Raw genomic sequence first — 230,686 nt, 5'->3', positions numbered from 1 at the left:
AACAATCATCGCCAATGGTACAGATAAAGCATTACTGACTTTAACGATTAAAGATAAAGGCGGTAATATTCTGCCAGATCAGCAAGTTGAGGGGACCTCTAATAACCCAACCATTCAATTTAGCTCAGCCAAACAAGTCTCTCCGGGTCATTATGAAATTGAAGCCACAGGGACTAAATCAGGTACAGCGCAATTAAGTGTTAAAGTTAATGGTGTTGATTTCAAAAAACAAAAAACCTTACAACTGCGTGCTGACGCAACAACCTGGCAAGTAAAATCTGTCGATGTCGATAGAACAACCATGATTGCGGGTGATAAAGGCGTTAATTATCAAGCAATCATTGTTGACGCTAATGACAATATATTGCCTAACATTATTGTGTCATGGAAGTTACAAGGTTTAGCTGATGACTATGACTTTAGTACCTATACAGACACTAATGGTGTCGCAAGAACCAAAGTCACCAGCACAGTTGCCGGTATATTGAAAATGAGTGCTTATCTTGATTTAAATAATCATAAGCCAATTCAAGATGTCACTGTAACTCCTGCTGATATTGATGCCAATAAATCAACCTTTAGTAGCAATCGCCAATCAATAGGTGGAGATGATAAAGATAGCGCCCTACTGACTGTGAACTTAATGGATAAATACAGTAATACTATTGATGGTAAAACTGTTTCGGTTAAAGCCACCAGTGGTAGAGCTAATTTTAGTGATAACCCACTAAATTCATTAGGAAAGGGTAAATATCAAACCAGTCTTACTTCAAACATTAAAACAGATATTATCGTCACGGCGGAAGCAGAAGGAATAACCATTGCGAAGCCATTAACCATTAAAGTGACTATTCCAAAACCTGATATTATTTTTGACAAACAAATCCAGCAAGAGACCTATGCTTCAGCACCTGTCAATGCATTAGGTTATACGGGATTACCTAATAATATTAATGTGATGTGGTCTAGTTCTGATCCCACTATTGCCTCTATTGATACAACTAGTGGGAGTATTTCGATGAAAAAAGCGGGTACTGCCATTATCACACTACAAACATCAGGTAATGATCAATATCAACCGGCTCAAAGTAGTTATCCTTTAGTCATTGAAAAAGCCGCGCCTATTTTGCAACTAGCTTCATCCGGTGCAATTACATCTGTGTGGAATGATGGAATAACGCACAAGGTTGATGCCACTTTTGGTAATACCGACGTAAAAAATATTCCTTTATATTATGTCAGTGATGATCAACGCATAGCCATCGTTGATACACAAGGAACTATTACAGAAGTGAAGCCGGGTAAAACTAAAATACACATCAAAAGTGATGCAACTGATCAATTTCTAGCAGATGCTGTTACTGTGGATTATGAGCAAGATAAAGGCACACTCCAAATCACTTTTGCAAAAAATGACATTATTTTATCTGAAACAGATACTAATATTGATGTACAACAACCCACAACGCCATTACCTAAACAAGCTCAAGGTATCTGGTCAGCAAAAGATCCGAATATTGTCGCGATAAAGGAAAGTGGCGTTATTGTTAAAGTTAACCCCGGTAGAACAGACATCATTTTGACTTCAAAAGAAAATGACTACTTTTATCAATCTCAAGGTTCTTATTCTGTAGATGTCCGAAAAGTACCTCATATCACTATGAATTCTGTAACACGAAGAGTGGATAATGAAAAAAATGCACAAATCACACCTAATGCAAATACACCAATAAATTGGACTCCTGTTTATGACAAAGACTCATTAACCTTTTCTTGGTTACCGCCAGATACATCTGCAAGTGATTATGCCGTTAATCTTGAATTATGGGATGGTAATCAAAAAACTAGCCAAATATTTGCTTATGACCGAACTCAACTTATTGGAGGACAAGCACAAAAAACCGAATTCAAAATCGATAAGACTTTATTTACAAGTACTCAGCTTAAAATCAAAGTCATTGTATTTGATCTTCTTGACCATGATCCGAATACAAATACAGGTAGGCAATATGCGGTTTATTATCCACTAGATGTAAAACACATTGATCCTATGTATATGGATTTAGAATTAAGCGGTTCTATTTCATTTATTACTACTCGTGATGCGAGTGTATCAAGAAATTCATGTAGAGCGACTCAATTAGATGATATGGTGCATGTTATTGCAAGACCAATGTTCACCTTAGGAAATAGCACTAATCATTTCCTTACACCAATAACAGTTTCACATAAACTTATTGATATAAAAGGTGCATCATCCCGTAGCACGGTCGACTATCAAGACGAAAACAATTATGACTCAACGGTTTATAATGAAGAACTTCAATCTAATAGTCATACTATGGCAATGAAAGAAGATTGTTGGTCTACTGGTGCAGGCTCCTCAGCACACCGTGGTAATGCAACATTAATAACTTATGTCACTATCGCTGGTGAAACACATGAATTTCAACAACATGTAAACTGGGATGGTGATGGTGGAGCATCCCTGAATAACATAGAGAAAATTAGTCAACTTTAATCAAAATGATTAGATTAATAATAAAGAGCCCATTAGGGCTCTTTATTAATTTAAAGCTATTTTTCTAATAATTTTATTCCGTTAATTTATATCTCTCTTGATATCTCACATTTACCAATGTGACCAATAAAGCAAAGAGGGCAATCACTGCGGCTAGCCCAAAGCCTCCGCTATATCCAATCACAGCAGTTAAACTCACTAACATCATTGCACACGCCATTTCCCCTATATCACGCATACTTTGTACGGCGGTCATATCCGTACCCGCTTGATTATCGGTTGAGGCAAATCGCATACCTGCGGTCATAATCGCCACAGAAGTGATCCCTGATGATAAAGAGCCTAAAACTATACATATAGCAACCATTGGAAGACTAATCGTGCCCGTTGATTGTGAAAGCCATAATAATGAGGAGCCTAAAGCACACAGCAATCCTGCGGAAAAAGCTCGCCAAACGCCGATTTTATTAATTAACCAAGCCCCACCACCGCAGCCAAAGAACAGAGTTACCATTCCTCCCATCATGCCCATTTTTCCGACATCAGCTAAAGACCAGCCACTGTCAGTTAAAAACAATTTTGCTAAACCAAAGCCTGAAACTGCCGTCACCGCTGAAAGCAATGTCAGGGTTAATAGTCTGATAGCTCCTTTTCTTCGTACCGTTTTTAATAAGCTTGCATTAGGATGATCACTGTTTTCCCCTGCTTCATATTTGGCTTTTTGTTGAAAGAGCGTAATTGATATCAAACTAATGGCAGGGATCGACGCAAAGAATAACAATGTATTTTGCTGCCCTAATGTATCGCTTAACATCATCATTCCAGCCCCTCCTAAGAAAAAGCCCCCCATCACGCCTGCAATTTGAATCGCATTAATTTTAGATAATAGTGTGCCACTCGCATGTTCAGCCGCCATTCCATCCGTCGCGATATCTTGTGTTGCACTCGCTAATGAAGCGATAGCTAATAAAGCCACACCCCATTTAGCCATCTCAACAGAAATACCTATTAATGCTAAAAGCAATAAACAAAACGTCACAATGATCTGCATAGGAATAATCCAGCTACGGCGACGACCTAAAGATTTAAACCAATAATTATCAACCACAGGTGCCCATAAAAATTTTAATACCCACGGTAATCCGACTAGTGGAATAAATGCGATTGCACTTAAAGCTGAGCCTTCTTGGCGTAATAATGTAGGCAATGCATCCATTGCAATTCCCATCGGAATACCTTGTGCTAAATAAAGTAAACCTAGCGTTATCACTAATTGCCGATGTTTTAATAATTCTTGCATAACAGACTCCAATTACTGTCTTTTTAGTAGAAAAAGACCCATCAAAAAAAAGAAAACGGCACTGATCAACAAGGCACAACTTACCCACCACAAAGCAGCATGAGTTATAAATAAGTGACTAAAGACACTGATAAATAAAACCACGCTACTTATGGTTAAAATAAGAAAAGTAAGTTTGATCACTTGCGGATAAAGAAAATAAAAAAGAAGCGTTATCAACCAAACACCAAAAAAAGGCAGTATCGGTGATAACGCGGAGAAAATAGCGATAGGAATTAAACATGTACTGGCAAAAATTAAACCAGAACAACCTCCTAACACTAAACGGGAACTGATATTAATGGGCTTTTTTAATACCCAAATCACTAATCCACTAAAGGTCAATACACAGGCCATCATTCCCATTAGGCAATGAAGCACCGATAAACTAAAGTTTGCAGCACCTGTCCATAAATATTGACCATAATGCAAAGGCTGAACGGCAATAAAAGCACGCGTCCAAAATGCCTGAGATGCAGAACTTTTTTCTGCAACCCAGTGATTATCTAAGCCAGAAAAAAAGAACTGCTCAAAATTAGCGGTGCTGGGTAAATATAAATGAGTACCACTGACTGTGATTTGCTGTTCAGCACGATCTTTATGTTTCCAATTAATAGCTTCAGGAATAAAGTCTGGTTTTTCTTGTGAAAGTTGAATTAACAATGAGCTAGGAGAAGATGCAGTAAACTCAGATGAAATGGGTGTTGATTGTCCCATTAGTTTCATCATGACTTGTGCTGGTGCATCAGGCTCCACATATTTCGCCAGCATTAATGTACCGAATGCCCCTAATCCTGATAATGCCCCGGTTAAAGCAAATATAACGAGCCACGGATAACTCCATAATCCAATAACATTATGCAAATCAAAGAAAAACAGCCTACGCCCTTGATTAAAACGGAGTCGAAATAATTGATAGATTTTACGGTGATGAATAACAATGCCGGTTATTAGTAATAGCGCAAAAACAAAACCAAATAAGCTAATAAATAATCGTCCAGAAAAACCCAAAAATAGATTTTTATGTAGATTAACAATAGGAGAGATTACCTCTCTTAATCTAATTTCTTCACCTGTTTGTGCATTTAATTGTAGTGAACAATCCCCCATTCCTTGGCAGAAAGTAATAATAGGATGATCAATCGATGCTAATTTCACACTATTAAAACCGTTTTCACCTAAGAGGTATTCACCTTTTACTAATAACTGATCTAATGGCAATAATTCTTTATTTAACGGCTTAAATTGAGCCCATAAATTTAAATTTTCATGCGCTAATGACCATGTACCTGTAAATAAAATAACAAATAATAGAATGCCAAATAAGGTTCCTGTTTGACGATGAAGTTGTGAGAACTGGCGTTTTAATATCGCTTTCATAAAGTAAACTCCAACAATATTAAAGGTAAAGGCCACCAGCTCCATGCTCGCCAAAATACCTGTTTTCCATTCACTGAAAGCAAACTAAAACAGAGCATTCCACATAGAAATAAAACAGGTAAAAAGACGGCTGCATACAGACGATCAAGCGGATCTACACTGGGATAAAAGGTTGTTATCAGTAATGACAGCGTAATACTTCCGATTACGCTGCCTAAAACAGCACAACTGATCAGCAGTGCTTTTTGCATTAGAAATCAGCCTTGATATTCAACATCACATTACGAGGTTCACCGTAACGGTTATTCCATTGCGGAGAGAACAGGCTTGAGTAGTAACGCTTATCAAAGACGTTATTAATATTTAATGCTGCAGACCAGTTTTCATTAATTTGGTAGCCTAAACGTGTATTAAATATCGCATAGCCACCTTGGCGTAACGTAATTTCTCCGTTAGTTTTGCTATATTCACTTTGTGCTTGAATACCACCGCCCACGCTCCATTTACGTGCATCCCAAGGCAATTGATAGTTTGTCCACGCTCTGACCATATGACGAGGCACTAATGAGTTAAAACTATTGCCTTTATTAAGGGTGTCTTCTTTATATTCTGTGTCAGTGTAGGTATAACCGACAGAGAGATCCCAAAATGGCGATAAATACCCCATTCCTTCAATATCAAAGCCTTGGCTAACAACTTTGCCACCACTAATAAGATAGGTATTAAAACCACCACCAGGATGTGCAGGATCTTCTTGTGGATTATTTTTCATATCAATACGGAAAACCGCGGCGGAGACGTTAAGCCCACCATTCATCAACGCACCTTTGAATCCCGTTTCAACAGTTTGTCCTTCTACTGGTTTTAACATTTCACCACTCCAAGTTTTCCCTGTTTGTGGTTGATAAACCGTAGAATAACTGCTGTACCATGACCATTGAGGTGCAAAGTCCCAAATCAAACCACCATAAGGCGTGATTTTTCCATTTTCAGTGAACTTAGCTTGCGGTTTTGTCACTTCCCACCAGCTTGCCCTTGCTCCTGCAACCAACGTAACAGGCTCAATAAGCTTGATCCGGCTCATTCCATAAACGCCAGTTTGTTCTGTTTTTGTCGCACCTTGAGAGGAATAGCCCGTTACTTGTGGTTTTGGTACACTATGAGGATCCCAACGATAAACATTCACAGGAACATTGAGAGGATCTTTAAATTGCCCAGTATGTTGTTCCTCGCTAGCTTTCGAATAACTCATCCCTACTATCACATCATGCTGCAATCCCCAGCCACTGAGTTTTCCTGTGACATTGGTATCGAGACTTGTTTGATAGTTATGGAACTTGTAAGCGCCCCCCATCAGCATGGCTCCATCACCCGTTTCAGGATCAATATTTCCCCATGCTCCTGCATACAGCAAACGCGCTTTAGCATATTGATAATCAGCATTTATTTTAAACAGCCAATCATCATTAATTTGATGTTCAATTCCAGTAAATAGACGTGTGGTATCCCATTTGAATTTATCCCAATCAGCATCTAAATAGGTTTTACGAGAAAGATGTAAATCGCTCCCATCTTTCCCCATTGGCACACCAGCCATATTGGTGATGGAATCGATTGTTTGATATTGAATACCTGTGCGTAATAGCGTGTTAGATGTTAAATCAGCATCAACAGTGGCATAAATTAAGCGTGTTTTTTGATCTGAAATATCGTAGAAGAAATCTTTATCTTCCCATGCCATTACAACTCGACCACGGACACTACCGTCTTGATTTAAACGCCCGCCCACATCGACTTCACCGCGATAACGGTTCCAACTTCCAGCCGTAAATGTTGCTTTTAATTGATCGTCTAAAGGTGCATGTTTACGTACCATATTGACGGTTGCCGCAGGATTCCCCATTCCATGCATTAATCCGTTAGAGCCTTTTAAGATCTCAACACGTTCATAAACAGCCATATCTTGCGGCGAACTTGCCATATTTCCCATTAAAGCAGGAACACCATCAAGCTCAAAAGAATTGATTTGAAAGCCACGAGCGTAATAAGCTGTTGTTAATAAAACAAAAGGTGCGCTAGTAACCCCATTAGCGCGAGTCATTACTTCATCAAGGGTATTTAAGTTTTGAGTTTCTATTTGCTCTCTGTCTATCACAGAGACTGTTTGAGGGATCTCTCTGGGCTTAAGTGCCATTTTACTTAATGTACTAACGCCTGGAGCAAGGTTATCGCGGTGTTGTGCTGTGCTTTCCGTCACCACCAAAACATCGACTTCTTTATTATTTTCTGTTGCTGTATTAGCGATAGCAGAAAGTGAAAATAAAGCGGTAGAACACAAAATAGCGCATTGTGTTAATGCCAATTTATTTTGTGTGCGTTGATTTAATACTGGTGATAATTTCTGTGTTTTATCTAAGTCAGCTAAAGAAGAAATGTAAACCATACCTATCCCAAAATATTCAAATGATAATGGTTATCACTCTATCAATTTTGGGATTAAGGTATTTTCGATTGCCAAATTATCTCTTTCGATTGCCAATCGATATTACGCAACAACTAATGAAGATCGAAAAACTCAATATGATCCACAAAAACGTGAGAACCATATTGAAGATAACAACAATACATCAGGAGAACCTTCTTCAATGACTTTTCCATCATCAAGCACAATGACATGATCCGCCCGTTTGGCAATATCCGGATCATGAGTGATCACGACTCGAGTGGATGTTAGGTTTTCAAGATAAAGAGCCACTTTTTCACGACTGACTGTATCAAGGCTTGCCGTAGGTTCATCTAAAAATAAGATCTTAGGATCGGCTAATAATGAACGCGCTAAGCATAATCGTTGCTTTTGTCCTCCAGAATAACGGTCACCTTGTTCTCCTACATCTTCATCTAAATCAGTTTGAATCAACGGTAAATTCAATGCATTGAGTAACTGTAAAATATCCTTATCACTGATTGTTGATTGCTCATCTTGTAATAATGACCAGCGTAAAGTGCCTCTAATTAACTGGTTATGCTGAAATACGATTTGTCTTGTTTGCGCTAATACACTCCCAGATAAGTCGTTAACTTTTTTATCTCCATAAAAAACTTGCCCTTTATCCGCATCAATAAGACGCGCTAAAACACGTAGTAATGTTGTTTTACCTGCACCAGAACTGCCGACAATTGCCGTCATTTTTTTATCGGGGCATAGCGCTGTTATGTTAGAGAGGATCGGCGTACCTAAACTATTATTCACATCCAGTTGTTCACAACGAATGTCATTGCTTTTAGGCGTATCACTCTGTTTTGGGCTTTGTAATGTAGGAGCATCCAATGCGTTTTTAATTAATGTTAGTGACTGCTTGCTTTGTCTTAATGCTTGATCAATATGAGAAAGCTGAAATAACGGTTCAATAAAGCGAGCAATTAATACGACAACAGCTAACCACTGCGCTAAGGTGAGTTTGTTAGCATCAACATTTATCACACCAAACACGAGAACTGCGATAAAAATACCCTGAATGCAGAGAGAAAAAATTAAATGGTAAGGTAAACTCCGCTGTAATAACTGTACCTGTTGGTGATGTTGCGCTAACAAATCTTGCTGTAATTGCTGTGAAAATTGTGTATTGCGTCCACTTTTACGCAATAACGCCTGATGTTGTGCAAAATCAGCCAATGTTTTTACTGCAACGTTCTCCGCAGTTTGAAGTGTAGCCTCTTGTTTATGCAATCCTTTGGCACTGATCCGCATCACAACAACAAGCAAGAACGCAGATAGCATAAAAATAAATGCAAAAGTGACGTTATAAAATAAAAGGCCAATAATGACCGTTAATGGTGTGACAACCACACTGATCACCGGAGCCAGTAAATGGGCAGGAATGCTCATTGCACTCATAGCAGCCCCTGAGCACAGTGTTTGCGCTTGGGGAGGTGGCGTTAAACTACGAGGCAAATGACGGATCAAGGCTTGAACCAAGATTTTCATCACCGTCGTCCCCGCAAGAAAACCATTTAATGTCGCAATGTACTGAAAAACCAATGTAATTAATGTTAATCCCGCTAACATCCATAAATATTGGCTTGGGTCTTGATGCCAATAAATAATAATAGGTAATAACAATAATCCACATAGCCCTTCTAAAATGGCACTAAAAACCATAAAACTAAGGGGAAATTTTAAAGATAAGAGTAATGAAACAAAGGGATTAGTCTTCATTTTGCTCTCCTTGTTTCTGAACAAAATCACGATAGCGTTCACACTCAAGTAGCAAATCATCATGATTTCCCATTGCTACTAACTTTCCATCAACCATAAATATCACTCTATTCACCTGCTGTGCTAACGCCAAAGAATGTGTCACAACAATTCGTGTCATTGTTTTATTTTTCAATGCATTAAAAATATGTTGTGCATTATCAGGATCAAGCGCTGAAGAAGGTTCATCAGCCAATAACAACGGGCTATTAGCAATAAAAGCGCGAGCTATCGCTAAGCGTTGTGCTTCACCACCAGAAAGTGGCATTTCATCATTGATGATCGTTGATAAACCTTGAGGTAGAAGTTCAATGACTTCAGCAAAATGCGTATCATTAATTGCAGATTGCAGTTGTTCTTCATTGCAATTTGGATTAAATAACAATAGGTTATCTTTAATCGAATAAGGCAATGGTTGACTATTTTGCATTACCACTGTGGTGATTTGGTTTAATGCATGACGTGAATATGCTTGTAAGCGCTTATTCTCAATTAAGATCTCACCTGATGTTGCATCCATAAATCGAGCAATCAGTTGTAATAACGAGCTTTTACCTGCGCCAGAAGGTCCGACGATGGCAATAAACTCTCCTTTTTTAATTTCAAAATTAATATTATTGAGGATCTTTTTATCACCATAAGCGAGGCAAACAGAATCTGCCGTTAACGCTACCTGATGAGAAATACTCTCTACAGATTGCTCACCATATTGCATTTCAGATTGCTGTAATAATTGCTGGATTTGCTGTGCGGATTGTTTTGCAATACGTAATGCATCGCCACCATGTCCCATCGCCATGACTGGTTCAGCAATACGTCTTAGTAATAAAATAAACAGCAATAAATCTGCCAACGGTAATGTTTGTTCAAAAGTAACCGCTCCCAGTAATAACCAGCCCGTGAGTAAGGTTGCACTTAATAATAACTGGGTTAGTGATCCCAATAGTCCAACTCGTTTAACCCAATTTTGAAAATGAAAAACAAAATTAAATAAGGCTTTTTCTGTTTTACTGATAATGCCTTTATGTGGAAATTGACGTGCAACAAGTGGGTTTTCTGCCAGGAGTTGATAATCTTCAAAGAGTGCTTTCATCGCACTATCACGCTGTTCACAATAGGTTTGATAACGTGAAGATTGTGTTTGTTTAAAACAAAAATAAGCGATGATGAGAGGAATAAGAGCAAAAAGCAGTAAAGAAAGATTTAATATTGATAACACCATTATCGCAATAACAGGTACAACAATAAATTGCACAATATCAGCAGGTGCATGAGCAATTAATTGATGTAACGCTTTAATATCACGCTGAACATATTGATTAACGCCATTTTTTCCTTGGCTAACAAACCAATTTAACGGTAATTTCTGCATTTTTTCTGATAATGCTAATCGTAATTGGTAGGTTAATTTGGCATCCATTAAATGTGTTAAATGAAATGCAATGGTTTGTGATATTAGCCATACAACGCCACCAATAACAGCAATGGTTAACCACAACGTATTACTAGAGGGGAAAGAAAGAAGAAGCTGATAAAGTGCTAACCACGGTACTAAAGAGCTAAAACCTGCAACTGCTTGTAGCAACAAGGCACCTATTAATAAAGGGTGATAAGGACGTAATAATGCCCATAATTCATTATGCATAATAATCTCCACAACATATTGTGGCACTATAACGAAAAGGGTATTTACCCTCTAGCGACAAGGCTTTAGATTGCGTGACTATTACTTTCGATTTAGAAGCAAATTGCTTATTTACTAAGCAAGATAGAGAGAAGTGAAATTAATTACCTGTTTAAGGTGTAGTAATTAACATTGAAAGAATATCAATATTACCCATAAACTTAATAAAATCAATTAAGGTGTAAAATGCCCTTTGCGTACATCACCCGGTAATATACCAAAACGTTTACGAAATGCGACGGAAAAATGAGCTGGCGTATACCCAACATAATAGGCAACACTTGAGATAGATTCCCCTTCATTTAGCAACATATTATATGCGGTTTGTAAGCGATATTCTTGTAGCCAACCATAAACAGAATTACCAAATAATTGACGAAACCCTTGGGTGAGTTTTCGTGTATTTAATCCCACGCGTGTTGCTAATATTTCAAGTTTCGGTGGTGTTTCCATTTCAGCAATTAAAATCTCTTTCGCCTGTTTTAAGCTGTTTTTTTCACGTTGGCTTAATGGTCTATTAGCTGGCTCTTGTGCATGACATAAATATTGCAAACTTAATGAAGCAAATTCGCACGCTTTACCAGAGTAATAAAGTGGTTTTAAAGAGTCGTGAACTGGATTTTGAAATAACTGCATGGTTAACGCCAAAAAAGTGTTATCCATAGTCAGATGATGCAACATGAGTGATTGATTTTGTTGCAGGATGGGAGGCAACAAAATATGTTGTTGCTCAAGCCACTGAGATGATAATTGCAATAATGTGTATCTTAGGGGATCGCCAGATTTAAATTGATTCAATAAAGAATAGCGTTCAACACTATTAGCAATAAAAATACTTGGTGTTGCTATCTCTATTTTCTGCCCATTGACACTTTCACTAATCACACTTCCACTATGAACAGCCACTAAATTAAAGCCGGCTTGATAAGTCTCTTCAATCTGCAGATCTTCCGTGGTTTCTAATACACCTTGGCGCAATAGAATTTGGTCTTGAAAGCGATATTCTTCAACCTGCTGATGCTTAGGTTGATAACCAATGTATGAATAGAATGAAGAGTGTTGAGACATAATAGAAAGATATCAGCAGAGTAAATAATCACCTATGTTGTCAGCTATATTGTCAAACATTCAACGAAATAGCAATCATTATCATTTATGTCGAATAGCCTATTTTAAAGACAGGGTGCTTGTACCACAAATCTAACAACTTGAAGAAAAATTGGGGGGAGAAAACCTCCCCCACCAAACTATTTATTGCACATCAAAATAGCTTGAACTACAGTGCTTCCATCACTAATGTTAAGAGAACATAATCGTTCACCTACAATCATTGTGAAAGAAAGAACGGTCGCACAAATAACAGTAATTCCAAATAAGGTTATTTTAGTCAATTTTATTGACTCCTTTGTGAAAAGGAGACAGAATCAAGTTGTTCAGGTTTGAGTCTGTCCCCGGATTTTATGAGAATAAAATTCGGGGCTTTTCTCTTTCTGGCTTTTGCAAAATGCTTGAACCAAAATGATCCAAGCACCCACTAATATAGTAACAGAAATTTCTCTATCCCCTATACCTTATCAGTGGTAAATCACAAATTTAATCAAGTTAAAACAACATATTAGCTGATTGCGTAAAATGATTTACTATTGACTCAAACGCCAAAAAAAGACAAAATAAATTCGCTAAAACAAAGAAATTAACTTGTTTTATTTTCTTGACTCCTTACTTGAAAAAAGATCCGCACCCACCTCTTTGTTTTGCAATCGCCCCAAATAAATTTATTTGGGGCTTTCTTTTTTCCGTAAGATTTTCTTTTTTTAAATAGCGATAAAAAACAAAAAATCCCGAATACAAGTTTCTTCATATTCGGGATCATTATTACGGCAACAAATAAACTTAAACTTTATTTATCTTTTTATGCATTTCTTGAACTGAAATAACACTCGCCGTCGGATCTGCCGTTAATGATAGTGTTGTTGCAAATCCGCCATTTAACGTCGTGTCATAATGGACTTTATATCTTAATGCACTGCGACGAATAATTTTAGAATCTTCAATGGCTTGACGACCAGATGTGGTATTAACAATATAGTCATATTCACCATTTTTAATTCTATCTTCAATATGCGGCCGCCCTTCATGCACTTTATTGACTAAACGTGGATTTATTCCTGCTTCACCTAATACAATGGCTGTACCATGTGTAGCATCTAATTCAAATCCACTTTTTAGTAATTTTGTCGCCAAATCAACAACGCGCTTTTTGTCACCTTCACGCACAGAAAGAAGGGCTCTACCTTTTTTCTTCATAGTAGAACTGCTGCCTAACATCGCTTTAGCAAAGGCTTGTGCAAAGGTTGCACCAACGCCCATCACTTCACCTGTTGAACGCATTTCTGGTCCTAAAATTGGATCAACACCTGCAAACTTATTGAAAGGTAAAACCACTTCTTTTACAGAGTAATAAGGCGGAATAACTTCTTTTGTTACGCCCTGCTCTTCAAGACTTTGACCAATCATGACACGCGCAGCAACTTTGGCTAATGGTACGCCTGTGGCTTTTGACACAAAAGGAACGGTACGAGCAGCACGAGGATTAACTTCAATAAGATAAACATCATCACCTTTCACCGCGAATTGTGCATTCATCAACCCTTTTACACCTAATTCAAAAGCGAGCTCACGGACTTGTTTACGCATCACATCTTGAATTTCTTTGCTTAGGGTGTAGGCAGGCAATGAGCAAGCTGAATCACCAGAGTGAACACCCGCTTGTTCGATATGCTCCATAATGCCACCAATCACGACTTGTTTACCGTCGCAAATCGCATCAATATCGACTTCAATCGCATCATCAAGAAAACGATCTAATAAGACAGGCGCATCATTTGACACACTGACTGCGGTTTGGAAATAACGACGTAAATCAACTTCGTCATAAACAATTTCCATTGCGCGTCCACCAAGGACATAAGAAGGACGAACCACCAGCGGATACCCTATCTGTTGTGCTTTTTCTACCGCTTCTTCTAACGCCGTTACAGTGGCATTTTCAGGCTGTTTTAACCCTAACTTATCAACCGCTTTTTGGAAACGTTCACGATCTTCAGCTTTATCGATAGCATCTGGCGTTGTCCCAATGACTGGCACACCTTCAGCTTCTAGCGCTCTGGCTAATTTTAATGGTGTCTGTCCACCATATTGCACGATCACCCCTTTCGGTTTTTCGATACGTACAATTTCAAGCACATCTTCTAACGTAACAGGTTCAAAATAGAGTCTGTCAGAGGTGTCATAATCCGTTGAAACCGTTTCAGGGTTACAGTTCACCATGATGGTTTCGTAACCGTCTTCACGCAACGCAAGCGCAGCATGAACACAGCAATAATCAAACTCAATTCCTTGCCCTATACGATTTGGTCCACCACCTAAGATCATCACTTTAGGTTTATCTTGATGTGGATTTGCCTCGCACTCTTCTTCATAAGTCGAGTACATATAAGCCGTATCAGTAGCAAATTCTGCCGCACAAGTATCAACACGTTTATAGACAGGATGGAGTTGATATTGCTCACGTAATTGGCGAATGGCGCGCTCTTTTACGTTAAGTATTTTAGCTAAGCGTGCATCTGCAAAGCCTTTACGTTTTAACTGACGCAAGAAATCAGCGCTTAACCCTTTGATACCGACTTCACTGACTTTTTCTTCAAGACGAACGATTTCTTCAATTTGAACTAAGAACCAGCGGTCAATATTAGTGAGATTAAAGACACCATCAACGGATAGTCCAGCACGGAAAGCATCTGCGATATACCAAATTCTGTCTGAACCGGCTTCTTTTAGCTCACGGCGAATTTTCGTTAATGCTTCAGGGTCGTCTAAATCGACTTTAGGATCAAAACCTGTCGCCCCAACTTCGAGGCCTCGTAATGCTTTTTGCAAGGACTCTTGTTGTGTTCTACCAATTGCCATCACCTCACCAACAGATTTCATTTGCGTTGTTAATCTGTCATTTGTTCCTGCAAATTTTTCAAAGTTAAAGCGAGGGATTTTTGTCACAACATAATCAATGGATGGTTCAAAAGAGGCTGGCGTTCTCCCGCCAGTGATATCATTCATCAGCTCATCGAGGGTATAACCTACTGCTAATTTTGCAGCGACTTTCGCAATCGGGAAACCTGTTGCTTTAGAGGCAAGCGCGGATGAACGCGAAACACGAGGATTCATTTCGATAACAATCAAGCGCCCTGTTTTAGGATCAACCGCAAACTGAACGTTAGAACCACCAGTTTCAACACCTATCTCACGTAATACCGCCATCGAGGCATTACGCATAATTTGATATTCTTTGTCGGTAAGGGTTTGTGCTGGCGCGACAGTAATGGAATCTCCCGTATGAATTCCCATTGCATCAAAGTTTTCGATAGAACAGACGATAATGCAGTTGTCGTTTTTATCGCGCACAACTTCCATTTCATACTCTTTCCAACCAATCAGTGATTCATCAATTAACAGTTCATTGGTTGGTGATAAATCTAAACCTCGGGTACAGATTTCTTCAAATTCTTCACGATTATAGGCAATACCGCCACCGGTTCCCCCCATCGTGAATGAAGGACGGATAATACAAGGGAAACCAACTAGTTCAGCAACAGCAAAAGCTTCATCAAGGTTATGTGCAATGCCTGAGCGAGCAGTATCTAAGCCGATTTTTTTCATCGCTTTGTCAAAGCGTTGTCTATCTTCTGCTTTATCAATTGCATCAGCTGTTGCACCAATCATGGTGACACCAAACTCAGCCAAAACACCTTGGCGCTCTAATTCTAAAGCGCAGTTCAGTGCTGTTTGCCCGCCCATTGTTGGTAATACCGCATCAGGGCGCTCTTTTTCAATAATTTTTCTCACAACTTGCCAGTGAATGGGCTCGATGTACGTTGCATCGGCCATTTCAGGATCAGTCATAATGGTTGCAGGATTTGAATTTACCAAAACAACTCGATATCCCTCTTCACGAAGGGCTTTACATGCTTGAGCGCCTGAATAGTCAAATTCACACGCTTGTCCGATAACAATCGGCCCAGCACCTAAAATCAGGATTGTTTTGATATCTGTTCTTTTAGCCATTTTCTTTCGCTCCTGATTTATTTTGTTGTCACTGATTGCTGGTTTTGACGATATTGCGCGATAAGCTCGATAAAGTGATCAAAAAGAGGTGCGGCATCATGTGGCCCTGGGCTAGCTTCTGGGTGCCCTTGGAAACTGAATGCAGGTTTGTCTGTACGATGAATACCTTGTAAAGATCCATCAAACAGAGATTTATGTGTCACTCGTAAATTAGTAGGAAGTGATGTTTCATCAACAGCAAATCCATGATTTTGCGCCGTGATCATCACAGTATTTTTATCTAGATCTTTAACAGGATGATTACCACCGTGGTGACCAAATTTCATTTTGATGGTTTTTGCACCACTGGCTAATGCGAGTAATTGATGCCCTAAGCAAATACCAAATACGGGAATATCAGTGGTTAAAAAGGTTTGAATGGCGTTAATGGCGTAATCACAGGGCTCTGGATCCCCGGGACCATTGGAAAGGAAAATACCATCAGGAGAAAGGGCTAAAACATCTTGAGCTGGCGTTTGTGCTGGTACAACGGTGACTCGACACCCTCTATCCACCAGCATACGTAAAATATTACGTTTCACACCAAAATCATACGCCACAATATGCAGTGGCAATTCAGTCGCTAATTTTGCTGCTGGTAGTTCATTTTCTAGCGTCCAACTACCTTGAGTCCATTGGTAAGCCTGCTTGACGGTTACTGTTTTGGCTAAATCCATTCCCTTTAAGCCAGGAAAGGCCTTGGCTTTTTCAAGAGCAAGTTTGGTATCAAGATGTTCACCGACGATGATACAACCGTTTTGTGCGCCTTTTTCTCTCAACAAACGAGTTAACTTACGTGTATCAATGTCCGCAATAGCGACAATATTTTGGCGTTTAAGATAATCAGATAACGTTTCTTGTGCACGATAGTTGCTCATCACTAATGGCAAGTCGCGAATAATTAAGCCTTGAGCATGGATAGTTTCTGATTCTTCGTCTGAACGATTAACGCCGGTATTGCCAATGTGGGGATAGGTGAGAGTAACTATTTGTTGGGAGTAAGAAGGGTCGGTTAGTATTTCTTGATAACCGGTCATTGAAGTATTAAAAACGACTTCACCGATGGCGGCGCCTTCTGCGCCAATCGACTTGCCGTGGAATTCGGTCCCATCTTCTAGAACCAGTATAGCTGATTTAATCAAAATGCCCTCCAGAGAATAATAAATCACATTTCATGCATATTAATTCAGATTTAAGACTCTAAATCAATGCCAAAAACATAAAATTGGGCAAATTTTTGGCAAATTGGGCGCATTCTAAAGATCGAATAGGCAGATGTCTAGAAAAAACACCTTTTTAATTTAAAAAATATCATTCATTAGCAATTTAGTTAACCAAGTGACAATTTATACAATCAATCTTACAAATTTAACCGTTTGCTTACCAAGATAATTTAAAAATAGAAAAAAGAAGGAATAAAATGAGTTTTTTTTGTATTTTTAGAGGCTAACACGAAGAAAAAGAAGAGATAATAAATAAAAATAAGACAAATAATTAAATAACATTATAAACAAAACAAAAAACTCATAAATATAAAAATACTTATGAGTTTTCAATAAATTATATTTTTTATAAGTTACAAATCCTCTAATGAAAGCACATCTTTCATATTATAAAGACCTGATTTTTTATCACTTAGCCAAAGTGATGCCTTAACAGCGCCATTTGCAAATGTCATTCGACTAGAAGCCTTATGACTTATCTCTACTCGCTCACCGATATCAGCAAAAATTGCAGTGTGCTCACCCACAATATCGCCTGCACGAATAGTTGCGAATCCGATACTTTGAGGATCACGCTCTCCCGTATGCCCTACTCGTTCATAAACTGCGCACTCTTTAAGATCACGACCTAACGCATCTGCAATAGACTCTCCCATTGCTAATGCCGTACCGGATGGCGCATCAACTTTATGACGATGGTGAGCTTCTACGATTTCAATATCAGTGTAAGATCCCATCACTTTAGCTGCTTTTTCAAGTAATTTAAGCACTAAATTAACACCAACACTAAAGTTAGCTGCAAACACGATCGGGATGATTTTCGCTGCATCATCTATGGCTTTTTTGCCTTCATCATCAAAGCCCGTTGTACCAATGATCATGCCTTTTTTCTGCTCTACACAAAATGCAATATGAGAAAGTGTTCCTTCAGGGCGTGTGAAATCAATTAACACATCAAATTCATTCGCTTGAGCTAGCAAGTTATCAGTGATTGTGACACCAATATGCCCAATGCCTGCTAATTCTCCAGCATCAGCACCAATCAATGAAGAATTAGTACGCTCAAAAGCAGCACCTAAAACGGTTCCTTCTTGTTGAGAAATTGCCTGAATTAATTGACGCCCCATACGACCACCAGCACCAACGACAGCAAGACGAAGTTCTTTTGCAGACATAACTAAATTTCTCCTTAACGATACTTATTATCTCTATTTATTGTTTACAGATTAGCGATGTCATCCGCTTGATGCCAGCATTTAACGTTCGAGATAAGAAAAACACACAAAACCGTAGTCATTATCAGTAAAAGAGATGAACAGCATGATTATTCATTTAACTTTAGGTATAAAAAAAGCAGAGATTTAAACTCTGCTTTTAAAAATCACGCTTTCTAGATTGTCTTATTCGATAACTTTATAATCTAGACGAAGTTCTTTTGGTACTTCAAAAACAATATTTTCTTCACGCCCAGATAGTTCGATCACTTCATCAGCACCAAAGGTTTTTAAACGCTCTAATACTTGTTGAACTAAAATATCTGGAGCTGAAGCTCCTGCGGTAACGCCAACAATATTGGCATTAGCGACCCATGACTCATCAATATCTTCAAAGCTATCGATAAGATAAGAAGGCTTACCTGCGCGCTGAGCAAGCTCTGCCAAGCGATTAGAGTTTGATGAGTTCTTAGAACCCACTACAAATACAACATCTGCTTTTTCTGCAAGTTCTCTTGCAGCTTCTTGGCGATTAGTTGTTGCGTAGCAGATATCATCTTTACGAGGCCCAATAATTTTTGGGAAGCGTGCATTTAAAGCATCAATCACTTCAGATGTATCATCAACAGAAAGCGTTGTTTGAGTCATAAAACAAAGATTATCTTCATCTTTTACTTCTAATTTCCAAACATCAGCAGGTGACTCAACTAAATACATTCCCCCTTCAGGGTTATTGTATTGCCCCATTGTGCCTTCAACTTCAGGATGTCCCGCATGACCGATTAAAATCGCTTCTTTGCCTTTACGGCTTGCCCTTGCCACTTCCATATGAACTTTAGTTACTAATGGGCAAGTTGCATCATAAAGCATGGTTAAATTACGTGAACGAGCTTCTTGGCGAATCGCTTGAGAAACACCATGAGCAGAAAAAATTAAAATCGCGTTATCAGGGACTTCTGAAATTTCTTCAATAAAGATAGCGCCACGTTCACGTAAATCGTTAACGACATAGCGGTTATGAACGACTTCGTGACGAACATAAATAGGTGCGCCATAGATTTCCAGAGCGCGGTCAACAATGCTGATAGCTCGGTCAACACCCGCACAAAAGCCTCGTGGGTTAGCCAGCAGTATTTGCATGTGTTGTTTCCTCCTCAGGATTGATGCCGACGACTTCAATATCAAATGTCACTTCTTCTGATGCTAACGGATGATTAAAATCAACAGTCACAGAATCTTCAGTGACATCTCTGACAATGCCCGGCATTTCACTGCCATTCATTGCGGTAAATAGCATGATAGTACCTGCTTCAGGCACACCAGACTCTGCAAAGTCAGAAGGCATAAAGTATTGGATCAAGTCAGGATTGTATTTACCAAAAAGATGTTCACCCGCAAGCGTAAAGGTTTTTTTATCTCCCGTTGATAATCCCAATAATTCAGCTTCTAAGGCTGGCGATAAGCTTTCATCACCTAAACGAAAAAGTGCGGGTTTACCATGCGCTTGTGTAGATTCAGCAACAGAGCCATCTGCTAACTTTAAAGTGAAATTCAGCAACACTGCGCTGTCATTGAGTACCTGCATAACCATACTAATACCTTCTATTAAGCGTAACCCCCGCCATAAGGCAGGGGTTATTTTAGTTAACTTCTTGTCTGATTACTTTTGCTTTTTTGCATCTTGAGGACTGACATTTTTATCAGGAAAAAAGCTCTCAATAATGATAAGCCCTGCACCAATACAAATCCCCATATCAGCAATATTAAAGGTAGGCCAATGCCAATCTCCGATATAAACATCAAGGAAATCGATAACAAACCCATGGATCAGACGATCAGAGAGATTACCCAATGCTCCGCCAATAATTAGCGCATAAGCAACGTTACTTAGTTTGGCACTCGCTTTGTTTTTATACATCATTACCAATAACGTAATGCAGATTGCCAATGCAATCAGTGCAAAAAACCAACGTTGCCATCCCCCTTTATCTGCTAAAAAGCTAAAGGCAGCACCATAGTTATGGGCGTAAGTGAAATTGAAAAAAGGCATCACGGCAACAGATTCATACAGACGAAATGTCTGCATGAAATACTGTTTCGTTCCTAAATCCAACACCACTACGGCGACGGCCAGCCATAGCCAGCGTAAACCTGTAGAGCAAAGTGTTTTCTTCATTAATTAAGCAAACTTACGTTCTTCACCGTTACCGGCTACGTTAGTAACACAGCGTCCGCACAATTCAGCGTGTTCCGCTACTTGACCGATATCTGTCGCATAATGCCAGCAACGAGGACATTTTTCGCCATCTGCTTTGTTAAAGGCGATTTTTAAACCCGCCATATCAGAAGCTAATGCTGTTTCTGGTGCTTCATTAATATCTGCCACTTTCGCTTGAGAAGTTAATAAAACAAAACGCAGTTCGTTACCTAACGCATTTAACTTATCTGCTAAAGCTTTATCTGCATACAGAGTTACTGATGCTTCTAAAGAGCCACGCAGTTGTTTATCTGTACGAGCTTGCTCTAATATTTTGTTGACTTCACCACGAACGGCAAGTAATTCAGCCCAGTAGTCATCATTTAAGGTTTCTGATGCATCTAAGCCAAATAAATCGGTATACCATTCTTCCGTTAAGACATATTTTGCACGTTCACCTGGTAACTCATTCCAGATCTCATCTGCTGTGAATGACATAACTGGAGCCATCCAACGAACTAATGCTTCGCTGATATGGAATAACGCAGTTTGACAACTACGACGAGCAACACTATCGCTTTTCGCGGTGTACTGTCTATCTTTGATGATATCTAAGTAGAAAGAACCCATTTCCACTGAACAGAACTGCATTAAGCGCTGAATAACATTATGGAAATCGTAATTTTCATAGTGTTTTAGGATCTCTGCTTGTGCTGCTTTCGCACGACCAACTGCCCAGCGATCAAGTGTCACCATCTCTTCTGGCTTAACTTGGTGTTTTGCAGGATCAAAACCATTTAAGTTCGCTAAGAAGAAACGTGCAGTATTACGAATACGACGATAAGTATCCGCAGAACGTTTTAAGATCTCATCAGATACAGCGATTTCACCGGTGTAGTCTGTTGATGCAACCCATAAACGCAGGATATCAGCACCCAGTTTATCCATTACATCTTGTGGGCTGACTGTGTTACCGATAGATTTAGACATTTTACGGCCTTGTCCATCTACGGTAAAACCGTGTGTTAAAACTTCACGGTAAGGCGCTTTGCCTTTGATTGCAGTCGAGATCATCAGTGAAGACATAAACCAACCACGATGTTGGTCAGAGCCTTCTAAGTACATATCTGCTGAATTACCGTGGAATTCTGGACGATCGTCAACAACCGTTGAGTGGGTTGATCCTGAATCGAACCAAACATCCAGTGTATCTGGCGTTTTCATGTAATCGTCAGCTTCATCACCCAGCACTTCACGGATATCTAAATCCCACCATGCTTGAATGCCGCTCACTTCAACACGTTTTGCAACTTCTTCCATCAACTCTAAAGTACGTGGATGCGGCTCTTGAGTCTCTTTGTGAACAAACAGAGACATTGGCGTACCCCAAGTACGTTGACGAGAAATACACCAGTCAGGACGGTTTTCAACCATTGATTCAATGCGTGCTTGACCCCAATCAGGGATCCATTTAACACCTTTGATTTCTTTTAATGATTGTTGACGTAAACCGTTTTTATCCATGCCAATAAACCATTGTGGTGTTGCACGGAAAATAACTGGGGTTTTATGTCTCCAACAGCAAGGATAGCTATGCTGTAAGGCTTCGTGATGTAACAGCGCACCTTTTTCTTTTAGCAATTCAACAATGACATCGTTCGCTTTAAAAACAAAAACGCCATCTAATGTTGGGTAAGTGCCTGCTAAGTAGCAACCATTTGGTCCAACTGGGTTTGCAACTTCTAAACCGTATTTTTGACCAACAACAAAGTCATCAGGACCATGGCCTGGTGCAGTATGAACAGCACCTGTACCTGCTTCTAATGTAACGTGATCACCTAAAATTGCAGGTACATCAAAGCCCATAAATGGATGATTAAAGCGCAGTAGCTCTAAATCAGTACCTTTACATTCACCTAAAACAGTCCAGCTTGTTACGCCAATACGCTTCATTACGCCTTCAACAAGATCAGCGGCTAAAATCACGCATTCATCGTTAAAAGAGACTAAAACATAATTAAATTCTGCATTTAAGGCGATCGCACGGTTAGCAGGTAATGTCCAAGGCGTTGTTGTCCAGATAACCAAAGAAACTGGCTTATCCGTTGTTGCATGGAATTTAGCAGCTACAGCACTTGGATCAACGGCTGTGAAACGCACATCAATGGAAGGTGAAGTTTTGTCGTAATATTCAACTTCAGCTTCTGCTAATGATGAGCCGCACGCTGTACACCAGTGAACAGGTTTAGCCCCTTTTAACAGGTGACCATTTGCGATAATGCGCGCTAATGCACGGATAGTATTCGCTTCAGTTTTATAGTCCATTGTAAGATAAGGTTTTTCCCAATCTCCTAGAACACCTAAACGAATAAAATCTTTTTTCTGTGCTTCAATTTGCTCGTAAGCGTATTTACGGCATTCCTCGCGGAATTGCGCTGCAGATATTTTCTCTCCTGGTTTACCTACAATTTGTTCAACTTTTAGTTCGATAGGTAACCCGTGACAATCCCATCCTGGAATGTACGGAGAATCAAAGCCTGACAGCCCTTTGGATTTAATAATAATATCTTTGAGAATTTTGTTTACTGAGTGACCAATATGAATATTGCCGTTGGCGTATGGAGGGCCATCGTGCAAAATAAATGTTTTCTTACCACTTTTAGCCTGACGAATTGCTTGATACAAACCTTCTTTGTACCAACGTGATAACATCTCTGGCTCGCGCTTTGCTAAATCCCCGCGCATAGGGAACCCTGTTTCTGGTAAGTTCAGGGTATTTTTATAGTCACTCATTCGATTCTCAGTTCCAATTTTCCGCTAGTTTATGACTCCGACCGCTGCGATAAAAAATCCCTAGCAGTAGCCACATCATCTGCGATTTGCTGCTTCAATGCATCCAATGATGCAAATCGCTGTTCATTACGTAATTTCTTTCGTAACACAACATCAATACGACGTCCATATAAATCCATATTAACGTCGATTAAATGAACTTCTAATTGTACGCCCTTCCCTTGTACAGTAGGACGACTTCCGATATTTGCCACACCGGGTAAAGGTGATTGATTATCTGATAAATAGACATCAACGGCATAAACGCCTTTAACAGGTGCAACTAAGCGTTTCATAGGAATATTGGCTGTCGGAAAACCAATGGTTCTACCCAATTCATTACCATGAACAACACGTCCACAAACACTGTAAGGGTGTCCTAGTAGTGATTCAGCAAGGACTAAATCATCATTGAGTAACGCTTCTCGTACCGCAGTGCTACTGATACGTAATCCTTTATCGCAATAACTTTCGGTATTAGCGACTTCAAATCCATATCTTGCACCGGCTTGTTGTAAAAAGTGAAAATCACCTTCACGATTTTTGCCAAAGCGAAAATCATCGCCAATAGCAAGAAACTTCACCCCTAATTTATTCACCAATAGTGATGAAACAAACTCTTCTGGGGTTTGTGCTGCAAATTGTTTATCAAATTTGACACACAAAAGGTAATCAATACCACATTCAGCTAAATACTTTATCTTGTCTCGCAAGCGAGTCAGACGTGCTGGCGCCTTTTCTGGTAAAAAGAACTCAAGTGGCTGAGGTTCAAATGTCATCACAACAGTAGGTAATCCTCGCTGTGACGCCTCTTGCTTCAAGTGTTTCAATAATGCCTGATGGCCTCTATGGACACCATCAAAATTCCCAATTGTCAGAACGCACCCGTGGTGTAGCGCTCTAATATTTTGTATACCGCGAATTAGCTCCATAACTGGCTCAATACCGTGGAAATTATTGGATTATACCTTGTCAAAGGCTTGAGAGTAACCCAATATATCAATGTTTATTGATGAGTAATATCTCGATAAGTCGATTCACTGTTATTCTTAAATTTGATTGCTCACATCAAACAAAAAATGAACTATCACTCACTTCTTGGTTATAAAATCGCATAAAATCCAGCATAGATCCTATTAGAATCTATTATTTATTACTCATATACACGATTTTGATGATTTTTTCACTCAAAAGACTGTATTCTACCCGTCTTAACTGATAAAATCTTGCGCCATCACAACGAAACAAGTGTCGCGTACAACGACGCTAATTTTGTATAAATCCATTGACAAACTTAGGTTGAAAAGGCATATTCCTTCACCTTTGTATTTGTCCTCGCTAGAATATATTTGGGAGTTGGAACTTGGCTAATATCAAATCAGCTAAGAAACGTGCGGTTCAGTCTGAAAAGCGTCGTCAGCACAACGCAAGCCGTCGTTCTATGATGCGTACTTACATCAAAAAAGTATACGCAGCAGTTGCTTCAGGTGATAAAGAAGCAGCACAAAAAGCATTTAATGACATGCAACCAATTGTTGACCGTCAGGCAACTAAAGGCTTAATTCACAAGAATAAAGCAGCACGTCATAAAGCTAATCTGCAAGCACAAATCAAAGCAATGTAATATTGCTTTCTTGTGTTATAAAAAACCGGCTTATGCCGGTTTTTTGTTTTCTGCTTTTTAACCATAACCCGCTTATGGGTTTGTAACACTCTTCTTATCTCCATTAAAGAGTTCTGAAAAATCAGTATTACAAACACGTTGAACGGCTGGATGTTGGATCATTCGCTCTGCAAAAATCGCGTAGTACTCTTCCTTAACCGTATCAAGCATCCCAATTTCTTCGATATTACTATGAGCAAAAGTTTCATCGGTATACAGCGAAGGCGCGACAAAAATAGCATTATAATTTAAGCCAAATGCTTTCATTAATGCCGCATCATCAAACTCACCCAGTATTTCCACTTGCAGGTTTTTGTTACGTATCCATGTTAATAAATGGCGACCTAACATATATCGACGGCCAGGAATGAGGAGCTTTCTCTCTTCTAAACATTCAGGAAACGGTTTTTCAGGAAGAGGATGACTGCAAAAAAAGCTCATATTACATTCGCCTAGTTTTACAGAGAACAAACCTTCTTGTTGTGATGAATCCACAGGACAATCGGATAGGATCATATCCAGCTTATGCTGACTTAATTGTTCGAGTAATAGTTCATGAGTCGATTCAAAACAACGCAGATGAATTTGTTCATTATCAATAACAGCTGTTTCTAATACGCGACTGACTAATTGTTTTGATAATGCATCCGCAACACCGACATCAAACAGTAAATTCGATTCACGACTGTAGTTGACGATATCCAGCATTTCTTGGCTGAGCATAAACATTTTATCAGCATAACGAAAAATGAGCTGCCCCAATTCTGACGGAACCAACCCTCTTCCTTGGCGTTTAAATAATTTGCCACCCAATCTTTCTTCTAATGCTTTAATTTGCCCTGTAATTGTCTGAGGTGTCAGATACAGCGCTTGCGCTGCACCCACAACAGAGCCTTCTTTACACACATGCCAAAAATAATAAAGATGGTTAAAATTGAGATGTGACACCCGCATAGTTATCTTCCTTTCAACTTCTGTGCTTCAAACACAGACTATGTAATAACGCATTAGTTTACGATTGGCTTTCCTTGCATCCAATCCTCATAAAAACACCTACGGCACAATACACTGTATTGCACCGTAGGTTTAAATGTATAGCTCGGTATTTATTGTGTTGAAAAACTCAAATCCGTAATGAACTTCCCTATATTGACTTTGTTTTTAACTTCGGTAAAACAGAGCGAAGTAACAAATATCCCACAACAGCGGCTACCGTTGAACCTACTAAAATACCAAGCTTAGCGTAGGTATTATAAGCTTCATCCGCGCCATCGAATGCTAATCCTGCGATAAAGATAGACATAGTAAAACCGATACCACATAGCACAGATACTGCAAATATTTGTTTAAGGTTAATCGCATCTGGTAATTTTGCAATGCCTAGTTTTACCGAAACCCAACTAAAGAGGAAAATTCCAATCGGCTTACCTAAAAATAGACCTAACGCGATACCTAACGGTAAGGCAGACAACATGCCATCAAGCGTTACACCATTTAAAGAAACCCCTGCGTTACTAAATGCAAACAGCGGTAAAATAAAATAGGCAACCCAAGGGTGCAACACATGCTCTAATTCTTCAGAAGGAGAATCCCCTTCTTTATTTCTTAATGGGATAAGGAATCCCACAATCACACCCGCAATCGTCGCATGAATACCTGATTTTAAAATACACACCCACAAGATGAACCCAAGAATTAGATAAGCGGCCGTATTACCCACTTTACGCCAATTCATTATGCCCAGAGCAATCACGATTAAACCTGCCAAAGCAAGAGGCATTAGTGCAATACTCTTTGAATAAAAGAGTGCAATAATAACGATCACACCTAAGTCATCAATGATAGCCAATGCTAATAAGAAGACTTTTAATTCAACAGGAACACGCTTGCCAAGTAACGCCATAACACCCAATGCAAAAGCGATATCTGTCGCGGCTGGAATTGCCCAACCCTGCTGTCCAACGGCATCAGTATGATTAAACATCAAATAAACCAATGCTGGAGCTAACATACCACCCACCGCAGCTATCGCAGGGAAAATTGCTCTATCACGCTGAGCCAAAGAGCCTTCTTTTAATTCGCGTTTAACTTCTAATCCCACTACTAAGAAAAAGATTGCCATCAAGGCATCGTTTACCCAAAGTAATAATGGTTTATCAAGTTCGAATGCACCGAATTTGATCATAATGGGAATAGATAAAAACTCATTATACAAAGCACTTAGAGGTGTATTCGCCATAATCAATGCGATAATAGCAGCAATAATCAGAAGAATACCGCCTGATGCCTCTAATCTCAAAAATTGTCTAATAATTGCCGTCATAATATTAACCTCAGAATCACTAATCTTGTTAATAATATGCTAATCATGGATTCGTAAAAAACAGATTATTTATGGATAATAACTCGGATTATTCGAGCTAAATAAGAAATACCAAGAAAAACAAGATGAATAAGATCAATTCATCAACATAGTTTTTCAATAGTGAAAAAAAGATAATAATTAAGAGTTACAATAATAACCAATTGAATATAAATATTATTTTTCACCATTCAGTAAAAACAAGCGTCTTTTTTAATAAATGATGCCAATTGATAAAATAGCTAAAACGTATTAATTTTTATTACTGAAAAAATGGCGTTTACTCCTCACCCTTAAAATCATCTCAAATGATAAAAAAGAAATAGTGGCGTATTTACTGTTTAACCACTGTGCTATTGTTTTATAAAAAATTACCCTTTCCATATTAAGGTTTCTATCAATATGTCGATTACTGTTTTTATTGCCGTTTTATTTGCTGCTATCTTTCATGCATGCTGGAACGCATTGGTTAAAGTAGGCAATGATCGATTTTTAGGGATCTCATTACTGACTTTCTTTTCTGGTGTTGTAACACTACCCGCCCTATTTTGGGTTGGGCTACCTGATGTTGGTGCATGGAAGTGGCTTGCCCTTTCTGTTTTATTTCATATTGGTTACACACTCTCTTTAAGCCGTTGTTATACCTTGGCTGATTTTAATCAGGTTTATCCTATCTCTCGCGGTAGTGCGCCATTAATGACCGCTTTTCTTGGTTTCTTTCTCTTTCATGAAACACTACCAATAGCTGGCTTGCTAGGCATTTTATTTATCATTTTGGGTATTATCCTTATCTCGCGCAGTAGGAAAATAGCAGAGTTTAATTTACGTAAAGATGCACTCTTTTTTGCGTTGCTTACCGCATTATTTACCGCAAGTTATACCCTATCCGATGGTAATGGCTCTCGTGTAGGTGAAACACCTTTTGCTTATATTTTATGGCTCTTCTTTTTAAATGGTATTGCAATGTATTTACTTGCTTGGCTTCGTTATCGCCAACATTTAAAAGCCAAAATAAAAGATTATTGGAAACCCGCATTTTGGGGTGGGATCATGCAATTGGTAAGCTATGGCATTGTGATATGGGCGATGAGTCATGCGTCAATCGTACTTGTGGCTGCATTAAGAGAAACCAGCGTGTTATTTGCCATGATCTTATCTGTCTATCTGTTAAAAGAGCAATTTAACCGTAAACAGCTATTAGCGTGTTTAGTGATTTTAGCGGGTATTGTTGCTATCAAGATAGGGTAACTTCAAATAAAAAAGCCTGATGACAGTCTTTATCATCAGGCCTTTTTGAAGGTGGTAAGAAAAATTATTTGGTTAAATCATCAAAGAATTTTTTCACACCATCTAAGAAACTTTTAGAGCGAGGAGTGTTTTTCTCACCACTCTTGCCACCGAATGATTCACCCAGTTGCTGCATTAACTCTTTTTGTTTCTCATTGAGTTTAACCGGTGTTTCAACTACAACGCGACACATTAAGTCACCAATACTACTACTGCGTACTGATTTAACACCTTTGCCTTTCATGCGGAACATTTTACCAGTTTGTGTTTCTGCTGGAATTTTAAGTTTCACACGGCCATCAAGTGTTGGGACTTCAATTTCACCGCCCAAAGCAGCAATAGCGAAGTTAATAGGGACTTCACAGTAAAGGTTATTGCCATCACGTTCAAAAATATGATGCTGACGAACATGAACCTGTACGTATAAATCACCTGCTGGTGCGCCATTTTCACCGGCTTCACCTTCGCCGCTTAAGCGAATACGGTCGCCTGTATCAACACCGGCTGGAATTTTGACAGATAGCGTTTTAGAGCGTTCAACACGACCATCACCATGACATTTAGAGCAAGGCTCTTTAATCACTTTACCGCGACCATGACAAGTTGGACATGCTTGCTGTACAGTGAAGAAACCTTGACGTAAATGAACCTGACCAGCACCATGACAAGTAGAACATGTTTCTGCTGATGTGCCTTCTTTAGCACCGCTACCATGGCATTTGTCGCATGTTTCTAGTGTAGGTATACGAATTTCTTTAGCAACACCACGAACCGCTTCTTCAAGCGTTAGATCCATGTTGTATTGTAAGTCAGAACCACGCGCTGCGCGTTGTTGACGGCGACCACCACCAAAAATATCACCAAATACATCACCAAAGATATCACCAAAGTCAGCACCACCGCCGAAGCCGCCGCCACCTTGACCACCAAATCCACCTTGTTCAAATGCAGCATGACCATACTGATCATAAGCAGCACGCTTTTGAGCATCACTTAAGATTTCATAAGCTTCTTTGATTTCTTTGAATTTTGATTCTGACTCTTTATCACCTTGATTTCGGTCTGGGTGATATTTCATTGCTAAACGCTTATATGCGCGTTTAATTTCTTTTTCGTCGGCAGTTTTACTTAAACCGAGTACTTCGTAAAAATCTCTTTTCGCCATTCTAGATTACCCTTGACATAAGCACACGGGCGTTGAGTTTCCTCGACGCCCGTGTTCGGTATCAGTAACTATTCACAGGTGAGTTACCGCAGCCCGTTAAGGGCATTATTTCTTGTCTTTGCCATCAACTTCTTCAAATTCTGCATCGACAACGTCGTCATCTTTCTTCGCACTTGCATCAGCACCTGCGGCATTACCTGCTGCACCTGCTTGAGCTTGTTGTTGTGCGATTTCTAGCAGTTTTTCAGAAGCTTCAACTAATGTTTTAATTTTTGCTTCAATAGCGTCTTTATCTTCGCCTTTAGAAGCAATTTCTAACTCGCTTACCGCTTTTTCGATAGCTTCTTTATCGTTCGCTGGTAATTTATCGCCCGCTTCTTCAATTTGTTTACGAGTACCGTGAACTAATTGGTCAGCTTGGTTACGAGTTTGTACTAATTCTTCAAACTTACGGTCAGCTTCTGCGTTTGCTTCTGCATCACGAACCATTTTTTGGATTTCATCTTCATTTAAACCAGAAGAAGCTTTGATTGTGATGTTTTGCTCACGACCACTGTTTTTATCTTTCGCTGATACATGCAAGATACCATCAGCATCGATATCAAAAGTAACTTCGATTTGTGGCATACCGCGAGGTGCTGCTTGAATACCATCTAAGTTAAACTGACCCAGTGATTTGTTATCACTTGCACGTTTACGTTCACCTTGTAATACGTGAATAGTTACAGCAGATTGATTGTCTTCTGCAGTAGAGAACACTTGGCTATGTTTAGTTGGGATTGTGGTATTTTTTCCGATCAGGGAAGTCATTACACCACCCATTGTTTCGATACCTAAAGACAGTGGTGTTACATCAAGTAACAGAACGTCTTTAACATCACCCGCTAATACACCACCTTGAACAGCCGCACCCATTGCAACAGCTTCATCTGGGTTAACGTCTTTACGTGGCTCTTTACCAAAGAAATCAGCAACGGTTTTTTGAACCATTGGCATACGAGTTTGACCACCAACCAGAATAACGTCGTTAACTTCGCTAACTTTCAGGCCAGCATCTTCTAATGCAACACGTACTGGTTCCATTGAACGTTTAACTAAATCTTCAACTAAAGATTCCAGTTTTGCACGAGTTACTTTGATATTTAAGTGTTTAGGGCCAGTCGCATCTGCAGTGACATATGGCAAGTTAACATCTGTTTGTTGTGCAGAAGATAATTCGATTTTCGCTTTTTCTGCTGCTTCTTTCAGACGTTGCATTGCTAATGGATCGTTACGCAGATCAATGCCTTGCTCTTTCTTAAATTCATCAACTAAGTAGTTAATTAAACGGCTATCGAAGTCTTCACCACCTAAGTGAGTATCACCATTGGTTGACAGAACTTCATAGGTTTTTTCGCCATCAACTTCATCAATTTCGATGATAGAGATATCGAATGTACCACCACCTAAGTCGTAAACTGCGATAGTACGGTTGCCCACTTCACGATCTAAACCGTAAGCCAGAGCAGCCGCTGTTGGTTCGTTAATAATACGTTTAACTTCAAGACCTGCGATACGACCCGCATCTTTAGTTGCTTGACGTTGAGCATCGTTAAAGTAAGCAGGAACAGTAATAACTGCTTCAGTAACCGCTTCACCTAAATAGTCTTCTGCTGTTTTCTTCATTTTTTTCAGGACTTCAGCAGATACTTGTGGTGGAGCCATTTTGTCGTTACGCGCTTCAATCCAAGCATCACCATTATCAGCTTTTACAATTTTGTAAGGCATGATAGCAACGTCACGCTGAACTTCGTCATCTTCAAAACGACGACCAATTAAACGTTTGATGGCAAATAAAGTATTTTGTGGGTTAGTCACAGCCTGACGTTTTGCAGGTTGACCAACTAAGATTTCACCATCTTGTGCATAAGCAACGATTGAAGGAGTAGTACGATCGCCCTCACTGTTTTCAATAACCCGGGCATTTTTGCCATCCATTACAGCAACACAAGAGTTAGTTGTACCCAGGTCAATACCAATAATTTTACCCATTTAAACGCCTCCAAAGAGAATTCTTTATCAATTTGACTACCAATCTATATGAGGATGAATATTCATTTTTCAAGTCACAAATTAATAGACTTAACAACATCATCTCGAAGCGGATATAAAATCAACGCAACTCAATAGTGGTAATTGCAGTTGAAAAGAAGATGGGGTCATAAATACATTCATCAAGGGGAATAATGAAAAAAAATGCAAAAAATGCGAAAAATTTGTGTCTGAGAATAAAACAGGAATTAAAAGCTGTTATTTTTCATGATGTTAGATTGGTTACAAATAACATTGTGACTTATCTGAAATGCTTTTTTAAGACTAGACTTAGAATAATGTCATAAGAGATTGAAAAATAATATTTTTTAGCTTTTTAAATAAACATATCAAATAAATATAAGGTTACTTTTGCGTTATCCAAATTTAGTCAGAATATTTCCTAGCCTGAAGCTTGACGACAAAAATAACCTCTTACATTATTTATGCTGAAGTAGAACGGCGAGCTGATTTAGGTCTAAAAGCGGCAACGATAGCTTCATTTGTTTCGACATAAGGGCCATCAAGCAGTTGAATGCAGTACGGTACACTGGCAAAAATACCACTCACAATCACATTGCCATCATTATCTTTTAATCCTTCCAGCGTTTCTGCGATGGCTTTAGGTTGTCCCGGCAGATTTAGAATTAACGCTTGGTTACGGATAACACCAACTTGGCGAGATAAAATAGCTGTAGGCACAAATTTCAGACTAATTTGGCGCATTTGTTCGCCAAAACCAGGCATTTCTCTGTCTGCAATAGCCAATGTAGCATCAGGAGTGACATCACGGCGCGCGGGACCTGTCCCTCCTGTTGTTAACACTAAATGACAGCCAACTTCATCAACAAGCTCACACAGTGTTTGTTCAATCATCAGTTGTTCGTCAGGAATTAAGCGTGATTCGATATGAAAAGGCGTTGTTAATGCAGCTTTTAGCCAAGCTTCTAAAGCGGGTAAGCCTTTATCTTCATAAACCCCACTTGATGCACGATCAGAAACAGAAACTAACCCTATGCGTAATTCGTTCATATCAAACCTCAATTAATCAATAACCATCTAACTTGCGCGCAGATATTATCATGAGAACACAAGAGAATTAAAAAGAATCTCAATATATTACTGATATTTAATATTGGATTATTGAGAATAGATAATAAAGAAATGATAACAATCTATTTTTATTTGGCTTTAACTGAAATTAAAAAAGGGAGCATAAGCTCCCTCTCTTTAATATTGAACAATATTAATTAATATTATTCATCAATATATTTAGTAATATAAGAAGCTGCCAATTTTTTCGCTTCAGCTAATTGTGCTGCATTTAATGTACGAGCAGTACGTTTTAACATAGCTTCATCACCATCGCCATTTTCAACAGCAACAGAGAACCATGCATAAGCTTCTTTCAGGTCGCGTTTAACACCTTTACCGTAGTAATAGTTTAAAGCAAGGTTATTTTGTGCCAGACCATTACCTTGTACAGCTGATTTTCTATACCATTCAACCGCTTTACGCGCATCTTTAGCAACGCCATCACCTTCATCGTACATTACGCCTAAGTTATTTTGCGCATCACGATTACCTTGGTTTGCTGCTTTGGTATACCAGAAAACTGCTTTAGTACCGTTACGTTCTACACCTTCACCATCATCATAAGAAACAGCAAGATTATATTGTGCATCAGAATGGCCTTGTTCTGCCGCTTTGGTATACCAAACTACTGCTTTTTCATGATCTTGTGCTACACCGATGCCTTCATCATAAGAGATACCAAGGTTGTATTGTGCATCACTATCACCTTGTTCACCGGCTTTAGTATACCAATATACTGCTTTCTCATGATCTTGCTCTACGCCATCACCATCATCATAAGAAACAGCAAGATTGTATTGCGCTAAAGAGACACCTTGAACAGCCGATTTGTTATACCAATAAACCGCTTTTTCTGCATCACGGTCAATATCATCACTCATGTCATACATAAGTGCTAAATTTAACTGTGCTTCAGCATGGCCTTGCTCTGCCGCTTTGGTATACCACTCCAGTGCTTTTTGTGCATCCTGCTCAACACCTTCGCCATTCTCATATTTTACGCCCAATTGATACTGAGATGCTGAGTTTCCACTTTCAGCACTTTTTTCAATTGCAGGTAAAGAGAATGCCGTTTTGCTTTCTGCCATTGCAGCGCCACTAAAAAATAACGATGCAAGTACCGTTGCCAAGACAATTTTTTTCATAATTCACCAATAATAAATAGAGTATTTTAATAATATATTTTTATAATTATTACCGGATAAATAATATATTCCAATCAATTTAATCTTAAAATTTACTTAAATGTTATTTTGAGAGAAAAAAAATGAAAATACCCATCTATATAAGATGGGTATTTAAGATTTTTATAAGAGTTTAACGACGAATTATAATAAATCCGCAATCATTTTCTCTAATTTTTCCTGATCGACAGCAAATTTACGAATACCGTCAGATAATTTATCTACTGCCATTGGGTCAGCGTTGTGATCCCAATAGAATTGAGCTTCAGTGATAGCTTCTGGACGCGCTTTCACTTCACCTTTGTAAGATAATTTATGTTCAACTTCACCTTCAGCTTCTGATAATTCTTTTAACAGAGCTGGAGCAATAGTCAGACGGTCACAACCTGCTAATTCTAAAATCTCACCCATATTACGGAAGCTTGCGCCCATAACAACAGTGTTATAACCGTGTTGTTTGTAATAGTTATAGATTTCAGTAACAGAAATCACACCTGGATCTTCAGCAGGAGCAAATTCTTTTTTATCTGTATTGGCTTTATACCAATCCATGATACGACCAACAAATGGAGAAATCAGGTAAACACCTGCTTCAGCACATGCACGCGCTTGAGCGAAAGAGAACAGTAAAGTCAGGTTACAGTTGATACCTTCTTTTTCTAATTGCTCTGCGGCACGGATACCCTGCCAAGTAGATGCTAATTTGATAAGAATACGGTCGTTGCTGATACCGGCATCATTATAAAGTTTCATTAGATGACGTGCTTTTTCGATACACGCTTGTGTGTCGTAAGAAAGACGTGCATCAACTTCTGTTGAAATACGACCTGGGATCAGTTTTAAAATTTCTAAACCGATATTTACTGCCAGTTTGTCGCAAGCATCAACGATTTGTTGTTCACGAGAATCGCTTTGTGAACGAGCCCATTCAATCGCTTCATCAATTAATTTACGATATTCAGGAATTTGAGCTGCATTTAAAATTAAAGATGGGTTGGTAGTTGCGTCTTGTGGCTGATACAGTTTCATTGCTGCGATGTCACCAGTGTCAGCAACAACAGTTGTCAGCTTACGCAAAGAAGTCAATTTGTTGGTCATTTTGTTTATCTCATCTACTAGGTAAATCTGTTTGCAGTCACCTGCGGATATCTATTGATAATAACATGGACTGCTCACACTACAAGACGCTTAGATTCATACAAAGCAATTATTTGAATGCCAAACGTTTTCGCAAAACAAAAGCAGAAAAAAACAAAAGATAATCACAGGCTGAATCGTTTAAATTGTCGAATTTTACGACAAATAAGAGAAACCATTGTTTTTTCCTATTACTATAATTTAGTCTTTAATCGAAAGAATTTGCTATATTTGGTCAACATTAAAATAACGTATCGAGGGAATTATGCTAATCACCATTTCACCAGCTAAAACACTGGATTTCGAATCGCCTTTAGCAACAACGCACTTCACCCAACCTGAATTGCTAAAATATTCCCAACAACTTATCGAAGAATGTCGAAAATTATCATCCAGCGACATCGCAAGCTTAATGAAAATAAGCGATAAACTCGCAGGATTAAATGCTGCTCGTTTTGGTGAATGGCAACCTAATTTCACACCAGAAAATGCACGCCAAGCTATTTTGGCGTTTAAAGGTGATGTTTATACAGGAATGCAAGCTGAGCTTTTTTCTGAAGATGATTTTCAGTTTGCACAACAACATTTACGCATGCTTTCTGGCTTATATGGTGTACTTCGTCCTCTTGATTTAATGCAACCTTATCGCCTTGAAATGGGAATAAAGCTAAAAAATAGCAAAGGCAGCGATTTATACCAATTTTGGGGAAATACCATTACAGAAGCATTAAACAAAGCGCTGGAAGAACAAGGCGATAATGTTTTAATCAATTTAGCATCTGATGAGTATTTTAAATCAGTGAACCCGAAGAAACTCAATGCTGAAATTGTTAAACCTGTTTTCCTTGATGAAAAAAATGGCAAATATAAGGTTATCAGCTTCTACGCTAAAAAAGCCCGTGGATTAATGAGCCGTTTTATTATTCAAGAAAAACTGACTAACAAAGCACAACTTAAAGAGTTTGATCTTGAAGGCTATCAATTTAATTCAGCAGGATCAGAGGGCAATACCCTAGTATTTAAACGCGCTGAATCTATGGCGAAATAGATATCGTTTAAATTGAATATTCAATAATTAAATAGCCCTAATTAAAGGGCTATTTTTTTAACCCTTAATACTCCCAAGACTTTACCACCACTGATAATGGCGACCATACTGATGGTGGAGTAAATTCGCTACCTTGCATTATCGTTAATTGTTTCTCATTAAACTGTGCCATTTCTTGAATAATCGCAGCAAGAGACTGTGTTGAAATCACACTTTGTTTCTCAATAATAGAAACCGTTTTATCTGCTTCATCTTGCGGTCTTTTTACAGTTAAAACAAACTGATTATCCTGTGTTTTATACTGCATATCATCGTCTACTTGAGAAGCAATAAGCTTATCGTGTTCTGATAATCCTGAAATAAAAAGATGACTATTGTTCCCCTCATCATAAACAGTCACTTCACCATAACGCTTTTTCACAATATAAACATTATTACCCGTACCACCACTTAAATAGTCATTGCCTGAATCGGAAATTAGTAAGTCATTTCCACTTCCGGCATTGAGATTATCATTTCCCTCTCCAGCAATTAAAACATGATGTCCGTGGTTAACGACAATATGATCATCCCCTTTTCCACCATTAATCACCGAACTATTTTTATTACGATTAACAACAATATCATTCCCTTCCATAGGCTCAATAATTGATAATAAGTCAACAGCCTGATTTGATTTTTTTTGAGAGGTAATTGAATAAAATGACGAATGAGAAAGAGAATATGCAGATAATGTCTCTTTATTTAAAGAGAGTGATTCAGGGATCATAAGTACATCATCTTCTGCTGTTATCGCTAAATTTAAATCAGTAATAGGAACAAGCGAACGTTGCCGACTCTCTTTTGTAGGAAGAGTAAAAACTATATTATCTTTATCAATAAAGCGAACCTGCATTCCTGAATCCCAAATAGCATTAATCTGAGAAGGTTCAAAAGCCAACTTTAAATGAGCATCTGGGCGATAACGATGTAATAGAACATTATTATGAAACATTAAATCAAAACCGCTAATATCAGATAGAAAAAAATTACTGGTATCGTGATGAGATAGTTTTTCGCTATTATCAGGAAATAAAATATTAATTTTTTCGTTTTTGTTAGAAGCTAAAAATGTTTTAATTTGATAACTGTCGTTGCCTGAACTTAGTGTAATAAACGAATTTTTTGTGATACCAAAGTAATGATTATCCTGAGAATCACCCTGAAAACCAAACCGTAAGTTCTCTCCCGCAGAAAATCCGCTGTATTTTAATTGTGGTAACAAGCTAATTGTCTTATTTTTATTCAAATATGAAAGAGATAAAGAGCTATTATTTTCATCAAGATATAATAATTGAAGATTTTCTTCAGTGTTATCATATTTATCTATATAACTAAAATCATATAATATATTATCTTTAATAGCTTTATTTTCACTCACTGTTAATATAAAACCATCCATTGTTGTTAAAGTATATTGATGAGCTAATGAATAATTTTCTCTGCCAGAATACACATTTCTTAGCGTTATTAAATGATAAATTGGCTCGTTATATTGATTCCCATCATTTACTTTAATATAAAAAACAATGTCTTTCTCTTGACGACGAATAGAAGATATTTCATCAAAATGATAGTTTAACCTTACAATACTAGATTCATTTTCACTTTTTTCATTAACAATTGTTTCAAACTGAATATTATAATTATTCTTTAAAGAAGCCCTTAAAATAAGATAATTATCAGTTCCATCACCACCTTCTGCATACCCCTCTTGTAAAACTAAAGTATCATTTCCATCTAATCCATATAATAAATCAGCACCACCAACACCATCTAAATAATTATCTTCTTGATTACCATAAATAGTGTCGTTGCCAAATTCGCTACCAAAAATATTTTCAATACTGTCTAAATAAGCAATAACTTCGTGATCTTGCAATACAATATTAGGCATAGTATCAGTTATTTTCGTTGAATAAAGATGTTCATTTTCTTGATAAAGAAAAAGTTTAGAATGAAAATTTTGACTATTTGTTTGATCTAATGAATGCTTAAATTTGACGTAATTATCTAATAAACTAATTTCATATCCTTGATATTTATTTGTTGTTTTTACAATACGAAGGGTATCATTCCCTCCTCGCCCATAAAAACGACTTGCATAAAGTGGAGACTCTGAAGTAAATAAATTAAACATATCATTTTTATTTCCTCCGCTTAATCGCTTAGTTCCATTATAGATATCAAAGGTATTCTTAGTATTTGAAGGAGCAGTAATAATATCATTACCATTATGAGTGTTAAAATAAAAATCTTCATTCTCACTCCAACCAGATGAATAATATTTTCTATTTTTATTAGATTTAATTAAATCTTCTATTACTTTATTTTCATTAAATAATAGGATACTGTTTTCTCTCGTTGTTTTCATCTTTTGAATAAAATCATCATCAACAATATTATCAAAAATAGGTGAGTCATTATCAGAAATAATATCTAGAGTATAACGTTTTAATTCATCGACATAAAAATCAATATCAAAAATAAGTGTTTCATTCGTCGCTATTGCTTCTTTAGGAAGATAGTATTTATATTCTGTTTTTTCTGCTCGTAAATGATAAGAAAGCGAAGCTATTGTTTCTGCTTCTTCTTGGCTTATATTTAATGATATTCGTTGAGCAACATATTCTCCTAAAGGATTTAAAATTGAGTCTAATGTTTTTCCCATTAGGTTAGGTATAACTTTATAGTAATAATATTCTTGATAAATTTGTTTTTCATTAGTGTAAAAATAACGACTAAGGTGAGATTGTTTTTTTATTTTCTCAAGATAACTAATCGCTTTCTTATCAATCATTGCTTCTAATTGGTTTTCTGCTTCTAAATAGATTATTTCATTTTTTTTGTCAGGAATAAGATCCCCCATTAAAAAGGCATAAAACCCGTTATTAAGCTCTTCTAGTGGTGTAAAATGAACTTTTGTTTTTGCTTCTTCGATAAGCCTTGCCGCATTATAAATTGAAGTTGCTAAAGCGATAACAGCGCCAGCAACAATACCAATAGGGCCTGCAATAGTAGAGCCTGCAAGCATCCCAATAGAAACCCCCAATGTGATTAATCCTGAAACAACGGCAAAAGAGCCATTGACAATATAATCGATGCGTTGTTTTTCACTAGTTTCAACTGAAATTCGGCTAAAATTATCGTAAGCATTATAAATATCGAATCCAATAGAAAGCACATTAAGCCCAATGCCAATTCTTGTGCTTATTTTATTGACGTATTCTAATGGATTATGTCTATATTTTAGTAATCCTTTAGCTAAAGTAATTTCAATCATTTCTGAAATGCCATTGTAAGCCATTTCAGACCACATAATGGCTAGATTATTAATGATCTCTTTACGTTCTTTTGCGGCTAATGATGGATTATTGAGCTGTTCAGCAAGCATAAATGTAGCGTTAATTGATTGCCACATACCAAACGTAATATTAGCGTAGCCGATTTTGCTAATTATTCGCATATGTCGAGGAATATTTAACGAATTTTTTCTCAATGTATTCCAATCATTAATATCATAGTTTTTACTACCTAAATTAATAATTTCAGAGAGTCTTTCAGATGCCATTAAATAGTCGATCCTACTTGTATCATTAGAAAGTAGGTGCTTAACTTTGTTTTGTTTGTTATTCAATAAAGTTCTAAAAAGTGAAATAATTTTCTTATCTTCTTCACTACCTGAGAGTGAAAAAAAATAATCATTAAGGTGATAAGGATCAAATGTTAATTTTTCTTCCCATTTAGCCAAACTATTCAGCGAGATGGAATCTATATTTTCATTATTTATTTTCGCACCCAAACCAATTAATAATCTTTTATTAAAAGATATATCATTTATTTTTACTATTTCTTTATTTTTATTAGAGGCAATATTATTTCTGCTATCGAAGAAATCCAAAGCATTTAAATTACTTTCTTTATCAAGTGCTTTAGCGGGTGAAGTTCCTTCAATACCTTTTTTATTATTCTCTATATAAATAGCATTCTGAAGAGTATCGATTAAGCCTTTATAGTTTTCAAATGTAGAAATATTATCAAGTAATACTCGATATAGAGTGCCTTTTTTATTTTCATCAAAAAATGAAGAAAGTAACTCTTTTGATAGTAAACTTAAGTTATTTATTAGCTTAGGATTATCATATATAGCATGCACAACCTCAATAGCTTTATTTTCCTTTTCTGTTAAAGAGAGAGCGTTATCTTTATATTGAAAAGTAAAAAAGCCATCATCAAAAGAAACTTCCCCCATTAAATATTGATTAAATTTTTTATTAATCAATGGATCATATATTGCCTGCTGTAACTTACTTTTAATCATGCTTTTTTCTGAAGCGTTAAAAACAGCAGATAATTCATCTGAGTATATTAAAAGTGCATCATGCATAGAAATATTATTATTAATTATTTTATCAATTAACTCTTTTAAGATTATTCTATGCTGTTCAGCATTAATAATATCTACTTTATTAATTAATGTTCCAATCTGATCAATCGTAAGTTGATAACGATTATTTTTGATATAATTAAAAATATCTAATATGGTTATATCATCTGAATAATCATAAATTAACGTTTTAATCTCTTTTTTATAACCTATTTTAAATTCACTGTTATCACGATAGTGAGGATATAACTCTGAAGTAAATTGGTATAATTCTTTTGTTGATTTTTCATTTTCAATTTTTAACTTATCTTCCATTGAAATGGGAACAAAATCACTACATTCCACTTCAGGAATAATTACATTGGATGATATTGTACTTGCTAGTAAAGGTTTATCAATATACTGTCTTTCAATAACAGGTTTAATAATAACATGCTCTTTTAACAGTGAAATTTTACTATCGCTAATTTGATAGATCGGCATATTGAGTCGTTGAGCAATACCTTCAATAAAAAAATCACCATATTGATAACTTAGCAACTTTTCTCTTTTAGCAAGCACAATAGTTTTTTCATTAAAAAACTGATTTTCTAAAATAATATTATATAATTTTTCAACTTCATTTTTCTGTTTAATAAAGTCTTGATTAAAAAAAACCTTATCACTATTTCCGGCCACTGTAATTCGTATTTTATTTTTCATACAATAATCGAGAAAATGACTTACTTCTGACCTATCTTTTAGATAAGATATTAATTCTTCACTTTTAATACCATTATAAAAATAATTTATAATATCATCTTGATAAACAGAGTCTATATTATCAACAATAATATTGTCTATCACTTTATCAGTAAAAATAGTATTTTCAGAAAATAAAAATTTAAACGTTTCTTTATTATCATCAAATAATAAATAGCTACAATCTATTTTATTCTTGTTTTTATTTAATGACTTTTCTAAAAGAGTACGAGGATCATCTTCATTAAGATAGAAATTATTTTGATGATAATCATAGTTTTTTTCACGATAGTTATTAAGAAAATAATTTTCTAATTGAGTTATTTCATGAATAATCATTCTATTAACAAATTGATGATTTATAAAAAGATCAAAATATAAATCATGATAAGAATTTAAGCTTCCCTCTCTTTTCAAGTCTATTTTATTTTCAATAAACCTGATTAATTTATTTACATTATCATGTTCTTTATATTCTAATAATTTTTTATAATTTTCTTTTAAATGTAGTTTACTTTGATCTTCTATCAAAAATGTATTTTTTAACTCAGGAATATCAATTCCTTTAATTATTTCATTTAAGTATTGGTAATTTTCTTTAAATTCAATTGTATAATCATATCCATTGATACCCACGCTTCTATTTTTATCCAATAGTAAATAAGGGCTTTCAATAATATTATTGTAAATAAAATTACTAACGCCATTTCTCCCACCATTAATTTCATTAATCATTAATTGATAAAATTTTGCAGTAACTGAACTATTCTTTTTAGATAAGGCTATTAATTTATCTTTCCCATAAATTAACTCATCATAAAATAATTTACTTTCTAACTTTTCTTTTATTTTATTTAATATATTAATAAGAGACATATTTTCATTATCATGATTAAAATATTCTATTTTATTAATAAGAGAGAAACTTGCTGATAATTTATCAAAGTATATATTTCCCTCCAAGACATCTATTAAAGAAATTATTTTATTTAATAAAACAGATTTATTCCCTTTTAATAAATAACTATTAATTTTAATCAACTCACGATAGTATATATCACTAAACTCAACATAATTTTTATCTCTTCTTATTTCTTGAAAATTATCAAATTCAGATTCTTGAATATTTATATCACCATTATCACTTTTATTTAAGATAATCTTACTAGCTTTATTATTTTTTATTATTTCAGAAAGATAATTTTTTATTAAATAAATTCCTTCATCGACATTTGAATCTTTTACAATAACTTCTATAATTTTATTATCTCTGTTAAGCTCAACAATAAGATCTCGCTGTTCATTATAATGAATAATTCGCCCAGTAATGTTGTCATTGAAAGGTAATGAAAAACCTATTTTCTTTATATTTTCTGCAACACATTTATTTATCTCTACATTATTATAATCCCAAACACTTTGGTAATTTGAAACTTCACTTTTTTTATACTCATCAAAGATAATATATTTCTCATTATCAATTTCATGCGAGCCATAAAAGTCCATTTTATTATCTAGCACTTCTTTTATAGACGTAATACTCGAATATTCTAATAACTCACTATTAGAATCAAATAAAGAAAATTTATAATTATTCTCAGAATATTTTTTATAAGAAATAGCAATGGCATGATCTTTAAAGGCAATAATAGAATAATAATCATCATAATTCTTCATAACATCTACTAAGTGTTTATTAATATTATCTTTATTAAAGACTACTTTTTTAACCTGCGATCTTTTTAGTCCCCGATGCTCTAGTATTTGACTATATTCAAGTGATTTTAGTGCATCAAAAACAAAGTATTGTAATTTTTCACCTAATCTCTCCATTTGAAAGTGTTGAGAAATTATAATACTCTTAATTTCTTTAATTAGGTTTAATATCTCATACTCTTGTATACTATTAAATAATATAGAATCCAGTTTATCGACTATAGATTCTTTTTCATTTTGATAAGAGCGTATATTTTCTTTTAACCAGAATAAATATTTATTTCCTCCTTCTAAGCCATTATTTCTAACTTCAACTAAATAATTTAAACTCAACCCATAACATAATCCAGCTAAAGTATGAACATGACTAAAATCATAATTAGTTTCAGTAGAAGCAATCAGATTAACTCGACTCATAACTCTTTCTAAAGGCTTTAATAGATCGGTATATTGTGAAAATCGCTTCATAATATTATTTTTTATTTTAGTAATAAACCACCCCGTACCCACTTTATAAAGTAAATGTTCTCCACTCTCTTTTATCTGACCGTATTTAGATTTTGCAATTGTAAATGCTTCTTCTATATCATCGACATAAATATGTAGTACTTTTTCTGTATTTTCTAATTTATCTCTGATAATAAAAATATTTTTATATGAATAACTTTCATTTAATTCAATAGATATGTATTCATTAACATTTATTTGTTTCTTTTTCTTAATATCATTAATTATTTCTCTAAGAATATCTTTATTATTTATCTTCCAATTTTCTGCATTATTAAAATAGCTAACATATTCTTTCCTATTATAAAAACGGTAATATAAAAAATCACTATTACTGTTCTCACTTATAATATTATAAACTTTATTTATTAGTTCATTCTTATTATAAAAAAAACCAGCATATCCATCAAAGTTAATAATTTTAAAGTTATTGTTTTCACTATCTATTTGTATAAATACCTTATTATCATCAAATTCCAAATAGTAATCACCAGATAAATTATTCTGAATTAATAGTTTTAATCGTTCTTTTTGAATTTTACTGGGTTCTCTACTTGCTAATTTAGCGCTATTAAAAAATAAAGCCTCTATACTTGAATTAATTTCTTTTCTAATAAAATCAATATTTTTTGTAAAATCATTCTTATGATACAGCAAGAAATTATTCTCTATTTTTTCTAAGAATTCATCTGCAGCGTATTCATTTTTAGAAATAAAAATAGAAATGTAATTCTCAGTTAATATTCTTTTTACAGATTTTATCTTGAAAAATAATTCAGACCTATTTTCTTTTATATGATTTTCTATTTTTAATACAATACTATTAATATTATCCTTAAACGTTACCTCTTTGAATCCATTCATATTTAATTTCCTTGATTCTAATTAATTTACTTACAGGAAATAAAATATATAAATTTATTTTTACTTTTTTTAAATACTGATTTTCCTATTTTAGATAAAAAAATAGCCCAACACTTTGTTGAGCTATTTAATTAAATACGTATCTAATTATTTAATGTGATTATTATTTAGGAGCTCGTTCAAGCAAAAATGCACGTAATTGAGCAAAATCAGCAGGTAAGAAATGTGAGAGTAACTCTTTATCTGCGCGCTCCGCAAGCTCTTTAGGAAGTGGCAATTCACCGCCCAAAATACGCTCTACACTTTCTTTAAACTTCGCAGGATGTGCAGTGCCTAAGAATAAACCGTACTCACCCTCTTGAAGCTCATCACGCAGTAAACGATATGCAATCGCAGCGTGAGGTTCTGAAATATAGCCTTTCTTCGCAAGTTCACGCACTGTTTCTTCGGTTGTTTCGTCACTCACTGAACCATGAGCAAGATCAGAAAGATCCCAACCTTTACGGCAATACAATTCTTCAATACGAGGCCAGTTATTTGGTTGACTAACATCCATCGCATTAGAAAGTGTTGCAACAGTACGATGAGGCTCCCATTTACCATTATCTAAATAACGAGGAACAGTGTCATTCACGTTAGTTGCTGCAATAAAACGCTTAACTGGTAATCCCATGGATTTAGCCAATAAGCCTGCAGTTAGATCACCAAAGTTACCACTTGGTACTGAAATCACTAGCTGCCCATGTTTTTCAGCAGGAATTTGTGCAACAGCTTCAAAGTAATAACAAATTTGAGCAAGTAATCGGCTGATATTAATGGAGTTCGCCGAGTTCAAATACATTGTTTTCTTTAAGAACTCATCATCAAAAGCTTGTTTTACTAATGATTGGCAAGCATCAAAATCATCTTTAATTGCAACAGTGTGAATATTTTCACCTAATGTACAGAACAGTTTTTCCTGTAACGGGCTAATTTTGCCTTCAGGATAAAGAATAACAACTTGTACATTTTCTAATTTGTAGAAAGCATGAGCAACAGCGGCACCCGTGTCACCTGATGTTGCCGTTAAAATAGTCACAGGTTGGTTGCCAGCAACTTCTGACAACATTTGCGCCATAAAGCGACCACCAAAGTCTTTAAATGCCAGTGTTGGACCATGAAAAAGCTCTAAACAACTCACGTCATCTTCAACTTGGGTTACTGGTGCTGGGAATGCAAATGCGGTGCTAATACGTTTTGCTAATACATCAGCAGGAATTTCATCACCAATAAAGGCCGTTAAAATGCGGCTACTGCGTGTTGCAAAATCAAGTGCTAATAATTCATCAATTTCAGCTTTAGAAAACGAAGGTAAGTCTTGTGGAAAAAAGAGCCCTTGCTGTTTACCCAAACCTTGTTTTACTGCTTGAGCAAAACTGACTTGCTCTTGATTATCTTTCAAATTATATAATTTCATGACTTACCCTATCTGTCTTGCGCCACGCGTATCTATACGGCAGATATGTACAAAACCTTCACTGTTTTGTACGTAGTTTTGTTTCAGCCATTCGGCCATCTCTTGTGCGATTTCTAATGAATCACTAATCGTAAAAATGGTAGGTCCTGAGCCTGAAATGCCACAAGCTAATGCGCCTTTCTTCTGCGAAGCCTCTCTGGCTTTTTCAAATCCCGGAAGAAGTTGGGTGCGATAAGGCTCAGCAATCACATCTTGCATCAAATTAGCGGCTAATTCTGATTGCTGAGTATGGCAGGCATGAATAAAGCCAGATAAATAACGACCGTGGTTAATAATGTCAGCTTTAGAGTATTGTTTTGGTAAAATCGCTCTAGCTTCTGCCGTAGAGACCTTAATGCCCGGATATGCCATAACCCAATACCAATCATCAAAAGTTGGTACAGACTGACAAATAGTGCCGTTTTGTTCCAAAATAAGTTGTAGTCCACCTAAATAACAAGGCGCAACATTATCATAGTGAACACTACCTGAAATACGTCCTTCAAGCTCGCCCATCATCAGCAGCAATTGCCTTTCACCAAAAGGCTTTTGAGCAAATTCATTAAGTGCAACCAATGCCGCAACCACAGAACAAGCACTTGATCCTAAACCAGAACCAATTGGCATATTTTTCTCAAGTGTCATTGCAACAGGAAGTTCTTTGCCTAACTTTTCACAAAACAACTGCCAACATTGATACACAATATTTTGCTTAGGATCTGAAGGTAATTTGCTAACAAAGTGTCCTTTACTTTCAAGTGTAAATGCCGAAGCCGCTTCAACAGTGACACAGTCACCCAGTAATTGCCCATCAATAGGTGAAACTGCCGCGCCAAGGACATCGAATCCGACACTCACGTTGCCTATTGATGCTGGTGCATAAACTTTAACCACGCTTAAACTCCCAATTTCCATGATAAGGTACGTAATACATCTGCAAACACCCCAGCAGCAGTAACATCATTACCAGCACCATATCCACGTAATACCAATGGAATAGGTTGATAGTAGCGAGTGTAAAAGGCTAAAGCATTTTCACCATTTTTCACTTTAAACAGAGGATCATTCGCATCAACTGCCATTATCTTAACTTGGCATTTACCTTCATTGATGATGCCAACATAACGTAATACCTTACCTGCTTTTTGTGCTTCTTCGACTTTAGCATCAAATTCAACATCAACTTGAGGTAAACGATTTAAGAAGCTTGCTACATCACCTGAGCTATCAAATGAAATAGGCAGTACAGGCTCCACATCGATATCACTTAGCTCTAATTTATAACCCGCTTCACGCGCTAAAATAAGCAGTTTACGCGCAACATCCATACCTGAAAGGTCATCACGAGGATCAGGTTCTGTAAAACCTTTATCTTTTGCTGAAAGAGTCGCTTCAGATAAGCTTTTACCTTCATCTAATTGACCAAAAATGTAAGATAACGAGCCTGAAAGGATACCATTAAATTGAACTAACTCATCGCCTGCATTTAACAAGTTTTGCAAGTTCTCAATAACTGGCAAACCAGCACCCACGTTAGTGTCATATAAGAACTTACGGCGCGAAGCTTCTGCTGCTTGTCGAATTTGATAGTAATAATCCATCGACAGCGTATTCGCTTTTTTGTTTGGTGTAACCACGTTAAAGCCATTTTGTAAGAAATTTGCGTATTGTTGCGCAATTTCTTCATTAGATGTGCAATCAACGATCACAGGATTTAAGAAGTGGTACTCTTTTTCTAAACGAATAAGTTGGCTAAAGCTAAAAGGTTCTTTCGCTTCTTTTAAAGCTTGTTGCCAATTATCTAAATCAATACCTTGCATATCAGTCAGCATGGCTCTTGAGTTAGCAATACCGCATACACGAAGATCGATATGCTTATTTTTCAACCATGCTTGTTGGCGATGGATCTGTTCAATTAATGCGCTACCCACACCACCAACACCAACAATAAAGACTTCAACAATTTGATTGGTGTTGAAAAGCATTTGATGGCACAAACGCACAGCATTGGTTGCTGAATCATTAGCAATAACGGCTGAAATTGAGCGTTCTGAAGAACCTTGTGCAATAGCAACAATATTAATATTGCCACGAGTTAATGCTGAGAAGAATCGCGCTGAGATCCCTTTTAAAGTACGCATACCATCACCGACAACAGAGATGATAGCGACGTTTTCCATGATATCTAAAGGATCAAGTACACCATCTTTTAATTCTAAATAGAATTCATCTGATAATGCTTTTTGCGCTCTAATAAGTTCTTTTTGTGGCACACAAAAACTGATGCTGTATTCAGAAGAAGATTGTGTAATAAGAACAACAGAAATTCCGGCTCTCGACATGACAGAGAATACGCGAGCAGCCATCCCCACCATACCTTTCATGCCAGGGCCAGATACGTTGATCATCGCCATATTATTAAGGTTGGTGATCCCTTTAACTGGAGTGCTGTCATCTTTTTGACCATCACCAATTAATGTACCCGGAGCATCTGGATTGCCTGTATTTTTTATTAAACAAGGAATTTGGAATTGGGCGATAGGCGCAATTGTACGAGGGTGAAGTACTTTAGCACCAAAGTAAGAGAGTTCCATCGCTTCTTGGTATGACATGCCTTTTAACAGGCGTGCATCAGGAACTAAACGAGGATCGCAAGTATAAACACCGTCAACGTCAGTCCAAATTTCACAACACTCTGCACGTAGGCAAGCGGCTAATACAGCAGCCGAGTAGTCTGAACCATTACGGCCTAATACCACGAGTTCATTTTTCTCATTACCCGCAGTAAAACCCGCCATTAAAATCATATCGTCTTTTGCGATATTGAGTTCTAAGATGCGACGAGTAGATTCAGGAATATCAACGGTAGATTCTAAATAATGACCTTGTGCGAGTAGGTTTTTGACAGGATCGATTACAGTGACATTGTAGCCACGAGCCTGTAAAACGGATTCCATAATAGCGATAGAAAGCTTTTCACCACGACAAATCATTGCCGCATTGATGCTATCAGGGCATTGTCCTAATAAAGAGATCCCGTGAAGGATATGTTTAATCTCTGCAAATTCACGCTCAACTTTATCTTTTAAGCGTTCATAATCAAAACCGGGTTGTTTTTCTCTTAAACCTTGTAATAAGTTGGCAAAAATTTGCTCGGCTTCTCGTACTTGAGTGAGAGGATCTTCGCCTTCTGCCGTTTTTTCAATCATTGCAACCAAGTAGTTAGTTATCTTGGCTGGTGCTGATAATACGAGAGCGACTTGTCCCTGCTCTCTTTTTTTCTCAGCGATATCAGCAACATTCAGCACACGCTCTGCGTTGGCAACTGAAGTTCCTCCAAATTTTAACACTCGCATACAGCTCTCCTGATTTTTCACCCAAAAAAAAACCCGCATTTCTCAATGCGGGCTTTTTCGATTTTCGTTTTTTATATGCGACAGCCCGCCCCGCAATATAAGATTCCGGTGGTGGTGGTAATAATTGTCATTTTAGCTGGGCTGTAAATACGCATAACTATCCTGTCTGTCTCAAATTTAGTTTGACTATATACTGGTTAAAGCAAAGCGAGAGAGATGTCAAATTTTTTCTTTTTTTTCACCGAAAAATAAACTCGACTTAAATAAAATATATTCGATCCTTACCCCTATTGTAGTATAGATATTGCTATCACAAAGGGATAAACAAAGAAAATAAAGCTACCATTTTAGGGTTATTTGGGGATTTGTACTTTTATAAGGAATAAGGTATTTTATGCTACTTTAATTTGTGTAACAAAACTGGAAAAAAAAATAAACCCCACTATATTTAACATATATTTTTCTTTTACATTACATAAATCAAATTATATAGTTAACTATTGAAATCAAGGTTAAGCTGTTATCTTGATTTTGATATGTGTCAACAAAAGTTAGCTTTTTAGATGGTATTTAATACAACTGGTGTTATATTGCTGTTAATAGACTATGGGCGTTTTGCATTCTGATTTTAGCGTTCATTGTCGATTAAAATTGCAAGTTTTGTAATAACGTGATGGTTATTTATCGAATTTCAATCTGGGTCTAGTTTTTACGTGCTAATAACAAAAATGAATAACCACACAAATGCACACAGAAGTTAAACACAGATTTCCTTTTTCTATTTTTGGTAATTTTAGGTAGCAAATATGCAAACCCCGCACATTCTGATTGTTGAAGACGAAGTTGTTACTCGTAATACCCTGAAAAGCATATTCGAAGCTGAAGGGTATATCGTACACGAAGCCACTGATGGCAACGAAATGCACAATGTTCTATCTGATCATGATATTAATCTGGTCATTATGGACATTAACCTTCCTGGTAAAAACGGGCTATTACTTGCTCGTGAATTACGTGAACAGGCAAGTGTTGCATTAATGTTCCTAACGGGTCGTGATAATGAAGTGGATAAAATCTTAGGCCTAGAAATTGGTGCTGATGATTACATTACTAAACCATTTAACCCTCGTGAATTAACGATTCGTGCACGTAACTTACTGTCACGTACCATGAATTTAGTTAATGGCACAGAAGAACGTCGTTTAGTTGAAAGCTATAAATTCAATGGTTGGGAGCTTGATATTAACAGTCGCTCACTAATCAGCCCTGCTGGTGAACAATATAAATTACCACGCAGTGAATTTCGTGCGATGCTACATTTCTGCGAGAATCCAGGAAAAATCCAAACTCGTGCAGAATTACTGAAGAAAATGACAGGCCGTGAACTGAAACCTCATGATCGTACTGTTGACGTAACCATTCGTCGTATTCGTAAGCATTTTGAATCAACACCAGATACACCAGAAATCATTGCAACAATTCATGGTGAAGGTTATCGCTTCTGTGGTGATTTAGACGAGTGATTTGATCCAACCTCAAACACTTAACTAATAAAAAACCCCTGAAATGATATTCGGGGGTTTTCTTTTATCTAAAGAAAGGTTAATAAAATCACAAAAGGTGAAAATTGATCTCAGCAACTGTTTTGAAAAAAAATATAACTTCTTTTTAAAAAATTTTTTTAACCTTATTCGTATTAATTTTATTAACCATTAATTTCTCTAGCAAATAAAAATCACTCTTTCCACGGCATAATAGGTACTGCACTAATCGCATTTTTTGGCGAGCCATCAATGACTTTATCTGAGTAAGTCAGGTAAACCAGAGCGTGGCGCTGTTTATCGTAAAAACGCACAACTTGAAGCTTTTTAAATACGAGTGATGTTCTTTTCTGGAAAACAACATCACCATTATTTTTTCCTTTAATAACCTTTTCACTTAGTTCAATAGGCCCTACTTGCTGGCAAGAGATAGCCGCATCAGCAGTATCTTCAGCAAGACCTAAACTTCCTGAAATGCCCCCAGTTTTTGCACGACTCAAATAACATGTGACATTTTTAACTTCAGGATCATCAAATGCTTCAATCACAATTTTATGGTTAGCGCCAAAAAACTTAAATACCGTATCTACGTATCCAATTTCTTCCGCTTTTGCCATCAAAGAAAAAGGGAGTAAGATAGATACTGCTAGCATCTTTTTGAAATTTAACATATTTACCTTGTTCCATTGAAAAGATGAGAAAATAATTCCGTCTAGAATAAAACAATCCATTACTAACTGATAGAAGAATTTGTGTACATTAGTCGATGAAAAAGACTATATTTTACGATTGTCTAACAATATAACTTGTTATAGATGTTCAGGCTATTTACCATCTACAGCAATAAATAAACGAATATGACTAAGGGAGATGTATGGATCAAACCAACATCATACGTGATTTGCTCGCTTGGCTTGATAGTAACCTAGATAAGCCATTATCCCTCGATAATGTCGCAACTAAAGCGGGTTACTCCAAGTGGCATCTACAACGCATGTTTAAAGAAGTTACAGGACAAGCGATTGGTTCTTATATTCGTTCAAGGCGTCTATCCCGTGCAGCCGTTGCATTACGTTTAACGAGCCGCCCTATTTTAGACATTGCTTTGCAATATCGTTTTGATTCTCAACAGACTTTTACCCGTGCTTTTAAAAAGCAATTTGATAGAACGCCCGCTCTTTATCGCCGTTCTGATGAATGGTGTGCGGTAGGAATTTGTCCACCAATTACCTTAGATCCTCAAAATTTACCTAAATGGGAATTTGTAACGTTATCTGAGAAGAAATTAATTGGCATTGAGCAAACTTGCAGCCATACCCTTGAGCAATGGGCTGAAGCCTGCTCTGACATGCGTCAAACCTTCTGGCGCTACTATATGAGTAAGATAAGTGCCGTTCCTCATCAAGTGTATGGGCTTCATCACGCCCAGCATAGCGATGAGCATGAAGACGAACAGCGTGTACTTTATACCACTGCCGTTGAGCCTGATTACGCAACGTTTATTGATGATGATGCAGCAAATGAAGTCTCTCTTGCTGGCGGTGATTATATTCGCTTTGATTTTGAAGGTGAGGCGAAACGAGGCGCAATGCAGGAGTTTTTATTCCTAATTTATGGTGTCTGTTTACCTAATATGGGATTAACACGCCGTAAAGGCTATGACGTTGAAAAATACTATCTTAAAAATGTGCGTTACAGCAATGAGATGGTGACTGAACCACAAGATCATATCGAACGTTTTGAATATTACATTCCCATTAAACGTGAAGATGTAACTGCATAATAAAAAGCTCTCTTTGTGATATGAAAAAGAGAGCTTTTATTTTTTAGCGCTGAACTTCATCTAGTGCAGTATCAGTAAGATGACTTACATCACCTGCCGTTTCAATCACCCAACCATTGGCAAGCCAAGGGCTATTTTGATAATCAACGCGTGAAATTGAGCAATTACGCAATCTTAAACGGCGTTCTGCATATGCAGGTAATCCCAACACGGTGCTCAGTAAGCACCCTAAAGCAATACCATGACTGACTAAGAGTGGACGGCTATTTTCGGGTAAATCAAGACATTGATTTAGCGCAGCCTGCATACGACTTGCTAATTCTGTCATTGATTCTCCTTGGGGAATTCGTCCATCAGGTGTACCATCAATCAAACTCTTGCGCCAAGCCTCTTCTTGTGTCTTTAATGTTGCGATCTCTCGTTGTTCAAGAACGCCCATATTGAGTTCACGTAAACGTGGGTCAGTTATCACTTCACAGCCACAAGCTTGTGCAATGATTTCTGCCGTTTGACGAGTGCGGCCAAGATCGCTTGAGATAATGTGGGTAATGCCTGCTGATTTTACTTTTTCAGCAACTTGCTGTGCTTGACGCACACCATTTGCAGTTAGTGGGCTATCAGATTGCCCTTGAATACGTCTCGCCACGTTCCATTCAGTTTCACCGTGGCGAACAAGATAGACCTGTAACATACATTTTTTCCGTTATACTGCTCTAATTTTTCAAAGGATGATTAATTCATTATGTATCATGTCATTGCAGCCACTACGAATCCAGCAAAAATCAACGCGATAAAACTCGCCTTTGAGCAAGTATTCGGTAAAGATACCTTTGATATTGAAGATATTAATGTCGATAGCCGTGTTCCACAGCAACCTATCGGAAATACAGAAACGAGAACTGGCGCACGTCAACGTGTGATGGCGGCTCGTCAAGTTCGCCCTGAAGCTGATTTTTGGGTTGGCGTCGAAGCCGGTATTGAAGATGATATGACCTTTGCTTGGATTGTTGTCGAACATGGTCAAATTCGTGGAGAATCACGCTCTGCAAGCCTTATGCTACCAGAACAGATCTTAAAAGGTATCCGTGAAGGTCGCGAGCTTGGCGATGAAATGGCTTTCTTAACAAAGATTGACAATATTAAACAGCGCGGTGGTGCAATTGGTTATTTTACTGATGGCCTACTCAGTCGTACTTCTGTGTATCAACAAGCATTAGTGCTGGCATTAGTGCCTGTCACTCATGATATCTATAAAGAACTCAATCAAAAAGAAGATTAATAATTAATCTGATACGTTTTTTTAGATAAATTAGCTTTTAAATAAACAAGAAGCAAAAAAAGCCATTTAATCAAATAATTAAATGGCTTTTTTATTACTCTAGTTTACATCATAACAACGCGACTATTTTTTCGTCATTAGCTCTTTTTCAAGCCATAATTTCACGTCATGTGGCGCTGTTTTTAAACTATTAGAGCCTCTAGTGATGGTGGCAATACCAACGCCTAACTCTTCTTTTAACTCACGCTGACTTAAATCGCCTCGCATTAGCTCTTGCACAATGCGGACTCGCGTTGCCAAAGCACTACGTTCATCGGGTGTCATTAAAAGTTGTAAAATAGGAAATTGCACATCTTGCTCAAAAGCATGTTGTAATAACGCAACAAATCTTAGCCAGTGCTCATTCTCTTCAGGTGATAATGCAGGATCTTGCATCGTGGGAACCTCTTTTTGCCACACTCATTAACTAGTACACAATATAACATACTTTGCTAATGTACAAAGAGGCTCCGACGATAAATCCGCGTTATTCTCTCTTAATAACGACTATTCCACTCATTTTCAGTCAATACTGGCTGCTGTTCACCCGCAAAGTAGCTATAGAAAACAGCAAAAGAGAGTACATTTTTGACATAACCTCGCGTTTCAGCAAAAGGAATACTTTCAACAAACGCTATCGCATCTAATTGACCATTTGCATCAGATAACCAACGATCAACACGTGCAGGTCCCGCATTATACGCAGCGCTTGCTAGAATACGGTTTTGGTTAAAACGCTGATAGACAGAATCAAGATAAGCCGTACCAATCTCAATATTCTTCACAGGATTGGTTAACTGAGCACTACTTACATATCCTGTAATACCTGCTTGTTTTACCGTAAATTCTGCTGTTTTTGGCATTACCTGCATTAAGCCTGTTGCACCTGCTGAAGAGCGAGCTTGAGGGTTCCACGCACTTTCTTGACGAGCAATTGCCATCGCATAATTACGGTCTATCGATTTATCTTTCGTGTATTGCTCAAATTCATTTTTCCAAGCAAGAGGGAAACGTTCTTCTAGATGATCCCACATTTTCCCTGTGATCGTGGCTTGTACCGCTAAATCAGCCCATTTCTGCTCATACGCATAACGCGCTAATTCAGACTGCATTTGCGCTGGCTGTGAAGCAACATAGTTTGCCCACTCTGATCGCGCTAAGTTATCCATCTGCCAATACATTAATTCACGAACGCGCTGTATTTCTGGCTGATTAGGGATACTTGATGAAACACTTGGTGCTTTATCTATCACCATCACATAAGGCTTACCTAATTTAGTCGCTGCAACCATTGGGTAAAAACCACGATTTTGTGTCAGCGCTTCTAAAATAGCTTGTGCTTCACTGTTTTTACCTTGTGATTGCAACACCATTGCGCGCCAATAACGCCACTCTTCCTTATTTTTACTTTCAGGTGAGAGTCTTTCTAACCACAATGCCAATTCAGCTGGTTGGTTTTGGCTTAATGCTAGGCGTACTCGACGCTCACGCAATGTATCTGATGCCGTATCTTGAATAACGCTATCACGCCATTTTACCTGCTCTGGTGTCGCATAAGGCATATATTGCCACGCCACAGTATCACGCATTAACTGGCGTTCACTCGCCGTCATTTTTTGGGCATGTGCGATATTATCAATCTGTGCTCGAGCAGCATCTGCGTCTTTTCTTGCCCAACGAGAAAATGCAGATTGTATGATTGAGCGAGTAAAATCCGTTGGTGAAAGCGCGGTTGCATAACGCCCCACTAAGTTTGGATAGTCTTGTAATTCAACTAAGGCATCGCTAATGGTTTGATAATTCTGAGGAAGGCGACGAGCCAAATAAGCAGCAAGTCCCGTATTACCATTTTTAATCGCTAAATTAATTCGCTCTAACACTAATTCTGGAGTTAATTGATTCGCCTTTTGCCATTCATCAAAAAGAGCATCGCAACTTGATGGCATTGAGGTGCCATTTAGCCATGCTTCTTTAGCGCCTACCCATGCGGTTTGAACATCGCCTGTTGCCCATTTTGCATAATAATAATTACATCTTGCCGCTTTAGGGTTAGGAGGATTTGGGCTAAAAGTCAGTAAATTCTGCCACTCTTGGCGTTTTGCCAATTCATTCACAAATAGAGAAGGAAGTGCTTTCGCTGGCGGTAATGTAGGATATTTAGCAACAAATTCAGTGACCACAGCAGGTGCAATCACATCTAGATTGTCCGTAATTTGACGGTATTCTAAATAGGGATAAAGTGGGTAACTTTGCAATGTTGGGAGTAATTTTTCTACTTCGTCTGTTTTTTTAAGATCCCATGCAGCTTTAATTTCTTGATAACGAACACGTTGTTCACTTAATGAATCCGCTTGTGCCCATGTAGAAAAACACAATGCGCCTATTGCTACTGCTAATGACCATGTTTGCTTCACCACGTAATTTCTCCCACTTCAAATAGAACCACCAAAGACTGAATACATTAGCTAATATGATAATCATTAACAATGTAAGTTCCCCTCTTTAAGAGAAATTTTCATTACTTTCAGAGGAAGTACGAAAGGTAGATAAAAACCTCTCTTTTGACTAAGGTTTTCTTTTATAAATCGGGTATACTGGCGACTTTCATCATTTTCGGGTCTTTGGCAAATACTGACATTGACTTTGCTATTGTTCATTTTGGTGCCATAAACACGCGGCTTAATCACAAAAAATTTGTTTTTAGCGCAAAAAGTGGCACCTCAGATAAAATCTCTTTTATAATCAAAGGGTAATTATAGTGGCTCAATACGTTTATAGTATGTTGCGTGTCGGGAAAATTGTCCCACCTAAGCGACATATCCTTAAAAACATTTCACTCAGCTTCTTCCCGGGCGCGAAAATTGGTGTGCTTGGTCTTAATGGTGCCGGTAAATCGACATTACTACGCATCATGGCAGGTATTGATACTGATATCGAAGGTGAAGCACGTCCACAACCAGGTATTAAAATTGGTTACTTACCACAAGAACCCAAATTAAACCCTGAGCATACCGTACGTGAAGCCGTTGAAGAAGCCGTCAGCGAACTGAAAAACGCATTAAACCGCCTTGATGAAGTTTATGCGGCTTATGCCGATCCTGATGCTGATTTCGATAAATTAGCAAAAGAACAAGGTCAGTTAGAAGCGATTATTCAATCTCATGATGGTCATAACCTTGAAAACCAATTAGAGCGTGCAGCAGAAGCACTGCGTTTACCTGAATGGGACGCTAAGATTGAGAAACTTTCAGGGGGTGAACGCCGTCGTGTTGCTATCTGTCGTCTTCTTTTAGAAAAACCAGATATGCTGTTATTAGATGAACCAACTAACCACTTAGACGCAGAGTCTGTCGCTTGGTTAGAACGCTTCTTACACGATTATGAAGGTACTGTTGTGGCGATCACGCACGACCGTTACTTCCTTGATAACGTAGCTGGTTGGATCTTAGAACTTGACCGTGGTGAAGGTATTCCATGGGAAGGTAACTACTCTTCATGGTTAGAGCAAAAAGACGCGCGTCTTGAGCAAGAAGCTGCAACCGAAGCTGCTCGCCATAAATCTATTCAGAAAGAACTTGAGTGGATCCGCCAAAATCCTAAAGGTCGTCAAGCAAAAGGTAAGGCTCGTCTTGCTCGCTTTGAAGAACTTAATAACGTTGATTATCAAAAACGTAACGAAACCAGTGAACTCTTTATTCCACCTGGACCACGTTTAGGGGATAAAGTGTTAGAAATTAATAATCTAACAAAATCTTATGGTGATCGCGTTCTGATTGATGATTTAAGCTTCTCTATTCCTAAAGGAGCGATTGTTGGTATTATCGGTCCTAACGGTGCGGGTAAATCAACACTCTTTCGTATGATCTCAGGTCAAGAACAACCTGATTCAGGCACCTTAACACTTGGTGATACTGTTAAACTGGCATCGGTTGATCAGTTCCGCGATAGTATGGACGACAGTAAAACGGTTTGGGAAGAAGTTTCAGGTGGCCAAGACATTATGCGTATTGGTAACTTTGAAATTCCAAGCCGTGCCTATGTTGGTCGCTTTAACTTTAAAGGCGTTGACCAAGGTAAACGTGTTGGCGAACTGTCTGGTGGTGAGCGTGGTCGTTTACATCTTGCTAAACTGCTACAAGTTGGCGGCAACATGTTACTGCTCGATGAACCAACCAACGACCTCGACGTTGAAACTTTACGTGCATTAGAAAATGCCCTGTTAGAGTTCCCAGGCTGTGCAATGGTCATTTCCCATGACCGTTGGTTCCTTGACCGTATTGCCACACATATCATCGATTACCAAGATGAAGGTAAAGTGGAATTCTTCGAAGGTAACTTTACCGAATATGAAGAATACAAAAAACGTACATTAGGTAACGATGCTATTCAGCCTCGTCGCATGAAGTACAAACGTATGAGTAAATAATCGAGTTTATTTACGATATTCGATACTAAAAAAGCAGAGATTATTCTCTGCTTTTTTATCGTTATATAGTTATTAACTCTCTTGCCTATAATCAAAACTTAAAGGCGCTGTAAATGAAATATTACCATTTTCTAAACGATAGCTCTCAGGTGCAGGAAATGGTGAAGCGCGTTTAATTGTATTTAAAGCCTCTTTATCAAGAAGGCGATTACCTGATGATGTTTCCACTTTCGCATCTAATAACTCACCTTTTGCATTTAACACAATAGAAACTTGTGTCACGCCCGTTGCTTTAAAGCGCAATGCTGTTCGAGGATAGCGTTTATAGGCATTAATATGGCTATGAACCAAGCTTTCCCATCCCATTTGCCCACTTACAGAAGAGGAAGATAAACTATTAAATTGAGCACTACTGCTTGTATTCGAGCCAGAAACAGGTGCGCTTGTTACATCTGATGGCGCTTCTGAGACAGGAAGATCATCAGGGACTTTTACCGCAACCGGTTTGGGTTTAACCACGGGCTTTACTTTCGGTTTTTCTGGAATACGCTCATAAGTGCCTTGTGCTACTACTGGCATTTTAGGCAAATCTAACACTTCTTTGATAGGTTCAGGTTCTGTCTCTGCTGGCTCAGGAACAGACATCACTTTCTCAGGCCCAACAGGCACTTCTTTTGTTTCTGCCTGTGCTAATTGATAGATACCGAGATCCATTGTCATCGCGGGTGGTAAAACGCCATGGCGTTCATCTTTAGATGTTATCCAGCCAATAGCGACAACAGCTAACGTTGCATGAAATAAAATACTGGCGGTTAATCCACCAATAGAAAATGAACCACGGCGTGAAAAAGTCGCCGACATACTACTCATAATTCTTGCCTCTGATTTTCTTTCTTGTGAATTATAGGCATAATATAAACACAAATGATATTGCTTATTATTAATAATACAATAAAAAATTAGCTTGATAATTATCATAACTTGTTCGCATGAGAAGCAGTAAGAGCTTATTATTTCACTCTTTTTTAGACACCAGAGATTATGGCTAGCGATAAATCATTGGCACAAAAAATTAGTTGTGCCTATCAATCAACCTATGGGCAACTTGTGCGTTTTTTCCACAAACGTACGGGGAATTACCATGACGCAGATGATTTGTCTCAAGATGTGTTTACACTATGGCTAAACAGAAAAGAACAAACACCTGTACAAGAACAGCGTGCTTTTCTGTTTAAAATAGCGAACCATGTTTTGATTGACCATTGGAGAAAAAATCAAAAGCAAAAAGATATCTATCAGAATGATTGTGAACTAGATGACGCCGCTCAAAGCTATACCACGGAGCTTGATCCGGGATATGTCCTTGAGCATCAACAGCGTTTAGATCTACTTAGCGAAGCAATTGAAACATTACCTCCACGCCGTCGAGAAGCATTTGTTCTTTATCGTTTTGATGGACTATCACAAAGCGAAATTGCAGAGCAAATGGAAATCTCAATCAGCATGGTGGAAAAACATATTGCTGCTGCCCTATTACATTGCAAAAGATATGTCGATGCAGGACAGGAGAAATGCACGAATGATGAGTAAGCCGGAGAAAAACATACCGGAAACGAAACCTCACACAGATGAGGATCTAGACTCCCTTTTTTTGGAGACTAATGATGAATTACTCAATGAATCGACTGATGAGCAAGCAGCCCTTTGGTTCACCCGACAACACAGCCAAAGGATGACTCCCAAACAACGCCAAGCATTTAAAATATGGATAGAAAATGATGTAAACCGGCAAGCGTATCAAGATATTGCGGGGATCTGGCGTCAATGCGATGCATTACCACGACCAACGATAGCCACAGTTGAAAAGAAAAAACGCTCTCCTTGGCGTCCAATGATCCACACCTCTGCTACTCTTTGTTTGCTCACCGTTTTATATCTTCCTTATAGTCATTTACCTGCATTACTGATGGATAATATGACGCTTGCAACCAGCGACTTACCAAAAGAAATGACCTTAGCTGATGGATCTAAAGTCTATTTAGACAGAAACACACAGGTAAGAGTGGCTTATGTGCAAGAAGAAAGACGGCTATGGCTAGATAAAGGACAGGCCTATTTCAAAGTTAAATCAAATCCTTATCGCCCTTTTTATGTTCATGCGGATACTCGATTAATTAAAGTTGTCGGCACTGAATTTGAAGTTAGTCGCTATGATAACCACCAAGTTAACGTTGCTGTTCATGAAGGGATTGTTGAAGTAAAAGCAGCACCAAAATCTTCCCCAGCCTATTTGTATGCAGGCTCTCAAGCCACCAGCACATTAGCAAATGACAGTTTTGTTATCTCTTCGGTCAACATTGATTCCGTGGGAAGTTGGCGTTTTGGTCAACTGCATTTCTTTGAGCGCCCATTGAATGAAGTGATAGCCAAGCTCAAACCTTATCTTGATATCAATATTCAAATTTCCTCACCCGAAATTGCCAAAATGAAAGTCTCAGGAATAGCTAACATAAATGACGCCAAAGACTTTATTACCGCAATTCCACTTATATTGCCGGTTAATGTCGTTTTTACTGATAAAAATAATGCGTTAATTATCAACAAGTAAAAAGAAATATGAAAAATATTCTTTTTTACAGGTGAGGATAATTCTCATTTCACCCTCTTCCCTAGTAACAACAATTATTAAGTTAGTGAATGGGATTGGTGAAATGAAAATGAATAACAAAAAAGGGACCCTTAAGAGGTCTCTACTAGCATTGCTAATAAGTACGACTATTGCCGCACCTTGTGCTTATGCATCTACAGTTTCGGTGGCTTTACCAGAACAGTCTTTGGCTGATTCATTAAGTGCCATTGCAAAACAAGGGCAAGTACAAATTTTATTTGATGCAAGTTCGGTCAAAAACCTGCGTGCTCCAGCACTTTCAGGTCAATTTGAAACCCAAACTGCATTACAAAAAGTCTTAATTGGTAGCGGGTTAGAAATTATTCCACAAGGTAGTGGATTTGTTATTCGTCCCCTTGCAACAACTAACGCGATTGTTATTCCTGAAGTTAAAGTCACCGGTGTTGGTAGTACTTATCACCCAGCTACCGATGTCGTTTCCGCACCACAATACATCACCGCAGAAGAGATAAAACAGCGTAATACCGGTGATGGAAACGTAACTGACTTACTGAAAAGTAACCCTGCTGTTCAATTTTCCAATAATGACAGCACATCAATGAATCAGGGTGAAATTAAACCTTCACGTATTTCTATTCATGGTTCTAGCAGTTATCAAAACTCCTATAAACTTGATGGTGTCAGCTTTAATAATGACTTTGACCCAGCAAACTCAGGTAATGGTGAAACCAATACTCGTGTTACCAGTGACGAACAAGGTATGTACCTTGATAGTCGATTAATTGATAGCGTCGCGGTTTACGATAACAACATTCCTGTTGAATTTGGTGGTTTTACTGGCGGGACTGTCGAAGTACAAAGCCGTCGCTGGTCAGGCGAAACGCATGCCAATGCCTATTACCGCACAACGCGCTCAAGCTGGAACAATATTTTTACTGATCCCAAGCTGAATTTTGATACAGCCAATAATGATTTTAGTAACCCTGCTCGTTTCCAGAAAAAATATGATAAACAAAACTTTGGTGGTTGGTTTGAAACGAGTCTAACTGACAATACGGGGCTAATTTTCTCTGCATCACGTCGTGAATCAACCATTCCGATGATGATTAGTGCAGAGGGCGGAATTATCCTTACGCCAGATGGTCAGTTAGAACAAGTTGAACAAACGCCACATTATCGTGACCAGACCCGTACTTCCGATAACTATTTTATTAAATATTCGTGGGATATTTCAGAAAAACAAACCTTTGATTTATCAACAAATATTGCGCGATACAAAAGCTATTTATTCTCAGGTTCAGTCTATAACTCAGGCTATGATAATGAGCATAATGGTTTAAGTTTTACTGCACTCTATAAGCATCAACTTGATCTTGGTTCATTAGAATTAACTGCGGGTTATCAAAACCTTGAAGACAAGCGTTCTAATGATCAAGACTACTTTGTCACCATAAAAGACTATACCGATTGGCAAAACCCACAGCAGATAAGCAGTGGTGGTCAAGGCGATTTGAAGAGCAAACAAGAAACCTACAATGCCAAAAGTATCATGCGATTTAACCCAATTGAATGGGGCTCGGTTAGCCATCAGCCAACAACAGGGTTTGAAGTTAGCCGTACTAAAGGCTCTTATGTTCGAGATAAAACCTATTACAACCATACCTATACTGGCTCCACATGGGATGATCAGTGGATGGGTTCATTACAACAAACAACCCGTTTCTTAGCGGGTACACATGATGCTTCATATACCAACTACGCAATTTATGTTGATGATAATCTCCAATATAAGCGCTTAACTCTGCGTCCAGGTATTCGTTTAGATAGAGATGATTTTGTTCAAAAAAATAATATCTCTCCACGTTTAAGTGGTACCTATGATATTTGGGGTACAGGGAATACCTTAATTATTGGTGGTATAAACCGTTATTATGGCCGTTCAATGCTGACTTATGCACTTTATGGCGCACAGAACGCAGGCTTACAGCATTGCTACTACTCTTGTGATAACGATAATCCAAATGATTGGGAAAACCGTACCGACTTTGAAGGTGTTGATTCACTAAAAACACCTTATAACGATGAGCTGACACTAGGCTTGCAACAAGAAATTGCATCAACCACTTGGCGTTTACAATATGTTCATCGTGAAGGTCGTGATGAAGTTCGTAGTGATACCAAATATCCAAATGACAAAGATAAAATAAGAATTCGCCATTTTAATAATAATGGACGCAGTACTCACGATACCTTAACGCTTTCTGTGAAAAACAGTCAGCCTTGGGAACTAGCACACGCCGATCATGTTTTTAATGCCTCTATTAGCTGGCAAAAAAGTAAAACCAATACGCCTAAAGACTCTGGTTATGCCAACTTCGATCCTAGTGCACAAGGGATGAACTACGACAAAGTATGGTATGACGGAAAAATCATCAATGCCAAAGACTTACCTTCTGGCAATTTTAACTCACCATTAAAAGTCACGGCTGAACTCACCAGTGTTTGGGATGATTTGGATTTGACTTGGTATAACCGTCTTCAATGGAATGGCGCTCGTTCACAAGCAGAGAAAGCCAATAATGGCTCCCCAAGACCAAGTGAATATGGCCCATTATTCGAATACAAAAAACGTAATTACAGCAGTCGTTTTTCTTGGGATACCAAATTGGGTTGGAAACCTGAATTTGCTTATGGCGTAGGTATCTCTGTTGAAGTGAATAACGTCCTTAACACTAAAAATGTGACTGACTACTTCACTTATCAAGATAAAGATTACAAGTCGTATGAACCAGGCCGTCAGTTCTGGTTACAAGTCAGCTACGACTATTAATAAATTGACGAAGTTAATGTGAGCAACCAAGTCGATACACAATAAAAATATGACCAATAAGCAATGAAAACAATAAAACAATTTTTCTATTTAGTTTCACCTTTTTGGGGGCGGCGTGCCGCCCTTTACTGCTGGTTTCTATTGATTGTCTCTTTGACCTTAACCCTGTCATCCGTCTGGTTTAACGTCAAAATGAATGAATGGAATGGCGGTTTTTATAACGCATTACAACAACTTGATGGGCAAGCGCTCTACAAGCTTCTTCAACAATTTGTCATTATCATCGCGGGATTAATTACTGTTGTGGTAATGGGCGATTTCTTACGTCAAAAAATGGTTATTCGCTGGCGAGAAGGCATGACTGAACAAGTGCTTGATCGCTGGTTATCAAAAAACAGTAAGCACTACATGTTAAGACTCACTTCTCAAGAGCCTGATAACCCGGATCAGCGTATTGCAGAAGATATTCGTTTACTGATTGAATCCACAATGCGTTTAACCGTGACATTTTTGCACTCGTTACTCACACTTATCTCTTTTGCTACCATTCTTTGGTCACTGTCTGGCGCTATCTCTTTCACATTAGGAGGTAGCGAGTGGACAATTCCCGGCTATATGTTCTGGGCTTGTATTATCTATACCATTATCGGGATCACCATTACGCAATTAATTGGTTCACCATTGCGTAAAATTAATATGGATAAACAGCGCAAAGAAGCTGATTACCGTACTGCGCTCATCACCCGAAAACAACATGGCGATGCGATTGCAGGTCAACGTGGTGAAATCAGTGATCGCAACGAATTAATGAGCCGTTTTCTAGGGGTTATTCATAACTGGAATAACCTTATTCGCTACGAAAGAAATCTCGCATTCTTTACGGTGGGCTATCAACAAGCTACTGCAATGGCACCAATTATTTTTGCCTTACCTAAATTCCTTGCTGGTGAATTAATGCTAGGGGGATTAATGCAGTTGAGACAAGCATTCTCTAGTGTTGCAGGTGCATTGAGTTGGTTTATTTTCTCGTATAAAGAGATTGCCGCATGGCAAGCAACAGTGACACGTCTTTATAATTTTGTGGTGCTGTTAGAACACGATCATGAACCGGAAGTCGCTGATTTAAATGATAAACAGACTAAATTAAAAGCCAATCTTTCCCTATTTATGCAAGATGATAGCTTGTTAATCCAAGACATTAACTTCTCGGTAAAAGCGGGTGAGTTAACTGTTATTGAAGGTTGCTCTGGTTTAGGCAAATCAACACTGCTTAGAGCATTAAGTGGGCATTGGCCTTATTTCAAAGGGGATATTCAACGCTCGCCAAATATATGTTGGGTCCCACAACGTATGTATCTGCCTTTTGCACGTTTAGACAGTTTGCTCGCTTATCCTTGTCAGCCTAATCAGTTCTCCGCCAAAGAGTACGAAGAAGTGCTTCATTTAGTGGGCTTAGACAAAATAAAAAATCAACTTTCACTAGAAACTGATTGGACAACACGCCTATCCGGTGGTGAGCAACAACGCCTTATTTTTGCCCGTTTATTACTCAATAAACCTGAGCTTATTTTATTAGATGAAACCACTTCTGCACTTGATGAACAAAATGCATTAAACATGTTGCAGTTACTAAAACAACATCTGCCAACCGCAGGTATTGCCTTAGTCAGCCACCAGCGCTTTACACATGTGATTGCAGATAATGTGATTTCACTTAAAGCCCCTACCGTGTCCTCCTCTCAACCTGCTGGAGTTACCGAATATGTATCGTAAATTACTGATTGTTTCAGTCAGTCTTTCACTTTTAGGGTGTGCAGCAAGCACCCCTAATCAAAATGACAAGAATACTCTATTACTGCGCCCTGATGTTCGCCATTTTACGCTAGATAATGGTTTAGACGTCTACTTACTACAACGCCCACAAACCGGTGTTGAAATGCGCCTCCTAGTAAAAAGTGGCTCGGTTCAAGAAGATGAAAAACAGCTCGGTTTTTCACACTTTACTGAACATATGGCATTTAAAGGTACAACCCATTTTCCGGGTACAACGGGCTTTAAACAGCTTGAAAGCCTAGGCATGAAATTAGGTAGTCACGTTAATGCCGCGACAAGTTTAAATGCGACAACGTATAAACTGTCATTACCGAATGCAAATCCGATCCAAATTAAAACAGGGTTAAAAATCTTATCAGACTGGGCTTTTGAAATGACATTTGACCCGATTGAGTTTGATAAAGAGCGTCCAGTTATTGTTGAAGAATGGCGATTACGTCAAGGCATTGGTTTTCGTATTAATCGCCAGTTAGAAGAATTGCGTTATTACGGTAGCCGTTATCTGGATCGTGATCCTATTGGCGATTTAGAAATTGTTAAACATGGCGATGTGAAAGATGCAAAGCGTTATTACGATACTTGGTATCAACCAGAAAGAATGGCATTAGTACTGGTCGGTAACTTTAATCAGGGCGATGCTATTGCTGATATAAAGCAATTGTTTAATGCTAAAAATAGCGAGAATAAAGGGATTGATGATCCATCTTGGCACAACTTTATCGATCATAAAGATCTACTGGTCAAAACGATTTTCGACAAAGAGCAAGGTTCGCGTATTTTACAGTTCACCTTGCAACGTACTTTGCCAGCCCCTTTAAATAGTCGCCAAGGCCAATATGAAGATTTAATGGATTCATTATGGCTATCTATTTTAAATCAACGTTTCTCCACTATCGTTGATAATGGATTAATGGCTTCTATTAGCGCCAATGCTCAAGGTGCAATGTTAGACTCTCGTCGTTCACAACAATTGATGATTGCGCACCCTAAAGGTAATGATTACCAAGGTGCATTAGATATCTTATTTACAGAAGTTCAACGCCTCGCTTCCGTTCCAGTAACTCAAGAAGAGTTAGATAATGCTCGCAACGCGATGCTAAAACGTCTAAGCCAACAAGCAGCTGGTGAAGAGCGTTACGAGCACGATTATTTAGCCAATCAAATCACAACAGCTATTGAATTGGATATGCCAATTCAAACGAAAAAACAGGCGCTAAATTTAAGCTATCAATTAATCAATAAAGTGACTCCTGAAACATTGTCAGCTTATTTTGCTCAATATCTAAAACAATCATCACCACGAGTTGCTGTGATTGGCCCTGATAATGATGCTAATGTGTTTAATGCAACTAAAGCTGCACAACGTTGGCAAGAAATTAGACAATCAAATCCGGGCGCATTTACCCTAAAAACGCAAGCCGTTGTACTCGATATTAAACCTGAGCTCACAGGTTCAGTCGTTTCAACGCAATCACTTCCGATTGAAAAAACGCAAGAATGGACACTGAGCAATAATGTAAAAGTGATTGTGAAAAATGACAGTTATCTCAAAGATAATATTCAAGTTTCACTGCGTATTCCAGGCGGCTCTTCACTTGAAACAAATCAAAGCTTAGGTATGGTTCAATGGGCATTAAAATTACCAGAAGTAAGCGGATATGGTAATTATAATGCGCGTGAATTAGCGTTATTTACCAAGCAACACCAGATCAGCTTACGCCCTTATAGCGAACTGTTATTTCATGGTTTTCGTGGTGAAGCGCCAATTGATGAATTAGAAACCTTGCTAACACTGATGCATCTAAAAATTACGTCGCCACAGTTTAACGGTGAGAAATTAGAGCAACAAAAGCAAGCCATGGCATTAGGTATTTCAAAAACACCTGTTGAACGTACTTTCTTGGATAATATCAATAAAGAAAGCTATCAAAATGGCGATCGCTTAGTGGTTTCTCCGCAAGGTACTTGGAAACAGTTTACTGCTCAACAATTACAGCAAACAAACCAAATGATCTTAGGTCAACCTGCTGATATGACATTAGTTATCAGTGGTCCTGTCAATCTAAATCAAGTTAAACCTCTGGTTGAACGCTGGATTGCGAGTCTGCCAACACGTTCAGAGCAACGCTTATTTTGGGCAGATCCCGCCATTAATCCTAAACTCACTTCATTTAGCAAAACATATCCTATTGCAAGTAGTGATAAGAGCATGATTAGCATTCAATATGCAGCACCTGCTCAATGGTCACAGCAACAAGTATTAGCGCTAAATTTACTGGATACAGTGATCAGCCAACGTTTAAGACTCAACCTACGTGAAAGAGCAGGCGGTATTTATTCACTTGGTTTCTCTGAAATGTTAACGAAAGTGCCTACAAGCTACTATACCGGTCGTTTAAACTTTACAGCATCACCTGAACGTGCAGATGAATTAATCACTCTCGCTCGCAAAGTCGTGAATGAAGTTAAGCAATCAGGCATTACAGATAAAGAGTTACAAGAGGCTAAAAATATCTGGTTAACTGAAAATTCACAGGTAAATGACAGTGCAAGTTATTGGACAGAGGCTCTTGCTCAAGTTGCAACGGATGACCAACAGTATCAGCGTTTACTCACTGATCCTGCCATTATAAAAACATTAAGTGTTAACGATATAAACCAAGTAGCTCGCCAATGGTTAGGTGAAAATGAAAAGGTCTTTAAGTTAACGCCAGCAACTCAAAAATAAGCCATAAAGTTGCTTAAAATAAAACGCCCAGATCGAGTCTGCATATAGCGTGAGATCTGGGCGTTTATTCATCTATTTTAATCAAGTTACAGCAATAACATTCAAATTTATTGATTATTAAATTTATTAATCTTTTTTCACTGCAAAACGGCCACTACCTAAAAACATCACCGCAATCGCAGCAAATAGGTAAAAACCAGCGCTTTCTGGTGCCCATCCCCCTGTTTTAGGGTTTAACGCAAATAAATCACCAGAGTGAACCATTAAGACAGCAACAAACATTGTACCTGCTAAAACAAGTGCTGATGCACGAGTAAATAGACCTATAATCAGTAAGATAGGTGCAACCACTTCCCCAATCACCGTACCATAGGCAATAAAGGCAGGTAGATTAAAATTAGCCAACATGCCCTGAATACCAGCTAATCCGCCCGGTTCCATTTTATGAAGCCCATGTAATAACATTAAAACGCCAAGAGAAACACGTAATACAAGTTTACCCAAGTCAGAACAGTCAACAAGTTGATTAAATTTATTAATCATAACGTCTCCAAATTCAAAATAGTGATGTGTGTTTTTAATACGTATTAATAGGTACACTATATTATATGATGAAATATTATGAATGAGTGTGATTTTTATTATCACTATTTGTTCTCATTAACTAATCACTTAGATTATTATTGCTTTATAACGTACTATTCACCTTTTCCATGATTAAGATCACAACTTTTTAACATAATAAACTCTTAATCACTCACTTCTCGTTATGCTATAGATATCTCATCTGACCAGTCTAAAAAGGGTATCTGATGGCACATTATTCTCATCTATTTTCGCCGCTTGATTTGGGGTTCACTGTACTTAAAAACCGTATTCTTATGGGCTCTATGCATACTGGACTCGAAGAAAATATAAATGATGCTCCAAAACTTGCACAGTTTTATGCCCAACGTGCAGCAGCAGGTGTTGCACTAATAGTGACTGGAGGGATCTCTCCCAATAAACAAGGTGTGTTATTGCCACATGCTGCGACATTGATGTCCGAAAGCCAACTGGCGACTCATCAGCTTGTTACTAATGCAGTTCATCAGCAAGGAGGTAAAATTGCTTTACAAATCTTGCATACTGGTCGTTATAGTTACCAGCCGAACTTAGTTGCCCCTTCTGCTATTCAATCTCCAATAACCCCTTTTATGCCAACAGAAATGAGTCATGAACAAATCGAACAAACTATCGATGACTACATTCACTGTGCTCAATTAGCCCAAAAAGCGGGCTATGATGGCGTTGAGATAATGGGCTCTGAAGGCTATTTAATTAATCAGTTTTTAGTCAGACATACTAATCAGCGAGACGATCAATGGGGTGGAAATATTGAAAATCGTTGTCGTTTCGCTTTACGTATTCTTGAAGGTATAAAAAAAGCAGTCGGTGAGCAGTTTATTATTATTTACCGTCTTTCTATGTTGGATTTAATTAAAGATGGCTCAGATGCATCAGAGGTACTTTATCTTACCAAAGCCGTAGAGAAGGCAGGTGCTACAATGATCAATACAGGGATCGGTTGGCACGAAGCGCGAATTCCAACTATTGCCACAATGGTACCAAGAGGTCAATTTGCGAATGTAACACGCGAATTAATGGGAAAAGTGAATATCCCTCTTATTACATCAAACCGTATTAATACACCACAAACCGCAGAAGCTATTTTAGCGGAAGGCTGTGCTGATATGGTTTCAATGGCTCGCCCTTTTCTTGCTGATCCTGAGTTCGTGCTTAAAGCACAACAAGGACGTGAAGATGAAATCAATACTTGCATTGCTTGTAATCAGGCGTGTCTTGATGAAATTTTTTCAGGTCAAACAGCCTCTTGTTTAGTTAATCCTTTTGCTTGCCGAGAAACCGAACTTCTGGTTATTCCAACCAAACAGCCTAAAAAGTTAGCGGTTGTTGGTGCTGGTCCTGCGGGATTATCTTTTGCAGTAACCGCGGCGAAACGTGGTCATCATGTCACACTGTTTGAGAAAGAAGATATTATTGGTGGGCAACTGAACATTGCTAGCCAAATCCCGGGAAAAGAAGAGTTTCAAGAAACCCTACGTTACTTTAAACGGCAACTACAACTCACGGGTGTCATTGTTAAAAATAATACTGAAGCCACTCCTCATCATCTTAAAAACTTTGACGAGGTTATTTTAGCCAGTGGTGTTACTCCTCACAGCCCAGACATTGAAGGGCAAGATAATGAGATAGTTAAAACTTACCTTGATGTTTTAAAACACCATCAACCTGTGGGTAAAAATGTGGTGATTGTTGGTAGCGGAGGTATTGGCTTTGATACTGGTCTTTATCTTACGCAAAAAGGGCAATGCAGTAGCTTAAGTCCTTGTGCTTTTAACAAAGAATGGGGCATTGATCCGACGCTTTCATCTCGTGGTGGCATCAAGCCCGCAGATCACTTTAAAGACGATACTAAACACATTGTGATGACACAGCGTAAAGCCGGAAAGATAGGTTTAAGTTTAGGCAAAACAACAGGTTGGATACACAGGCTAACATTAGAGAAAAAAGGCGTTAAATTCTTAACACACTGTCATTATCAAAAAATTACGCCAGAAGGTCTTGTGGTTGAACAAGATGGCAAACAACAACTTCTTATGGCTGATAATATTATATTGTGTACAGGACAACGCGCTTATCACCCTTTATTTTCACCTTTAGAAAAAGAAAACAAAACAGTTCATCTTATTGGCGGAGCGAAAGATGCCAGTGCATTAGATGCAAAACGCGCTATTAGACAAGGAACTGAGCTAGCACTCGCCATTTAAATCGTGAACATGACGATAAAATAGCAAAAAGAAACCCCACATAAATGTGGGGTTCTATTTTTTATTATTGATTATTATTTTTACAGCATCTTCCTGTCTTACTACTTACCCTTTTTACCCATTATTTTTTTCAGTTAATGGATTATCTGAAATACGATTATCTTCAGCAATACAGACTGTTGCAGTAAAGAGAACGTCTGTTGATGAGTTAAGTGCCGTTTCTGCTGAATCTTGTAATACACCAATCATCACACCTACTGCAACCACTTGCATAGCGATATCATTGCTAATACCGAACATGCTACAAGCCAGTGGAATTAACAGTAAAGAACCCCCAGCAACACCCGATGCACCACATGCACAAATTGCAGCAACAAGGCTTAATAACAATGCAGTTGGTACATCAACAGGCATACCCAGTGTATTTACTGCGGCTAATGTCAAAATAGTGATAGTAATCGCCGCACCACCCATATTGATGGTTGCACCTAATGGAATTGAAACAGAATAAGTATCTTCGTTTAAATTCATACGACGACACATTGCCATATTCACAGGAATGTTTGCTGCTGAGCTACGTGTAAAGAAGGCTGTTACACCACTTTCACGCAGACATGCCCACACTAATGGATATGGATTACTGCGAATTTTCCAAAATACAATCAATGGGTTCACGACTAAAGCAACAAACAGCATACAGCCAAGTAGTACCACAAGAACTTGTAAGTAACCTGCGAGAACTTCAAAGCCTGTTGTTGCGATAGTTGATGACACTAGACCAAAAATACCGATAGGTGCTAAACGAATAACAACACGTACTACGTTTGTTACTGCATCAGCTAAATCTTGCGTTAAGGCTTTAGTAGTATCTTTTGCGTGGCGTAATGCTAAGCCCAGCCCGATAGACCACGCTAGAATACCCATATAGTTACCATTGATAAGTGCATCAACAGGGTTTGCGACCACATTAATTAATACGCCTTTAAGCACTTCAGCAATATTTTCAGGTGGTGACAGTTGTGATTCATTAACAACCAGCGTTAAAACGGATGGGAACATAAAGCTTGCAACAACTGCGGTTAACGCAGCAAAGAACGTTGCTAACAGATATAAAATTAATACTGGGCGAATATTCGATTTTTGCCCTTGACGGTGATTAGCAATCGAAGCCATAACCAGTACCCATACTAAGATAGGTGCTACAGCTTTCAGTGCACTAATAAACAGGGTACCTAGTAAGCTCATCATCTTGGCAGCTTCTGGCGCTAACCAAGCAAGTAAGATCCCTGCGACTAAACCAACGAGTATTTGTTTGACGAGGCTTCCCTTAAAGAACAAGCTGAAGACTCTGGATTGTTGTTTATCCATAGCTATTCCATTACTTAAAATAATATTTAAAAAAGGCATTATTGAGTGTTTGCAATGCCAGTATAAGGAATTGAATCGCGCTGAAAAGCTGATTATGCAAAATATACAGCATTAACCGTTTTTGTTAACAATAAAATAACATAACTGTGATCATAATAGGATTTTGTTCTTTTTAGTATACCGACACGAAATGAAAGAAATTATTATTATCAGTAAGTTATACTTAGTTATCTTACTTACTTTTTATTTTATTTCTCTTCTTTTGGTTTTTTTTAATCAACTGATAGCCTTTTTTATTAACATTATCACTAACAATTATCCGTTCTGATCACCCCTATTTTGCATAAATAATAAACAGAAAAAAGATGAACAATATAAACAAGATAACGTTTTATTTTCTCTCAATGAATATTAAAAATTTATCTTTTATGATCTAAATAAAATACGAAACACTGCTTTTTATTATCCATCGTCTTAAGGTTTTCTTTTAAAAAATTCCCTACTCTGAACTCAAAAAGAGATTAGATGTCTATTTTTGAAGACTCAATACCTATGTGTAACTTGTGTAGTCATCGAGTTGAAAAATTTTCTGTCTAGTTTTTCCTGATTTTGTTAGAGTGTTGCTGTTTTAAACAATGAAAAATAGACCCTATGAAGTAGAAAACGGGTAAATAGATTACAACACCTATTGATTTTATATTTACCCCCAAATGACTCAGTTTTAGGAAGCCTTTTATATGGAAATCGTAAGAGAGCTATTCTTGGCGCTATGGCATCAAGATTACGAAACCTTAGCTAATCCTTCATTAATATGGATTATCTACATTTTATTATTCACCATACTATTCCTAGAAAACGGAGTATTGCCCGCAGCTTTCTTACCAGGAGACAGCTTATTAATTTTAGTGGGCGTGTTAATTGCTAAAGATACAATGGATTTTCCATTGACCTTACTTATTTTGACCGCAGGAGCGAGCCTAGGTTGTTGGTTGGGCTATCTTCAAGGGCGATGGCTTGGTAATACGAAATTAGTACGCAGTTGGCTATCGCATCTACCAGAACATTATCACCAACGTGCACATGGGCTTTTTCATCGTCATGGCTTAGCTGCATTACTTATTGGTCGCTTTTTAGCGTTCGTTAGAACATTGTTACCAACAATTGCCGGCCTTGCTGGGTTAAATAATACTCGCTTTCAAATTTTCAATTGGTTAAGTGGACTTTTATGGGTCGGTATACTGACCACATTGGGTTATATATTAGGTAACAGCCCACTATTTCGTCAGTACGAACACCATTTAATGAATATCCTTATGCTATTACCTGTTTGCCTATTAGTGATGGGATTAATTGGTAGCATCTGGGTTGTTATTAAAAAGAAAAAAGCGAAAGTGTAAGTTCTTCAAATAATATAAAGATATTCCGACTACCATAAAAAGCAGTAAGAAAAAATGACAAAGGCCTGTTTCATTTAATTGAACGGGCCTTTATTTTATTTCGCTATACACTCGCCTTAACACCCTCTCACTCTTTTAACTGCGGATATCTATTAAGATTTATCTCTTTTTTTTACCAATAAGTCGTTATTTAATTTCATTAAGCGGTAAAATTAGTCTATTGTTATAAGTATCACATCTATCTCTATTAAAGGAGTTAATTATGTCTCATCAACGTTCAAATGAAGATCTGCGTAGTGAATTGAAATCTCTTGCTGATACTCTAGAAGAAGTGCTGAACTCCTCTGCAGATAAATCCAAAGAAGAAATCCAAAGCTTGCGTGCAAAAGCAGAATCGGCAATCAAAGGCTCTCGTGCAAAACTTAGCGATGCTGGTCGAGAAATTGTCGATAACACCAAAGAAATTGCCGGAAAAGCGGATAACTATGTTCGTGAAAACCCATGGACAGGTGTCGGTATTGGTGCAGCAGTTGGTGTTGTTCTTGGTGTTCTACTAGCAAAACGCTAATTTATAATGAGTGATACTCAAAGACCACAGGGCCCCGCATCTGGGGTTCTGAATTCTCTCAGTAAAATTGGCGCTATTATGATAGGCATGGTTGAAACTCGCCTACGGCTAATCGCCATTGAACTGGAAGAAGAAAAAACGACCCTGATCCAGCTTATTTTAATGGCTGGTGTCACACTGTTACTCACCGCCTTTGGCCTAATGAGCCTGCTTATACTGATTTTTTGGGTTATTCCACCTGAATATCGAGTCTATACTTTAGCCATCACAACCGCTACTTTACTTTTCTGTGCACTGATTGGTGCCATCATGACATTAAGAAAAGCACGAAATTCCACCTTGTTGGGCGATACTCGCCAGCAATTGGAATTAGATAAACGTCTTTTGGAGCAATATCATGATGAACAGACAAAATAAGCAAGCGATCCTCGCAAGACGTAAAAAGCTGTTGTTGAATAAAATTCAGCAACAGCGCTCTGATTTAGGGCAAAGCACACAAACTTGGCTTGATGTGACAGAGCCTTATGATAAAGCGTGGCGAATTTTAATCTCTTTAAAACCTGCATTTTTAGTCGGTGCGAGTTTTATTTCTCTTTACAGTATTAAACACCCTAAAAAAATCATACGGTTGGGACAACGTGCCATCGGTGCAATTGGCCTCATTCGAGCAATACAGAAGTCCTTCAAAAAAACCTCAGATTGAACATCAATTTTTTTGTCTAAGAATGTTAATTCTTCTTAATATCCTCTTTTTCAATTTGCCATTATTGTATATCTCACACCGTAGTCGTGGTTATTAATTCTAAAAATAGAAAATTAACCAACGAAAATACAAATATAAACAGATATACATTGCAGATAATAGAGTTTGATTAGGAATAAACATCATGAAAAAATTTGAAGACATTGCGTTATTAGTTGCCCGTATTTTAATGCCGATTTTATTTATCAGCGCAGGCTACGGAAAAATTGGTGGTTACGAAGGTACACAGCAATATATGCAAGCAATGGGCGTTCCCGGTTTCTTATTACCACTAACTATTTTATTAGAATTAGGCGGTGGATTAGCCATCTTATTTGGTTTCTTAACTCGCACCACTGCAATCTTTACCGCGGTCTTTACTCTCTTAACCGCATTACTGTTCCACAGTAATTTTGCTGAAGGCATGAACCAATTAATGTTTATGAAAAACATGACAATTGCAGGCGGATATTTATTACTGGTTGTGACAGGCCCGGGTAAATGGAGCTTAGATCGTATTTTCAATAAAAACTGGTAATAACGAATTTAGAAATAAAAAAGATCCCCTTGGGGATCTTTTTTGTTTGCTTAAAATAAAACTTATTCATTATTTATATTTGTTTTAATTATTTTTTATCGCTAGCAAAGAGTTTTGGGATCTCGCGTAGGCACCACGATTTAGCTTCACCCATGCTATCTCTGCGCCATGCCATAATAATATTATTTTCATGGTGATATTCAGGGCCAACAACACGTAAGCGCCCTTCTTTGATATCATCTTCAATTAAATCAATCGGCATTGTCGCCACACCTAAACCTGCAATTAATGCTCGGCGTTTGTCTTCAATAGAACTAACCGTCAAACGGCGCTGTTTATCTAACAGCAATACTGTCAATACAGGGCGTTCTCTTGCTGTATCTGCAATCGCGATACCCCGATATTTTAAGCGAGTTTCTTCTGCTAATGGCTCTGGTTCGTTATGAATTGGGTGATCTGGGCTGGCAACGTAAACACTGGTGGTATTGTATAAAGGGCGGAAATTAATTTCAGACGAGGTACGAAAATGCATATCCGGTGAAATTACAATATCACATTTACCGCTTTCTAAGCTTTCCCAAGCGCCCGCTAAGACTTCGGTTACTAAAGAGAGTTGCGTATTGGATTTTTCAGCTAATTTATCGACCAACGGAAAGAGTCGAGATGCAGGAGTGAGCGCTTCACAAACAATAGTGATATGTGGCTCCCAGCCTCTTGCTAAGGCTTCTGCGTCTGACGTTAATTTGTCAGCAGCCTCAAGTAATATGCGCCCTCTATCAAGAAGCATTCTGCCAACATTGGTAAATTTAGTTCTATGGCCAGAACGATCAAAAAGGACAACATCTAAATCTTCTTCTAATTTTTGCATGGTATAACTGAGTGCCGATGGAACTCGATTTAGTTCATCAGCCGCAGCTGCAAAACTCCCTCTACGATCAATGGCATCCATGACTCGTAAAGATTCCAACGTAATTGCTTTGTCTTTACTCATTATACTTATCTCTATCAAATAATTTGATTATGGGCACCAGATTAACTTGCTAACAATAGACAGTCCATACCTCTATGATAAATATATTGATAATCTACTCGAAAAATACCGCTATGATAAAATACAGAACAGCACAACAATGTGGTAAAGCGGATTATGGCTGGCTACAAGCTCGCTACACATTTTCCTTTGGCCACTACTTTGACCCTCATTTTTTAGACTATGGCACGCTGAGAGTACTCAACCAAGAAGTGCTTGCCCCAAATTCTGAATTTAAAGCAAAGACCTATCCTCATGTGGATGTGGTTAATCTTATTCTACAAGGGGAAGCAACATACCTTGATAATATGGGACGTACAGTAACAGCAAAAGAAAATGAGTGCTTACTTATTTCACCGCATAATACTGATACGTATATAGAGAAAAACAGTAGTCCTGATACGCCATTAACCCGTATTCAATTATGGTTAAATGCGTGTCCACAACAAGAAAGTGTAGCCTCACAAAAATTGGTATTAGATGAAAATTTAAAATATCAATTATTAGCCTCACCTACCGGTGATGATGGCTCGTTAATGTTAAGGCAAACCATCTGGCTTTATCATATTCATTTGCAAGCAGGTGATGAAATTACACTGCCAATAAAAGGACAGAAAGGCTTTTTGCAATCCATAAAAGGTGGCACCTATTTGCAAACATCAACACAAGAAAATGGGCAAATTCAGTGTGGTGACGGGGCTTTTATTCAAGATAGCCATAGTATTACATTGAAAAGCTCGGCTGAGTTTCGTGGCTTATTTATTGATATTATCTCGTGATAATCAATTTAGATGGGCTTAAAAACAGAAAACCCTCGAAACACAATGTGAATCGAGGGTTTTTATGAGGTGAGTTGACCGTTAAGCCGGGTTCTGTCGTGGACAACCATTCATCTAGGCCAGAACTTGCGCGCTGGCTCCAGCAACCTACCCGGGTTCAATGCGGGCCGCACCATAAGAACCCCTATTTGGTCTTGCTCCGGGTGGAGTTTACCATGCCACAAACTGTTACCAGTTGCGCGGTGCGCTCTTACCGCACCCTTTCACCCTTACCTGATCCTGTAAACAGGCCATCGGCGGTTTACTCTCTGCTGCACTTGTCGTAGGCTCGCGCCTCCCAGACGTTATCTGGCACCCTGCCCTGTGGAGCCCGGACTTTCCTCCCCTCTATCCGTCTCCCCCGAAGGGACAACGATAAAGCAGCGGTTGTCTAGTCAACTCAGGGTGCGGATTATAGGGATTTTGGTAGAAAATGTATAGCAAAAGAAGCTAAAAAATCACTTTACTCGTCTTGAGCTTCACCATTTTGCTCAATGACATGTTTATAGAGTGCGTTTTTCTTCACGCCATAAATCTCAGCTGTGACTGCGGCTGCTTTTTTCAGTGGTAACTCTTTTTGTAAAATCGCCAATGTCCGTAATACTTCTGGAGAAAAATCGTCATCAACAGGTTTGTCATAACCCTCAACAATTAATACCATTTCACCTTTACGGCGGTTTTCATCTTCAAGAACCCATTTAAGTAATTCACCAACAGGCATACCTTGAATAGTTTCCCACGTTTTTGTGAGCTCTCTCGCTAATACTACATAGCGATCTTCACCCCAAACTGTCACCATATCAGCTAAACTATCTAACAGCCGATGTGTTGATTCATAAAAAATCAATGTACGAGGCTCTTCTGATAATGCACGTAAACAGTCCTGACGACTTTTGGTTTTTGCAGGTAAAAAGCCTTCATAGCAGAAACGATCTGAAGGAAGCCCAGCAGCAGACAGTGCCGTAATAGCTGCACAAGCGCCGGGTAATGGCACGACATTTATGCCATTCTTACGACATTGATTGACTAAATGATAGCCAGGATCGTTAATTAATGGTGTACCTGCATCAGAGACTAATGCGATACTTAGCCCCTGTTGTAATTTGCTAATTAATTGATCTGCTTTTTGCTGTTCATTATGATCATGTAACGCATACAAACGTGCGTTAATGGCAAAGTGCTGTAATAGAAGCCCTGTATGACGGGTATCTTCTGCAGCAATTAAATCGACATGAGACAGCACATCAAGTGCCCGCTGGGTGATATCGCCCAGATTACCAATAGGTGTGGGTACTATGTACAGTGTGGATGTCGTTACCGCTGCTCGATTAGGTTGATTCATTGTTTATTCCGAATGACCGATTTAAAATTGAGCATAATTATAAAACATCACTGGGTACAGTATGCTTTCCTCAATTTTTGTGCGTTTTAAAACAGGTTTATCCTATACTGCGATACTCTCTGCGCTGATTATGTCAGGTTGTACCCTGACGGGGCAACAAGAACAACCTCTCACTCCCGCTGCAAAAGCAGAAATGGAGATGAAACAATTTCAAAAAGTGATTGATGACGCTCAAGGGCTGGCATCTTTAGATGTTATTAGAGCCTATATTGGGTTAGAAACATTAATTACTGATCCTCAACTGCATCAGAACAATATTGATGATACATGGCTCACTCTAACCAAACTTACACCAGAACAACGCCGTGGTGTTGTTATCAAAGCAGATGAAAATACGCTGCAAGGTTGGTTAGACTTACTGAATACCTATGAATACAACAAAGACGATGCTGATAAGTTATCAACAGCGGTCAGAGAGTGGCAAACTCGCTATCCTCGTAATCCAGCTGCATTAACACTTCCAGCATCATTATTACGTCTTTCACAGCCTTCTGTGAGTGCAAGTAGCCAAATCGCATTATTGTTGCCTTTAACTGGGCAAGCAAAAGTTTTTGGTGAAGCTATTCGTCAAGGCTTCCTTGATGCGCAAAGTGGTTTACCACAGCCTCAAGCAATGCCAGCGCCACAAGCGCCTAAAAATGACGATAGCCTTAATTCAATTTTAGAAGAATTAGGTATCAAAAATACTGAAACACCAACAACTGATACAGCAACAATAGATACGGCAAAAGAAACAACAGAAAATACGCCAGCGACTCAAGATCAAGAAAAAGAGAGCTCAACATTTTCTGGTGATACAACATTACGCTTAGATCCGGTTGCGCAAAACTCTCGCCAAGTGATTGTTTATGATACCAATAGCCAATCTATCGACGTTTTACTGAAAAAAGTACAGCAAGATGGTGCTAACTTAATTGTCGGCCCTCTGCTAAAACCTGAAGTCATGAAGACCATTGAGCTTCAAAGTGGCTTACCTGTATTGGCATTAAATGAATTAGACAGTGTTCCTTCAGCAACAACCGTTTGTTTCTTCTCTCTTTCACCAGAAGATGAAACCCGTAATGCGGCACAACATTTACGTCAGCAACAAAAATCAAACCCATTAATTATTGTTCCTGATAATAAATTTGGTCAAAGAATGGCACAAACATTTGCTGATGAGTGGCAACGCACTGGTGGTGGCACCGTTTTACAACAAACTTTTAGTTCTGTTGAAAGCTTAAAAGCCTCTATCAACCGCGGTGTAGGTATTCGCATGACAGGTACGCCTGTTCTACCAACGGCTAATGCACCTTTACCATTAGAGACTCAATCTATTCCATCAGCAGGTGGTGCCATTGATTCTGTTTATATCATTGCGACTAGCGATGAATTAACCTTAATTAAGCCAATGATTGATATGGCAATCAGCACCAAGAAACGTCCACCAATTTATGTGAGTTCACGCAGTAACCAAGGTGGAACAGGCCCTGATTTCCGTATGGAAATGGATGGTATTCAGTTTAGTGATATTCCATTGATGACTGGAGCTAATTTGCCGTTAATGCAAAAAGCATCAAGCAAATTTGCGAACGATTACTCATTAATGCGTCTTTATGCTATGGGAATTGATGCATGGTCATTAGCAAACAATTACAATGATCTGACAAAAGGCACATTGCGTTTTAATGGTATTTCAGGCTCATTACGTGTTGAAAATAACTGTACTGTTTATAGACAACTTCCTTGGATGCAATTTAAACAAGGTAAGATTGAACCTGTTGCACAGTAATGCACGCATTTAGTTATCATTAAAATAAACCGCCATAATGGCGGTTTATTTTATGAGTGAGATAAAGAAGGAAATCATGGATGATTTTTTCTAAAAGCCCTTATTTTTTAGGGCTATACTATGAGCAAAAAGCGCTAAAATATTTGCGCCAACAAGGATTAGTATTGATTGAGCGTAATGTCCGATTTCCCTGTGGAGAAATTGATCTTATTATGCAGGAAAAGAGGACATGGGTATTTGTTGAGGTTCGTTTTAGACGTAACATCTTATTTGGTGATGCAATAAGCTCTATTACCACCTCAAAACGGCGTCGCTTATGGCGTACAGCAAAATATTGGTTAGCACAACGCCAAGAAAGCATCGAGACATCAGACTGTCGTTTTGATATTTGTGCATTTAATCAACGCCAGTTAATATGGTTAAAAAACATTCTCGATTATACGGAATTTATTCGTTAAATTAGATTATATAGGTCTTAACGTGCTTGATAGAATCAAAGTCTGCTTTACAGAGAGTATTCAAACTCAAATTGCAGCAGCAGAAGCATTACCAGATGCCATTTCCAGAGCCGCCATGATGATGGTTCAATCTTTGTTAAACGGCCATAAAGTATTAAGCTGTGGAAACGGTAGCTCAGCAGCAACAGCACAGCGATTTGCCGCAAGCATGATCCATCGTTTTGAAACAGAGCGCCCAAGCTTACCTGCATTATCGTTAAACACAGATAGCGTTGTGATGACTGCAATTATGGGGAATCAGCAGCACGATGAAATCTATGCAAAACAAGTGCGTGCATTAGGACAAGCTGGAGATGTGCTACTTGCTATCTCAACTCACGGTAACAGTAGAAGTATTATTAAAGCCGTTGAAGCCGCTGTTACACGAGATATGACCATTGTTGCATTAACAGGCTATGATGGCGGAGAGCTTGCCGGATTATTAGGCCCTCAAGACGTTGAAATTCGTATTCCATCTCAACGCACCGTCAGAATACAGGAAGTTCAGATGCTAACAGTCAATTGTCTCTGTGATTTAATTGATAATACATTATTCCCACATCAGGATGACTAAGGAGTTACTATGAAATTGCTTCCTATCACCGCAGTGCTGTGTTCTGCACTTTTACTGCAAGGTTGTATCGGCGCAGCGGTTGTCGGCACTGCCGCAGTTGCGGGTAAAACTGCAACCGATCCTCGCTCATTAGGGCAACAAGTTGACGATGGTACTTTGGAAGCACGTGTTTCTGGTGCTCTAAACAAAAACGAACAGATCAAGAAAAGCAATTCACGTATCGTAGCTACGGCTTATCAAGGCAATATCCTGTTAACCGGTCAAAGCCCTGATATGTCTGTTGCGAATACAGCAAAACAAGTTGCAAGTAAGGTTGAAGGCGTAAATAACGTCTACAACGAAGTGCGCCAAGGCGAGCCTGTGACATTAGGTACAGCATCTTCAGATACATGGTTAACAACCAAAGTTCGCTCTCAGATTTTAGGCAGTGATTCAGTAAAATCTTCTTCTGTAAAAGTGATCACTGAAAATGGTGAAGTGTTCTTATTTGGTATTTTGACTCGCCAAGAAGGGGCCGCGGTTGCAAAAATTGCCAGTGAAACCAAAGGTGTAGTAAAAGTAACCACTGCATTTACCTACCTTAACTAATCTGATTACTAATATCGTTTTTATATTATCCTGACAGTATCGGTCTTTATAAAATGACCGATACTGACTGTTTCTTTCTCGATTAAAACTCGCCTTTACTCAGCAAGCTATTAGCGTCTTAGCATGCCTTTATCGATGATAAAATCGATAATAGTTTCCAAGCCGACTTTTTCTTTTAGATTTGTGAAAACATAAGGCTTCACTGGACGCATTCTTGCTGTGTCTGCTTCCATCACTTCTAATGATGCGCCAACATAAGGTGCCAGATCGATTTTATTAATGACTAATAGATCTGAGTGTGTAATACCGGGGCCACCTTTACGTGGAATTTTTTCCCCTTCAGCCACATCAATCACATAAATGGTTAAATCAGCAAGCTCTGGGCTAAATGTCGCACTTAAGTTATCACCACCACTTTCCACAAAAACGATATCAAGATTTTTGTGGCGCATTGCTAATTCTTCAACCGCGGCAAGGTTCATTGATGCATCTTCACGAATAGCAGTATGAGGACAACCGCCTGTTTCAACACCAATAATACGATCCGCATCTAATGCCTCAGCACGCGTTAAGATCTTGGCATCTTCTTGAGTATAAATATCATTAGTCACGACCGCGATTTCATAGGTGTCACGCATCGCTTTACAAAGAACTTCTAACAGTGCTGTTTTTCCTGATCCAACAGGGCCACCAACACCAATACGGAGTGGTTGATTATATTCTTGCATATAGATTTCTCATGAACGAAAAAGTCGAGTGTATTGTGTTTCATGGCGACTACTGGCAATAATTTGTGCAGGTGTAAAACTTCCAATATCTTCAGTGGGCCAATGTGCGGATTGCTCAACAATTACAGGGATCTGCTCTGCTAATGTAAACAATATTTTCTGTCCTGCACTTTGCCCTAAAGGGATCAGTTTTACTCCTGACATCACCGTATTTTCAAGCCAACCCCAAGCGTAAGCACAACATAACTTTTCAGCAGAAATATTCCATTTCACGGCAGCTAACGCAAATGCCATGAGTTGTGTCTGTTTTACACAAGCTTGTAAGGTTTCATCTAACTCAATATCTAATTGAGGAAGTAAACGAGCAAAAGCAATACCTCGTTGGCGCTCTTCTTGTCGCAACTCTTTAGTTTCACGGCTTGCGACAATAAAATCACACCAATACTTCACTTCACTCATTTTGGCTTGAGCCAAATTTTCTTGTAATCGCCGTAAGATAGGGAGCTCTAACGTTGCTAAAGTGCCGGCCATTTGGGTACTTAGCCAGTCCGCTAATGTTTGAGGACAACAAACCCAGCCCTTTTCAATCGCCCACTCTAACCCTTGAGAATAAGTAAACGATCCCACTGGTAAAGAAGGACTGACTAATTGATATAAGCGCAGATCTGCAAGCATCAATAAGCTCCCTTGTTCAAATAATTAGTGATGATGGTGATGATCGTCATGAGAGTGATGATGATGATGACCACCTGACGATCCACCATAAGCGCCCGGCTCAGGTTGGTATTTCTCTAACTCCACAACCACATTGGCACCTAAACCTCTCGCCATATCATCTAAAACATGATCATGAAAATAACGACACCAACCCGCTTCGATTTGTAATGGAACATGACGATTACCTAAGTGGTAACAAACACGAGCCAACAATAGCGGATCGTCACTATATACCGTTGAAACTTGCTCTTTTGCCGCTTCAATTGTGACTAGCGCATTATCTTCTGACAGTAAGATATCACCCTCTTTTAGCACCGTACCACGAGGCAAAAATAGCCCTGCTTCTTGCCCATCACTTAACGTCACTTTTAAACGACTTTTGGTTCTTTCATCCATCGTTAAGCATAAAGTAAGAGCTTGTGTTTCTGACGTTTCTAATTCAAGTGCTTTTTGTTTATCAATAAGTTGAGTAAATCTTTTCATTCTCTACATTCTCGGTAAAACGCTAATCAAAAGAGGAAATAGCGTTGTGCCATTGGTAATTGCGTTGCAGGTTCACACACTAATGGTACACCATCAGCTTTCACAATATAGGTTTGAGGATCAAGCTCGATATGAGGCACATAACTATTGTGGATCATCGAAGCTTTAGTGATGTTACGACAACCTTTAACACGACCAATTAAGCTCTTTAAGCCCAGTTTTTCAGGTACACCCGCGTCGATCCCCGCTTTCGACATAAAGATCATCGACGTCTGATATTTCGCTTTACCTAAGCAAGCATACATTGGGCGATAATGCACAGGCTGAGGTGTTGGAATAGCCGCATTAATATCACCCATTGGCGCATAAGCCACCATGCCACCTTTCATGATCAACGCTGGTTTCACACCAAAGAAAGCCGGATCCCATAAAACTAGATCCGCTAATTTCCCTTGCTCAATAGAGCCGACTTCGTGTGCAATACCATGTGCTAAAGCAGGATTGATAGTGTATTTCGCCACATAACGTTTAATGCGATGATTATCACTTTCAGCGGTATCACCTTCTAATGTGCCGCGCTGTAATTTCATTTTGTGCGCACATTGCCAAGTACGAAGAATAACTTCACCTACGCGTCCCATTGCCTGTGAGTCTGACGACATAACAGAAATAGCACCCATATCATGTAAGATATCTTCTGCTGCGATGGTTTCGCGGCGAATACGAGATTCAGCAAAAGCCACATCTTCAGGAATAGACGGATCAAGGTGATGGCAAACCATCAACATATCAAGATGCTCATCGACAGTGTTAATGGTATAAGGCATTGTTGGGTTAGTGGAAGCCGGCAGGATATTCGGCTCACCAACTGACTTAATTACGTCAGGTGCGTGCCCACCACCTGCGCCTTCTGTATGGAAAACGTGGATCACACGACCTGCTATCGCTTTCACAGTTTCTTCGTAGAAACCACCTTCATTTAAGGTGTCAGAGTGAATAGCAACTTGCACATCCATTTCATCGGCAACATTAAGGCAGTTATGAATTGCCATCGGTGTTGCCCCCCAGTCTTCGTGAATTTTTAGACCAATAGCACCGGCTTCAATTTGCTCGCGAACCGCTTCAGGTTGACTCACACAACCTTTACCGAATAAACCCACATTGATAGGCAATTCATCAACGGCTTCTAACATGCGATGCATGTTCCAAATACCCGGCGTTACTGTGGTTGCATTTGTTCCTGCAACGGGTCCTGTACCACCACCAATAAACGTGGTGACACCAGACACTAAACCTTCTTGTGCTTGTTGAGGGCAGATAAAGTGAATATGCGTATCAACGCCACCCGCGGTAACAATTTTGCCTTCACCCGCAACTACTTCTGTGGCAGGTCCCACAACGATATCTACATTAGGTTGAACATCAGGATTACCCGCTTTACCGATACCCACAATGCGACCATCTTTAATACCGATATCTGCTTTTACGATACCCCAATGATCTAAAATAATGGCGTTTGTGATAAGCACATCGACACATTCAGCATTGACGACTTGGCTTTGCCCCATGCCATCGCGAATAACTTTACCGCCACCAAACTTGACCTCTTCGCCATAAGTGGTGAAGTCTTTTTCAATTTCAAGAAAAAGCTCAGTATCGGCTAATCGCAGACGGTCACCCGTTGTTGGGCCAAACATATCTGCATAAGCTTGACGTGAGATAGTTTTCATTTTTTCTCACTCTCCAATTTACCCATCACCTTGCCATGAAAGCCGTAAATTTCACGCTTTCCAGCAAAAGCCACTAATTCAACAGTACGGCTTTGACCCGGTTCAAAACGAACCGCCATGCCTGCTGGAATATTTAAACGAAAACCTAATGTACCTTCTCGTTCAAATTTCAGCGCTTCATTCACTTCATAAAAATGATAATGAGAGCCGACTTGCACGGGTCTATCGCCATGATTGGCAACCTGTATTGTTTTTGTTTCTCGACCTGCATTAAGTTCGATATCGCCTAATGCTTGGTTAACTCTAATTTCACCGGGTATCATGTTATTACCTACACAATAGGATCATGAATAGAAACAAGTTTTGTACCATCAGGGAATGTACATTCCACTTGGATGTCTTTGATCATTTCTGGCACACCTTCCATGACTTGTTCCGCCGTCAAAACAGTGCGCCCTTCACTCATCAATTGGGCAACAGTTTTACCCTCTCTCGCCCCTTCCATAATGGCGCAACTGATAAGTGCAACCGCTTCAGGATAATTAAGCTTGAGCCCTTTCGCTAAACGTCTTTCAGCAACAAGACCCGCTGTAAAAAGCAGTAATTTATCTTTTTCTCTTGGTGTTAATTCCATTTCTGCTCCTAAAATTAACGATTATGTCGCCCATATACGAGGCGGCTCAGGGCAATACCCTAACCAGTGTTGTCTGACGGTTTGCCAAACTTGAGCAAAACACGCCATCATCGGCTCTGTTTGCGAGCCTAATAACCGTAAAACTAAAATACCGTCTACATCCGTTAAACCATATTCGATAACATGATCGTAAGAAGTGGAGAAATCCTCGATACTTTGTTGAATAAGGCTTTTTAATTCGTCCGTTGCGGGATAAATATAAAGTGATCCCAGCATCGGAAACTCACGCATGGCTGCCGATCTTTTTTGTAAACCATCGACAAAAAGCGACTCCGTTAATGTCAGTTTTTCATCGATATAGAAATTTAAACGCCCTTTTACATTGCCATTTTCAAACCATTCATTTAAAACGGGGCGACCAAAACATTGGATTTCCCAACCAATAAATCTGGCAGTAGATGCAATATGAATATGCGTTTCTAGGCGAACTTGGGCTTCAGGAAAAAAGATATTTTCTTGAGGTAACCACTCTAAAAAACCATTAGCCGCCACTTTTAAGGTTTGAACTTGCCGAGCAACACCGCCAGCACTACGGTAAAATTTAGTGGCTCCGGGTGTTGTGAGCAATGCATGTGCGTGAGATTGCACATCAATATTAATCAATAGTTTATCGCCACCGACTACACCACCTGGGGGATGAAGCAAATAAGTGTGTGCAATACCTTGCTCAGGATAAAAAGGACGCTGAACCATTAATGGGCCGATATGGCGCTTTTCTGTAAGACGTGTTATTTCGCGCTTTACTTCATAACGTAAAACGATTTCAGCAAGCCAACCCTTCCCTGAAAAGTCAGACATACTCACTCCTGCCAACTCGGCAAAATTATTAATAAATCAGGAAAATACGTGAATACATACAGCGCTATCCATAAGATTGAGTCATTCAAAATCAAATAGAAAATAAGCTAATGAATGTTGGATAGGGTGTGGATAAAAGACAAACAGTGATATCCTAAGAACAGGATAATCTCCTTCGCCTGTGACGCGCGATTCTACACCTTATTACGAAAAATGCGTTTTGAATAAATAACAATTTATTTAGAAAAAATGACACTGTTTAAAATAAATGTAAAAAATGAGCAGATATCTATATTGTCATATTTTACCAACAAGATTATATTCTGCTTCACTCTCATTCTGCTTTGCATGACAACACTAATTTAAATTAGAATAATCTCTCTATTTATTATTCTAGACGTGGCTTATCAGTTTATACAACAAATGAGCTAATTTTGAGTATTGTCCATTTAAGCAAGATTAATGCTTAACTTGCCTACGGTATATCGGAGATCATGGAATACAAACACATCCTGTCCTCTAACCAAATGTCTTTAAAAACGTTTTACATCGAAAACCCGATGATAGCGATGGTTAGTGGCGCAAAAGGTACGATTAGCATCAATGGGCAAACTATTGATGTATCTAGCCATTTAACGCTTATTATTCCAAAATACAGTCAAATCTCTTGCGATATAGTCAGCCAATTTACGCATAAATCGATTGAACTACACACGCTTGTTTTATGTGAAACAGAGCTTCAATCTGTTTTCTCTTTACTAAAGCCTTTAATTAAATCTAGTTCACCACTAACAAGCCACCTTCCTGCTTACCATTTATCGACTCCTGAAGTGATAAAAAGCAATTTTGGAATTTTAAAACAGTGCTTACCACTTCCACATGGCTCTCCATCTCAAGAAACCATGTTTATGCAGCAATGTTTATTTTTTATTTTGATGGCGGTGTATCAAGAAGGTATCGATATTTTAAATATCTTCCGATTTAACTATGATGAGCCTAAAAATCAGGCAATTACACATTTAATTACGCAAGATCCGCAAAGAAAATGGCATTTAGAAGATGTGGCTAAAACGCTTTTTACAACGCCATCAACGTTACGTCGGCATTTAAGTAAAGAAGGTGTCTCGTTCTGCCAGCTATTACTGGATGTCAGAATGGGGATTGCTTTAAATTACCTGACATTTTCCAATTACTCTGTTTTTCAAATAAGTCATCGCTGTGGTTTTGGCAGTAATGCCTATTTTTGCGATGCTTTTAAACGTAAATATGGCATGACGCCTTCACAATTTCGTATTCAGTCTCGTCAATCTAACGATCCCTCTGCGATAACAAAATTATCAGAGAAGATTGCTGAACCTAATAGAAAGATATTTCAAACCTTATAGAGTTATGACAAATTATTTTTCTTTAAGAAGCTAATTCCCCCCATTAGCCGCATCTGATTTAAGATCCACTGTTGCCGCTTTAGGGTATAAGCAGAAGGTTTATTTACGTGGTAAATATGCGGATTAGGTAATACTGCGGCCAATAGTGCAGCTTCATGACTTGTGAGTTGTTTCGCGGGCTTTCTAAAATAGTGTTGGGAAGCCTGCTCTACACCAAAGATCCCATCACCAAACTCAACAATATTCAGGTACACGGTCAAAATACGTTTTTTTGACCAAATAAGTTCGACAACAGGCGTCATTCCTGTCTCAAGCCCTTTTCTTATCCAACTACGACCATCCCATAAAAAGAGATTTTTGACGGTTTGCTGAGAAATCGTCGATGCACCACGTAATGTTTTCCCGTTGTTATGATTTTTTTTGAAAACTTTCTCAATAGCATCAAAATCAAAACCCCAATGTTTGGGAAAATTTTGATCTTCAGAAGCAATCACGGCTAAATACATCACTGATGCTATCTCTTTTTCACTTACCCAAGTGGAATGAGACACATAAGAGAAATCAAACTCACTCCAAGCAGAAATTTGTCTTTGAACCATAACAGCAGAAAAAGGCACTGGTAAAAAAGAAAACAGCACAACTGTTAACAGCCATAAAGCAATTAAAATAATTAATAGTTTCTTTAACTTTCTCACCAGTACCATCTGCTGTTTTACCTACTATTTATGCCATCTCAAGGACTTTCTTAACCAGTTTCTCAATACCTACCTGTGCTTGTGCAATAGATTGTGCAAGCATATACGCAGGAGTTGTGACAACACGATATTTTTCATCAACAACAATATCATCAACAGGGCAATCTATATGGACGCCACCCATTTTTTCGATTGCATGTGCTGTTTCTGCGTCATTTCCAATTGTTAATTTTACTGGAGAATTTAACATTTTTGGTAACATTACAGGTGCAATACACATTAGCCCTAATGGTTTATTTTGCTGATGCATCGCTTGTACAAATCTTAAGAGATCTTTGTTAATTTCACAGTCACTCCCTTTTGTTGCGAAATTGCATAAATTCTTCGCCGCACCAAAACCACCAGGAATAATGACAGCATCAAAGTTTTCAGCCTTTGCCTCTGATAAAGGGGATATTTTTCCACGAGAAATACGAGAAGATTCTTCCATCATATTCCTTTTTTCTGATTTTTCTTCCCCTGTAATATGATTAATTACAGTTGGTTGTAAATCATTAGGTGAAAAATAATGAACCTCAGCATTATTTTGGCTTAAAGCAAGCATTGTGAGCACTGATTCATGGATTTCACTCCCATCGAACACACCACAGCCACTTAAAATTACCGCAATTGATTTCATATCTTTCTCCGTTTGTAGTAGATTACTAGTTACCCATTTATAGGTGTAAACACCAATCGGCATCACATATTTAAATGTTTCTTGTAACAAAAAAACTTATCTTTGCTATTTTGTTGCTTGTATGATGTATGGAATAGTTTCATCCTATTCGCCTATGTAATGAGAATCAAAAAAAGCGGATAGAAAAGTTTCCCTGGTGTTGGCGCAGTATTCGCGCACCCCAACCTTCGGTTGGGGTTATTTTTTTCTAGTGTCTGATAACCAGTTTCTTAAACTTTCCACATCCTTTCTCCAATCTCTTTCTAGCTCATCTACCCACTCTTGTACATTGTCCCACCAAGCAGGTAATTCTGATGATTGGATCTGTTTAGCGAGTTGCTGTAAATGTTTTAAACCTATAGAACCCGCTGCACCTTTAATTTTATGTCCTTCCTCAGAAATCCCCTTCTCGTCACGAGCCGTTAGGTTAGATTCAAGGACTGACATATAACTTGGCATCATCTTTTCAAAAACATCTAGACCATCAGTGATTAATTGAGGTCCGACAAGTTCGATGTATTGATTCAGCATGTCTATATCTAATAATTCTTCATTTTTATTCAACAATTCCGATGACTCATTACATGGTACAGAAACCGCACCATCACCCCAGAATTTATTGATAATCGCGGTAAGTGCATCCACAGAAAGTGGTTTACTTAGCACATCATTCATTCCCGCATCCAAATACTCTTTTTTGTCTTTCAAAACATTTGCTGTTAAAGCGATAAGAGGAGGTAGTTCATTACTGTCGAATTCTTGACGTAATTTTCTTGAAATATCGAATCCTGTCATATCCGGTAATTGAATATCTAATAGCACTAAGTCATATTCATCAGGCTTAAACATCGATAACGCTTCTTGCCCTGTCATTGCTACATCGACGGTATTACCCAGTTTTTCTAAAACAGAGCAAGCAACAATTACGTTGAGCTCAATATCTTCCACAAGCAGAATATTTAAAGCTGGTAATAAGAGCTCATCATCATTTTCGATATCGTGATGCTCTTCAATCGCAGGAGCGACGATAGAGAGAGTAAAGGTAGAACCCTTACCTAACTCACTCTCAACACGAATATCACCGCCCATATGCTGTGCTAGGCGTTTTGAGACGGCAAGTCCGATACCCGTTCCCGTTGCAGAACGACCACCTTGACTATCATTGACTTGATAGTACATGGCAAAGATCTTCTCCAGCTCACTTTTTGGAATACCAATTCCGCTATCTTTCACTTCAAAGAACAACTTATCTGGCGCTTCTTGCCAAATACGCACTTTGATTTCGCCTTCTTGGGTAAACTTCACGGCATTACCGATAAGGTTCCATAAGATCTGGCGTAATCGAGTTCCATCAGAGGTTATTTTATGCGGTAGCGTTTCTTCTGCTTCCAGTGTGAATTTCAATCCTTTTGGCTGTACTAACAGTCCAGACAGATTTTCTAAATCAGAAATAAATTCAGTAAAGTCAATTGGCTGGTTATCTAACTGAATTTTTCTACGCTCAATTTTATCCATTTCAATCACGTCATTAAAAATATTTCCTAACGTAATCGCACTCACATGGATAGTTTTTAAGTAATTGAGTTGTTCTGGCGAAAGCTCGGTATCCAATAAGATACGGCTTAATCCAACAATACCATTTAGCGGTGTACGCAATTCGTGGCTGATTGTTGAGATAAAGGTGGTTTTATCACGGCTCGCGTTCTCTAACGCGTCTTGATAGCGTTTACGCTCTGTAATGTCACGTCCAAAGCCCATTAAGCCATGACGTTTACCAATACGATCATAAAACGGCACTTTGCGCAGTTCAAAACAAGCCTTGCGCCCATCAGGATAAACTAACCACTGCTCATAAGTGAGTGACACATTATGACGGAAGACTTTCTCATCTGTTTCCATCACTTTTATCGCAATATCTTCGTCATACACATCAAGTGGTGTTAAACCGATAAGTTGCTTCTCGCTTTTACCTGTTAGTAATTCTGTCGCGCGGTTACACCCTGAAAATTCATTATCTTCATTACGGTAATAAACTAAGTCAGGAGAGGCATCAAGGAATGAGCGTAAAAGTGAGGATTGTTGTTCAAGCTCGATTTGCGTCAATTCACGACGCTTCATTTCGCTTTTTAGTTTTTCGAGTAGTTCAAGGTGCGCTTTTTCAACTTTTTCGCGCTCTTGAATTTCCAAGTTTAATTGCTCAATATTCTCTTTTAATTGAGAGTTAAGCTCTAAGTCGCGCTGTCGCATTACACCCAGTTTATCCACCATACGAGATAAACGGCGTCGTGACTCTTCAAGTTGTTCAACCACAACAGAAAGAAAATAGACAGCCCAAGGCGTAATAATCAGCCCAAAGAAAATAGAGCGAACAAGGTCAATACTGGTAACATCACCTGCAAGCAAGAATGTCACCGCCATTTGAACAACCATCGCTAAAACAACTAATGCAGAAGCCAACAATAATGAGAAGCGAATTAGCCCCAGCCTCATCATTAAGTCAACGTAGTATTGGGCAAGCCCTTTGAGCAATTTCATTGAAAACTCCAATATATTGAATCTATGGAATGATAACCCAAAAATGAATTGGCGCAGTGGCGAACATTCAGAAATCTTGCTAAGAGTGGTTATTTCTCATTACTTTGTTTGATTTAACCCTCTATTTTCTCTCAACAAGAACCTCTCCGATATATGTATTCACAAAAATAATACAAAGCCCAATTACATAAACGATAGCGATATCAACGATAAATAGACCTTATTAGGAAAAATTCAATTTGTCTTTTTTTATACAAATTGTATAAAAACAATAAAAAACTAAATTTGTTATAATCATTAGAATAACTAACTACTCGTTTTTATCATTAAAGGATGTGATAAAGCGAAATGGCTTAAATAAAGTGATATAACTCACACTAAAAATAGGTATCCACCTCCTAATAAAATAGGATATTTTATTTATTTATCAATAAATTAAAATAAAAAATTTCTTATTCATCTTATTCTAGTCAAATCTCCTCATACATTGACCTCATTTTTATTTATCGATAAGTTGAAAAGGCATTGCGTAGCAATATAAAAACACTCCAAGCTAGGCAAACACAACATCACCCGATGAGCACCCATAAATTTACCTACATACTTTGAGCCAAAACGTTCCTTTTGCGCTCTGTTTTGAGGTGCCCAGTAAACTAAGTAGGAAGCAAAAAATGCTCTATCAAAAGACACAGGAAAAAGACAATTGTGGATTTGGGTTGATCGCGCATATTGAAGGGCAAGCCAGTCATAAAATTGTCAGAAACGCGATCCATGGCCTCGCCAGAATGCAACATCGAGGAGCCATTCTTTCTGATGGTAAAACGGGCGATGGTTGCGGATTACTTTTACAAAAACCCGATCGTTTCTTCCAATTGGTTGCTGAGGAAAAAGGCTGGCATTTAGCTAAAAACTACGCTGTTGGAATGCTATTTTTAAGCCAAGATCCTAATATCGCGGCACAATGTCGCCTTATTATTGAAGAAGAGCTTCAACGTGAAACACTCTCTATTGTGGGCTGGCGTAAAGTTCCTATTAACACCGATATTCTAGGCAGTATCGCCCTTTCTTCTCTTCCTTTAATTGAACAAGTCTTTGTTAATGCTCCTGCAGGTTGGCGGATAAGTGATATTGAAAGACGACTCTTTGTTGCTCGTAGACGTATTGAAAAACGTATTACTGATAGTGATTTTTATATTTGCAGCCTTTCTAATTTGGTGACGATTTATAAAGGCCTTTGTATGGCAATCGATCTGCCACGCTTTTTTACCGATCTCGCTGATCTACGCATGGAGTCTTCAATTTGTTTGTTCCACCAGCGTTTTTCAACTAACACCACTCCCAGATGGCCTCTTGCACAACCTTTTCGTTATTTAGCGCATAACGGTGAAATTAATACCATTACCGGCAATCGCCAATGGGCTAGAGCTCGTGCCTATAAATTCCATACACCTCTTATTCCTGATCTACAAAGTGCCGCCCCTTTTGTGAATGAAAGTGGCTCAGACTCAAGTTCACTCGACAATATGCTAGAGCTTTTTCTTAATGGCGGAATGGATATTGTTCGTGCAATGCGGTTGTTAGTGCCACCAGCATGGCAAAATAATCCACAGATGGATGATGACTTACGAGCATTTTTTGATTTTAACTCAATGCATATGGAGCCTTGGGATGGCCCTGCGGGCATCGTGTTATCAGATGGTCGTTATGCTGCGTGTACGCTAGATAGAAACGGTTTACGTCCTGCTCGCTATGTTATTACCACAGATAACATCATTACTTGTGCTTCTGAAATTGGTATTTGGGATTATCAGCCTGATGAAGTACGAGAAAAAGGGCGTGTCGGTCCCGGCGAGCTAATGGTTATCGATACTCATCATGGACGTATTCTCCACTCTGCCGAAACTGATGAAGATTTAAAAAGACGCCATCCTTATAAACTGTGGCTAGAGCGCAATGTCAAACGCTTAACACCGTTTGAAGAGTTGCCAGAGCAGCAAGCCACCGGGCAACGCGCCTTTGATGACACCTTATTAGCTACTTATCAAAAACAATTTGCATATAGCCAAGAAGAGCTTGAAAGCATTTTGCATGTGCTTGCAGAAAATGGGCAAGAAGCAACAGGTTCAATGGGCGATGACACCCCATTTGCTGTACTTTCTCAACGTCCTCGCCTTATTTATGACTATTTCAGACAAAAATTTGCGCAAGTCACAAACCCTCCCATAGATCCATTAAGAGAAGCCCATGTCATGTCTTTAGCGACCTGCATTGGACGCGAGATGAATGTGTTTTGCGAAGCGGAAGGTCAAGCACATCGACTGAGTTTTAAATCGCCTATTTTGCTTTATAGCGACTTTCAACAGCTTATTAATCAAGAAAGCCCTTATTACCGCTCCGTTCATCTTGATATCACTTATCAACCAACAGAATGCAATCTAGAAACTGCGTTACGCCAGTTATGTACAAAAGCGCAACAAGAAGTTCATAGTGGTGCGGTGTTATTGATTTTATCCGATAGAAACATCACTAAAGAGCGGCTGCCTATTCCTGCCCCTATGGCAGTTGGTGCAGTACAAAAAGCGTTGGTAGATAATAATTTACGCTGTGATGCCAATATCATTGTCGAAACCGCTAGCGCCCGTGATCCACACCATTTCGCTGTATTACTTGGGTTTGGTGCTACCGCTATTTATCCTTACCTTGCTTATGAATCTTTAGCTCAACGTGTTGATAGAAAAATTCTGCAAGCAAACTATGCCCAAGTGATGCTTAATTACCGCAACGGCATAAATAAAGGGTTGTATAAGATCATGTCCAAAATGGGCATTTCAACCGTAGCATCTTACCGTTGCTCTCAACTTTTTGAAGCGGTCGGATTAAACGATAACGTTGTTAATCTCTGTTTTGCGGGCGTTGATAATCGGATTAATGGTGCTGATTTTAGCGATTTTGAACAGGATTTATTTAATCTATCTAAGCGAGCTTGGTTAACTCGTTATCCTTTAGAAACAGGTGGATTATTAAAATATGCCCATAAAGGGGAATACCACGCTTATAATCCTGATGTCGTTCAAGCGCTACAAAAAGCTGTAAATAGTGGGGAATATACAGACTATCAGCATTACGCAAGCCTTGTGCAACAGCGCCCAATCACCACCTTGCGCGATATGTTAGTTCTCAATAACAAAACAACGCCTATCTCGATTGAAGAAGTCGAACCTGAAACCGAGTTATTTAAACGCTTTGATACTGCCGCTATGTCAATTGGGGCATTAAGCCGAGAAGCTCATGAAGCTCTTGCGCAAGCGATGAATACATTGGGAGGTTTTTCAAATTCAGGAGAAGGAGGCGAAGATCCGGCTCGTTACGGTACAGATAAAGTCTCACGCATTAAACAAATTGCCTCTGGTCGTTTTGGTGTAACACCTTCTTATTTAATGAGTGCGGATGTTTTGCAAATCAAAGTCGCACAAGGGGCGAAGCCCGGTGAAGGCGGACAACTTCCCGGCGATAAAGTGACTCCTTATATTGCGCAACTGCGTTATGCCGTACCCGGTGTTACCCTAATATCACCGCCTCCTCATCACGATATCTACTCTATTGAAGATTTAGCACAGCTTATTTTCGACTTAAAACAGATCAATCCAACTGCATTGATTTCTGTAAAATTAGTGTCAGAGCCCGGTGTAGGTACTATTGCTACGGGTGTTGCTAAAGCTTACGCAGACTTGATCACTATTGCGGGTTATGACGGTGGTACAGGTGCAAGCCCTTTAACTTCCGTAAAATATGCTGGTAGCCCGTGGGAATTGGGCTTAGTTGAAACTCAACAAGCGTTAGTGGCAAATAATTTACGCCATAAAATTCGTTTGCAAGTCGATGGTGGATTAAAAACAGGTCTAGATATTATTAAAGCCGCGATTTTAGGCGCAGAGAGCTTTGGATTTGGTACTGCGCCAATGGTGGCGTTAGGCTGTAAATATCTACGCATCTGCCATTTAAATAATTGCGCGATGGGTGTTGCAACCCAAGATGAAACACTTCGTCGTAACCATTATCATGGATTACCTGAACGTGTTATTAACTACTTTCGTTTTATTGCGCAAGAAACCCGTGAGTTAATGGCACTACTTGGCGTGAGAAAAGTCACCGATTTAATCGGTCGAACTGATCTGCTTTCATGCCTAGAAGGTGTTAACAGTAAACAGCAAAAACTCTCTTTAGGTGGATTGTTAGAAACAGCAACTTCACCATCAGGCAATGCGCTGTATTGTCAGGAAAATAATCATACTTATGATAAAGGTGAGTTAAATCAGCGGATTGTTGCTCAAACTTGCGATGCTGTTGAACAACAAAAAAGCCAAACACACTATTTTGATATTCGTAATACAGATCGCTCTGTAGGGGCAACATTATCAGGCATTATCGCCAAAAAATATGGTGAAAGTGGCCTATCTGCCACACCAATTAAACTATATTTTACCGGAACCGCAGGTCAAAGCTTTGGTGTATGGAATGCACAAGGCGTTGAATTAACCTTAGTGGGTGATGCCAATGATTATGTTGGTAAAGGTATGGCAGGAGGCCGTATTGTCATTTCGCCTCCTGTTGGCTCTGCATTTAAAAGTCATCATGCCACCATTATGGGAAATACCTGCCTTTATGGCGCAACAGGCGGAAAACTTTATGCTTCTGGCTTGGCTGGGGAGCGCTTTGCTGTCAGAAACTCCGGTGCAATTGCTGTTGTTGAAGGCGTTGGCGATAACGGTTGTGAATATATGACCGGTGGTATTGTCTGTGTTCTGGGTAAAACAGGGATTAACTTTGGTGCAGGAATGACGGGTGGATTTGCCTATCTATTAGATGAAGATCTCACATTATCACAACGGATCAACACTTCATCAATCGAGTTGCTTCCTGTTGCATCCTTTGCCATTCTCGCTGAACATCTGCGTGGCATGATCGCAGAACATGTCAGACTAACTGGTTCACAACAAGGTGAAAGATTACTTTCACAATGGGAATATTGGTCACAACATTTCAAATTGGTAAAACCAAAATCCAGTGATGTTAATGCGTTGCTTGGTCATCCTCGTCGTTCATCTGCTGAATTACGCGTTCAGGCACAATAGGAGAATATTATGAGTCAGAATGTGTATCAGTTTATCGACTTAAATCGTGTTGAGCCGACCAAAAAGCCATTAGCAATCCGCAAAATTGAATTTGTTGAAATCTATGAAGCTTTTTCACCGCAACAAGCCTCCGCACAAGCCGATCGCTGTTTAGGCTGTGGTAATCCTTATTGTGAATGGAAATGCCCTGTTCATAATTACATTCCTAATTGGCTAAAGCTGGCAAACGAAGGACGTATTATTGAGGCTGCTGAGCTTTCTCATCAAACAAACAGTTTGCCTGAAATCTGTGGTCGTGTTTGTCCTCAAGATAGGCTGTGTGAAGGCGCTTGTACGCTAAATGATGATTTTGGTGCTGTCACAATTGGCAATATTGAACGTTACATCAATGACACCGCTTTAGCACAAGGGTGGCGGCCTGATCTTTCTCACGTCACAATGACCGATAAAAAGGTCGCGATTATCGGTGCCGGTCCTGCAGGTCTTGCCTGTGCAGATGTTCTTATTCGACAAGGTGTGAAACCCGTTGTTTATGATAAACACCCAGAAATAGGAGGATTACTTACGTTTGGGATCCCCTCTTTTAAGCTCGAAAAATCACTGATGATCCGACGCCGTGAATTATTTAGTGAAATGGGTATCGAGTTTTGCCTCAATACAGAAATAGGCAAAGATATCTCCCTAAATACCCTAATAACACAATATGACGCTGTATTTCTAGGATTGGGCACTTATCACAGTTTAAGTGGCCATTTTCCTAATGAAAATGCTAATGGAGTTTATAGCGCACTACCTTATTTAATTGGGAATACACGTTATTTAATGGATTATGATGAAGATCCTCAAGCGCCTTATATCGATCTTAAAGATAAAAATGTGGTGATATTAGGAGGAGGAGATACCGCAATGGACTGTGTACGCACTGCCATTCGACAAGGTGCAAATAAAGTCACTTGTGTTTATCGCCGTGATGAAAGCAATATGCCGGGTTCAAAACGTGAAGTAAAAAATGCCAAAGAAGAAGGTGGAGATTTTTTATTTAATCTTCAACCTATCGATATTGAAGTCGATAATCAAAATAAAGTGGTTGGTATTCGCGTTATTAAAACTCAAAGCGATAAAACATTAATGCCGATTGAAGGAAGTGAACATGTGTTATCTGCTGATGCAGTTATTCTGGCATTTGGTTTTAAACCTGCACATTACCCATGGTTAGATGAAAATAATATTGAATATGCCTCTTCAGGCAGAATTATTATTTCAGATAATCAAGAAATACAAAATCAAACAACAAACCCTAAAGTATTTGCAGGGGGGGATATTGTACGAGGCTCTGATCTTGTTGTTACTGCAATAGCAGAAGGAAGAGAGGCAGCTGAAGGCATATTGCGTTATTTATCATGTTAAATATTTTTTATTTTCGTTATTTAAAATAACAATTTCTCTTGTTTATTATCCCATTTAATTTAAGTGGGATAATTTTTAAATATTATCTGTGAAACTAATAAATAGTATTTAAGGATCATCAATATATCTGACTAAATAATCATTCTCATTACCATTTAATGTAATTTCTAGAATAATAGTTTGATAAAAAGCGATATTCTTTTTTGTATCAAAATAACACTCTTGATCTATAGTAAATATAATTTATTTTCGTATTTTTTACTTTATCTCTTTTTATTTAACCTTTCCGTCATCTTTTAATGATAATTGTTTTACAGCATTTGTTAATAACATCACAGTCTAAAAAAATAGATTTTATTTCGGCTATTAAATTTGATAACAATCAAATATTGTCAACCTACCAACTTCATAATGGAGTCACCTAATAACTTTACAGAAAAATATAATTTATTGATGTTAGGTTCGTTTTCACAATTAATAGTATTGTCACAATTAACTAGGGGATCACTATGGTGATGCAACTTATAGCAGTAGCCGTTATTATCGTAACTGTCTATTTGCTAATAAAAAAATATGAAACCCGAATGGTGCTAATTGGTGCGGGCTTATTACTCTGTATTTTAAGTCTAAGCCCATTAGATGCGTTTGCCGCATTTAGTGAGCGCATGGTGTCTTCATCATTAATTCAAGCAATCTGTTCGAGTATGGGTTTTGCTTATGTTATGAAATACACCAAATGCGACATGCATCTGGTTCATGTTTTATCAAAAGTAATGACTCGTCTGGGCTTCTTCCTTATTCCAGCCACTGTTGTCGTAACTTACTTTATTAATATCGCAATCCCATCAGCAGCAGGTTGTGCGGCTGCGGTAGGTGCAACACTTATTCCATTATTAATCGCAGCACGTATTCACCCAGCTATCGCAGGTGGTGCGGTGTTATGTGGTACTATCGGCTCAATGCTAAGCCCAGGTATGTCGCATAATGCCTTCGTTGCTAACATGGCAAATATGGAAGTGGTTGATTTAATCGCTCGCCATAGCCCATACAGCTTAATGGCTGGTGGTATCGCAGCCGTTTCACTTGCCGTTGTCGCTTTAGTGAAAAAAGAGTTCAAAATGGCTTCTGTTACTGGTGATGCATCATCTTCATCAGCACAAGCAACGCCAGAAGCAGTTCGTCCTAACTACTTATATGCAACAGCACCTTTCATTCCATTAATCCTGTTAATTCTGCCATTCTTCGAGACTTTCAGTACATTTAAACTGTCTGTTCCTGCGGCAATGTTAATCGGTTCTATCTATGCCCTGTTCATCACATTAACTAACCCAGCTCAAATTACGAAAGAGTTCTTTAAAGGTATGGGTAATGCTTATGGTGATGTATTAGGTATCATCATTGCAGCTGCAGTATTCGCAGCAGGTCTGAAAGCATCTGGTTTAATCGACGCGTTCATCAACTTCTTAACTCATTCTCCTGAATTTGCTCGTTGGGGTGGTACTTTAGGGCCATTCTTAATGGGTATTATCACAGGTTCTGGTGACGCAGCAGCATTCGCATTCAACGAAACAGTAACACCTCATGCTGCACAATTCGGTTATGAAATCCCTGATATGGGTATGGCAGCGGCATTATCTGGCGCGTTAGGTCGTACTATGTCACCACTAGCAGGTGCAGCAATTGTTTGTGCTGGCCTTGCAAATGTTAACCCTATGGAAATCGCAAAACGTACTGCACCAGGTATGATTATCGGCGTCATCGCTGTTGCGTTATTCATGTTATAAGTGGAGAAATGAATATGTCAGCAATTACACTAGAAAAATTAATTAAATGGCGTCGTGAGTTTCACCAATATCCAGAAATTGGTTGGTCAGAATTTTTAACCACAGCAAAAATCGTTAAAGAATTACGTAGCTTAGGTTTAGAAGTTAAAGTTGGCCCAGACGTTATCAATCAAGAGTTTGCTTTTGGTCGCCGCCGTCAAGTCGTTGAAAAAGGTCTAGCTGTTGCAAGAGAGCATAAAGTTGATGAAGCTCTGCTTGATGAAATGAAAGAGCTAACGGGTTGCGTGGCTATCTTTGATAGTGGTAAAGCTGGCCCAACCGTAGCACTGCGTTTTGATATCGACTGTGTTGGTGTTAACGAAGCAACCGAAACTAAACACCGCCCTCATGCCGAGAACTTTGCTTCTTGTCACGCTGGCGAAATGCACGCTTGTGGTCACGATGGACACATTTCTATCGGTTTAGGTGTTGCTCACTGGTTAGTTGAGAATAAAGATAAAGTCGTTGGTAAAGTTAAAATCTTATTCCAACCAGCAGAAGAAGGTGTTCGTGGCGCTCGTGCGATGGCTGAAAGTGGTATCGCTGATGATGCAGATTACTTCTTAGGTGCACACTTAGGCTTTATCGCAAACAGTGGTGAAATTGTTATCAACCCAACACATTTCTTATGTACCACTAAATATGACTTCCGTTTTAAAGGTGCACCATCTCACGCAGGTGCAGAGCCTGAATTAGGTCGTAATGCGTTAGCAGGTGCTTGCCATGCAGCAACACAAATGCTGGGTATTTCTCGTCATGGTAAAGGGATGTCACGTATCAACATCGGTGTATTAAAAGCCGGTGAAGGCCGTAACGTCACCCCAGCTAATGCTGAGATGCAAATTGAAGTTCGTGGTGAAAACGAAGAGATCAACAGCTTTATGGCTGCAAATGCAGTACGTATGGCTGAAGGCGCAGCACATAGCTTCCAGTTAGAAATGGAAAGCGAGATTATGGGTGAAGCCGTTGACCTGACAAATGACCAAGAACTGATTGATGTTATGACCAAAGTTGTTGGTAAACATTCTGAGCTAACTGCGGTTGCAACGCGCCCATTCGGTGGTAGTGAAGATGCGACAGTATTAGCAAAACGTGTACAACGTTGTGGTGGTAAATCACTGTACTTCGTTGTTGGTGCTGATAGAACGGCGGGTCACCACCAAGCAGGCTTTGATTTCGATGAAAAACAATTAATGACCGCGGTTAATCTTTACACCGGTTGTTTAGAAGAATTACTGAAATAATTTGTCGGTAACATAATCCAGTAAAGCGCTCTATAGCAATATAGAGCGCTTTTTTTGTGTATAAAAAAGCCCAGTTCACTTGAACTGGGCTTTTGATTCATACTAATAAGATAATCTCTTATTTCACAACGCGCAGTGCTGGACGACCCGTTGGGCGAGGTGGTTCTGGATCATCATCTGGTGAAGAGGTATCAGCTTCAACAGCTTCATCAGTGACGAGAGATAAACCTTCGCTAGCCGGAGCTATATCGCTCTCTTCACTATCATCTTCAGCAAACTGTAATGATGCACCAGATTCATAAGCAGGCTCTGGCTCAAACATCATTCCCGCACCGTTTTCTCTCGCATAAATAGCCATAACAGCAGCCATAGGCACTCGCACTTTACGAGGTATGCCACCAAAGCTTGCACTAAATAAAACCAGATACGGCGTTAACTCTAAGTTATCTACTGCACGGGATGCGATATTTAGTACAATTTGACCGTCATGCGCATATTCCATTGGGACTTGGACACCATCAATATTCACATCAACAACTAAATGTGGTGTTAAATCGTTTTCGATGATCCAGTCATAATGCGCACGTAATAAATGCGGACGACGCGGAGACATATCCATAATCTCCATACTTTATTACCCTCTTGAAGGTAAGCGCATCTCACGCTCTGCTTCGGTTAATGACGCGAGGAAAGAATCACGTTCAAAAACACGTTGCATATAAATCTGTACATCTTTAGCACCAGCACCACTTAAATCCACACCAAGTACTGGTAAACGCCATAACAGAGGAGCTAGGTAGCAATCTACTAAGCTGAACTCTTCACTCATAAAGTAAGGATATTCTTTAAACACAGGAGATACAGCCAGTAGCTCTTCTGCTAACTGTTTACGAGCAGCATTTGCTTGCTGTTCTGTTCCTTTCTCGATGGTGTTCATTAAAGAATACCAATCATGCTCGATACGATGCATCATTAAACGGCTGCTACCACGAGCAACAGGATAAACTGGCATTAAAGGAGGATGAGGGAAGCGTTCATCAAGGTATTCCATGATGATGCGTGAATCATACAGAGTCAGCTCACGATCAACCAAAGTCGGTACACTTTGGTAAGGGTTTAGATCGATAAGATCCTGTGGAAGATTACCAGCTTCAACCTGTTCAATTTCAACACTGACACCTTTCTCCGCTAGGACAATTCTGACCTGATGGCTGAAAATATCAGTCGGACCGGAAAACAAAGTCATTACCGAACGTTTGTTGGCAGCGACAGCCATGAAAACCTCCAAGTTAATCAATTAAAGAAATGAATTAGCACAATGCCCCTTCCATTTCCCCATTCCTAAAAGACAAGCACACAAACGCAGTAGACCTAAATAAACATTTAAGTTATTAACTGCATTGGGTAACTACCTGTATAACAGTGTTATCGTGGGATAATCATATTTTACAGGGTTAAAAACTCACCTGTCTTTGCGGCACATATCATTATCAAGTAATACCAAAATAATCATTCAACAATCATTATTGTCATAATAATTTTGGTATGACTTTCAAACTCATTACAGGTATTACTATCGATATACCCATTGGCAACATTGTGAAGTCATAGAAAGAAAGACACCAAAGCTCGCTATTCTACCAGAATTCATGTTACTTAGGGGGGCTAATGCAAATAATTCAACACAATATGCCACACTACCTTAAAACTAAGATTATAATATCAAAAAATAAAATTATTTAGAAATAACATCTAAAAAATACGCTTTTTAATACTAGCGTTATCTTACATAAAGCCTGTTTTATGAGTAACAGCATCATGCTTTAGCAACATTATGTTTTTATTATTAATAAACACAAATAAGTCAAAAATAAAAAACCCGCCTGTGAAGACGGGTTTTCAACATCAAATTGATATCTAAAAGATAACAAATTAACGTTTAGAGAACTGTGGACGACGACGTGCTTTACGCAGACCCACTTTCTTACGTTCAACAGAACGCGCATCACGGGTTACGAAACCAGCTTTACGCAGATCAGAACGTAGAGTCTCATCATATTCCATCAGTGCACGAGTGATACCGTGACGGATCGCGCCAGCTTGACCAGAAATACCACCACCTTTAACAGTGATGTATAAATCTAATTTACCCAGCATATCAACTAATTCCAGCGGTTGACGAACAACCATACGCGCTGTTTCGCGGCCGAAGTAAACTTCTAGGCTACGTTTGTTGATTACGATATTACCGCTACCTGGCTTAATGAAGACACGTGCGGAAGAACTTTTGCGGCGACCTGTGCCGTAGTATTGATTATCAGCCATTGCCTATTATCCCGATTAAATGTCCAGAACTTGCGGTTGTTGTGCCGCGTGGTTGTGCTCAGATCCTGCGTAAACTTTCAGTTTACGGTACATCGCACGACCCAGAGGCCCTTTTGGCAGCATGCCTTTTACCGCGATTTCGATTACACGCTCAGGACTACGGGCGATCATCTCTTCGAAAGTCGCTTGTTTGATACCACCTACGTGACCAGTATGACGGTAGTAAACTTTGTCAGTACGTTTATGACCAGTTACCGCTACTTTCTCAGCGTTTAAAACGATGATGTAATCACCAGTATCAACGTGCGGAGTGTATTCCGCTTTGTGCTTACCGCGTAAACGGCTAGCAATTTCAGTTGCTAAACGGCCTAAAGTTTTGCCGTCTGCATCAACAACGTACCAGTCGCGTTTTACGGTTTCTGGTTTAGCTGTAAAAGTTTTCATTATTGAAAATTACCCAATGTTTAGTTACACGTTGGTGAACGCTCGGTTCAAATACTATTGAGGTTCACACGACTCTTGTGTCCAGCAAACCTACCCCTTCGAGTAGCACTGCTGACTCTAAAATGCGAGTTTTTTGGGAAATAAAAAACTTGCTGCAACGTGGGGTCGCAAGATTATAGAGAAGTCAGAAAAAAAAATCGAGTCATAATTGAAAAACAATTGAATTCTTTTTCAATATTTCAGCGAAAAAAACGAATCTGGCACTTTTTTCTGATTTGACTGATAAATTCTTGCTACCTGAAGAGAAGAATTGTTCCTTTCCAGAGCGCTTGTAAGCTGCTTAATACTTTCTATTTTCATAGAAAAAAACATCAAGCAGCTTAACCTGCGCCATCCTATCATAATGAAAGATGACTTTCTTCAAGAATTAAAAATTAAGCGAGGTGAGGTTGTACTAAATATTCTTCACTTTGCATCTCTTGTAAACGAGATAGGCAACGTTGATATTCAAAACGTAAAAAATCACCTTGGTAAATCTCGTGCATTTCTACATTTGCATTAATAATGAGTTTCACCTTGCGCTCATAAAATTCATCAACAAGCGCTAGAAACCGACGCGCAGCATCTTCATTTAATGTTCCCATTTGTTGCATGTCATATAACAAAACAGAGTGGTAATGCTTAGAAAGTTCAATGTAATCAAGCTGGCTACGCGGTTCCATACACAAGGTTGAAAAATTAACAGCGAGCACACCATTAGATGCTTTTCTTGCTTTCATAGGGCGATGATTAATGGTTAAGGTACAATCAACTTGTGGCTCACTGGTTGCCAAATGCATGAAAATTCTATCCATCTCCTGACGATTTTCATCGTTAAGTGGAGATAAAAAAAGATGCGCTTGCGTTAATGTTCTAAGACGGTAATCAATGCCTGCATCCACATTTAAAATGTCACAATGGTGTTTGATTTGTTCTATTGCAGGTAAAAAACGAGAACGTTGTAATCCATTACGATAAAGCTCATCAGGTGGAATATTTGAGGTTGCCACCAGTGTGATACCTCTGGCAAATAACGCTTCAAGCAAGGTACCTAAAATCATGGCATCAGTAATATCAGAAACGAAAAATTCATCAAAACAGAGCACATCGGTTTGTGCTTTAAACCCATCAGCAATAATTTCTAACGGATTTTCATGCCCTTGTAAGTTTTTTAGCTCTTCTTGAACACGTAACATAAAGCGATGGAAGTGTAAGCGAAGTTTTCGCTCTGTTGGCAAGCTTTGATAAAACATATCCATCAACCATGTTTTACCTCGTCCAACACCGCCCCACATATATAAACCACGTTCTGGTGCAACAATCTGTTTTTTTGTGCGAATTCGCCCGAATAATCGCTGTGTTAGCGAATTTTTTTCTGGTGGAGTCTCTTTTAATAATGCATGGTATATCTGTTGAAGGTGGAGAACCGTTTTTCTCTGAACATCATCAGGTTGATAATCACCTTGCTTCAATGCGGCTTCATAAAGTGATAACGGCGTACTAACAGTCATGAATGCCCTCTTATCCTTAATTTTCTGACATACTGATTTGTGTCTGTCGAATGCCTCTATTATAAGCATTAAGAATTGTTTTAACATCAACGTAACACACGAATTTTATATTAAGCTTAAGGATATTATTCCACCCATGCCTTTTAGCGGTTATGATGTTATAAGAATCCATCGTCCTCACTATTAGATGAAAAGGAGTTGCCATGGTTTGGGTTTATGCACTGATTGGATTAGTTGTCGGTCTTATTATCGGCGCACTTGCAATGCGTTACGGTAACAGCACCCTTCGCCAACAAGATGCTATCAAAGCAGAGTTAGACACGAAAAAAGAAGAACTTGATACTTATCGCAATGAACTTGTCAGCCACTTTGCTAGAAGTGCTGAACTATTAGATAACATGGCGAGAGATTACCGTCAGCTTTATCAACATATGGCAAAAAGCTCTAATGAGCTCATGCCTGATATGCCTGCTCAAGAAAATCCATTTAATTACCGATTAAGTGAGTCAGAAGCGGCTAATGATCAATCTCCAATAAAAATGCCACCTCGTGATTACTCCGAAGGGGCATCTGGATTGTTCAGACCCACAGAGAAAAAAGACAGTTAATATTAAAACGCCACATTTATTGTGGCGTTTTTCTTTCTACTAAATATCATAAAATGACAATTATTTGCTATGGTTTTAAAGATAGCTTTTGTCTTGTAAATCCGTGTAAAAGGAAGCAAAGCACATCATGTCTTAATGAACTTTCCTTTGTCAGTACAGGTCTTAGTGACATCGAGCTCATTTTGAGCAATAACTTTTATTTTGATAACTGTATCAAGAGACTCTAATTCATGTTGACTAAAAAAAGAAAATTATTACTTAGTGCGTTAGCAATGAGTGTCGGACTTTCACTCTCTACTATTCCAGCAACCAGCATGGCGGCACTGCCAGCGGTTATGCCATCAGGCGAACAACTGCCAAGCCTTGCACCGATGTTAGAAAAAGTGTTACCTGCGGTTGTCAGTGTGCACGTTTCAGGAACACGAGTACAAAGCCAGCAAGTACCTGAAGAGTTCAAATTCTTCTTTGGTCCAAACTTCCCATCACAACAACAAAGTATTCGCCCTTTTGAAGGCTTAGGCTCAGGTGTCATTATTGATGCACAAAAAGGCTACGTATTAACAAACAACCACGTTGTTGATGGTGCAGATAAAATTCAACTGCAAATTAATGATGGTCGTGAATTTAGTGCAAAATTAATTGGTAGCGATCCACAAACAGATATCGCATTACTGCAAATTGAAAAACCAACTAACTTAACCGCAATTAAAATGGCAGACTCTGACCAATTACGTGTTGGTGACTTTGCTGTTGCAGTAGGTAACCCATTTGGTTTAGGCCAAACAGCAACATCCGGCATTATTTCCGCATTAGGTCGTAGCGGTTTAAATCTTGAAGGTTTAGAGAACTTTATCCAGACTGATGCTTCAATCAACCGTGGTAACTCTGGTGGTGCGCTCGTTAACTTAAATGGCGAATTAATCGGAATTAACACCGCTATTTTAGCACCGGGTGGTGGCAACATTGGTATCGGCTTTGCTATCCCAAGCAATATGGCGCGTGATCTTAGCCAGCAACTGATTTCTCATGGTGAAGTTAAACGTGGCATCTTAGGTATTCGTGGTACAGAAATGAATTCTGATCTGGCGAAATCCTTTAATATTGATGCACAACGCGGTGCTTTTGTTAGCGAAGTCATGCCAGATTCATCCGCTGCAAAAGCAGGCATTAAACCCGGTGACGTTTTAATTTCAGTTGATGGAAAACGTATCAATAGCTTTGCTGAATTGAGAGCTAAAGTGGGTACTACACCGCCGGGTAAAGAGATCCTAATTGGCTTGATCCGTCAAGGTAAACCAATGGATGTTAAAGTGACATTAGAGAAACAATCGGCAGATGCAACTCGTGCAGATAACTTCTCTCCTGCACTACAAGGTGCCACATTAAGTAACTACTTAAACAAACAAGTTAAAGCAGTCGCGGTTGATTCTGTTGAGAAAGATTCTGCGGCTGCGGCATCTGGTTTACAGAAAGGCGACCTTATTATTGGTATCAATAATACGCCAATTACCTCACTAGGCGATTTACGTAAAGCAATTGACGCTAAACCGCCTGTTCTTGCATTGAATATTCAGCGTGGTAATGAAGAAATTTACCTGCTGTTACGTAATACACCGCGCTAAGAAGTAAGCTTTTCACCTATCTAATTTATTGATTTCTTTAGCCCTATAATTTCCATTATAGGGCTTTTTTTATCCCTATTTTTGATAAGAGTCATTGGCTTAAAAGGGGATTTTATGCGCTGAGCGATGCTTTCATAAGTTAAACTATGCTATTCTCACCGCTCCTACGCGAATAATTTTACAGTCAGACATAAATACAGGATTTTTATGTTAACTAAGTTACTGCGATCAACACTCATTGGTCTTCTCACAGCAGCAATTCTCTTGATTGCAGTCCCTTCAATTCGCCCTATTTTTATTGAACGCCTACTTAATGGTGATTTTCTCAATGCGCCTTTTAGCTATAACACTGCGGTACGACGAGCTGCCCCTGCGGTTGTTAATGTTTATAGCAGTACGATGGGAAGTTTTTCTCAAGAAGGTCGTGAACTGACATCTTTAGGTGCCGGCGTCATTATGGATGGTCGTGGTTATATTCTGACTAATCAACATGTTATTAATAATGCGGATCAGATCCTTATCGCGCTCCAAAATGGTGATCTTTATGAAGGCTTACTTGTTGGCTCCGATCCGTTAACCGATCTTGCAGTATTAAAAATAGATGCCGATAAACTCCCGACGATCCCCATTAATACTAAACGAATTTCTCATGTTGGTGATGTTGTACTGGCTATTGGTAATCCATTTAATATTGGGCAAACTATTACGCAAGGGATCATCAGTGCTACGGGTCGCGTTGGATTAAGTCCAACACGTTACCAAAATTTCCTGCAAACAGATGCCTCGATTAATGAAGGTAACTCAGGTGGAGCACTCATTAATACAGAGGGCGAACTTGTGGGGATTAATACTATGACGTTTGACTCAGGAACCTACAATGGGTATCGCCCTAGTGCTGAAGGTCTCGGCTTCGCTATTCCGACCGAACTGGCTGTAAAAATCATGAATAAACTTATTCGTGATGGTCGTGTTATCCGTGGCTTTATTGGTATTACAGCAAAAGAATTACCACGAATTCGCTCATCGAATACCGATATTAAGCAAATTCAAGGGTTGCGTATTTTTAGGATCACCCCAAATGGCCCTGCAGATAAAGCGGGGATCAAAACAGGCGATATCATCCTTAGTATTAATCATGCGCCAGCGACTTCTGCGATGGAAATGATGGACTATATTGCAGAAACGCGCCCCGGTACGGTATTACCTGTCACGGTATTACGCGAAGGCAATGAGATCAATGTTGATGTGACTATTTCTGAATACCAGCCTGAATCATAACTAACAAAAAATCTCCCTATGCTTAGCTAGTAGGGAGATTTCATATAAAACGTCGCACTTTGTAAGCAATTTTCTTTAAAGCTTTCAGTGTTGCGATAGTCCTCTAATGTGCTGTGATTACAACCGCTATATTGTCCTTCTTTAGTACCATCATTTTGCCAACCACATACAGGGCAGATCTCAAAAAATGCCTCATCTTTATCTTTGAAAACAAAATAATGGCACGCAACACAACTCACTTCTAAAGGAAGATGACAACTTCGCTTTTCCATAGGATGGGCTCTCCTATTACATTATTAATGATACTATTCGCTCTTACTCTCTTTATTGGCAACTGAGTTATTTTCAACAGTATGCCAAATCTTTTCCGCTTTTCGTCCAATAAAAATCAGTGAAACCGCCAAAATAAAGAAGAAAATCGCACTGTGTAAACTATCCCAGAAATATTCAAAGAATCGGGTATAAAGGTTGATACCAAGGAATGTTAGACCAAAACCTCTTAACATACCGTCATCGGTTTTAAGGCTAATATAAATACAGATAACTGAAACGACAGCAAATAACAGTGCCCAAGGTAACAAATTCACACTTGAAGTACGATACCAAGTATCAGGATCGTAATTACCGAAAATAGACATTATCCATAGCGCAATAAACAGATAGGTCAGCCCCATTATTTTTGTCATGGTAAATAAACGACGGTGTACCAACATATTTTGTAGGAAATAACAGCCTGCTAATAATATCGCACCAAAGAAGACAAAACGGATAGGATAGTTCATCCCTAACCAATAAGCGCCCCAACCAGAGACATAGCCTGTTTCAGCACCAAACCAATTTCCTAACATCAACAAGAAGAATAACCACACCAAAGAGGAGCGACTAATAAATCCAATTGCACCATAAATGACACAGCCAATTAAAAAGAGAGGCGCAATATGGCCACTTCCTGTATCCAGTAATTCTCCCAGTTGCCAAAGAAAAATAGCCGTAAACATCACACCTAAAAAGAGAATAAATTCGGTACTGTAATGCCACTGTGTTTCTTTTCGCTGACGTTTAAATCCCCAAAAATAGAGCGCTGAAGCAATCAGTGCAGGAGATATCACACGCATAATTTCAGAAACACTAAAAATCTCAATAAGATAATAAACTAATGCACTATCACTAAAGATACTGCCAGCAGCAATAATCAAGCACACCATTGCTATCCAAAATGCATAGCGGCTCAACCGTTTCCAATCAAAGGGAATTCGGTGCAATGTACTTCCTAATTGCTGATATTCTTGTTCTGAAATCTCACCGGATTGTTGCCATTCATCCAGTGCTTGACGAACCAGGCGCTCTTGTTTCCTTGTTACCTGCATATATGTTCTTTCCTTTTAGCTCATAGTGATTTTTATAACACAGGTCTGTTTTTCTTACTGTATCTTGCCACGAAAGAAATGCCTTATGAATTATCCTATTCTATTGAGAGCCCTATTAAAATAATGCGCAAAAAAAAACCATAGCACAACAATATGCTATGGTTTTAAAGGCTAAAAAGGATGACTAAAATAAATTAGTCATTAGAGCGCAAACGTTCTATTTTTGCCCCTAATCCTTGTAATTTAGCTTCAATATTTTCATAACCACGATCGATATGATAAATACGATCAACAATGGTTGTGCCTTCAGCAATACAACCTGCAAGTACTAAACTTGCAGAAGCACGTAAGTCCGTTGCCATTACTTGTGCGCCTGAAAGTTTTTCAACACCGTGGCATAACACAGTATTACTTTCGATTTCAGCGTGAGCCCCCATACGGATTAACTCAGGAATGTGCATAAAACGATTTTCAAAAATAGTTTCAGTGATCATTCCTGCACCTTCAGCAACTAAGTTTAAAAGGCTGAATTGTGCTTGCATATCGGTAGGGAAACCTGGATGTGGCGCAGTACGCAATGTCACCGCTTTAGGACGTTTACCATGCATATCAAGGCTTATCCAATCTTCACCAACTTCAATATCAGCACCTGCTTCACGTAATTTTGCCAACACTGCATCTAATGTGTCAGGTTTAGCATTACGACAAACAACACGACCACGAGAAATCGCAGCAGCAACTAAGAAAGTACCTGTTTCAATACGATCAGGTAGGATTTGATAAGTACCACCACCAAGACGCTCTACGCCTTCAATAGTAATACTATCTGTGCCTGCACCGCTGATTTTGGCACCTAATGTATTAAGGAAGTTTGCAGTATCTTCAATTTCTGGCTCTCTTGCCGCATTCTCAATAATGGTTTTGCCTTCAGCTAACACCGCCGCAGTCATAATAGTGATAGTGGCACCCACGCTCACTTTATCCATGACGATATGTGCGCCTTTTAAACGTCCATCAACGCGTGCTTTCACATAACCTTCATCCAGTGTGATCTCAGCGCCTAATTGCTCTAAACCTGTAATATGAAGATCAACAGGACGAGCACCAATAGCACAGCCACCCGGTAAAGAAACCTGACCTTGGCCAAAACGCGCCACCAGCGGACCTAAAGCCCAAATAGAAGCACGCATGGTTTTTACTAATTCGTAAGGAGCGCAAAATTCATTAATGTTACGAGCATCAACGAAAACAGAGCCATTGCGTTCAACATTAGTTCCTAAGCGATTAAGTAACTTAATCGTGGTATCGATATCTTTTAATTTAGGAACATTCGTTAATTCTACTGGCTCTTCGGCAAGGATCGCAGCGAACAGGATTGGTAGTGCGGCATTTTTTGCGCCTGAAATAGTGACCTCACCTGATAAACAGGTTGGCCCTTGTACTCTAAATTTATCCATCTGTAGAACTCTCTTTTTTATTTTGCTGTACGCTGTATACCTACTGAATCAAAGCCCGTTAAGTTTACGATCTCTCTTCCACTCTTCAGGTGTGTAGGCTTTAATAGACAAAGCGTGAATACGGTTATCTGCGATATATTCCATCAAAGGGGCATAAATGGTTTGTTGTTGTTTTACTCTGCTCATTCCCTCAAACATTGCGCCAACAACGACAACTTGAAAGTGACTACCATCACCATTGACGATGACTTCATCTAAAGACAGGCTGTCCATTAATACTTGTTTGATTTCATTTGTATCCATAATTGCTCAATCTCAACGTTAAAATAATAATCAGTCGTCTATCCTAATGGAATCCGCTCTACTCTTAAACCATCAAAAACCCCCTTAATGATAAAAGTATCACGAAGGGGGCTTTTTAATACCTTTACTCAAAATCTGTATTAGGCAATATTCATAATTTCATCAAGATCATAGAGTGTAATTAAGGTCTGAAAACGCTCACTTACGCCTTGAATAATAAATTGACGATTTTGCTCTTCCATTTCTGCTTTTAAGTGAACAAAAAGTGCCAACCCAGTTGAATCAATATGTCCTAAGGCAGAAATATCAATGATATTAATATCAGCTAATAATGTTTTACGTTTCTGCCAAACAGGCAATAACGTTTCACGATCTAGCGTTCCTTGGAAATAGAGGACACCCTCCTTTTTTTCCCAATTTAACGAAGCTGACATGTTATTTTTTCTCATCCAGTGTAATTGGTGTTTTAGCACTGATTTCTAACTGTTTTGTTAAACCATCAACACCTTTAGAATTTAAAATATCTGACCATTCATTCTGTTTTGTAGTGATCATGCTGACACCTTCAGCAATCATATCATAAGCTTGCCATTCGCCTGTTTTGCTGTTTTTACGCCATTGGAAATCAAGGCGAACTGGTGGGCGACCATTTGTATCAATGATAGTGACACGAATAGTTAACGTTGATTTATCTGCGAAAGGTTTTGCAGGTTCAATACGGTACTCTTGGCCTTCATACATCGCTAATGCTTGACCATATACTTGAGCTAGATACGCTTCAAATGCAGTGAAATAAGCATCACGTTGTGCTGGTGTTGCATTACGATAATGCGGTCCTAACACTAATGCACCCGCATATTTAATATGCACATAAGGCAATAATTCTTGCTGAACAATTTGACGTAAAACTTCAGGGTTTTTACGAATTTCAGGCTGTTCATTTTTTAATTTACTAAAGGTCTTTTGCGCCGCATCTTCCATCAATGCATAAGGATTAGTTTTATCTACTGCCATTGCAAAAGGCGTTATCACTAATAGTGCGACCATCAATAAGCGTTTAAACATACGTTCGCTTCTCCTCAAATAGGGTTTCAATAATACGATGCATTTATGACGCTAGATCTAGCTAAATGTATAAGTGCATCGTATAGGAATTAATGATTAAGGTAATGCAGAGTGTTCTTGCGTTGGTTGAGATTCAGATTTTGCTGAATCATCACCATCACCCGTTTTATAAAGGAATTGACCAATAAGATCTTCTAGTACCATTGCTGAATTGGTGTTTGTGATCCGTCCTCCGTCTTTGAGCAGAGTAGAATCTAATGCTTCATCATAAAAACCTAAATTCAATGCAAGGAACTGTTCACCTAATAAACCCGATGTACGAATAGACAGTGAGCTACTTTCTGGAATGTGGTCATAAATGCTCAAAATATCGAGAGCGACTTCAGGTCGATAGTTCCCTTCATCTTCTTCTTTTAAAGTGATAGAAGAAACACGACCAATCACCACACCACCAATCTTAACTGGGGAGCGTTCTTTTAACCCACCAATATTACCGAAGCTGGCATAAACACGATAAGTTGGTTGATTACCCATTTCTTTAATATCAGCTACTTTAAGGCATAAGAAAATCACGGCAGCTAACGCAATCAGAACAAATAGACCAACCCAAACTTCAATTTTTTTACTTTGCATGACTTAGTTCCCAAACATCAGTGCTGTTAGCACAAAATCTAAACCCAATACGGCTAACGATGAATGAACAACGGTACGTGTTGTTGCTCTGCTAATCCCTTCTGATGTTGGGATTGCGTCATACCCGTTAAAGAGCGCTATCCAAGTGACGGTAATGGCAAAAACGACACTTTTAATAAAGCAGTTTACTAAATCGAGTCGCCATTCAACGGCACCTTGCATAGATGCCCAGAAAAAGCCTTCATCGATCCCTTTCCAATCCACACCCACAATTGCACCACCCCAAATACCGATGGCAACAAAAATAAGTGAAAGCAATGGCATACTAATAAGACCTGCCCAAAAACGAGGCGCAACGACACGTCTTAAAGGATCGACTGCCATCATTTCTAAACTAGAAATTTGTTCTGTGGCTTTCATCAAGCCTATTTCAGCTGTTAAAGCAGAGCCCGCACGACCCGCAAATAATAATGCCGTCACGACTGGACCTAATTCTCTTAACAATGAAAGTGCGACCATCATGCCAAGACTCGCTTCAGCACTAAAGGTTGTTAAAACAAGATAGCCTTGTAATCCCAACACCATGCCAATAAATAAGCCAGACACCATGATAATTAATAAGGATTGAACGCCGACGTTATACAGTTGCTTCAATAATAGAGGCCACTGTTTACGAAATTCAGGCTTACCGACTAATGCTCGAAAGAGCATAATGCCTGCTCTACCGAAGGTTGCAAAAATCGCTAACGCTCTAACGCCAATGCGAGATAATAAATTTACCACGTACTAATTTCCTCGTCCTAATAGGTCGTCCTGATAATCTCCCGCAGGAAAACGGAATGGTACAGGGCCATCAGCAATACCATCTAAAAACTGTCTTACTTGCCTATTTGGATTGTCCTGTAATTCTTGTGCGCTACCTTGAGCAATGACTTTCTGCTCTGCAACAATATAGGCGTAATCGGCGATACTTAACACTTCTGGCACATCATGGGAAACCACAACACAAGTCACACCAAGCGCATGATTTAACTCATCAATTAGCTTAACAAGCACACCCATTGTGATAGGATCTTGCCCAACAAAAGGCTCATCAAACATAATCAATTCAGGATCAAGCGCAATGGCTCTTGCTAATGCCGCCCTTCTCGCCATTCCTCCTGATAATTCAGAAGGCATTAAACTTGCTGCACCACGTAAACCCACGGCTTCAAGTTTCATCATCACCGTTGTACGGATTAATGCTTCAGGTAAATTTGTATGCTCTCTTAGTGGAAATGCCACATTTTCAAACACATTCATGTCTGTAAACAGTGCGCCTGATTGAAAAAGCATACTCATTTTCTTTCTTGCCTGATACAACGCGGAGCGTGATAGCGCAGGAATATTGTCGCCATCAAACCAAATTTCACCACTATCTGGAAGGATTTGTCCTCCCATTAGGCGTAACAAGGTTGTTTTACCAATCCCTGAAGGGCCCATAATCGCAGTCACTTTTCCTCTTGGTACAACAAGATTGATCTCAGAGAAAATCTTTCTGCTACCGCGAGTGAAGTTCATATTGCGCACTTCAATTAGATTGTCAGATTGTGCGTTCATGAATAAAACATCCTCAAGCCTGTCTGCATAAACGAATTTTTACGCTATTTTGGCAGGTCATTCGCTATGTTACAAAGAAATCACCACTATTTAGCAATTTATTGCACGGTTAATTTTACTTTTCGTGCTTGGCTAGTCAAAATATGGTTAATTAGCAAAACCTTTTGACAATATGTTTTTTTATCAGCCCTGTCTTATTGGTTTTTTCTTTATTCGCTCATTGTTGGAAAACTGATGGCATGTTGATTACTTTGTCTCTTTTAATTTTTGGGTTGATGCTACTCGTTTATGCATCAGACCGATTAGTTTATGGTGCGAGCGTTTTTGCGCAATCGTTAAAAATCCCACCTGCCGTTATTGGTATCTTAATTGTAGGCACCGGTACTTCACTGCCTGAGCTTTTTGTTTCAACCGATGCTGCTGTTCATAATTTACCTGATATTGCTATCGGGACAGCCATTGGCTCTACACTCACCAACCTTCTCCTCATCGCTGGTATTGGCGCGATGATTTATCCTATGAACATTCAATCCGCAGTGCTAAAAAAAGAGCTTCCCTTGATGATTATAGTCATCATACTTGTTGGCATTATCGTTTCTAGCGGAAACTTAGGGCTTAGAGAAGGCACGCTGCTCTTTTTTATTGGTTTTGCATCCATCTTTCTAATGATAAAAACGATGCATAAAACACTAACACAAGAGCGTCACGTATTACCTTTAGAAACCTTAACGCGTTTTGAATTACAGACAAATCCCCGTAATTCTGTTGCACTTTTTTGGGTTGTTATTGCTTTACTTATTATTCCAGTTGCAACCCAAATGATATTGGATAATGTCTTTATTTTAATGCAACAGTATCATCTTAGTGGCTTTTTTGTTGGTTTAACCTTGCTATCGATTGGAACAAGCCTACCTGAATTAGCAACAACTATTGTGGCAGCACTAAGACGCGAGAATGAATTAGCATTAGGGAATATTATAGGTGCTAATATTTTCAATCTCACTTTTGTGTTAGGAATGCCAGCATTACTCTCACCAAGCACATTTAATATCAACACATTTTATTTTAGCTTTGCTGTGCTTGGTGTCGCCAGTTTACTGTTTTCTCTCTTTTCATTAGGGCGCAAACGACGTCTTAATCGAGGAAAAGGGATATTCTTGTTAGTTTGCTTTATTGTTTATATTACGGTGTTGTGCGTCGCACATTCTCTCTTAACCTAAAATAAATGGTACAAAAAAATGACCGAGTTTGATTTTCAGCAAGCGGGTAAAAAAGTCCTTCATATTGAACGTGATGGGTTAGCTGAACTAGAACAATACATCAATGATGACTTCACTCTAGCCTGTGAAAAAATTTTCCACTGCCAAGGTAGAGTCATTGTTATGGGTATGGGTAAATCTGGCCATATTGGACATAAAATTGCGGCGACATTCGCCAGCACAGGAACACCTTCTTTCTTCGTTCATCCCGGTGAAGCAAGCCATGGCGACTTAGGCATGGTGACAGAAAAAGATATTGTTTTGGCGATTTCAAACTCAGGTGAAGCCAGCGAAATCCTTGCGCTGATCCCAGTACTTAAACGTAAACAGATAACACTGATTTGTATGACACGCACTCCTCAAAGTACAATGGGGAAAGCGTCTGATATTCATCTTTGTATCAAAGTACCTAAAGAAGCCTGTCCTTTAGGTCTTGCACCAACAACCAGTACAACGGCAACCTTGGTAATGGGGGATGCACTAGCAATAGCACTGTTACGTGCCCGTGGTTTTACTGCTGAAGATTTTGCGCTCTCTCATCCTGGAGGGGCATTAGGTCGTAAATTACTCCTTCATGTCAGTGATTTAATGAATAAAGAGGCAGATATCCCTCGCGTCACTAAAGATGCCACTTTACGTGAAGCACTTGTCGAGATAACCCGTAAAAAATTAGGTATGACCGTCATTTGCGATGATAGTATGCTGATCAACGGTATCTTTACTGATGGTGACTTACGAAGAATATTTGATTTAGGGATAGATCTGAACAATGCCAAAATTTCAGATGTTATGACAAGAGGCGGTATTCGTATTCGCCCAGATTGTTTGGCAGTTGAAGCACTGAATTTAATGCAAGCAAAACATATCACCTCGCTATTAGTAACAGAACAAGATAGTGATATCCTGTTAGGTGTTTTACATATGCATGATTTATTACAGGCTGGTGTTGTATAAGATAGTCATAACGTTCGAAGGATAAAAATGAATACAATGATAGAAACTTGTTATGGTGCAGTAAGCGAGCAAATCATCAAAAAAGCAGAAAAAATCCAATTGCTGATTTGTGATGTTGATGGTGTGATGTCGGACGGACTCATTTACATGGGCAATAATGGCGAAGAATTAAAAGCCTTTAACGTTCGTGATGGGTATGGCATCCGTTGTTTGCTTACATCAGGCATTGAGGTTGCTATCATTACAGGTCGTCAGTCTAAACTGTTAGAAGATCGTGCTAAAACCCTTGGCATTACATATCTTTACCAAGGTCAGCATAATAAGCTTTTGGCGTATCAACAACTGTTAGATACACTAAACCTTAAACCTGAACAAACAGCCTATATTGGTGACGACCTGATTGATTTACCTGTAATGGAAAAAGTAGGACTTTCTGTCGCCGTGGCTGATGCACATCCATTACTTACACCTCGTGCTAATTACGTGACTCGCATTGCGGGGGGGCGTGGTGCAGTACGAGAATTGTGCGATTTAATCCTTTTAGCGCAAGGTCGGCTTGAAGAAGCTAAAGGTCTTTCGATTTAACGTATAACGATACAGAATGAATAAATTAAAATCCTGGTTTACCTTAATTCTTGCCATTATCGCCCTTGGGCTGATTGGCTGGAACTATACTAATAACACTGAATTCGGTGATGGTGAGATTGTTGATGATGGTCAGCCAACCTATCAATCCAAATCATCGATATCTTTTGTTTATGAACCAACGGGTATACTCGGATATAAACTTGTTGCTGATGATGTTAAAAACTATGCTCAGCAAAAGTTTACATGGTTTACTAACCCTGTCTTAACTACCTATTCACCGACAGGGGATGCAACATGGACAGTACGCGCAAATAAAGCCAAGCTAACAAACAGTAAAATGCTCTATCTTTATGGCGATGTTCAAATTGATAGCTTAACAGATGATTCTCAACTACAGAGAATAAGCACAGACAATGCTATCGCAAATTTGGATACACAGGATGTTTCCTCTGATGATGAAGTGACTATTATCGGCGTCGGACTGAAATCAGTCGGCTTAAAAATGCGAGGCAATCTGCGCGAGAAACGTGCAGAGCTGATTGAAAAGGTAAACACCTATTATGAGATCCCTAATGAATCAAAAAATCCGTAATACACTGATTATCGGTACACTTTTAGCGATAAGTGTACCTGCGATGGCGCTTAAAGATGACACACAACAACCTATTGTTGTGAATTCAGAGAAACAGTCGCTTGATCTAGAAAAAAACGTTACAACCTTTACACAAAATGTTGTGATCAAACAAGGTTCTATCGATATTCGTGCTGATAAAGTTGTTGTCACACGCCCGGGTGGTGACTCCAAAAGGATCGTAATAGAAGCGTTTGGTAACCCTGTGACTTTTTATCAGTTACAAGATGATGGCAAACCTATCAAAGGTCGTGGCGAGAAAATGACCTATGAAATGGATAAAGAGTTAATGACCTTAACGGGTAAAGCCTATCTTGAACAATTAGACAGTAATATCACCGGTGATAAGATCACTTATCTCGTCCCAACTCAGCAAATGGAAGCGTTTAGCGGTAAAGGTAAACAAGTGACTACTGTTTTACTGCCTTCCCAGTTGCAAGAGAAAGGCCCTGGTGTTAACAACAAAGGTAAGTAACACTTTATGGCGCTGTTAAAAGCTGAAAATTTAGCGAAAGCATACAAAGGGCGCACCGTTGTCGGTGATGTAAGTCTGAACGTTAATTCAGGTGAGATTGTCGGCTTACTTGGACCTAATGGTGCAGGTAAAACAACCACATTCTATATGGTTGTTGGCATTGTAGCTCGTGATGCAGGTAGTATTACAATTGATGATGAAGACATTACGCTGTTACCGTTACATGAACGAGCACGTAAAGGCATTGGCTATCTTCCTCAAGAAGCGTCTATTTTTAGACGCTTAAGCGTTTATGACAATATTATGGGGATCTTAGAAATCCGCCATGATCTAACGCCTGAAGAACGAAAAGACCGTGCAGAAGAGCTACTAGAAGAGTTTAATGTCAGCCACTTGCGTAACAGCTTAGGGCAATCATTATCAGGGGGTGAACGCCGCCGTGTTGAAATCGCGCGGGCATTGGCAGCAAACCCCAAATTCATTTTATTAGATGAACCTTTTGCGGGTGTTGACCCTATTTCGGTATTAGATATTAAAAAAATTATCCAGCATCTACGTGATTATGGATTAGGTGTACTGATTACTGACCATAACGTTCGTGAAACATTAGATGTATGTGAACGTGCTTATATTGTCAGCCAAGGTCACCTTATCGCTCATGGTTCACCAGAAGAAATTCTTGAAAATGAGCAAGTTAAACGTGTTTACTTAGGTGAAGGCTTCCGCCTGTAATCTTTGATTCACTTTTACTCTGTCATGGATGACAACAGCAAAGGACTCATCGCATTATTATGAAACAAAGTCTGCAACTTCGTCTTAGTCAGCAACTGGCAATGACGCCACAGCTACAACAGGCTATTCGTTTGTTGCAACTTTCGACGCTTGAATTACAACAAGAAATTCAGCAAGCGCTTGAGTCTAATCCACTTCTAGAACAAGACGACGATCAACAAGATCCCGTTTCAGACGATACCTCTCATACAGAAAATCAGTCCGACTCTACAACAGAAACAACAACCGAAAACGAAGTTGAAGAGTTCGATACGCTGGATGCTTTAGAGCAAAAAGAGATGCCTGATGATCTCCCTTTAGATACTCAATGGGAAGAGATCTACACCGCAGGCACACCTTCTGGCACCAGTAATGACTATACTGATGATGAACTTCCACTGTATCAAGGCGAAACAACGGCTTCATTGCAAGATTACCTAACATGGCAGGCTGATCTCACTCCGTTTTCAGAAACAGACAGAGCAATTGCGATAAGTATTATCGATGCTATTGATGAAACAGGATATTTAACTGTCACAACAGATGACATCCTTGCTGGAATGGGCGATGATGAGTTAGAGCTTGATGAAGTCGAAGCCGTATTAAAACGTATCCAACGCTTTGATCCTATTGGTGTTGCTGCGCGTGATTTAAAAGAGTGTCTTTTGATTCAGCTATCCGCTTTTTCAACAGAAACACCTTATCTTAAAGAAACGCAGTTAGTGATCAGCCAATATTTAGAGTTGCTAGGTAACCGTGACTTTCGCCAATTGATGCGTCAAACGAAGTTACGTGAAGAGACACTTAAATCGGTTATTGAGATGATCCAGTCTCTTGATCCTAAACCCGGATTAAGTATTGATACAGGCGAGTCAGAGTATGTTATTCCAGATATACTGGTAAAAAAATCAGGTGAGCGCTGGCAAGTTGAGTTAAATACAGATAGCATTCCTCGCCTACGAATAAATGAGACCTACGCAGCATTGGGTCAATCGACCCAAAATGAGAGTGATGGAAAATTTATTCGTGATAATTTACAAGAAGCCAAATGGCTGATAAAAAGTTTAGAAAGCCGTAATGAGACATTATTAAAAGTCGCTCATTGCATTGTTGACACACAGCAGGCATTTTTCGAATTGGGTGAAGAGCATATGAAACCCCTTGTGTTAGCAGATATTGCTGAACAGGTTGAAATGCACGAATCCACCATTTCTCGAGTGACAACGCAAAAATTTTTGCATTGCCCGAGAGGAATTTTCGAATTGAAGTATTTTTTCTCTAGCCATGTGAATACTGATAGCGGAGGCGAAGCCTCTTCAACAGCAATCAGGGCTTTAGTGAAGAAACTAATCGCAGCAGAAAATCCAGCGAAACCACTTAGTGATAGTAAACTGGCTGATATGCTCGGAGAACTTGGAATACAGGTTGCTCGACGCACTGTTGCGAAGTATAGAGAGTCATTATCCATCCCGCCTTCAAATCAACGCAAAGAGTTGGTTTGAGCATAATTGAGAAGGAAGACACTATGGAACTTCAAATCACTGGTCATAATATTGAATTAACCGATGCTCTGCGTGATACCGTCAAAGCAAAAAGCGCGAAATTACCTCAGTTCTTTGACAAAATTAATAACGTTCAGGTGATCCTGAAAGTCGAGAAAGTTAATAAAATCGCGGAAGCGACCATTCAAGTTAACGGCGGTGAATTGCATGCCTCTGCGGAAGCAGAAGATATGTACGCAGCAATTGATGGATTAATGGATAAACTGGCTCGTCAATTAACCAAACACAAAGATAAACTGAGACAACATTAATTCATTTCCCATTGTAAAATGGGGATACAATCGGCGAAGTTACTGCGTTGTTTATGACTCGGTTTAAGCCAACGCCTAATCAATATCAGTAACAAAAAACCAGATGTCACTTTGTGGCATCTGGTTTGCTGGTCTAAGTGAATAAGACAATGAACAACGATACAAAGATGAATATTAGCGACGTACTTTCTCTGGCATGTACGCATAATGATGTACATTGCACGAGTAAAAAGCGCGCGTTAGAAATTATCAGTGAAAATGCAGCTAAAGCACTTAATTTACCCGAAACACTGATATTTGAAGCTTTATTAACGCGTGAAAAAGTCGGTACAACAGGGATTGGGGGGGGGTTAGCTATCCCTCATGGACGTATTGAAAGTGATGAAACAGAAAAAGTAGTTGGTGTGTTTCTTCACCTAAGCGAACCTATTGCCTTCGACGCTATTGATAATCAACCTGTCGACTTGTTGTTCGCATTACTCGTTCCTGCGACACAATGTAAGGAACATTTACACACACTGTCTTTGATTGCAAAACAGTTGGCAGACAAAAATTTATGTCGCCGACTACGCTCCGCACAAAGTGATGAAGAGCTTTATCAGATTATCACAGAATAACCCCTACGGGTTTAGTAGGACGCGAATAGCATACAGTGGAATGATATTCATCACTGGGAAATTATAGGGGAGCTACCTCATGGTGCTGATGATAGTCAGCGGACGCTCTGGTTCAGGTAAGTCAGTCGCTTTGCGTGCGCTTGAAGACATGGGATTTTATTGTGTTGATAACTTACCTGTTGATCTTTTACCTGAGCTCGCAAAAACACTGGCTGAACGTGATGCTTCTGCTGCCGCAGTCAGTATTGATGTCCGAAATATGCCAGAGTCGCCGGAGATCTTCGAAAAAGCGCTGGAAAGTTTACCCGCTGAATATTCTCCACAACTCTTATTTTTAGACGCAGATAGAAATACCTTAATTCGTCGTTATAGTGATACTCGACGTCTTCACCCTCTTTCGACCAAGAACCTTTCGTTAGAAATGGCAATTGATACCGAAAGTGATCTGCTTGAGCCATTGCGATCACGCGCTGATCTCATCATTGATACTTCTGAGATGTCAGTTCATGAGCTCGCAGAAATGCTGCGTACTCGCTTGTTAGGTAAGCGTGAACGTGAGCTGACGATGGTCTTTGAATCGTTTGGCTTTAAACATGGTATTCCTATTGATGCAGACTATGTTTTTGACGTGCGATTCTTACCAAATCCACATTGGGATCCTAAACTGCGTCCAATGACAGGTCTTGATCGCCCTGTCGCGGCATTTTTAGATAGGCACACTGAAGTTCATAACTTTATTTATCAAACTAGAAGCTACCTTGAACTTTGGTTGCCGATGTTAGAAACCAATAACCGTAGTTATTTGACGGTTGCGATTGGTTGTACGGGTGGTAAACACCGTTCTGTTTATGTTGCAGAGCAACTCGCAGATTATTTCCGCTCTAGAGGGAAAAACGTACAATCACGTCACAGAACACTAGAAAAACGCAAATGACCCAATATCGACAAGTTGCGATTAAAAATCGACTCGGTATGCATGCAAGACCTGCAATGAAGTTGTTTGATTTAGTAAAAACATTTCAATCAACCGTCATTTTACGCAACAACGAAGGGGTTGAGGCACAAGCGGATAGTGTGATTGCTATGCTGATGTTAGATTCAGAGCAAGGCAGTCAAATTGATATAGAAGTTACAGGTAGTGATGAAAATGAAGCTATTGATGCTATTATCGCATTATTTGAATCGGGGTTTGATGAAGAATAATCGTAATAGAAAACAATAGATTAGCATTTCTTAACTAAATAACCCGAAAGAGACTGTGATCACTGTCTCTTTCTTTTTTATACAGAACCGCCTATTATCTCTTATATGAGTTTAACAACACCCCCACCTCACCCGTGGGGGTGTTGTTTTGCATTGGAATAAATTGGAGTGTGGTATGACAAAGCCAACAATTATCATCAACGAACTTGATGCAGAACGTTTAGATTCACTACTTGAACAACCGGCATTTGCAGATAGCCCGATTGCTGAAGCATTGAATGAAGAGTTAGATCGTGCTGACATTGTTACACCAGCTGATATCCCTGCTAATATTGTCACAATGAACAGCAAAGTCCGTTTTATGGACTTAAAAAATAATGAAGAGCGTACTCGTACATTAGTGTATCCTGCTTCATTAAAAGACAGCACTACTGAACTTTCCGTTATGGCACCAATGGGTGCTGCGCTACTAGGTTTAGCGATTGATGATGAGATCAGTTGGAAGCTGCCTAATGGCCTTGAAACTAAGGTTAAAGTATTAGAAATTCTATACCAACCTGAAGCTGCGGGTGAATTACACCGTTAAGCAGAGCTGAAGGTTCGCGTCTTATTTTTATCTTCTCAAATTGAAAAGCACACTGATAAACGCGATATCTCAGCCCATTGCGGGCTGAGATTAAAGGTTGCGATCAGTATCTAGAATTTACTCACCTGCAATACTCATTTCTGGTAATAACAACGATCCACACTGAACATTACTGCGCATCTCGATATCATCACCCATAGTGGCAATATTTGCCCACATATCTTTTAAGTTACCCGCAATAGTGACTTCACTTACAGGATATTGAATTTCACCGTTTTCAACCCAAAAACCGCTCGCGCCACGAGAATAATCACCTGTTACTGTGCTGACGCCTTGTCCCATCAATTCTGTCACAACTAGCCCTGTTCCCATCTCTTTTAACAGTGCATCAAATGATAAACCTTGCCCTGGGATATACCAGTTATGAATACCACCAGCATGACCATTACTTTTTAAACCCAATTTTCTTGCTGAATAAGTGGTTAATAGCCACTCTTGTAATACGCCATCTTTAATAATTTCGGCATCAGTTGTGCGCACACCTTCGCTATCAAATGGTGTTGATGCTAGGCCTCTCATTAAGTGAGGACGCTCTTGAATATTTAGCCATTGAGGGAAAATTTGCTTCCCTAAGCTATCGAGTAAACAAGAAGATTCACGATAAATCATGCTACCACTGATTGCCGCCACCAAATGGCCAAAAATACCAGTCGCAACATCGGCTGCAAAAATAACGGGGGCTTTCATGGTTGGGAGCTTACGAGGTGCAAGGCGAGATAAAGTACGGCGAGCACACTCTTGACCTACCCATTCAGGCGATTCCAGATCATCAAAACGACGACTAATGGTGTAGGCATAATCGCGCTCCATATCTTCACCATCACGAGCAATAACACAGCTCGACATAGAATAGCGTGAAGATGAATAGCTTTTTAATAAGCCAAGGCTATTACCAAATACACGGGTTCCACTGTGGCTATTAAAACTGCCCCCTTCTGTATTAATAATACGGCTATCGCTATCTAAAGCGGCTTTTTCTGCTCGTGATGCTAATTCAATCGCTTTATCTGCCGTTACTTCGGTAGGATGGTAAAGATCAAGGAAAGGCGCATCAAAGGCTAATAGCTCTTGATCAGCAGGTCCTGCATACGGGTCAACTGAAGTATAGCGTGCAATATCCACAGCGGCTTGTACAGCACGCTTAATTGCATCAGGACTTAAATCTGTTGAAGATGCACTACCTTTACGTTGTTGTTGGTAAACCGTAATGCCTAAAGCACCATCACTGTTAAATTCAACATTTTCAACTTCACCGTAACGCGTACTCACACTAATGCCCGTCGATTTATTAATAGCGACTTCAGCACTATCACACTGTTTAGCAGCCAGCTCTAATGCAAGCGAGACGGCGTCTTCAAGCTGTTTTACCTGATCTGAATTATTCATTGAGAACCATTTTTTCCTAAGGAGAACACCACTTTTTACTTATTTTTAGCAAAGTAAATCAATTGACAGGTGGTCAACAAGCGATTTTCCCAGTTACAATAGAAGATATATGAATGTTATCACCCGTCGGGCTTTTGGTCATTCACCAAATCACACTCCCGGCTTACTCTGCAACAGGAATTTTTATTATGGCAAAGCAGCCTGAAGAGTGGCATTACCTCAATCCTGAATTTGACGATACATCGTCAGAAGAGGAAGAAGAGGACGAAATCATCTGGGTCAGCAAAAGCGAAATTAAACGTGATGCTGAAGCACTCAAAAAACTGGGTACTGAATTAGTTGAATTAAGTGCACAAGAATTAGAGCGTGTACCATTAGATGAGAAATTATTAGCCTCTATTCAATTAGCACAAAAAGTACAGCGTGAAGCGCGCCGTCGCCAAATTCAATATATTGGAAAACTACTGCGCAATGTGGACGAAGATCCGATCCGTCAAGCGCTTGATAAACTGAAAAACCGTCACAACCAACAGATTTTAGTGTTACATAAACTTGAAGATCTGCGAATTCGCCTTGTCGAAGGCGGTAATGAAGTGATTGAAGAAGTCGTGGCGCTTTATCCAATGGCAGATCGTCAACAATTACGCACACTTATCCGTAATGCGAAAAAAGAAAAAGAAGCGAATAAGCCACCAAAATCATTCCGCTTACTATTTCAATATCTAAAAGATTTATCAGAATCAGCATAAAACCTGATCATCCTGAAAACGCAGTGTAAATTCTGTATCACTGCGATTTTCAGGGCGTACTTTTTGCGCTTAATTACTTTTTCGCTTTGTGCTCACAATGAAAGCTCAATGCCTCTTTACCAAGTTCATTCTGTGCTTCTTGCATCACTTCCACTAAAGGCTGAAAATCACGGGAATGATGAGGTAGATGCTTAAAAACAATACTGACAGGCAATTCTATTTCTCCTACTAACGCATCCCACAATGCATCTAGGTTATCGCCAAAATTATCATCTAACTGAAATTGCAGTGCAAAATCCTGATAAAAAGCATCTCTATCTACTAGCGTCTTAAAATCGAAGATAACCTGTTTCATTAAGGAGCAACCTTTGTCATTGTGCGGTAATGATCAGTGGTGACATAAATCAACCCATCATTCGAATAGAGCAATCTGTCGCTACCACGATGACCACAGTGATAATTCACATCAGCTTCATACCACTGGCGTCCTGCTTCTTCTGGTAGCTGTTTTTCACGGTTCATAAAGCGATCACCACCAATTGCTCTTCCCGGCAAAACTTCACATAAGTTACCTTCTTTCGCATTCCAACCTTGTTCTCTTGCCTGTTTTTTAGTGAGATAAAAACTTGGTAGCTGTTGATGACGTTGTAAATAGTTAGCCACTGCATTGGCTTGTGTTTTTTCATCAATAGAAAGAGGAATTTGTGCTGGTTTATTGCTGCTATTGCTTGATGATGTTGGAACAGAAACTGGCGATGAAGAGGAGGATACATTCGCTTCAGGAAGCAAACCTTTATAGAGAACACCAAATAAAACAGCAATAACAATAATAACTGGTAATAAACGTTTACCCATAAATTAGCACCTTCACTGTCGCTGGGATAAAAAACTCCATCAAAAGATGGAGTTTAATTAATACGTATAAATAACTATTAAAAAGATTAAGCAGTACCGCCTACGGTGATCTTATCAAGCTTCAACGTAGGTTGACCCACACCAACAGGGAGGCTTTGTCCTTCTTTACCACAAACGCCGACGCCTTTATCTAAAGCGAGATCATTACCCACCATAGAGACCTGTTGCATCGCTTCAATACCTGAACCAATCAGAGTTGCCCCTTTAATTGGTTTTGTTATTTTTCCATTCTCGATTAAATAAGCTTCAGAGGTTGAGAAAACAAATTTACCCGATGTGATATCAACCTGACCGCCACCAAAGTTTGGTGCGTAAATACCGCGATCAACGCTGGCAATAATTTCTTCAGGAGAAGATTTACCAGCTAACATATAGGTGTTTGTCATACGAGGCATAGGAAGATGCGCATAAGACTCACGACGACCATTTCCTGTTGGTGCAACACCCATTAAACGCGCATTCATCTTATCTTGCATATAGCCTTTTAAGATGCCGTTTTCGATTAAGACATTGTATTGACCCGGAACACCTTCATCGTCGATAGCAACAGAGCCTCGACGGCCTTCAAGAGTACCATCATCAACAATCGTACAAAGCTCGGAAGTGACTTTCTCACCAAGGCGACCAGAAAATACAGAAGTTTCACGGCGGTTGAAATCACCTTCTAAACCATGACCCACAGCTTCATGCAATAATACACCCGGCCATCCTGCGCCTAATACCACAGGCATTGTTCCAGCGGGCGCTGCAATCGCTGATAAATTCACTAATGCCATACGTACTGCTTCACGAGCATAAGTAACTGCATGGCTTTCACCATCTGCTTTAGTTAAGAAATAGTCATAACCAAAGCGACCACCGCCACCACTTGCGCCACGCTCACGTTTGCCATCTTCTTCCACCAGCACACTGACAGAAAGGCGAACTAAAGGACGTACATCAGCGGCTAACGTACCATCGGTTGCTGCAACCAACACATGCTCATAAACACCCGTTAATGACGCATTAACTTGTTTAACGCGTTTATCTTCAGCACGAGCGGCTTTATCTACCTCATGCAATAATGCAATTTTCTCTTCACGAGAGAGGCTTTGCAGAGGATCATTTAAGCTGTATAGCGGAGAATGTTGAATAGCACCTAAAGTATGGATACGACCATTACCTTTAGCCTGAACAATACTTCGTGCAGCATGAGCACTTTGGTTAAGTGCGTTAAGCGTTAGTTGGTCAGCATAAGCAAAACCGGTTTTTTCACCATAAATTGCTCTAACGCCAACACCTTGATCAATATTGTAAGAGCCATCTTTAATGATCTGATCATCGAGGATCCAAGCCTCGTGATAACTTGACTGAAAATAAAGATCACCATAATCAATTTGACGCTGTGCAAGCTGCTCTAGTGTTGATGCTAAATCATCTAAACTAAGTTTGTTTGCTTCCAACAGACTTTCGCTGACAACAGCTAAACTCATAATTCTTCTTTATCCTTAACTTTTTTGATTAAGTGGGTCAGTTTCGGGCGAAAACGGTTATGTTTTACAACTCGGATCTGTTCACGCATACCGTGTAAACTTTCGACGCCAACATTCAGCGTTAGTGCACTGACAGCATCTGGGTTCTTTTTCAAGACTTTACCCCAACCATCAATCGCCATGGTATGGCCCCAAGTCCGGCGCGTATCATGTGTACCCACTTGTGCTGGCGCTAAGATAATACACTGATTTTCAATGGCACGAGCACGTAATAAAGGTTCCCAGTGTGCTTTTCCTGTTAAACGGGTAAAAGCAGCTGGCACAGAGATTATCTCTGCTCCTTTTTCTCTTAATGCTTGGAAAATACCCGGGAAGCGTAAGTCATAACAAATAGTTAAACCTAATTTTCCAACGGGAGTATCAACGACGGTTAGGCGCTCACCGCGTTGATAAATAGAAGACTCGTTATATTCGCCTTGCTCATCATCAATACTGACATCAAACATATGGATTTTGTCATAACGAGCGCGAATAACACCTTCATCATCAAACACCAAACTACTGCTGGTAATTTGATCTGGAGAGTCTCGACTAATCAATGGCATAGAACCGACTAAGATCCATACTTTGTAACGCTGAGCCATTTTAGCGATAGCATTTTGTAAAGGCCCATCGCCCTGAATTTCAGCGTGTTTATGGTAATCTTTAGAGTTTGAAAAAAGTAACGCATTCTCAGGTGTTAATACAAGCTTCACTGAATCGGGTAATTGCTTAATCTGTTGCTCAATTTGCGCTAGATTATTTTTTGTGTTTTTACCGCTACAAAGTTGCAAAAGTGCGACATTAACTTTTTTCATAACGCCTGATTCTCCTTAAGCTGACGCAGTACTTCGTCAATTTTGGGTTGTTCCATAGTTCCGGTCACATGATAACGGATAACTGAAATCTTACTCCAAAGTGGCCCCAGAACCTTTGATGCCGCAAACACTGCGGCGCCTGCAATTGGGTTTATAGCGAATGCAGTAGCAACACCGACTGTTGCTGAAATCTCTGGCGTTACCACAACTTGTAGGTCCATTTTACGTTCAAGTAAATCAACTTTCCCACTGATTGCAATATCGGCAATAACACCATCAACTCGGACACTATCAGCATTCATAATACCTTGATTAATCGTAATTTCACTCTTAATCGAGTCATACTCAAAATGCTCGCTGAAAGTATCTCTAAAATCAAACTGTAATTTACGTAAAAGTGCATCGAAACTCACAAGGCGAAGTAACTTACCGGCTTGTCCGACATTCACTTCTTCTATCCGCCCTTTACCTAAAGTCGATTTGATATCGCCATTTAAGGTCGCAAGATCAAAACTCCACGGCGTATTATGCCATTGTAATGAAAAATCAGCAGAAAGAGGAGATTGCAAAATAGGAACGATATAACCAAAGTAAGCTGCCATTTCATCAATTTCATCTGCTTTTAGCTTACCTTGTAGCTTTGTAGTGTTGTTTCCTGCGATATCGTCCGACCATTCGCCATTAACATGTAGCTCACCGCTACTATTTACTAATTTACCGTTAGTTAAAAGCAATGTGCCATTACTCTGCTTTAATGAACCTTGAATTTGTCCTAAAAGTAGACCATTTACCCAACATTCTCGACATTCAAAATCAATAGAAGGGATATTTTTTACAGAAAATTTCAATACATTAGGATCAGTAGTGTTCGCCATTTTTAACGTTTTTTCTTCTTGGGTAGAAGAGACACCATTAAAATAGAGATAATTAATATTCACTTGCCAAGGTGTTGATGCTTCAGGAATAAACACATCACCTCGTAATTCATTTCCTGAAAATGCAAATTTTACACCCTCACGAATGCGCATAATTTCAGTTTGAGGATCACGCCATTTTTGCCCTGCAAAATTTAAATCAGGCAAACTGATATGCACATTATCAGGAAAAGTGACTTCATTTTCAGACGGCGTTAAAGACGAAAAAGCCATTAATGTTGGCAACCATTTATCACCTTCTAATCCTTTAAGGGCAATAGTTAAGCGTTGTTGTGAACTCAATTCTGGCAATTTAAGAGAAGAAGAAACAAGGTTACCTTGTAATAATCGTAACTGTTTTCCTAATGCCCACTGACTATTTAGCTTCCACTGTTTCTCAGCACTTGCATTCACGCTTAAGGTTTCACTGTTACCCTTTGCAGAAATAACAATAGGCGGTGAATTTTTTAAATCTAGGGTTTCAGGCGCGGTTAATTTGCTACTTAATGCATTGATATTTCCGGTTAAATCGACTTGATAATCGACATCGCCTTTTTCGGGGATCTTAACATTAACCTTGCCACTCCAAGGAAATACACCACTAAATTTCTGTTGAATATCGCTAGGCAATCCTTGAATTTTTTGAATATCCCATTGCCCTTTCAAGCCGACATCAACCTGATAATTATCCGTATCATTGTGACTTGTAAATGAGAAAGCGAGAGGCTGCCCAAACCAATTAGCCGTTAATGTATCACTCTCAAGTTTGTCATTGTGATAACGAAATTGTCCGCTGACACCCTTTAAGGTGGTATCCATAAAATTCAATGTGACATCATTATTTTTTAAATTAATATCACCCGAAGCAACCACATCTTCACCACCAAAAGGAATATCTAATTTCAATGTACCATTGATTTTCCCTGCGACTTTAAGCTCTTCAAGTGTATGGCCAATACTCGCCATTTGAGAATCTAAGAAATACTCTTTCAGCTCGTCACCTGTGGCTTGAATATCTGCATTAATTAAGATCTTTTCTTGTCGATAGCTCTCAATCACCGCACTTAAATTTGTGGCAGTGGCTTTACCCACTTTCGCTTGTGCAGAAGACATCCATAGCCCATCATTTTTAAAATCTAAATTAATATCTAGATCGAATAATGCTGGCCATTCGCTATCAAATTTAAAGGTGGCGTGTTTGACAGGGGCATAAACTTGGAACCACCCTTTGTGATTATCAAAAGGAAAATCGGTGGGATCACCATGAAAAATAAAGGTTCCATTATCGATATTACCCGCAATAATCGCCTCTGAGAGGTATTGTGTCAGCTCTTTACCAACATACTCTTCTGGCAAATAACGCCATGCATCTCCTGCATTTGTCACTCTTACACCTGAGAGTATAGAAAGGCGCTGATCTTCACCTTGTTTCTCATAACGAAAATCACCCGCAACCCATGCTGATGTAGCTTGAACATCTAATCCTTCACTCCAAAGAGATAAGTCATCTCCAGAATAAGTCCAATAAACTGCGCCTTTCCCTTTCTCAATATTCAGTGGTGCTTTAAACAATTCGCCAGTATCTATTTCGCTGTTTGCTAGAGTGAAATTAAGCTCACCGCGTTGCATACTGCCTTTTAATTGCCCACTGAAATGTTGCACGGAAGGGATCTCTTGCCAACGCTTCCAACCCACATTTTCCCAAGAGAGATTAATCGCGCTTTGCTCGAAATGCTCAGGAGTGAGATCTAATGCAAAATCATTAACTACCCCAGAGAATTGGCGATACTGCCATTGACGAACAAAATCAGGTGTTAAAAAAGAGAATAATGGCAATACAGCATATAGCCTATCTAACTCAATATTTTTGGCACGAATACGCCATGCTTCGTCATGTTGTTTTTCTTTTGGTTGATAAAGAACTGCTAAATAACCATCAGGCCACTCTTCACCATCCATTATAATTTTTCGAGTATAAGGAATATCTGCAAGCCAACCATTTTCTTGCCTTCTCATCCGCAATATTAAGTCTTCAACTTTTAATGCATGCGAGGTTCCATCACTACTCCAGTCCATTTCACCTTGATGAATTTGCAACTGACTTCCCGTAATACGTCCTTGAGTAATTTCAATCCAGTTAGATAAACTCGCTTTAGCTTCGCCTACCCCACTATTATTTTTTACCCACTGACTAAGCCAAGGTGAGATATCAATATCATCTGCGGTAAGAAATACCTTACCGTTATCGATTAAACCGTTCTCTGTGGTATAGAGATCAAGACGTACCTTTAAGCCACCATAATGATTAATCGGTGTATCAAGAGTGACTTCGCCTTGAGCACGATGACGATTTTTTTGATTTAACCACATCAATTCAGGCACATGTAATGTACTGGTGTCTCCTGAAGGAGTTAAAAAAACAAAACGGCTTTCAATCAGTTTAAAGCGATCAAACTGTTCAAGGAAAATGGCAGAAATATCATCAGGTTTAGTTAACGTTATATCCCCACTTTGCCCAGTAAAAATAGGACTATGGTAATTAACATATAACTGTTCAAAGGTCAGTTCACGAAAATGAAGGCGAAAAGCGAATAATGAACGCCAAACGTCAAAAGAAAAAGTCACTTTTTCTGCCGTAACGTTCACATCTTTATTGGTAATATTCAGCCCTTCAACTTGAATATCAGGACCAAAATTTTGCCACTCTCCCACGATCTTTGTCATGGAGACAGGGCTATTGAGTTGCTTCGTAAGATACGATTCTATTTCAGAACGATAACTATCTAAGCGAGGCAGAAAGTAGCGAAATCCGCTTAATACCAAGGCAAAAACGATGAGGCAAAAAACTGTTATCACTAACAGGTATTTAGGCAGCCGCTTCATTTTTGTCTCCTTTCTGCCATCATATTCATTAGGAAGGCGAATCCATTACATCATCACCACATCAAATTGCTCCTGACTATAGAGTAGCTCAGTTTGCACTTTCACTTGTTTACCGACAAAAATTTCAACCTCTGCTAATGCATGTGACTCATCGCCTTTTAATGTGTCTGCCACTGCTGAAGAGGCGTAAACCAAGAAGCGATCTGCATCAATCGTTTTATGCACGCGCACTATTTCACGTAAAATCTCATAACAAACCGTTTCAACTGATTTTACCGTACCTCGCCCTTGGCAAGTTGGGCAGTCATCACAAAGAACATGTTCGAGACTTTCTCGAGTTCTTTTACGAGTCATTTCCACTAAGCCAAGTTGAGAGAAGCCATTAATCGTTGTTTTCACTCTATCTTTACTTAGTGCTTGTTCAAGTGATGCCAATACTCTGCGTTTATGTTCATCATTATTCATATCAATAAAGTCAATAATGATGATACCGCCTAAATTACGTAACCGTAATTGACGAGCAATGGCTTGGCTTGCTTCAATATTAGTATTAAAAATCGTTTCTTCTAAATTTCTATGACCAACAAATGCCCCTGTATTGATATCAATAGTGGTCATTGCTTCAGTTTGATCGATAATTAAATAACCACCTGATTTCAATTCAACTTTGCGCTCTAAAGCCCGTTGAATTTCACTTTCCACACCATAGAGATCAAAAATAGGCTGATTGCCTTGGTGTAATTCAAGTTTAGCGGTCAATTCAGGAATATATTCACCAATAAATTCCTGTAATTGATTGTAGGTTAATTTAGAATCAACTCGTATGCTATCTAATTCAGAACCTGCGAAATCACGTAAAATACGCTGCGCTAAAGCCAGTTCGCCATAAATTTGAATGCGAGTTTTATTTCTTTTCTTACGCTCAATGATTTTATTCCATAAGCGTTTAAGAAAAGCGGCATCTTGCTTAATTTCATTCTCGCCAACACCTTCAGCGGCTGTACGAATAATAAAACCGCCATTTTCATCGCAATACTCTTCAACGAGTTGTTTTAAGCGCTCACGCTCTTCTTCACTGTCAATTCGCTGAGAAACGCCCACATGAGATGCGCCAGGCATAAAGACCAAATAACGAGAAGGCAATGTAATATCAGTGGTAAGGCGAGCGCCTTTGGTTCCTAAAGGATCTTTAACCACTTGTACAATTAAGTCTTGTCCTTGATGCACCAGTTGTGCAATATCACGAACATTAAATTTTTTCTGCTCTTCACCCGCAATGCATTCGGTGTGAGGCATAATATCAGAAGCATGTAGAAAAGCGGCTTTATCCAGCCCGATGTCAATAAATGCAGCTTGCATCCCGGGTAATACGCGACTTACCCGACCTTTGTAGATGTTTCCGACGATACCTCGTTTTGCTTCTCTTTCGACATGAATTTCTTGAAGTATGCCTCCACGAATATAGGCAACACGAGTTTCAGATGGCGTCACATTCACTAATAACTCAGCTGTCATGAAATCTCCTTCTCATTAGCTAGAGACGAAAATTGAGCTATCAACGCTTCGGTTTCAACAAGAGGCAATCCGACAACAGCATGATAACTTCCCTCAATCCGTTGAACAAAACGGCCTCCTTTTCCTTGAATACCGTAAGCGCCAGCTTTATCCATTGGCTCTCCTGACTCAATATACGCGCTAATCTCACTCTCTGTCATCTCTCTAAAAGTGACGTGTGTGACGACTAATTGACTCAATGTACGTGTTCTATTAGAGATAGCAATTGCCGTCATCACTTGATGTGTTGCGCCTGAAAGTGAACGTAGGATTTGCGCGGCATGAGTTTTATCACGAGGCTTTTCAAGAATATGACCATCATGAACCACAATAGTATCAGAGCCTAAAACGGGATAATCATGAGGTGCTTGTCTTACACCTTCTTGTGATTTTTCTTTTGCCAAACGAAGAACATACTCTTCTGGCTTTTCACCTTGTTGCCAAATTTCATCAATTGCTGGCGTGATAATACTAAATTCAATATCTAATAACGCGAGAAGTTCACGTCTTCTTGGTGAGCTGGAAGCAAGGTAAAGCGTGGTCACAAATAATGTCCTCATGACGGTAACGCAAAAGTGACCGCCATGATCCAATAACTTAGTGAACTAAAAACTGGTGACGGATTTTGCGAAGCAAAAAATAAAGCCATGGCCAAAGAATACCACTGACTGGGCTATTCCAGAATACTTGAGGGTGAAAAGTCACAGGTGAAAGTAAAAATTCCGCCCAAAATACAGTAAGATCAACAACGACAACACTTAACATCACCACTAAGGCTTGTTGCCATAACGCTAAATTACAAAAAAGCTGATATTTAAAGGCGATGACATAACTCACTAAAGTATAAGCCAGTGCATTAACGCCTAAGGTCGTTCCTTGGACTAAGTCCATAATCATACCCAAGACAAATGCAGTTCCGACACTGACACGATGAGGAATCGCGGTTATCCAATAAATAAGAAACAGCATAGGCCAAATAGGTCGATACACTGCTAACTGTTCTGGCCATGGCATAATTTGTAAAACCAATGCGACAAGAAAAGAGAGCCAAACTACCCAACGCCCACGACTTTGATATGGATTCATCGTGTCTACCTACTTCTATTGGTATTTGCAGGTGTATTTGTTGCAGCAGGCGTTGTTGCTGGTGTCTCAGTTCCGTTAGTCCCTTCAGCCGTATTATCTAACGGCTCTTGAGACATAGAACGAGGAAGCGGTGGCCCTGCTTGTTCATAATTAGGTAAAACTTGAGGCATCAGTTGCATTAAACGCTCATTAGCAGCGTGATAAACCTCTGAAGGCAGAGGGGGCTCTCCCGTTTTATCTGATGCATTCCATAATAAAAGCAAATAGCGTAAACGTTGTAGCTCAGCTGATGGACGAACATTAATCACGGAATAAGCCCGTTGATTATCCACTTTAACGGAAGACACCACACCAACCGGATAACCTTCTGGGAAACGACCGCCCAATCCTGATGTCACTAAAACATCGCCTACACGAATATCAATATTGGCAGGTAATGCTTCTAACAATAAATCATCAGCACAACCCGCACCAGAAGCTATAACACGAATATCGTTACGTAAAACTTGTACTGGTAATGCATGAGAAGTGTCACATATTAATAGAACACGACTCGTAAGCTCACTTACGGCAATAACTTGTCCTACAACACCTTTATCACTAATAACAGGTTGTCCTTCATAGACGCCATCATTGGTTCCTTTATCAATAACCACTTGATCTCGATAAGGCGTACTATTACCAGACAGCACTTGTGTCACTGTCATTTGTTCATTTTGGCGCAGTGGTGAACCAAGTAATTCTCGTAAACGGGCATTCTCTTGCTTAAATTGTTCAAGTAATTGGCTTTCTCCGCTACGAACTAACAACTCTTTTCTTAACGCTTGATTCTCAAATTGTAAACGCTCACGCGTGGCAAATGTTTCTGAAATTTGATCAAGGAAACGGCGTGGGCCATTTGCAAGAAAATAGAAGGGACTAACAGCAGTATCAAGATACTGGCGGACTTTAGAAAATGCACCAATACGGTTATCAGCAATCAATAAAGAGATAGCGACAACCACGGCGATTATTAATCTTAGTTGCAGGGAAGGGCCCCGACTAAAAATTGGCTTCATAAACTCTAAGATCACTCACACGGAGAAGTAAAAGAACAGGCGTTAATATTCTCACCAAGGGGGAATCCATTCTCCCTTGTTAGAATTAATCTCAATCTTCGCTAAACAGATCGCCACCGTGCATATCGATCATTTCTAATGCTTTACCACCACCACGTGCAACACAAGTCAGTGGATCTTCAGCCACAATCACCGGAATACCTGTTTCTTCCATTAATAAACGGTCTAGGTTACGTAATAACGCACCACCACCGGTTAATACCATGCCGCGCTCTGAAATATCAGAAGCCAACTCTGGCGGGCATTGTTCTAATGCAACCATGACTGCACTTACAATACCTGTTAATGGTTCCTGTAAGGCTTCAAGAATTTCATTAGAGTTTAATGTAAAGCTACGAGGTACACCTTCTGCAAGGTTACGACCGCGAACTTCAATCTCATTGACTTCATCAGAAGGGTAAGCTGAACCAATATCGTGTTTGATACGTTCTGCGGTTGCTTCACCAATCAGTGAGCCGTAGTTACGACGCACATAGTTAATGATAGCTTCATCAAAACGGTCACCGCCGATACGAACAGAAGAAGAGTAAACGACACCGTTTAATGAGATCACGGCAACTTCTGTTGTACCACCACCAATATCAACCACCATTGAGCCTGTTGCTTCAGAAACAGGTAAACCTGCACCGATTGCCGCAGACATAGGTTCTTCAATTAAGAACACCTCGCGAGCACCTGCACTTAATGCTGATTCACGGATAGCTCTGCGTTCTACTTGAGTTGCCCCTACTGGTACACAGACTAATACACGAGGACTTGGACGCATAAAGCTATTGTTATGAACCTGTTTTATGAAGTGCTGAAGCATTTTTTCGGTTACATAAAAATCAGCAATCACACCGTCTTTCATTGGACGGATAGCAGCGATATTCCCAGGTGTACGCCCTAACATCTGTTTGGCTTCATGCCCTACAGCTGCAACACTTTTTGATGTGCCAGCGCGATCTTGACGAATAGCGACAACGGAGGGTTCATCGAGAACAATACCCTGTCCTTTGACATAAATAAGGGTATTGGCGGTACCCAAGTCAATAGACAAATCGTTGGAAAACATGCCACGAAATTTTTTAAACATACGAAAGGATAATCCTGCAAGCCGGGACGGAAAAATCCGTCTACTCTATCAACCACAATAAGCAGCGACAAGGCGCGATTCACTACTTAAATTAAAGTGGACACGTAAATAATCATAAAGGCACAATATTCTACGTTACTTTTCCCAATTGGAGCAGAAAAAAACTGCATAAAAATGGGCTAATTAGAACGATTAACGCATAATTTCGATCCTACGCTGTTCATATTTAAGTTATGTAACAATACAAACAACGTTCACATCAATAAAGAAAAATCTCACTTCGTTGCCAAACTGTGACTCAAAAGTCTCGTTGCAAGTTCAAATAAAATTTATTCATTTGAATAAACACAATCACTCTATTGATATTAAATGGTGTTTCACCGGCAAAATTTGACTGAGATAACAACCAGAGTACCTACCTCGAATACTTCTAAGGCAACACATTATCTTTATTTCGAGTAATAAAGAGAAATGCTAATTTTTATCCAATCGTAAACCATTAACGGTGTTATCTAATAACCAAGATATAAAACTCAGAATAATCTCTGCCCCAATAAACGTAGGACCCCCGTTTATACACTAAAAAAGGATTATTTGTCTCATTATTACAATAGATATTGTGCACAATCACGACGAGATCTAAAAAATCACCTATCATGACACAAATAGAAATCGATGAGGGGTCAAGATGAAAGCATTATTAGTAGAACAAAATGACAACAAACTCAGTGCCAGCATACAAAGTGTTGATGAAAAAACACTGCCTATTCATGAAGTTATTGTCGACATCCATTACTCAACGCTTAACTATAAAGATGGACTCGCGATCACAGGCAAAGGAAAAATCCTGCGCCAATTCCCAATGGTACCGGGAATCGATTTTTCAGGCGTTGTTCATCACACCGAAGATCCTCGCTTCCATATTGGTCAACATGTTTTATTAACTGGCTGGGGTGTAGGTGAAAACCACTGGGGTGGTCTTGCACAAAAAGCGGGGGTAAAAGGTGATTGGCTAACGGTAGTGCCAGAAGGACTCTCTTTAAAAAATGCCATGACAATTGGAACTGCGGGTTTTACTGCCATGCTTTGTGTAATGGCATTAGAACAAGGCGGTATCACACCTGAAAGTGGTGATATTTTAGTCACTGGAGCCAGCGGTGGTGTTGGAAGTACCGCCATTAGTTTGCTAACAGCATTAGGCTACCAAGTTACCGCATTAAGTGGCAGAGCGAGTAACCATGACTATTTACGCAAACTCGGTGCCAAAAATATTATCACTCGTGAAGAGTTTGAACCTGCAGGTAGAGCTTTAGATAAACAACGCTGGGCGGGTGCAATTGATACCGTAGGAGGGCAAATTCTTGCCAATATTCTGTCACAAACAAACTATAACGGAACCGTAGCGGCTTGTGGATTAGCAGGTGGTTTCTCTTTACCAACCACAGTCATGCCTTTTATTTTACGTAATGTTCGCTTACAGGGTGTCGATTCTGTTTATTTTCCAGCAGAAAAACGCGCTCAAGTTTGGCAACGTTTATTAAAATTACTGCCAGAAACGTTCTATCAACAAGCGACAACAGAAATTACGCTTGATGAGGTTCCTCGTTATGCCCAAATGATTATGGATAATCAGGTAACAGGTCGAACCTTAGTAAAGCTCTAATTTTCGGTTTTTATCTGCTTATTTCTGGCATTAACTCACCTTATTTAGTGCCAGAATAAGCTTCTTTGTGTGTGAAAGTGATATTAAATTGTGACACAGATCACATTTATGATATATATTGATGATTAGTCTCAAAGAAGCTCAGATTTCCAGTGACATCAATAAATAACGTAGTGTTATGATTATTTTTTAGACACCTGTTTATTTTGCTTTCTCGCGTTTACAATCTTGTAAAAACTTTTAACTTTTCATCAAAATAAACCCTTCATTCCCTGATTAGACCAGTATTTTGCTGTTATCTTCTGTGAAATGTCTATAATGTCGGACTTTGTGATATGTATCGTAGCATTGGATACAATAAAAGATGACAAAACGAAAAGCACAGGTTATTTTGTCATTTCGTTGACGAATTGACGGAGATAGAAGCATAATGTCGGAAAATTTTCATATTTTGCTCCTGAATGGTCCGAATCTAAACCTGCTTGGAACAAGAGAGCCGGAAACCTACGGACACTTAACTCTGGATGATATCGTTCAAAGTTTGTCAGCAGATGCTCAGGCATTAAATGTGAAACTCAGTCATTTTCAGTCTAACGCTGAATTTGAGCTGATAAATAAAATTCATGCAGCTCGGGGTAATGTCGATTATATATTAATCAACCCTGCAGCTTTCACGCATACCAGTGTTGCACTGCGTGATGCATTATTAGGGGTGAATATTCCATTTATTGAAATTCACCTGTCCAATGTCTACAGTCGGGAGCCTTTCCGTCACCATTCATATCTCTCTGATATCGCAACAGGCGTAATCTGTGGATTAGGTGCAGAAGGTTATCGGTTTGCTTTACAGGCAGCGGTCAGCCGCTTGTCTTAATAAAAAACATCAAAAAGAGTACGGAATCAACTCATGGATATTCGTAAAATTAAAAAACTGATCGAGCTAGTCGAAGAGTCTGGCATTTCTGAACTGGAAATCTCTGAAGGTGAAGAGTCAGTACGTATTAGTCGTAACTCTGGTCTTCAGGGTCAAATGGCTCCTCAGCAATATTTTGCGGCACCAGTGGCACCTCAACCTGCATTAGCAAATGCGGTTGCGCCTGTAGCGCCAGAAACACCAGCAGCTACACCAGCGCAAGAAATCAGCGGTCACGTTGTTCGTTCACCTATGGTCGGAACGTTCTACCGCTCACCAAGCCCTGAAGCTAAGAAATTTGTTGAAGTCGGTCAGCAAGTCAATGTAGGCGATACTCTGTGCATCGTTGAAGCAATGAAAATGATGAACCAGATTGAATCTGACAAAGCGGGTGTTGTTAAATCTATCCTTTGCCAAGACGGCGACAACGTTGAGTTTGACGCTCCACTCTTTGTTATCGAATAACGAGGCAGGTCCATGCTAGAAAAAATCCTCATTGCCAACCGTGGTGAGATAGCACTGCGTATCCTAAGAGCATGTAAAGAGCTTGGGATCAAAGCAGTCGCTGTACACTCCACGGCAGACCGTGATTTAAAACACGTTCTGCTGGCAGACGAGACTATCTGTATTGGTCCCGCTGCTTCAGCAAAAAGTTACCTAAATATCCCTGCAATTATTGCAGCGGCTGAGATCAGTGGCGCACAAGCCATTCATCCAGGATACGGTTTCCTGTCTGAAAATGCTGATTTCGCAGAGCAAGTTGAACGCTCAGGCTTTATTTTTATCGGTCCGAAAGCTGAAACCATCCGCCTAATGGGTGACAAAGTTTCTGCTATTGAAGCGATGAAAAAAGCAGGTGTTCCTTGTGTACCAGGATCAGACGGTCCTTTAGGTAACGATACTGCGAAAAATATTGAAATTGCTAAACGTATTGGCTACCCAGTTATCATCAAAGCCTCTGGTGGCGGTGGTGGACGCGGTATGCGTGTTGTTCGTTCTGAAAAAGATCTAGAACAATCCATTACAATGACGCGTGCGGAAGCAAAAGCGGCATTTAGCAACGACATGGTATACATGGAAAAATACCTTGAAAACCCACGCCATGTTGAAATTCAAGTTATGGCTGATGGTCAAGGTAATGCAATCTATTTGGCTGAACGTGATTGCTCAATGCAACGTCGTCACCAAAAAGTGGTTGAAGAAGCACCAGCACCGGGGATTACCCCTGAAATCCGTAAAAATATCGGCGAACGCTGTGCGAACGCATGTATTGAAATCGGCTATCGTGGTGCAGGTACATTCGAATTCTTGTATGAAAATGGTGAATTCTACTTTATTGAGATGAACACCCGTATTCAGGTTGAACATCCAGTAACAGAAATGATCACTGGCATCGACTTAATCAAAGAACAGTTACGCATTGCATCTGGCTTACCTTTATCAGTAACGCAAGATCAAGTTAACGTTCATGGTCATGCAATTGAATGTCGTATCAACGCAGAAGATCCAAAAACCTTCATGCCAAGCCCGGGTACAATCACTCGCTTCCACTCACCAGGTGGATTTGGCGTGCGTTGGGAATCGCATATTTACGCTGGTTATACTGTTCCACCTCACTATGATTCAATGATTGGTAAATTGATCACTTACGGTGAAACACGCGAAATCGCAATCTCTCGCATGAAGAATGCGCTGGCGGAACTTATCATTGATGGTATTAAAACCAATATTGAACTACACCAGTTCATTATGAATGATGAGCAATTCCAAAAAGGTGGTACCAACATTCACTACCTTGAAAAACGTTTAGGTTTAGCTGAGAAATAATCTTTCTCGCTTAACAAGAAAAGGCATAGTTTATTAACTATGCCTTTTTTATTGCAGATTTTCTAATGGGTATTTATTTAATAGGGAACCCTTTAAAAGGTTTTATTTCTCTAATACTAAAGCTGGTATTCATCTCTTTGATATTGCCAATTGCGCGCACTTTCATCATTGAAACGTTATGAAAATCTTCCATATCTTTAACGACCAGTTGCAACATATAGTCGTATCGCCCTGAGATATTATGACAAGAAATCACATTATCAATTTTCATTATTTCTTGTTCAAAATGCGCCATATTATCTTCAGAATGCAGATCTAACGTGATGTTCATAAATGCATAAAAATTAAACCCTAAATGCTTAGGTTCAATTATTGCTCGATAATTCTTTATCACTCCCTTTTCTAATGCCTTAAGTCGCTTCCAGCAAGCCGGTGGGGATAAAAAAACACGCTTAGCAATTTCCGCATTATTTAATCGCCCTTCTTCTTGTAACAACTTAAGGATCCCCATATCCGTTTTGTCAAGATCCATCCTATTTGCACCTCTGTGACATTAATCAAAATAACGTTTTTATCAAAGATAATTAATTTATAGCCCAATTTTATCGAATTTTATTAATAAATAAGTCTGTATTGCTTCCAATATGGAGAAATAATTAATCACACTAATTGCTAAAATCATCCTCGAAGTATCGTTATTCAGCTAATACAAAATGATTAGAAATCATGTTCCAAAAATAAACTTAACAAAACAAATACTATAAATTTTACTTTCACATGGGATTACATGTATGACCTTATTAGAACAAAAAGTTGATAGGGCCTCTCTCTCAAAAGAAGAATGGAAAAAATTAACTCGATTTGATAATACCGATATGGGGTGGATTATTATCAGTATCGGTATGGCAATTGGTGCAGGTATTGTTTTTTTACCCGTACAAGTTGGCTTAATTGGGTTATGGGTATTTCTACTCTCTTCTATTATTGGCTACCCTGCCATGTACCTCTTTCAACGCCTGTTTATCAATACCCTTGCCGACTCTAAAGAATGTAAAGACTACCCAAGTGTTATCGAAGGCTATCTTGGTAAAAACTGGGGAATGTTTTTAGGTTTACTTTATTTCTTAATGTTGGTGATATGGATTTTTGCTTATCCGACTGCACTTACCAATGATACCGCCTCTTATCTACACACCTTTGGTGTCACAGAAGGATTACTGTCAGAAAATCCATTCTATGGCCTAATTCTTATCTCATTTCTCGTATTAATTGCATCACGAAGCGAAGAGTTATTATTTAAAATCTCAAGCTTTATGGTGTTATCTAAATTATTGGTTGTGTTTGCGCTGGGTGTCATGATGATCAGCATGTGGGATCTATCGAAAAACATCGATACCTTCCCGCCTTTTAGCCTATTAATTAAAAACGCTATTATTACCCTACCTTTTACGCTTACTTCTATACTCTTTATTCAATCCCTTAGCCCAATGGTAATTTCTTATCGTGCTAAAAATAAGTCGATTGAAGTCGCTCGCTACAAAGCCCTAAGAGCCATGAATATCTCTTTCGGTACACTATTTTGTGTTGTCTTCTTCTATGCGGTTTCTTTTACTTTTGCCATTGGACATGATGAAGCGGTTAAAGCCTATGAACAGAATATTTCTGCACTAGCGATCGCAGCACAATTTATTGAGGGTGATGCGGCTAAATACGTGACTCCCGTCGGCGTGGCACTCAATATCTTTGCATTTATGACGGCATTCTTTGGGGTCTATCTTGGCTTTAAAGAAGCAGTACAAGGCTTAGTCATGAATGCTCTTACTCGTATTATTCCTGCAGAAAAAATCAATCAGAAAGTCCTCTCGCTCTGTATTGTCATTTTCACTGTCGTTATTGCGTGGGGAGCCATTGTTCTTAATCTTCCAGTATTGATGTTCACTTCAATATGTAGCCCTATTTTCGGGATTGTAGGTTGTCTTATTCCCGCTTATTTAGTTTACAAAGTACCTTCATTGCACCGCTATAAAGGTGGATCACTGTATTTAATTATTTTTACGGGCATCCTGCTTTGTATTTCTCCTTTCTTAAAATTTATTTAATTAAATTAGATGTATTAAAGGCTTAACCATGAAATATAACTTTGATGAAATTATAGATAGAAAAGATACCGATGCTTTAAATTATGATGGTTGGCGTCAGTATATTTTTAAAGCAGAAAAAGATGCACAATTTGCCTTCGCTGATAATGAGTTTATTAGAATGTGGGTTGCGGATATGGATTTCTCTACTCCTCCTGAAGTGCTTGATGCCATTAAAGCGCGCCTCGATAGAAAAATATTAGGTTATACCAAAGTGTATGATGACGAGTATTACCAAATATTTAAAGATTGGTGCCAAAGACATTATGATTGGGAAATTGATCCGCGTGAAATCGTATTATCACCGGGTATTATTCCTGCATTAAATCGCCTAGTGCCTTTATTAATAAAAGAAGATGAAAGTATCCTTATTCAAACACCTTCTTATACGCCATTTAAGCAAGCGGGAGATTATAATTTTCGCCAAGTGATCTACTCTGATTTATTAGAAAAAGACGGTGAGTATGCTGTCGACTTTGCCGATATGGAACGCAAAATTAAAGATAAATCACTTAATATTAAGCTCTTTATTTTATGTAATCCTCAAAACCCAACGGGTAAAGTATGGACTGAAGAAGAGCTAATTAAGATGGGGAAACTCTGTGTTGAAAATGATATTTGGATGATATCAGATGAAATACATTGTGATTTATTACGTAACGGTGTGACGCATACCCCTATTGCTAAACTTTTCCCTCATTATGAGAAAATTGTTACCTGCATGGCTCCAAGCAAGACATTTAATCTTGCAGGTAATCTGATGTCTCATATTTTTATTAAAGATGAAGAAGTAAAAAAAGAGTGGCTTCGTCTTTATGATGACTTTATTTCACCATTAAGTTTAGTTGCAACAAAAGCCGCTTATTCTCAATGTGATGAATGGTTAAAAGAACTAAGAAACTATCTCGATGATAACTTTAAATTAGTACAAGAATTTACTCAGACTCATTTTCCAAAAGCAAACTTTAAAATACCTGATTCAACCTATTTAGCATGGATTAATTTGGCAGATTATTTACCTAAAGATGTCGATAACCAACAGCTTTCACTCTATTTTGCTAATAAAACAGGCATTTTATTAGAAGGTGGAAATATGTTTGTAAGTAATGGCGATAACTATATTCGTATTAACCTTGCTTGTCCTCGTGCCATTATCAAAGAAGGTTTAGAAAGAATAAAAAATGCCCTTTAATTTTTAATTTATGAGATGAGTAAAACAAAGAAGAGCACCACGTTTGATTAATTTATTTCAGTGTCTGCTCTTCTTTTCTTCTATTTCCATTATCTTAAACACCCTATTTGTGGCGATTATTTCAACAGTTTATTTGTTGATTAATATACAAATCTATCTTTATTGTATTATTTTCTTAATAGAAAATAGTCACTAATCCTTTTAAAACAATAAGATAATCTATTTTTAATATCCCTTCGAGACTTTGTGATTAATTTTCACTGAATCAATACTCACTTTCCCGTACAATCCTCCCATTCATTTTTAACCCTATTAAGATTGGGAGAACAGATGGACAAACGTTTTGTTCAGGCCCACAAAGAAGCCCTTTGGGCCCTAATTTTAACTTTTATGTATTTGTTAGGTTGGTTAATTACCGCCTATTTACCTGATAACACACTAGGCATTACTGGTTTACCTCTTTGGTTTGAGCTTTCATGCTTATTCTTACCTGTTTTGTTTTTTCTATTGTGCTATCTGATGGTGCGCTACTTTTTCAAAGATATGCCGTTAGGAGATGAGCATGACGATGCAAACTGAGGTCATAGTGCCATTGATTGGCTACCTTCTGCTGGTCTTTCTGCTGTCGGCTTACGCATATCGTAAGCGCGAAAAAGGCGAGTTTCTTAACGAATATTTTCTTGGTAACCGCTCAATGGGTGGCTTCGTGCTAGCCATGACTATCACTGCCACTTATGTCAGTGCCAGCTCCTTTATTGGCGGGCCGGGTGCTGCCTATAAATACGGTATTGGTTGGGTATTACTTTCGATGATCCAACTTCCCGCTATTTGGCTCTCTCTGGGGGTTTTAGGGAAAAAGTTTGCCATTTTAGCGCGCCGTTATAATGCCGTTACCTTAAACGATATGCTCTATGCGCGTTACAAAAGCCGTTTTCTAGTCTGGTTTGCCAGTTTAAGCCTGTTAGTCGCTTTTGTCGGCGCAATGACAGTGCAATTTATTGGTGGAGCACGTTTATTAGAAACTGCGGCAGGTATTCCTTATGAATTCGGCTTGCTGATCTTTGGGATCTCCATTGCTCTGTACACTGCGATTGGTGGATTTAGAGCCAGTGTATTAAACGATGCCTTACAAGGCCTTGTGATGCTGCTTGGTACCTTTATTCTCCTGTTTGCCATTATCTATAAAGCAGGCGGATTAGATGTTGCAATACAAAAACTCAATGCAATCGATCCTGCATTAACATCTCCCCAAGGGGCGGATGGTATTTTAAGTGGCCCATTTATGGCTTCATTTTGGGTACTGGTCTGTTTTGGTGTTATTGGCTTGCCACATACTGCGGTACGTTGCATCTCTTACAAAGACAGTAAAGCCATGCATAAAGGGATCATCATTGGCACCATTGTGATGTCATTATTGATGTTTGGTATGCACTTTGCTGGCGCATTAGGTCGAGCGATCATTCCTGATCTAACTGTTCCTGATCAGGTTATTCCAACACTAATGGTTGAAGTCTTACCGCCTATTGCAGCAGGTATTTTTCTTGCGGCACCGATGGCGGCCATTATGTCGACGATTAATGCGCAACTGTTACAATCGTCAGCAACGTTGGTCAAAGATCTCTATCTCAATATCGCCCCACATGCGATCACGAATGAGAAACGTATCTCTCGTTTATCGAGCCTGTCGACCTTGATTTTAGGTGTGTTACTGCTGTTTGCCGCATGGAACCCACCATCGATGATTATTTGGCTTAACTTACTGGCTTTTGGTGGCCTACAAGCGGTTTTCTTATGGCCTTTAGTTCTTGGGCTTTATTGGGAAAAAGCCAACCGTTATGGCGCGATTGCGGGCATGATCACTGGTGCCACACTCTATGCCACCCTTGCGACATTTAATATCCAGATAGCTGGATTCCACCCCATTGTTCCATCACTGTTATTGAGCTTAGTTGCGTTTCTTGTGGCTAATCGATTTGGAGAGCATACTCTGCCCCAATCAGCATCATTACAGTGAATTCGTTTTTAAAGAGACTAATTATGCCTTGGATACAATTAAGACTTAATGCAACCGCCGCTAATGCAGAAGCTATTGGTGATGAACTGGTTGAAAGCGGTGCCGTTTCAGTGACTTTCCAAGATAGTCACGATACCCCTATTTTTGAACCTTTACCGGGTGAAACTCGTCTTTGGGGTGATACTGACGTTATCGGTTTATATGATGCAGAAACTGACATGAAAATCGTTGTGGCGATGTTAGAAAATACGCCATTACTCGGTCAAGGTTTCCTGCACAAAATTGAACAACTCGAAGATAAAGATTGGGAACGTGAGTGGATGGATAACTTCCACCCGATGCGTTTTGGCGAGCGTTTATGGATTTGCCCAAGCTGGCGTGAAGTACCTGATCCTAACGCCGTTAACGTCATGCTAGACCCTGGTCTTGCATTTGGTACAGGTACCCACCCTACCACCTCATTATGCCTTCAGTGGCTTGATGGTTTAGATTTAGTGGGTAAAACGGTTATCGACTTCGGTTGTGGCTCTGGCATTTTAGCTATTGCGGCATTAAAACTGGGTGCAGCAAAAGCGATTGGTATTGATATCGACCCTCAAGCTATCCAAGCAAGTCGTGATAATGCACAGCGTAATGGTGTTTCTGACGCACTCACACTGTATCTTGCAAAAGACCAGCCTGATAACCTCAGTGCTGATGTTGTAGTCGCCAATATTTTAGCAGGTCCATTGCGTGAACTGGCACCAGTTATCAGTACACTGCCTCGCCAAGGTGGGCATCTAGGTCTTTCAGGTGTGTTAGCGACACAAGCAGAAGGTGTAGCTGCTGCCTATGAAGGATTATTTAACTTAGATCCTGTTGCTGAAAAAGAAGAGTGGTGCCGTATTACCGGCGTGAAAAAATAACACTGAACAAATATTAACCAAAATGAGATGATCTCATTGCGTTAAAATTTCACTTAATTATTGTTTATCAGGCATTAATCACATTTTTGCCTGATAAACTCTACTTAGTTTCACTTGTTTATCAATTCTATATCATCAATTTTTAATTTTTTAAAAATACATAACATTATGTTTTTATTGATTAAATAATGAATTCATAAAAAATCAAGTGTAAAAAAGTAACTTTTTTTCGCGATTTGGTTAAACTTTGTCCTTTCATATCTGGCAAAAAATGCGTAATATACGCGCCCTTGCAGTCACAGTTTGGCCCTCTTTTCATCTATGCGAATCGGACAGTATCAGTTAAAAAATTGCCTTATCGCGGCTCCCATGGCTGGCGTTACAGACCGACCTTTTCGGTCGCTTTGCTATGATATGGGTGCGGGTATGACAGTTTCTGAAATGCTTTCTTCCAATCCTCAGGTTTGGCAGACAGACAAGTCTCGGTTACGAATGGTACATAGTGATGAATTGGGGATCCGCTCCGTACAAATTGCAGGAAGTGATCCCGTTGATATGGCGGCAGCTGCGAAAATAAACGCAGATAGTGGCGCTCAAATTATCGACATTAACATGGGTTGTCCTGCAAAAAAGGTGAATAAAAAGCTAGCCGGTTCAGCACTACTTCGTCATCCCGACCTTGTCGCAGAGATCCTCTCTGCTGTGGTTAACGCGGTAGATGTTCCTGTTACTCTCAAGATCCGTACTGGCTGGTCACCTGATGAACGTAACTGTGTAGAGATTGCCAAATTGGCTGAACGTTGTGGTATTCAGGCTCTCACTATTCATGGACGTACACGCGAGTGTTTGTTCAAAGGGGAAGCCGAATACGACAGCATTCGGACAGTTAAGCAGAGTGTTTCTATTCCCATTATTGCGAATGGAGACATAACAGACCCGCTAAAAGCCAGAGCAGTATTAGACTACACTGGAGCCGATGCTTTGATGATCGGTCGCGCTGCTCAGGGAAGACCCTGGATCTTTCGGGAAATCCAGCACTATCTGGACACAGGTGAACTGTTGCCCCCTCTGCCGATTGCAGAGGTACAACAAATAATGCAAAAGCATGTGCGTGAGTTGCACGACTTTTACGGTCAAGGCAAAGGAACTCGCATTGCACGCAAGCATGTCTCTTGGTATCTCAAGGAACATGCCCCTGATGACCAGTTTCGGCGCTCCTTCAACGCCATAGAGGATGCCAGCGAACAGCTGGAGGCGTTGGAAGCATATTTCGAAAATTTTTTGCGTAAATAAATAAAAGAGCTGACAGAACTATGTTCGAACAACGCGTAAATTCAGACGTACTAACAGTTGCCACCGTAAATTCACAAGATCAGGTGACCCAAAAACCTTTACGTGACTCAGTTAAACAAGCACTGAAGAACTATTTTGCTCAATTAAACGGTCAAGATGTTAATGACTTATATGAGCTAGTATTGGCTGAAGTTGAACAGCCATTGTTGGACATGGTAATGCAGTACACCCGTGGCAACCAAACGCGTGCAGCGCAAATGATGGGCATTAACCGCGGCACACTGCGTAAGAAACTGAAAAAATACGGCATGAACTGATCCTAGTCAGTTAAGTCTATTTTTATAAAAAGCCTTTTCTGGTTTTCCAGAAAAGGCTTTTTTGTTGCTTATTTTTCATACTTTCTCTATAAAGTTAATGTGCATGTTACCATATTTGGTAACATGACAGAATGTTACCAAATATGGTAACATTCTACTCAACCCACAAAATAATAAGAGACAAAAGATGAATAAAGACATCGTAAGTGTCATTACAGGCGATATCATTGATTCTAAAAATATCCCCACCCAAAACTATGACCTTATGCTCTACACTTTGGAGCAAACAGTTCAGCTACTCTCAGAACAGTTACCAATTAAATATGATCGATACCGTGGCGATTCTTTTCAGATTGTTTGCTTACAAGCAGAGGATGCTATCAAAGCCGCCATCGTCATCCAATTGGCACTAAAAACGTCAAATCTAGAAATCAGTGCTCGTCAAAGTATTGGCATCGGCAAAATTGACTCATTGCGTAATGATGTAAGAACTTCAATTGGTGAGGCCTTTATTTTATCTGGTGAAGGACTCGATAAAATTAAAGGTGAAATTTTGACAATATCGGCATCTAACTCAGATTTTCAACAAAACATTACCTTAGTCACTAAGTATTTAAATATACAACTCAAAGAAATTACTCGAGCACAAGCGCAAGTTTTACTTAAATACATGGTCAATAAAGATAAATCTCACTATGCTATCGCTGATGAATTAAAAAAATCGAGAAGTAATATTACTAGATTATTAAATGCTAGCCACTACCAGTTAATAGATGAATATATTCAATACTTTAATTATTTAATTAACAAGGCTTATTGATATGTATAATTTCGCACTTCTTATATCTCTCTATATTGCTCATATTGCTTTTGATTTTTATTTACAACCTAAAGCATGGATAGAGGCGCGAAATACTCTACATTACAAATCTAAAGAGCTTTACTTACACTCACTACTGCAAGGTGGGATAACCTTTACTATTCTCGTTTTAATGACAGAGATAAGTTTTGGTTCTATTTTCATTTACAGTGTTATTGTATTAATAACACACTATCTTTTCGATCTTGGAAAATCTTATACTGATAACTCTTTAAAATGGTTTATTACTGATCAAGCTCTTCATTTATTCGTAATTACCTTTTTATGGATAATCTTAATTGATCAAAATACTCAAATATTCCATGATCTTAGTTTTAAAAATATTAACTATAAATATTTGATTGTTATTCTTGCCTACATCATTATTTTAAAGCCGATTTCTATCCTTATTTATATGTTACTCAAGAAATGGACACCTGTTGCAGAAGAAGGCTCAACGCTCGTTTCTGCTGGCCAATCTATTGGTTACTTGGAAAGAATGCTTATTTTAACTTTCATTCTTTTAAACCAATTTGCAGCAATTGGTTTTTTACTAGCAGCTAAATCTATATTTAGATTTGGTGAGTTACAAAATGACCAAGATAAAAAACTAACAGAATATGTTATGTTAGGTACACTTATTAGCTTTAGCATCTCCATCCTTACTGGGCTTGCCACAACATACCTAGTAACTCAATTACCCATAGGCAAATAACCCATCAACTGTCTGAAATAAACGTTATATTCTCTGATGGAAACCCTGCCGGAAATGACTGGCAACATATTCGTTTTGATAACACACCTTCTAAAAATCCCGTCAGATTTTCTGCAATAAATTCTACTTCAGAGGCTCTGGATGGAATAATAGCCATTGTCCATAAATTGCTATTATTGGATGAAACAACCCAAAAAAGCGTATCTCCATTATCTGTCTCCCCAATAGGCAAAAGCCCATTATTTTTAGGGTACAGATGAAAAGTATAATAATCAGGATCGTCCTGTATTAATGAATCAAAATCCTTAAGGATTGCCTCTTTTTGCTGAAAGAAATTAAGATAGTCATTCTCACTAAATGGATTAAATAGCGTAATGAAATTGGCTATGTGTCCTGAACCATATTGCGTGACAAATTCAATATAGTCTTGAGGAAAGGTGTATCGATTATCAAGAAGAGGCCATTCCTTGTCTTCTCCTCGTTCTATTGAACATAGAGGTATTGGTAGCCACTGATTTAATGCTGTTAACATTCTATCCTCACTGATTTGATTTCCATTTTATCACTCAATTTATGGTATTTTATCTTTACCTTATTTTGATCATAACTTTGCTAATTTCTATCACTCTAGATACGTGATAAAAATGCGATACCAACAAGACGATAATAATGATAATACCTTCACATACCATTACATTTATTGATAGCGCTTACCCTAAACCTCATAACATTGAAGAATTTGTCTGGTCTGGGCGATTAGATAAACATGGCCAACTTTGGTTTGATCTGCATCTTAGAAGTGCCAGTTACTATTTAAGTGAAGGTGAGGATTATCTTGATGATATAGACGAAGATGAGTTAGATGACGAGGAAGAATATACCAGCCTCGTTGATTGGCAATCTAGAATTGTCTGGGATAATTATCATCGTTGCACTCTCTCTTCAACATTTTGGTCAGATGAAAAAGGCATTTTGCTGAGTTCAGGCGAAGTTCCTTTTGATTTTGACAATTTTATCACGCACCAATTTAATCTTGATACTGCCCCACAAATAAATCATTCTGACGATGACGATGAGGATGAGCCAACAGAAATCTCCGCATTCAGTATTTATTTATTAGGACATGATGAATGTAAAAATCATCAAATTCACTTCCAACGTCAACAAGATAACACTTATCACATTAATTGGAGTGGAAAAATCGCACTAACTTATGGGGGATTTGATGAGTTTATCCATCAATTTATTGCAAGATTAGAAAATATTTCTTTTGATGGTTTTTACTTCCCTAAATCATGGGATTTAGATAAAGCGACAGTTGAATTTAAAAAAGTACTTTCTCATTTTGAACACTATAAATTCACATCGATTAATCCTAAAAGCCAAATAAAACAATGGAAATTAAGTTATATAGGTGAAACTCAACCGTAAAATCACCTACTTCTAACACTGGCATCAATATTCTATTTAGATAAACATTCCTTTAATAACAGGCAATGTTTATCTTTATCAATTAGTTATAATTAGCATTATCTTTTATAAGATATACAGAGAATAATCAGTGATATAAAGTCATGACTCTCATTTTATCTCTGTTATGTTATTAAAATATTTATCACCTATAATTTTCAAATAATAAAAATTATATTTTATTTATATTAGATATTTATTACTTAAATCATGGTTTAAAAAATACGTAATTAAACAGTATCTATTAAAAGCCAATATCATGTATTATCTTTGCCATTATTATCCTCCCCTTAGGTACTATAATGTCTAGCAATTCAGAAATTGACTATTCCAATAATGAATCAAAAAATATCTGTTTTTATATCATGCTATTAATAGGGGCACCTAGCTTTATCGCGCCAGAGTTTTCATTTATTACTCTACCTATTATCATGTTTTCGTCCGCTGCCTATTTTATCTATTTTCTTATTTCTGAAGGTCATGCATCAGAGATAGTATGGGGAATATTAAAAGGCTTTTTGATCATTATTATTGCCAGCATTATTCCTTTTATTGGCCCGATTATCCTGATTGGCTGGATAATCTATAATATTGCTAAAGCAGTAGACAGTATAAAAAGTCTTTTCCCTGAAGCTGTTTTTAGCATCATTCTCTATGCTTGCTTGGCTTATCCCTTAATTGATTTCTTAGCAACTCGCCATGAAGTTAATTATATTCCTCGTATAATCGCGGGGCTTATTTATGTTGTTGTCGCATTTAACTACAATAATCGATTAAAAAAACAAGCTTCATCAACCAAAGACCAACTCTTTAAACTTTCATTAATGTGGATCTCTGCGCCTCTTATCGCCATATTAATTATCACCATTGTTTCTGCGGTACGTTCAGCCTTTAGAACCGTGATCAGCACAACGACATCACCTATCCGAGTTACCCAAAACGTATCAGGCTATGTACGTGGTGACACTATTGTCAGTAATTACACTCGTGAAGTCTCCAGAACAATTACCACTACCACAACCTCGATATTGCCGGGGGCTGGCGCGATGACTGCATCTGTTGCAGGCAATCTCACACCTAAACAGCAAAACACCACATCACCAGAGTTACCTGAAGTGACCTATATGTCTCTTGCTAAAGTCACTGAATTTGAAACTAATAAAGACCAGCATTTTTATCATCATAGTGATTTGGATAATAAAAAAATCACCCACTTCTTTCAAAAAGCCATGAATGTATTGGGTGAGCCTTTATTCAATAAAAATGATATTCGTTACTATTTTGATGAAACGGTTTTTGGTAAAGGTGATCACGGCGTTGTCTTAACTGAAGATGGCGTTTACTGCGTTTTAAGTAAATTATATGACTCCTTCTACCTTCCTTATGATGATATTGAGAATGTAATTGTAAAAGGAAAAATTTCTAAAGAGATTGTTATTACTGATAAAAATAACGAAATTTATACCATTACACTGACTCAATCGAATAAAGGCGCAGAAAAAATAGCGCAACTTATTCGTGAATTTAGCTGTCTTTCATAACCATCGTTATTTTCTCGTTTTCTTATTAAGGCAGTGCACATATTTTAAATCTGTGCATTGCCTTATTTTATGATTGAGCCTCTTTATCTTCGATTAAATACGCTATCAATATTCTGAGTGGATGTTCCTAACAATGCATCTAGCCCACATTCAATCGCAGTAAATAAAACCTAAATTATTAATATAGCCATTTGTTTATACAGATATTGTCTATACAATAGACAATATTTATGTTTATCAGGGAATTACAATGACTGCCTTACCAAGAAAAAAAACATGGCAGATTGTCCTCACTATTATTTTAGTTGGGATAAATTTACGCCCATTCTTAACTGGTCCCGGCCCTGTTATTGACAATATTATTGTCTCAACAGGAATGAGTTATAGCCAAGTCTCATTACTTACACTATTACCCATGCTTTTAATGGGAATAGGCGCATTAATCGTTCCCTTCTTACAGCCTTATATTCAAGTCCGAAAAGGGCTTTTAGTCGCAATGCTAATGCTTCTGATGGGCTCTTTTTCTCGAGCTTATGTTTCTGATGGCAACCAGCTATTACTGACAGCACTCTTTTGTGGTTTAAGCGTCGCCTATATTCAAGCAGTATTTCCCGGCATTATTAAAGGGTGGTTTGGAAATCGAACGCCTATCATGATGGGTTTATATTCCGCTATGCTTATGGGCGGAGGCGCACTCGGGGCGCAATTATCCCCTATTCTTACTGCAACTTATGGACATTGGCAAAGCGCTTTAGCGTGGTTTGCTCTCCCCGCAGGCTTTGCATTTATCGCTATTCTTTTCTCAATTCAAAACAGTGCCTCATCTGCAAATAAAATATCACTAAATGCCTTAATTTGGCGTCCTAGAACAGGATTGCTTATCTTAGGATTTGGTTGCGTTAATGCAGGTTATGCCTCTGTTGTGACATGGTTAGCGCCATTCTACCAATCTTTAGGAATGCCAAGCGCCCAAAGTGGCTCACTTGTCGCTATTCTTTCTCTTTTCCAAGCTTCTGCCGCTTTAATTATTCCTTTCTTAGCAGCTAAAAATCACGACAGGCGTTTTTGGCTTACGATAACATTAATAAGCCAATTTATCGGTTTCGGCGCAATCATGACTATTCCGATGAGCGCCCCTTATCTTTGGAGTATTTTCTTAGGCTGTGGTTTGGGGGGATGTTTTTCCATGATGATGATTGTCGCTCTCGATCATATTCCTGATCCAGCACAAGCTGGTGCTCTGTCAGCATTAATGCAAGGCGGTGGCTTTATTATTGCGGCTTTCGGCCCATTAATTGCAGTGCTATTACGCCAGCCTGATGGAAGTTTTACTTATGCATGGGCATTTCATGCCATTTTAGTAATTGTGACTATAGGATTATTTGCACGATTAAACCCTCGTCATTATGCGAAAGCCTATCCCGCAAATCATCCTACTCAATAACGCCCTATATTTAAGACTCATATAAAATAAGCGCCTTACTTTTTACAGATAAGGCGCTTATTAAAGAGATAATCGAATATTACTGATGGAGATAATTAAGCAACGATATGCGTTCCAGTTTCACCTTTTAAGGCTGAAGCCAATTTTTCTGGCGTTGTGATAATCACTCTTTTTCCACCAGCAGCTAAAAATGAGAGACTAGCTTCAATTTTAGGAAGCATACTTCCCGGAGGGAAATGCCCTTCATGCATATATTGTTTCATTTCTTCAACCGACGTTTCACCTAATGCCTTTTGTTCTGGTTTACCGAAATGAATACAGACTTTTTCAACACCCGTTGTGATAATAAGAATATCTGCATGTAATTCTTTTGCGAGCAATGTCGATGACAGATCTTTATCAATAACTGCATCAACACTTTGGTAATTGCCATGTTCATTTTTGATAACTGGAATACCGCCACCGCCTACCGCAATCACAACATAGCCACATTCTGATAGTGATTTAATTGCCTTAGATTCAATAACATGTTGTGGAATTGGAGAGGCAACAACACGGCGATAACCACGACCTGAGTCTTCAACAAAATGCCATTGAGGATTTTCTTGCTTTAATTGCACCATCTCTTGTTCTGAGAAAAATGCACCAATAGGTTTTGTTGGAGAAACAAAATTTGGATCGTTTTTATCGACTTCAACTTGTGTAATAAGGGTGATCGCTTGTTTATTTTGTTGAACACGAAGCTTATTCGTTAACGCTTGTTGTATTAAATAACCAATACCGCCTTGTGTATCTGCAACACAATTAGCTAATGGTGTTAACGGTAAACCTTCTTGCACATGCGCCACTTCAGCGCGACGTAAATCAAGCCCTACTTGTGGCCCATTACCATGTGTTAAAACAATATTATACCCTTCAGCCACCATATCACTAATATGGGCTGCAACCTCTTGTACTGCTTGTTCTTGATGAGCGATAGACTGGCTAGCATTGTCTTTAATAATACTGTTGCCTCCTATGGCAACAACAACGAGTTCTTTCATATTTCACTCTCAATTATATTATTGGCAATTAAAGTAGAAATAACACGCCTCTACTCTTAGAGGTTGGGTTGATAAGGTCGCCATATTCGCTAACCATTTTCCCCATTTTTATTTTTAATGAGATAAACATTATTATGTTGAACAATATCTATTCATTAATTGCGCAGGATAATAGCAGAGAATGTAAATAAAACACCTATTACTCAACGATCCTCTTATTTAATTTCTGTAAATGGAATAAGGAAGAAAGGAGATGAGAGGCGTCATCAAACACATCAATAACGCCTTATTCAGTACAAATAAGCGGGATAGTTAGTACTTTTTCATTTTGCTATTTGATAAACATCCGGTTGATAAACATCAGGCATATCAGTAATTAGCATATCAACACCCCATTGCTCAAAATCTTTCACCTCTTCAGGATCATTCGGGGTATAACAATAAATTTCATAGCCTGCTTGTTTTAACCATTGCGCTTGTTCTTGCGTAAGGTACTTGTAATTACAATGCACGCTAAAACCATCAATTGCTTTTAGCGTTTCTAGCGCATTATCAGGGATCTCATCCCATAATTGCCCTCTACGAATAAAAGGCAAATATCGTTTCATAATAATAAGTGCATGTGTATCAAAAGAAGAAAATAGAATTTGCTCATTCGGAATATCTGCACTTTTTATCATGTCAGAAACCGCTAAACATAAACGCTCAACATCATCATCGGGCCACGTTTTCAGCTCAATATTAAGCTTTGTTCCTGAACGCTTAATGAGCTGCAATCCTTGTCTTAAAGAAGGAATTTTCTCACCTTGATAGAGTGAACTAAACCAACTTCCTGCATCAAGGCGATGTAAATCGTCTAAGGTATGAAAACGCACAGCACCTTGCCCATTCGTGCAACGATTAACTGTTTTATCATGAATAAGCACAGGAACATGATCCGCGGTTAATTGCACATCCGTTTCAATCCATTCGCATCCGAAATCAATCGCCATTTTAAACGCAGCCAGTGTATTTTCAGGGGCTTTTCCAGAAAAACCTCGGTGAGCAGCTATCTTCATTTCTCTCTCCTTTTCATTTGTGCCGACATCATGACAACCATTTATGACAGCAATTTGACAGTCATGCCATCAATATATCTTCATTTAATTGTCACCCTTTTGTCATAAATAACATCTAGGGTAATTCGCAGATTAGATTGCACCTTTAACTTTCGATTAAAAAGGAAATTCTGCATGTCGATAAAATCAATAACAGGTCTTGCTGTTGCGATGGCGTTATTTACTTCTCCTACACACGCAAAAACACAAATTGAATGGTGGCATGCAATGGGAGGCGCGCTTGGTCAGAAAGTCAATCAAATTGCCTCTGATTTTAACGCCAGTCAATCTGAATATGAGATAAAACCTGTTTATAAAGGCACTTACGCTGAAACGATGACCAGTGCTGTGGCTTCATTTCGTGCTAAAAACCAACCCGCTATCGTGCAAGTATTTGAAGTGGGTACAGCCAGTATGATGGGGGCTAAAAAAGCTGTTTTTCCTGTTTATCAATTAATGGAAAAAACTAACGAGCCTTTTGATCCTAATAGTTATTTATCAACTGTCACGGGTTATTACACCACCAGCGACGGCAAAATGATGTCGTTGCCATTTAATAGTTCGACTCCGGTGCTTTACTACAACAAAACACTCTTTAAAAAAGCAGGCATAGAACAACCACCAAAGACATGGAAAGAGATGGAAACTGTGTCTCAAAAGCTGCTCGATTCTGGTGTTAAATGTGGATTTACCACTACATGGCAATCGTGGACACAAATCGAAAACTTTGGCGCACGCAATAATTTACCTATAGCGACAAAAAATAACGGTTTCGATGGTTTTGATACCACCTTCTTATTTAATAAGGCACCTTTCGTCGCGCATATTCAACAAATGGCAGATTGGTCGAAATCCGGTATTTTCAAATATGGCGGACGCCAATCAGATGCAATGCCTCTATTTTATACCCAAGAGTGTGCCATGGTGATGGAATCATCCGCGGGCTTTGCGGGTATTAAAGAGAACATGAAAGGTCTTGATATTGGCGTTAGCCAATTGCCTTACGACGATACTCTTGTACAAAAACCAGCAAATACCATTATTGGCGGGGCATCATTATGGGTTATGTCTGGGCGACCAGATGCCGAATATAACGGTGTTGCCAAATTTTTCACCTATCTTTCAAGTCCTGAAGTTCAAGCCGATTGGCACCAAGCAACGGGTTATTTGCCAGTTACTAAAGCGGCTTATGCATTAACACAGCAACAGGGTTTTTATCAGCAAAATCCGGGGGCTGACACTGCAATATTACAAATGACAACCTCAGAGCCTACTGCAAACTCAAAAGGATTACGCTTTGGTAATTTCCTACAAACTCGAGAAATCGTTGATGAAGAGTTAGAGAAAGTATGGTCAGGAAAACAGAGTGCTCAAGTTGCGTTAGATAATGCGGTTACACGTGGGAATGAGCAGTTACGCCGTTTTGAACGTACTCAACAATAGTCACTTGTATTAGGCGAGCAAAATAGCTCGCCTTCTGTTTTTATCGATTTACTGGATATTGTATGGCTTCTCAATCCATTTATTTCAAACAAAAATGGTTACCTCTAGCGCTGATTTTTCCTCAATTAGCTATCACACTTATCTTTTTTATTTGGCCAGCTGGGCAAGCTTTTTTTCAGTCATTTCAATTAGAAGATGCATTTGGATTGAGTCGAGAATTTGTTGGCTTTGAAAATTTTCAGCGGCTTTTTAGCAATCGTTATTATTTTGATAGTTTGATCACGACGCTTATTTTCAGTACCAGCGTTGTCTTTTTATCTATGTTATCAGCGCTGGTTTTGGCTGGCATTGCCGAACAAATTTTGCGAGGTAAACTTTTTTATCGCACCATTTTAATTTCACCTTATGCCATTGCGCCAGTTATTGCAGGCTTTCTTTGGTTATTTATGCTTGATCCCACAATTGGCGTATTAAGCCAGCAATTAAAGAAAATAGGCATTAATTGGGATCCGGTACTGAATACACATCATGCTATGTGGATGGTGATTTTAACGGCGACATGGAAACAAATAAGCTATAACTTTCTGTTTTTTCTTGCTGCCTTACAGTCTGTACCCAAATCGCTTTTAGAAGCAGCCGCTATCGATGGTAGTGGTCCGATTAAGCGCTTTATAACGATCAGTTTTCCTTTAATTTCTCCTACCACCTTTTTCTTACTCGTGGTTAATTTTGCTTATGCCTTCTTTGATACTTTCGCCATTATTCACGCGATGACGCAAGGTGGTCCCGGAAGTAGCACATCAACACTGGTTTATAAGGTTTATAACGATGGTTTTGTGGGATTAGATTTAGGCTCTTCTGCCGCACAATCCGTTATTTTGATGTTTATTGTCGCGATCTTAACCATTATTCAATTTCGCTATGTTGAGAAAAAGGTGGCTTACTGATGGTTGAACATAGACCTTTATTTCATGCTTTTTGCCACTTTATTCTTATTGTCGGCATTCTCTCTGTTGCATTCCCTGTCTGGATTGCACTTGTGGCAACAACACATCAAAACACTGAATTTGCTACTGGCTCTCCTCTTTGGTTCGGCACTGAAGGCTTCAATATTTTTAAATCGATATTTTCACAGGCAGGAACCACACAAAATAGCACCATCTCAATTAACAGCATGTTATTGAATTCATTGATTATGGCGTTAGTTATCACCATAGGGAAATTAACAATCTCGATTTTATCGGCATACGCCGTCGTTTTTTTTCGTTTTCCGGGGAGAATGCTCGCCTTTTGGACTATCTTTTTTACGTTAATGCTACCTGTTGAAGTTCGCATTATGCCTACATTTGAGGTTGTCACTAATCTCAATATGTTGAACTCTTATGCAGGTTTAACCATTCCATTAATTGCCAGCGCCACAGCCACTTTTTTATTCCGCCAATTTTTTCTTACTATCACTCCTGAATTAATTGAAGCCGCTAAAATTGATGGAGCAGGCCCTATTAAATTCTTTTTCACTATCTTACTTCCTCTTTCTCGCACCAATATTGCCGCCTTATTTGTTATCACTTTTATTTATGGCTGGAACCAATATCTTTGGCCGATGTTGATCACAACCGATACTCACTACTACACCATTGTCATGGGCATTAAACAGATGGTTGCGGTTTCTGATGGTGTTGTTGAGTGGAATAAGATCATGGCAACTACGTTAATTGCAATGTTGCCTCCCGTCCTTATTGTCATTTTGATGCAAAGAGCCTTTGTAAAAGGCTTTATTGATACGGAGAAATAACATGACAACCGTCACTCTCACAAATTTAGAAAAGTGTTATCCAAATGGTCACCAAGCTATTTCAAAATTAAATCTTTCTATTGAGCAAGGTGAAATGGTGGTGTTAGTCGGCCCAAGTGGTTGTGGTAAATCGACTTTACTGCGAATGATTGCAGGGTTAGAAACCATTACACAAGGTGATTTATTTATTGATAATTTACGGGTTAATGAGCATGAACCTAGTGAACGTGATATCGCCATGGTGTTTCAAAACTATGCTCTTTACCCTCATATGTCGGTCTATAACAATATGGCATATGGTTTACGTAATCGAAAAACACCCAAAGCAAAAATTGAAGAACTCGTTACCAATGCCGCCAAAATGCTAGAAATCAGTCATTTGCTTAATAGAAAACCTAAAGAGCTTTCAGGTGGGCAACGCCAACGTGTCGCAATGGGAAGAGCCATCATTCGTGATCCTAAAGTCTTTTTATTTGATGAACCTCTATCTAACCTTGATGCTAAATTACGGGTGCAGATGCGTCTGGAGATCAAAAAATTACAGCGAAAACTCTCCACAACCTCTATTTATGTAACACACGATCAAGTGGAAGCGATGACATTAGCCGATAAGCTGGTGGTTTTAAATCAAGGAAATATAGAGCAAGTAGGCACACCGTTAGATATTTATGAAAGCCCAGCCTCCGTGTTTGTAGCTACGTTTATGGGCTCGCCAGCAATGAATATCTTAGATACTCCGATTAATCATGGTGTGATTGAAGTCGCTGATGGGCATATTGCCGTTTCATCTCAGCATTTTTCTTATCAAGCCATTAAATTGGGTTTACGTCCTGAACATTTGATTATTAGTCATCAACATCCTCTTTTTCATGTCGATGTGGAATTTATTGAAGCACTTGGTGCAGATGTTTTGATTTATGCCACTACTTGCGATAAACAGAAACAACCTCTCGTTATTCGTGCACCAAACGATCATGGTGTGAAAGTTGGTAATAGAATAGGTCTTACCATTCACCCAGAAAATCTTCATTTCTTTAATCAACAATCAGGGAAGCGTATTAATCGCCCTTTTATGCTCATCAGTGAATTAATGGTGTCATAACGCGCTGATATCCCTTGATTCATTTTCGGTTTAATCTGAATAGCGATGTTTTAAACGTCGCTATTTATTTACCATTAAGCAATAAATATTAAAAATATAAAATTTGTCAGAATTAAACAAATAAAAACCATATCTAAACAGACTGTTGCTTTTATATTATTCCAAATAAATTAAAAACAAGATCACTCACTCTTAAAGTAAGTACAATTAAATGATGTATATAATATTTATATCAAGAAAACTTACCTTTCCAAGTTTAACTTATCAATTAATTCTCTTAAATTTAAAGAAGTTAAAATTATTAATTCATTTTTTATTTTCTATTAAGGAGATAAAAAATAATTCAATTCTACTGAAAACCGAAGAATATATATTGAGATAATATTTCTCACATAAAATGCTTATATTGCACCGATAGATAAGCGCTGTTATTCTTCTGCTCGAAATTGATCTGCAATTATATAAACTGCAAAGCAGAAAAGGACTTAATTAAAAATGAAAATTAAATTACTTGCTACGGTGATGGTATCAGCAGCGCTACTTTCTGGTTGCCAAAACATGAATACGGATATGCTGACCAAATCAGGAACTCAACTTTTCCAAGCAGCGACATTAAGTGATGACGATATCAAAGCGTTAACGAATGATGCTTGTAAAGAAATGGATGCACAAAATAAAGTTGCTCCTGCAAATAGCAACTACACCAAACGCTTAAATAACATCGCTAAAGCATTAGGTAATGAAGTTAATGGTACACCTGTAAACTATAAAGTTTATATGGATAAAGAAGTGAATGCATGGGCAATGGCTAACGGTTGTGTGCGTGTTTACAGTGGCTTAATGGATCTGATGACAGATAACGAAGTAGAAGGCGTTTTAGGTCATGAAATGGGTCACGTTGCCTTAGGTCATACTCGTAAAGCAATCCAAGTTGCTCACGCAACAGTTGCTGCACGTACAGCAGCGGCATCAGCAGGTGGTGTAGCGGCACAATTAAGTAGCTCTCAATTAGCAGAAATGGGTCAAAAATTAATTAACGCCCAGTTCTCTCAACATCAAGAATCAGAAGCTGATAATTTCTCTTACGATCTGCTGAAAAAACGCGGTGTGAATACTGCCGGTTTAGTCACAGCTTTTGATAAGCTCGCTAAATTAGGTGGCGGAGAATCAAGTATGTTCTCTTCTCACCCACCATCAAAAGAGCGTGCGGATAACATGCGTAATCGCATCGCTGAAGATAAGAAATAATTATCTTGCCCCTATATCTCATGGTATGGGGGTTTTCTTTTCAGGTTTATTTATTACGGCCGACGAAAACTATCCACAACATCGGTAAAAAAGCGTTTAATCGCCTGCTTTTCTTGCTGATCATATTGCTCAAATAGCGCAGACCATTTGGCTTGAGATTGTTGATGTAACACCTCATGAGCATGAAAAAGACGCTCTCCCTCAGCAGTTAAGATAAAAAATATTTCTTTTTGATTATCTGCTAACTTTATTTTTTCAATAGCTCCTTTCTTTTGTAGACGACTACAAATTTTTGAGACAGCCCCTCGTGTCATAGACATATATTCACTGATGGTTGTGAGATTTCTCATACTCTCTTCACCAATACAATGGATCACATGCAGTTCAGTAAGTGAATAATTATCTAACCCATTCTCTTCTAATACTTTTTTATGGCTGCTATCTGTGCGCTCATCTTTAAGATGCAAAAAATCACTTAACCCTTTTAGTAAATCTTGTGTTGTTACACTCTCTTTTGCCATTTTGTTTCCTTGGAAAAAATATTTTATAAAATAGTACCAAAAGTATTTACAACAATCAAAATATCGCTATTATCTATTTTGTTTCCATAGAAACAAAATAGATAATGAGAGGCAATATAATGAAATTATCAATCCGCAGTCTGTTTTATCTTATTTGCTTTAGCGCACTATTAGGCTCTTTGGCACAAAATATCTATACTCCTGTACTTCCCTTGGTCCAGCAGCAATTTAATACCACGTTATCATTGGTTAATTTAACGGTATCTGCATTTACTTTTGCGATGGCTGTTATGCAACTATTTTATGGTTCATTGATTGATAAATGGGGAAGAAAACCGATTTTACTCAGTGGATTAGCCGTTTCTATTGTGGGTGCATTGGGTTGTGTTTGGTCTGATTCTATAAATTTATTAATTTTTTGGCGTGTGATCCAAGCTATAGGTATCGCCGCTATCCCTGTGGTTGCCGCCACTATTCTTGGCGATCTTTATCAAGGAAACGATCGTGCTAAAGCAATGGGATCGTATCAAATGCTATTAGCGCTAGCGCCGGCTTGTGGTCCTTTATTAGGGGGATATTTAGCGCAACACTACCAATATCAAGGCATCTTTATTTTCTTGGCGGTTATAGGTGTCATATTGCTTATTACCCATCTCTTTTATTTACCAGAAACACGTCCTGAGCAAAAAGATCCCTTTAAAAGCTTATCTGCAATGCAACAAGTGCTCACTGCACCTGCGGGTAAATCCGTTTTTGTAATAAGTTTTATGGTGTTTTATAACTATTTTTGCCTCTTGGTATTTTTACCCTTGATTGCCTTTCATCTCTATCAGCTAAACAGTACTGAAATTGGTGGATTATATGTACCAATGTCGATTGCACTTATTTTAGGTAGCTATTTCTATCGTAAAGTTTGCCATCTATTTAGTGTTGAATATGGAGTGATATTCACCTCTTGTATCAATTTGATTATGTTGATGTTATTTGCACTATTTTGGCAAATCTCACTACCGATAATGCTTGGTTTAACCGTGTTATATGGGTTTTCTTTAGGTTTAACCATGCCAACGCACACGACATTATTGACAAGTTATTTTAGCTCGATGAGAGCAACGGCAATGGGGATTTATAACTTTATTCGTTATTGTGGAATGGCTGCGGGACCTATGATTTCAGTCTATTTTGTGACTGACAATAATTATGAATATGTCTTTTATTCTTGTGTGATCTTAACGAGTTTGGCATTGTGTTTCACCATTAAGACCTTAATGTCTTCATTAAAAGAAAAAAAACAAACTGCAAATCAACAGGATATTTAATGAAACTGACCATTGAAAAACTGACACAGCCCTCTGAACAAGACCGTATTGATTTAGGCAAAATTTGGCAAGATGCACGTTATCAATCAGCCCTAAAAAACGCGATCAACAACGAGAACGTACTCTTTGTGGCAAGATTTAACGAACGATTGTTAGCCGCTTGCTGGGTAAAATTATCGGATAAAAAAGCGGTTATTACTGATTTTATGGTTAGAGAAGTAACACGCCGTCGCGGTGTTGGACATTATTTACTGACACAATGCTTATCTGCCTATCCTGATATTCACCATTGGCAGGCAATAAGCTTATCAGCGGAAGAAAGCGGGTATGATATTGCTCATGCATTTTTAATGCATCATCAATTTAGTGCATCACCACAAGCTCATATTTATACCCTAACTATTTGACAGTGTTCTTACTTTAAATAATTTAAGGTGTAGCTAGGCGACAAATGAATGTATCGCTAACTAAAAGTGTCCAACTTTATCGAGTCACTTCACTCTGGGCTTGATCAGTTTGAGTGAATACCCATTGCGAGTTGCAGATCGGCAAGCGTTACCATCAGCATCATGGGGTCAAGCGGTGAAGGGACGAAACCAATATGCTCATAGAACCGCTTAGCATCATCAGTTAGAGCATGGACTACTACTCCTCGAATGCCCACCAGCCCAGAAGCCTGAATAACACGATGACAGGCATCTTTGACCAGCCCTCTTCCAATCCCAAGCCCTTTTGCTCTTGTATCCACTGCTAGTCTGCCGAGAAGAATGACTGGAATGTCGGTGGGCATATTACGGCGGAATCGACCAACAGCTTGATTCGTGCTTATGACTCCTGTGGATAAGGCATAATATCCCATTACCTGATTATCCGAAGTGGTCACAAAAGTACGCGATGCTCCAGAGTTTTGATTACTCATCGCCCTGTTTTTTAGCCAGAGATCTAAGGCCTCTTCACCGGAGGAAAAGCCTTCCAGCAAATGGCTGGTTTTGAGAGGTTCAGGTGCAGTCAGTTTCAATGTCATTTCTCCCAAGGGGATTTAGACATCATCGTTTTCTTCAATGCCTCATTGCTAACGGGCGTGGCATCAAGCTGGTTAATAAACTTCTGGTATACCTCAGGGCTGACGTTAATCACTCGCAGATCCGCCAGTGTTTCTTCAGCAGCACGCCGAGCGGCTTCAAGGATAAATTCAGTACGGTTTTTTCCCACAGCATTCGCTGCGCGGTCGATCAGGATTTTATCTTCCGGTTTTATTCTCAGGTTCAGTGATGAACGTGTTGCAGGCACATCATTTTGAGTTGGCATATTAACCCCCCAATTTATTGCATATTTTTCTAAGTATACATAGGTGTAATGTCAATGTCATTACACTAAAAATACAAGATTACCGGCAGACGTGATATCTACATGTTCTTACCTTAAACAATCACAATATTTTTACCCTAAACTATTACCCTAAATATTTGACAATGTTATTACTCTAAATATTTAACAATGTTATTACTCTAAATAATTCAAGGTGTAGCTAGGCGACAAATGAACGAGTCGCTAGGAGCATACATAAGTATGTGACTAGTGCGAGTGAGTGTAGTCAACAACGCTACAACTTGAAGTATGACGAGTAAAGTCTAGCCACATTATAAGCCGTCTCACTCAAATTCTTTTGCGCATTATGAAGTGCATCAGCCAGTGTAGAAACACCCGGCACAATAGAGAAAACAGCATCAATACCCTGCTGATGAACTACATCATAATCAGGTAAATAACCACCAACCAAAGCAATGACAGGAAGATGGTATTTTTTTGCGAGCAAGGCTACGCCCGTTGGGGTTTTACCTTGTGCCGATTGGCTATCCATTCGACCTTCACCGGTTATTACCAAGTCCGCATCAATTAACTGTTTTTCTAATTCAACAGCATTAGCCACCAATTCAACACCTTGAGAAAGTGTTGCTTGCGTAAATGCAAGCAAAGGCAAAGCCAATCCACCTGCAGCACCACTTCCTACAACATTGATAAGACTACGTTGCGTCATTTTCTCAAGATAAGTACCAAAATGATGTAATGCGTTATCAAGTTGCGTAATATCGTCTTTAGTCGCCCCTTTTTGAGGACCAAAAATAGCGGATGCCCCTCTTTCTCCACACAACGGATTTGTTACATCACAGGCAATCTCAATTTCAACATTTTTTAGTTTAGGATTAAGGGCTGTAATATCGATAGAGTGAAGTTGTGTTAAGGCAAGTCCCCCAAACGGCAGAGATGTACCAAACTTATCTTTAAGACCTAGACCAAGCGCTTGCATCATTCCTGCACCCGCGTCATTTGTGGCACTTCCGCCTAATCCCAATATGATTTTTTTAACGCCCATTTCAAGTGCAGCATTAATTAATTCACCCGTACCATAACTGGTCGTTAAATTGGGATTGCGTTGAGATGAAGGAATAAGATGAAGACCTGAAGCTTGTGCCATTTCAATCACGGCAGTGGTGTTATCCCCTAAAAGTCCCCAAGTTGCAGTTACTTGTTTACCTAAGGGCGAACACACTGGTGTCGATATAAAACGGCCTTGCGTTGCATCCACCAGCGATGTCACCGTTCCTTCGCCGCCATCCGCCATAGGAATACAGCAATATTGTGCATCGGGTAAATAACGTGAAAATCCCTGTTTTATTGCCAGCGCAACATCTTTCGCACTTAAACTTTCTTTAAAAGAATCAGGGGCGATAACTATTTTCACATTCTTTTCTCCAAGCAATAAAAAAGCGATATTTTCATATCGCTTTTATAACATACTCTACTTTATGAGAGAGTGTGCTTGGTCTGAAATGTGATTAATCTTCAATCGCTAAACGCAATTTCTTCATCGCATTTTTTTCTAATTGGCGAACACGTTCAGCAGAAACACCGTATTTTGTCGCCAAGTCTTGCAATGTCGATTTGTTATCATCATCTAACCAACGAGCACGAATAATATCTTGGCTACGTTCATCAAGGGTTTCAATTGCTGACGTTAGTTTATCCGTTGCATGATTATCCCAGTTATCTTCTTCGATGCCATCGGCAAAGTCAGAAGATTTATCTTCTAAGAAGAGTACAGGGGCGATAGGATGTGAATCATCACTATCATCAGCAGTCATATCAAATGCCATATCTTGTGCTGACATTCGTGATTCCATTTCTCGGACATCACTTTCTGATACGCCTAATTCTCTTGCAACAAGTTCCACTTCATCTTGATTAAACCAACCTAAACGCTTTTTATTTTTTCGCAGATTAAAAAACAGTTTACGTTGTGATTTTGTAGTCGCCACTTTCACGATACGCCAGTTACGTAGCACATATTCGTGAATTTCAGCTTTGATCCAATGCACAGCAAAAGAGACCAGTCGAACACCCACTTCTGGGTTAAAACGACGAACCGCTTTCATCAGACCAATATTACCTTCTTGGATAAGATCAGCTTGTGGTAAGCCATAACCTGAATAGCTGCGAGCAACATGAATAACGAAGCGCAGATGTGAAAGGATAAGCGTTCTTGCCGCATCCAAGTCACCATCGTAATGCAGCCGTTCAGCGAGTTCCTTTTCTTCCTCTGCGGTTAACATCGGATAGGAATTGGCTGCACGTATATACGCTTCGATGCTGCCTTGCGGAACCAATGCTAAGGATTGCATTTCTTTTGTCATTCAAATCCTCATAAAAATCAAATAAATAATTAAAATTAATGCTGTAAGGGAAAGTAGATGAGCCTTCTAAATATAGCTTAAATAGGAAGTCAGTTAAGGTTTTTTACGATGTGTTTTTATCATAACGACTATTTGACCAGCATAAAGGCTAAAGGTTCATCTCGCATCTATGTTTACATATCTTTGTACTTTTCTATCACTGAAGCAAATATGGCTGTTGCCTTATCGTAGAAAAGAGTGCGCGCATTATTATGCCAGAGACGGGGCGTTGATAAAATGGCTGGGTGACGATATTAACGTAACCCAGCCTGATAAAAAATATCTTCTCATTATTTAGAGGATAAGTATAAAAACACTCTAATTGATTATTCCGGTGTGAATTGACGTAAATGTTGCATTGTCGTCAACCATGCAGCAAGCCAACCAATTGTCATAGCAACAAGAATAAGAATGATAGATTCATCAAAACCTAATCCTGAAATAGAAAATGAAGTTCCAAACACGGTCGCAGCTTGAGTCACCACATCAGAGAGCTTCCACACCAGTAAAGCTGAAAAAATTAAGGCAAATACGGCACCAATAAAGCCAAGTATTAATCCCCAATTAAGGAATGGACGCATAATAAAGCCGTCAGTTGCACCAATAAGTTTCATCACATTAATGGTGTCACGGCGACTGAAAATATTGAGGCGTACACTGTTACCAATCACCAGTAACAAAGCAACAACCATCAATGTACCAATCACCAAGGCGATTTGCCCGACTAATGACGTTAACGTTGAAAGCCGAGAAAACCAGCTATCATCCATTCTGACTTCATCAACACCAGGTATTTTCGCTACTGTATCACGCAGATTTACCATTAATTGTTGATCGCTAGGCTCCATAACGGGTGTCACAATCGCCACCGCAGGTAATGGATTTTCTTCTAACATATCTAACGCACTACTAAAGCCAGCCCAAGAACGAAATTCCACCAGCGAATCTTGTCGCGAAAGGTAGTTAACACCTTCGACTTTTTCTAAGGCTTCAATTTTTTTGATTGTGGCTTCAGCTAATGAATCATCAAGAGATTTATCGAGATAAACAGTTAATTGTGGTGTTGGATACCATTGTTCTGCCGCTGTTGAGACATTCTTCCATACAATATAAAAGATGCTAGGCAAGGTAAGAGATATCGCGACAACCATTACCGTTAAAAAAGAGGAGAGCGGTTGGCGTAAAAAATCTGCCATCGTGTTACGCCATGCATAACGCCACTGTTCGCGTCTTCCCCCTTTTAGCGCCTTGGTTTTTGCACCCGGCGTTGGCATTGATTTACGGGAACTTTTTGCTTTAGCCATTTTGCCCTCCCACCATTCTGCCTTGCCCTAATGTAAGAATGCGATAATTTCTACGTTCTATCAGCGACATATCGTGCGTCGCCATTAACACGGTTACGCCAACACGGTTGAACTCTTCAAAAAGGCGCATGATACCTTCTGAAAGCTCGCCATCAAGGTTACCTGTTGGTTCATCTGCGAGCAAAACAGTCGGCTTATTCACAACAGCGCGCGCAATACCGACACGCTGTTGTTCACCACCAGAGAGTTGAATAGGATAATTTTTAGCTTTATCCAATAGCCCCACTTTATCTAAAGCGGCGGAAACTCTTCGCCGAATATCCTCTTCACTCGCGCCAGCAATAATCAGGGGAAGAGAAACGTTGTCATAAACCGTTCTATCCATCAATAAGTGGTGATCTTGGAAGATCATCCCAATTTGACGGCGAAGAAAAGGGATCTCACTATTTTTGAGTCTACTGATATCGTGACCAGCAAACCAAATAGCACCATCACTTGGGCGTTCTATTCCACAAATTAACTTAAGCAATGTACTTTTACCGGCGCCAGAATGACCCGTTAAAAAAGCCATTTCACCAGGACGAAGATGAAAATCAACCCCCTGTAATGCTTGTCTTCCACCTAAATAAGCCTTGCTGACGTGTTCGAAGCGGATCATTAAAACTACTCCTCGCGGGCAAACAGAGCCTCAATAAAATCGTCGGCCTTAAACGGACGTAGATCTTCAATACCTTCACCTACCCCAATATAACGGATAGGAATACTAAACTGATCAGCAATGGAGAAGATAACTCCCCCTTTTGCTGTACCATCGAGTTTAGTCAATGTTAATCCAGTTAGCCCAACTGTTTCATTAAAGAGTTTTGCCTGACTAACTGCATTTTGTCCGGTACTTGCATCTAACGTCAGCATCACCTCATGTGGTGCTTCTTCGTCTAATTTCTTCATAACACGAACGATTTTTTTCAGCTCTTCCATTAAATGGGATTTATTCTGCAATCGTCCTGCGGTATCAGCAATAAGAACATCGACACCTTTTGCTTGGGCTGATTGAATTGCATCAAAAATAACAGATGCAGGATCAGCGCCAGTATGTTGTGCCACAACAGGGATATTATTACGCTCACCCCAAACTTGTAACTGTTCAACCGCTGCCGCACGGAATGTATCACCCGCAGCTAACATGACAGATTTACCTTCAGCTTGGTATTGTCGCGCTAATTTTCCGATTGTGGTTGTTTTACCAACACCGTTAACACCAACCATTAAAATAACAAAAGGTTTTTTACCTTCAATATTTAATGGTTTATCAACTTTACTTAAAATATCGCCCATCTCTTCACGTAATTTACCGTAAAGGGCTTCAGCATCTTTAAGATCTTTATGAGTAGCGTGTTTAGTCAGACTAGTGATGATTTTAGTTGTGGTTTCCATGCCCACATCAGCAATTAAGAGTTGCTCTTCTAACTCTTCAAACAGCTCATCATCAATTTTCTTACCACGAAATAGACCAAGGAATCCTGAACCTAAGTTTTGGCGAGTTTTCAGTAAGCCTTTTTTCAGTCGGCTAAAGAAACCTTCTTTTTTAGGTTTCTCTTGTTCAACAACTTTATCTGCCAGCACTTCTTCGCGTAAAGATTCAATATCTTCAGCTTCTGCTTGCGCAATAGCGAGACGTTCGTTTTCCTCTTCTTGCGCTAAACGTTGAGCTTCGGCCTCTTGAGCCAAGCGTTCTTGCTCTAGGCGCTCTACTTCTAAACGTTCTTGCTCCGCTTTAAGTTCAGCTTGGCGCTGAGCTTCTTCTTGCGCAAGGCGTTGGGCTTCGGCTTCTTGAGCCAAGCGTTCTTGCTCTAGGCGCTCTGCTTCTACACGTTCTTGCTCCGCTTTAAGTTCAGCTTGGCGCTGAGCTTCTTCTTGCGCAAGGCGTTGGGCTTCGGCTTCTTGAGCTAAACGTTCTTGTTCTGCACGCTCCGCCTCTTGGCGCTCTGCTTCTAAACGTTCTTGTTCCGCTTGAAGTTCAGCTTGACGCTGAGCTTCTTCTTGCGCAAGGCGTTGGGCTTGTGCTTCTTGAGCTAAACGTTCTTGTTCTGCACGCTCCGCTTCTTGGCGTTGCGCTTCTAAACGTTCTTGCTCCGCTTGAAGTTCAGCTTGACGCTGAGCTTCTTCTTGCGCAAGACGTTGGGCTTCGGCTTCTTGAGCTAAACGTTCTTGTTCTGCACGCTCCGCTTCTTGGCGTTGCGCTTCTAAACGTTCTTGCTCCGCTTTAAGTTCAGCTTGACGCTGAGCTTCTTCTTGCGCAAGACGTTGGGCTTGTGCTTCTTGAGCTAAACGAGCTTGTTCTGCATGTTCTGCCTCTAAACGCGCTTGCTCTGCATCTATTTCTGCTTGTCGCTGGGCTTGTTCTTGCTCTAAACGTTGTTTTTCAGCCTCTTGTGCCAATCTATCTTGCACAACACGTTGCGCTTCTTGGCGCTCTGCTTCTAAACGTTCTTGCTCTGCTTGTAATTGCGCTTGGCGAGCCGCATCTTCTTGGGCTTCTTTTGCCAAACGTTCTTGTTCTAAACGCTCTTCTTCTAAGCGTTGCTGTTCTTTCTCTTGCTCAATATTTTCTTCTTTGTTACGCCCAAAACCGAGCCACGAGAAAAAACCTTTTTTTTCTTTTGCCATTAGCTACTAAACTCCTCGCACTAAATCATGGCGCGATTACATTGACGATATTGAAAATAATAATGAAGTCTATCATTTGATCATGGATAAACGCATCTTTTATACGAATTTTATGGTAAATTATTCCGGATTAAATCAAGGGAAGTCATCGAGATAACAACAGACACGAATTCCTTATTCCAAAAGACACTCCAAAACTCACGTTTAAACGATATAAATCAAAATAATATGGCCAAAAAACCACAAAAAGCCCCAATGGGACAAATCAGAATAATTGGGGGAAAATGGCGTGGTCGTAAACTTCCGGTTCTCGATAGCCAAGGATTACGACCAACAACGGATAGAGTAAAAGAAACGCTCTTTAATTGGCTAATGCCCGTTATCCAAAATGCCCGTTGCCTTGACTGTTTTGCAGGAAGCGGTGGTTTAGGCATTGAAGCCCTTTCTCGCTATGCTCTTGAAACCACGTTTATCGAATATGAACGTGCAGTTGCCCAACAAATTACCGCAAATTTAACCTTACTTAATGCCGAGAATGGGCATGTCATTCAAGACAGTGCATTGTCATATCTTGCTAAACAAGGTTCGCCTTATAATGTCGTTTTTTTAGATCCTCCTTTTCATAAAGGCATGTTGTCAGACACTATCCAATTATTAGAAAATAACGGTTGGTTAGCGCAAGATTGCTATATTTATATTGAGGAAGAAGTTAAAGCACAGACTTATACAATTCCGACTCATTGGACATTACATAGAGAGAAGATCGCAGGGCAAGTCGCGTATCGTCTTTATATTCGCAGTTTATCTGCTTAATTTTTTATGGAGCTGCTATGTTAATCTTTTTTGGCCGATTTTTAATGGTCGGTGTTTGGGGCTTTCTGTTTTTAAATATTATTTCCCCATTTCCTAAGCCTCTAAAATATTTTATGGATATTGCATTGATTTTTATGGTGATTATGCATGGATTACAAATTGTTATGTATAAAGCAGGACAACCTAAAGATCAAAAACCCTCAACGGCATTACAATTTCGTATTTTCTTCTTCGGGATCTTTGAGCTGTTAAAAATACAAAAAGAATTACGCAAAGAATACGAAGAAAAACAGAAGAATAAAACTAAACCACAGCCGTAAATATTGTTATATCCTCGCAATTATCTGGGGTCGATAATCAACCCCAGAGGTTGCCAAATAATAAATATTCCATCTTATTTATTATTTAGCTCATCACTTGGCATATCGGTTTCAAACTTTACAAAACGACTGCCCTGCATAAACAAACGCCCTTTCATTTCAGGTTCAATATCTTGATAAGCTGATTTATCCATTCTTAACACTAAGTCTTTACGATCATCAGTGGTTAAACGAAAGGTCACTTGATAATAATGTATTGTTTCTGGGCCATTTACATCATTTTCTCTTGAACGCCGTTCATTTGCTGCAACTTCTTTTTTGTCAATGACTTCAACCATATAGAGTATAACAGGTGAATTATCGTCACTTATCCGCTGTTTTCTTTGTTCGAAGAAACGATAAGTTGCTGACGCTATAATAATCACCAGTACCGCAATTCCTAAAATAGCCGCTTTATTCATTACATTAATTCCTATCGTTATATGGATTAAAAAACAGTGTGCTTTATATTATTTTAATAAGTCCATCAGTTTCGTCATTAACCGCTATTCTTAAATTAATCTTTCTGTTATGAATAATGAAACAGTTCTGAATATAAGGAAGATATTATGAGTTGGCCTTTTCTCGCCGTATTATTCTCCGGATGGCTTTATATAGATGCCGCATATCGAGGTCCTAATTGGCAACGATGGCTATTCCGTCCTATCACGCTACTGCTTTTATTACTTTGGGCATGGCAAGTTCCCGAGCACAATATTAATAGTTACCTAATTGTAGGTGCATTATTAGCGACTTTGCTTTCTGATATTTTAAGAATGTTTGATGGTAAGTATTTACTACCTTCTCTTGCCTTAGTTTTTCTAAGTTACATACTTTATATGGTGAGTTTTTTATTACCACTCCAACTCTCTTTCTATCTTCCTTTACTTGGATTCGTGATTCTTGCTTTTATCATCATTCTAGCCATTGTTTGGACTAAGCTCGATAAATTAGCCATTCCAGCTTCTTTAACTTTACTAGCCGCATTTGCTATGTTTTGGATTGCGGGTGAAAAATTCTTCTACTTAAGTAATGATTACAACTTATCAGTGATGATTGGCTCATTATTGTTAGTGATTGCTTACTCAGTATGGCTAATCAACCGCTTCCGCTTCTCATTTTCAGCGTCTAAAGGGCTTGTCAGCGCCTGTTATTTTATTGGTCATTTCTTTATTGTCAGAGCACTGTTCCTTTAGTCTAAATCCAGCCCCTTGTTTTAAACATTTAAATCAAGGGGTTAATTTTTTGACCTAATTCGCACTTTTTGCCAATGAATATGCCTTCGGTATCTTGACTCTGGACTCTACTCCAAGCTGTAAAGTACTTATCAGATAGATAAATTTAGACTTTACTTTGTTGAACAAGGAGAGCCAGTTATGACTAAACATGCTCATCAACACGATAATCATAAACATACCGATGCTTGCTGCTCAAGCTCTCAATGCTGTTCAGGTCACTCAGAGAATAGTACGCACTCACATACTGAAAGCGGACATTCTCATACCAAGATAGATAAAAGTGATCCTGAATGCGAGGATGAGCACCACCACGGACACTCCCACGAACATGATCACCAGCATGATCATGATGACCACGACCATAGCCATGATGGGCACAATCACGCTCATGGAAGCTGTGATATCAACGCCCCTGTCTCTAATATTGAGCCAGAAAAGATTGCACAACAGCGCTTTAGCTGGAAAGTGCAAGGTATGGATTGCCCAAGTTGCGCTCAGAAAATTGAAACAGCCGCACTCAAAGTTGCAGGTGTAAAACAAGCAAAAGTCCTTTTTGCCACCGAAAAATTAGTCGTTGATGCTGATAGCGACCTACGTGCAGATGTGATTGCAGCCATTAACAGTGCTGGTTTTGAGCTTTTTGATCTCTCATCACCTCAATCCCAAAAAGTGGCGAAGCAAAGCTTCTTAAAAGAAAGCTCATTTGTGATTGTTTTGGCACTTTTAATGGCGATTAGCTGGGGTGCAGAGTTTATTGATCCCCAAGCAGGTCGTGCAGCCTTTATTGCAACAACCTTAATTGGTCTATTCCCCATTGTGAAAAAGTCCTTACAACTTATTCGCAGTGGTACGCCGTTTGCTATCGAAACATTGATGAGTGTTGCTGCAATTGGCGCACTATTTATTAATGCAACCGAAGAAGCAGCAATGGTCATTTTGCTGTTTATGATTGGTGAAATGCTGGAGTCTTATGCCGCAGGACGTGCTCGTCGTGGTGTGAGCGCCTTAATGGCATTAGTGCCAGAAGAAGCAACATTAGTCAAAGATGGTAAAAAACAAACTGTTCCTGTTGCGCAATTACGTCCGGGCGACATTATTGAGATTGCGCCAGGTTCACGTTTGCCAACAGACGCCGAACTAGTTAGTGCATTTGCAAGCTTTGATGAAAGTGCATTAACGGGTGAATCCGTACCCGTAGAGCGTTTACAAGGCGAAAAGGTCGCTGCTGGTTGTTTATCTGTCGATAGATCTGTACAGATGAAAGTGGTATCTGAACAAGGGCAGAATGCTATCGACCGTATTTTGCAATTGATTGAAGAAGCTGAAGAGCGTAGAGCCCCTATTGAACGCTTTATTGACCGCTTTAGTCGTTACTATACACCTGCGATTATGCTGTTCTCTGCACTGGTTATCATTGTTCCACCACTGTTGTTCTCACAACCTTGGGAAACATGGATTTATCGCGGTTTAACCCTATTACTGATTGGCTGTCCTTGTGCTTTAGTTATCTCAACACCCGCCGCCATCACGTCAGCATTAGCGGCAGCAACTAAACGCGGAGCGCTTATCAAAGGTGGCGCAGCATTAGAGCAATTAGGCACTGTTAACACTATCGCATTAGATAAAACAGGCACATTAACAGAAGGGAAACCTCAAGTTACTGATGTTGTAGCTGAAACTGGATTTAATGAAAAAGAAGTACTGACTTTTGCTTCATCCGTAGAAATTGGCTCTCATCACCCATTAGCAAAAGCCATTATCAATAAAGCACAAGATGAAGGTGTGCTTGTTGTTGAAGCGGAAGATCGTAAAGCGCTAGCAGGTAAAGGAATTGAAGGTTATTTAAATAGCCAACATATTTTGGTGAGTGCACCTTCTCAATTATCAGAAGCCACATTACTCTCTTCTCAATGGCAACAAGAAGTTGCACGCCTTGAAGATGAAGGTAAAACCGTGGTTGTCGTATTAAAAGAGAGCCAGCTTATCGGTGTTATTGCTATGCAAGATACCTTACGCAGTGATGCTGTTGAATCAATGAAGTTATTGAAAGAGATGAACATCAATGCCGTTATGCTAACTGGTGATAATCCAAGAGCAGCCGCGGCTATTGCGAAAAAATTAGGTATGGATTTCCGAGCAGGATTACTGCCTGAAGATAAAGTAACTTCAGTAATGGAAATCAGTAAAACACATAACACAATGATGGTGGGTGATGGTATCAATGATGCGCCAGCAATGAAAGCTGCAACCATTGGTGTCGCGATGGGAAGCGGTACAGACGTTGCACTTGAAACAGCTGATGCAGCATTAACGCATAACCGTTTAACGGGCTTACCTGAAGTTATTAAGTTATCTCGTGCGACACGTAAAATTATCCGTGAAAACATCACGATAGCACTTGGTTTAAAAGCGATATTTTTAGTAACAAGCTTATTAGGAATTACTGGGCTTTGGGTTGCTGTTCTTGCTGACTCAGGAGCGACAGCACTGGTAACAGCCAATGCCGTAAGACTATTAAGAGTAAAAATTAGCGCCTCAAGCAAAGAGTAAGCACGTTAAAATAACAAAACCCAAACCTCAGTATGTGGGGTTTGGGTTATTTTTTAGTGCGATGATAAGCAATATTTACAGTATAAATTACAGATTGCTCTCTTTTTTACGGATAAGATAACGATAAGGTGCAGATTGCGTCTCTTGATTTAATAAATCATGTTCCATAAATCGGCAAAAGCCAGGAATATCACGCACAGTGGCAGGATCATCAGCAATCACTAATAATGTCTCACCTAATGCCATATTTCTTATGGTTTTACGTACTAACATCACAGGCTCAGGGCAACGTAGTCCTAGCGTATCTAATGTCTTGGTTGCATCATCAAATTGAGCATTCATTCTATTAACCATTCTTCTTACACTGACAGATTTCGTTATTATATCTCGCTTTCGTGTTCACATCACGGCACATTAAGCACAAAGGTATTCCCCCTAACCTTTGCTTTTGTTGCGCAACAGGCGTATTATGCGCATCCTCTCATTTAAGAGAGAAATCACTGTTTTATTGGGTTCCCTCACCCCAATCACTAAAAAGGTACAATTTATGTATACGTTTACTCCCCGCCAAAAAGCGGTGGCGCTATTATGGCTTTCTTTGTTCCACATCCTGATAATTACTTCTAGTAACTATCTTGTGCAATTACCTATTTCCATTTTTGGTTTCCATACCACTTGGGGTGCCTTTACCTTTCCGTTTATTTTTCTGGCAACAGATTTAACGGTTCGTATTTATGGCGCACCACTTGCCAGACGCATTATTACCGCCGTTATGCTACCTGCATTAGCAATTTCTTACCTGATCTCAACGCTTTTTTTCCAAGGCAGTTGGCAGGGTTTTGCCTCATTAGCTGATTTTAATATCATGGTGGCAAGAATTGCGACAGCGAGCTTTATGGCTTATGTGTTAGGTCAAATCATGGATGTGTCTGTCTTTAATCGTTTAAGACAACAACAAAAATGGTGGGTAGCGCCAAGTGCAGCTATGTTCTTCGGTAATTTACTCGACACACTCGCATTCTTCTTTATTGCATTTTATCGTAGTACTGACGCATTTATGGCGGAGAATTGGGTTGAAATTGCATTAGTTGACTACGTGTTTAAATTAACCATTTGTATGCTGTTCTTCTTACCTGCTTATGGTGTCTTATTGAATTTTATTTTGCGTCACTTTTTCGCAGAAGAAAGTCAAAAACAAGATTATGCTGAAATCCGCTCATAATCCGGCTCACCTCGCAAAAAAATAATGACATAAATGTCATAATTCAAACAATAAAGCTTCATAAGCCAATTTTATGAAGCTTTATTCTGATTCGAATAATTTATTATTTTACGTAAATATTTCGTATAGTAATTAATTAGCATGATTAGTTAAACAACTCACGAAATATTACTTAAATATCATTATTAGGATGTTTTTCACATGCTAATATAAAAAGTCTTAATTATTTACAATAAATTATTTTATTCATCTATTAAACTGTTAATGTATTCTTAGAACGTCTCCATATTGTTATATGTCAGTTGGGATGACGAGTCTCACCATAAGGATTTTTTACTCTCTTTTGCGAATAGTAGGAGTCTATTATGTTAAAAGTTATTCAATCCCCCGCTAAGTATATTCAAGGGCCAGACGCGCTATATCATATTGGTAAATACGCGAAGCCGTTTGGTGATAGAGCACTGATTATTGCCGACAAATTTGTGATGGAACTCGTCGGTAGTACCGTTAAAGATAGTATGTCTCAATATGAAGTTAATGGGCACTTCGAACTTTTTAATGGTGAATGCACACACAACGAAATCAATCGACTATCTGAACTTGCAAAAGCACAAGCCTCTCTTGTGATCATCGGCGTTGGTGGTGGTAAAACACTTGATACTGCCAAAGCTGTTGCTTATAAATGCCAACTTCCTGTCGTTATTTCCCCAACCATTGCTTCCACTGATGCACCAACAAGCGCACTTTCTGTGATTTATACTGAATTAGGCGCATTTGATAGTTATCTTTTCTACCCAACAAATCCTGACGTTGTCGTGATGGATACCAACATCATCGCTTCTGCACCAGCTCGTTTATTAGTGGCAGGCATGGGAGATGCTTTAGCAACCTACTTTGAAGCAAGAGCGTGTAGTCATGCGCAAAAACAGACCATGGCAGGAGGTAAATCGACACTTGCTGCCCTAGCTTTGGCTGAACTTGGCTATAACACCCTTTTAGAAGATGGCTATAAAGCAAAACTCGCAGTAAGCCGAGGTGTTTGTACAACTGCGGTAGAAAATATTATTGAAGCAAATACCTTCTTAAGTGGTATTGGTTTTGAAAGTGCAGGTCTTGCGGCAGCTCATGCCATTCATAATGGATTTACAGCATTAGAAGAGTGTCACAACATGTATCATGGTGAAAAAGTTGCCTTTGGTACATTAGTCCAATTAGTGTTAGAAAACAGTCCATTAGAAGAGTTAGAAGAGTTTCTAGATTTCTGTATTTTAGTCGGACTGCCTGTCACTTTAGAAGAGTTGGGTATCAATGCAACAGGCGATGAATTAAATGAAAAAATTATGGCTGTTGCTGAGTTAAGTTGTGCTGAAGGTGAGACAATTTATAACATGCCATTTGATATCGATTCCGATAAGGTTTATGCCGCGATTTTAACTGCCGACCAATTAGGACGGGAATGGCTTTATTAAAGCCTGAGTAAACAGGGAGTGCCTATCTCCCTGTTTGCATTTACAAGAAAGGGTGTTTTATGGTCAGTATCGTATTAGTTTCAAAGAGCCTTACGCTCGCCAATGGTATCAAAGAGCTCGTTAATCAGACTGTAGATCGCCAAGTAAAAATTGCCATTGCGACCAACTATCAAACACCTTCTGATCTTGCTAATGAAGTGTCACCAGAAACCATACTTTCAGCAATTAAAAAGTGTTATAGCAAGCAAGGTGTACTCGTTTTACTCGATACTTATCATTCAGCACAAAATGCAGCACTCGCCATCGCTAATCTTGAGCATAACATTGCCACAAATGTCGCGTTAAGTTCGGCTCCGATTGTTGAAGGCACCTTGGCTGCCGCCAATAGCATTGCACTAGGCGCTTCACTTGAAGAAGCAGAAAAAGCAGCACATAAAACCATTACAATTAAAAAACTGCAATTAGGCGAAAATCTTCCTAATTTTAATATTCACCCTAAAAATACAAATTACGAACCCGTCCGAATTATCACCGCACCTGTTTGGCTATACCCTTATCATCGTTTCGTGATCCCTCGTAAAAAAATATCCTCTCATTTATTGCTTGAAGAGCAAAAACGCCTCATTAAAGCGATTGAGCGATCCAAAAAGGACATAGACTGGTTAACTGAAGAAGCCTATCGCAAGATTGGAGAGCAATATGCCCATATTTTTTCGAGTCATCGCTTCTTATTAGAAAATACCGAATTACAACTGACCGTATGTAGCATGATAAGTAAACATCACTGCAATGCAGAATTTGCCTTACAGCAGACATTTATTGATTTAATAGATACTTACGCGCAAATGGATGATGATAATATGCGTGCTCGTGAAAGTGATTTAGATGATATTTTATCTCGATTACTACGCTATTTAACCTCTGCCCCTCCTCCAATTACACATCCTCCTTATGCAAATGCAGTTCTAGTAACAAAACAGCTTCACCCTTCAACATTAATGGCTCTGGATACCAACAAGATCAAAGGGATTTTATTAAGTCATGGGAACCCACTATCTAATACCACTGTATTAGCTAATGCATTAGATATTCCAATTATTAACGAGGCGGGAAGACAAGCTCTTTCTCTGACTGACGGGCAAAATATCACACTTAAAAAAGTCCAAAATATTTGGCTTTATCAAAACACCTATATCTCTCATTAAAAATGAGAGTATTTAAATAACCTGTGATCCACAGTGTCAGGTTATTTAATTTCTTTATTATTTTATATTTCATCTCTTTTTTACTAAAAATAAAAAAAGGGAATAAAAGATCCTCTTTTATTCCCTAGCTGCTTGTTATCTTAGTAATCAATTACTTTTTTATTATCTAATAGGCAATACTTATAATGCTCTTGCCAGTAAACTAATGGGGTGTTCACATTTTTTCGTCGTTGACATCTCAATTTGCCATTTACAGGTTTCACAGTCTGTAATCACCAAATCACAGCCACTCTCTTCAATTTGACGGAATAAGCCTGCGCCAATGCCTTGAGCAACATCGTAGTTTTCAGATTTAAAACCGTAAGTTCCGGCAATACCACAGCATTGAGAATCTAAAACAATGACCTCAACACCAGGGATACGTTTAATTAAATCAATGGAATAGGCTGTCCATCCCATTTTTTCCATATGACAAGGTGTGTGATACGCCACTTTTAACGGAGTATGTTTCAGTGGTAACTCACGACCTTCTTCTAATAAACGATAAATATAGCGTGTCGCTAATTCAATATTTTCACGTACTTTTGATGTATCAACATCGAGGATATGTTCATACTCATCACGAATAGTGAAAGTACAAGTAGATGATGTTGCAACGACAGGAATATTGTTTTCAACAATTTTTTCTGTCAGCGATTCTAAGTTTACTGCGGCTTGTTTTTTGGCTTGTTTAACAAAACCATTCGCAATTAATGCAACACCACAGCATTTTTCGCGTTTTAATAACTGAACACCAATCTCCATTTTGTTGAATACTTTAACTAAATCTTTCCCTAATTGAGGGTGGTTATAGTTAGCGTAACAACCGTGGAAGAAGGCAACTTGATCTTTAAAACGCGCTTGCTCTTCAACTTGTTTTTTCATCCATGTTCTAAATGTACCAAAAGAGTATTTTGGTAATTCGCGACGATGGTCGATTTTAAGTGCTTTATCCAAGATCTTACGTACAGGTTTTAATCCTGTAATAGTATTTACTATCGGCGCCATCGGCGTTGATAATGTTCCCATTAAATCCGTATGACTTAAAATAGCATCACGAAGTTTTGGTGTTTTCGTATTGTAGTTCAGTTTCGCACGCGAAATGATGTCACCGATCTTCACATCTGACGGACAAGCAACTTCACAACGCTTACAGTTAGTGCAATATTTCAATGCTTCATCATAAAGCATCGGATCTTTTAGACGTAAACGCTCACCATCAGGGCCCGCTTGTTTAGGGCCAGGGTAAAGTGGATTTACTTTTGCAACTGGGCAGTAAGTAGTACAAACAGTACACTTAATGCACGCTTCAAAACTGTTATCATGTAAACTCATTGTGCTGCCTCCACAACCGCAGATGTGGTCTGTTCTGATTTATTGTGCTGTAAAATTTGTTGCGCTGCATAAAGTGCACTGATCATTGAAACACCTGCACCACAACCTTCATTAAGCGGATCAAATCCACCTAATACAGCACCTACAGCGTAAACATTCTCTAAGACTTCACCGTATTTCATCGGTCTTAATTGACTATCTGTATCAACACCAAATCGCATATAAGGCTGTTTTGCAAAGACATTCACTTGTGTCCACTCATTACGAGGTAATGTCTCTAGCAAATCAAGCTCCATTAAAGGTTCATAGACACGATCAAACTCTGCAATTAAACCATTATTGAAGAAACTCCCTGTTGCCAATACAACATGTTCACTACGAATAGGAATATCAGTATGGTTTCGAGTATGAATACCTGTAACTTTATTACCAATTAAATCAACTTGTTCTGCACGATCGCCCGGCATAATTAAACCGCCAGCTTTTTGGAAACGCAGTTTTAATGCTTGATGTAAGCGAATACCTAATAGTGATGGTGGCAATGTCGGTAATAAACAGATAGGTTTACCTACAAGTTGTTGAAGTAGCGTCACAGGCTCTTCTGCATCCAGCCCGATACATGCAGGTAAAATAATCGCTTCAACACTATCATCAATATGTTTTTTCAGCTCTTCTGCTAACGCTTTGGTGTTTTCAGGCTTATCTAAATAGCGCGCAATATTGACTGCTCTAAATTCACTTGGATTATCACGCAATCTATCTAATAACGGTAAGTGAATATGATAAGGAATAGACTCAACACCTTGCTCATTCAGCGTATTGCTTGCAAATTGTGGCTGAAAATCTAAGAAGCCTTCAATTCCAACAACCGCCAGCTTTTTCCACGGCAGTGCTTGATTAACGCCATGAGTTGGCACACGTTTTGGACTCATCCAGCTCATACGTGAACGCCCAACAGGTGTAATACGATAATGGTTTTCATCACCATTACCTTGATATTCAAGGCCCTTTGTACTTGCCAGTAATGCTTGAGCCTGTTCAATTAAAGTCGAAACTTGCGTTTCACCCATACGGCTATAAGGATGTTTAGGGGCAAGTTCAGCCAATGTTGCTAAGGCTTTCTTAGGCTGAGTCACTAATGAACCATCAGGAAGATGAGTTAATAGATCCAGAGAACCTGATGAGAAATGTAGTGCGCTTTGACCATTACTGATAATTGCGCAAGACTTACCGGCTTCAGCAAGACGAATACCTGCGGTTAAACCGGCAAGTCCGCTACCTATAATGATGACGTCAAATTTCATTATCTGCCTCCGCTGAAGCTGTTTTTTCAATCATATCAGCATCTAAACCACATAAACCTTGGTAAACCCAACTGGTGAATTCACTTTCACGTAATGCATTACCCCAAGCGATTGGTCGAATACCTTTCCAACGCTCATTTAAGAAATGGGCAAGCTGTTGTTCTGACTCGTGAGGAGTAGTGACTTGTAAACGGTTCAATAAACCCGCTGCACGACAAGCACAAAGTTCACCTTGGCATGTTCCCATACCCACGCGAGTACGGCGACGTAAATCAAGTAAGTTATTGACTGTTAAAGAGTTAACAGCATAGCGAACTTCCCCCGCAGTAACAGCTTCACATTCACAAACTAAACTCTTATCGCTACGCTCATTGCTCAATAATTTATTGGCTAAATCACCATGACGATAAACCGCAGAACCACGAATTGGCGCAGGTAATGAAACAACGCTACGTAATGCTTGTTCTGCTGACTGACGAGAGCCCGGTAAGGCTTCTTCTGCTGTTGTACATTTTGCAGAGACATTTAATTTTTCGCAGATTTTATCTGTTGCCCATTCAGCCATTAAACGGTAAGTCATTAATTTACCGCCAGTAATGGTAATAAAGCCTTCTAATCCATCACGTTGCGCATGGTCGAGTAAAACAATACCACGGCTAACATTACGACCAGATGGATCGTCATCACTTGCAACTAAAGGACGCACACCAGCATAAGCACGTAAAATTCGAGTTTGAGCCAGTTTTGGCGCTAACATTGAACCTTCGCGGATAAGAATATCGACTTCTTCAGGAGTCACATACATATTGTCGATTTCATCGTAAGGTACACGTGTTGATGTTGTACCAATCAATGAAATTGTATCGCCAGGCACTAAAATATCGGCATCCGCAGGTTTACGGCAACGGTTGATCACCATATTGTTAATACGATGACCCAAAATCAACAATGCGCCTTTGGCTGGGAACATTCGCACTTTTAACTCGCCATACTCAGCGATTTTTTGTCCCCAAATTCCCCCTGCATTCGCCACTATTTGTGCACGAATTTCATACAGTTTTTTCGCTTGATGATCGTAAACTTTCACGCCTTTAACACGGTCACCTTCACGAATAAGTCCAACGACTTCATGATAAGTCAGTACTTGAGCGCCATGTTCGCGGGCATCTAACATATTTGCGGCAGTTAAACGGAAAGGATCGACAGTACCATCTGGCACTTTAACTGCACCGATCAAATTAGGGTTAACAGAAGGCTCTAAGCGAATAGCTTCTTCGGGTGAAATCGCTTGAGCATCAATACCTGCCGCTTGGCAAGATTGAATAAAGGTCTGTTGAAACTCTAAAGAATCTTCAGGTAGGGTAATAAAAAGGCCATCCGTTTTTTCAACACAATGACGAGCGACCCTTTTTAAAATCATGTTCTCTTCAATACACTCACGCGCTGACTCAGGATCTGTTACTGCATAACGCGCACCACTGTGTAACAATCCATGATTTCGACCGGTTGCACCGGTTGCAATATCATGTCTTTCTAGCAGGACGCAACGTAACCCACGGCGTGCACAGTCTCTTGCCATGCCAGCACCGGTTGCTCCCCCGCCAATAATAATGACATCAGTTTCTGTCACTGGTGAACCGCTCATCATAGAGATGCCCTCTCACATTACATTCAGCAAACGCTTATTTATTCTTTAGCGTTAATTATAGTGTATAAGATACACAAAAAATGTGGTTAATGTTTGATAATGAGCAAAAACGAAAGAGAAACGCTCACGAGTGAAAAATTAAAACCACATCTGTGATACTAATCACAAATTATTTAACAAAAAGTATTTGATAAAGTTAACATATCACTCAAAATTGCACATCTTGAAAAATTATTCGACAACTGAGTAATACCTCACAGTAAATTTGATTGTATAAGTTTACTATTAAGTTCGTTAAAGAAAATTTTTTGATAACTTCACTGTTCGTTTTGTCATTATTTAATATCAACATATTAAAATAAAAGCCATCGGAGGCTAATATGTTAAGTCTGTTTAGACCTGCGCCACATAAAGCGCGTTTGCCAAAAGAGCAGATAGATCCTGTCTATCGTCGTCTGCGTTGGCAGATCTTTATGGGGATTTTCTTCGGTTATGCTGCTTATTATTTAGTAAGAAAAAACTTTGCGTTAGCAATGCCTTACCTTGTAGAAGAAGGGTTTTCTAAAGGTGACCTAGGTTTTGCTTTATCAGGGATCTCGATTGCTTACGGTTTCTCTAAGTTTATCATGGGCTCGTTCTCTGACCGCGCTAACCCTCGTTACTTCTTACCAGCAGGTCTTATTTTAGCGTCTTTAGTGATGCTATTTATGGGCTTTGTACCATGGGCAACTTCGAGCATTATGGTAATGTTCGTTCTGTTGTTCCTTTGTGGTTGGTTCCAAGGTATGGGTTGGCCTCCTTGTGGACGTACCATGGTGCACTGGTGGTCACAGAAAGAACGTGGCGGTATCGTTTCTATCTGGAACTGTGCGCATAACGTCGGTGGTGGTTTACCTCCATTACTATTCTTATTAGGTATGGCGTGGTTTAACGACTGGAAAGCAGCGTTATATATGCCAGCATTTGCAGCAATTTTAGTTGCAATGATTGCATTCGCATTAATGCGCGATACCCCTCAATCTTGTGGTCTTCCACCGATTGAAGAGTACAAAAACGACTACCCACCTGATTATAAAGAAACAGACGAGCAAGAACTGACTGCAAAAGAAATCTTTATGAAGTATGTGTTCCCTAACAAACTTCTGTGGATGATTGCAATCGCGAACGTGTTCGTTTACTTACTGCGCTACGGCGTACTGGACTGGTCACCAACTTATCTACGTGAAGTAAAAGACTTCGCAATGGATAAATCATCATGGGCTTACTTCTTATACGAATACGCAGGTATTCCGGGCACACTGCTGTGTGGTTGGATGTCGGATAAAGTGTTCAGAGGTAACCGTGGTGCAACAGGTGTGTTCTTCATGACCTTAGTAACTATCGCAACTATCGTATTCTGGATGAACCCAGCGGGTAACCCGAATGTTGATATGGCGTGTATGTTAATCATCGGTTTCTTAATCTACGGTCCTGTTATGTTGATTGGTCTGCATGCTCTTGAGCTTGCACCGAAAAAAGCAGCAGGTACAGCAGCAGGCTTTACCGGTTTATTCGGTTACTTAGGTGGTTCTGTTGCGGCGAGTGCTATCGTAGGTTACACAGTTGACTTCTTCGGCTGGGATGGCGGCTTTATGGTCATGATCGGCGGTAGTGCACTGTCTGTTGTGTTATTACTTATCGTGATGGTTACTGAAACCAAACACAAACGTGAAATGCTTCAGAAGTACGAATAATCGCTAACTGATTATTTATGAAATTAATTAAATCTCATCTCTAAAAACCAAGCCACATCAACTGTTTTGATGTGGCTTTTTTATTGCCAACTGTACATAACTTTGTTGTACGTAGAATTAAAATGGAGCAGCTTTATGAGTACATCTTTTAGAATAAAACCGTTAGTTGCAGGCGTTCTTTTAACTCTATCTTTAAGTGCAATCGCACAAGCGGCAAGTGATAAGGTCGTTATCGCTCACCGTGGTGCAAGTGGTTATTTGCCTGAACATACGCTTCCTGCCAAAGCATTAGCTTATGCCCAAGGTGCAGATTATCTAGAACAAGACTTGGTGATGACCAAAGACAACGAATTAGTTGTTTTACATGACCATTATCTTGATCGTGTAACAGATGTGGCTGATCGTTATCCTGATAGAGCAAGAAAAGATGGCCGTTACTACGCTATCGACTTCACCCTTGAAGAAATTAAAGGACTGAAATTTACTGAAGGTTTTGACATTGTTGATGGTAAAAAAGTCCAAAGTTATCCAAACCGCTTCCCTATGGGTAAATCGGATTTCCGTGTACATACTTTCCAAGAAGAAATTGAATTTATCCAAGGTCTAAACAAATCAACAGGCCAAGATATTGGTATTTATCCTGAAATCAAAGCACCTTGGTTCCATGAACAAGAAGGCAAAGACATTACCACCAAAGTACTGGAAGTGCTTAAACAGTACGGTTATACAAAAAAAACTGACAATGTTTATCTACAATCATTCGATGCTAACGACCTAAAACGCATCAAAACAGAATTGATGCCCAAAATGGGCATGGATCTAAAACTCGTTCAGTTAATTGCTTATACCGACTGGAATGAGACCTATGAGAAACAGCCTGATGGTACATGGACAAACTACAGCTATGAGTGGATGTTTAAGCCAGGTGCAATGAAAGAAATTGCAACTTATGCTGATGCTATCGGTCCTGATTACCATATGTTAGTTGAAAAAGATTCAACGCCAGAAAAAATCACCTTAACCGGTATGTCAGCTGATGCTCATGCTAATAAACTGACCATTCATCCGTTTACTGTTCGTATTGATAAACTTCCTAAATACGCAAAAGATGGTGATCAGCTTTACGATATCATTTATAACCAAGCAGGTGCTGAAGGTGTCTTTACAGACTTCCCTGATTTAGGGGTTAAGTTCTTACAAAAACAAGCTAAATAATTCATTGTGTAGCTAGGTAACAAATGAATGAAACACTAGTCACATACATGAGTGTGTGACTAGTGCGAGTAAACGCCGTCAACAACACAGCAACTTGAAGTATGACAAGTATCTTGCTCTTTCTTGTAAAAGAATAGGATCTTTGCGCCCTTTCTGATTGTATATTTCTTCATCTTTCTCTAACTTACCCTAATAATTCAATTAAAAACCATAATTACTTTTTAATTTAGCTATCATTATTTATTAAATATTTAGAGGAAGGGATCATTATGACAATAATGGCTATTATTTTACTTATTCTTATCGTTCTTTTTATTGGTTGGGGAATTTCAATTTACAACCGTCTTATTGCGACACGTAATCAAGTAAGTAATCAGTTTGCGAATATTGACGTTATTTTAAAACAGAGAGCTGACCAAATTCCTCAATTAATGGCGGTAGCTGAAAAAGCAATGGAGCACGAAAAAAGTGTATTTATTGCATTAAGTGACGCAAGACAACGCTATTTTAAAGCACAAAATATTAATGAAAAAATTAGCGCTACAAATGAGATGAATACGGCACTACGAGGCATGATTGCCCTTGCTGAAAATTATCCGACGTTAATTTCAGGTGAACAACTCGCATTACTTCAAACAGCTGTTAGTGACGTAGAAAATAAAATTGCTCAACGTCGTGAAGGTTTTAATGATGCAACAACTCACTACAACACTGCGATAGAGATGTTTCCTGATAGCTTAATTGCCGGTCTTTTCCGCTTTGAACGTATGCAATTACTCGAAATACCAAAAGAAGAAATGAAATTTGAAGGCATCAAATTTAAATAATAATAATTTAAATAACAAGAAGTTAAATAACCGCATTAAGGATAAATTGCAGTGTTAATTTATTTTTTTATCGGCTGTGCTGTGGGCGCATTAATCTATTTTTTACGCAGTAAACGCGCTCAAGAAAAGAAGAACAATTTGGGTATTGTTCCCTTTTTAGGGATTGCTTTTGCTGCTGGAAATTATCTGTTTTTTTCGCGAGGAAATGACCTTTATCCTAGCGGTGAAGACTCTGTTGTTAATCTTATCTCCTGCATTGCATTCGCTGTCATTTTGATATTTTCCTATGGTATTTCAAATCATATTGGAAATATTGGTGAAAAGGCGATAAAAAATTATCATCAATTACAAATGGAAGGTGAGTCTAAGTTTTCGGCACTTGTTAACACCGTATTTATTAGCCTTTTGCTACTCTTTTTAAGCTTTGGCTTTTTTATTGACCATAGATTGTTCTTTTTAAGTTTCGTTTTAATGTTCGTTTATCAAATTGCCAAAAAAACACCTGAAAAGCGTTTTTTACGTTTTCAAAAAATTCTAGCGACATCTAAAATTCGTTCTTTAGCCATTGGGCTTGTTGAAATTGAAGGCAAGATAACTGCGGGTAAAAAACTAACAAGTCGCCTAGGCAAAAAAGAGTGCTATGGCTACTGCTATTATGAATATGACATATCCACAAATAAAGAAGGTAAGAAAAGCTATCGCCAAACACTCTGTGACAAAAAGATCAACAATTTCACGATGACAGATGATACCGGTTCGGTTCAAATTCTTGCAGCTGACAAACCTTTAATTCATCTTGGTATCGATCCTCACCAAGATCTGGAATATAACAATAAACGTTTTAAGGAGTACATCTTAGAAGCTGATACCACTTATTTATTAATTGGGAATGCAGAACCTATCAATGATGAAGTTGTTATCACACACAGTGCTCCTCACTATCTATTAGGTTTATCACCACAAGATTATGTTGTTAGCTGGAACAAAGCACGCCCCTTTCGTCGTAACTCGGCCATCATCGTTATTATTGCTCTTTTTGTTATCTTATCCATTCTCGTGATACCAATGGATTACCAAAACGGCATACTAACACTTTATTTTAATAGCACCTCTTCATCTTGGTAATTGATTAATATGGAATGGCTTATTTTCATCATTTTTATTCTCGCTTTGGTTTATTTTTTAATACGCCAATTAGTGATGATTTATAACAACATGGTGATGCTAAAGAACAATTGCTATAAAGCCTTTGCAAATATTGATGTTTTATTAAAAAAACAAGCCGACTTGATCCCCATGTTGATAGTGATTACACAAAAAGCGATGGATCATGAGAAAGTCTTGTTTGAAAAATTAGCTGAAAATAGAGAACACTATTTGCGCGCAGATGTATTAGACCAAAAAGTTGATTTAGCTAACCAGTTGTTACCTCAAATAAAAAAATCACTTATCATTGCTGAAAAATACCCAGAACTTATCAGCGGAAAAAACTTACACGTATTACAAGCACAAGCTAAAGAATTAGAAGAGTGTATTGCAGATAGACGAGAGTTTTTTAATCAATCCGTCACACTCTATAATACCGAAATACATATTTTTCCTAATGTATTGTTTAAATTGATTTTTAATTTTAAAGACATCCCTCTTTTCTATCCAAGTAGGGAGGCAACTTTATGATAGAAATTCCTTTTTCATTTTTTGGTATCACCGATTGGATATTAGGTCTCGGTGATCCCATCATGATTATTATGCTTGCCACATTTGGTACGTTATTTTCAATGGCGATTATTTTACCATTAATAAGTATCACTCCTTTAAAAAAATATATGCCACAAATTGCAGGCGGGTTATTTAGCTCGGTATTTGTCAGCTTAATGGTCTTGATTAGTTTTAATTTAATACTCGGTGTTAATTCTGCATTAAAACTACTCTTAATCTGGTGGGTTATTTTATTTTCATGTATTACATATTGGTTTATTAATTATCGCTATATGAAAGACGTAACAGGGAATAAATTTGCGAAGTTTCAAGAAAAAGCGCTTGAAGCAGAAGCAAAGCGAAGACAAAACCGAAAATCAAAAAAATAAAAGAGAGCCTAGGCTCTCTTTTTTAATTCTCATCGATAGATGGACTTATGCCCTGTAAACAGGAAACGCAATTATATCGCTAATATGCTCTAAACCAAGCGCCAACATAATGAGACGATCAACCCCTAAAGCCACACCAGAACACTCTGGCAATCCTGCTTCAAGCGCCGCTAAAAAGCGCTCATCAATAGGTTGCTCTGGTAATCCCATTGCCACTCGCTGACGATTATCACGTTCAAAACGATGGCGTTGTTCTTGTGCATCCGTCAGCTCACGAAATCCATTCGCTAACTCAACACCTTTAAAATAAACTTCAAAACGCTCTGCTACACGATGATCTTCAGAGCTAATTTCAGCTAATGAAGCTTGTGACGCAGGGAAATGATAGATAAAGGTTGGCTTTTCTAAACCGATATGAGGTTCAACCCCAGAAACAAATAGCAACTGAAGTAACGTATCTTTATCTTCTTCAGTATCTGCAATATTTGATAAATCCAGTTTTGCAGCCACTTCACGTAATTTTTCTTTATCAACAGATAAAGGGTCGATATCGAGATAACGCAGGAATGCTTGTTGATAAGAGAGTGACTCTGATGCATCACAATCTAAGACTTCTTGCAGTAGATCATCGACTTCATTCATCAACCGGTACATATCAAAACAAGGGCGATACCACTCTAGCATCGTAAATTCCGGATTATGATATCTACCGGCTTCCTCATTACGGAAGCAACGCCCCATTTGATAAATTGGCCCACTGTTTGCGGCTAATAAACGCTTCATGTGGTATTCAGGGCTTGTCATCAAATAAAGTTTTAGCCCTTGAGAAGCGCCAGGCCCCACAAATTGGGTTTCAAATGGGTAAAGATGAACATCGGTAACGGTAGCCTGACTCATCATAGGTGTTTCAACTTCTAACACACCACGATCAGCGAAAAAACGCCTAATATTACTGACTATTTTCGCCTTTTTTAGCAAGTTGGCGATTGAGGCGCTTGGCTGCCAATCCGCGATTTCACTCATGAACGAAAAACTCCAACAGAAAACAAAGCATGCAGTTTACTCGCATCCTCTTCAACAGACAAATTTCTGCTAATAAAGAGGGATTTCATTTTATATTTTTTCACTCATCTTTTCTTTTTTTAAGTAAAAACACATAAGACAAATAAATGTAATTCTACAAAACATCTACTTTTTGGCACTTTTTATCGTTTAAATAAACACCAATTTAGCGTAAGAAACTCAGTGATTTTTCGCTATTTTTATAATAAGAGTTAATTAGAATAATTCTTTTTCTCAATTACAAATAACAATAAACTAACACTATGCTTATATTTAAATAGCTAAATTCATCTAAACTTCAAAGTTAACTTTCTATTTAAATCTACGTATTTTGATTAGTATTAAAAACCTTTAGAAATATTATTAATATTTTATTAACAATTAACAAGACAAACCGATTTGTTTTAGATAAATAGTAAAAAATTTATTTTAAAATTTGGAATGTGTTTTTATTAATTTAAATTAGACTTAAGAAAGATAAAAACATTTACCCTTTAAAATCAATATTTAATAAAAAATCATTGTCATTTTCAATTAAAGTTATCTATACTTTCAAAACAGGTTATTCATTACTATTTATAATTTTCAATTTAGAAAAATATATTCTATTTGATCTTCAAGTTTCTCTGGCAGCTTATTATCAAAACCCAGAATTCTTGGTGTGGATCACACTTTTTTTGCGAAATACGGGAAAACCATCATTCATATCAAATTTCGGTGCCCTACATTTCGTTATACTAAAATTACAGTCAATGATAATAAAGATGTTATCAAGCGCAGTCACAAGGCAGTGAAACAATTTCGTTACGGATAGCTTAAAAAAATAGCATTACAAATTAATAATGTCAGTGAATTGAATTCTAGACAATTATTCCAATTTTCACTTGAACAATGGAGAAGCGCAGTGCAAACCTTTAATGCCGATATAGCGATAATCGGAGCCGGGGGCGCAGGCTTACGAGCAGCAATAGCTGCAGCGGAAGCGAATCCTCAACTGAAAATTGCTCTGATCTCAAAAGTTTACCCAATGCGTAGCCACACCGTGGCAGCAGAAGGCGGATCAGCAGCAGTGACTCAGGCTCACGACTCCTATGATTTCCACTTCAATGATACCGTTTCAGGCGGTGACTGGTTGTGTGAACAGGATGTCGTAGATTACTTCGTTGAGCATTGTCCAACAGAGATGACTCAACTAGAACTCTGGGGCTGTCCTTGGAGCCGTAAAGAAGACGGGTCAGTCAACGTCCGACGTTTTGGTGGGATGAAGATCGAACGGACCTGGTTCGCAGCCGATAAAACCGGCTTCCACATGCTACATACCCTGTTCCAAACATCCTTAAAATATCCACAAATTCAACGTTTCGACGAACACTTTGTTCTCGATATTCTTGTTGATGAAGGTCATGCTCGTGGTCTTGTTGCGATTAATATGATGGAAGGTACGAAAGTTCAAATTCGTGCTAATGCTGTCATTATGGCAACAGGTGGTGCAGGACGCGTTTATCGTTTCAATACCAATGGCGGTATTGTTACGGGTGATGGTATGGGTATCGCTTTACGTCATGGCGTTCCACTGCGTGATATGGAATTTGTTCAATATCACCCAACTGGCCTACCAGGTTCAGGTATCCTGATGACCGAAGGTTGTCGTGGTGAAGGTGGTATTCTGGTTAATAAAGATGGCTATCGTTATCTGCAAGATTACGGCCTAGGACCAGAAACCCCATTAGGTAAACCAGAAAATAAATACATGGAATTAGGTCCTCGCGATAAAGTTTCTCAAGCTTTCTGGCATGAGTGGCGTGCAGGCCGTACCATCAAAACTCACCGTGGTGACGTTGTTCATCTTGACTTACGTCATCTGGGTGCGAAAAAACTTCATGAACGTCTGCCATTTATTTGTGAACTGGCAAAAGCGTATGTGGGTGTTGACCCAGTTAATGAACCAATCCCTGTTCGTCCTACTGCTCACTACACGATGGGTGGTATCGAAACTAACCAACAAACTGAGACTCGTATTAAAGGTCTGTTTGCGGTGGGTGAATGTTCATCTGTTGGCTTACACGGCGCTAACCGTTTAGGTTCTAACTCACTGGCAGAGCTAGTTGTATTCGGTCGTCTTGCAGGTGAAGAAGCGGTTCGTTGTGTTCAAGAAGCAGCACCAGCTAACGCATCAGCATTAGATGCTCGTACTCGTGATATCGAAGATGGCCTGAAAAATCTGATGAACCAAAAAGGTTCTGAAAGCTGGTCACAAATTCGCGATGAAATGGGTGAATCAATGGAAGAAGGTTGCGGTATCTATCGTACACCTGAATTAATGCAAAAAACCGTTGATAAACTGGCTGAATTAAAAGAACGTTTCAAACGCGTTGAAATTAAAGACACCAGTAGCGTCTTTAATACAGATTTACTGTACAAAATTGAGCTTGGCTTTGGTTTAGATGTCGCTGAATGTATGGCTCATTCCGCAATCAATCGTAAAGAGTCTCGTGGTGCACACCAACGTCTTGACGAAGGTTGTACTGAGCGTGATGACGTGAACTTCCTGAAACATACTCTGGCGTTCTATAACCCAGAAGGTGCCCCTCGTTTAGAATATAGCGATGTGAAGATCACGAAATCTGCTCCTGCTAAACGTGTCTATGGTGGTGAAGCGACTGCACAAGACAAGCAGAATAAGGAGAAAGCGAATGGCTGATGACATGAAGCACATTAAAATGGAAGTCATGCGCTATAACCCAGAAACGGACGAAGCGCCTCATTTCGTCACTTATGATGTTCCTTATGATGAGCAAACCTCATTACTGGACGCATTGGGTTATATTAAAGACAATTTAGCGCCTGATCTTTCTTACCGTTGGTCTTGCCGTATGGCGATTTGTGGCTCTTGCGGCATGATGGTCAACAAAGTGCCTAAATTAGCTTGTAAAACGTTTATTCGTGAATATCCAGACGGTGTAAGAGTTGAAGCACTGGGTAACTTCCCAGTTGAGCGTGACCTTGTTGTCGATATGACTCACTTTATTGAAAGCTTAGAAGCGATTAAACCTTATATCATCGGTAATGATCGTAAGCCTTCAGAAGGGACGAATAAACAGACTCCTGCTCAAATGGCGAAATACCACCAATTCTCTGGTTGTATCAACTGTGGTCTTTGCTATGCAGCATGTCCGCAATTTGGTCTAAACCCAGAGTTTATTGGCCCAGCAGCGATTACATTAGCTCAACGTTACAACACAGATAGTCGCGACCATGGGGCAAAAGAGCGTATGCCTCAGTTAAATGGTGAGAACGGTGTCTGGTCTTGTACCTTTGTTGGCTACTGTTCTGAAGTCTGTCCAAAACATGTGGACCCTGCTGCCGCTATTCAGCAAGGTAAAGCAGCCAGTGCGCAAGACTTTGTCATTGCGATGCTGAAACCACGTTAAGGAGGAAACAAGACATGACAACAAAACGTAAGCCTTATGTTCGTGGCATGCAACCAAACTGGTGGACGAAACTTGGATTCTATCGTTTCTACATCACCCGTGAAGGGACTTGTCTTCCACAACTTTGGTTCAGTCTGGTTGTACTGTTTGGTGTATTCGCACTGAAAAATGGACCAGAAAGTTGGGCAGGTTTCGTTGGATTCCTGAGCAACCCAATTGTAATGCTGATTAACATTGTGACCCTTATTGCAACGGTCTTCCACTCTGCGACTTGGTTCAAACTTGCACCAAAAGCAGTGGTTATCGTTGTTAAAGATGAAAAAATGCCACAAGAACCTATCGTTCGTGGTTTCTGGGGTGTCACTATCGTTGTTACTGCCGCTATTCTGGCAGTGGCGTTAATTTAACCCAGGAGGAAATAATGAATCAGAATCAACTTCCTAAGCGCTCTGATGAACCTATTTTCTGGGGATTATTTGGTGCAGGTGGTATGTGGAGTGCGATTGTTTCTCCAGCAATCATCATCCTGCTCGGTATCCTAATCCCTATGGGTATTGCGCCAGAAGCATTTACTTACGAACGTATTATGGCATTTAGCCAAAGCATCATTGGTCGTCTGTTCTTACTGCTAATGATTATTCTACCAGTTTGGTGTGCATTACACCGTATTCACCATACTCTGCACGATTTTAAAGTGCATGTACCTGCAAGCAAATGGGTATTTTATGGTGGTGCAGCAATTATCAGCGTTATCTCTATCATTGGTGTATTTACACTGTAATTGATTAATACGTAAGATAAAAAGCCACTCAATTGAGTGGCTTTTTTATGGAAAATTGATGATAATCAACTCGCTAACTTCAGTCCAATAATACCGAAAATAATCATAGCTAAACTGAGTAAACGATAGATATTCGCGGACTCACCAAAGACCAAAATACCAAAAATCGCGGTACCCACAGCGCCAATACCCGTCCAAATTGCGTAAGCTGTACCCGCAGGTAAGCCTTTCATGGCATAAGACAACATCCCCATGCTCACAACCATAGCACTAATAGTAATAATACTTGGTGTTAGACGCGTAAAACCGTGTGTGTACTTAAGGCCAACAGCCCAAACGATCTCTAATAAACCCGCGATAAAAAGAATAATCCAAGACATAACTTCCCCTACTCGATAAGTTGGGGTCGTCCCCTGAATACAAAGACAAAAAGCTGGGTCGTCCCAGCTTTCGAAAGATGAAGGTCAAGTATAAGAAAAAGAAATTAATCGTGCAATAGTACAAAACTAACTCAGTTTTTCTTCGGTGCGCCCTCTTCACCATAAAGAAAAGCGGAGACATCATCTTCCACTTCGCCCATTGCCATCAAAGCATCCAGAGTCTCTTTTGCTTCTTCTTCATTGACGATACTCATGGCAAAACCAACATGCACCAGCACCCATTTGCCAATCATGGTATGAGGCTCACCTTCGCAGACTAGCGCAATATTCACTTCTCGTTTAACGCCACAAACATCGACCATCGCATTTTCAGTGATTGTTTTTCCAACTTCAACAACCTGACCTGGAATACCAAGACACATAACAACCCCTATTCGATCTCTATTTGCTTTATTCGCATTGCATCGTCATTTTCAACGCGCATATTCTGACTACCACAAGATGGGCAACCTGCATTAAAGGTTGAAACAGTGACAACTTGATGACAATCCCAACACCATGCTTTTGCGGGGATAACCTCAATATGTAATTCACAGCCTTGGGCAAGGGTGTCTCTGCAAACAATATCAAAGCAAAATTCAAGTGCGCTGACTTCAACACAAGATAATGCGCCAATTTCCATCCATACGCTTTTTACTTTTTTTGCATTATTTAATTTAGCTTGAGAATCTATTATCTCAAATGCGCTCTGGCAAAGCGTGATTTCATGCATGTCGATACCTTATTGAAGCAGGATAAATAATAGCAACTATAGTATCAGTACATAGTTGCTTTATTATTGATCTTAGAACAACAATTCAGCACCGGTGTCAAAAGCAGCTTTACGACGACGCTCTTTAACCATTTCTTCAAGTGTATCTCTATCAATACACACTAAAGCGTGAGTTGGGCAGACTTCAATACATGCAGGGCCCGCTTCACGGTGGTGACATAAATCACATTTGTTTGCTTCTGCTTTAAATGCTTCAATCGCATTAAGTGCAGTTGATTTGCGCATAACAGGACGAGAAACCACTTCCATCGTGCCATAAGGACAAGCCAGTACACAGGTTTTACAGCCGATACATTTTTCCTGATCGACATAGTAATAATCTTTGTTATGAATAATAGCGCCATTTGGGCACACATTGGCACAAGGGGCATCTTCACATTGGTGACAAACAACTGCTGTACTGATTGAGAATCCTTTGATCACATGAATTCTAGGTTGGAAATTTTGCTCACTAATTTGGTCAATGGCTAAATTATCTTGGTCTGCTTGCTGATGTGACACAACACAAGCCACTTCACAAGTATGGCAACCAATACATTTTTTAGGGTCTGCAATGATGAAACGGTTCATCATATTCTCCTGCTTTTTGTTATATATAGCTGTTATATAGCCGTTATATATGGCGATAAATGCAACGCGTTATTCTAATTAAGAGTAATAATTAGAGTATCAATAGAATGAATCTAGCACGGTTCATGCCAATATATTTTTGATGTAACTATTCCTTATTTTTCAATTAAATAATTTTCAAATAAAAATGATTATTAATTAATAAATAAGTCACTTCGTCAAATTATTCGACAATTTTGACGATAAAATAAATCGCTATATATTTGATTATATAGTGATTTGATACGTTTATATTCTTAAGTTTCATTACATATACAAAAATAGCGGGTTGGATCAAAAATGATTCAGTCATTGATATAATTTTATTATAAACCTACTACAATATAGCTAATTTTTTAGGGCAATCGGTGGTGTCATGAAATTAAGCAGTAACAATGCTGAAACTATGGAGAGCCTTCGTAATGAGCGTAACCAATATCGAATATTGGTTGATATCACAAATTCTGTATTAGCTCATCTAGACATGGATGGTCTTATTTCTGAAGTCTCTAAAGAAATACATCGTTTTTTTGGACTGAACCATATTAGTCTTATGTTATGCCGTACCTCATCACAAAATAGTCATGAAGGTATTCTTTATTCTAGTCGTTATCAGACTGGGAAATCTGTCATTCGTCAACAACGTAAATTTAGTAGCGCGAATAACAAAGCCGAAGAAATTATTAATCAGAATAAACCTGTCTTAATTGATATTAATAAAGAAGATCAGGAAGATGTTTTGATTAAGCGTCTAGTTAAGCAAAATATGCAGACGGCTTTGTTATTGCCACTGGCTTTTAATCATAAACCTCTCGGTTTATTAATTTTAGCGCATGAAATAGGAAGTGTTTTTACTAACGATACTTGCCAATTGCTTCAACAAATTGCGGCACGTATTGGTATTGCCATTGAAAATGCCGCCGCTTATGAAGAGATAACGCACTTAAAAGATAGTTTAAAGAATGAAAATATTTGGCTTAATGAACAGATAGATAATAATGCATGCTTTAGTGAGATTATTTATCAAAGCGATGCTATGCATAATGTGCTCGAACAAATTGAGTTAGTGGCACAAAGTGATAGTACCGTTCTTATATTAGGTGAAACGGGTACTGGTAAAGAATTAATTGCACGCGCTATTCATCGTCTAAGCCAGCGAAAAAATAAGACGATGATAAAAATGAACTGTGCAGCAGTACCTTCTGGTCTTTTAGAAAGCGACCTCTTTGGTCACGATAAAGGTGCATTTACAGGTGCAACAAATACGCATATTGGTCGATTTGAAATGGCGGATAAAAGCACGCTATTTTTAGATGAAATTGGTGATATGCCCATTGAATTACAACCTAAATTGCTTCGTGTACTTCAAGAGCGTGAAATAGAAAGATTAGGTGGTAATAAAGTTATTCCTGTGGATGTTAGACTTATCGCAGCAACCAATAAAGATCTCCATGATTTAACGGATGAAGGTGAATTTAGAGAAGATCTTTATTATCGCCTTAATGTTTTTCCTATTATTATTCCTCCCCTAAGAGAGCGACCTGAAGATATCCCGCTTTTAGCAAAACATTTCACGCAAAAAATTGCGCGAAGAATGGATAGAAAAATAGATTGTATTCCAGCTAATGCATTGGAACAATTAACACTTTATCCATGGCCGGGTAATGTTCGTGAACTTGAAAATATTATTGAACGCGCAGTTATTTTAACGCGAGGATCAACATTAAATCTTCAGTTAAAAGAGCTTCATATTAATAAGCCCTCTCGTTTAAAACAGGTACTATCTCAACCTTCATCTATTGAAAAGCGTATGCAAACTAATGCGCCAGAAAGTGATGATGAGGAGCGAGAAAGGATAATTCAAGCATTGAGAGAAACCAATGGTGTGGTTGCTGGTGCTAGAGGCGCTGCTTTAAAATTAGGATTAAAAAGAACAACGTTATTATCACGGATGCAACGTTTAGGCATTTCAATTCCAGAAATACTTTAATTCTGAAATAATTACTTATTTAAAAAGAGTGTAATAAATTAATTACACTCTTTTTTTTCATCAATTTGAAACTTATTAATCTCTATCTATAATCTAGTTGATTATATTTTATTAGTTATTCCTCTAATTAATTATTAATAATATAAACCATCAATGGAGCATATTATATGAATAGCCTGTTTATAAATAAAATTAGTGAAATAAGAAAAGAATACAAAAATAATAAATATGTTTTTATTCCTCAAGATATTGTCATTGATTTAATAAAACAATTAGGTGCTGAAGAAAAAGATATTAATGCACTAATGGAATATGGTGACTATTTAGCACAAGATCCAACGCTTTCATTTCGTCACTCTCGAACTGGACGCTACCTTTTTGATAATGATATAGCAACGATCTCCAGACTAGAGTATCAACCTTTTGTTCTCACTGAAGAAGATGGATTTATTCGTGAAGATAGTGGCGCTCAACGGCATTTTAGAGCACTTGATGATCGCTGGCAGAGCAATACAGCTTATCAAGCGTTATTAAAATTAAAAATGCTATTAATTCAGGGTAATACATTTACACCACGTCACTTAACAGATCAAAATTCGCCTAAATCAATATCTACTGTTTTCCATTTAAGGTTAATTGCCCAACCAGATTCTTTAAGTGAACTTTCAATTGAAGGAGTTCATAAAGATGGCGTTGATCACACCATGATTGTGATGATGAATAAGAATAACGTTAAAGATAATACAGGGGCTTTACGTGTTCATTCACCGAAAGAAGCCATAGGAACACCTTGGCAAGAAGTTAACCCTGAAAATGTGCTTTATGAACACAATAATGCGCAATATCTTGATGTTCTATTAATTGCAGATAATGAATTAAATCATAGCGGTACACCTATTTTTACTCATGATAATAAAAATCAGGCTTACCAAGATTTTATCGTTTTGTTATCTCGCTATCCAACCGTTGATTCTCATCCATCACATAAATTTGATTCGATGAATTCACATCCTGACTTACCTTTAACGCTTTATTTAAATCAGTCAGTCGCTTAATTAAAGCATCATCGCATAAATTAAAATCGTTGAGCTCGGCTGAGTAATAAATCAATCATCAAGACAAGGTTTGATTCAAAAGACGAGCTCTCGATAGTGTCACAATGATAATTCACTGCATCGTCATAAATGGGGAAATGAATATCAGCAAGTTCAGCCAACGGATTGGCACTTGCTCGAGTAAAGGCAACAACCTTCATACCAATACTTTTGGCTATTCTCGCCTTTTCAACAACTTGTTCTGTCTCTCCGCTACGAGATATCGCAATAAAAACCGTATAGCGTGACGCATTATTAATAAAGATATTCTTACTGTCACTCAGTCCAGAAAGAAAAGCATCTTTACCAATCAGCTGTAACCGCTTACTGATATATTCTGAAAATATATGAGAAAAACCTGCACCATAAATAAAAAATGAGTTCTTACTGTTAATTAAATCAGCAAAAGCTTGTCTTCGTTCATCTGAAATTAAGGTGAAAGTTTTTAAATAGTTCGCCAAAAACTGATCAAAAAGAGGCTCTGCTACCTCATTTTCATCACTTTTCAGTTGATGGGATTTTTCAGCCGTAGATAACAACTGTTTGCAGTAATACACCAGCTCACTATAACCAGAAAAACCTAATTTCTGGCAAAGACGCATAATAGTGGTTGTCGAAACAAAATTGGCTTGTGCAAGTTCTCTAATGGTCAGCTTGCCGACTTGTGTCGGATTATCAATTAGATAAGAAAGGATGCGATATTCTGCACGGGTTAATTCTGCTGCTCTTGATAGTAAAGATGATAATCGTGCCGACATACCTGTTACCTTAATTGATACATCGTCCTTACCAACATAAAAGGAAAATGCTGTTCTGGTGATAGAACAGCATTCTTATTCAATTACTCATTAACAGCAAGTCTTGAGATCAAACACGCTTACCATTTACATAAGCTTTACGTAATTCAGGCCAATACTCACGATTTGCTTCAATCATATCATCGAGGATCTTCTTAGCGTGGATCACACTTGGCACTGTTTTATTCAGTGTGAACGCCTCAAGTGCTTTCTCGTAGCTACCTTCAAGGGTTGCTTCCACTAACAATTGCTCTGATGCCAATTGTTGCTCTAACAAAGTACGATGGAAACGCGGGATGTCGCCAACACGAATAGGCTCTGGTCCGTGAGAAGTGATATATGCTGGCACTTCGACCATTGCATCATAAGGTAAATCTGCAATCGCACCTTTATTTTCAACAATCACTAAATGGCGCTGACGTAAATCAAAGGCTAAAGAACATGCCACATCAACAATAAAGGCACCATGAACGCCAACGTGGAAAGCATCAGGTAAAATACCGGTCTCTTTGTATTCACGCGCAGCTTCAAATAAGCGTTTTTCACGACCATCCATCACTTCATTCGCACGGGTGTAATCTGGATCTTGATGCTCAACGATATAATTTGGCATCAAGTAATACTGCAAATATGGGTTTGGAATATATTCAGGGAATGCTTCCATTAATGGCTGAATATGACGCCATGTTTTCACCCATGATGGATCAGAGTGTTGTGGATCAGTTTGAGCTGCATCTTCAGTTAAAAGACCAAATTTAGCGATATGTTCACGTAATTCAGGCAGTTTCTCTTCACCTTTTACACGTACAGAAGTGAACCAACCAAAGTGATTTAGACCAAAATAATCCACATCTAAATCATGGCGATCAACATTTAATACGGCTGCCATATTACGCATCGCCGCAACAGGCATATCACAGATATTCAATACTCGAGCATTAGGACGTAAACGACGTACACCTTCAGCAACAATCGCCGCTGGGTTTGAATAGTTTACAATCCATGCTTTAGGAGAGGCATATTCCTCAACTAAATCAATTAATTCAACCATAGGTAAAATAGTACGTAAACCGTAAGCAAGTCCGCCAGGCCCACAGGTTTCTTGCCCTACAACACCATGACGTAATGGAATTTTTTCATCCTGCTCACGCATTTTGTATTGACCCACACGCATTTGAGCAAACACAAAATGAGCACCATCAAATGCGGTTTTTGCATCCGTTGTCACTGTAAATTTAATGGTATCACTATGATCACGGATCACTTTTTCAACAACAGGGGCGATGGTATCTTGGCGCTCTTGATCGATGTCGTATAAACGAATTTCACTCAGTGGGAAATCCTCTAAACGTACCATTAAGCTTTTGACAATTCCCGGTGTATAGGTGCTTCCGCCGCCTGCAATACTTAAGATAAAGGGTGATTTAGTCATCTTTCTTTCTCCTATTAAAGTGCGGCTTCGACCGCTTCACGCATTTTTTTCACATGTAATCCATAAACCACTTGAACATTATTACCATGGCGCACAACGCCTTTAGCACCGGTTTTCTTCAAGATATCTTCATGAATTACATCGACATTTTTAACAATGACTCTTAAGCGGGTATAACAATTATCAACCACTTCAATATTGTCACGTCCACCGAGTCCTTCAATAATCTCTTCACCTAACTCATTGATAGTTTGAGTGGTTTCTTCAGAGGCAGTGACTGCTTCTGCTTTTTTCTTGTAATCTTCTTTGCTGTATAAACGCGTCTCTTCATCATCATCTTCACGACCCGGTGTTTTAAGATTGAGTTTTAAAATCAAGGTTCTAAAGATAACGAAATAGAGAACTGACATAATCAAACCCACCACGATATACATAGGCCAATTTGATTTTTCAGTGCCTAACGGCAGGTTATATAAAATGAAATCAATGACACCGTTCGCACCAATCGCATGAACACCTAATAGGTAGAACAGCATCATGCCAATACCGGTTAATACGGCGTGAACTAAAAACAAAACAGGGGCAACAAATAGGAAGGAAAACTCAAGAGGCTCTGTTACACCAAGTAAGAAAGAGGTCGCAGCCGCAGGAATTAAAATCGCCTTCGCCATCTGCTTTTTCTCTTTTTTAGCCACAGAGATCATGGCAGCCGCTGCGGCAGTTAAGCCGAACATTTTAGCAATACCGCGCGCATCCCAAATCACAGTGCTGCTGAGTTGTTTAACCTCAGGGCACGCCATTTCAGCAAAGTAGATATTTCTTGCACCTTGATAAGTTGTGCCGCAAACATCAGCAACACCGCCTAGTTCGGTATACAAAAATGGGGTATAGACTAAATGGTGTAATCCAGTTGGGATAAGAATACGTTCTAAGAATCCATAAATCAGTGCACCAAAAGCACCAGAATCATGAATAACAAGCGCCATCTTAGTAATACCTGCCTGAGCAAAAGGCCAGACTTCACACATTAAAACAGCAAGTGCAATGGTGAATGGAATAGCAATAATGGCGACAAAGCAGTGACCAGAGTAGATAGCCATAATGCCGTTAAACTGACGACCTGAGTAACGATTATAAAGCCACCCTGATATTGCCCCAGTTAAAATACCGGCAAATACGCCCATCTCTAGGACTTGGACGCCTAATACCATGCCTTGACCAGCAGCTCGCATCTCTTCTGCGCTAACCAGTTTACCTTGTAGCGTTAGCGTAATATTCATGGCATTCGTGAAAATAACAAACACCACTAAGCCAATTAAACCAGCGTAGCCTTTGTCTTTTTTCGCTAAACCAACGGGAATACCCACAGCAAAGATCAGTGCTAAATTGATTAAAATAGCAACAGATGATTTTGCGAGTAATTGCCCAATACTTTGAATAACCGGGTGATTTAAAAACGGAATATATTCCGCAAGATTGCCATTGCCAAAGACATTACCTAAAGCGATATATAAACCGACAATAGGCAATATCAAGACTGGCCCATATAAGGATTTACCAAACGCTTGTAGGGCATTAATGAGTTTTTTCATACGGTATCTCGTTGTTGTTTTCTTACACTCATTTCCATGACAGCATCCTGCGCTGGCATTAAATAAAAAGCAATTTATCCACTTGATTTAGAAACGGATTACGCCAAAAGTAACATGTTACTTTTTTTATTGTGAGCCAACGCATGGTGAATATTCAGACAAAAGTTTAGTGATTTTTCGACGATAAGCAGAAGAGAAAAAGTCCAGACAACAATAAAAAATCATAAAAAAACCGAGCTTACTAACACAAGGTTAATAAACTCGGTCTTAAGGCAGAAAAACAATACTAATTAGGTCAGATTAGCCCTCGGCGGCTTCTCTTAAACGACGTTTAATATTGCTATATTCCGTTTTCACATAGTGTTCTGCCTGAGCCTGTTCCTTGATTGGCTCAACACATACTGCACAATATTTATACTCAGGTGTTTTAGTAATTGGGCTTAAGTTTTCTGCAACGAGTTCGTTACAAGCACCAATCCACCACTGGTAAGTCATATATACTGCGCCTTTATTTGGTCTATCACTGACCGCAGCACGCGTAATCACTTTACCTTGACGAGAGCGTATCCAAACTAACTCTTGATCTTTAATACCCAGTTGTTTGGCATCTTCAGTATTTAACTGAACATAACCTGGCTCATCTGCTAATGCTGCCAATGCTTTACAGTTACCTGTCATTGAACGGCAAGAGTAGTGCCCAACTTCACGGACTGTTGCCAGTACCATTGGGAATTCATCAGACAGTTTGTCAATTGGTGGTGCCCACTCACAAGTAAAGAATTGACCTTTACCGTTAGGGGTATCAAATTTACCGCCTTCGTACAGATATTGTGTACCAGGGCTATCTTCTGTTGGGCAAGGCCATTGAATATAAGCCAAGTCCGCCATTTTTTCGTAAGTCGCACCATAATAAATTGGGCATAACTCACGCAACTCATCCCAAATTTCTTTGGTATTGTTGTAATGCATTGGATAACCCATTGCTGTTGCCATCAGACTGATGATTTGCCAGTCTGTTTTTACATCACCAACAGGTTCAACGGCTTTATAGAAACGTTGGAAGCCACGGTCTGCCGCAGTATAAACACCTTCATGCTCACCCCATGATGTTGCAGGGAAAATAACGTCAGCAATCGCTGCTGTTTTGGTCATAAAGATATCTTGTACTATCAGTAGATCCAGTTTTTCAAACGTTCTACGGATGGTTGCTAAATCAGGCTCAGTTTGCAGTGGATCTTCACCCATTACATAGTGAGCTTTTAATAAGCCGTGATCGATATTATGAGGGACTTCACTTAACGCATAGCCCACTTCATCAGGCATGGATTCAATGCCCCAGAATTTAGCAAATTTCTCACGCGCTTTTTCGTCAGTAACGTACTGATAACCCGGCAGTGTATTAGGTAATGCACCCATATCACACGCACCTTGTACGTTATTTTGACCACGAACAGGGCCAACACCGACATATTTTTTACCTAAATTACCGGTTAATAATGCCAAGCTAGTCAGTGAACGAACAGTTTCAACGCCTTGGTAGAACTGAGTAACACCCATTCCCCAAAGAATTGTTGCTGTTTCTGCTTTCGCGTACATACGCGCAGCTTCACGAATAATTTGAGCACTTAAACCTGTTGTTTCTTCAACGGATTCAGGTGTATAGCTTTCAACTAATTTACAATATTCTTCAAATTGCTCGGTGTGATTTTCAATAAAGGATTTATCATGCAATCCTTCTTCAATAATCACATGCGCAATCGCATTTAATAGCGCAATGTTAGAGCCATTTTTTAAGCCTAAGTGTAAATCGGCTAAACGTGCTGTTTCGATGTAACGAGGGTCACATACAATAATTTTGGCACCCTTTTCTTTCGCCTTAACAATACGGCGAGCAACAATAGGATGCGAGTCTGCGGCGTTATAACCGAAGACAAATAGACATTTGGTATCCTCAATCTCAACGATTGAGTTGCTCATAGCACCATTACCGACCGAACGCTGCAGACCTGCAACCGAAGGGCCGTGTCAGACACGAGCACAGCAGTCTATATTATTATTTCCGATAACCGCACGAGCAAATTTCTGCATAACGAAGTTAGCTTCGTTACCAGGGCCTCGTGAAGAGCCGGTTGTCATAATAGATTTAGCACCGTATTTCTCTTTGATAGCAAGAAGTTTGCTACTCGCAAACTCAATCGCTTCTTCCCAAGAAACCGATTCTAATTTTCCGCCTCTTTCACGACGGATCATTGGTGTTTTAAGACGTGGAGTCAGTATCTTAGTATCATGGATAAAATCCCATCCATAATACCCTTTCAGACACAGCTCACCTTGGTTTGTTAAACCATTGGCTCCTTCAGCGCCAATGATTTTACCGTTTTCCACCTTCAGGTAGATTTTGCATCCTGAGGCGCAATACGGACAGACCGTGATGACTTTTTTCATCAACATTGCTCCTGTGTTCATCAACTTTCAGGTTATTACCTGATTCTCTCCTCTATCTATGCAGAGAGTGTGCCAAATAAGCACGCTTTTTTACTTTTCTACAACGCAATGAAAAATAAAGAAAAATAAAAAACATTGAGTGAGTAAGAAAACAATGAAAACTAAAACAATAGGAAGTGCTCGACACTAATGACGATATTTATGTCGATTAGTGTTTCTATCAAAATTCGTTATGCATTAACGCTTATAACGTAATTATGCTTCTTCATTTTATCTGTGGGATCAAAATAATAAATACGCTTTCTTATCTGCCTTTATCGGAGTCTTGCCGTATATAATGATGACAACCTTCTAATATCTCTATCAATATTCCTATCTACTAGAACTATTTAAAATTAATAATTTTGATATTAATGCAATTCAAATAAAAAATTTTTAAACTTCAATAAAAAAAAGAACATAATACTGAACCTGAAAACAACTTCGCGGTCTTAAAGACCTCTACACCTTATAAATTGATAATAATTGAACATGCAAAAACTAAAGTTTTTAAGGTTTTCGAAAGAAAACATTGCCCTTTTTTTAGCTGTCTACCTTGGTTTTTTTCTTAATCTTTCCGTCTACATTGGCCGATACGGCACACAGAATACAAACAACCCCCTCATTGATGCATTATATATCCTAGGTGAAATTGCGGTTAATATTGCCTTTACCTTCTTCTTATTACGATTACTCTCTTTCTTCGGCACTCTCTTTTTTAAAATAATTGCCTCTTTTATTCTCGTCGTGAGTGTTTGTGCTAGTTACTATATTTCTTTTTATGATGTAGTCATTGGATACGGCATTATCATTTCAACACTAACTACAGATACAGATTTATCTAAAGAGCTAGTTAGTCCAAATGTGATTATTTGGATTATTGGCTTATCTATTTTGCCATTAGCACTTATTTGGCTATGTAAAAAACCAGAAAAAAATCTCACGACACAACAAAAGAAAAAAATCTGGATAAAGAACACCGCCAAAATGTTGGTGATTGCACTGGCTGTTTTTGCCTATTTAAAAACACTCGATTCAAAACAAAAAGCCTATGAAATAAAAAATAATTTGGATCTGCCAAGTTATAGTGGTGGCTTAAGTTATGCCTATTTACCTACAAATTGGATTATTCCATTATTCCAATATGCAATAACACAGTATGACGATACGTTTAATAGCCAAAATATTTTTAATCCTGCCGATCACTTTACTTATCAATCTTCAAAGGCGAATGAAGATGTGTATGTCGTCTTTATTATTGGTGAAACAGCAAGATGGGATCATATGGGATTATTAGGATATGAACGTCAAACAAACCCGCTATTAAGCCAAGAGAAAAACCTCGTTGCCTTTAAAGGTGTTTCTTGTGATACCGCAACAAAGCTCTCTTTAAAATGTATGTTTGTTCGAGAAAACGGAACAGAAAGTAACGATCAGCGAACATTAAAAGAGAACAATATTTTTTCAGTATTAAGCCAATTGGGTATGTCATCAGAGCTGTTCTCAATGCAAAGCGAGTTGTGGTTTTACAATAAACTTGATTTAAATAACTACGCAATGAAAGAGATGATGACAGCCAAAAATAGCAATTTTGGTAAAGAACTTGATGACACCTTATTAATTGCTGAAACGGCGAATGCAGTTTCTCAGCATCCAAGAGGAAATCATCTCGTCATTTTACATACTAAAGGCTCTCACTTTATGTATTCACAACGTTACCCTGAATCATTCAAAAAGTATCAACCTGAATGTTTAAACGTGGATGATGAGTGTACTAAAGAGCAGTTAGTGAATGCTTATGACAACTCTATTCTTTATACCGACTATTTTATTGATGGCATACTCGACACATTACGCGATAAAAAAGCCATTGTGTTTTATACCTCCGATCACGGAGAATCCATTTCTGAAAAAGGTGGCTTACATGGCACACCAAAAGAAATTGCACCACCAGAACAATTTAAAGTACCTTTCTTAGTTTGGATGTCAGATAGCTATTTAGCAGAGCCTGAAAATAAGCAATTATTTGATAACCTAAAACGTAATCAAGATGCAGAGCGCACGTTCTATCATCATAATATTTTTGATTCGATGTTAGGTTGCTTGGGTTATTCATCTCCAGATGGTGGTATTAACAATCAAAATAACCTCTGTTTTGGTGAAACACCATCAACCCAAAATTAAATTTTCGTAATAACCAATAGACAAAACCCCATGCTCAATATCAAGCATGGGGTTTTTTATTATTCTTAACTTAAATAAGTTAATTATTGATTGAAACTGGCATCAGTATAAAGTTGAGTGGCTTGAATATCTTTTACTGTTTTCGCCCCACCTAACATCATATTAATTTTTAATTCTTTATTTAAATGTTGGATAACTGAATTTACACCTCCAGCGCCCCCTAAATTTAATCCATAAAGAATTGGACGACCAACAGCGACAACATCTGCACCACTGGCTAATGCTTTAAAGACATGTGAGCCACGACGTACACCACTATCAAAAACGATAGGAACACGTTTATTTACCACTTTAGCAATTGCAGGTAAGACATCAATCGTTGCTGGTGCACTGTCTAATTGACGACCACCGTGGTTAGAAACCCAAATAGCATCTGCGCCTGCTTTAATTGCCATATCTGCATCTTCAGGTGATTCGATACCTTTTACAATCACAGGTAAACCAGACATTTTTTTCACATACTGAATATCTGCTGGTGTGAAGGCTTGTTTAGCTTGAGCATAAATTTCGCTAATACCCGCACCTTTACCTGTCTTAGATTTATCATCGCTAATTTTTGCAAATGCTTCTAAGTTGGCAAAACCTAGTGGGAACTGGAAGCTATTTTTAATATCATCTTCACGATAACCACCGACAGGTGAATCAACAGTTAAAATGATACCTTTAGCGCCATACTGTTTTGCTTGAGATAAAATATACTCGTTAAAGGCATCATTTTTGCTCATATACAACTGGAAGAAGAAAGGATAACCCGGTTGAGCATCTGCCACTTCTTTAATGGTTTTATTACCATAAGTACTTAATGAAAAAATAGAGCCTGCTTTTGCCATACCTTTTGCTGTGGCGACTTCGCCTTGTTGATGTGCAAGCCCTTGAGCTGCCATCGGTGCCTGAATAATAGGCGTATCTAATTTAATACCCAAAAATTCTGTTTTTAAATCTAAGTCAGAAAATTCGATGCCTTGTAATGAACGAGGCATAATATATTTTTTATCAAATGCCGTTGTGTTTGAACGTAAATTGTTTTCGTCTTCAGCACCACCACGAATATAACCGAAAGCCCCTTTATCCATATTCGCTTGAACTTGTGCTTCCATCGCTTTTAAGTTAACTATTTTTATTGGGCCTTCTGCGGTACTTGCTTTATATTCAGCTGCTTGTGCAACACCCACACTTAATGCCATCGCAATAGCAGTGGTTTTTAATATTTTACTTTTCATTTTAGATCCATTTATTAATTAAGGGCTTATATCTATAATTTAATAAATTCAAAATTCAATTAAACTATATTTATCGAAAAAGAATATAAGCCCTATTTTTAGATAAAACTTAAATTAACCGCTTACTTTTTTGTTAAAGTATTATAGCTTGTCATAAGATTACGATAGTCTGGAATATGGTTAGCAAATAGCGCACCTAATCCTTCAACATCATTACGCCAATCACGGTGTAACTCACAAGCTAAACCAAACCAGTTAATTAATTGTGCCCCTGCTTTTGACATTCTATCCCACGCAGAGTCACGAGAAATGGCGTTGAAAGTACCTGAAGCATCCGTTACCACAAAGACTTCAAAACCTTCTTCAAGTGCTGATAATGCAGGGAATGCGACACACACTTCAGTCACTACACCGGCAATAATCAGTTGTTTTTTACCCGTTGCTTTAACCGCTTTTACGAAATCTTCATTATCCCATGCGTTGATTTGACCTGGACGGGCGATATAAGGAGCATCTGGGAACATTTCGACAAGTTGAGGCATCAGAGGGCCATTGGGGCCATCTTCAAAAGAAGTCGTTAAAATGGTAGGTAAATTAAAGTATTTAGCGGCGTTAGCTAATGCTAATACATTATTATTGAATTTATCAGGCTCAATATCTCTGACTAAAGAAAGTAATCCAGCTTGATGGTCTACCAACAGAACAGCAGCATTATTTTTATCGATACGATGATATTTAAAGCTCATAATAATCTCCGATAGCATAATAGAGGTAAGACTTAATTAGATCGCAGCACCAAATTTATATGGCAATAATCAGATTAATTTAAATTTACACTTTGATTTATTTATTAATAATAAATAATCGATGGTAGAACTTTAAATTTAATTAAATATCACGATATTTAATTAACTGCTTATTTGTTTATATAAATTTATTCGTTTTGTTAAAAAGAATTATAAGTACAATCTTGCTTAAATGAATCTAAAGATTATTGTTTTAACCATTCAAAAATTTTGTTGATGTTTTAGAAGAGGAAAAAGAGATAAAAAAAACCCCCGCGGGCGGGGGTGAGATAAGCGCAACTAAAAGGTCTCTAACTTACTATCAGGAGGTCGAGCAGTCATTAATGACGATTACGCACAATTTGATAGCGACGAGTTAAATACTCAATTGGCACGCTCCAAATGTGGACTAATCGACAGAATGGGAATAATAGGAAAATCGTCATTCCTAAGAAGATGTGTAACTTAAATACCCATGCAACACCTTCAAGATTTGCTGAAGCGCCACCGTGGAATGTCACAATAGATTGTGCCCAAGCCACCAGCTTCATCATTTCACTACCGTCCATATGTTGGGCCGAGAAAGGAATCGTCAGCAGACCTAACGCAACTTGAATAACCAGCAGCGTTAAAATCATGATGTCACCAAATGAAGATGTGGCTCTTACTCGTGGGTTGGTTAAACGGCGTTTTAATAGCATTACACCTCCCACCAGCATTAACACACCACAAGTACCACCACCGACCATCGCCATAATTTGCTTATATTCAATCGGCAAGAAAGATTCATACATCCAATGTGGTGTTAACATCCCCAGAAAGTGACCAGCAAAAATACCGAGGATCCCCACATGGAATAAGTTAGAGGCAAGGCGCATGTTTTTCTTGTCTAACATCTGGCTAGAGCCAGCACGCCATGTATATTGACCATAGTCATAACGTAACCAGCTACCAATAATAAAAACGGCACCAGCAATATAGGGATAGATATCAAAAAATAACATATTGATGTAATTCATTTTTGTGCTCCCGTATCCAACGAATTCCCCACGTTGAGATATTGAACGGCGGTCTCTTGTGCAAAACGACGCTGATGTTGGCTGATCTTGCCACTACCACATTGCGTACCTTCTCCAAGAAACGTCACTTGTTCTTCTTCCCACACAGCATCTAATGCAGCAGGTGTATCATCTAAAGGCTCTTTCTCTACTTGAGCGGTCAGTTGTGATGCTTCTAATCCACTTTGTGAGAGACAAAGCAACACATCAAAGAGCGCGTGATAATCGCTGCCTCGCTGTTTTAAACGCTCACCTAACAGAGCCAAAATAGGCGCAATGTTATTTAGCCCTTCAATACACTCCGTTGTAGGTAAAAGCGTTAAGTACTCAAGGTAAGTAGGCAAATAGTCAGGAAGTTCACGACTACTTAATGTGATCCCTGCTTGTTGATATTGATTGAGTAGATCAACCATTGCCTGACCACGATCGCGAGACTCACCATGAACGTGTTCAAATAACAACAGTGATCGCGCCCGACCTCGATCAAAAAGTTCGCTGTAATTGGATTGCGCATCTAACAACTCTTGTTGCGTTAAGGCATGAATAAATGCCATTAATTTAGCAACTTGAGTCACAGGAAGCTCATCGGCTTCCTGTAATGCATTGAGCAGTTCGCCTCGATTATCCCACAATTCTTGTGTGGGATAATCTAAGAGATGGGAAATGATTTTCAGAGAGATCATTATATTTTCTCCTCTGAACGACGCTCATCCTGAGGTGTTCTTGATGTGATATCAATCGCATCAATACGATGACTATTAAACAAATTAAATTTGCTATCACTACCATGACAACCGTCACCAAAGCTAAAACCACAACCATTACGTTCTGGGAAAGCTTCTCTTGCGAGTTCACGATGACTTGATGGAATAACAAAGCGATCTTCGTAATTTGCAATAGCCAGATAGCGATACATCTCTTGTGCTTGTGCTTCAGTCAAACCGACTTGTTCTAATGCACTTAAGTCTGTTTTTCCTTCCACAGTTTCAGCACGTTTGTAATGACGCATCGCAAGCATTCGTTTTAATGCTAATAACACAGGTGCTGTGTCGCCCGCTGTCAGTAAGTTAGCTAAATACTGAACTGGAATACGTAAGCTTTCGACATCAGGCAGTACACCAGTATGTGGTAATACCCCCGCATCAGCAGCTGACTGAATAGGTGACAAAGGTGGCACATACCAAACCATTGGTAAGGTGCGATATTCAGGGTGCAGTGGTAATGCAAGCTTCCAATCCACTGCCATTTTGTAGACAGGCGAACGCTGTGCTGCATCAATCACACTTAACGGAATACCTTGCTCTTCAGCGGCTTTGATCACTTCAGGATCGAATGGATCTAAGAAGATATCTAACTGGCTTTGGTATAAATCTTTTTCATTATCCGCACTGGCAGCTTGTGAGATTTTATCTGCGTCATATAACATCACACCCAGATAGCGAATACGTCCTACACAAGTTTCTGAGCACAGTGTTGGCTGACCTGCTTCAATACGTGGATAACAGAAAATACATTTTTCCGACTTACCGCTTTTCCAGTTGAAGTAGATTTTTTTGTATGGGCATCCTGTTAAACACATACGCCATCCACGGCATTTATCTTGGTCGATAAGCACAATACCGTCTTCAGCACGTTTATAAATTGCACCACTTGGGCATGTCGCAACACAAGCAGGATTTAAGCAGTGTTCACATAAACGAGGTAAATACATCATGAATGTATTTTCAAACTGCCCATACATCTCTTTTTGCATGTTGGCGAAGTTTTTGTCCGCTGCACGTTTACTAAATTCGCCACCTAAATCGTCTTCCCAGTTTGGGCCTTTTTCGATTTTGGTCATGCGCTGACCTGTGATCAACGAACGAGGACGTGCAGTCGGTAACGAGCCTTCTGGAGCATTTTTTAAATGCTCGTAGTCATAATCAAAGGGCTCATAGTAATCGTCTAATGCAGGAACATCAGGGTTGGCAAAAATTTTCGATAATAGACCAACACGGTTACCCATTCTTGGTACTAATTTACCTTTGATATTTTTGATCCAGCCACCTTTCCACTTCTCTTGGTCTTCCCAATTTTGGGGATACCCTGTACCCGGTTTGGTTTCAACGTTATTGAACCATGCGTATTCAACACCTTCGCGACTGGTCCAAACATTTTTACAGGTTACTGAACAGGTATGGCAACCGATACATTTGTCGAGGTTCAGTACCATACCGACTTGTGAACGAATTTTCATTATGCCTTCTCCTGTCCATTCAGGGTCTGTTGATAAGCATCACCTTCACCATCAAGCCAATCAATCTGTTTCATTTTACGCACCACAACAAACTCATCACGGTTAGAGCCCACAGTACCGTAATAGTTAAAGCTATAAGCTAATTGAGCGTATCCACCAATCATATGCGTTGGTTTAGGGCAAACACGCGTCACTGAGTTGTGAATACCACCACGCATTCCTGTCATTTCAGATCCCGGCAGATTTATTTGGCGCTCTTGTGCGTGATACATATAAATCATGCCATCAGGAATACGTTGGCTGACAATGGCTCTTGCCGTTAATGCACCATTACTGTTGTATGCTTCAACCCAATCGTTATCGCTAATTCCCATCTCTTTGGCATCATCTTCACTCAGCCAAACCACAGGACCACCGCGACCTAGCGTTAACATTAGTAAGTTATCGCTATAGGTTGAGTGAATACCCCATTTTTGGTGAGGCGTCAGGAAGTTCAGCGCTTTCTCAGGGAAACCATTTGGTTTTTTACCTTTAACGGCATCAATGGCTTTGGTATCAATCGGTGGACGATAGACCACTAAACTTTCACCATAAGCACGCATCCACTCGTGATCTTGATACAACTGTTGACGACCACTTAAAGTACGCCAAGGGATCATCTCGTGAACGTTGGTATAACAGGCGTTATAAGAGACATGCTCATCTTCAAGACCAGACCATGTTGGGCTTGAAATGATCTTACGAGGTTGAGCAACGATATCGCGGAAACGAATTTTTTCGTCTTCTTTCACTTTGGCTAAGTGAGTGTGATCGCGTCCTGTCACTTTACTGAGTGCATCCCACGCTTTTACAGCAACCTGACCATTAGTTTCAGGTGCTAAAGAGAGAATAACTTCAGCTGCATCAATCGCCGTTTCAATAGCAGGACGACCTTTTGCCACACCATCATGACGGACACGGTTGAGTTTTTTCAGGAAATCGACTTCTGTTTGCGTATTCCAACTGATCCCTTTACCGCCATTACCTAATTTGTCCATCAGAGGGCCAAGTGAGGTAAAGCGAGCATAGGTATTTGGATAATCACGCTCAACAGGAATAAGGTGTGGTGCTGTTTTACCCGGAATAAGGTCACATTCACCTTTTTTCCAATCTTTCACATCAAAAGGCTGTGCCATTTCAGCGGCAGAGTCATGCTGAATAGGCAATGTCACTAAATCTGTTTCAACCCCTAAATGACCAACACACAATTTAGAGAAAGTTTTAGCAATGCCTTTATAGATTTCCCAGTCTGTTTTAGATTCCCAAGCAGGATCAACTGCGGCAGTTAATGGATGAATAAATGGATGCATATCCGAAGTATTCATATCATCTTTCTCATACCATGTAGCGGTTGGTAAAACGATGTCGGAGAAGAGACAGGTACTTGACATACGGAAGTCTAAAGTCACCACTAAATCAACTTTACCTTCGCCGCCTTTATCTTGCCATTCCACTTCTTGTGGCTTAACTTGGCCTTGCTCACCTAAGTCTTTACCTTGTAAACCGTTTTCAGTTCCCAGCAAGTATTTCAGTAAATATTCATGCCCTTTACCCGCAGAGCCTAATAAGTTAGAACGCCAGATAAATAAATTACGTGGGAAGTTCTGTGGATTATCTGGTTGCTCAGCTGCAAAGCGAATTTCACCTGATTTCAATGCATTAACCGTGTAATCAGCGGCACTAATACCCACTTCTTGCGCTTTTTTCGCAATAGATAGAGGATTTAGATTTAATTGAGGCGCTGATGGTAACCATCCCATACGCTCTGAACGCACATTCATATCGACCAAACTACCGCTAAAGCGAGATTTATCGGCTAATGGTGATAACAACTCTGTTGGTGATACGGTTTCATAACGCCACTGACTTGAGTGGTTATAGAAAAATGATGTGCTGTTCATATGGCGAGGCGGACGTTGCCAGTCAAGACCAAAGGCTAATGGCAACCAACCAGTTTGTGGACGCAGTTTTTCTTGTCCAACATAGTGTGCCCAGCCACCACCACTTTGACCGACGCAACCACAGAAAATCAGCATATTGATAATGCCGCGATAAGTCATATCCATGTGGTACCAGTGGTTAATACCGGCTCCCACAATCACCATCGAACGACCGTGTGTTTTTTCTGCGTTATCCGCAAATTCACGTGCAATACGAGCGATATCTTGGCGACCTACACCTGTCACTTTTTCAGCCCATGCTGGTGAGTATGCTTTGATTTCATCGTAGTTTGATGCACAGTTTTCATCATTTAAACCACGATCTACACCGTAGTTAGCTAACAATAAATCATAAACAGTTGTGATGTATTTCTCTTCGCCATTCGCAAGTGTAATACGCTTAGCAGGCAGTTTATGAACAATCACATCATCAAGGGCAACACCTTCAAAGTATTCACTCTTGATCCCACCAAAGTAAGGGAATGCTACATCAACAATATCATCGTGGTTATCTAAAAGACCTAATTGTAAAGTGACATCTTCGCCACTTTTGCCGTCTTTAGGCTCAAGGTTCCATTTAGCTGCACCTTCCCAACGAAAGCCCATAGAACCTTGAGGAGCAACTAATTGCTGTGTTTTTTCATCAATAGCAACGGTTTTCCACTCTGGATTTTTCTCTTGATCCAGATTGTTCACTAAATCAGAAGCACGCAACATACGACCTGCAACTAGCTTGCCTGAGTCGTGTTTATCTAACATCACCAACATTGGCATGTCAGTGTAAGTGCGCACGTAGTTACTAAAGTATTCAGTTTGGCGTTTAACGTGGAATTCGTTAAGAATAACGTGTCCCATCGCCATTGCCATCGCACTGTCAGTACCCTGTTTTGGATTTAACCATTGATCACAGAGTTTCGCGATTTCAGCGTAATCAGGTGTTACCGCAACGGTTTTAGTCCCTTTATAACGAACTTCTGTAAAGAAGTGGGCATCTGGAGTACGTGTTTGCGGTACGTTAGAACCCCATGCAATCAGGTAAGAAGAGTTATACCAGTCTGCTGATTCAGGAACGTCGGTTTGCTCACCCCAAGTCATTGGCGATGCAGGTGGTAAATCACAATACCAATCGTAGAAGCTTAAACATGCGCCACCAATCAGAGATAAATAACGCGCACCCGCAGCATATGAGACCATCGACATAGCCGGAATTGGCGAGAATCCGATAATACGATCAGGGCCAAACTCTTTTGCTGTAAACACGTTAGAAGCAGCAATGATTTCATTCACTTCTGACCATGACGAGCGAACAAAACCACCACGCCCACGTGCTTGCTTATAGCTTTTAGTTTTTTCTGGTGAACTAACAATAGAAGCCCATGCATCAACAGGATCGCTATGTTGTGCTTTTGCTTCACGCCATAATTTAATTAGGCGTTTACGTACCATTGGGTATTTAACGCGGTTCGCGCTATATAAATACCATGAATAGCTTGCACCACGAGGACAGCCACGAGGCTCATGATCTGGTAAATCAGGACGTGTACGTGGGTAATCCGTTTGTTGGGTTTCCCATGTCACTAACCCATTTTTGACGTAAATTTTCCAGCTACAAGAGCCGGTACAGTTTACACCGTGAGTAGAACGAACAATTTTGTCGTGTTGCCAACGACTACGGTAACCATCTTCCCAATCACGGTTAACATTTAGCTCTTGGCCATGATCCTTTGAAAAGGTATCACCAAGTTGCTTAAAATAGCGGAATCTATCGAGAAACTTACTCATCAGATACTCTCCCAATGCGCGCGAGCGCTCTCACATTGCGTATAATTCGTCATTATTGTTTATTGTGTTTACGTCCATAGACCAACCAAGTGATCAAGACGCAGGCGATATAAAATAGAACAAAGATTTTCATGGCACCGGCAGGAGAGCCAGTCATAGCCAATGATGTACCGAAGGCTTTAGGAATAAAGAAGCCACCAATTGCACCAATTGCAGAGATAAAGCCAAGCGCCGCTGCACTTTCAGTCACCGCTTCTTTTTGAGCGGCTTCGTCTGAGGCACCTTGTGCTTTCATGCGATCAATCGTGATTTTTCTAAACACCACAGCAATCATTTGGAATGTAGAACCACTTCCTAAACCAGCGGTTAAAAACAGCACCATAAAGACACCGAAGAAGGCGATAAATGAGCCACCAGCACCATTGATAGGCAGTGTTAAGAAAAGCAGAGCAGAGAAAATTGCCATGATGATAAAGTTGATCAGTGTGACTCTAATACCACCAAATTTATCCGATAAAGCACCACCTACAGGGCGAGCTAAAGCACCTAATAAAGGTCCGAAGAACGCATAATGTAGAATGACGATATCTGGGAACTGGGTTTTAGAAAGCATTGCAAAACCCGCAGAGAAACCAATAAATGAACCAAAGGAGCACAGATATAAAATACTTAATAACCAAAGGTGACCCCGTTTTAATACGGGTAATTGCTGGCTTAAAGAGGCTTTGTTAGCCGCCAGATCGTTCATGCCAAACCAAGCAGCAAAGGTCAGAATAAGTAAGAAAGGAACCCAAACCCATGCCGCATTTTCTAACCATAAACGTGAACCATCAGGCTGAACAACACCAGGGCCACTAAACATAGCAAACACGCCAACACCAACCACTAATGGCGCAACCAATTGCATAACGCTAACACCCAGATTGCCTAATCCGCCATTTAATCCTAAAGCACCACCTTGACGTGCTTTAGGGAAGAAAAAGCTGATGTTTGCCATACTGGATGCAAAGTTTGCACCTGCAAAACCGCATAGCAGTGAAATCACAATAAAGGTTGAGTAAGACGTAGTGGTGTCTTGCACTGCAAAACCAAGCCAGATACAAGGAATGATGAGAAAGACGGTACTGATTGCTGTCCAGCGACGACCGCCAAAAATAGGAATAACAAAAGAATAAGGAACGCGTAAAATAGCACCAGAGACTGAAGGCAGTGCAGTCAGCATAAACAGCTGATCTGTGGTAAAGTTAAAACCTACTTTGTTCAAATTTACTGCAACTGCACTAAAAAGCATCCATACACAGAACGATAAAAGTAAACAAGGAACAGAAATCCATAAATTGCGTGAAGCGATCTTTTGACCAGTCTTTTCCCAAAAAGCTTTATCTTCAGGATGCCAATCTTCGATCACCCCTTTTCTCATTTTTTCTGGGTGTTGAGTGAGTGCCATAACAACCTCGATTAACGGTTAGATTGGCACCTTTGTACGATTAGAATTGTTAATTAGTCATGATCTGCATCAAGCAAAGATTTGTTTGATTTTTAAGCTAAAGTCGTTCTTTACACCTAAGTGTTAATAGGATTATCCTTAATTTTTCATTTTAAATTAATAAGTTAAATTAAAAGCGCTATAATTTAGAAGTGAAATTACCTCTATCAGATATTTAGGGGTAATACTTTAGTGGTATATGACATTTGATGTATTTTTAAGGCAATATAGCGCCAGAATAAATTTGGAAAAATAACGATGAGTACAAATAAAATCCAATGGCACTACCGTTTCTCAATTATTAATCAGATAGCGATATTAATGTTACTTTTCACTCTATTGGGTGTGGTGGGAATGGCAATTTCTAACCATATTATTTTGAGTGTACAAGGTAATGCTCATGCGATTAATAAGTCTGGATCGCTACGGATGCAAAGCTATCGCTTGTTATCTGCGTTACCTCTAGATGAGCAACATCGTTATTATCTTCACGAGTTAGAAACCGACTTAGATAGCGGTGAGTTACTTCAAGTCCTAAGCAATGAATCGCTACAATCACAATATGCTCAATTAAATACTTACTGGAAAGATACCCTAAAACCAACCTTGCTTTATGTGCAACAACGCGATGAAGCCAAACAAGAGGTTGCGTTTTTTGTTTCACAGCTAGATAAATTAGTATTAAGTATCGACCAACTTACAGAGCAAAAAATCAGGCTGGTGGCTTATACTCAGCTTATTTTCACGGCGCTGACACTGTTATTGCTGTTTGGCTCTGTTTGGCATTTCCGTCGCCGTTTATTACATCCTTGGCAACAGCTTATGGCGATGGCAAATTCGATTGGTCATGGTAATTTTTCAGCCCGTTTCCACCAGCGTACACACCATGATGAAATTGCCACGCTGGGTATTGCACTTAATACCATGTCAAAAGAGCTTTCTACACTGTATAGCGAATTAGAAAAAAGAGTGGTTGAAAAAACACACGACTTACAACAGAAAAATAAAGTACTCTCTTATCTCTATCACTCAAGCCAACAATTACACTCTCCCGCGCCACTTTGTGCCCGATTAAGACAGATATTATTTGAGCTTCAACAAATCATTCCTGATGCTTATTTGCAGATACGTTTATATGAAGATAATCATCACACACTCTTTAATGAAATCAGTTTAGAACCTCAATCACGCCCAGAACATTGTCCAGATCCACAATGTGAACGTTGTGATGATACCTCTTCTGTTACCGTTCCATTACGTAGTGAATTATTGCATTGGGAACTTGCTGACCAAATTCATCGTTATGGATTACTTGTTATGCAACTACCCGAGCATACAACGCTGACGGATGAACAGAATAATTTAATGCTATTACTGACAAAACAGATCTCAGCCATGCTGGCAATGGAACAGCAAAATGAGCAACAGCAACAGCTTTTGTTAATGGATGAGCGTTCGGCAATTGCACGCGAATTACATGACTCTATTGCTCAATCACTCTCTTGTTTAAAAATGCAAGTGAGCTATTTGCAGATGCAGTCAGAAACCTTACCTGATAATTGCCAAAAGCTACTTAAAGAGATGCGAGAAGAGCTTAATGTGGCTTATCGCCAATTAAGAGAGTTGTTAACTACGTTTCGCTTAAAACTCACTGAGCCGGGATTACTTGCCGCGTTGGAAAGTACACTGACTGAATTTAATCAGCGCCTTGGTTTTTCGATTAATTTTGACTATCAATTACCCGCAAAATGTGTGAATTCGCATCAAAGTATTCACGTTGTTCAAATCGTCCGTGAAGCCTTAAATAATATTTTACAACATGCCAATGCCAATTGGGCTGAAGTCTCTTTATCTCTAAATAATGGCATGGTCGAACTAAAAATTAATGATAATGGTGAAGGAATTAGCCCTAATCCTGAAAAATTAAATCATTATGGCCTTATTATTATGCGTGAACGCGCAAATAGCTTAAATGGTTCTTATACTATAAAAGTACGCGAACAGGGCGGTACTCAAGTGTTTGTTAAATTTCCATTAATAACTACTCATAAAGACCCTGTCTAAATTGGAGCAAGTCGTAATGAATAATATGGGATCCCCCGCAGAAAAAGCGACAATTTTACTCATTGATGATCACCCGATGCTACGCAATGGTGTAAAACAACTTTTAAGTCTTGATACAACACTAACTGTCGTTGGGGAAGCGGGAGATGGTATTCAAGGTGTGAAGCTAGCTGAAGAATTAGATCCTGATTTAATTTTGCTGGATCTGAATATGCCAGGAATGAATGGTTTTGAAACGCTCGATCAACTGCGATTAAAGTCGTTGTCAGGTCGGATCGTTGTTTTCAGCGTATCAAATTATAGTGATGATTTAGTCACAGCGTTAAAACGTGGTGCAGATGGTTATCTTCTAAAAGATATGGAGCCTGAAGAATTACTAGCGGCTCTAAAACAGGCAGCAGCCGGAAAAATGGTCGTCAGCCCTGCATTAACCCCTATTTTAGCCGAATCCTTACGTGAAGATCGTTCTGAAGGTGAGCGTGATATTGAACAACTCACCCCGCGTGAACGCGATATCTTAAAACTGATAGCGCAAGGATTATCAAATAAAATGATCGCCCGTAAGCTTGATATCACAGAAAGTACAGTCAAAGTACATGTAAAACATCTACTGAAAAAGATGAAGCTAAAATCTCGTGTTGAAGTTGCTGTTTGGGTTCATCAACAACGCGTCGATTAATTAAAGTTAGGTACGATGGGCTGGTGGGTACTCATCAGCTCAACTAACTCTTTTGCTCCTTTCTGTAACGACTCCCCTTTTAGCCACATGGCATGAATAGGTAATCGTAATTCATTTTTCGTATTCTTAAACTGAAGCTGTTTTAATTTACCTTTTTGCAATTGAGTATAAATCAACGAATACGGTAAATTACCCCATCCCATCCCTGCTTCAACCATACCCAACGCCATTTGAAAGCTATCTGTTTGCCAATAATTCGTCGCCACTAATGAGCGCTCATCTCTTAACTCTTTGGTGTGACTTGCGATCATGATTTGGCGAACATTCACAAGATCCTCAATAAACACGCCAGCAGGGTGTGCTAATGCAATATGACTTGCTGATATTGTTGCGACCAATGACTCAGAGCCAAGATATTGAAATTGTTCATCGCCATTCACATACAAGCCCCCATAAACTAGGCTCAATTGAATTTTATGTGAATGCAACATCTCAATAATGTCATCTTGTGCCGCGGTTATCACATTCACATTAAGTAATGGATAACGTTGCGTTAATTCAGATAACGCAGGTAATAGATAATCAGGATTAATATCAGCCGCAACACCAATATTTAAGACACTTTCGAGATCCATCGAAAGCTCTTGTGCATGCACTTGTAATAATTTTAATTGCTCTGCGATCATTCTGGCATGAGGCTCAAGTGCTTTGGCTTTTTCAGTTGGCTGAGGCTCTCGTGATGAACGTTCAAAAAGTGCATAACCTAATTCAGCTTCCATATTAGCAATCGCCATGCTGACTGCTGATGGAACGCGTTTTAATGAACGTGCAGCCGCAGAGAAAGATCCCTTATCCATCACTGCTAAAAATATCGCAATATGTTCACTTGAGAACTGCATGTTCACTCCTGATGTTTCAGTCAAATTGATACTAGCTAACTTTTTCTATCATTCTTGCTGATTTATCTTACGATGCTTAACGACACAGATCCACAGAAAAAGAGAGCACAATGCAAGGTATCAAACGAAAAATTGTCTACGTAACAGCTTATGAAATTTTTGGCTGGATTATTTCATCAGTCGGGCTTGCACTTTTGGCTGATAGCTCAACAGCAGTAACGGGTCCATTAGCTCTGGTGATCACAACTATCGCAGTAAGTTGGAATTTTATTTATAACTGCATATTTGAATTTTGGGAGAGTAGGCAGGTTTCAAGAATTCGAACATTTAGACGCCGTCTAGTCCATGCAATTGGATTTCAGCTAACACTGGTGCTCTATTTAATTCCACTGATTGCATGGTGGCTTAATGTTTCATTGTGGCAAGCGTTAGTTATGGACTTTGCGCTGATCATCATCATCCCTTGTTATACCTTCGTTTATAACTGGGTATTTGACAAAATTTTTGGCTTACCAAAATCTGCATTACCTGAGAATGCACCCGCAGCCTAAGCGACAAATTAAGTAAGGAGAGTGATCCCAATAACGGATCACTCTTTAACAGGATAGATATCTTCTAACGCAAACTGCTCAATACCGCCTTCTAACTCGCAACGACCTAATCCAATATTTTTGTCATCAGCCGTTGTTCTTCTTAGCAATTTACCCGTCACTTGAGAAAGCGTTGAGTCAATTTCAATCACACGGTAATACTCTTTCATATAGCTCTCTTCACCCAGTGCCATATAAACCAAAAACTCATCACCTGTTTTAATATTCATCTCGTTGTACTTACTCTTAGTAGTTAATCTAATGATGATAGAATAAGTTTAGTCTAACTAAAGGCAATAAGAGAAAGATTGACTCACTCGATATTACATTAAGTTAATTTATTAACTTCCAACTCATCATAATGATGCTGATCAGAATAAAAGACAGAGTTAAATATTGGAAAAAATGCTCTGATAAATACACAAGTAAATAACGAGCTAATGGGATGGAGAGTAATGAGCCTAAGCAGAGAATAAGTGCTGTGTGAACATCGGTATAGCCACCAGCACTATAAGCAATAGCAGAGCCACCAGAAAGGATCGTAGTAATAAAAATAGAAGTGCCGATTGCCTCTTTAATACCCATTTGTGCAAAACGCATTAACACAGGCAACACTACTAATCCTCCTCCAACACCCGTCGCACCAAGTACAAATCCTGCACTGACTCCCGGTACAAATAAGGAAGAAAAAGTCACTGAAGAAGGCGGAGGTAAAGAAATTAAGGGATCTGAAATTGCTGATCTTCTTACCATTCGCTGTAAAAATAAGATCAATGAAAATACGATAGCAACGATCATTAAAATATTAATCGCTGATTCAACACGATCGTAATATTGAGGTTGCGATCCCAACCATGTCACACCATAACTCGCTAAAAATGTTGCCGGAAACATTACCCCTAAGATCAATAGTGCGGGTTTTAATGGGATATTACCTAACCGAAAATGAATATAAGAAGATGAGAGCTTCATTAGCATCGAGAGTAAATTTGCTGTCGCAACCGCAGCTAATGCATTCATACCAAAAAGATAAATAAGAACAGGTAATAAAATAACACCACCACCTACACCGGTCGTTGTAATAACTAACCCGATTGCAGCGCCGATAAGTAGTTGTGTTACAAGCAACATCTTATTTCCTTTTTGGTTAAAATTTAACAAGCTTCGATTATAGGCAAAATAACTTATAACCAAAAGGAATTAGATATAATAAATAGGAATATAAATAACGTTATTATAAAAAAGCCCCTTAATATGAAATTACCTCATATTAAAGGGCAGATATTAATGATAGATATTATTCTTATTAATCAATATGATATTTTTAATATATTTAATTTATTTCAGCTAAGACCGATTCTGCTGAAAAATAATCACCTGTTTTCGCTTTTTGCAGTAGTACTCCATCACAAGAAGCGATTACCTGAACTTCCATCTTCATCGCTTCCATAATAGCAATAACATCACCTTCTTTGACTTTATCGCCATCAGCTAAGATCCAGCTATGTAATACGCCAGAGATGGGTGCAGTGACGGCTTTTTCATTCTCTTCTTTCTCATGACTGGCATTAATTGCTGTTGGTATTACCGCGGAGAGTGACAGTAATTGAGCTGGTAAAGCAAGTTCATGACGACGACCATCAATTTCAATAAAAGTACGAACAAGCTCTTCATTTTTTGCAGGCGTGCTACGAGGAAAATATGTATTTTTTGCCTGAAAATCTGTTTCAATCCAACGGGTATGCACTTTGAAATCTTCAGTAAAATCGGCATGTTCCATCATTTCACAATGGAAAGGCAACACACTCGCTACCCCTTCAATTTTAAATTCGGATAATGCTCGACGAGCTCGCGCAATGGCTTGTTCACGAGTTGCACCTGTCACTATCAATTTTGCCATCATAGAATCGAATTGGCGTGAAACCTGATTATTTTCAGCAACACCACTATCTACACGAACTCCCGGACCTGAAGGCTGAGAGAAATGCGTAATTAAACCCGGTGTAGGTAAAAAGCCTTTAGTAGGATCTTCTGCATTGATCCTAAATTCAAAAGAGTGACCACGTGGAACAGGCGTTTTATCAATACTTAGTGGTAAACCTTCAGCAATACGTAACTGCTCAATCACTAAATCGA

199 protein-coding genes and 1 other RNA gene (2 of these 200 running past the window's edge) are annotated in these 230,686 nt (G+C 39.0%); 91 read left to right on the top strand and 109 right to left on the bottom strand.

The genetic code is table 11. The features are described from left to right. Window positions 1-2,521 carry the 3' end of an Ig-like domain-containing protein gene (locus EHE21_RS03225; protein ID WP_194951828.1) on the top strand. 4,601 nt of this gene lie to the left of the window's left edge, so the window shows 2,521 of its 7,122 coding nt (coding positions 4,602-7,122); its start codon lies off the left edge, out of view; the stop codon is at window positions 2,519-2,521. Between the two features lie 73 nt (window positions 2,522-2,594). Here the strand turns inward: EHE21_RS03225 and EHE21_RS03220 are convergent, their stop codons facing one another. The 16 genes from EHE21_RS03220 to ribF all read right to left on the bottom strand — a co-directional run bounded on the left by EHE21_RS03220 (window position 2,595) and on the right by ribF (window position 24,737). Next, window positions 2,595-3,821 (bottom strand): RhtX/FptX family siderophore transporter, encoded by a 1,227-nt coding sequence (locus EHE21_RS03220; protein WP_194951827.1) that lies wholly within the window; start codon window positions 3,819-3,821, stop codon window positions 2,595-2,597. Between the two features lie 12 nt (window positions 3,822-3,833). Next, entirely contained in the window at window positions 3,834-5,240 is a 1,407-nt protein-coding gene (locus tag EHE21_RS03215) for a PepSY-associated TM helix domain-containing protein (RefSeq protein WP_194951826.1), read from the bottom strand. Beyond that, a complete protein-coding gene (locus tag EHE21_RS03210) occupies window positions 5,237-5,491 on the bottom strand; it encodes a hypothetical protein (protein ID WP_109393204.1) in 255 nt (84 codons plus the stop codon). The genes EHE21_RS03215 and EHE21_RS03210 overlap by 4 nt, the downstream gene beginning before the upstream one ends. Then, complete coding sequence (locus tag EHE21_RS03205; protein ID WP_194951825.1) at window positions 5,491-7,683, bottom strand: TonB-dependent siderophore receptor; 2,193 nt, start codon at window positions 7,681-7,683, stop codon at window positions 5,491-5,493. Before EHE21_RS03205 ends, EHE21_RS03210 begins: the two co-directional genes overlap by 1 nt. Window positions 7,684-7,815: 132 nt before the next feature. Then, entirely contained in the window at window positions 7,816-9,456 is a 1,641-nt protein-coding gene (locus EHE21_RS03200) for an ATP-binding cassette domain-containing protein (RefSeq protein WP_194951824.1), read from the bottom strand. Continuing rightward, a complete protein-coding gene (locus tag EHE21_RS03195) occupies window positions 9,446-11,140 on the bottom strand; it encodes an ATP-binding cassette domain-containing protein (RefSeq protein ID WP_194951823.1) in 1,695 nt (564 codons plus the stop codon). The genes EHE21_RS03200 and EHE21_RS03195 overlap by 11 nt, the downstream gene beginning before the upstream one ends. A 213-nt stretch (window positions 11,141-11,353) precedes the next feature. Continuing rightward, window positions 11,354-12,247, bottom strand: coding sequence for an AraC family transcriptional regulator (locus EHE21_RS03190; RefSeq protein WP_194951822.1), 894 nt, complete (start codon window positions 12,245-12,247; stop codon window positions 11,354-11,356). Window positions 12,248-12,426: 179 nt separating this feature from the next. Further along, entirely contained in the window at window positions 12,427-12,510 is an 84-nt protein-coding gene (locus EHE21_RS19025; protein WP_247603653.1) for a type I toxin-antitoxin system Hok family toxin, read from the bottom strand. Between the two features lie 562 nt (window positions 12,511-13,072). Then, complete coding sequence (gene carB / locus EHE21_RS03180; protein ID WP_194951821.1) at window positions 13,073-16,300, bottom strand: carbamoyl-phosphate synthase large subunit; 3,228 nt, start codon at window positions 16,298-16,300, stop codon at window positions 13,073-13,075. A gap of 17 nt (window positions 16,301-16,317) precedes the next feature. Further along, window positions 16,318-17,481 (bottom strand): glutamine-hydrolyzing carbamoyl-phosphate synthase small subunit, encoded by a 1,164-nt coding sequence (gene carA / locus EHE21_RS03175; RefSeq protein WP_194951820.1) that lies wholly within the window; start codon window positions 17,479-17,481, stop codon window positions 16,318-16,320. Between the two features lie 434 nt (window positions 17,482-17,915). Beyond that, on the bottom strand, window positions 17,916-18,737 hold the full coding sequence (dapB, locus tag EHE21_RS03170; RefSeq protein ID WP_194951819.1) for a 4-hydroxy-tetrahydrodipicolinate reductase: 822 nt from the start codon (window positions 18,735-18,737) through the stop codon (window positions 17,916-17,918). A 225-nt stretch (window positions 18,738-18,962) separates the two neighbouring features. After that, a complete protein-coding gene (gene ispH / locus EHE21_RS03165; RefSeq protein WP_098941153.1) occupies window positions 18,963-19,916 on the bottom strand; it encodes a 4-hydroxy-3-methylbut-2-enyl diphosphate reductase in 954 nt (317 codons plus the stop codon). Further along, on the bottom strand, window positions 19,897-20,367 hold the full coding sequence (fkpB, locus tag EHE21_RS03160; RefSeq protein WP_088493753.1) for an FKBP-type peptidyl-prolyl cis-trans isomerase: 471 nt from the start codon (window positions 20,365-20,367) through the stop codon (window positions 19,897-19,899). Before fkpB ends, ispH begins: the two co-directional genes overlap by 20 nt. A 69-nt stretch (window positions 20,368-20,436) precedes the next feature. Beyond that, window positions 20,437-20,952: a signal peptidase II gene (gene lspA, locus EHE21_RS03155; RefSeq protein WP_088493754.1), complete on the bottom strand. Its 516-nt coding sequence runs from the start codon at window positions 20,950-20,952 to the stop codon at window positions 20,437-20,439. A 3-nt stretch (window positions 20,953-20,955) separates the two neighbouring features. After that, window positions 20,956-23,766: an isoleucine--tRNA ligase gene (gene ileS / locus EHE21_RS03150; RefSeq protein ID WP_194951818.1), complete on the bottom strand. Its 2,811-nt coding sequence runs from the start codon at window positions 23,764-23,766 to the stop codon at window positions 20,956-20,958. A gap of 29 nt (window positions 23,767-23,795) precedes the next feature. Then, window positions 23,796-24,737, bottom strand: a complete 942-nt coding sequence (gene ribF, locus EHE21_RS03145) for a bifunctional riboflavin kinase/FAD synthetase (RefSeq protein ID WP_109393193.1) — start codon at window positions 24,735-24,737, stop codon at window positions 23,796-23,798. Window positions 24,738-25,168: 431 nt separating this feature from the next. Between ribF and rpsT the strand changes: the two genes are divergently transcribed. Further along, window positions 25,169-25,429: a 30S ribosomal protein S20 gene (rpsT, locus tag EHE21_RS03140; RefSeq protein ID WP_004248964.1), complete on the top strand. Its 261-nt coding sequence runs from the start codon at window positions 25,169-25,171 to the stop codon at window positions 25,427-25,429. A gap of 72 nt (window positions 25,430-25,501) precedes the next feature. Here the strand turns inward: rpsT and nhaR are convergent, their stop codons facing one another. Both nhaR and nhaA read right to left on the bottom strand, forming a co-directional pair. Further along, on the bottom strand, window positions 25,502-26,422 hold the full coding sequence (gene nhaR / locus EHE21_RS03135) for a transcriptional activator NhaR (RefSeq protein ID WP_194951817.1): 921 nt from the start codon (window positions 26,420-26,422) through the stop codon (window positions 25,502-25,504). Between the two features lie 190 nt (window positions 26,423-26,612). Further along, window positions 26,613-27,791: a Na+/H+ antiporter NhaA gene (nhaA, locus tag EHE21_RS03130; protein ID WP_165125969.1), complete on the bottom strand. Its 1,179-nt coding sequence runs from the start codon at window positions 27,789-27,791 to the stop codon at window positions 26,613-26,615. Between the two features lie 441 nt (window positions 27,792-28,232). Between nhaA and EHE21_RS03125 the strand changes: the two genes are divergently transcribed. Then, window positions 28,233-29,078 carry a DMT family transporter gene (locus EHE21_RS03125; RefSeq protein WP_088493759.1) on the top strand — a complete coding sequence of 282 codons (846 nt, stop codon included), beginning with the start codon at window positions 28,233-28,235 and terminating at the stop codon, window positions 29,076-29,078. Window positions 29,079-29,142: 64 nt separating this feature from the next. Here the strand turns inward: EHE21_RS03125 and dnaJ are convergent, their stop codons facing one another. The 5 genes from dnaJ to tal form a co-directional block, all read right to left on the bottom strand. Then, complete coding sequence (dnaJ, locus tag EHE21_RS03120; protein WP_088493760.1) at window positions 29,143-30,282, bottom strand: molecular chaperone DnaJ; 1,140 nt, start codon at window positions 30,280-30,282, stop codon at window positions 29,143-29,145. Window positions 30,283-30,387: 105 nt separating this feature from the next. Then, window positions 30,388-32,313 carry a molecular chaperone DnaK gene (gene dnaK / locus EHE21_RS03115; protein WP_194951816.1) on the bottom strand — a complete coding sequence of 642 codons (1,926 nt, stop codon included), beginning with the start codon at window positions 32,311-32,313 and terminating at the stop codon, window positions 30,388-30,390. Window positions 32,314-32,796: 483 nt separating this feature from the next. Then, entirely contained in the window at window positions 32,797-33,384 is a 588-nt protein-coding gene (gene mog / locus EHE21_RS03110; RefSeq protein ID WP_088493762.1) for a molybdopterin adenylyltransferase, read from the bottom strand. A gap of 224 nt (window positions 33,385-33,608) precedes the next feature. Continuing rightward, window positions 33,609-34,592, bottom strand: a complete 984-nt coding sequence (locus tag EHE21_RS03105; RefSeq protein ID WP_194951815.1) for a tetratricopeptide repeat protein — start codon at window positions 34,590-34,592, stop codon at window positions 33,609-33,611. 183 nt (window positions 34,593-34,775) lie between these two features. Further along, window positions 34,776-35,729: a transaldolase gene (tal, locus tag EHE21_RS03100; RefSeq protein WP_088493764.1), complete on the bottom strand. Its 954-nt coding sequence runs from the start codon at window positions 35,727-35,729 to the stop codon at window positions 34,776-34,778. A 304-nt stretch (window positions 35,730-36,033) separates the two neighbouring features. Between tal and yaaA the strand changes: the two genes are divergently transcribed. Beyond that, window positions 36,034-36,816 carry a peroxide stress protein YaaA gene (gene yaaA, locus EHE21_RS03095; RefSeq protein ID WP_194951814.1) on the top strand — a complete coding sequence of 261 codons (783 nt, stop codon included), beginning with the start codon at window positions 36,034-36,036 and terminating at the stop codon, window positions 36,814-36,816. 64 nt (window positions 36,817-36,880) lie between these two features. Here the strand turns inward: yaaA and EHE21_RS03090 are convergent, their stop codons facing one another. The 4 genes from EHE21_RS03090 to thrA form a co-directional block, all read right to left on the bottom strand. Further along, a complete protein-coding gene (locus tag EHE21_RS03090) occupies window positions 36,881-45,070 on the bottom strand; it encodes a calcium-binding protein (RefSeq protein ID WP_194951813.1) in 8,190 nt (2,729 codons plus the stop codon). A 163-nt stretch (window positions 45,071-45,233) separates the two neighbouring features. After that, window positions 45,234-46,526 carry a threonine synthase gene (gene thrC, locus EHE21_RS03085; RefSeq protein WP_194951812.1) on the bottom strand — a complete coding sequence of 431 codons (1,293 nt, stop codon included), beginning with the start codon at window positions 46,524-46,526 and terminating at the stop codon, window positions 45,234-45,236. Window positions 46,527-46,529: 3 nt separating this feature from the next. Further along, the gene (gene thrB, locus EHE21_RS03080; protein ID WP_194951811.1) at window positions 46,530-47,480 is read right to left on the bottom strand and encodes a homoserine kinase; all 951 of its coding nucleotides are present in this window, start codon (window positions 47,478-47,480) and stop codon (window positions 46,530-46,532) included. Further along, window positions 47,462-49,921: a bifunctional aspartate kinase/homoserine dehydrogenase I gene (gene thrA / locus EHE21_RS03075; RefSeq protein WP_194951810.1), complete on the bottom strand. Its 2,460-nt coding sequence runs from the start codon at window positions 49,919-49,921 to the stop codon at window positions 47,462-47,464. Before thrA ends, thrB begins: the two co-directional genes overlap by 19 nt. Window positions 49,922-50,727: 806 nt before the next feature. Here thrA and arcA point away from each other — a divergent pair. Next, entirely contained in the window at window positions 50,728-51,444 is a 717-nt protein-coding gene (arcA, locus tag EHE21_RS03070; protein WP_006535263.1) for a two-component system response regulator ArcA, read from the top strand. A 212-nt stretch (window positions 51,445-51,656) separates the two neighbouring features. Here arcA and creA read toward each other — a convergent pair whose 3' ends face one another. Next, on the bottom strand, window positions 51,657-52,115 hold the full coding sequence (creA, locus tag EHE21_RS03065) for a protein CreA (RefSeq protein ID WP_171455359.1): 459 nt from the start codon (window positions 52,113-52,115) through the stop codon (window positions 51,657-51,659). A gap of 221 nt (window positions 52,116-52,336) precedes the next feature. Here creA and robA point away from each other — a divergent pair, with 221 nt between their 5' ends. After that, the gene (gene robA, locus EHE21_RS03060; protein WP_194951809.1) at window positions 52,337-53,245 is read left to right on the top strand and encodes an MDR efflux pump AcrAB transcriptional activator RobA; all 909 of its coding nucleotides are present in this window, start codon (window positions 52,337-52,339) and stop codon (window positions 53,243-53,245) included. Window positions 53,246-53,288: 43 nt separating this feature from the next. On the opposite strand, the gene gpmB is transcribed toward robA, so the two are convergent. Next, the gene (gpmB, locus tag EHE21_RS03055) at window positions 53,289-53,936 is read right to left on the bottom strand and encodes a 2,3-diphosphoglycerate-dependent phosphoglycerate mutase GpmB (protein ID WP_194951808.1); all 648 of its coding nucleotides are present in this window, start codon (window positions 53,934-53,936) and stop codon (window positions 53,289-53,291) included. Between the two features lie 51 nt (window positions 53,937-53,987). On the opposite strand from gpmB, the gene yjjX reads away from it, so the two are divergent. Beyond that, complete coding sequence (yjjX, locus tag EHE21_RS03050) at window positions 53,988-54,524, top strand: inosine/xanthosine triphosphatase (RefSeq protein ID WP_023580954.1); 537 nt, start codon at window positions 53,988-53,990, stop codon at window positions 54,522-54,524. A 123-nt stretch (window positions 54,525-54,647) separates the two neighbouring features. Here yjjX and trpR read toward each other — a convergent pair whose 3' ends face one another. Beyond that, window positions 54,648-54,959 (bottom strand): trp operon repressor, encoded by a 312-nt coding sequence (trpR, locus tag EHE21_RS03045; protein ID WP_075671359.1) that lies wholly within the window; start codon window positions 54,957-54,959, stop codon window positions 54,648-54,650. Between the two features lie 101 nt (window positions 54,960-55,060). Then, entirely contained in the window at window positions 55,061-56,980 is a 1,920-nt protein-coding gene (gene sltY / locus EHE21_RS03040) for a murein transglycosylase (RefSeq protein ID WP_088493771.1), read from the bottom strand. Window positions 56,981-57,321: 341 nt separating this feature from the next. Here sltY and ettA point away from each other — a divergent pair, with 341 nt between their 5' ends. Further along, window positions 57,322-58,989, top strand: a complete 1,668-nt coding sequence (ettA, locus tag EHE21_RS03035) for an energy-dependent translational throttle protein EttA (protein WP_036911774.1) — start codon at window positions 57,322-57,324, stop codon at window positions 58,987-58,989. Between the two features lie 72 nt (window positions 58,990-59,061). On the opposite strand, the gene EHE21_RS03030 is transcribed toward ettA, so the two are convergent. After that, window positions 59,062-59,859, bottom strand: a complete 798-nt coding sequence (locus EHE21_RS03030) for an energy transducer TonB (RefSeq protein ID WP_194951807.1) — start codon at window positions 59,857-59,859, stop codon at window positions 59,062-59,064. Between the two features lie 171 nt (window positions 59,860-60,030). Between EHE21_RS03030 and EHE21_RS03025 the strand changes: the two genes are divergently transcribed. The 5 genes from EHE21_RS03025 (at window position 60,031) to EHE21_RS03005 (ending at window position 69,009) form a co-directional block, all read left to right on the top strand. Beyond that, a complete protein-coding gene (locus EHE21_RS03025) occupies window positions 60,031-60,579 on the top strand; it encodes an RNA polymerase sigma factor (protein WP_194951806.1) in 549 nt (182 codons plus the stop codon). Continuing rightward, window positions 60,569-61,597 (top strand): FecR family protein, encoded by a 1,029-nt coding sequence (locus EHE21_RS03020; RefSeq protein ID WP_228766728.1) that lies wholly within the window; start codon window positions 60,569-60,571, stop codon window positions 61,595-61,597. Before EHE21_RS03025 ends, EHE21_RS03020 begins: the two co-directional genes overlap by 11 nt. Window positions 61,598-61,700: 103 nt before the next feature. Next, window positions 61,701-64,448, top strand: coding sequence for a TonB-dependent receptor (locus EHE21_RS03015; protein ID WP_194951805.1), 2,748 nt, complete (start codon window positions 61,701-61,703; stop codon window positions 64,446-64,448). A 63-nt stretch (window positions 64,449-64,511) separates the two neighbouring features. Then, a complete protein-coding gene (locus EHE21_RS03010) occupies window positions 64,512-66,221 on the top strand; it encodes an ABC transporter ATP-binding protein/permease (RefSeq protein WP_194951804.1) in 1,710 nt (569 codons plus the stop codon). Next, window positions 66,211-69,009 (top strand): M16 family metallopeptidase, encoded by a 2,799-nt coding sequence (locus EHE21_RS03005; protein WP_194951803.1) that lies wholly within the window; start codon window positions 66,211-66,213, stop codon window positions 69,007-69,009. Before EHE21_RS03010 ends, EHE21_RS03005 begins: the two co-directional genes overlap by 11 nt. A 126-nt stretch (window positions 69,010-69,135) precedes the next feature. Here the strand turns inward: EHE21_RS03005 and EHE21_RS03000 are convergent, their stop codons facing one another. Next, entirely contained in the window at window positions 69,136-69,552 is a 417-nt protein-coding gene (locus EHE21_RS03000; RefSeq protein WP_075671373.1) for a DoxX family protein, read from the bottom strand. A gap of 269 nt (window positions 69,553-69,821) precedes the next feature. Here EHE21_RS03000 and EHE21_RS02995 point away from each other — a divergent pair, with 269 nt between their 5' ends. Further along, entirely contained in the window at window positions 69,822-71,840 is a 2,019-nt protein-coding gene (locus EHE21_RS02995) for an FAD-dependent oxidoreductase (RefSeq protein WP_194951802.1), read from the top strand. A gap of 114 nt (window positions 71,841-71,954) precedes the next feature. Here the strand turns inward: EHE21_RS02995 and sstT are convergent, their stop codons facing one another. Next, entirely contained in the window at window positions 71,955-73,208 is a 1,254-nt protein-coding gene (sstT, locus tag EHE21_RS02990) for a serine/threonine transporter SstT (RefSeq protein WP_194951801.1), read from the bottom strand. Between the two features lie 737 nt (window positions 73,209-73,945). Between sstT and EHE21_RS02985 the strand changes: the two genes are divergently transcribed. From EHE21_RS02985 to EHE21_RS02965, 5 genes are all read left to right on the top strand, one after another. Next, window positions 73,946-74,605, top strand: coding sequence for a DedA family protein (locus tag EHE21_RS02985; protein WP_088493778.1), 660 nt, complete (start codon window positions 73,946-73,948; stop codon window positions 74,603-74,605). A 262-nt stretch (window positions 74,606-74,867) separates the two neighbouring features. Continuing rightward, window positions 74,868-75,173: a DUF883 family protein gene (locus EHE21_RS02980; protein ID WP_098941181.1), complete on the top strand. Its 306-nt coding sequence runs from the start codon at window positions 74,868-74,870 to the stop codon at window positions 75,171-75,173. A 6-nt stretch (window positions 75,174-75,179) separates the two neighbouring features. Further along, complete coding sequence (locus tag EHE21_RS02975; protein WP_194951800.1) at window positions 75,180-75,590, top strand: phage holin family protein; 411 nt, start codon at window positions 75,180-75,182, stop codon at window positions 75,588-75,590. Then, window positions 75,571-75,876, top strand: coding sequence for a YqjK-like family protein (locus tag EHE21_RS02970; RefSeq protein ID WP_228766727.1), 306 nt, complete (start codon window positions 75,571-75,573; stop codon window positions 75,874-75,876). Before EHE21_RS02975 ends, EHE21_RS02970 begins: the two co-directional genes overlap by 20 nt. A gap of 184 nt (window positions 75,877-76,060) precedes the next feature. Next, entirely contained in the window at window positions 76,061-76,453 is a 393-nt protein-coding gene (locus EHE21_RS02965; protein WP_088493781.1) for a DoxX family protein, read from the top strand. An 88-nt stretch (window positions 76,454-76,541) separates the two neighbouring features. Here the strand turns inward: EHE21_RS02965 and EHE21_RS02960 are convergent, their stop codons facing one another. After that, window positions 76,542-77,444: a LysR family transcriptional regulator gene (locus EHE21_RS02960; protein ID WP_036933024.1), complete on the bottom strand. Its 903-nt coding sequence runs from the start codon at window positions 77,442-77,444 to the stop codon at window positions 76,542-76,544. 113 nt (window positions 77,445-77,557) lie between these two features. On the opposite strand from EHE21_RS02960, the gene EHE21_RS02955 reads away from it, so the two are divergent. After that, on the top strand, window positions 77,558-78,262 hold the full coding sequence (locus EHE21_RS02955; RefSeq protein WP_194951799.1) for a pirin family protein: 705 nt from the start codon (window positions 77,558-77,560) through the stop codon (window positions 78,260-78,262). A gap of 66 nt (window positions 78,263-78,328) precedes the next feature. Here EHE21_RS02955 and rnpB read toward each other — a convergent pair. Then, window positions 78,329-78,704, bottom strand: an RNA gene (rnpB, locus tag EHE21_RS02950) — RNase P RNA component class A. Window positions 78,705-78,764: 60 nt separating this feature from the next. Beyond that, on the bottom strand, window positions 78,765-79,643 hold the full coding sequence (gene rsmI / locus EHE21_RS02945; RefSeq protein ID WP_194951798.1) for a 16S rRNA (cytidine(1402)-2'-O)-methyltransferase: 879 nt from the start codon (window positions 79,641-79,643) through the stop codon (window positions 78,765-78,767). A 61-nt stretch (window positions 79,644-79,704) separates the two neighbouring features. Here rsmI and EHE21_RS02940 point away from each other — a divergent pair, with 61 nt between their 5' ends. From EHE21_RS02940 to dolP, 4 genes are all read left to right on the top strand, one after another. Further along, window positions 79,705-81,474, top strand: coding sequence for a penicillin-binding protein activator (locus EHE21_RS02940; protein ID WP_194951797.1), 1,770 nt, complete (start codon window positions 79,705-79,707; stop codon window positions 81,472-81,474). A gap of 80 nt (window positions 81,475-81,554) precedes the next feature. Next, window positions 81,555-81,932, top strand: coding sequence for a YraN family protein (locus EHE21_RS02935; RefSeq protein ID WP_194951796.1), 378 nt, complete (start codon window positions 81,555-81,557; stop codon window positions 81,930-81,932). A 22-nt stretch (window positions 81,933-81,954) separates the two neighbouring features. Next, entirely contained in the window at window positions 81,955-82,545 is a 591-nt protein-coding gene (diaA, locus tag EHE21_RS02930) for a DnaA initiator-associating protein DiaA (RefSeq protein ID WP_088493786.1), read from the top strand. Window positions 82,546-82,554: 9 nt separating this feature from the next. After that, window positions 82,555-83,133, top strand: a complete 579-nt coding sequence (gene dolP, locus EHE21_RS02925; protein ID WP_036933029.1) for a division/outer membrane stress-associated lipid-binding lipoprotein — start codon at window positions 82,555-82,557, stop codon at window positions 83,131-83,133. A gap of 110 nt (window positions 83,134-83,243) precedes the next feature. On the opposite strand, the gene ureG is transcribed toward dolP, so the two are convergent. Genes ureG through EHE21_RS02890 form a run of 7 tightly spaced genes read right to left on the bottom strand, consistent with a single transcriptional unit; the run spans window position 83,244 to window position 88,283 of the window. Beyond that, window positions 83,244-83,861, bottom strand: a complete 618-nt coding sequence (ureG, locus tag EHE21_RS02920) for an urease accessory protein UreG (RefSeq protein WP_006535303.1) — start codon at window positions 83,859-83,861, stop codon at window positions 83,244-83,246. Between the two features lie 9 nt (window positions 83,862-83,870). Continuing rightward, window positions 83,871-84,536 (bottom strand): urease accessory protein UreF, encoded by a 666-nt coding sequence (locus tag EHE21_RS02915; RefSeq protein ID WP_194951795.1) that lies wholly within the window; start codon window positions 84,534-84,536, stop codon window positions 83,871-83,873. Between the two features lie 24 nt (window positions 84,537-84,560). After that, a complete protein-coding gene (gene ureE / locus EHE21_RS02910; protein WP_194951794.1) occupies window positions 84,561-85,061 on the bottom strand; it encodes an urease accessory protein UreE in 501 nt (166 codons plus the stop codon). A 26-nt stretch (window positions 85,062-85,087) separates the two neighbouring features. Further along, window positions 85,088-86,791 carry an urease subunit alpha gene (gene ureC / locus EHE21_RS02905; protein WP_194951793.1) on the bottom strand — a complete coding sequence of 568 codons (1,704 nt, stop codon included), beginning with the start codon at window positions 86,789-86,791 and terminating at the stop codon, window positions 85,088-85,090. Next, window positions 86,788-87,114: an urease subunit beta gene (locus EHE21_RS02900; RefSeq protein ID WP_088493790.1), complete on the bottom strand. Its 327-nt coding sequence runs from the start codon at window positions 87,112-87,114 to the stop codon at window positions 86,788-86,790. Before EHE21_RS02900 ends, ureC begins: the two co-directional genes overlap by 4 nt. An 8-nt stretch (window positions 87,115-87,122) precedes the next feature. Beyond that, entirely contained in the window at window positions 87,123-87,425 is a 303-nt protein-coding gene (locus EHE21_RS02895) for an urease subunit gamma (protein WP_023582851.1), read from the bottom strand. Window positions 87,426-87,446: 21 nt separating this feature from the next. Next, on the bottom strand, window positions 87,447-88,283 hold the full coding sequence (locus tag EHE21_RS02890) for an urease accessory protein UreD (RefSeq protein WP_194951792.1): 837 nt from the start codon (window positions 88,281-88,283) through the stop codon (window positions 87,447-87,449). A gap of 494 nt (window positions 88,284-88,777) precedes the next feature. On the opposite strand from EHE21_RS02890, the gene EHE21_RS02885 reads away from it, so the two are divergent. Continuing rightward, window positions 88,778-89,668 carry an AraC family transcriptional regulator gene (locus EHE21_RS02885; protein ID WP_194951791.1) on the top strand — a complete coding sequence of 297 codons (891 nt, stop codon included), beginning with the start codon at window positions 88,778-88,780 and terminating at the stop codon, window positions 89,666-89,668. A gap of 2 nt (window positions 89,669-89,670) precedes the next feature. Here EHE21_RS02885 and mtgA read toward each other — a convergent pair whose 3' ends face one another. From mtgA to arcB, 3 genes are all read right to left on the bottom strand, one after another. After that, complete coding sequence (gene mtgA / locus EHE21_RS02880) at window positions 89,671-90,372, bottom strand: monofunctional biosynthetic peptidoglycan transglycosylase (RefSeq protein WP_194951790.1); 702 nt, start codon at window positions 90,370-90,372, stop codon at window positions 89,671-89,673. Window positions 90,373-90,391: 19 nt separating this feature from the next. Beyond that, window positions 90,392-91,042 carry an isoprenoid biosynthesis glyoxalase ElbB gene (elbB, locus tag EHE21_RS02875; RefSeq protein WP_194951789.1) on the bottom strand — a complete coding sequence of 217 codons (651 nt, stop codon included), beginning with the start codon at window positions 91,040-91,042 and terminating at the stop codon, window positions 90,392-90,394. Window positions 91,043-91,279: 237 nt separating this feature from the next. After that, the gene (arcB, locus tag EHE21_RS02870; protein WP_088493795.1) at window positions 91,280-93,616 is read right to left on the bottom strand and encodes an aerobic respiration two-component sensor histidine kinase ArcB; all 2,337 of its coding nucleotides are present in this window, start codon (window positions 93,614-93,616) and stop codon (window positions 91,280-91,282) included. Between the two features lie 671 nt (window positions 93,617-94,287). On the opposite strand from arcB, the gene gltB reads away from it, so the two are divergent. The 4 genes from gltB (at window position 94,288) to EHE21_RS02850 (ending at window position 103,222) form a co-directional block, all read left to right on the top strand. Continuing rightward, entirely contained in the window at window positions 94,288-98,748 is a 4,461-nt protein-coding gene (gltB, locus tag EHE21_RS02865; protein WP_194951788.1) for a glutamate synthase large subunit, read from the top strand. Window positions 98,749-98,757: 9 nt separating this feature from the next. Then, entirely contained in the window at window positions 98,758-100,155 is a 1,398-nt protein-coding gene (locus tag EHE21_RS02860) for an FAD-dependent oxidoreductase (protein ID WP_194951787.1), read from the top strand. A 509-nt stretch (window positions 100,156-100,664) separates the two neighbouring features. Beyond that, on the top strand, window positions 100,665-101,939 hold the full coding sequence (gene dcuC / locus EHE21_RS02855) for a C4-dicarboxylate transporter DcuC (RefSeq protein WP_194951786.1): 1,275 nt from the start codon (window positions 100,665-100,667) through the stop codon (window positions 101,937-101,939). Window positions 101,940-101,953: 14 nt separating this feature from the next. Beyond that, entirely contained in the window at window positions 101,954-103,222 is a 1,269-nt protein-coding gene (locus EHE21_RS02850) for an amidohydrolase (protein ID WP_088493798.1), read from the top strand. Window positions 103,223-103,340: 118 nt separating this feature from the next. On the opposite strand, the gene sspB is transcribed toward EHE21_RS02850, so the two are convergent. The 5 genes from sspB to zapE form a co-directional block, all read right to left on the bottom strand. Further along, complete coding sequence (gene sspB / locus EHE21_RS02845; protein WP_194951785.1) at window positions 103,341-103,850, bottom strand: ClpXP protease specificity-enhancing factor; 510 nt, start codon at window positions 103,848-103,850, stop codon at window positions 103,341-103,343. Between the two features lie 6 nt (window positions 103,851-103,856). Beyond that, the gene (gene sspA / locus EHE21_RS02840) at window positions 103,857-104,498 is read right to left on the bottom strand and encodes a stringent starvation protein SspA (protein ID WP_023582862.1); all 642 of its coding nucleotides are present in this window, start codon (window positions 104,496-104,498) and stop codon (window positions 103,857-103,859) included. Between the two features lie 656 nt (window positions 104,499-105,154). After that, a complete protein-coding gene (gene rpsI, locus EHE21_RS02835; RefSeq protein ID WP_004245284.1) occupies window positions 105,155-105,547 on the bottom strand; it encodes a 30S ribosomal protein S9 in 393 nt (130 codons plus the stop codon). Window positions 105,548-105,562: 15 nt separating this feature from the next. Further along, entirely contained in the window at window positions 105,563-105,991 is a 429-nt protein-coding gene (rplM, locus tag EHE21_RS02830) for a 50S ribosomal protein L13 (RefSeq protein ID WP_006535327.1), read from the bottom strand. A gap of 434 nt (window positions 105,992-106,425) precedes the next feature. Then, entirely contained in the window at window positions 106,426-107,541 is a 1,116-nt protein-coding gene (gene zapE, locus EHE21_RS02825; RefSeq protein WP_194951784.1) for a cell division protein ZapE, read from the bottom strand. Between the two features lie 203 nt (window positions 107,542-107,744). Here zapE and zapG point away from each other — a divergent pair, with 203 nt between their 5' ends. The 3 genes from zapG (at window position 107,745) to degS (ending at window position 111,049) form a co-directional block, all read left to right on the top strand. Next, the gene (zapG, locus tag EHE21_RS02820) at window positions 107,745-108,149 is read left to right on the top strand and encodes a Z-ring associated protein ZapG (RefSeq protein WP_075671429.1); all 405 of its coding nucleotides are present in this window, start codon (window positions 107,745-107,747) and stop codon (window positions 108,147-108,149) included. Between the two features lie 230 nt (window positions 108,150-108,379). Further along, complete coding sequence (gene degQ, locus EHE21_RS02815) at window positions 108,380-109,771, top strand: serine endoprotease DegQ (protein ID WP_088493801.1); 1,392 nt, start codon at window positions 108,380-108,382, stop codon at window positions 109,769-109,771. Window positions 109,772-109,978: 207 nt separating this feature from the next. Next, window positions 109,979-111,049: an outer membrane-stress sensor serine endopeptidase DegS gene (gene degS / locus EHE21_RS02810; protein WP_194951783.1), complete on the top strand. Its 1,071-nt coding sequence runs from the start codon at window positions 109,979-109,981 to the stop codon at window positions 111,047-111,049. Window positions 111,050-111,075: 26 nt separating this feature from the next. Here the strand turns inward: degS and EHE21_RS02805 are convergent, their stop codons facing one another. From EHE21_RS02805 to mlaF, 9 genes are all read right to left on the bottom strand, one after another. Further along, window positions 111,076-111,321, bottom strand: coding sequence for a CPCC family cysteine-rich protein (locus tag EHE21_RS02805; protein WP_098941202.1), 246 nt, complete (start codon window positions 111,319-111,321; stop codon window positions 111,076-111,078). 33 nt (window positions 111,322-111,354) lie between these two features. After that, window positions 111,355-112,416, bottom strand: a complete 1,062-nt coding sequence (locus EHE21_RS02800) for a DUF2157 domain-containing protein (RefSeq protein WP_194951782.1) — start codon at window positions 112,414-112,416, stop codon at window positions 111,355-111,357. A gap of 194 nt (window positions 112,417-112,610) precedes the next feature. Beyond that, window positions 112,611-113,873 (bottom strand): UDP-N-acetylglucosamine 1-carboxyvinyltransferase, encoded by a 1,263-nt coding sequence (gene murA, locus EHE21_RS02795; protein WP_088493805.1) that lies wholly within the window; start codon window positions 113,871-113,873, stop codon window positions 112,611-112,613. Window positions 113,874-113,921: 48 nt separating this feature from the next. Then, complete coding sequence (gene ibaG / locus EHE21_RS02790) at window positions 113,922-114,176, bottom strand: BolA family iron metabolism protein IbaG (protein WP_006535338.1); 255 nt, start codon at window positions 114,174-114,176, stop codon at window positions 113,922-113,924. Window positions 114,177-114,316: 140 nt separating this feature from the next. Then, window positions 114,317-114,610 (bottom strand): lipid asymmetry maintenance protein MlaB, encoded by a 294-nt coding sequence (gene mlaB, locus EHE21_RS02785; protein WP_088493806.1) that lies wholly within the window; start codon window positions 114,608-114,610, stop codon window positions 114,317-114,319. A gap of 1 nt (window position 114,611) precedes the next feature. After that, window positions 114,612-115,241: a phospholipid-binding protein MlaC gene (mlaC, locus tag EHE21_RS02780; RefSeq protein WP_075671443.1), complete on the bottom strand. Its 630-nt coding sequence runs from the start codon at window positions 115,239-115,241 to the stop codon at window positions 114,612-114,614. A gap of 96 nt (window positions 115,242-115,337) precedes the next feature. Continuing rightward, window positions 115,338-115,874 carry an outer membrane lipid asymmetry maintenance protein MlaD gene (gene mlaD, locus EHE21_RS02775; protein WP_109393143.1) on the bottom strand — a complete coding sequence of 179 codons (537 nt, stop codon included), beginning with the start codon at window positions 115,872-115,874 and terminating at the stop codon, window positions 115,338-115,340. Between the two features lie 3 nt (window positions 115,875-115,877). Beyond that, window positions 115,878-116,657 carry a lipid asymmetry maintenance ABC transporter permease subunit MlaE gene (gene mlaE, locus EHE21_RS02770; protein ID WP_075671447.1) on the bottom strand — a complete coding sequence of 260 codons (780 nt, stop codon included), beginning with the start codon at window positions 116,655-116,657 and terminating at the stop codon, window positions 115,878-115,880. 3 nt (window positions 116,658-116,660) lie between these two features. Then, a complete protein-coding gene (gene mlaF / locus EHE21_RS02765) occupies window positions 116,661-117,473 on the bottom strand; it encodes a phospholipid ABC transporter ATP-binding protein MlaF (protein WP_072063774.1) in 813 nt (270 codons plus the stop codon). A 239-nt stretch (window positions 117,474-117,712) separates the two neighbouring features. Between mlaF and EHE21_RS02760 the strand changes: the two genes are divergently transcribed. The 12 genes from EHE21_RS02760 to rnk all read left to right on the top strand — a co-directional run bounded on the left by EHE21_RS02760 (window position 117,713) and on the right by rnk (window position 126,370). Beyond that, a complete protein-coding gene (locus tag EHE21_RS02760; RefSeq protein ID WP_194951781.1) occupies window positions 117,713-118,693 on the top strand; it encodes a calcium/sodium antiporter in 981 nt (326 codons plus the stop codon). Window positions 118,694-118,711: 18 nt separating this feature from the next. Beyond that, complete coding sequence (gene kdsD, locus EHE21_RS02755; RefSeq protein ID WP_075671453.1) at window positions 118,712-119,686, top strand: arabinose-5-phosphate isomerase KdsD; 975 nt, start codon at window positions 118,712-118,714, stop codon at window positions 119,684-119,686. A gap of 27 nt (window positions 119,687-119,713) precedes the next feature. Then, window positions 119,714-120,271 carry a 3-deoxy-manno-octulosonate-8-phosphatase KdsC gene (gene kdsC / locus EHE21_RS02750; protein ID WP_098941210.1) on the top strand — a complete coding sequence of 186 codons (558 nt, stop codon included), beginning with the start codon at window positions 119,714-119,716 and terminating at the stop codon, window positions 120,269-120,271. A 16-nt stretch (window positions 120,272-120,287) separates the two neighbouring features. After that, on the top strand, window positions 120,288-120,866 hold the full coding sequence (lptC, locus tag EHE21_RS02745) for an LPS export ABC transporter periplasmic protein LptC (protein ID WP_075671457.1): 579 nt from the start codon (window positions 120,288-120,290) through the stop codon (window positions 120,864-120,866). After that, a complete protein-coding gene (lptA, locus tag EHE21_RS02740) occupies window positions 120,847-121,380 on the top strand; it encodes a lipopolysaccharide ABC transporter substrate-binding protein LptA (RefSeq protein ID WP_075671459.1) in 534 nt (177 codons plus the stop codon). Before lptC ends, lptA begins: the two co-directional genes overlap by 20 nt. A gap of 6 nt (window positions 121,381-121,386) precedes the next feature. Then, window positions 121,387-122,112 (top strand): LPS export ABC transporter ATP-binding protein, encoded by a 726-nt coding sequence (gene lptB / locus EHE21_RS02735; protein WP_006535352.1) that lies wholly within the window; start codon window positions 121,387-121,389, stop codon window positions 122,110-122,112. 59 nt (window positions 122,113-122,171) lie between these two features. Continuing rightward, window positions 122,172-123,653 (top strand): RNA polymerase factor sigma-54, encoded by a 1,482-nt coding sequence (gene rpoN / locus EHE21_RS02730; protein ID WP_194951780.1) that lies wholly within the window; start codon window positions 122,172-122,174, stop codon window positions 123,651-123,653. Window positions 123,654-123,676: 23 nt separating this feature from the next. Continuing rightward, window positions 123,677-123,964, top strand: a complete 288-nt coding sequence (gene hpf, locus EHE21_RS02725) for a ribosome hibernation promoting factor (RefSeq protein ID WP_036913954.1) — start codon at window positions 123,677-123,679, stop codon at window positions 123,962-123,964. A 149-nt stretch (window positions 123,965-124,113) separates the two neighbouring features. Next, window positions 124,114-124,581, top strand: coding sequence for a PTS IIA-like nitrogen regulatory protein PtsN (gene ptsN, locus EHE21_RS02720; protein WP_023582879.1), 468 nt, complete (start codon window positions 124,114-124,116; stop codon window positions 124,579-124,581). A gap of 79 nt (window positions 124,582-124,660) precedes the next feature. Further along, window positions 124,661-125,515, top strand: coding sequence for an RNase adapter RapZ (rapZ, locus tag EHE21_RS02715; protein ID WP_023582880.1), 855 nt, complete (start codon window positions 124,661-124,663; stop codon window positions 125,513-125,515). Next, window positions 125,512-125,784: a PTS phosphocarrier protein NPr gene (gene npr / locus EHE21_RS02710; protein ID WP_006535359.1), complete on the top strand. Its 273-nt coding sequence runs from the start codon at window positions 125,512-125,514 to the stop codon at window positions 125,782-125,784. The genes rapZ and npr overlap by 4 nt, the downstream gene beginning before the upstream one ends. Before the next feature lie 175 nt (window positions 125,785-125,959). Continuing rightward, a complete protein-coding gene (rnk, locus tag EHE21_RS02705) occupies window positions 125,960-126,370 on the top strand; it encodes a nucleoside diphosphate kinase regulator (RefSeq protein ID WP_075671465.1) in 411 nt (136 codons plus the stop codon). 117 nt (window positions 126,371-126,487) lie between these two features. Here the strand turns inward: rnk and pmbA are convergent, their stop codons facing one another. Continuing rightward, the gene (gene pmbA, locus EHE21_RS02700; protein ID WP_194951779.1) at window positions 126,488-127,816 is read right to left on the bottom strand and encodes a metalloprotease PmbA; all 1,329 of its coding nucleotides are present in this window, start codon (window positions 127,814-127,816) and stop codon (window positions 126,488-126,490) included. Window positions 127,817-128,004: 188 nt separating this feature from the next. Between pmbA and yjgA the strand changes: the two genes are divergently transcribed. Beyond that, on the top strand, window positions 128,005-128,565 hold the full coding sequence (gene yjgA / locus EHE21_RS02695) for a ribosome biogenesis factor YjgA (RefSeq protein ID WP_088495963.1): 561 nt from the start codon (window positions 128,005-128,007) through the stop codon (window positions 128,563-128,565). Window positions 128,566-128,638: 73 nt separating this feature from the next. Here the strand turns inward: yjgA and EHE21_RS02690 are convergent, their stop codons facing one another. The 10 genes from EHE21_RS02690 to mreB form a co-directional block, all read right to left on the bottom strand. Then, window positions 128,639-128,920, bottom strand: a complete 282-nt coding sequence (locus EHE21_RS02690) for a barstar family protein (protein ID WP_088493812.1) — start codon at window positions 128,918-128,920, stop codon at window positions 128,639-128,641. Further along, window positions 128,920-129,420, bottom strand: coding sequence for a ribonuclease domain-containing protein (locus EHE21_RS02685; protein WP_194951778.1), 501 nt, complete (start codon window positions 129,418-129,420; stop codon window positions 128,920-128,922). The genes EHE21_RS02690 and EHE21_RS02685 overlap by 1 nt, the downstream gene beginning before the upstream one ends. Window positions 129,421-129,506: 86 nt before the next feature. Beyond that, entirely contained in the window at window positions 129,507-130,952 is a 1,446-nt protein-coding gene (gene tldD / locus EHE21_RS02680) for a metalloprotease TldD (protein WP_088493814.1), read from the bottom strand. Beyond that, window positions 130,949-131,809, bottom strand: coding sequence for a deaminated glutathione amidase (gene nit1, locus EHE21_RS02675; protein WP_088493815.1), 861 nt, complete (start codon window positions 131,807-131,809; stop codon window positions 130,949-130,951). Before nit1 ends, tldD begins: the two co-directional genes overlap by 4 nt. Beyond that, complete coding sequence (yhdP, locus tag EHE21_RS02670) at window positions 131,806-135,606, bottom strand: AsmA2 domain-containing protein YhdP (RefSeq protein ID WP_194951777.1); 3,801 nt, start codon at window positions 135,604-135,606, stop codon at window positions 131,806-131,808. The genes nit1 and yhdP overlap by 4 nt, the downstream gene beginning before the upstream one ends. 45 nt (window positions 135,607-135,651) lie before the next feature. After that, window positions 135,652-137,121, bottom strand: coding sequence for a ribonuclease G (rng, locus tag EHE21_RS02665; protein ID WP_088493817.1), 1,470 nt, complete (start codon window positions 137,119-137,121; stop codon window positions 135,652-135,654). After that, on the bottom strand, window positions 137,118-137,705 hold the full coding sequence (locus EHE21_RS02660) for a Maf family protein (RefSeq protein WP_088493818.1): 588 nt from the start codon (window positions 137,703-137,705) through the stop codon (window positions 137,118-137,120). The genes rng and EHE21_RS02660 overlap by 4 nt, the downstream gene beginning before the upstream one ends. A 52-nt stretch (window positions 137,706-137,757) precedes the next feature. Next, window positions 137,758-138,246 carry a rod shape-determining protein MreD gene (gene mreD, locus EHE21_RS02655; RefSeq protein WP_088493819.1) on the bottom strand — a complete coding sequence of 163 codons (489 nt, stop codon included), beginning with the start codon at window positions 138,244-138,246 and terminating at the stop codon, window positions 137,758-137,760. 5 nt (window positions 138,247-138,251) lie between these two features. Further along, window positions 138,252-139,304 (bottom strand): rod shape-determining protein MreC, encoded by a 1,053-nt coding sequence (gene mreC / locus EHE21_RS02650; RefSeq protein ID WP_194951776.1) that lies wholly within the window; start codon window positions 139,302-139,304, stop codon window positions 138,252-138,254. A gap of 91 nt (window positions 139,305-139,395) precedes the next feature. Then, window positions 139,396-140,439: a rod shape-determining protein MreB gene (gene mreB / locus EHE21_RS02645; RefSeq protein WP_023582893.1), complete on the bottom strand. Its 1,044-nt coding sequence runs from the start codon at window positions 140,437-140,439 to the stop codon at window positions 139,396-139,398. Between the two features lie 688 nt (window positions 140,440-141,127). On the opposite strand from mreB, the gene EHE21_RS02640 reads away from it, so the two are divergent. The 4 genes from EHE21_RS02640 to accC all read left to right on the top strand — a co-directional run bounded on the left by EHE21_RS02640 (window position 141,128) and on the right by accC (window position 144,842). Next, entirely contained in the window at window positions 141,128-142,102 is a 975-nt protein-coding gene (locus EHE21_RS02640; protein WP_194951775.1) for an MDR family oxidoreductase, read from the top strand. A gap of 430 nt (window positions 142,103-142,532) precedes the next feature. Beyond that, entirely contained in the window at window positions 142,533-142,976 is a 444-nt protein-coding gene (gene aroQ / locus EHE21_RS02635; RefSeq protein WP_006535378.1) for a type II 3-dehydroquinate dehydratase, read from the top strand. A gap of 33 nt (window positions 142,977-143,009) precedes the next feature. Beyond that, window positions 143,010-143,480, top strand: coding sequence for an acetyl-CoA carboxylase biotin carboxyl carrier protein (accB, locus tag EHE21_RS02630; RefSeq protein ID WP_075671489.1), 471 nt, complete (start codon window positions 143,010-143,012; stop codon window positions 143,478-143,480). 12 nt (window positions 143,481-143,492) lie between these two features. Further along, complete coding sequence (gene accC, locus EHE21_RS02625; protein WP_194951774.1) at window positions 143,493-144,842, top strand: acetyl-CoA carboxylase biotin carboxylase subunit; 1,350 nt, start codon at window positions 143,493-143,495, stop codon at window positions 144,840-144,842. A 73-nt stretch (window positions 144,843-144,915) separates the two neighbouring features. Here accC and EHE21_RS02620 read toward each other — a convergent pair whose 3' ends face one another. After that, window positions 144,916-145,374 (bottom strand): Lrp/AsnC family transcriptional regulator, encoded by a 459-nt coding sequence (locus tag EHE21_RS02620; RefSeq protein ID WP_194951773.1) that lies wholly within the window; start codon window positions 145,372-145,374, stop codon window positions 144,916-144,918. A 343-nt stretch (window positions 145,375-145,717) separates the two neighbouring features. On the opposite strand from EHE21_RS02620, the gene EHE21_RS02615 reads away from it, so the two are divergent. From EHE21_RS02615 to EHE21_RS02575, 9 genes are all read left to right on the top strand, one after another. Beyond that, window positions 145,718-146,941 carry a hypothetical protein gene (locus EHE21_RS02615; RefSeq protein ID WP_416384068.1) on the top strand — a complete coding sequence of 408 codons (1,224 nt, stop codon included), beginning with the start codon at window positions 145,718-145,720 and terminating at the stop codon, window positions 146,939-146,941. A gap of 28 nt (window positions 146,942-146,969) precedes the next feature. Further along, window positions 146,970-148,172 carry a MalY/PatB family protein gene (locus tag EHE21_RS02610; RefSeq protein WP_194951771.1) on the top strand — a complete coding sequence of 401 codons (1,203 nt, stop codon included), beginning with the start codon at window positions 146,970-146,972 and terminating at the stop codon, window positions 148,170-148,172. Between the two features lie 330 nt (window positions 148,173-148,502). Beyond that, window positions 148,503-148,751, top strand: coding sequence for a YhdT family protein (locus tag EHE21_RS02605; protein ID WP_023582900.1), 249 nt, complete (start codon window positions 148,503-148,505; stop codon window positions 148,749-148,751). Further along, window positions 148,741-150,186, top strand: a complete 1,446-nt coding sequence (gene panF, locus EHE21_RS02600; protein WP_165126761.1) for a sodium/pantothenate symporter — start codon at window positions 148,741-148,743, stop codon at window positions 150,184-150,186. Before EHE21_RS02605 ends, panF begins: the two co-directional genes overlap by 11 nt. Window positions 150,187-150,209: 23 nt before the next feature. Further along, entirely contained in the window at window positions 150,210-151,091 is an 882-nt protein-coding gene (gene prmA / locus EHE21_RS02595; protein WP_088493827.1) for a 50S ribosomal protein L11 methyltransferase, read from the top strand. A gap of 321 nt (window positions 151,092-151,412) precedes the next feature. Continuing rightward, on the top strand, window positions 151,413-152,384 hold the full coding sequence (gene dusB, locus EHE21_RS02590) for a tRNA dihydrouridine synthase DusB (RefSeq protein ID WP_069368388.1): 972 nt from the start codon (window positions 151,413-151,415) through the stop codon (window positions 152,382-152,384). Window positions 152,385-152,404: 20 nt separating this feature from the next. After that, the gene (gene fis / locus EHE21_RS02585; protein ID WP_004245342.1) at window positions 152,405-152,701 is read left to right on the top strand and encodes a DNA-binding transcriptional regulator Fis; all 297 of its coding nucleotides are present in this window, start codon (window positions 152,405-152,407) and stop codon (window positions 152,699-152,701) included. Window positions 152,702-152,888: 187 nt separating this feature from the next. Then, on the top strand, window positions 152,889-153,521 hold the full coding sequence (locus tag EHE21_RS02580; protein ID WP_194951770.1) for a hypothetical protein: 633 nt from the start codon (window positions 152,889-152,891) through the stop codon (window positions 153,519-153,521). 1 nt (window position 153,522) lies between these two features. Next, a complete protein-coding gene (locus tag EHE21_RS02575) occupies window positions 153,523-154,275 on the top strand; it encodes a DUF3307 domain-containing protein (protein WP_194951769.1) in 753 nt (250 codons plus the stop codon). 4 nt (window positions 154,276-154,279) lie between these two features. Here the strand turns inward: EHE21_RS02575 and EHE21_RS02570 are convergent, their stop codons facing one another. Beyond that, a complete protein-coding gene (locus EHE21_RS02570) occupies window positions 154,280-154,807 on the bottom strand; it encodes an SMI1/KNR4 family protein (protein WP_194951768.1) in 528 nt (175 codons plus the stop codon). 137 nt (window positions 154,808-154,944) lie between these two features. On the opposite strand from EHE21_RS02570, the gene EHE21_RS02565 reads away from it, so the two are divergent. The 3 genes from EHE21_RS02565 to EHE21_RS02555 all read left to right on the top strand — a co-directional run bounded on the left by EHE21_RS02565 (window position 154,945) and on the right by EHE21_RS02555 (window position 158,730). Further along, a complete protein-coding gene (locus tag EHE21_RS02565) occupies window positions 154,945-155,706 on the top strand; it encodes a hypothetical protein (protein ID WP_194951767.1) in 762 nt (253 codons plus the stop codon). 341 nt (window positions 155,707-156,047) lie between these two features. After that, window positions 156,048-157,286: a hypothetical protein gene (locus EHE21_RS02560; protein ID WP_194951766.1), complete on the top strand. Its 1,239-nt coding sequence runs from the start codon at window positions 156,048-156,050 to the stop codon at window positions 157,284-157,286. A 250-nt stretch (window positions 157,287-157,536) separates the two neighbouring features. Continuing rightward, a complete protein-coding gene (locus tag EHE21_RS02555; protein ID WP_194951765.1) occupies window positions 157,537-158,730 on the top strand; it encodes a cyanate transporter in 1,194 nt (397 codons plus the stop codon). Between the two features lie 95 nt (window positions 158,731-158,825). Here the strand turns inward: EHE21_RS02555 and EHE21_RS02550 are convergent, their stop codons facing one another. Together EHE21_RS02550 and EHE21_RS02545 are read right to left on the bottom strand one after the other, a co-directional pair. Continuing rightward, entirely contained in the window at window positions 158,826-159,773 is a 948-nt protein-coding gene (locus tag EHE21_RS02550; RefSeq protein ID WP_194951764.1) for a carbamate kinase family protein, read from the bottom strand. A gap of 323 nt (window positions 159,774-160,096) precedes the next feature. Further along, window positions 160,097-160,831, bottom strand: coding sequence for a glycerophosphodiester phosphodiesterase family protein (locus EHE21_RS02545; RefSeq protein ID WP_194951763.1), 735 nt, complete (start codon window positions 160,829-160,831; stop codon window positions 160,097-160,099). A 174-nt stretch (window positions 160,832-161,005) separates the two neighbouring features. Here EHE21_RS02545 and ugpB point away from each other — a divergent pair, with 174 nt between their 5' ends. The 5 genes from ugpB to EHE21_RS02520 all read left to right on the top strand — a co-directional run bounded on the left by ugpB (window position 161,006) and on the right by EHE21_RS02520 (window position 166,458). Next, the gene (gene ugpB / locus EHE21_RS02540; protein ID WP_194951762.1) at window positions 161,006-162,313 is read left to right on the top strand and encodes a sn-glycerol-3-phosphate ABC transporter substrate-binding protein UgpB; all 1,308 of its coding nucleotides are present in this window, start codon (window positions 161,006-161,008) and stop codon (window positions 162,311-162,313) included. Between the two features lie 62 nt (window positions 162,314-162,375). Beyond that, a complete protein-coding gene (gene ugpA / locus EHE21_RS02535) occupies window positions 162,376-163,260 on the top strand; it encodes a sn-glycerol-3-phosphate ABC transporter permease UgpA (protein WP_194951761.1) in 885 nt (294 codons plus the stop codon). After that, complete coding sequence (ugpE, locus tag EHE21_RS02530) at window positions 163,260-164,108, top strand: sn-glycerol-3-phosphate ABC transporter permease UgpE (RefSeq protein WP_194951760.1); 849 nt, start codon at window positions 163,260-163,262, stop codon at window positions 164,106-164,108. The genes ugpA and ugpE overlap by 1 nt, the downstream gene beginning before the upstream one ends. A 1-nt stretch (window position 164,109) precedes the next feature. Beyond that, complete coding sequence (gene ugpC / locus EHE21_RS02525; protein WP_194951759.1) at window positions 164,110-165,210, top strand: sn-glycerol-3-phosphate ABC transporter ATP-binding protein UgpC; 1,101 nt, start codon at window positions 164,110-164,112, stop codon at window positions 165,208-165,210. A gap of 495 nt (window positions 165,211-165,705) precedes the next feature. Beyond that, on the top strand, window positions 165,706-166,458 hold the full coding sequence (locus EHE21_RS02520; RefSeq protein ID WP_088493840.1) for a M48 family metallopeptidase: 753 nt from the start codon (window positions 165,706-165,708) through the stop codon (window positions 166,456-166,458). A gap of 53 nt (window positions 166,459-166,511) precedes the next feature. On the opposite strand, the gene EHE21_RS02515 is transcribed toward EHE21_RS02520, so the two are convergent. Then, window positions 166,512-166,979, bottom strand: a complete 468-nt coding sequence (locus EHE21_RS02515) for a MarR family winged helix-turn-helix transcriptional regulator (protein ID WP_194951758.1) — start codon at window positions 166,977-166,979, stop codon at window positions 166,512-166,514. 119 nt (window positions 166,980-167,098) lie between these two features. Between EHE21_RS02515 and EHE21_RS02510 the strand changes: the two genes are divergently transcribed. Together EHE21_RS02510 and panM are read left to right on the top strand one after the other, a co-directional pair. Further along, window positions 167,099-168,298: an MFS transporter gene (locus EHE21_RS02510; RefSeq protein ID WP_194951757.1), complete on the top strand. Its 1,200-nt coding sequence runs from the start codon at window positions 167,099-167,101 to the stop codon at window positions 168,296-168,298. Then, window positions 168,298-168,705, top strand: a complete 408-nt coding sequence (gene panM, locus EHE21_RS02505) for an aspartate 1-decarboxylase autocleavage activator PanM (protein WP_194951756.1) — start codon at window positions 168,298-168,300, stop codon at window positions 168,703-168,705. The genes EHE21_RS02510 and panM overlap by 1 nt, the downstream gene beginning before the upstream one ends. A gap of 104 nt (window positions 168,706-168,809) precedes the next feature. Here the strand turns inward: panM and EHE21_RS02500 are convergent, their stop codons facing one another. From EHE21_RS02500 to ftsY, 7 genes are all read right to left on the bottom strand, one after another. After that, window positions 168,810-169,316, bottom strand: a complete 507-nt coding sequence (locus EHE21_RS02500) for a GNAT family N-acetyltransferase (protein ID WP_412178895.1) — start codon at window positions 169,314-169,316, stop codon at window positions 168,810-168,812. A gap of 2 nt (window positions 169,317-169,318) precedes the next feature. Further along, window positions 169,319-169,606 (bottom strand): DUF1778 domain-containing protein, encoded by a 288-nt coding sequence (locus EHE21_RS02495; protein WP_194951754.1) that lies wholly within the window; start codon window positions 169,604-169,606, stop codon window positions 169,319-169,321. Between the two features lie 295 nt (window positions 169,607-169,901). After that, entirely contained in the window at window positions 169,902-171,041 is a 1,140-nt protein-coding gene (locus EHE21_RS02490; RefSeq protein ID WP_194951753.1) for a glycerate kinase, read from the bottom strand. Window positions 171,042-171,135: 94 nt separating this feature from the next. Further along, a complete protein-coding gene (gene rpoH, locus EHE21_RS02485; RefSeq protein ID WP_023583733.1) occupies window positions 171,136-171,990 on the bottom strand; it encodes an RNA polymerase sigma factor RpoH in 855 nt (284 codons plus the stop codon). A gap of 365 nt (window positions 171,991-172,355) precedes the next feature. Continuing rightward, a complete protein-coding gene (ftsX, locus tag EHE21_RS02480; protein WP_194951752.1) occupies window positions 172,356-173,333 on the bottom strand; it encodes a permease-like cell division protein FtsX in 978 nt (325 codons plus the stop codon). Further along, complete coding sequence (gene ftsE / locus EHE21_RS02475; RefSeq protein WP_023583735.1) at window positions 173,326-173,991, bottom strand: cell division ATP-binding protein FtsE; 666 nt, start codon at window positions 173,989-173,991, stop codon at window positions 173,326-173,328. Before ftsE ends, ftsX begins: the two co-directional genes overlap by 8 nt. 5 nt (window positions 173,992-173,996) lie before the next feature. After that, window positions 173,997-176,000 (bottom strand): signal recognition particle-docking protein FtsY, encoded by a 2,004-nt coding sequence (ftsY, locus tag EHE21_RS02470; protein ID WP_194951751.1) that lies wholly within the window; start codon window positions 175,998-176,000, stop codon window positions 173,997-173,999. A gap of 228 nt (window positions 176,001-176,228) precedes the next feature. Here ftsY and rsmD point away from each other — a divergent pair, with 228 nt between their 5' ends. Together rsmD and EHE21_RS02460 are read left to right on the top strand one after the other, a co-directional pair. Continuing rightward, window positions 176,229-176,813, top strand: a complete 585-nt coding sequence (rsmD, locus tag EHE21_RS02465) for a 16S rRNA (guanine(966)-N(2))-methyltransferase (RefSeq protein ID WP_194951750.1) — start codon at window positions 176,229-176,231, stop codon at window positions 176,811-176,813. Between the two features lie 17 nt (window positions 176,814-176,830). Further along, a complete protein-coding gene (locus tag EHE21_RS02460) occupies window positions 176,831-177,133 on the top strand; it encodes a DUF1145 family protein (RefSeq protein ID WP_075672964.1) in 303 nt (100 codons plus the stop codon). A gap of 74 nt (window positions 177,134-177,207) precedes the next feature. On the opposite strand, the gene EHE21_RS02455 is transcribed toward EHE21_RS02460, so the two are convergent. Then, window positions 177,208-177,594, bottom strand: a complete 387-nt coding sequence (locus tag EHE21_RS02455; RefSeq protein WP_194951749.1) for a DUF2500 domain-containing protein — start codon at window positions 177,592-177,594, stop codon at window positions 177,208-177,210. Between the two features lie 147 nt (window positions 177,595-177,741). On the opposite strand from EHE21_RS02455, the gene EHE21_RS02450 reads away from it, so the two are divergent. Together EHE21_RS02450 and EHE21_RS02445 are read left to right on the top strand one after the other, a co-directional pair. Continuing rightward, window positions 177,742-178,368 (top strand): lysoplasmalogenase, encoded by a 627-nt coding sequence (locus EHE21_RS02450; RefSeq protein ID WP_194951748.1) that lies wholly within the window; start codon window positions 177,742-177,744, stop codon window positions 178,366-178,368. Between the two features lie 180 nt (window positions 178,369-178,548). Next, entirely contained in the window at window positions 178,549-180,960 is a 2,412-nt protein-coding gene (locus tag EHE21_RS02445; RefSeq protein ID WP_194951747.1) for a zinc/cadmium/mercury/lead-transporting ATPase, read from the top strand. A gap of 87 nt (window positions 180,961-181,047) precedes the next feature. On the opposite strand, the gene tusA is transcribed toward EHE21_RS02445, so the two are convergent. Next, on the bottom strand, window positions 181,048-181,302 hold the full coding sequence (gene tusA, locus EHE21_RS02440) for a sulfurtransferase TusA (RefSeq protein ID WP_036933135.1): 255 nt from the start codon (window positions 181,300-181,302) through the stop codon (window positions 181,048-181,050). 205 nt (window positions 181,303-181,507) lie between these two features. Here tusA and EHE21_RS02435 point away from each other — a divergent pair, with 205 nt between their 5' ends. The 3 genes from EHE21_RS02435 to EHE21_RS02425 all read left to right on the top strand — a co-directional run bounded on the left by EHE21_RS02435 (window position 181,508) and on the right by EHE21_RS02425 (window position 184,856). Then, the gene (locus EHE21_RS02435; protein WP_194951746.1) at window positions 181,508-182,182 is read left to right on the top strand and encodes a 7-cyano-7-deazaguanine/7-aminomethyl-7-deazaguanine transporter; all 675 of its coding nucleotides are present in this window, start codon (window positions 181,508-181,510) and stop codon (window positions 182,180-182,182) included. Window positions 182,183-182,547: 365 nt separating this feature from the next. After that, window positions 182,548-183,651, top strand: a complete 1,104-nt coding sequence (locus EHE21_RS02430) for a glycerol dehydrogenase (RefSeq protein WP_194951745.1) — start codon at window positions 182,548-182,550, stop codon at window positions 183,649-183,651. A 59-nt stretch (window positions 183,652-183,710) separates the two neighbouring features. Then, on the top strand, window positions 183,711-184,856 hold the full coding sequence (locus tag EHE21_RS02425) for a phosphoenolpyruvate-utilizing N-terminal domain-containing protein (protein ID WP_194951744.1): 1,146 nt from the start codon (window positions 183,711-183,713) through the stop codon (window positions 184,854-184,856). A gap of 180 nt (window positions 184,857-185,036) precedes the next feature. Here the strand turns inward: EHE21_RS02425 and glpC are convergent, their stop codons facing one another. The 3 genes from glpC to glpA are packed head-to-tail and all read right to left on the bottom strand — an operon-like array spanning window position 185,037 to window position 189,182. Then, a complete protein-coding gene (gene glpC / locus EHE21_RS02420; RefSeq protein WP_088493856.1) occupies window positions 185,037-186,230 on the bottom strand; it encodes an anaerobic glycerol-3-phosphate dehydrogenase subunit GlpC in 1,194 nt (397 codons plus the stop codon). Then, the gene (gene glpB / locus EHE21_RS02415) at window positions 186,227-187,534 is read right to left on the bottom strand and encodes a glycerol-3-phosphate dehydrogenase subunit GlpB (protein WP_194951743.1); all 1,308 of its coding nucleotides are present in this window, start codon (window positions 187,532-187,534) and stop codon (window positions 186,227-186,229) included. Before glpB ends, glpC begins: the two co-directional genes overlap by 4 nt. Then, entirely contained in the window at window positions 187,524-189,182 is a 1,659-nt protein-coding gene (gene glpA / locus EHE21_RS02410) for an anaerobic glycerol-3-phosphate dehydrogenase subunit A (RefSeq protein ID WP_171455253.1), read from the bottom strand. Before glpA ends, glpB begins: the two co-directional genes overlap by 11 nt. Before the next feature lie 380 nt (window positions 189,183-189,562). Between glpA and glpT the strand changes: the two genes are divergently transcribed. The 6 genes from glpT to EHE21_RS02380 all read left to right on the top strand — a co-directional run bounded on the left by glpT (window position 189,563) and on the right by EHE21_RS02380 (window position 195,044). Next, window positions 189,563-190,915 carry a glycerol-3-phosphate transporter gene (gene glpT, locus EHE21_RS02405; RefSeq protein WP_194951742.1) on the top strand — a complete coding sequence of 451 codons (1,353 nt, stop codon included), beginning with the start codon at window positions 189,563-189,565 and terminating at the stop codon, window positions 190,913-190,915. Between the two features lie 135 nt (window positions 190,916-191,050). After that, window positions 191,051-192,130, top strand: coding sequence for a glycerophosphodiester phosphodiesterase (gene glpQ, locus EHE21_RS02400; RefSeq protein ID WP_088493859.1), 1,080 nt, complete (start codon window positions 191,051-191,053; stop codon window positions 192,128-192,130). 269 nt (window positions 192,131-192,399) lie between these two features. Then, window positions 192,400-192,957 carry a LemA family protein gene (locus EHE21_RS02395; protein ID WP_088493860.1) on the top strand — a complete coding sequence of 186 codons (558 nt, stop codon included), beginning with the start codon at window positions 192,400-192,402 and terminating at the stop codon, window positions 192,955-192,957. A gap of 51 nt (window positions 192,958-193,008) precedes the next feature. Further along, window positions 193,009-194,082 carry a hypothetical protein gene (locus EHE21_RS02390; protein ID WP_228766726.1) on the top strand — a complete coding sequence of 358 codons (1,074 nt, stop codon included), beginning with the start codon at window positions 193,009-193,011 and terminating at the stop codon, window positions 194,080-194,082. A gap of 9 nt (window positions 194,083-194,091) precedes the next feature. After that, a complete protein-coding gene (locus EHE21_RS02385; RefSeq protein ID WP_088493861.1) occupies window positions 194,092-194,634 on the top strand; it encodes a LemA family protein in 543 nt (180 codons plus the stop codon). Then, window positions 194,631-195,044, top strand: coding sequence for a hypothetical protein (locus EHE21_RS02380; protein ID WP_194951741.1), 414 nt, complete (start codon window positions 194,631-194,633; stop codon window positions 195,042-195,044). The genes EHE21_RS02385 and EHE21_RS02380 overlap by 4 nt, the downstream gene beginning before the upstream one ends. Before the next feature lie 45 nt (window positions 195,045-195,089). Here EHE21_RS02380 and epmA read toward each other — a convergent pair whose 3' ends face one another. Continuing rightward, window positions 195,090-196,067: an elongation factor P--(R)-beta-lysine ligase gene (epmA, locus tag EHE21_RS02375; protein WP_088493863.1), complete on the bottom strand. Its 978-nt coding sequence runs from the start codon at window positions 196,065-196,067 to the stop codon at window positions 195,090-195,092. A 943-nt stretch (window positions 196,068-197,010) separates the two neighbouring features. Here epmA and frdA point away from each other — a divergent pair. Genes frdA through frdD form a run of 4 tightly spaced genes read left to right on the top strand, consistent with a single transcriptional unit; the run spans window position 197,011 to window position 200,318 of the window. Then, window positions 197,011-198,807, top strand: coding sequence for a fumarate reductase (quinol) flavoprotein subunit (gene frdA / locus EHE21_RS02370; protein ID WP_194951740.1), 1,797 nt, complete (start codon window positions 197,011-197,013; stop codon window positions 198,805-198,807). After that, window positions 198,800-199,537 (top strand): succinate dehydrogenase/fumarate reductase iron-sulfur subunit, encoded by a 738-nt coding sequence (locus EHE21_RS02365; RefSeq protein WP_075672948.1) that lies wholly within the window; start codon window positions 198,800-198,802, stop codon window positions 199,535-199,537. The genes frdA and EHE21_RS02365 overlap by 8 nt, the downstream gene beginning before the upstream one ends. A 14-nt stretch (window positions 199,538-199,551) precedes the next feature. Next, window positions 199,552-199,944: a fumarate reductase subunit FrdC gene (gene frdC, locus EHE21_RS02360; RefSeq protein ID WP_088493866.1), complete on the top strand. Its 393-nt coding sequence runs from the start codon at window positions 199,552-199,554 to the stop codon at window positions 199,942-199,944. A 14-nt stretch (window positions 199,945-199,958) separates the two neighbouring features. Continuing rightward, window positions 199,959-200,318 carry a fumarate reductase subunit FrdD gene (gene frdD / locus EHE21_RS02355; RefSeq protein WP_194951739.1) on the top strand — a complete coding sequence of 120 codons (360 nt, stop codon included), beginning with the start codon at window positions 199,959-199,961 and terminating at the stop codon, window positions 200,316-200,318. Between the two features lie 65 nt (window positions 200,319-200,383). On the opposite strand, the gene sugE is transcribed toward frdD, so the two are convergent. The 4 genes from sugE to hydN all read right to left on the bottom strand — a co-directional run bounded on the left by sugE (window position 200,384) and on the right by hydN (window position 202,100). Beyond that, a complete protein-coding gene (gene sugE, locus EHE21_RS02350; protein WP_069368216.1) occupies window positions 200,384-200,698 on the bottom strand; it encodes a quaternary ammonium compound efflux SMR transporter SugE in 315 nt (104 codons plus the stop codon). 131 nt (window positions 200,699-200,829) lie between these two features. After that, the gene (hybG, locus tag EHE21_RS02345) at window positions 200,830-201,120 is read right to left on the bottom strand and encodes a hydrogenase maturation factor HybG (RefSeq protein ID WP_036933156.1); all 291 of its coding nucleotides are present in this window, start codon (window positions 201,118-201,120) and stop codon (window positions 200,830-200,832) included. A gap of 8 nt (window positions 201,121-201,128) precedes the next feature. Continuing rightward, complete coding sequence (gene hypA, locus EHE21_RS02340) at window positions 201,129-201,470, bottom strand: hydrogenase maturation nickel metallochaperone HypA (protein WP_088493870.1); 342 nt, start codon at window positions 201,468-201,470, stop codon at window positions 201,129-201,131. A gap of 72 nt (window positions 201,471-201,542) precedes the next feature. Then, window positions 201,543-202,100 (bottom strand): electron transport protein HydN, encoded by a 558-nt coding sequence (gene hydN / locus EHE21_RS02335; RefSeq protein ID WP_194952573.1) that lies wholly within the window; start codon window positions 202,098-202,100, stop codon window positions 201,543-201,545. 415 nt (window positions 202,101-202,515) lie between these two features. On the opposite strand from hydN, the gene EHE21_RS02330 reads away from it, so the two are divergent. Both EHE21_RS02330 and EHE21_RS02325 read left to right on the top strand, forming a co-directional pair. Next, the gene (locus EHE21_RS02330) at window positions 202,516-204,129 is read left to right on the top strand and encodes a sigma 54-interacting transcriptional regulator (protein ID WP_194951738.1); all 1,614 of its coding nucleotides are present in this window, start codon (window positions 202,516-202,518) and stop codon (window positions 204,127-204,129) included. A 167-nt stretch (window positions 204,130-204,296) separates the two neighbouring features. Continuing rightward, on the top strand, window positions 204,297-205,184 hold the full coding sequence (locus EHE21_RS02325) for a 2OG-Fe dioxygenase family protein (RefSeq protein WP_194951737.1): 888 nt from the start codon (window positions 204,297-204,299) through the stop codon (window positions 205,182-205,184). Window positions 205,185-205,204: 20 nt separating this feature from the next. On the opposite strand, the gene EHE21_RS02320 is transcribed toward EHE21_RS02325, so the two are convergent. The 4 genes from EHE21_RS02320 to fdhF form a co-directional block, all read right to left on the bottom strand. Beyond that, the gene (locus tag EHE21_RS02320) at window positions 205,205-205,981 is read right to left on the bottom strand and encodes a MurR/RpiR family transcriptional regulator (protein ID WP_194951736.1); all 777 of its coding nucleotides are present in this window, start codon (window positions 205,979-205,981) and stop codon (window positions 205,205-205,207) included. 109 nt (window positions 205,982-206,090) lie between these two features. Next, the gene (locus EHE21_RS02315) at window positions 206,091-207,452 is read right to left on the bottom strand and encodes a 6-phospho-alpha-glucosidase (RefSeq protein ID WP_099660037.1); all 1,362 of its coding nucleotides are present in this window, start codon (window positions 207,450-207,452) and stop codon (window positions 206,091-206,093) included. A gap of 14 nt (window positions 207,453-207,466) precedes the next feature. Beyond that, window positions 207,467-209,044: a PTS transporter subunit EIIC gene (locus EHE21_RS02310; RefSeq protein WP_194951735.1), complete on the bottom strand. Its 1,578-nt coding sequence runs from the start codon at window positions 209,042-209,044 to the stop codon at window positions 207,467-207,469. Window positions 209,045-209,344: 300 nt separating this feature from the next. Beyond that, a complete protein-coding gene (gene fdhF / locus EHE21_RS02305; RefSeq protein WP_194951734.1) occupies window positions 209,345-211,489 on the bottom strand; it encodes a formate dehydrogenase subunit alpha in 2,145 nt (714 codons plus the stop codon). Between the two features lie 531 nt (window positions 211,490-212,020). On the opposite strand from fdhF, the gene eptB reads away from it, so the two are divergent. Next, entirely contained in the window at window positions 212,021-213,712 is a 1,692-nt protein-coding gene (gene eptB / locus EHE21_RS02300; protein WP_194951733.1) for a kdo(2)-lipid A phosphoethanolamine 7''-transferase, read from the top strand. Window positions 213,713-213,795: 83 nt separating this feature from the next. Here the strand turns inward: eptB and EHE21_RS02295 are convergent, their stop codons facing one another. The 7 genes from EHE21_RS02295 to EHE21_RS02265 all read right to left on the bottom strand — a co-directional run bounded on the left by EHE21_RS02295 (window position 213,796) and on the right by EHE21_RS02265 (window position 224,279). After that, entirely contained in the window at window positions 213,796-214,992 is a 1,197-nt protein-coding gene (locus EHE21_RS02295) for a lactate oxidase (RefSeq protein ID WP_194951732.1), read from the bottom strand. A 122-nt stretch (window positions 214,993-215,114) separates the two neighbouring features. Beyond that, complete coding sequence (gene ycaC / locus EHE21_RS02290) at window positions 215,115-215,738, bottom strand: isochorismate family cysteine hydrolase YcaC (protein WP_099074036.1); 624 nt, start codon at window positions 215,736-215,738, stop codon at window positions 215,115-215,117. Window positions 215,739-216,118: 380 nt separating this feature from the next. After that, window positions 216,119-216,796 carry a respiratory nitrate reductase subunit gamma gene (gene narI, locus EHE21_RS02285; protein WP_088493880.1) on the bottom strand — a complete coding sequence of 226 codons (678 nt, stop codon included), beginning with the start codon at window positions 216,794-216,796 and terminating at the stop codon, window positions 216,119-216,121. Beyond that, entirely contained in the window at window positions 216,793-217,518 is a 726-nt protein-coding gene (narJ, locus tag EHE21_RS02280; protein ID WP_193775133.1) for a nitrate reductase molybdenum cofactor assembly chaperone, read from the bottom strand. The genes narI and narJ overlap by 4 nt, the downstream gene beginning before the upstream one ends. Next, window positions 217,518-219,071, bottom strand: a complete 1,554-nt coding sequence (narH, locus tag EHE21_RS02275; RefSeq protein WP_088493882.1) for a nitrate reductase subunit beta — start codon at window positions 219,069-219,071, stop codon at window positions 217,518-217,520. The genes narJ and narH overlap by 1 nt, the downstream gene beginning before the upstream one ends. Then, window positions 219,071-222,832 (bottom strand): nitrate reductase subunit alpha, encoded by a 3,762-nt coding sequence (locus tag EHE21_RS02270; protein WP_194951731.1) that lies wholly within the window; start codon window positions 222,830-222,832, stop codon window positions 219,071-219,073. Before EHE21_RS02270 ends, narH begins: the two co-directional genes overlap by 1 nt. A 52-nt stretch (window positions 222,833-222,884) precedes the next feature. After that, on the bottom strand, window positions 222,885-224,279 hold the full coding sequence (locus EHE21_RS02265; RefSeq protein WP_194951730.1) for a NarK family nitrate/nitrite MFS transporter: 1,395 nt from the start codon (window positions 224,277-224,279) through the stop codon (window positions 222,885-222,887). A 297-nt stretch (window positions 224,280-224,576) separates the two neighbouring features. Between EHE21_RS02265 and narX the strand changes: the two genes are divergently transcribed. Together narX and narL are read left to right on the top strand one after the other, a co-directional pair. Next, window positions 224,577-226,382, top strand: coding sequence for a nitrate/nitrite two-component system sensor histidine kinase NarX (gene narX, locus EHE21_RS02260; protein ID WP_194951729.1), 1,806 nt, complete (start codon window positions 224,577-224,579; stop codon window positions 226,380-226,382). Between the two features lie 25 nt (window positions 226,383-226,407). After that, on the top strand, window positions 226,408-227,061 hold the full coding sequence (gene narL, locus EHE21_RS02255; RefSeq protein WP_109402871.1) for a two-component system response regulator NarL: 654 nt from the start codon (window positions 226,408-226,410) through the stop codon (window positions 227,059-227,061). Here narL and EHE21_RS02250 read toward each other — a convergent pair. Then, a complete protein-coding gene (locus tag EHE21_RS02250) occupies window positions 227,058-227,960 on the bottom strand; it encodes a LysR family transcriptional regulator (protein ID WP_194951728.1) in 903 nt (300 codons plus the stop codon). The two genes, narL and EHE21_RS02250, sit on opposite strands and share 4 nt — an antisense overlap. 110 nt (window positions 227,961-228,070) lie before the next feature. Between EHE21_RS02250 and EHE21_RS02245 the strand changes: the two genes are divergently transcribed. Beyond that, complete coding sequence (locus EHE21_RS02245; RefSeq protein ID WP_194951727.1) at window positions 228,071-228,511, top strand: PACE efflux transporter; 441 nt, start codon at window positions 228,071-228,073, stop codon at window positions 228,509-228,511. A gap of 38 nt (window positions 228,512-228,549) precedes the next feature. Here EHE21_RS02245 and EHE21_RS02240 read toward each other — a convergent pair whose 3' ends face one another. The 3 genes from EHE21_RS02240 to EHE21_RS02230 form a co-directional block, all read right to left on the bottom strand. Further along, entirely contained in the window at window positions 228,550-228,780 is a 231-nt protein-coding gene (locus EHE21_RS02240) for a hypothetical protein (protein ID WP_075672928.1), read from the bottom strand. Between the two features lie 103 nt (window positions 228,781-228,883). Further along, on the bottom strand, window positions 228,884-229,681 hold the full coding sequence (locus EHE21_RS02235; protein ID WP_194951726.1) for a sulfite exporter TauE/SafE family protein: 798 nt from the start codon (window positions 229,679-229,681) through the stop codon (window positions 228,884-228,886). 202 nt (window positions 229,682-229,883) lie between these two features. Beyond that, on the bottom strand, window positions 229,884-230,686 hold the end of the coding sequence (locus EHE21_RS02230; RefSeq protein ID WP_194951725.1) for an acetyl/propionyl/methylcrotonyl-CoA carboxylase subunit alpha. 943 nt of this gene lie beyond the right edge of the window; only the last 803 of its 1,746 coding nucleotides appear in the window; its start codon lies off the right edge, out of view; the stop codon is at window positions 229,884-229,886.

The sequence above is a fragment of the Proteus sp. GOKU genome (genome assembly GCF_015475555.1).
GTDB classification, from domain to species: domain Bacteria; phylum Pseudomonadota; class Gammaproteobacteria; order Enterobacterales; family Enterobacteriaceae; genus Proteus; species Proteus mirabilis_B.
The sequence above is the reverse complement of the archived record's forward strand: the minus strand, read 5'-3'. Positions and strand labels throughout refer to the sequence as shown.

What these genes read in the sequence shown, in the direction of transcription:
- EHE21_RS02520 (WP_088493840.1), top strand. Translation starts at nt 165,706, where the DNA reads ATGAAAATTAAATTACTTGCTACGGTGATGGTATCAGCAGCGCTACTT.
- EHE21_RS02455 (WP_194951749.1), bottom strand. Translation starts at nt 177,594, where the DNA reads ATGAATAAAGCGGCTATTTTAGGAATTGCGGTACTGGTGATTATTATA.
- arcB (WP_088493795.1), bottom strand. Translation starts at nt 93,616, where the DNA reads ATGAAATTGCTCAAAGGGCTTGCCCAATACTACGTTGACTTAATGATG.
- EHE21_RS02685 (WP_194951778.1), bottom strand. Translation starts at nt 129,420, where the DNA reads ATGGGTAAACGTTTATTACCAGTTATTATTGTTATTGCTGTTTTATTT.
- EHE21_RS03190 (WP_194951822.1), bottom strand. Translation starts at nt 12,247, where the DNA reads ATGTCTCAACACTCTTCATTCTATTCATACATTGGTTATCAACCTAAG.
- ugpA (WP_194951761.1), top strand. Translation starts at nt 162,376, where the DNA reads ATGGCTTCTCAATCCATTTATTTCAAACAAAAATGGTTACCTCTAGCG.
- ycaC (WP_099074036.1), bottom strand. Translation starts at nt 215,738, where the DNA reads ATGAGCTTTAAATATCATCGTATCGATAAAAATAATGCTGCTGTTCTG.
- fis (WP_004245342.1), top strand. Translation starts at nt 152,405, where the DNA reads ATGTTCGAACAACGCGTAAATTCAGACGTACTAACAGTTGCCACCGTA.
- rpoH (WP_023583733.1), bottom strand. Translation starts at nt 171,990, where the DNA reads ATGACAAAAGAAATGCAATCCTTAGCATTGGTTCCGCAAGGCAGCATC.
- EHE21_RS02955 (WP_194951799.1), top strand. Translation starts at nt 77,558, where the DNA reads ATGATAAAATACAGAACAGCACAACAATGTGGTAAAGCGGATTATGGC.
- EHE21_RS02575 (WP_194951769.1), top strand. Translation starts at nt 153,523, where the DNA reads ATGTATAATTTCGCACTTCTTATATCTCTCTATATTGCTCATATTGCT.
- narX (WP_194951729.1), top strand. Translation starts at nt 224,577, where the DNA reads ATGAGTACAAATAAAATCCAATGGCACTACCGTTTCTCAATTATTAAT.
- narI (WP_088493880.1), bottom strand. Translation starts at nt 216,796, where the DNA reads ATGAATTACATCAATATGTTATTTTTTGATATCTATCCCTATATTGCT.
- yaaA (WP_194951814.1), top strand. Translation starts at nt 36,034, where the DNA reads ATGCTAATCACCATTTCACCAGCTAAAACACTGGATTTCGAATCGCCT.
- ispH (WP_098941153.1), bottom strand. Translation starts at nt 19,916, where the DNA reads ATGCAAATACTGCTGGCTAACCCACGAGGCTTTTGTGCGGGTGTTGAC.
- glpC (WP_088493856.1), bottom strand. Translation starts at nt 186,230, where the DNA reads ATGAGTTTACATGATAACAGTTTTGAAGCGTGCATTAAGTGTACTGTT.
- thrC (WP_194951812.1), bottom strand. Translation starts at nt 46,526, where the DNA reads ATGAAATTATATAATTTGAAAGATAATCAAGAGCAAGTCAGTTTTGCT.
- kdsC (WP_098941210.1), top strand. Translation starts at nt 119,714, where the DNA reads ATGAATACAATGATAGAAACTTGTTATGGTGCAGTAAGCGAGCAAATC.
- nhaA (WP_165125969.1), bottom strand. Translation starts at nt 27,791, where the DNA reads ATGACGGCAATTATTAGACAATTTTTGAGATTAGAGGCATCAGGCGGT.
- sspA (WP_023582862.1), bottom strand. Translation starts at nt 104,498, where the DNA reads ATGGCTGTCGCTGCCAACAAACGTTCGGTAATGACTTTGTTTTCCGGT.
- EHE21_RS02940 (WP_194951797.1), top strand. Translation starts at nt 79,705, where the DNA reads ATGCTTTCCTCAATTTTTGTGCGTTTTAAAACAGGTTTATCCTATACT.
- ibaG (WP_006535338.1), bottom strand. Translation starts at nt 114,176, where the DNA reads ATGGATACAAATGAAATCAAACAAGTATTAATGGACAGCCTGTCTTTA.
- hypA (WP_088493870.1), bottom strand. Translation starts at nt 201,470, where the DNA reads ATGCATGAAATCACGCTTTGCCAGAGCGCATTTGAGATAATAGATTCT.
- ureE (WP_194951794.1), bottom strand. Translation starts at nt 85,061, where the DNA reads ATGAAAAGATTTACTCAACTTATTGATAAACAAAAAGCACTTGAATTA.
- EHE21_RS02515 (WP_194951758.1), bottom strand. Translation starts at nt 166,979, where the DNA reads ATGGCAAAAGAGAGTGTAACAACACAAGATTTACTAAAAGGGTTAAGT.
- EHE21_RS02900 (WP_088493790.1), bottom strand. Translation starts at nt 87,114, where the DNA reads ATGATACCCGGTGAAATTAGAGTTAACCAAGCATTAGGCGATATCGAA.
- mreB (WP_023582893.1), bottom strand. Translation starts at nt 140,439, where the DNA reads ATGTTTAAAAAATTTCGTGGCATGTTTTCCAACGATTTGTCTATTGAC.
- elbB (WP_194951789.1), bottom strand. Translation starts at nt 91,042, where the DNA reads ATGAAATCAATTGCGGTAATTTTAAGTGGCTGTGGTGTGTTCGATGGG.
- EHE21_RS02800 (WP_194951782.1), bottom strand. Translation starts at nt 112,416, where the DNA reads ATGCAGGTAACAAGGAAACAAGAGCGCCTGGTTCGTCAAGCACTGGAT.
- ftsX (WP_194951752.1), bottom strand. Translation starts at nt 173,333, where the DNA reads ATGGCTAAAGCAAAAAGTTCCCGTAAATCAATGCCAACGCCGGGTGCA.
- ftsY (WP_194951751.1), bottom strand. Translation starts at nt 176,000, where the DNA reads ATGGCAAAAGAAAAAAAAGGTTTTTTCTCGTGGCTCGGTTTTGGGCGT.
- EHE21_RS02240 (WP_075672928.1), bottom strand. Translation starts at nt 228,780, where the DNA reads ATGAATATTAAAACAGGTGATGAGTTTTTGGTTTATATGGCACTGGGT.
- EHE21_RS02960 (WP_036933024.1), bottom strand. Translation starts at nt 77,444, where the DNA reads ATGAGTAAAGACAAAGCAATTACGTTGGAATCTTTACGAGTCATGGAT.
- rpsI (WP_004245284.1), bottom strand. Translation starts at nt 105,547, where the DNA reads ATGGCTGATAATCAATACTACGGCACAGGTCGCCGCAAAAGTTCTTCC.
- EHE21_RS02430 (WP_194951745.1), top strand. Translation starts at nt 182,548, where the DNA reads ATGTTAAAAGTTATTCAATCCCCCGCTAAGTATATTCAAGGGCCAGAC.
- EHE21_RS03090 (WP_194951813.1), bottom strand. Translation starts at nt 45,070, where the DNA reads ATGAATGGATTCAAAGAGGTAACGTTTAAGGATAATATTAATAGTATT.
- EHE21_RS02250 (WP_194951728.1), bottom strand. Translation starts at nt 227,960, where the DNA reads ATGCAGTTCTCAAGTGAACATATTGCGATATTTTTAGCAGTGATGGAT.
- EHE21_RS03215 (WP_194951826.1), bottom strand. Translation starts at nt 5,240, where the DNA reads ATGAAAGCGATATTAAAACGCCAGTTCTCACAACTTCATCGTCAAACA.
- trpR (WP_075671359.1), bottom strand. Translation starts at nt 54,959, where the DNA reads ATGCAAGATCCTGCATTATCACCTGAAGAGAATGAGCACTGGCTAAGA.
- mlaC (WP_075671443.1), bottom strand. Translation starts at nt 115,241, where the DNA reads ATGTTTAAACGCTTATTGATGGTCGCACTATTAGTGATAACGCCTTTT.
- rpoN (WP_194951780.1), top strand. Translation starts at nt 122,172, where the DNA reads ATGAAACAAAGTCTGCAACTTCGTCTTAGTCAGCAACTGGCAATGACG.
- EHE21_RS02805 (WP_098941202.1), bottom strand. Translation starts at nt 111,321, where the DNA reads ATGGAAAAGCGAAGTTGTCATCTTCCTTTAGAAGTGAGTTGTGTTGCG.
- rng (WP_088493817.1), bottom strand. Translation starts at nt 137,121, where the DNA reads ATGACAGCTGAGTTATTAGTGAATGTGACGCCATCTGAAACTCGTGTT.
- glpA (WP_171455253.1), bottom strand. Translation starts at nt 189,182, where the DNA reads ATGATGAGCGGTTCACCAGTGACAGAAACTGATGTCATTATTATTGGC.
- degS (WP_194951783.1), top strand. Translation starts at nt 109,979, where the DNA reads ATGTTAACTAAGTTACTGCGATCAACACTCATTGGTCTTCTCACAGCA.
- EHE21_RS02610 (WP_194951771.1), top strand. Translation starts at nt 146,970, where the DNA reads ATGAAATATAACTTTGATGAAATTATAGATAGAAAAGATACCGATGCT.
- EHE21_RS19025 (WP_247603653.1), bottom strand. Translation starts at nt 12,510, where the DNA reads ATGATTGTAGGTGAACGATTATGTTCTCTTAACATTAGTGATGGAAGC.
- rsmD (WP_194951750.1), top strand. Translation starts at nt 176,229, where the DNA reads ATGGCCAAAAAACCACAAAAAGCCCCAATGGGACAAATCAGAATAATT.
- EHE21_RS03005 (WP_194951803.1), top strand. Translation starts at nt 66,211, where the DNA reads ATGTATCGTAAATTACTGATTGTTTCAGTCAGTCTTTCACTTTTAGGG.
- EHE21_RS02885 (WP_194951791.1), top strand. Translation starts at nt 88,778, where the DNA reads ATGGAATACAAACACATCCTGTCCTCTAACCAAATGTCTTTAAAAACG.
- EHE21_RS03010 (WP_194951804.1), top strand. Translation starts at nt 64,512, where the DNA reads ATGAAAACAATAAAACAATTTTTCTATTTAGTTTCACCTTTTTGGGGG.
- fkpB (WP_088493753.1), bottom strand. Translation starts at nt 20,367, where the DNA reads ATGGTTATGCAGGTACTCAATGACAGCGCAGTGTTGCTGAATTTCACT.
- ugpE (WP_194951760.1), top strand. Translation starts at nt 163,260, where the DNA reads ATGGTTGAACATAGACCTTTATTTCATGCTTTTTGCCACTTTATTCTT.
- ugpC (WP_194951759.1), top strand. Translation starts at nt 164,110, where the DNA reads ATGACAACCGTCACTCTCACAAATTTAGAAAAGTGTTATCCAAATGGT.
- yhdP (WP_194951777.1), bottom strand. Translation starts at nt 135,606, where the DNA reads ATGAAGCGGCTGCCTAAATACCTGTTAGTGATAACAGTTTTTTGCCTC.
- rsmI (WP_194951798.1), bottom strand. Translation starts at nt 79,643, where the DNA reads ATGAATCAACCTAATCGAGCAGCGGTAACGACATCCACACTGTACATA.
- EHE21_RS02605 (WP_023582900.1), top strand. Translation starts at nt 148,503, where the DNA reads ATGGACAAACGTTTTGTTCAGGCCCACAAAGAAGCCCTTTGGGCCCTA.
- epmA (WP_088493863.1), bottom strand. Translation starts at nt 196,067, where the DNA reads ATGAGTGAAATCGCGGATTGGCAGCCAAGCGCCTCAATCGCCAACTTG.
- dapB (WP_194951819.1), bottom strand. Translation starts at nt 18,737, where the DNA reads ATGTCTGCAAAAGAACTTCGTCTTGCTGTCGTTGGTGCTGGTGGTCGT.
- EHE21_RS03015 (WP_194951805.1), top strand. Translation starts at nt 61,701, where the DNA reads ATGAAAATGAATAACAAAAAAGGGACCCTTAAGAGGTCTCTACTAGCA.
- frdD (WP_194951739.1), top strand. Translation starts at nt 199,959, where the DNA reads ATGAATCAGAATCAACTTCCTAAGCGCTCTGATGAACCTATTTTCTGG.
- mlaF (WP_072063774.1), bottom strand. Translation starts at nt 117,473, where the DNA reads ATGAACGCACAATCTGACAATCTAATTGAAGTGCGCAATATGAACTTC.
- mlaB (WP_088493806.1), bottom strand. Translation starts at nt 114,610, where the DNA reads ATGTCAGCTTCGTTAAATTGGGAAAAAAAGGAGGGTGTCCTCTATTTC.
- carB (WP_194951821.1), bottom strand. Translation starts at nt 16,300, where the DNA reads ATGGCTAAAAGAACAGATATCAAAACAATCCTGATTTTAGGTGCTGGG.
- EHE21_RS02965 (WP_088493781.1), top strand. Translation starts at nt 76,061, where the DNA reads ATGAAAAAATTTGAAGACATTGCGTTATTAGTTGCCCGTATTTTAATG.
- mlaD (WP_109393143.1), bottom strand. Translation starts at nt 115,874, where the DNA reads ATGCAAAGTAAAAAAATTGAAGTTTGGGTTGGTCTATTTGTTCTGATT.
- EHE21_RS02615 (WP_416384068.1), top strand. Translation starts at nt 145,718, where the DNA reads ATGGGGTGGATTATTATCAGTATCGGTATGGCAATTGGTGCAGGTATT.
- EHE21_RS02320 (WP_194951736.1), bottom strand. Translation starts at nt 205,981, where the DNA reads ATGTCGGCACGATTATCATCTTTACTATCAAGAGCAGCAGAATTAACC.
- EHE21_RS02895 (WP_023582851.1), bottom strand. Translation starts at nt 87,425, where the DNA reads ATGGAATTAACACCAAGAGAAAAAGATAAATTACTGCTTTTTACAGCG.
- EHE21_RS03220 (WP_194951827.1), bottom strand. Translation starts at nt 3,821, where the DNA reads ATGCAAGAATTATTAAAACATCGGCAATTAGTGATAACGCTAGGTTTA.
- EHE21_RS02450 (WP_194951748.1), top strand. Translation starts at nt 177,742, where the DNA reads ATGAGTTGGCCTTTTCTCGCCGTATTATTCTCCGGATGGCTTTATATA.
- prmA (WP_088493827.1), top strand. Translation starts at nt 150,210, where the DNA reads ATGCCTTGGATACAATTAAGACTTAATGCAACCGCCGCTAATGCAGAA.
- nit1 (WP_088493815.1), bottom strand. Translation starts at nt 131,809, where the DNA reads ATGAAAAAAGTTAATGTCGCACTTTTGCAACTTTGTAGCGGTAAAAAC.
- EHE21_RS03025 (WP_194951806.1), top strand. Translation starts at nt 60,031, where the DNA reads ATGGCTAGCGATAAATCATTGGCACAAAAAATTAGTTGTGCCTATCAA.
- kdsD (WP_075671453.1), top strand. Translation starts at nt 118,712, where the DNA reads ATGACCGAGTTTGATTTTCAGCAAGCGGGTAAAAAAGTCCTTCATATT.
- narJ (WP_193775133.1), bottom strand. Translation starts at nt 217,518, where the DNA reads ATGATCTCTCTGAAAATCATTTCCCATCTCTTAGATTATCCCACACAA.
- EHE21_RS02365 (WP_075672948.1), top strand. Translation starts at nt 198,800, where the DNA reads ATGGCTGATGACATGAAGCACATTAAAATGGAAGTCATGCGCTATAAC.
- frdC (WP_088493866.1), top strand. Translation starts at nt 199,552, where the DNA reads ATGACAACAAAACGTAAGCCTTATGTTCGTGGCATGCAACCAAACTGG.
- EHE21_RS02330 (WP_194951738.1), top strand. Translation starts at nt 202,516, where the DNA reads ATGAAATTAAGCAGTAACAATGCTGAAACTATGGAGAGCCTTCGTAAT.
- EHE21_RS02580 (WP_194951770.1), top strand. Translation starts at nt 152,889, where the DNA reads ATGAATAAAGACATCGTAAGTGTCATTACAGGCGATATCATTGATTCT.
- EHE21_RS02975 (WP_194951800.1), top strand. Translation starts at nt 75,180, where the DNA reads ATGAGTGATACTCAAAGACCACAGGGCCCCGCATCTGGGGTTCTGAAT.
- EHE21_RS02460 (WP_075672964.1), top strand. Translation starts at nt 176,831, where the DNA reads ATGTTAATCTTTTTTGGCCGATTTTTAATGGTCGGTGTTTGGGGCTTT.
- dcuC (WP_194951786.1), top strand. Translation starts at nt 100,665, where the DNA reads ATGGTGATGCAACTTATAGCAGTAGCCGTTATTATCGTAACTGTCTAT.
- rplM (WP_006535327.1), bottom strand. Translation starts at nt 105,991, where the DNA reads ATGAAAACTTTTACAGCTAAACCAGAAACCGTAAAACGCGACTGGTAC.
- gpmB (WP_194951808.1), bottom strand. Translation starts at nt 53,936, where the DNA reads ATGTTACAGGTCTATCTTGTTCGCCACGGTGAAACTGAATGGAACGTG.
- sspB (WP_194951785.1), bottom strand. Translation starts at nt 103,850, where the DNA reads ATGGAGATTATGGATATGTCTCCGCGTCGTCCGCATTTATTACGTGCG.
- ureG (WP_006535303.1), bottom strand. Translation starts at nt 83,861, where the DNA reads ATGCAAGAATATAATCAACCACTCCGTATTGGTGTTGGTGGCCCTGTT.
- EHE21_RS02980 (WP_098941181.1), top strand. Translation starts at nt 74,868, where the DNA reads ATGTCTCATCAACGTTCAAATGAAGATCTGCGTAGTGAATTGAAATCT.
- EHE21_RS02270 (WP_194951731.1), bottom strand. Translation starts at nt 222,832, where the DNA reads ATGAGTAAGTTTCTCGATAGATTCCGCTATTTTAAGCAACTTGGTGAT.
- EHE21_RS02555 (WP_194951765.1), top strand. Translation starts at nt 157,537, where the DNA reads ATGACTGCCTTACCAAGAAAAAAAACATGGCAGATTGTCCTCACTATT.
- ugpB (WP_194951762.1), top strand. Translation starts at nt 161,006, where the DNA reads ATGTCGATAAAATCAATAACAGGTCTTGCTGTTGCGATGGCGTTATTT.
- EHE21_RS02325 (WP_194951737.1), top strand. Translation starts at nt 204,297, where the DNA reads ATGAATAGCCTGTTTATAAATAAAATTAGTGAAATAAGAAAAGAATAC.
- EHE21_RS03200 (WP_194951824.1), bottom strand. Translation starts at nt 9,456, where the DNA reads ATGAAGACTAATCCCTTTGTTTCATTACTCTTATCTTTAAAATTTCCC.
- mreC (WP_194951776.1), bottom strand. Translation starts at nt 139,304, where the DNA reads ATGAAGCCAATTTTTAGTCGGGGCCCTTCCCTGCAACTAAGATTAATA.
- gltB (WP_194951788.1), top strand. Translation starts at nt 94,288, where the DNA reads ATGCTCTATCAAAAGACACAGGAAAAAGACAATTGTGGATTTGGGTTG.
- hpf (WP_036913954.1), top strand. Translation starts at nt 123,677, where the DNA reads ATGGAACTTCAAATCACTGGTCATAATATTGAATTAACCGATGCTCTG.
- EHE21_RS02560 (WP_194951766.1), top strand. Translation starts at nt 156,048, where the DNA reads ATGTCTAGCAATTCAGAAATTGACTATTCCAATAATGAATCAAAAAAT.
- lptB (WP_006535352.1), top strand. Translation starts at nt 121,387, where the DNA reads ATGGCGCTGTTAAAAGCTGAAAATTTAGCGAAAGCATACAAAGGGCGC.
- EHE21_RS02295 (WP_194951732.1), bottom strand. Translation starts at nt 214,992, where the DNA reads ATGAAAAGTAAAATATTAAAAACCACTGCTATTGCGATGGCATTAAGT.
- dnaK (WP_194951816.1), bottom strand. Translation starts at nt 32,313, where the DNA reads ATGGGTAAAATTATTGGTATTGACCTGGGTACAACTAACTCTTGTGTT.
- EHE21_RS03105 (WP_194951815.1), bottom strand. Translation starts at nt 34,592, where the DNA reads ATGAAAAAAATTGTCTTGGCAACGGTACTTGCATCGTTATTTTTTAGT.
- EHE21_RS02245 (WP_194951727.1), top strand. Translation starts at nt 228,071, where the DNA reads ATGCAAGGTATCAAACGAAAAATTGTCTACGTAACAGCTTATGAAATT.
- hydN (WP_194952573.1), bottom strand. Translation starts at nt 202,100, where the DNA reads ATGAACCGTTTCATCATTGCAGACCCTAAAAAATGTATTGGTTGCCAT.
- EHE21_RS03030 (WP_194951807.1), bottom strand. Translation starts at nt 59,859, where the DNA reads ATGAGTAGTATGTCGGCGACTTTTTCACGCCGTGGTTCATTTTCTATT.
- nhaR (WP_194951817.1), bottom strand. Translation starts at nt 26,422, where the DNA reads ATGCGGGTGTCACATCTCAATTTTAACCATCTTTATTATTTTTGGCAT.
- EHE21_RS02235 (WP_194951726.1), bottom strand. Translation starts at nt 229,681, where the DNA reads ATGTTGCTTGTAACACAACTACTTATCGGCGCTGCAATCGGGTTAGTT.
- EHE21_RS02985 (WP_088493778.1), top strand. Translation starts at nt 73,946, where the DNA reads ATGGAAATCGTAAGAGAGCTATTCTTGGCGCTATGGCATCAAGATTAC.
- EHE21_RS02570 (WP_194951768.1), bottom strand. Translation starts at nt 154,807, where the DNA reads ATGTTAACAGCATTAAATCAGTGGCTACCAATACCTCTATGTTCAATA.
- EHE21_RS02860 (WP_194951787.1), top strand. Translation starts at nt 98,758, where the DNA reads ATGAGTCAGAATGTGTATCAGTTTATCGACTTAAATCGTGTTGAGCCG.
- rnk (WP_075671465.1), top strand. Translation starts at nt 125,960, where the DNA reads ATGACAAAGCCAACAATTATCATCAACGAACTTGATGCAGAACGTTTA.
- sugE (WP_069368216.1), bottom strand. Translation starts at nt 200,698, where the DNA reads ATGTCTTGGATTATTCTTTTTATCGCGGGTTTATTAGAGATCGTTTGG.
- EHE21_RS02395 (WP_088493860.1), top strand. Translation starts at nt 192,400, where the DNA reads ATGACAATAATGGCTATTATTTTACTTATTCTTATCGTTCTTTTTATT.
- narH (WP_088493882.1), bottom strand. Translation starts at nt 219,071, where the DNA reads ATGAAAATTCGTTCACAAGTCGGTATGGTACTGAACCTCGACAAATGT.
- npr (WP_006535359.1), top strand. Translation starts at nt 125,512, where the DNA reads ATGACCCAATATCGACAAGTTGCGATTAAAAATCGACTCGGTATGCAT.
- aroQ (WP_006535378.1), top strand. Translation starts at nt 142,533, where the DNA reads ATGTCGGAAAATTTTCATATTTTGCTCCTGAATGGTCCGAATCTAAAC.
- EHE21_RS02380 (WP_194951741.1), top strand. Translation starts at nt 194,631, where the DNA reads ATGATAGAAATTCCTTTTTCATTTTTTGGTATCACCGATTGGATATTA.
- zapG (WP_075671429.1), top strand. Translation starts at nt 107,745, where the DNA reads ATGGTTTGGGTTTATGCACTGATTGGATTAGTTGTCGGTCTTATTATC.
- EHE21_RS02915 (WP_194951795.1), bottom strand. Translation starts at nt 84,536, where the DNA reads ATGCTTGCAGATCTGCGCTTATATCAATTAGTCAGTCCTTCTTTACCA.
- thrA (WP_194951810.1), bottom strand. Translation starts at nt 49,921, where the DNA reads ATGCGAGTGTTAAAATTTGGAGGAACTTCAGTTGCCAACGCAGAGCGT.
- degQ (WP_088493801.1), top strand. Translation starts at nt 108,380, where the DNA reads ATGTTGACTAAAAAAAGAAAATTATTACTTAGTGCGTTAGCAATGAGT.
- EHE21_RS03000 (WP_075671373.1), bottom strand. Translation starts at nt 69,552, where the DNA reads ATGATTAATAAATTTAATCAACTTGTTGACTGTTCTGACTTGGGTAAA.
- EHE21_RS02760 (WP_194951781.1), top strand. Translation starts at nt 117,713, where the DNA reads ATGTTGATTACTTTGTCTCTTTTAATTTTTGGGTTGATGCTACTCGTT.
- EHE21_RS02315 (WP_099660037.1), bottom strand. Translation starts at nt 207,452, where the DNA reads ATGACTAAATCACCCTTTATCTTAAGTATTGCAGGCGGCGGAAGCACC.
- EHE21_RS02425 (WP_194951744.1), top strand. Translation starts at nt 183,711, where the DNA reads ATGGTCAGTATCGTATTAGTTTCAAAGAGCCTTACGCTCGCCAATGGT.
- dusB (WP_069368388.1), top strand. Translation starts at nt 151,413, where the DNA reads ATGCGAATCGGACAGTATCAGTTAAAAAATTGCCTTATCGCGGCTCCC.
- tusA (WP_036933135.1), bottom strand. Translation starts at nt 181,302, where the DNA reads ATGAATGCTCAATTTGATGATGCAACCAAGACATTAGATACGCTAGGA.
- robA (WP_194951809.1), top strand. Translation starts at nt 52,337, where the DNA reads ATGGATCAAACCAACATCATACGTGATTTGCTCGCTTGGCTTGATAGT.
- glpQ (WP_088493859.1), top strand. Translation starts at nt 191,051, where the DNA reads ATGAGTACATCTTTTAGAATAAAACCGTTAGTTGCAGGCGTTCTTTTA.
- EHE21_RS02690 (WP_088493812.1), bottom strand. Translation starts at nt 128,920, where the DNA reads ATGAAACAGGTTATCTTCGATTTTAAGACGCTAGTAGATAGAGATGCT.
- mtgA (WP_194951790.1), bottom strand. Translation starts at nt 90,372, where the DNA reads ATGGTACTGGTGAGAAAGTTAAAGAAACTATTAATTATTTTAATTGCT.
- EHE21_RS02385 (WP_088493861.1), top strand. Translation starts at nt 194,092, where the DNA reads ATGGAATGGCTTATTTTCATCATTTTTATTCTCGCTTTGGTTTATTTT.
- tldD (WP_088493814.1), bottom strand. Translation starts at nt 130,952, where the DNA reads ATGAGTTTAGCTGTTGTCAGCGAAAGTCTGTTGGAAGCAAACAAACTT.
- EHE21_RS02890 (WP_194951792.1), bottom strand. Translation starts at nt 88,283, where the DNA reads ATGTCTGACTTTTCAGGGAAGGGTTGGCTTGCTGAAATCGTTTTACGT.
- ureC (WP_194951793.1), bottom strand. Translation starts at nt 86,791, where the DNA reads ATGAAAACTATCTCACGTCAAGCTTATGCAGATATGTTTGGCCCAACA.
- pmbA (WP_194951779.1), bottom strand. Translation starts at nt 127,816, where the DNA reads ATGAATAATTCAGATCAGGTAAAACAGCTTGAAGACGCCGTCTCGCTT.
- mreD (WP_088493819.1), bottom strand. Translation starts at nt 138,246, where the DNA reads ATGAATCCATATCAAAGTCGTGGGCGTTGGGTAGTTTGGCTCTCTTTT.
- EHE21_RS02640 (WP_194951775.1), top strand. Translation starts at nt 141,128, where the DNA reads ATGAAAGCATTATTAGTAGAACAAAATGACAACAAACTCAGTGCCAGC.
- EHE21_RS02550 (WP_194951764.1), bottom strand. Translation starts at nt 159,773, where the DNA reads ATGAAAGAACTCGTTGTTGTTGCCATAGGAGGCAACAGTATTATTAAA.
- mog (WP_088493762.1), bottom strand. Translation starts at nt 33,384, where the DNA reads ATGAACGAATTACGCATAGGGTTAGTTTCTGTTTCTGATCGTGCATCA.
- EHE21_RS02935 (WP_194951796.1), top strand. Translation starts at nt 81,555, where the DNA reads ATGATTTTTTCTAAAAGCCCTTATTTTTTAGGGCTATACTATGAGCAA.
- EHE21_RS02265 (WP_194951730.1), bottom strand. Translation starts at nt 224,279, where the DNA reads ATGGCACTCACTCAACACCCAGAAAAAATGAGAAAAGGGGTGATCGAA.
- lspA (WP_088493754.1), bottom strand. Translation starts at nt 20,952, where the DNA reads ATGAAGAAAACACTTTGCTCTACAGGTTTACGCTGGCTATGGCTGGCC.
- EHE21_RS02545 (WP_194951763.1), bottom strand. Translation starts at nt 160,831, where the DNA reads ATGAAGATAGCTGCTCACCGAGGTTTTTCTGGAAAAGCCCCTGAAAAT.
- glpT (WP_194951742.1), top strand. Translation starts at nt 189,563, where the DNA reads ATGTTAAGTCTGTTTAGACCTGCGCCACATAAAGCGCGTTTGCCAAAA.
- tal (WP_088493764.1), bottom strand. Translation starts at nt 35,729, where the DNA reads ATGACCAACAAATTGACTTCTTTGCGTAAGCTGACAACTGTTGTTGCT.
- EHE21_RS02565 (WP_194951767.1), top strand. Translation starts at nt 154,945, where the DNA reads ATGATAATACCTTCACATACCATTACATTTATTGATAGCGCTTACCCT.
- EHE21_RS02445 (WP_194951747.1), top strand. Translation starts at nt 178,549, where the DNA reads ATGACTAAACATGCTCATCAACACGATAATCATAAACATACCGATGCT.
- yjgA (WP_088495963.1), top strand. Translation starts at nt 128,005, where the DNA reads ATGGCAAAGCAGCCTGAAGAGTGGCATTACCTCAATCCTGAATTTGAC.
- EHE21_RS02495 (WP_194951754.1), bottom strand. Translation starts at nt 169,606, where the DNA reads ATGCCAACTCAAAATGATGTGCCTGCAACACGTTCATCACTGAACCTG.
- lptC (WP_075671457.1), top strand. Translation starts at nt 120,288, where the DNA reads ATGAATAAATTAAAATCCTGGTTTACCTTAATTCTTGCCATTATCGCC.
- EHE21_RS02970 (WP_228766727.1), top strand. Translation starts at nt 75,571, where the DNA reads ATGATGAACAGACAAAATAAGCAAGCGATCCTCGCAAGACGTAAAAAG.
- creA (WP_171455359.1), bottom strand. Translation starts at nt 52,115, where the DNA reads ATGCTAGCAGTATCTATCTTACTCCCTTTTTCTTTGATGGCAAAAGCG.
- EHE21_RS03125 (WP_088493759.1), top strand. Translation starts at nt 28,233, where the DNA reads ATGTCGATTACTGTTTTTATTGCCGTTTTATTTGCTGCTATCTTTCAT.
- EHE21_RS03210 (WP_109393204.1), bottom strand. Translation starts at nt 5,491, where the DNA reads ATGCAAAAAGCACTGCTGATCAGTTGTGCTGTTTTAGGCAGCGTAATC.
- murA (WP_088493805.1), bottom strand. Translation starts at nt 113,873, where the DNA reads ATGGATAAATTTAGAGTACAAGGGCCAACCTGTTTATCAGGTGAGGTC.
- ileS (WP_194951818.1), bottom strand. Translation starts at nt 23,766, where the DNA reads ATGAGTGACTATAAAAATACCCTGAACTTACCAGAAACAGGGTTCCCT.
- dnaJ (WP_088493760.1), bottom strand. Translation starts at nt 30,282, where the DNA reads ATGGCGAAAAGAGATTTTTACGAAGTACTCGGTTTAAGTAAAACTGCC.
- arcA (WP_006535263.1), top strand. Translation starts at nt 50,728, where the DNA reads ATGCAAACCCCGCACATTCTGATTGTTGAAGACGAAGTTGTTACTCGT.
- ribF (WP_109393193.1), bottom strand. Translation starts at nt 24,737, where the DNA reads ATGGAGCTAATTCGCGGTATACAAAATATTAGAGCGCTACACCACGGG.
- dolP (WP_036933029.1), top strand. Translation starts at nt 82,555, where the DNA reads ATGAAATTGCTTCCTATCACCGCAGTGCTGTGTTCTGCACTTTTACTG.
- lptA (WP_075671459.1), top strand. Translation starts at nt 120,847, where the DNA reads ATGAATCAAAAAATCCGTAATACACTGATTATCGGTACACTTTTAGCG.
- thrB (WP_194951811.1), bottom strand. Translation starts at nt 47,480, where the DNA reads ATGGAAATTGGGAGTTTAAGCGTGGTTAAAGTTTATGCACCAGCATCA.
- rapZ (WP_023582880.1), top strand. Translation starts at nt 124,661, where the DNA reads ATGGTGCTGATGATAGTCAGCGGACGCTCTGGTTCAGGTAAGTCAGTC.
- zapE (WP_194951784.1), bottom strand. Translation starts at nt 107,541, where the DNA reads ATGACTGTTAGTACGCCGTTATCACTTTATGAAGCCGCATTGAAGCAA.
- accC (WP_194951774.1), top strand. Translation starts at nt 143,493, where the DNA reads ATGCTAGAAAAAATCCTCATTGCCAACCGTGGTGAGATAGCACTGCGT.
- eptB (WP_194951733.1), top strand. Translation starts at nt 212,021, where the DNA reads ATGCAAAAACTAAAGTTTTTAAGGTTTTCGAAAGAAAACATTGCCCTT.
- EHE21_RS02995 (WP_194951802.1), top strand. Translation starts at nt 69,822, where the DNA reads ATGGCACATTATTCTCATCTATTTTCGCCGCTTGATTTGGGGTTCACT.
- narL (WP_109402871.1), top strand. Translation starts at nt 226,408, where the DNA reads ATGGGATCCCCCGCAGAAAAAGCGACAATTTTACTCATTGATGATCAC.
- glpB (WP_194951743.1), bottom strand. Translation starts at nt 187,534, where the DNA reads ATGAAATTTGACGTCATCATTATAGGTAGCGGACTTGCCGGTTTAACC.
- accB (WP_075671489.1), top strand. Translation starts at nt 143,010, where the DNA reads ATGGATATTCGTAAAATTAAAAAACTGATCGAGCTAGTCGAAGAGTCT.
- panF (WP_165126761.1), top strand. Translation starts at nt 148,741, where the DNA reads ATGCAAACTGAGGTCATAGTGCCATTGATTGGCTACCTTCTGCTGGTC.
- EHE21_RS02435 (WP_194951746.1), top strand. Translation starts at nt 181,508, where the DNA reads ATGTATACGTTTACTCCCCGCCAAAAAGCGGTGGCGCTATTATGGCTT.
- panM (WP_194951756.1), top strand. Translation starts at nt 168,298, where the DNA reads ATGAAACTGACCATTGAAAAACTGACACAGCCCTCTGAACAAGACCGT.
- EHE21_RS03205 (WP_194951825.1), bottom strand. Translation starts at nt 7,683, where the DNA reads ATGGTTTACATTTCTTCTTTAGCTGACTTAGATAAAACACAGAAATTA.
- ftsE (WP_023583735.1), bottom strand. Translation starts at nt 173,991, where the DNA reads ATGATCCGCTTCGAACACGTCAGCAAGGCTTATTTAGGTGGAAGACAA.
- EHE21_RS02310 (WP_194951735.1), bottom strand. Translation starts at nt 209,044, where the DNA reads ATGAAAAAACTCATTAATGCCCTACAAGCGTTTGGTAAATCCTTATAT.
- EHE21_RS02510 (WP_194951757.1), top strand. Translation starts at nt 167,099, where the DNA reads ATGAAATTATCAATCCGCAGTCTGTTTTATCTTATTTGCTTTAGCGCA.
- EHE21_RS02850 (WP_088493798.1), top strand. Translation starts at nt 101,954, where the DNA reads ATGTCAGCAATTACACTAGAAAAATTAATTAAATGGCGTCGTGAGTTT.
- sstT (WP_194951801.1), bottom strand. Translation starts at nt 73,208, where the DNA reads ATGGATAAACAACAATCCAGAGTCTTCAGCTTGTTCTTTAAGGGAAGC.
- ptsN (WP_023582879.1), top strand. Translation starts at nt 124,114, where the DNA reads ATGAACAACGATACAAAGATGAATATTAGCGACGTACTTTCTCTGGCA.
- hybG (WP_036933156.1), bottom strand. Translation starts at nt 201,120, where the DNA reads ATGTGTCTTGGTATTCCAGGTCAGGTTGTTGAAGTTGGAAAAACAATC.
- EHE21_RS02620 (WP_194951773.1), bottom strand. Translation starts at nt 145,374, where the DNA reads ATGGATCTTGACAAAACGGATATGGGGATCCTTAAGTTGTTACAAGAA.
- yjjX (WP_023580954.1), top strand. Translation starts at nt 53,988, where the DNA reads ATGTATCATGTCATTGCAGCCACTACGAATCCAGCAAAAATCAACGCG.
- EHE21_RS03195 (WP_194951823.1), bottom strand. Translation starts at nt 11,140, where the DNA reads ATGCATAATGAATTATGGGCATTATTACGTCCTTATCACCCTTTATTA.
- EHE21_RS03020 (WP_228766728.1), top strand. Translation starts at nt 60,569, where the DNA reads ATGATGAGTAAGCCGGAGAAAAACATACCGGAAACGAAACCTCACACA.